The 223,980-nt window shown below is 61.3% G+C and carries 224 protein-coding genes and 2 tRNA genes (2 of these 226 running past the window's edge); 112 read left to right on the plus strand and 114 right to left on the minus strand.

Annotated elements, in window-relative coordinates; translation table 11 throughout:
• A protein-coding gene (locus ACX2DJ_RS01405; RefSeq protein ID WP_462570554.1) for a mechanosensitive ion channel domain-containing protein crosses the window boundary here: on the minus strand, positions 1–180 show its beginning. It extends 1,194 nt beyond the left edge of the window; the window shows 180 of its 1,374 coding nt (coding positions 1–180); it begins with the start codon at positions 178–180; its stop codon lies off the left edge, out of view.
• Positions 181–236: 56 nt separating this feature from the next.
• Positions 237–617 carry a hypothetical protein gene (locus tag ACX2DJ_RS01410; protein WP_462570555.1) on the minus strand — a complete coding sequence of 127 codons (381 nt, stop codon included), beginning with the start codon at positions 615–617 and terminating at the stop codon, positions 237–239.
• A 163-nt stretch (positions 618–780) separates the two neighbouring features.
• Between ACX2DJ_RS01410 and lptB the strand changes: the two genes are divergently transcribed.
• The 3 genes from lptB to ACX2DJ_RS01425 all read left to right on the plus strand — a co-directional run bounded on the left by lptB (position 781) and on the right by ACX2DJ_RS01425 (position 4,391).
• A complete protein-coding gene (gene lptB, locus ACX2DJ_RS01415) occupies positions 781–1,566 on the plus strand; it encodes an LPS export ABC transporter ATP-binding protein (protein ID WP_462570556.1) in 786 nt (261 codons plus the stop codon).
• 11 nt (positions 1,567–1,577) lie between these two features.
• Complete coding sequence (gene rpoN / locus ACX2DJ_RS01420) at positions 1,578–3,035, plus strand: RNA polymerase factor sigma-54 (protein ID WP_462570557.1); 1,458 nt, start codon at positions 1,578–1,580, stop codon at positions 3,033–3,035.
• Between the two features lie 141 nt (positions 3,036–3,176).
• Complete coding sequence (locus tag ACX2DJ_RS01425) at positions 3,177–4,391, plus strand: Shedu immune nuclease family protein (RefSeq protein WP_462570558.1); 1,215 nt, start codon at positions 3,177–3,179, stop codon at positions 4,389–4,391.
• Between the two features lie 36 nt (positions 4,392–4,427).
• Here ACX2DJ_RS01425 and ACX2DJ_RS01430 read toward each other — a convergent pair whose 3' ends face one another.
• The gene (locus tag ACX2DJ_RS01430; protein ID WP_462570559.1) at positions 4,428–5,015 is read right to left on the minus strand and encodes a TetR/AcrR family transcriptional regulator; all 588 of its coding nucleotides are present in this window, start codon (positions 5,013–5,015) and stop codon (positions 4,428–4,430) included.
• Positions 5,016–5,764: 749 nt separating this feature from the next.
• Here ACX2DJ_RS01430 and ctrA point away from each other — a divergent pair.
• Together ctrA and trmB are read left to right on the plus strand one after the other, a co-directional pair.
• Positions 5,765–6,460 (plus strand): response regulator transcription factor CtrA, encoded by a 696-nt coding sequence (gene ctrA, locus ACX2DJ_RS01435; RefSeq protein ID WP_462570560.1) that lies wholly within the window; start codon positions 5,765–5,767, stop codon positions 6,458–6,460.
• 81 nt (positions 6,461–6,541) lie between these two features.
• Positions 6,542–7,243, plus strand: a complete 702-nt coding sequence (gene trmB, locus ACX2DJ_RS01440) for a tRNA (guanine(46)-N(7))-methyltransferase TrmB (protein WP_462570561.1) — start codon at positions 6,542–6,544, stop codon at positions 7,241–7,243.
• 43 nt (positions 7,244–7,286) lie between these two features.
• Here trmB and ACX2DJ_RS01445 read toward each other — a convergent pair whose 3' ends face one another.
• Positions 7,287–7,892: a carboxymuconolactone decarboxylase family protein gene (locus ACX2DJ_RS01445; RefSeq protein ID WP_462570562.1), complete on the minus strand. Its 606-nt coding sequence runs from the start codon at positions 7,890–7,892 to the stop codon at positions 7,287–7,289.
• Positions 7,893–7,940: 48 nt separating this feature from the next.
• Complete coding sequence (locus ACX2DJ_RS01450; RefSeq protein WP_462570563.1) at positions 7,941–8,405, minus strand: MarR family winged helix-turn-helix transcriptional regulator; 465 nt, start codon at positions 8,403–8,405, stop codon at positions 7,941–7,943.
• Between the two features lie 162 nt (positions 8,406–8,567).
• Between ACX2DJ_RS01450 and ACX2DJ_RS01455 the strand changes: the two genes are divergently transcribed.
• Complete coding sequence (locus ACX2DJ_RS01455; RefSeq protein WP_462570564.1) at positions 8,568–10,697, plus strand: TonB-dependent receptor; 2,130 nt, start codon at positions 8,568–8,570, stop codon at positions 10,695–10,697.
• Positions 10,698–10,707: 10 nt separating this feature from the next.
• Here ACX2DJ_RS01455 and ACX2DJ_RS01460 read toward each other — a convergent pair whose 3' ends face one another.
• The 3 genes from ACX2DJ_RS01460 to ACX2DJ_RS01470 form a co-directional block, all read right to left on the minus strand.
• Positions 10,708–11,235 (minus strand): glycine cleavage system transcriptional repressor, encoded by a 528-nt coding sequence (locus tag ACX2DJ_RS01460; RefSeq protein WP_462570566.1) that lies wholly within the window; start codon positions 11,233–11,235, stop codon positions 10,708–10,710.
• A gap of 6 nt (positions 11,236–11,241) precedes the next feature.
• On the minus strand, positions 11,242–13,503 hold the full coding sequence (locus ACX2DJ_RS01465) for an NADP-dependent malic enzyme (protein ID WP_462570567.1): 2,262 nt from the start codon (positions 13,501–13,503) through the stop codon (positions 11,242–11,244).
• A 73-nt stretch (positions 13,504–13,576) separates the two neighbouring features.
• The gene (locus ACX2DJ_RS01470) at positions 13,577–14,476 is read right to left on the minus strand and encodes a hypothetical protein (RefSeq protein WP_462570568.1); all 900 of its coding nucleotides are present in this window, start codon (positions 14,474–14,476) and stop codon (positions 13,577–13,579) included.
• Positions 14,477–14,587: 111 nt separating this feature from the next.
• On the opposite strand from ACX2DJ_RS01470, the gene mutS reads away from it, so the two are divergent.
• The 3 genes from mutS to ACX2DJ_RS01485 all read left to right on the plus strand — a co-directional run bounded on the left by mutS (position 14,588) and on the right by ACX2DJ_RS01485 (position 18,010).
• The gene (gene mutS / locus ACX2DJ_RS01475; RefSeq protein WP_462570569.1) at positions 14,588–17,248 is read left to right on the plus strand and encodes a DNA mismatch repair protein MutS; all 2,661 of its coding nucleotides are present in this window, start codon (positions 14,588–14,590) and stop codon (positions 17,246–17,248) included.
• Between the two features lie 77 nt (positions 17,249–17,325).
• Complete coding sequence (locus tag ACX2DJ_RS01480) at positions 17,326–17,652, plus strand: hypothetical protein (protein WP_462570570.1); 327 nt, start codon at positions 17,326–17,328, stop codon at positions 17,650–17,652.
• A gap of 25 nt (positions 17,653–17,677) precedes the next feature.
• Positions 17,678–18,010, plus strand: a complete 333-nt coding sequence (locus tag ACX2DJ_RS01485; RefSeq protein ID WP_462570571.1) for a YidH family protein — start codon at positions 17,678–17,680, stop codon at positions 18,008–18,010.
• An 11-nt stretch (positions 18,011–18,021) separates the two neighbouring features.
• Here ACX2DJ_RS01485 and ACX2DJ_RS01490 read toward each other — a convergent pair whose 3' ends face one another.
• From ACX2DJ_RS01490 to gluQRS, 4 genes are all read right to left on the minus strand, one after another.
• Positions 18,022–18,891 carry a 3-hydroxyacyl-CoA dehydrogenase NAD-binding domain-containing protein gene (locus ACX2DJ_RS01490; RefSeq protein ID WP_462570573.1) on the minus strand — a complete coding sequence of 290 codons (870 nt, stop codon included), beginning with the start codon at positions 18,889–18,891 and terminating at the stop codon, positions 18,022–18,024.
• Between the two features lie 61 nt (positions 18,892–18,952).
• Positions 18,953–19,528, minus strand: a complete 576-nt coding sequence (locus ACX2DJ_RS01495) for a cob(I)yrinic acid a,c-diamide adenosyltransferase (RefSeq protein WP_462570574.1) — start codon at positions 19,526–19,528, stop codon at positions 18,953–18,955.
• Positions 19,529–19,548: 20 nt separating this feature from the next.
• Entirely contained in the window at positions 19,549–19,779 is a 231-nt protein-coding gene (locus ACX2DJ_RS01500; RefSeq protein WP_462570575.1) for a hypothetical protein, read from the minus strand.
• Positions 19,780–19,788: 9 nt separating this feature from the next.
• Positions 19,789–20,619, minus strand: coding sequence for a tRNA glutamyl-Q(34) synthetase GluQRS (gene gluQRS / locus ACX2DJ_RS01505; RefSeq protein ID WP_462570576.1), 831 nt, complete (start codon positions 20,617–20,619; stop codon positions 19,789–19,791).
• Between the two features lie 159 nt (positions 20,620–20,778).
• On the opposite strand from gluQRS, the gene ACX2DJ_RS01510 reads away from it, so the two are divergent.
• Complete coding sequence (locus tag ACX2DJ_RS01510) at positions 20,779–21,369, plus strand: HNH endonuclease (RefSeq protein WP_462572522.1); 591 nt, start codon at positions 20,779–20,781, stop codon at positions 21,367–21,369.
• 50 nt (positions 21,370–21,419) lie between these two features.
• Here ACX2DJ_RS01510 and ACX2DJ_RS01515 read toward each other — a convergent pair whose 3' ends face one another.
• The 8 genes from ACX2DJ_RS01515 to dksA form a co-directional block, all read right to left on the minus strand.
• Entirely contained in the window at positions 21,420–21,545 is a 126-nt protein-coding gene (locus ACX2DJ_RS01515; protein WP_462570577.1) for a hypothetical protein, read from the minus strand.
• A 42-nt stretch (positions 21,546–21,587) separates the two neighbouring features.
• Positions 21,588–22,805: a kynureninase gene (kynU, locus tag ACX2DJ_RS01520; protein ID WP_462570578.1), complete on the minus strand. Its 1,218-nt coding sequence runs from the start codon at positions 22,803–22,805 to the stop codon at positions 21,588–21,590.
• Positions 22,798–23,445, minus strand: a complete 648-nt coding sequence (gene kynB / locus ACX2DJ_RS01525; protein ID WP_462570579.1) for an arylformamidase — start codon at positions 23,443–23,445, stop codon at positions 22,798–22,800. Before kynB ends, kynU begins: the two co-directional genes overlap by 8 nt.
• Positions 23,442–24,233 (minus strand): tryptophan 2,3-dioxygenase, encoded by a 792-nt coding sequence (locus tag ACX2DJ_RS01530; protein ID WP_462570580.1) that lies wholly within the window; start codon positions 24,231–24,233, stop codon positions 23,442–23,444. The genes kynB and ACX2DJ_RS01530 overlap by 4 nt, the downstream gene beginning before the upstream one ends.
• Positions 24,234–24,268: 35 nt before the next feature.
• A complete protein-coding gene (locus ACX2DJ_RS01535; RefSeq protein WP_462570581.1) occupies positions 24,269–24,685 on the minus strand; it encodes a DUF4112 domain-containing protein in 417 nt (138 codons plus the stop codon).
• Between the two features lie 18 nt (positions 24,686–24,703).
• Positions 24,704–26,092, minus strand: coding sequence for an ABC transporter substrate-binding protein (locus ACX2DJ_RS01540; protein ID WP_462570582.1), 1,389 nt, complete (start codon positions 26,090–26,092; stop codon positions 24,704–24,706).
• Between the two features lie 209 nt (positions 26,093–26,301).
• On the minus strand, positions 26,302–26,574 hold the full coding sequence (locus ACX2DJ_RS01545) for a PilZ domain-containing protein (RefSeq protein ID WP_462570583.1): 273 nt from the start codon (positions 26,572–26,574) through the stop codon (positions 26,302–26,304).
• Between the two features lie 130 nt (positions 26,575–26,704).
• Positions 26,705–27,163, minus strand: coding sequence for an RNA polymerase-binding protein DksA (gene dksA, locus ACX2DJ_RS01550; RefSeq protein WP_462570584.1), 459 nt, complete (start codon positions 27,161–27,163; stop codon positions 26,705–26,707).
• A gap of 301 nt (positions 27,164–27,464) precedes the next feature.
• Here dksA and ACX2DJ_RS01555 point away from each other — a divergent pair, with 301 nt between their 5' ends.
• Positions 27,465–27,794 carry an SEL1-like repeat protein gene (locus ACX2DJ_RS01555; RefSeq protein ID WP_462570585.1) on the plus strand — a complete coding sequence of 110 codons (330 nt, stop codon included), beginning with the start codon at positions 27,465–27,467 and terminating at the stop codon, positions 27,792–27,794.
• On the opposite strand, the gene ACX2DJ_RS01560 is transcribed toward ACX2DJ_RS01555, so the two are convergent.
• From ACX2DJ_RS01560 to ACX2DJ_RS01580, 5 genes are read right to left on the minus strand one after another with little or no spacing between them, the layout of a single operon-like run.
• Positions 27,795–28,943: a GNAT family N-acetyltransferase gene (locus ACX2DJ_RS01560; RefSeq protein ID WP_462570587.1), complete on the minus strand. Its 1,149-nt coding sequence runs from the start codon at positions 28,941–28,943 to the stop codon at positions 27,795–27,797.
• Positions 28,940–29,668, minus strand: a complete 729-nt coding sequence (locus tag ACX2DJ_RS01565) for a glycerophosphodiester phosphodiesterase family protein (protein ID WP_462570588.1) — start codon at positions 29,666–29,668, stop codon at positions 28,940–28,942. Before ACX2DJ_RS01565 ends, ACX2DJ_RS01560 begins: the two co-directional genes overlap by 4 nt.
• Positions 29,661–30,122, minus strand: a complete 462-nt coding sequence (locus ACX2DJ_RS01570; protein WP_462570589.1) for a RidA family protein — start codon at positions 30,120–30,122, stop codon at positions 29,661–29,663. The genes ACX2DJ_RS01565 and ACX2DJ_RS01570 overlap by 8 nt, the downstream gene beginning before the upstream one ends.
• A complete protein-coding gene (locus ACX2DJ_RS01575) occupies positions 30,119–30,748 on the minus strand; it encodes an HAD family hydrolase (protein ID WP_462570590.1) in 630 nt (209 codons plus the stop codon). The genes ACX2DJ_RS01570 and ACX2DJ_RS01575 overlap by 4 nt, the downstream gene beginning before the upstream one ends.
• Positions 30,745–31,026: a DUF3572 family protein gene (locus tag ACX2DJ_RS01580; protein ID WP_462570591.1), complete on the minus strand. Its 282-nt coding sequence runs from the start codon at positions 31,024–31,026 to the stop codon at positions 30,745–30,747. Before ACX2DJ_RS01580 ends, ACX2DJ_RS01575 begins: the two co-directional genes overlap by 4 nt.
• 45 nt (positions 31,027–31,071) lie before the next feature.
• Between ACX2DJ_RS01580 and ACX2DJ_RS01585 the strand changes: the two genes are divergently transcribed.
• The 3 genes from ACX2DJ_RS01585 (at position 31,072) to spt (ending at position 33,042) form a co-directional block, all read left to right on the plus strand.
• Positions 31,072–31,440: a response regulator gene (locus ACX2DJ_RS01585; RefSeq protein WP_462570592.1), complete on the plus strand. Its 369-nt coding sequence runs from the start codon at positions 31,072–31,074 to the stop codon at positions 31,438–31,440.
• A gap of 125 nt (positions 31,441–31,565) precedes the next feature.
• Entirely contained in the window at positions 31,566–31,808 is a 243-nt protein-coding gene (locus ACX2DJ_RS01590; protein WP_462570593.1) for an acyl carrier protein, read from the plus strand.
• Positions 31,809–31,821: 13 nt separating this feature from the next.
• On the plus strand, positions 31,822–33,042 hold the full coding sequence (gene spt, locus ACX2DJ_RS01595) for a serine palmitoyltransferase (RefSeq protein WP_462570595.1): 1,221 nt from the start codon (positions 31,822–31,824) through the stop codon (positions 33,040–33,042).
• Between the two features lie 38 nt (positions 33,043–33,080).
• Here spt and ACX2DJ_RS01600 read toward each other — a convergent pair whose 3' ends face one another.
• On the minus strand, positions 33,081–33,737 hold the full coding sequence (locus ACX2DJ_RS01600; RefSeq protein ID WP_462570597.1) for a YqaA family protein: 657 nt from the start codon (positions 33,735–33,737) through the stop codon (positions 33,081–33,083).
• 248 nt (positions 33,738–33,985) lie between these two features.
• Between ACX2DJ_RS01600 and ACX2DJ_RS01605 the strand changes: the two genes are divergently transcribed.
• From ACX2DJ_RS01605 to ACX2DJ_RS01700, 20 genes are all read left to right on the plus strand, one after another.
• Positions 33,986–34,465: a hypothetical protein gene (locus tag ACX2DJ_RS01605; protein ID WP_462570598.1), complete on the plus strand. Its 480-nt coding sequence runs from the start codon at positions 33,986–33,988 to the stop codon at positions 34,463–34,465.
• Positions 34,455–35,783 carry a DNA-packaging protein gene (locus ACX2DJ_RS01610; protein ID WP_462570599.1) on the plus strand — a complete coding sequence of 443 codons (1,329 nt, stop codon included), beginning with the start codon at positions 34,455–34,457 and terminating at the stop codon, positions 35,781–35,783. Before ACX2DJ_RS01605 ends, ACX2DJ_RS01610 begins: the two co-directional genes overlap by 11 nt.
• Before the next feature lie 18 nt (positions 35,784–35,801).
• Positions 35,802–36,959: a phage portal protein gene (locus ACX2DJ_RS01615; RefSeq protein WP_462570601.1), complete on the plus strand. Its 1,158-nt coding sequence runs from the start codon at positions 35,802–35,804 to the stop codon at positions 36,957–36,959.
• Positions 36,956–37,264, plus strand: a complete 309-nt coding sequence (locus tag ACX2DJ_RS01620; RefSeq protein ID WP_462570602.1) for a DUF6127 family protein — start codon at positions 36,956–36,958, stop codon at positions 37,262–37,264. The genes ACX2DJ_RS01615 and ACX2DJ_RS01620 overlap by 4 nt, the downstream gene beginning before the upstream one ends.
• The gene (locus tag ACX2DJ_RS01625) at positions 37,261–37,662 is read left to right on the plus strand and encodes an HK97 family phage prohead protease (protein WP_462570604.1); all 402 of its coding nucleotides are present in this window, start codon (positions 37,261–37,263) and stop codon (positions 37,660–37,662) included. Before ACX2DJ_RS01620 ends, ACX2DJ_RS01625 begins: the two co-directional genes overlap by 4 nt.
• An 80-nt stretch (positions 37,663–37,742) precedes the next feature.
• Positions 37,743–38,885 (plus strand): phage major capsid protein, encoded by a 1,143-nt coding sequence (locus tag ACX2DJ_RS01630; protein ID WP_462570606.1) that lies wholly within the window; start codon positions 37,743–37,745, stop codon positions 38,883–38,885.
• Between the two features lie 142 nt (positions 38,886–39,027).
• A complete protein-coding gene (locus tag ACX2DJ_RS01635; protein ID WP_462570608.1) occupies positions 39,028–39,573 on the plus strand; it encodes a head-tail connector protein in 546 nt (181 codons plus the stop codon).
• Complete coding sequence (locus tag ACX2DJ_RS01640) at positions 39,570–39,746, plus strand: hypothetical protein (protein WP_462570610.1); 177 nt, start codon at positions 39,570–39,572, stop codon at positions 39,744–39,746. Before ACX2DJ_RS01635 ends, ACX2DJ_RS01640 begins: the two co-directional genes overlap by 4 nt.
• On the plus strand, positions 39,746–40,132 hold the full coding sequence (locus ACX2DJ_RS01645; protein WP_462570611.1) for a DUF3168 domain-containing protein: 387 nt from the start codon (positions 39,746–39,748) through the stop codon (positions 40,130–40,132). Before ACX2DJ_RS01640 ends, ACX2DJ_RS01645 begins: the two co-directional genes overlap by 1 nt.
• A gap of 14 nt (positions 40,133–40,146) precedes the next feature.
• Positions 40,147–40,554 (plus strand): phage tail tube protein, encoded by a 408-nt coding sequence (locus ACX2DJ_RS01650; protein WP_462570612.1) that lies wholly within the window; start codon positions 40,147–40,149, stop codon positions 40,552–40,554.
• Positions 40,551–40,865 (plus strand): gene transfer agent family protein, encoded by a 315-nt coding sequence (locus tag ACX2DJ_RS01655; RefSeq protein WP_462570614.1) that lies wholly within the window; start codon positions 40,551–40,553, stop codon positions 40,863–40,865. Before ACX2DJ_RS01650 ends, ACX2DJ_RS01655 begins: the two co-directional genes overlap by 4 nt.
• Complete coding sequence (locus ACX2DJ_RS01660) at positions 40,862–41,068, plus strand: phage tail assembly chaperone (RefSeq protein ID WP_462570615.1); 207 nt, start codon at positions 40,862–40,864, stop codon at positions 41,066–41,068. The genes ACX2DJ_RS01655 and ACX2DJ_RS01660 overlap by 4 nt, the downstream gene beginning before the upstream one ends.
• Positions 41,052–41,627, plus strand: a complete 576-nt coding sequence (locus ACX2DJ_RS01665) for a tail tape measure protein (RefSeq protein WP_462570616.1) — start codon at positions 41,052–41,054, stop codon at positions 41,625–41,627. The genes ACX2DJ_RS01660 and ACX2DJ_RS01665 overlap by 17 nt, the downstream gene beginning before the upstream one ends.
• Before the next feature lie 15 nt (positions 41,628–41,642).
• The gene (locus ACX2DJ_RS01670) at positions 41,643–43,964 is read left to right on the plus strand and encodes a DUF2460 domain-containing protein (protein WP_462570618.1); all 2,322 of its coding nucleotides are present in this window, start codon (positions 41,643–41,645) and stop codon (positions 43,962–43,964) included.
• Positions 43,964–44,776, plus strand: coding sequence for a phage/gene transfer agent baseplate hub protein (locus tag ACX2DJ_RS01675; protein WP_462570619.1), 813 nt, complete (start codon positions 43,964–43,966; stop codon positions 44,774–44,776). Before ACX2DJ_RS01670 ends, ACX2DJ_RS01675 begins: the two co-directional genes overlap by 1 nt.
• Positions 44,773–45,186 (plus strand): NlpC/P60 family protein, encoded by a 414-nt coding sequence (locus ACX2DJ_RS01680; protein WP_462570621.1) that lies wholly within the window; start codon positions 44,773–44,775, stop codon positions 45,184–45,186. The genes ACX2DJ_RS01675 and ACX2DJ_RS01680 overlap by 4 nt, the downstream gene beginning before the upstream one ends.
• 12 nt (positions 45,187–45,198) lie before the next feature.
• Positions 45,199–47,385, plus strand: coding sequence for a GTA baseplate fiber-binding domain-containing protein (locus ACX2DJ_RS01685; protein ID WP_462570622.1), 2,187 nt, complete (start codon positions 45,199–45,201; stop codon positions 47,383–47,385).
• Between the two features lie 18 nt (positions 47,386–47,403).
• A complete protein-coding gene (locus tag ACX2DJ_RS01690; RefSeq protein WP_462570624.1) occupies positions 47,404–47,862 on the plus strand; it encodes a DUF2793 domain-containing protein in 459 nt (152 codons plus the stop codon).
• A 185-nt stretch (positions 47,863–48,047) separates the two neighbouring features.
• Entirely contained in the window at positions 48,048–49,130 is a 1,083-nt protein-coding gene (locus ACX2DJ_RS01695; protein WP_462570626.1) for an OmpA family protein, read from the plus strand.
• Positions 49,131–49,231: 101 nt separating this feature from the next.
• Positions 49,232–49,789 (plus strand): superoxide dismutase family protein, encoded by a 558-nt coding sequence (locus tag ACX2DJ_RS01700; RefSeq protein WP_462570628.1) that lies wholly within the window; start codon positions 49,232–49,234, stop codon positions 49,787–49,789.
• A gap of 81 nt (positions 49,790–49,870) precedes the next feature.
• Here ACX2DJ_RS01700 and ACX2DJ_RS01705 read toward each other — a convergent pair whose 3' ends face one another.
• From ACX2DJ_RS01705 to ACX2DJ_RS01735, 7 genes are all read right to left on the minus strand, one after another.
• On the minus strand, positions 49,871–51,478 hold the full coding sequence (locus tag ACX2DJ_RS01705; protein WP_462570629.1) for an MFS transporter: 1,608 nt from the start codon (positions 51,476–51,478) through the stop codon (positions 49,871–49,873).
• A gap of 26 nt (positions 51,479–51,504) precedes the next feature.
• Positions 51,505–52,200, minus strand: coding sequence for a 7-cyano-7-deazaguanine synthase QueC (queC, locus tag ACX2DJ_RS01710; RefSeq protein ID WP_462570631.1), 696 nt, complete (start codon positions 52,198–52,200; stop codon positions 51,505–51,507).
• Between the two features lie 75 nt (positions 52,201–52,275).
• Positions 52,276–52,686, minus strand: coding sequence for a DUF3617 domain-containing protein (locus ACX2DJ_RS01715; protein WP_462570632.1), 411 nt, complete (start codon positions 52,684–52,686; stop codon positions 52,276–52,278).
• 88 nt (positions 52,687–52,774) lie between these two features.
• Positions 52,775–53,683 (minus strand): Hsp33 family molecular chaperone HslO, encoded by a 909-nt coding sequence (gene hslO / locus ACX2DJ_RS01720; RefSeq protein ID WP_462570633.1) that lies wholly within the window; start codon positions 53,681–53,683, stop codon positions 52,775–52,777.
• A gap of 36 nt (positions 53,684–53,719) precedes the next feature.
• On the minus strand, positions 53,720–54,652 hold the full coding sequence (gene argF, locus ACX2DJ_RS01725; RefSeq protein ID WP_462570635.1) for an ornithine carbamoyltransferase: 933 nt from the start codon (positions 54,650–54,652) through the stop codon (positions 53,720–53,722).
• Positions 54,652–55,836 carry an aspartate aminotransferase family protein gene (locus ACX2DJ_RS01730; RefSeq protein WP_462570636.1) on the minus strand — a complete coding sequence of 395 codons (1,185 nt, stop codon included), beginning with the start codon at positions 55,834–55,836 and terminating at the stop codon, positions 54,652–54,654. Before ACX2DJ_RS01730 ends, argF begins: the two co-directional genes overlap by 1 nt.
• 121 nt (positions 55,837–55,957) lie before the next feature.
• Complete coding sequence (locus tag ACX2DJ_RS01735) at positions 55,958–56,722, minus strand: cold-shock protein (protein WP_462570637.1); 765 nt, start codon at positions 56,720–56,722, stop codon at positions 55,958–55,960.
• A gap of 249 nt (positions 56,723–56,971) precedes the next feature.
• On the opposite strand from ACX2DJ_RS01735, the gene ACX2DJ_RS01740 reads away from it, so the two are divergent.
• Positions 56,972–57,460 (plus strand): protein tyrosine phosphatase family protein, encoded by a 489-nt coding sequence (locus ACX2DJ_RS01740; RefSeq protein ID WP_462570638.1) that lies wholly within the window; start codon positions 56,972–56,974, stop codon positions 57,458–57,460.
• A 20-nt stretch (positions 57,461–57,480) separates the two neighbouring features.
• Here ACX2DJ_RS01740 and ACX2DJ_RS01745 read toward each other — a convergent pair whose 3' ends face one another.
• Positions 57,481–58,902: an amidohydrolase gene (locus tag ACX2DJ_RS01745; protein ID WP_462570639.1), complete on the minus strand. Its 1,422-nt coding sequence runs from the start codon at positions 58,900–58,902 to the stop codon at positions 57,481–57,483.
• A gap of 59 nt (positions 58,903–58,961) precedes the next feature.
• Between ACX2DJ_RS01745 and ACX2DJ_RS01750 the strand changes: the two genes are divergently transcribed.
• The 3 genes from ACX2DJ_RS01750 (at position 58,962) to ACX2DJ_RS01760 (ending at position 62,047) form a co-directional block, all read left to right on the plus strand.
• Positions 58,962–59,381: a hypothetical protein gene (locus ACX2DJ_RS01750; protein WP_462570640.1), complete on the plus strand. Its 420-nt coding sequence runs from the start codon at positions 58,962–58,964 to the stop codon at positions 59,379–59,381.
• Entirely contained in the window at positions 59,374–60,333 is a 960-nt protein-coding gene (locus ACX2DJ_RS01755; protein WP_462570641.1) for a sterol desaturase family protein, read from the plus strand. The genes ACX2DJ_RS01750 and ACX2DJ_RS01755 overlap by 8 nt, the downstream gene beginning before the upstream one ends.
• Positions 60,334–60,460: 127 nt before the next feature.
• Entirely contained in the window at positions 60,461–62,047 is a 1,587-nt protein-coding gene (locus ACX2DJ_RS01760; RefSeq protein ID WP_462570642.1) for a GMC family oxidoreductase, read from the plus strand.
• A 188-nt stretch (positions 62,048–62,235) separates the two neighbouring features.
• Here the strand turns inward: ACX2DJ_RS01760 and ACX2DJ_RS01765 are convergent, their stop codons facing one another.
• The 19 genes from ACX2DJ_RS01765 to ACX2DJ_RS01855 form a co-directional block, all read right to left on the minus strand.
• The gene (locus tag ACX2DJ_RS01765; RefSeq protein WP_462570644.1) at positions 62,236–64,614 is read right to left on the minus strand and encodes a TonB-dependent receptor; all 2,379 of its coding nucleotides are present in this window, start codon (positions 64,612–64,614) and stop codon (positions 62,236–62,238) included.
• 266 nt (positions 64,615–64,880) lie between these two features.
• The gene (locus tag ACX2DJ_RS01770) at positions 64,881–66,269 is read right to left on the minus strand and encodes an ammonium transporter (protein ID WP_462570645.1); all 1,389 of its coding nucleotides are present in this window, start codon (positions 66,267–66,269) and stop codon (positions 64,881–64,883) included.
• A gap of 17 nt (positions 66,270–66,286) precedes the next feature.
• Positions 66,287–66,625 (minus strand): P-II family nitrogen regulator, encoded by a 339-nt coding sequence (locus ACX2DJ_RS01775; RefSeq protein WP_462570646.1) that lies wholly within the window; start codon positions 66,623–66,625, stop codon positions 66,287–66,289.
• A 168-nt stretch (positions 66,626–66,793) separates the two neighbouring features.
• Entirely contained in the window at positions 66,794–67,528 is a 735-nt protein-coding gene (locus ACX2DJ_RS01780; protein ID WP_462570648.1) for an endonuclease/exonuclease/phosphatase family protein, read from the minus strand.
• Positions 67,497–68,072 carry a pyridoxamine 5'-phosphate oxidase family protein gene (locus ACX2DJ_RS01785; protein ID WP_462570650.1) on the minus strand — a complete coding sequence of 192 codons (576 nt, stop codon included), beginning with the start codon at positions 68,070–68,072 and terminating at the stop codon, positions 67,497–67,499. Before ACX2DJ_RS01785 ends, ACX2DJ_RS01780 begins: the two co-directional genes overlap by 32 nt.
• Entirely contained in the window at positions 68,072–68,953 is an 882-nt protein-coding gene (locus ACX2DJ_RS01790; RefSeq protein WP_462570652.1) for an alpha/beta fold hydrolase, read from the minus strand. The genes ACX2DJ_RS01785 and ACX2DJ_RS01790 overlap by 1 nt, the downstream gene beginning before the upstream one ends.
• A 37-nt stretch (positions 68,954–68,990) precedes the next feature.
• Positions 68,991–70,514 carry a peptide chain release factor 3 gene (locus tag ACX2DJ_RS01795; RefSeq protein WP_462570654.1) on the minus strand — a complete coding sequence of 508 codons (1,524 nt, stop codon included), beginning with the start codon at positions 70,512–70,514 and terminating at the stop codon, positions 68,991–68,993.
• Between the two features lie 103 nt (positions 70,515–70,617).
• Positions 70,618–73,101: a phenylalanine--tRNA ligase subunit beta gene (gene pheT / locus ACX2DJ_RS01800; RefSeq protein ID WP_462570655.1), complete on the minus strand. Its 2,484-nt coding sequence runs from the start codon at positions 73,099–73,101 to the stop codon at positions 70,618–70,620.
• On the minus strand, positions 73,098–74,198 hold the full coding sequence (gene pheS / locus ACX2DJ_RS01805; RefSeq protein ID WP_462570656.1) for a phenylalanine--tRNA ligase subunit alpha: 1,101 nt from the start codon (positions 74,196–74,198) through the stop codon (positions 73,098–73,100). The genes pheT and pheS overlap by 4 nt, the downstream gene beginning before the upstream one ends.
• A gap of 216 nt (positions 74,199–74,414) precedes the next feature.
• Positions 74,415–74,774, minus strand: coding sequence for a 50S ribosomal protein L20 (gene rplT, locus ACX2DJ_RS01810; RefSeq protein ID WP_462570658.1), 360 nt, complete (start codon positions 74,772–74,774; stop codon positions 74,415–74,417).
• A 26-nt stretch (positions 74,775–74,800) separates the two neighbouring features.
• The gene (gene rpmI, locus ACX2DJ_RS01815; protein ID WP_165195972.1) at positions 74,801–75,004 is read right to left on the minus strand and encodes a 50S ribosomal protein L35; all 204 of its coding nucleotides are present in this window, start codon (positions 75,002–75,004) and stop codon (positions 74,801–74,803) included.
• Between the two features lie 363 nt (positions 75,005–75,367).
• Positions 75,368–75,904 (minus strand): molybdopterin-binding protein, encoded by a 537-nt coding sequence (locus tag ACX2DJ_RS01820; RefSeq protein ID WP_462570660.1) that lies wholly within the window; start codon positions 75,902–75,904, stop codon positions 75,368–75,370.
• Positions 75,905–75,912: 8 nt separating this feature from the next.
• Positions 75,913–76,929: a GTP 3',8-cyclase MoaA gene (gene moaA / locus ACX2DJ_RS01825; RefSeq protein ID WP_462570662.1), complete on the minus strand. Its 1,017-nt coding sequence runs from the start codon at positions 76,927–76,929 to the stop codon at positions 75,913–75,915.
• Positions 76,926–77,738, minus strand: a complete 813-nt coding sequence (locus ACX2DJ_RS01830) for a peptidylprolyl isomerase (protein WP_462570663.1) — start codon at positions 77,736–77,738, stop codon at positions 76,926–76,928. Before ACX2DJ_RS01830 ends, moaA begins: the two co-directional genes overlap by 4 nt.
• A complete protein-coding gene (narI, locus tag ACX2DJ_RS01835) occupies positions 77,731–78,486 on the minus strand; it encodes a respiratory nitrate reductase subunit gamma (protein ID WP_462570665.1) in 756 nt (251 codons plus the stop codon). Before narI ends, ACX2DJ_RS01830 begins: the two co-directional genes overlap by 8 nt.
• Before the next feature lie 2 nt (positions 78,487–78,488).
• The gene (narJ, locus tag ACX2DJ_RS01840; protein WP_462570666.1) at positions 78,489–79,175 is read right to left on the minus strand and encodes a nitrate reductase molybdenum cofactor assembly chaperone; all 687 of its coding nucleotides are present in this window, start codon (positions 79,173–79,175) and stop codon (positions 78,489–78,491) included.
• A complete protein-coding gene (narH, locus tag ACX2DJ_RS01845; protein ID WP_462570668.1) occupies positions 79,172–80,719 on the minus strand; it encodes a nitrate reductase subunit beta in 1,548 nt (515 codons plus the stop codon). Before narH ends, narJ begins: the two co-directional genes overlap by 4 nt.
• Entirely contained in the window at positions 80,716–84,453 is a 3,738-nt protein-coding gene (locus tag ACX2DJ_RS01850) for a nitrate reductase subunit alpha (RefSeq protein WP_462570669.1), read from the minus strand. Before ACX2DJ_RS01850 ends, narH begins: the two co-directional genes overlap by 4 nt.
• The gene (locus ACX2DJ_RS01855; protein ID WP_462570671.1) at positions 84,450–87,197 is read right to left on the minus strand and encodes a nitrate/nitrite transporter; all 2,748 of its coding nucleotides are present in this window, start codon (positions 87,195–87,197) and stop codon (positions 84,450–84,452) included. Before ACX2DJ_RS01855 ends, ACX2DJ_RS01850 begins: the two co-directional genes overlap by 4 nt.
• 216 nt (positions 87,198–87,413) lie before the next feature.
• Between ACX2DJ_RS01855 and ACX2DJ_RS01860 the strand changes: the two genes are divergently transcribed.
• The 3 genes from ACX2DJ_RS01860 to ACX2DJ_RS01870 all read left to right on the plus strand — a co-directional run bounded on the left by ACX2DJ_RS01860 (position 87,414) and on the right by ACX2DJ_RS01870 (position 89,936).
• Positions 87,414–88,100, plus strand: coding sequence for a helix-turn-helix domain-containing protein (locus ACX2DJ_RS01860; protein WP_462570672.1), 687 nt, complete (start codon positions 87,414–87,416; stop codon positions 88,098–88,100).
• 158 nt (positions 88,101–88,258) lie between these two features.
• A complete protein-coding gene (locus ACX2DJ_RS01865; RefSeq protein WP_462572523.1) occupies positions 88,259–88,723 on the plus strand; it encodes a hypothetical protein in 465 nt (154 codons plus the stop codon).
• Between the two features lie 22 nt (positions 88,724–88,745).
• Positions 88,746–89,936: an NnrS family protein gene (locus ACX2DJ_RS01870; protein WP_462570673.1), complete on the plus strand. Its 1,191-nt coding sequence runs from the start codon at positions 88,746–88,748 to the stop codon at positions 89,934–89,936.
• A 13-nt stretch (positions 89,937–89,949) separates the two neighbouring features.
• Here the strand turns inward: ACX2DJ_RS01870 and hisN are convergent, their stop codons facing one another.
• Entirely contained in the window at positions 89,950–90,720 is a 771-nt protein-coding gene (hisN, locus tag ACX2DJ_RS01875; RefSeq protein WP_462570675.1) for a histidinol-phosphatase, read from the minus strand.
• A gap of 294 nt (positions 90,721–91,014) precedes the next feature.
• On the opposite strand from hisN, the gene ACX2DJ_RS01880 reads away from it, so the two are divergent.
• Entirely contained in the window at positions 91,015–91,977 is a 963-nt protein-coding gene (locus ACX2DJ_RS01880) for a helix-turn-helix domain-containing protein (RefSeq protein ID WP_462570678.1), read from the plus strand.
• On the opposite strand, the gene ACX2DJ_RS01885 is transcribed toward ACX2DJ_RS01880, so the two are convergent.
• Positions 91,974–92,909, minus strand: a complete 936-nt coding sequence (locus ACX2DJ_RS01885) for a ribose-phosphate pyrophosphokinase (protein WP_462570679.1) — start codon at positions 92,907–92,909, stop codon at positions 91,974–91,976. The genes ACX2DJ_RS01880 and ACX2DJ_RS01885 overlap by 4 nt on opposite strands.
• Positions 92,910–93,144: 235 nt before the next feature.
• Between ACX2DJ_RS01885 and ACX2DJ_RS01890 the strand changes: the two genes are divergently transcribed.
• On the plus strand, positions 93,145–93,822 hold the full coding sequence (locus ACX2DJ_RS01890) for an EF-hand domain-containing protein (RefSeq protein WP_462570680.1): 678 nt from the start codon (positions 93,145–93,147) through the stop codon (positions 93,820–93,822).
• Between the two features lie 101 nt (positions 93,823–93,923).
• On the opposite strand, the gene glpX is transcribed toward ACX2DJ_RS01890, so the two are convergent.
• Positions 93,924–94,919 (minus strand): class II fructose-bisphosphatase, encoded by a 996-nt coding sequence (glpX, locus tag ACX2DJ_RS01895; RefSeq protein WP_462570682.1) that lies wholly within the window; start codon positions 94,917–94,919, stop codon positions 93,924–93,926.
• A 55-nt stretch (positions 94,920–94,974) separates the two neighbouring features.
• Here glpX and ACX2DJ_RS01900 point away from each other — a divergent pair, with 55 nt between their 5' ends.
• Positions 94,975–95,637: a hypothetical protein gene (locus ACX2DJ_RS01900; RefSeq protein WP_462570683.1), complete on the plus strand. Its 663-nt coding sequence runs from the start codon at positions 94,975–94,977 to the stop codon at positions 95,635–95,637.
• Here ACX2DJ_RS01900 and ACX2DJ_RS01905 read toward each other — a convergent pair.
• The 3 genes from ACX2DJ_RS01905 to ACX2DJ_RS01915 all read right to left on the minus strand — a co-directional run bounded on the left by ACX2DJ_RS01905 (position 95,597) and on the right by ACX2DJ_RS01915 (position 98,256).
• The gene (locus ACX2DJ_RS01905; protein ID WP_462570685.1) at positions 95,597–96,922 is read right to left on the minus strand and encodes a homoserine dehydrogenase; all 1,326 of its coding nucleotides are present in this window, start codon (positions 96,920–96,922) and stop codon (positions 95,597–95,599) included. The genes ACX2DJ_RS01900 and ACX2DJ_RS01905 overlap by 41 nt on opposite strands.
• Entirely contained in the window at positions 96,915–97,334 is a 420-nt protein-coding gene (locus tag ACX2DJ_RS01910) for an acyl-CoA thioesterase (RefSeq protein WP_462570686.1), read from the minus strand. The genes ACX2DJ_RS01905 and ACX2DJ_RS01910 overlap by 8 nt, the downstream gene beginning before the upstream one ends.
• A gap of 82 nt (positions 97,335–97,416) precedes the next feature.
• Complete coding sequence (locus ACX2DJ_RS01915; RefSeq protein WP_462570687.1) at positions 97,417–98,256, minus strand: hypothetical protein; 840 nt, start codon at positions 98,254–98,256, stop codon at positions 97,417–97,419.
• A gap of 375 nt (positions 98,257–98,631) precedes the next feature.
• Between ACX2DJ_RS01915 and ACX2DJ_RS01920 the strand changes: the two genes are divergently transcribed.
• The 4 genes from ACX2DJ_RS01920 to ACX2DJ_RS01935 all read left to right on the plus strand — a co-directional run bounded on the left by ACX2DJ_RS01920 (position 98,632) and on the right by ACX2DJ_RS01935 (position 101,228).
• Positions 98,632–99,282, plus strand: coding sequence for an energy transducer TonB (locus ACX2DJ_RS01920; RefSeq protein WP_462570689.1), 651 nt, complete (start codon positions 98,632–98,634; stop codon positions 99,280–99,282).
• 62 nt (positions 99,283–99,344) lie between these two features.
• Complete coding sequence (locus ACX2DJ_RS01925) at positions 99,345–100,121, plus strand: MotA/TolQ/ExbB proton channel family protein (protein WP_462570690.1); 777 nt, start codon at positions 99,345–99,347, stop codon at positions 100,119–100,121.
• Between the two features lie 85 nt (positions 100,122–100,206).
• Entirely contained in the window at positions 100,207–100,737 is a 531-nt protein-coding gene (locus ACX2DJ_RS01930) for an ExbD/TolR family protein (protein ID WP_462570691.1), read from the plus strand.
• A 32-nt stretch (positions 100,738–100,769) separates the two neighbouring features.
• Positions 100,770–101,228: an ExbD/TolR family protein gene (locus ACX2DJ_RS01935; protein ID WP_462570692.1), complete on the plus strand. Its 459-nt coding sequence runs from the start codon at positions 100,770–100,772 to the stop codon at positions 101,226–101,228.
• 59 nt (positions 101,229–101,287) lie between these two features.
• On the opposite strand, the gene ACX2DJ_RS01940 is transcribed toward ACX2DJ_RS01935, so the two are convergent.
• The 4 genes from ACX2DJ_RS01940 to ACX2DJ_RS01955 form a co-directional block, all read right to left on the minus strand.
• A complete protein-coding gene (locus ACX2DJ_RS01940) occupies positions 101,288–103,738 on the minus strand; it encodes a ligase-associated DNA damage response DEXH box helicase (protein WP_462572524.1) in 2,451 nt (816 codons plus the stop codon).
• 77 nt (positions 103,739–103,815) lie between these two features.
• Positions 103,816–105,219, minus strand: a complete 1,404-nt coding sequence (gene pgmG, locus ACX2DJ_RS01945) for a phosphoglucomutase/phosphomannomutase PgmG (protein WP_462570693.1) — start codon at positions 105,217–105,219, stop codon at positions 103,816–103,818.
• A gap of 63 nt (positions 105,220–105,282) precedes the next feature.
• Entirely contained in the window at positions 105,283–105,582 is a 300-nt protein-coding gene (locus ACX2DJ_RS01950) for a J domain-containing protein (RefSeq protein WP_462570695.1), read from the minus strand.
• Positions 105,583–105,586: 4 nt separating this feature from the next.
• The gene (locus ACX2DJ_RS01955) at positions 105,587–106,396 is read right to left on the minus strand and encodes a division plane positioning ATPase MipZ (protein WP_462570696.1); all 810 of its coding nucleotides are present in this window, start codon (positions 106,394–106,396) and stop codon (positions 105,587–105,589) included.
• Positions 106,397–106,483: 87 nt separating this feature from the next.
• On the opposite strand from ACX2DJ_RS01955, the gene panC reads away from it, so the two are divergent.
• Both panC and ACX2DJ_RS01965 read left to right on the plus strand, forming a co-directional pair.
• The gene (panC, locus tag ACX2DJ_RS01960; protein ID WP_462570698.1) at positions 106,484–107,362 is read left to right on the plus strand and encodes a pantoate--beta-alanine ligase; all 879 of its coding nucleotides are present in this window, start codon (positions 106,484–106,486) and stop codon (positions 107,360–107,362) included.
• A 58-nt stretch (positions 107,363–107,420) separates the two neighbouring features.
• Positions 107,421–108,176 (plus strand): helix-turn-helix transcriptional regulator, encoded by a 756-nt coding sequence (locus tag ACX2DJ_RS01965; protein ID WP_462570699.1) that lies wholly within the window; start codon positions 107,421–107,423, stop codon positions 108,174–108,176.
• 257 nt (positions 108,177–108,433) lie between these two features.
• On the opposite strand, the gene ACX2DJ_RS01970 is transcribed toward ACX2DJ_RS01965, so the two are convergent.
• Positions 108,434–108,507, minus strand: a tRNA-Gly gene (locus ACX2DJ_RS01970).
• A gap of 166 nt (positions 108,508–108,673) precedes the next feature.
• Between ACX2DJ_RS01970 and cysD the strand changes: the two genes are divergently transcribed.
• The 3 genes from cysD to ACX2DJ_RS01985 are packed head-to-tail and all read left to right on the plus strand — an operon-like array spanning position 108,674 to position 112,274.
• Complete coding sequence (gene cysD, locus ACX2DJ_RS01975; protein ID WP_462570700.1) at positions 108,674–109,585, plus strand: sulfate adenylyltransferase subunit CysD; 912 nt, start codon at positions 108,674–108,676, stop codon at positions 109,583–109,585.
• Complete coding sequence (gene cysN, locus ACX2DJ_RS01980) at positions 109,585–111,507, plus strand: sulfate adenylyltransferase subunit CysN (RefSeq protein ID WP_462570701.1); 1,923 nt, start codon at positions 109,585–109,587, stop codon at positions 111,505–111,507. The genes cysD and cysN overlap by 1 nt, the downstream gene beginning before the upstream one ends.
• Positions 111,504–112,274, plus strand: a complete 771-nt coding sequence (locus tag ACX2DJ_RS01985; RefSeq protein WP_462570702.1) for a 3'(2'),5'-bisphosphate nucleotidase CysQ — start codon at positions 111,504–111,506, stop codon at positions 112,272–112,274. Before cysN ends, ACX2DJ_RS01985 begins: the two co-directional genes overlap by 4 nt.
• Positions 112,275–112,285: 11 nt before the next feature.
• On the opposite strand, the gene ACX2DJ_RS01990 is transcribed toward ACX2DJ_RS01985, so the two are convergent.
• The 6 genes from ACX2DJ_RS01990 to pepN form a co-directional block, all read right to left on the minus strand.
• Positions 112,286–112,822 (minus strand): adenine phosphoribosyltransferase, encoded by a 537-nt coding sequence (locus tag ACX2DJ_RS01990; RefSeq protein ID WP_462570703.1) that lies wholly within the window; start codon positions 112,820–112,822, stop codon positions 112,286–112,288.
• Positions 112,823–112,900: 78 nt separating this feature from the next.
• Positions 112,901–113,749: a cytochrome c1 gene (locus tag ACX2DJ_RS01995; RefSeq protein ID WP_462570704.1), complete on the minus strand. Its 849-nt coding sequence runs from the start codon at positions 113,747–113,749 to the stop codon at positions 112,901–112,903.
• Positions 113,750–113,770: 21 nt separating this feature from the next.
• On the minus strand, positions 113,771–115,039 hold the full coding sequence (locus ACX2DJ_RS02000; protein WP_462570705.1) for a cytochrome b: 1,269 nt from the start codon (positions 115,037–115,039) through the stop codon (positions 113,771–113,773).
• A 17-nt stretch (positions 115,040–115,056) separates the two neighbouring features.
• Positions 115,057–115,632: a ubiquinol-cytochrome c reductase iron-sulfur subunit gene (petA, locus tag ACX2DJ_RS02005; RefSeq protein ID WP_462570706.1), complete on the minus strand. Its 576-nt coding sequence runs from the start codon at positions 115,630–115,632 to the stop codon at positions 115,057–115,059.
• Positions 115,633–115,864: 232 nt separating this feature from the next.
• On the minus strand, positions 115,865–116,626 hold the full coding sequence (gene pgeF, locus ACX2DJ_RS02010) for a peptidoglycan editing factor PgeF (RefSeq protein WP_462570707.1): 762 nt from the start codon (positions 116,624–116,626) through the stop codon (positions 115,865–115,867).
• Positions 116,619–119,249 (minus strand): aminopeptidase N, encoded by a 2,631-nt coding sequence (gene pepN / locus ACX2DJ_RS02015; RefSeq protein WP_462570708.1) that lies wholly within the window; start codon positions 119,247–119,249, stop codon positions 116,619–116,621. The genes pgeF and pepN overlap by 8 nt, the downstream gene beginning before the upstream one ends.
• Positions 119,250–119,301: 52 nt before the next feature.
• On the opposite strand from pepN, the gene ACX2DJ_RS02020 reads away from it, so the two are divergent.
• On the plus strand, positions 119,302–120,084 hold the full coding sequence (locus tag ACX2DJ_RS02020; protein WP_462570709.1) for a Rossmann-fold NAD(P)-binding domain-containing protein: 783 nt from the start codon (positions 119,302–119,304) through the stop codon (positions 120,082–120,084).
• On the opposite strand, the gene ACX2DJ_RS02025 is transcribed toward ACX2DJ_RS02020, so the two are convergent.
• Entirely contained in the window at positions 120,081–121,013 is a 933-nt protein-coding gene (locus ACX2DJ_RS02025; protein ID WP_462570711.1) for a DMT family transporter, read from the minus strand. The two genes, ACX2DJ_RS02020 and ACX2DJ_RS02025, sit on opposite strands and share 4 nt — an antisense overlap.
• Before the next feature lie 20 nt (positions 121,014–121,033).
• Positions 121,034–122,041 carry a threonine aldolase family protein gene (locus ACX2DJ_RS02030; protein WP_462570713.1) on the minus strand — a complete coding sequence of 336 codons (1,008 nt, stop codon included), beginning with the start codon at positions 122,039–122,041 and terminating at the stop codon, positions 121,034–121,036.
• A gap of 51 nt (positions 122,042–122,092) precedes the next feature.
• Here ACX2DJ_RS02030 and ACX2DJ_RS02035 point away from each other — a divergent pair, with 51 nt between their 5' ends.
• Positions 122,093–122,395 carry a GNAT family N-acetyltransferase gene (locus tag ACX2DJ_RS02035; RefSeq protein ID WP_462570714.1) on the plus strand — a complete coding sequence of 101 codons (303 nt, stop codon included), beginning with the start codon at positions 122,093–122,095 and terminating at the stop codon, positions 122,393–122,395.
• 3 nt (positions 122,396–122,398) lie between these two features.
• Here ACX2DJ_RS02035 and ACX2DJ_RS02040 read toward each other — a convergent pair whose 3' ends face one another.
• Positions 122,399–123,955 carry a PH domain-containing protein gene (locus ACX2DJ_RS02040; protein WP_462570715.1) on the minus strand — a complete coding sequence of 519 codons (1,557 nt, stop codon included), beginning with the start codon at positions 123,953–123,955 and terminating at the stop codon, positions 122,399–122,401.
• A complete protein-coding gene (locus ACX2DJ_RS02045) occupies positions 123,952–124,449 on the minus strand; it encodes a PH domain-containing protein (protein ID WP_462570716.1) in 498 nt (165 codons plus the stop codon). Before ACX2DJ_RS02045 ends, ACX2DJ_RS02040 begins: the two co-directional genes overlap by 4 nt.
• A 103-nt stretch (positions 124,450–124,552) precedes the next feature.
• Here ACX2DJ_RS02045 and ACX2DJ_RS02050 point away from each other — a divergent pair, with 103 nt between their 5' ends.
• Positions 124,553–125,080: a molybdenum cofactor guanylyltransferase gene (locus ACX2DJ_RS02050; RefSeq protein WP_462570717.1), complete on the plus strand. Its 528-nt coding sequence runs from the start codon at positions 124,553–124,555 to the stop codon at positions 125,078–125,080.
• Between the two features lie 13 nt (positions 125,081–125,093).
• Here the strand turns inward: ACX2DJ_RS02050 and ACX2DJ_RS02055 are convergent.
• Positions 125,094–125,168 (minus strand) — tRNA-Thr (locus ACX2DJ_RS02055).
• A gap of 89 nt (positions 125,169–125,257) precedes the next feature.
• On the opposite strand from ACX2DJ_RS02055, the gene ACX2DJ_RS02060 reads away from it, so the two are divergent.
• The 10 genes from ACX2DJ_RS02060 (at position 125,258) to ACX2DJ_RS02105 (ending at position 134,562) form a co-directional block, all read left to right on the plus strand.
• Entirely contained in the window at positions 125,258–125,416 is a 159-nt protein-coding gene (locus ACX2DJ_RS02060) for a hypothetical protein (protein ID WP_462570718.1), read from the plus strand.
• 33 nt (positions 125,417–125,449) lie between these two features.
• Positions 125,450–126,136: a 2,3-diphosphoglycerate-dependent phosphoglycerate mutase gene (gpmA, locus tag ACX2DJ_RS02065; protein ID WP_462570719.1), complete on the plus strand. Its 687-nt coding sequence runs from the start codon at positions 125,450–125,452 to the stop codon at positions 126,134–126,136.
• Between the two features lie 22 nt (positions 126,137–126,158).
• Positions 126,159–126,638 (plus strand): 5-(carboxyamino)imidazole ribonucleotide mutase, encoded by a 480-nt coding sequence (gene purE, locus ACX2DJ_RS02070; protein ID WP_462570720.1) that lies wholly within the window; start codon positions 126,159–126,161, stop codon positions 126,636–126,638.
• Between the two features lie 117 nt (positions 126,639–126,755).
• Entirely contained in the window at positions 126,756–127,841 is a 1,086-nt protein-coding gene (locus ACX2DJ_RS02075) for a 5-(carboxyamino)imidazole ribonucleotide synthase (protein ID WP_462570721.1), read from the plus strand.
• Positions 127,842–127,843: 2 nt separating this feature from the next.
• Positions 127,844–128,344 carry a dihydrofolate reductase gene (locus ACX2DJ_RS02080; RefSeq protein WP_462570722.1) on the plus strand — a complete coding sequence of 167 codons (501 nt, stop codon included), beginning with the start codon at positions 127,844–127,846 and terminating at the stop codon, positions 128,342–128,344.
• A complete protein-coding gene (locus ACX2DJ_RS02085; protein ID WP_462570724.1) occupies positions 128,341–129,594 on the plus strand; it encodes a dipeptidase in 1,254 nt (417 codons plus the stop codon). The genes ACX2DJ_RS02080 and ACX2DJ_RS02085 overlap by 4 nt, the downstream gene beginning before the upstream one ends.
• On the plus strand, positions 129,591–130,526 hold the full coding sequence (locus ACX2DJ_RS02090) for a bifunctional riboflavin kinase/FAD synthetase (protein WP_462570725.1): 936 nt from the start codon (positions 129,591–129,593) through the stop codon (positions 130,524–130,526). The genes ACX2DJ_RS02085 and ACX2DJ_RS02090 overlap by 4 nt, the downstream gene beginning before the upstream one ends.
• Positions 130,523–133,618: an isoleucine--tRNA ligase gene (locus tag ACX2DJ_RS02095; protein ID WP_462570726.1), complete on the plus strand. Its 3,096-nt coding sequence runs from the start codon at positions 130,523–130,525 to the stop codon at positions 133,616–133,618. The genes ACX2DJ_RS02090 and ACX2DJ_RS02095 overlap by 4 nt, the downstream gene beginning before the upstream one ends.
• Positions 133,615–134,118: a signal peptidase II gene (gene lspA, locus ACX2DJ_RS02100; RefSeq protein ID WP_462570727.1), complete on the plus strand. Its 504-nt coding sequence runs from the start codon at positions 133,615–133,617 to the stop codon at positions 134,116–134,118. The genes ACX2DJ_RS02095 and lspA overlap by 4 nt, the downstream gene beginning before the upstream one ends.
• Positions 134,119–134,151: 33 nt before the next feature.
• Positions 134,152–134,562: a DUF3035 domain-containing protein gene (locus ACX2DJ_RS02105; protein ID WP_462570728.1), complete on the plus strand. Its 411-nt coding sequence runs from the start codon at positions 134,152–134,154 to the stop codon at positions 134,560–134,562.
• Between the two features lie 235 nt (positions 134,563–134,797).
• On the opposite strand, the gene ACX2DJ_RS02110 is transcribed toward ACX2DJ_RS02105, so the two are convergent.
• Positions 134,798–136,099 carry a hemolysin family protein gene (locus ACX2DJ_RS02110; RefSeq protein ID WP_462570729.1) on the minus strand — a complete coding sequence of 434 codons (1,302 nt, stop codon included), beginning with the start codon at positions 136,097–136,099 and terminating at the stop codon, positions 134,798–134,800.
• Positions 136,100–136,260: 161 nt separating this feature from the next.
• Here ACX2DJ_RS02110 and ACX2DJ_RS02115 point away from each other — a divergent pair, with 161 nt between their 5' ends.
• Positions 136,261–136,941, plus strand: a complete 681-nt coding sequence (locus ACX2DJ_RS02115) for a YiaD family glycine zipper/OmpA-like lipoprotein (protein WP_462570730.1) — start codon at positions 136,261–136,263, stop codon at positions 136,939–136,941.
• 183 nt (positions 136,942–137,124) lie between these two features.
• Here ACX2DJ_RS02115 and ACX2DJ_RS02120 read toward each other — a convergent pair whose 3' ends face one another.
• Positions 137,125–137,916: a 3'(2'),5'-bisphosphate nucleotidase CysQ gene (locus ACX2DJ_RS02120; RefSeq protein WP_462570731.1), complete on the minus strand. Its 792-nt coding sequence runs from the start codon at positions 137,914–137,916 to the stop codon at positions 137,125–137,127.
• Between the two features lie 137 nt (positions 137,917–138,053).
• Between ACX2DJ_RS02120 and sucC the strand changes: the two genes are divergently transcribed.
• From sucC to ACX2DJ_RS02135, 3 genes are all read left to right on the plus strand, one after another.
• Positions 138,054–139,253 carry an ADP-forming succinate--CoA ligase subunit beta gene (gene sucC / locus ACX2DJ_RS02125; RefSeq protein WP_462570732.1) on the plus strand — a complete coding sequence of 400 codons (1,200 nt, stop codon included), beginning with the start codon at positions 138,054–138,056 and terminating at the stop codon, positions 139,251–139,253.
• 81 nt (positions 139,254–139,334) lie between these two features.
• Positions 139,335–140,087, plus strand: coding sequence for an electron transfer flavoprotein subunit beta/FixA family protein (locus ACX2DJ_RS02130; RefSeq protein WP_462570733.1), 753 nt, complete (start codon positions 139,335–139,337; stop codon positions 140,085–140,087).
• A gap of 28 nt (positions 140,088–140,115) precedes the next feature.
• Entirely contained in the window at positions 140,116–141,045 is a 930-nt protein-coding gene (locus tag ACX2DJ_RS02135) for an electron transfer flavoprotein subunit alpha/FixB family protein (RefSeq protein ID WP_462570734.1), read from the plus strand.
• Positions 141,046–141,139: 94 nt separating this feature from the next.
• Here ACX2DJ_RS02135 and ACX2DJ_RS02140 read toward each other — a convergent pair whose 3' ends face one another.
• From ACX2DJ_RS02140 to ACX2DJ_RS02165, 6 genes are all read right to left on the minus strand, one after another.
• Positions 141,140–142,432 carry a DUF445 domain-containing protein gene (locus ACX2DJ_RS02140; RefSeq protein WP_462570735.1) on the minus strand — a complete coding sequence of 431 codons (1,293 nt, stop codon included), beginning with the start codon at positions 142,430–142,432 and terminating at the stop codon, positions 141,140–141,142.
• Positions 142,433–142,462: 30 nt separating this feature from the next.
• On the minus strand, positions 142,463–145,951 hold the full coding sequence (locus ACX2DJ_RS02145) for an efflux RND transporter permease subunit (RefSeq protein ID WP_462570736.1): 3,489 nt from the start codon (positions 145,949–145,951) through the stop codon (positions 142,463–142,465).
• A gap of 6 nt (positions 145,952–145,957) precedes the next feature.
• The gene (locus ACX2DJ_RS02150; RefSeq protein ID WP_462570737.1) at positions 145,958–147,157 is read right to left on the minus strand and encodes an efflux RND transporter periplasmic adaptor subunit; all 1,200 of its coding nucleotides are present in this window, start codon (positions 147,155–147,157) and stop codon (positions 145,958–145,960) included.
• A 221-nt stretch (positions 147,158–147,378) separates the two neighbouring features.
• A complete protein-coding gene (locus tag ACX2DJ_RS02155; RefSeq protein WP_462570738.1) occupies positions 147,379–147,645 on the minus strand; it encodes a GlsB/YeaQ/YmgE family stress response membrane protein in 267 nt (88 codons plus the stop codon).
• A 157-nt stretch (positions 147,646–147,802) separates the two neighbouring features.
• On the minus strand, positions 147,803–148,102 hold the full coding sequence (gene sciP, locus ACX2DJ_RS02160; RefSeq protein WP_462570739.1) for a CtrA inhibitor SciP: 300 nt from the start codon (positions 148,100–148,102) through the stop codon (positions 147,803–147,805).
• The gene (locus tag ACX2DJ_RS02165) at positions 148,103–148,372 is read right to left on the minus strand and encodes a hypothetical protein (protein WP_462570740.1); all 270 of its coding nucleotides are present in this window, start codon (positions 148,370–148,372) and stop codon (positions 148,103–148,105) included.
• A gap of 185 nt (positions 148,373–148,557) precedes the next feature.
• Here ACX2DJ_RS02165 and mnmA point away from each other — a divergent pair, with 185 nt between their 5' ends.
• Positions 148,558–149,727, plus strand: a complete 1,170-nt coding sequence (gene mnmA / locus ACX2DJ_RS02170; RefSeq protein WP_462570741.1) for a tRNA 2-thiouridine(34) synthase MnmA — start codon at positions 148,558–148,560, stop codon at positions 149,725–149,727.
• 13 nt (positions 149,728–149,740) lie between these two features.
• Here mnmA and ACX2DJ_RS02175 read toward each other — a convergent pair whose 3' ends face one another.
• On the minus strand, positions 149,741–150,106 hold the full coding sequence (locus ACX2DJ_RS02175; RefSeq protein ID WP_462570742.1) for a hypothetical protein: 366 nt from the start codon (positions 150,104–150,106) through the stop codon (positions 149,741–149,743).
• Positions 150,107–150,155: 49 nt separating this feature from the next.
• Here ACX2DJ_RS02175 and ACX2DJ_RS02180 point away from each other — a divergent pair, with 49 nt between their 5' ends.
• Positions 150,156–151,292, plus strand: a complete 1,137-nt coding sequence (locus ACX2DJ_RS02180; protein WP_462570743.1) for a serine hydrolase domain-containing protein — start codon at positions 150,156–150,158, stop codon at positions 151,290–151,292.
• On the opposite strand, the gene ACX2DJ_RS02185 is transcribed toward ACX2DJ_RS02180, so the two are convergent.
• From ACX2DJ_RS02185 to pdxH, 3 genes are read right to left on the minus strand one after another with little or no spacing between them, the layout of a single operon-like run.
• Positions 151,285–152,046 carry a PhzF family phenazine biosynthesis protein gene (locus ACX2DJ_RS02185; protein WP_462570744.1) on the minus strand — a complete coding sequence of 254 codons (762 nt, stop codon included), beginning with the start codon at positions 152,044–152,046 and terminating at the stop codon, positions 151,285–151,287. The genes ACX2DJ_RS02180 and ACX2DJ_RS02185 overlap by 8 nt on opposite strands.
• The gene (locus tag ACX2DJ_RS02190) at positions 152,046–152,963 is read right to left on the minus strand and encodes a cation diffusion facilitator family transporter (protein ID WP_462570745.1); all 918 of its coding nucleotides are present in this window, start codon (positions 152,961–152,963) and stop codon (positions 152,046–152,048) included. Before ACX2DJ_RS02190 ends, ACX2DJ_RS02185 begins: the two co-directional genes overlap by 1 nt.
• The gene (gene pdxH, locus ACX2DJ_RS02195; protein ID WP_462572525.1) at positions 152,960–153,523 is read right to left on the minus strand and encodes a pyridoxamine 5'-phosphate oxidase; all 564 of its coding nucleotides are present in this window, start codon (positions 153,521–153,523) and stop codon (positions 152,960–152,962) included. Before pdxH ends, ACX2DJ_RS02190 begins: the two co-directional genes overlap by 4 nt.
• Positions 153,524–153,821: 298 nt before the next feature.
• On the opposite strand from pdxH, the gene ACX2DJ_RS02200 reads away from it, so the two are divergent.
• From ACX2DJ_RS02200 to fabI, 3 genes are read left to right on the plus strand one after another with little or no spacing between them, the layout of a single operon-like run.
• Positions 153,822–154,769: a DnaJ C-terminal domain-containing protein gene (locus tag ACX2DJ_RS02200; RefSeq protein WP_462570746.1), complete on the plus strand. Its 948-nt coding sequence runs from the start codon at positions 153,822–153,824 to the stop codon at positions 154,767–154,769.
• 2 nt (positions 154,770–154,771) lie between these two features.
• The gene (locus ACX2DJ_RS02205; RefSeq protein ID WP_462570747.1) at positions 154,772–155,761 is read left to right on the plus strand and encodes a YihY/virulence factor BrkB family protein; all 990 of its coding nucleotides are present in this window, start codon (positions 154,772–154,774) and stop codon (positions 155,759–155,761) included.
• An 8-nt stretch (positions 155,762–155,769) separates the two neighbouring features.
• Positions 155,770–156,594 (plus strand): enoyl-ACP reductase FabI, encoded by an 825-nt coding sequence (gene fabI, locus ACX2DJ_RS02210; protein ID WP_462572526.1) that lies wholly within the window; start codon positions 155,770–155,772, stop codon positions 156,592–156,594.
• A 483-nt stretch (positions 156,595–157,077) separates the two neighbouring features.
• Here the strand turns inward: fabI and ACX2DJ_RS02215 are convergent, their stop codons facing one another.
• A complete protein-coding gene (locus ACX2DJ_RS02215) occupies positions 157,078–158,064 on the minus strand; it encodes a phosphatase PAP2 family protein (protein WP_462570748.1) in 987 nt (328 codons plus the stop codon).
• 163 nt (positions 158,065–158,227) lie between these two features.
• Between ACX2DJ_RS02215 and ACX2DJ_RS02220 the strand changes: the two genes are divergently transcribed.
• Entirely contained in the window at positions 158,228–159,463 is a 1,236-nt protein-coding gene (locus tag ACX2DJ_RS02220) for an O-antigen ligase family protein (RefSeq protein ID WP_462570749.1), read from the plus strand.
• A 46-nt stretch (positions 159,464–159,509) separates the two neighbouring features.
• Here the strand turns inward: ACX2DJ_RS02220 and ACX2DJ_RS02225 are convergent, their stop codons facing one another.
• Entirely contained in the window at positions 159,510–159,767 is a 258-nt protein-coding gene (locus tag ACX2DJ_RS02225) for a helix-turn-helix domain-containing protein (RefSeq protein ID WP_462570750.1), read from the minus strand.
• Positions 159,768–159,796: 29 nt separating this feature from the next.
• On the opposite strand from ACX2DJ_RS02225, the gene ACX2DJ_RS02230 reads away from it, so the two are divergent.
• The 8 genes from ACX2DJ_RS02230 to ACX2DJ_RS02265 all read left to right on the plus strand — a co-directional run bounded on the left by ACX2DJ_RS02230 (position 159,797) and on the right by ACX2DJ_RS02265 (position 167,906).
• Positions 159,797–160,705: a tyrosine-type recombinase/integrase gene (locus tag ACX2DJ_RS02230; protein ID WP_462570751.1), complete on the plus strand. Its 909-nt coding sequence runs from the start codon at positions 159,797–159,799 to the stop codon at positions 160,703–160,705.
• 231 nt (positions 160,706–160,936) lie between these two features.
• Entirely contained in the window at positions 160,937–161,626 is a 690-nt protein-coding gene (locus tag ACX2DJ_RS02235; protein ID WP_462570752.1) for a polysaccharide biosynthesis/export family protein, read from the plus strand.
• 48 nt (positions 161,627–161,674) lie between these two features.
• A complete protein-coding gene (locus ACX2DJ_RS02240) occupies positions 161,675–163,864 on the plus strand; it encodes a GumC family protein (protein WP_462570753.1) in 2,190 nt (729 codons plus the stop codon).
• A gap of 80 nt (positions 163,865–163,944) precedes the next feature.
• Complete coding sequence (gmd, locus tag ACX2DJ_RS02245) at positions 163,945–165,006, plus strand: GDP-mannose 4,6-dehydratase (protein ID WP_462570754.1); 1,062 nt, start codon at positions 163,945–163,947, stop codon at positions 165,004–165,006.
• Positions 165,003–165,230 (plus strand): NAD-dependent epimerase/dehydratase family protein, encoded by a 228-nt coding sequence (locus tag ACX2DJ_RS02250; protein ID WP_462570755.1) that lies wholly within the window; start codon positions 165,003–165,005, stop codon positions 165,228–165,230. The genes gmd and ACX2DJ_RS02250 overlap by 4 nt, the downstream gene beginning before the upstream one ends.
• Before the next feature lie 34 nt (positions 165,231–165,264).
• A complete protein-coding gene (locus ACX2DJ_RS02255; RefSeq protein ID WP_462570756.1) occupies positions 165,265–165,939 on the plus strand; it encodes a GDP-L-fucose synthase family protein in 675 nt (224 codons plus the stop codon).
• 3 nt (positions 165,940–165,942) lie between these two features.
• The gene (locus tag ACX2DJ_RS02260; RefSeq protein ID WP_462570757.1) at positions 165,943–167,208 is read left to right on the plus strand and encodes a WcaI family glycosyltransferase; all 1,266 of its coding nucleotides are present in this window, start codon (positions 165,943–165,945) and stop codon (positions 167,206–167,208) included.
• Positions 167,205–167,906: an FkbM family methyltransferase gene (locus ACX2DJ_RS02265; RefSeq protein ID WP_462570758.1), complete on the plus strand. Its 702-nt coding sequence runs from the start codon at positions 167,205–167,207 to the stop codon at positions 167,904–167,906. The genes ACX2DJ_RS02260 and ACX2DJ_RS02265 overlap by 4 nt, the downstream gene beginning before the upstream one ends.
• Before the next feature lie 9 nt (positions 167,907–167,915).
• On the opposite strand, the gene ACX2DJ_RS02270 is transcribed toward ACX2DJ_RS02265, so the two are convergent.
• From ACX2DJ_RS02270 to ACX2DJ_RS02280, 3 genes are read right to left on the minus strand one after another with little or no spacing between them, the layout of a single operon-like run.
• On the minus strand, positions 167,916–168,698 hold the full coding sequence (locus ACX2DJ_RS02270) for a glycosyltransferase (RefSeq protein WP_462570759.1): 783 nt from the start codon (positions 168,696–168,698) through the stop codon (positions 167,916–167,918).
• Positions 168,695–169,780: a hypothetical protein gene (locus tag ACX2DJ_RS02275; RefSeq protein WP_462570760.1), complete on the minus strand. Its 1,086-nt coding sequence runs from the start codon at positions 169,778–169,780 to the stop codon at positions 168,695–168,697. Before ACX2DJ_RS02275 ends, ACX2DJ_RS02270 begins: the two co-directional genes overlap by 4 nt.
• The gene (locus ACX2DJ_RS02280) at positions 169,777–171,120 is read right to left on the minus strand and encodes a lipopolysaccharide biosynthesis protein (RefSeq protein ID WP_462570761.1); all 1,344 of its coding nucleotides are present in this window, start codon (positions 171,118–171,120) and stop codon (positions 169,777–169,779) included. Before ACX2DJ_RS02280 ends, ACX2DJ_RS02275 begins: the two co-directional genes overlap by 4 nt.
• Positions 171,121–171,522: 402 nt before the next feature.
• Between ACX2DJ_RS02280 and ACX2DJ_RS02285 the strand changes: the two genes are divergently transcribed.
• From ACX2DJ_RS02285 to ACX2DJ_RS02315, 7 genes are all read left to right on the plus strand, one after another.
• Positions 171,523–172,245 (plus strand): FkbM family methyltransferase, encoded by a 723-nt coding sequence (locus tag ACX2DJ_RS02285; RefSeq protein WP_462570762.1) that lies wholly within the window; start codon positions 171,523–171,525, stop codon positions 172,243–172,245.
• Between the two features lie 322 nt (positions 172,246–172,567).
• Positions 172,568–173,539: an O-antigen ligase family protein gene (locus ACX2DJ_RS02290; protein ID WP_462570763.1), complete on the plus strand. Its 972-nt coding sequence runs from the start codon at positions 172,568–172,570 to the stop codon at positions 173,537–173,539.
• Positions 173,540–173,635: 96 nt separating this feature from the next.
• A complete protein-coding gene (locus ACX2DJ_RS02295; RefSeq protein WP_462570764.1) occupies positions 173,636–174,523 on the plus strand; it encodes a glycosyltransferase family 2 protein in 888 nt (295 codons plus the stop codon).
• A 39-nt stretch (positions 174,524–174,562) separates the two neighbouring features.
• Positions 174,563–175,267 (plus strand): acylneuraminate cytidylyltransferase family protein, encoded by a 705-nt coding sequence (locus ACX2DJ_RS02300; protein ID WP_462570765.1) that lies wholly within the window; start codon positions 174,563–174,565, stop codon positions 175,265–175,267.
• A gap of 44 nt (positions 175,268–175,311) precedes the next feature.
• Positions 175,312–176,208, plus strand: a complete 897-nt coding sequence (locus tag ACX2DJ_RS02305) for an NAD(P)-dependent oxidoreductase (protein ID WP_462570766.1) — start codon at positions 175,312–175,314, stop codon at positions 176,206–176,208.
• Positions 176,201–176,941, plus strand: a complete 741-nt coding sequence (locus ACX2DJ_RS02310; RefSeq protein WP_462570767.1) for an SDR family NAD(P)-dependent oxidoreductase — start codon at positions 176,201–176,203, stop codon at positions 176,939–176,941. Before ACX2DJ_RS02305 ends, ACX2DJ_RS02310 begins: the two co-directional genes overlap by 8 nt.
• The gene (locus ACX2DJ_RS02315) at positions 176,938–177,852 is read left to right on the plus strand and encodes an SMP-30/gluconolactonase/LRE family protein (RefSeq protein ID WP_462570768.1); all 915 of its coding nucleotides are present in this window, start codon (positions 176,938–176,940) and stop codon (positions 177,850–177,852) included. The genes ACX2DJ_RS02310 and ACX2DJ_RS02315 overlap by 4 nt, the downstream gene beginning before the upstream one ends.
• Positions 177,853–177,865: 13 nt before the next feature.
• Here ACX2DJ_RS02315 and ACX2DJ_RS02320 read toward each other — a convergent pair whose 3' ends face one another.
• Positions 177,866–179,299, minus strand: coding sequence for a sugar transferase (locus tag ACX2DJ_RS02320; RefSeq protein WP_462570769.1), 1,434 nt, complete (start codon positions 179,297–179,299; stop codon positions 177,866–177,868).
• A gap of 345 nt (positions 179,300–179,644) precedes the next feature.
• Here ACX2DJ_RS02320 and ACX2DJ_RS02325 point away from each other — a divergent pair, with 345 nt between their 5' ends.
• From ACX2DJ_RS02325 to ACX2DJ_RS02360, 8 genes are all read left to right on the plus strand, one after another.
• Positions 179,645–182,221, plus strand: a complete 2,577-nt coding sequence (locus ACX2DJ_RS02325) for an O-antigen ligase family protein (protein WP_462570770.1) — start codon at positions 179,645–179,647, stop codon at positions 182,219–182,221.
• A 694-nt stretch (positions 182,222–182,915) separates the two neighbouring features.
• Positions 182,916–183,929, plus strand: a complete 1,014-nt coding sequence (locus ACX2DJ_RS02330; RefSeq protein WP_462570771.1) for a GDP-mannose 4,6-dehydratase — start codon at positions 182,916–182,918, stop codon at positions 183,927–183,929.
• A gap of 132 nt (positions 183,930–184,061) precedes the next feature.
• Positions 184,062–184,619: a DUF4402 domain-containing protein gene (locus tag ACX2DJ_RS02335; RefSeq protein WP_462570773.1), complete on the plus strand. Its 558-nt coding sequence runs from the start codon at positions 184,062–184,064 to the stop codon at positions 184,617–184,619.
• A gap of 112 nt (positions 184,620–184,731) precedes the next feature.
• Positions 184,732–185,292 (plus strand): DUF4402 domain-containing protein, encoded by a 561-nt coding sequence (locus ACX2DJ_RS02340; protein ID WP_462570774.1) that lies wholly within the window; start codon positions 184,732–184,734, stop codon positions 185,290–185,292.
• A 136-nt stretch (positions 185,293–185,428) separates the two neighbouring features.
• Positions 185,429–185,908 (plus strand): DUF4402 domain-containing protein, encoded by a 480-nt coding sequence (locus ACX2DJ_RS02345; protein ID WP_462570775.1) that lies wholly within the window; start codon positions 185,429–185,431, stop codon positions 185,906–185,908.
• A 66-nt stretch (positions 185,909–185,974) separates the two neighbouring features.
• Positions 185,975–186,508 carry a DUF4402 domain-containing protein gene (locus ACX2DJ_RS02350; RefSeq protein ID WP_462570777.1) on the plus strand — a complete coding sequence of 178 codons (534 nt, stop codon included), beginning with the start codon at positions 185,975–185,977 and terminating at the stop codon, positions 186,506–186,508.
• Positions 186,509–186,592: 84 nt separating this feature from the next.
• Positions 186,593–187,549 (plus strand): fimbrial biogenesis chaperone, encoded by a 957-nt coding sequence (locus ACX2DJ_RS02355; protein WP_462570778.1) that lies wholly within the window; start codon positions 186,593–186,595, stop codon positions 187,547–187,549.
• Positions 187,550–187,650: 101 nt separating this feature from the next.
• Positions 187,651–191,643, plus strand: coding sequence for a hypothetical protein (locus ACX2DJ_RS02360; protein WP_462570779.1), 3,993 nt, complete (start codon positions 187,651–187,653; stop codon positions 191,641–191,643).
• Positions 191,644–191,707: 64 nt separating this feature from the next.
• Here ACX2DJ_RS02360 and ACX2DJ_RS02365 read toward each other — a convergent pair whose 3' ends face one another.
• The 5 genes from ACX2DJ_RS02365 to ACX2DJ_RS02385 all read right to left on the minus strand — a co-directional run bounded on the left by ACX2DJ_RS02365 (position 191,708) and on the right by ACX2DJ_RS02385 (position 195,903).
• Positions 191,708–192,310 (minus strand): hypothetical protein, encoded by a 603-nt coding sequence (locus ACX2DJ_RS02365; protein ID WP_462570780.1) that lies wholly within the window; start codon positions 192,308–192,310, stop codon positions 191,708–191,710.
• Positions 192,311–192,405: 95 nt separating this feature from the next.
• Positions 192,406–192,942, minus strand: coding sequence for a demethoxyubiquinone hydroxylase family protein (locus tag ACX2DJ_RS02370; protein ID WP_462570781.1), 537 nt, complete (start codon positions 192,940–192,942; stop codon positions 192,406–192,408).
• Positions 192,943–192,952: 10 nt separating this feature from the next.
• Positions 192,953–193,441, minus strand: a complete 489-nt coding sequence (locus ACX2DJ_RS02375; RefSeq protein WP_462570782.1) for a disulfide bond formation protein B — start codon at positions 193,439–193,441, stop codon at positions 192,953–192,955.
• A gap of 18 nt (positions 193,442–193,459) precedes the next feature.
• Positions 193,460–194,836 carry a S41 family peptidase gene (locus tag ACX2DJ_RS02380; protein WP_462570783.1) on the minus strand — a complete coding sequence of 459 codons (1,377 nt, stop codon included), beginning with the start codon at positions 194,834–194,836 and terminating at the stop codon, positions 193,460–193,462.
• 161 nt (positions 194,837–194,997) lie between these two features.
• Positions 194,998–195,903 (minus strand): murein hydrolase activator EnvC family protein, encoded by a 906-nt coding sequence (locus ACX2DJ_RS02385; protein WP_462570784.1) that lies wholly within the window; start codon positions 195,901–195,903, stop codon positions 194,998–195,000.
• Between ACX2DJ_RS02385 and ACX2DJ_RS02390 the strand changes: the two genes are divergently transcribed.
• Positions 195,871–196,221, plus strand: coding sequence for a hypothetical protein (locus tag ACX2DJ_RS02390; RefSeq protein WP_462570785.1), 351 nt, complete (start codon positions 195,871–195,873; stop codon positions 196,219–196,221). The two genes, ACX2DJ_RS02385 and ACX2DJ_RS02390, sit on opposite strands and share 33 nt — an antisense overlap.
• A 28-nt stretch (positions 196,222–196,249) precedes the next feature.
• Here ACX2DJ_RS02390 and ACX2DJ_RS02395 read toward each other — a convergent pair whose 3' ends face one another.
• From ACX2DJ_RS02395 to ACX2DJ_RS02410, 4 genes are all read right to left on the minus strand, one after another.
• On the minus strand, positions 196,250–196,672 hold the full coding sequence (locus tag ACX2DJ_RS02395; RefSeq protein ID WP_462572527.1) for a 23S rRNA (pseudouridine(1915)-N(3))-methyltransferase RlmH: 423 nt from the start codon (positions 196,670–196,672) through the stop codon (positions 196,250–196,252).
• Positions 196,673–196,731: 59 nt separating this feature from the next.
• Positions 196,732–197,097: a ribosome silencing factor gene (rsfS, locus tag ACX2DJ_RS02400; protein WP_462570786.1), complete on the minus strand. Its 366-nt coding sequence runs from the start codon at positions 197,095–197,097 to the stop codon at positions 196,732–196,734.
• Between the two features lie 138 nt (positions 197,098–197,235).
• Positions 197,236–197,886, minus strand: a complete 651-nt coding sequence (locus tag ACX2DJ_RS02405; protein WP_462570787.1) for a nicotinate-nucleotide adenylyltransferase — start codon at positions 197,884–197,886, stop codon at positions 197,236–197,238.
• Between the two features lie 34 nt (positions 197,887–197,920).
• A complete protein-coding gene (locus ACX2DJ_RS02410; RefSeq protein ID WP_462570788.1) occupies positions 197,921–199,198 on the minus strand; it encodes a glutamate-5-semialdehyde dehydrogenase in 1,278 nt (425 codons plus the stop codon).
• A gap of 289 nt (positions 199,199–199,487) precedes the next feature.
• Between ACX2DJ_RS02410 and ACX2DJ_RS02415 the strand changes: the two genes are divergently transcribed.
• Positions 199,488–200,612, plus strand: a complete 1,125-nt coding sequence (locus ACX2DJ_RS02415) for a peptidoglycan DD-metalloendopeptidase family protein (RefSeq protein ID WP_462570789.1) — start codon at positions 199,488–199,490, stop codon at positions 200,610–200,612.
• 4 nt (positions 200,613–200,616) lie between these two features.
• Positions 200,617–201,036 carry a bactofilin family protein gene (locus ACX2DJ_RS02420; protein ID WP_462570790.1) on the plus strand — a complete coding sequence of 140 codons (420 nt, stop codon included), beginning with the start codon at positions 200,617–200,619 and terminating at the stop codon, positions 201,034–201,036.
• A 57-nt stretch (positions 201,037–201,093) separates the two neighbouring features.
• Here the strand turns inward: ACX2DJ_RS02420 and ACX2DJ_RS02425 are convergent, their stop codons facing one another.
• The 6 genes from ACX2DJ_RS02425 to ACX2DJ_RS02450 all read right to left on the minus strand — a co-directional run bounded on the left by ACX2DJ_RS02425 (position 201,094) and on the right by ACX2DJ_RS02450 (position 207,493).
• Complete coding sequence (locus ACX2DJ_RS02425; protein WP_462570791.1) at positions 201,094–202,767, minus strand: long-chain-fatty-acid--CoA ligase; 1,674 nt, start codon at positions 202,765–202,767, stop codon at positions 201,094–201,096.
• A 61-nt stretch (positions 202,768–202,828) separates the two neighbouring features.
• A complete protein-coding gene (locus ACX2DJ_RS02430) occupies positions 202,829–203,542 on the minus strand; it encodes a DUF1013 domain-containing protein (protein WP_462570792.1) in 714 nt (237 codons plus the stop codon).
• 135 nt (positions 203,543–203,677) lie between these two features.
• A complete protein-coding gene (locus ACX2DJ_RS02435) occupies positions 203,678–204,817 on the minus strand; it encodes a glycosyltransferase family 4 protein (protein ID WP_462570793.1) in 1,140 nt (379 codons plus the stop codon).
• The gene (locus tag ACX2DJ_RS02440) at positions 204,814–205,740 is read right to left on the minus strand and encodes a UDP-2,3-diacylglucosamine diphosphatase (protein ID WP_462570794.1); all 927 of its coding nucleotides are present in this window, start codon (positions 205,738–205,740) and stop codon (positions 204,814–204,816) included. The genes ACX2DJ_RS02435 and ACX2DJ_RS02440 overlap by 4 nt, the downstream gene beginning before the upstream one ends.
• Positions 205,741–205,848: 108 nt before the next feature.
• Positions 205,849–206,478, minus strand: a complete 630-nt coding sequence (locus ACX2DJ_RS02445; RefSeq protein ID WP_462570795.1) for a glutathione S-transferase family protein — start codon at positions 206,476–206,478, stop codon at positions 205,849–205,851.
• The gene (locus ACX2DJ_RS02450) at positions 206,471–207,493 is read right to left on the minus strand and encodes an NAD(P)H-quinone oxidoreductase (protein WP_462570796.1); all 1,023 of its coding nucleotides are present in this window, start codon (positions 207,491–207,493) and stop codon (positions 206,471–206,473) included. The genes ACX2DJ_RS02445 and ACX2DJ_RS02450 overlap by 8 nt, the downstream gene beginning before the upstream one ends.
• A gap of 151 nt (positions 207,494–207,644) precedes the next feature.
• Between ACX2DJ_RS02450 and ACX2DJ_RS02455 the strand changes: the two genes are divergently transcribed.
• From ACX2DJ_RS02455 to ACX2DJ_RS02470, 4 genes are all read left to right on the plus strand, one after another.
• Complete coding sequence (locus ACX2DJ_RS02455) at positions 207,645–207,848, plus strand: DUF1192 domain-containing protein (RefSeq protein ID WP_462570797.1); 204 nt, start codon at positions 207,645–207,647, stop codon at positions 207,846–207,848.
• Between the two features lie 137 nt (positions 207,849–207,985).
• A complete protein-coding gene (clpA, locus tag ACX2DJ_RS02460) occupies positions 207,986–210,376 on the plus strand; it encodes an ATP-dependent Clp protease ATP-binding subunit ClpA (RefSeq protein ID WP_462570798.1) in 2,391 nt (796 codons plus the stop codon).
• A gap of 80 nt (positions 210,377–210,456) precedes the next feature.
• Positions 210,457–212,526, plus strand: coding sequence for a S9 family peptidase (locus ACX2DJ_RS02465; RefSeq protein ID WP_462570799.1), 2,070 nt, complete (start codon positions 210,457–210,459; stop codon positions 212,524–212,526).
• A 9-nt stretch (positions 212,527–212,535) separates the two neighbouring features.
• Positions 212,536–213,798, plus strand: a complete 1,263-nt coding sequence (locus ACX2DJ_RS02470) for a SulP family inorganic anion transporter (RefSeq protein WP_462570800.1) — start codon at positions 212,536–212,538, stop codon at positions 213,796–213,798.
• Between the two features lie 12 nt (positions 213,799–213,810).
• Here the strand turns inward: ACX2DJ_RS02470 and ACX2DJ_RS02475 are convergent, their stop codons facing one another.
• The 6 genes from ACX2DJ_RS02475 to ACX2DJ_RS02500 are packed head-to-tail and all read right to left on the minus strand — an operon-like array spanning position 213,811 to position 218,461.
• Positions 213,811–214,092: a DUF167 domain-containing protein gene (locus ACX2DJ_RS02475; protein WP_462570801.1), complete on the minus strand. Its 282-nt coding sequence runs from the start codon at positions 214,090–214,092 to the stop codon at positions 213,811–213,813.
• A gap of 2 nt (positions 214,093–214,094) precedes the next feature.
• Positions 214,095–214,670, minus strand: coding sequence for a gamma carbonic anhydrase family protein (locus ACX2DJ_RS02480; protein WP_462570802.1), 576 nt, complete (start codon positions 214,668–214,670; stop codon positions 214,095–214,097).
• Positions 214,667–215,224: a GNAT family N-acetyltransferase gene (locus ACX2DJ_RS02485; protein WP_462570803.1), complete on the minus strand. Its 558-nt coding sequence runs from the start codon at positions 215,222–215,224 to the stop codon at positions 214,667–214,669. Before ACX2DJ_RS02485 ends, ACX2DJ_RS02480 begins: the two co-directional genes overlap by 4 nt.
• Positions 215,217–215,792 (minus strand): GNAT family N-acetyltransferase, encoded by a 576-nt coding sequence (locus ACX2DJ_RS02490; protein ID WP_462570804.1) that lies wholly within the window; start codon positions 215,790–215,792, stop codon positions 215,217–215,219. The genes ACX2DJ_RS02485 and ACX2DJ_RS02490 overlap by 8 nt, the downstream gene beginning before the upstream one ends.
• A 1-nt stretch (position 215,793) precedes the next feature.
• Complete coding sequence (gene hemB, locus ACX2DJ_RS02495; RefSeq protein WP_462570805.1) at positions 215,794–216,789, minus strand: porphobilinogen synthase; 996 nt, start codon at positions 216,787–216,789, stop codon at positions 215,794–215,796.
• Positions 216,790–216,829: 40 nt separating this feature from the next.
• On the minus strand, positions 216,830–218,461 hold the full coding sequence (locus ACX2DJ_RS02500) for a peptidoglycan DD-metalloendopeptidase family protein (protein WP_462570806.1): 1,632 nt from the start codon (positions 218,459–218,461) through the stop codon (positions 216,830–216,832).
• A gap of 170 nt (positions 218,462–218,631) precedes the next feature.
• On the opposite strand from ACX2DJ_RS02500, the gene ACX2DJ_RS02505 reads away from it, so the two are divergent.
• The 6 genes from ACX2DJ_RS02505 to ACX2DJ_RS02530 form a co-directional block, all read left to right on the plus strand.
• Positions 218,632–221,280: a helicase-related protein gene (locus ACX2DJ_RS02505; RefSeq protein ID WP_462570807.1), complete on the plus strand. Its 2,649-nt coding sequence runs from the start codon at positions 218,632–218,634 to the stop codon at positions 221,278–221,280.
• Positions 221,280–221,603 carry an RNA-binding S4 domain-containing protein gene (locus ACX2DJ_RS02510; protein ID WP_462570808.1) on the plus strand — a complete coding sequence of 108 codons (324 nt, stop codon included), beginning with the start codon at positions 221,280–221,282 and terminating at the stop codon, positions 221,601–221,603. The genes ACX2DJ_RS02505 and ACX2DJ_RS02510 overlap by 1 nt, the downstream gene beginning before the upstream one ends.
• The gene (fdxA, locus tag ACX2DJ_RS02515) at positions 221,600–221,938 is read left to right on the plus strand and encodes a ferredoxin FdxA (protein ID WP_462570809.1); all 339 of its coding nucleotides are present in this window, start codon (positions 221,600–221,602) and stop codon (positions 221,936–221,938) included. Before ACX2DJ_RS02510 ends, fdxA begins: the two co-directional genes overlap by 4 nt.
• A 280-nt stretch (positions 221,939–222,218) precedes the next feature.
• Entirely contained in the window at positions 222,219–222,752 is a 534-nt protein-coding gene (locus ACX2DJ_RS02520) for a CarD family transcriptional regulator (protein WP_462570811.1), read from the plus strand.
• 123 nt (positions 222,753–222,875) lie between these two features.
• Complete coding sequence (locus ACX2DJ_RS02525) at positions 222,876–223,643, plus strand: head GIN domain-containing protein (RefSeq protein ID WP_462570812.1); 768 nt, start codon at positions 222,876–222,878, stop codon at positions 223,641–223,643.
• 128 nt (positions 223,644–223,771) lie between these two features.
• Positions 223,772–223,980, plus strand: the 5' portion of a protein-coding gene (locus tag ACX2DJ_RS02530) for a hypothetical protein (RefSeq protein WP_462570814.1). The gene runs 79 nt beyond the window's last position; 209 of the gene's 288 nt are visible here — the first part of the coding sequence; it begins with the start codon at positions 223,772–223,774; its stop codon lies beyond the right edge, outside the window.

The raw sequence follows: 223,980 nt of genomic DNA on the forward strand, positions 1-223,980 counted from the left end.
AATTCCGCTGATCCGTTCTGCGATACGCGCATCCTCGCCCGCATCGCGCGTGGCCTCGATAATCTGCTCTGGCGGTTCAGCTTGGGGAGACGGCGCGGTTACCGAGGGAACAATCGCCAGTGCAGGCCCGCTGACAAGTAACAGCAGCAGCGCAGCGATCGGGCTGAATATTCTACGCATAGGTTGGCACTCCCACGGCCAGCCTATCGCGGATCGGCGCGAAAGCGAAGGAAGGATCAGAGAAGCGCCGAGATACCCTTGAACAGACCGGTAAGGACAAAGGGCAATCCAACCGCCAGGCCCCACAGCGCAACAACGTCACGCCGAAAAGCCTGTGAATAGGATGTATCTCCAGCCTGCTCGTCGCTCAAATCGCTCCAGCGCCGTTCGAACCAGCGGCAAGCCGGAATGATACCGGCCACCAGCACGACAAGGGCAAGATAGGGAATGATCGAATGCGAGCCGGCCTTGAGCGCTTGCACCGTAACGAAAATCTGGAGCCCGGTATAAACCAGCAGCGAATAGGCGATATGGTCGCTCATTGACTTGCGCCAGTCGCGCGTGCGGCCCGTCACTTGCGAGCCATGCGCCCCGTCATGCGAGTATGCATCGTTCATCGAGGTCCCCCCTCAATTCCTTACCGACTCGGGAATATCACAGAGAGAACCCGTTTGCGCAAGAGCGCTAACCATTGCGCCGTAACAACTGCCATGCATAAATCCTGCCAGATTGGCGATGACAGGGGTTTTCTGGGCCGCACACACTGCTAAGGCTGGCGCAATGGACGACCCGACCACTCTTGCCGACGCACCAGCCGAATGCGGCAATGCCGAAGCCATGGCCAATGGCGGACTCGAAGTCATCTCGATCGCCAAGAGCTATGACAAGCGCGCGGTGCTGACCGACATATCGCTGCATGTCGCCAAGGGCGAAGTGCTGGGCCTGCTCGGCCCCAATGGCGCGGGCAAGACGACCTGCTTCTATTCGATCATGGGCCTGGTGCGGCCGGATTCGGGCCGCATCCTGATGGACGGCGAGGATGTGACGCACCTGCCGATGTATCGTCGCGCGATCCTGGGCCTGGGCTATCTGCCGCAGGAAACCAGCATTTTTCGCGGCCTGACGGTGGAACAGAACATCATGTGCGTGCTCGAAATGGTTGAGCCCGATGCCGAAACTCGCAATGCTGAGCTGGAGCGGCTGCTTGACGATTTCGGCCTTACGCGGCTGCGCGAAAGCCCGGCCATGGCGCTTTCGGGGGGCGAACGGCGGCGCTGCGAGATTGCGCGGGCACTGGCGGCGAAGCCTTCGATCATGCTGCTCGATGAACCTTTCGCGGGGATCGATCCGCTGTCGATCAGCGATATCCGCGATCTGGTGAAGGACCTGAAGGAACGCGGCATCGGCGTGCTGATCACCGATCACAACGTGCGCGAAACGCTCGATATCGTCGATCGCGCCTGCATCATCTATGGCGGGCAGGTGCTGTTTTCCGGCTCGCCGCAGGATCTGGTGGCTGACGAAAACGTGCGGCGGCTGTATCTTGGAGAGGGCTTCACGCTCTAGGGGCCAGACTGATGGCGCTCGGACCTCGCCTCGATCTCCGCCAATCGCAATCGCTGGTGATGACGCCGCAGTTGCAGCAGGCGATCAAGCTGCTGGCGCTGTCCAATCTCGAAATCGAGGCCTTCATCGGCGAAGCGCTCGAATCCAATCCGCTGCTCGATGCGGGCGAGGTTTCGCGCGATGACGAGGGCGCCGGTGAACCTGCCGGGGGCGCCGGCGAGGAACCAACGGCAGATTTCTCGATCGGCGATGACAGCGCGCTCGACATCGATCCTGCGGCGCTTGATCGCGACTTCGACACCGGCGATGCCGACTGGGGCGCCGCCTTATCCCGTTCGGCCGATCCCCAACTGCCGGGGATCGAGGAAACCAGCAGCGCCGATGCGAGCCTGGCCGATCATCTGCACGAACAGGTCGGCGCGCTATGCCGGGATGCGCGGCAGGAATTCATCGCGCGGCACATCATCGGCCTGCTCGACGAGGCGGGTTATCTCCGCTTCGACCTGCGCGAGATCGCCGCCGATCTGGGCGTCAGCCTTGCCGAGGCAGAGCAGGCGCTGGCGATCGTCCAGCAGCTTGACCCCAGCGGGGTTGGCGCGCGCTCGCTCAGCGAATGCCTCGCGATCCAGGCGCGCGAGGCCGATCGCTATGATCCCTGCATGGCGCGGCTGATCGACAATCTTGAGCTGGTCGCGCGCGGCGAACTTGCCCGTATCAAGCGCATGTGCGGGGTGGATGACGAGGATTTCGCAGACATGCTGGCCGAACTGCGCAGCTATGACCCGAAGCCCGGCCTCGCCTTCGGCGGCACCCGCACGCAAGCGGTGGTGCCCGACATATTGATCGGCGCATCGCGCGATGGCGGCTGGGACATCAGGATAAACGAGGACACCCTGCCCCGCCTGATCGTCAACCGCGGCTATTACCTCGAGCTGCGCCAGGGCGGCGCCGACAAGGCAACGCGCCGCTGGCTCAAGGAGAAGCTGGCCGATGCCAACTGGCTGATCAAGGCGCTCGACCAGCGGCAGAAGACCATCCTCAAGACTGCGGCCGAGATCGTGAAGCGGCAGGAGGGTTTCTTCCGCCGCGGCGTGTCCGAACTGCGCCCGCTGACCCTGCGCGAAGTGGCCGAGGCGATCGAAATGCACGAAAGCACGGTCAGCCGCGTCACCAGCAACAAGTTCCTGCACTGCGAACGCGGCACGTTCGAGCTCAAGTATTTCTTCTCCAGCGGGGTCGGTTCAAGCGATGGCGAAGGCGCCAGCTCGGAAGCGGTCAAGGCGCGGATCAAGGCGCTGATCGATGCCGAGGATCCGCGCAAGATACTCTCCGATGACACGCTGGTAACGATGCTCAAGGCCGAAGGGCTCGATCTCGCGCGGCGCACCGTGGCCAAATATCGCGAGGCTATGGGGATCGGCTCAAGCGTCCAGCGGCGGCGCGCGAAGAAGCTGGCCGCAGGGGGGTGAATGGAGAATTAGGGTGGGGGAATTAGGTATGCGTTCGCCGGAACTCCTGTCCCCCGAATTTGCTATCCCCCGGAATTCGGGATTCGCAGAACTACGCTGAATTCGTTTATTGAATAAGAAAACGATCTTTTTGGGGGCTACGTGACTGAAGAATACGACGAGCAAAAATGGTTCTTCGACCGTAGAACGGACAAGACCATCATCGGCAGCGCGTTCAGCGATAAACTGAAGGGCCAGAAGCTGCGGATCGCTTCACATATTGTTGAAGGCGAACCCGGACTGAAGTTTGCCGAGGTGAATGGCGAAGTTATCCTTCGCCAAACTCCAGAGGGACGGTATGAAATTAAAGCTACCTTCTTCGTCGATAACAGGAAGATTAAAACGCTGACAATCCAAAGGTTCAGTAGCAAGTCTGGACCATTGGAAAAACAGTATTTCTCATTTGTAGGCGCAGAGATCGATACCTTGCTACAATTCGTGGCGGGTATCAAAACGATGAGTTTCGACGGGGATGGCAAAGTTCATCTTGCCGATGAGGTATTACGCGAAATTGTCCTCGATGAAGGGCAGGCGCGGCAACTTTTTGCAAAAAACCCCGAAGTCTTTCTGGAACTCGCACAGAGTGAAGAAGTCACCCGCGATGTTGTCGCGTTGGGATATCGTCGGAAGCAACTGGCCCACTTTGAGAAACTACTTTCTGATGCTGATTTCTTCGAGGATGAAAAGCAACGGCTGAAATGTCGGCCAGAAGACGTCTGGCAAAAATTCTTCGAAGCGAACACGTGGATTTTCGGATATGGCCTCGCCTACCAATTCCTTTCCGCACTTGACGATAAAAAGCTGGAACAAATTGTGCAAGGTTACGACGTAACCGGCCCCGGCAAGCGTTCCGATGGGTTAATGAAAACCCATGGCCTGATAGGTTCGCTTTGCTTCGTCGAGATCAAACGGCACGACACCGATCTTCTGGCCAAAAGCGAATATAGGTCTGGCGTATGGGCGCCATCCGTCGAGCTAACCTCTGGCACCGCGCAGGTTCAAGGGACGGTTCAGGCTGCGATCGAAAAAATTTGGCAACGGATGTCACCAACGAGCAAGGGTGGCGATCCTACCGGCGAAGACCTGTTCAATTTCGAGCCTCGATCCTTTTTAGTGATCGGTTCGCTCAATGAGTTCCATTCTGCTCGTGGGGTGAACGAATCAAAGTTCCGCTCGTTCGAACTGTACCGGCGAAACACGTCGCGGCCTGAAATCATCACCTTTGATGAACTGCTTGAACGCGCTCGGTTTATTGTCGGACATAGCCCCACCGAACTCTCTCCTAACGCACGAAACGATGACGACATTCCGTTCTAAAATTCCGCAGACAGGGAGTTCGCCGGCCCAGGTACTTTATTGCGCTAACATCAAATCCAGCATTGCCGCAGCACGGTTTGCTCCCGAAACTTCGTCGCTTCGTTCTTTGAATACGCCGTTCAACCTGAGTGTCACATAGCCATGGATCATGGACCATAGCGAAATCGCCAGAGTATGTGGATCGCGCCCACTTTGGCGGGGTAGATTTGCCAACTCATTCACAAATGAATCGTAAAGCGCGTCCATGCAGGCGCTAAGTGCGTCATCGTCCCAATCGACAAGATCTTGGCGCCACATCAGCAGATAGCGATTGGGATGGCGCAGGCCAAATTCCAGAAGCGCTTCCATATAGGCTCGCGCGCGATCCGCAGATTCAGCCTCCGATAGCTTCCTGCGGACATCAGCGTCGAGCATCTGAAACAGGCGAGTAGCCAGCTCCGTGAGCAAAGCTGTGCGATCATCGAAATGATTCGCGGGCGCCGCATGAGAAACCTGCGCTCGGCGCGCGACCGCACGGATGGTCACGGCATCAGGCCCAGCTTCATCCAACAGGTTAAATGCCTGCAATATCAGCGACTCTTTGAGTGATCCGTGGTGGTATCCGCTTTTCTTATCCTGGTTCATTATCCGATATTGACAGCGACAACTTTGCTTGTAAATTGACAGCGACAACATAAGAGCCCTCGGGTCGTTCGCATATAAAACCTACCTAAAGAACTCCGGAGACGAATTCCGGGGGCAGTATAGCCAATTCAGTTTGGCAAGTGCACCCACGCCTCGATCCCCTCCCCTCCAGGGAGAAAAGGGTCAGGCTCTGTCTCCCGGTGCGAAACAATGGCTTGCCCCGGCACGGGTCGCAGGTGACGGCAGGAGGGGCGGGTCGCAAATGCCCCTCCACCATCGCGCGGCCAAAGCCTTGGATGGTCCCCCTCCCCGTGCCGGGGAAGTACACTTGCGCTTCCGCCCTGTTTTCCTACGCGGGCGTGCATCGCTATCCCTTGCGCCATGACCATCGCCATGCCCCATCATCACCGCCCATCCTTGCCCGATCGCGCGCCGCTATGCCCCCTGTCCGCGCCATCATGCGCGCGCACCGCGACGGCGGCGGAATTTCTTTTCTATAAGTGTGTTCCATGCGTTCCAACCGTGCCCTGCGTGCGGCGAACCGAGTGGCACCACGGCAACCCCGCGCGTTCACCATGCCCTGTGGATAAGTGTGACTCAAAAGACTCACAATTGCCCACGACCCGCGGCTTTCCAGCGGTTTACGCTAAATTAACCTTTTCCGTTCAGACCTTGTGTGGTTAATTCAAGGCAACCCTTCCTGACGGGAGGTTACTGGCCAGGCTCTAGGGCAAAGGGGGGAACCACCCATGCGCGTGCTGTTGATTGAGGACGAACCGACAACCGCCAAGGCGATCGAGCTGATGCTCACGACCGAAGGCTTCAATGTCTATTCGACCGACCTGGGCGAAGAAGGCCTGGATCTGGGCAAACTGTATGATTACGACATCATCCTGCTCGATCTGAACCTGCCCGATATGCACGGCTATGACGTGCTCAAGAAGCTGCGCGTGGCCAAGGTGCAAACGCCGGTGCTGATCCTTTCGGGCATTTCCGAAATGGACAGCAAGATCCGCAGCTTCGGCTTTGGCGCTGACGATTACGTGACCAAGCCGTTCCACCGCGAGGAGCTGGTCGCCCGCATCCACGCCGTGGTGCGCCGTTCGAAGGGCCACAGCCAGTCGGTCATCCGCACCGGCAAGCTGGCGGTGAACCTCGATGCCAAGACCGTGGAAGTCGATGGCGCGCGGGTGCACCTGACCGGCAAGGAATATGCCATGCTGGAGCTGCTTTCGCTGCGCAAGGGCACCACGCTGACGAAGGAAATGTTCCTCAACCACCTTTATGGCGGGATGGACGAGCCCGAACTCAAGATCATCGACGTGTTCATCTGCAAGCTGCGCAAGAAATTGAGCCATGCCTGCGGCGGTGACAATTACATCGAGACCGTGTGGGGCCGCGGCTATGTGCTGCGCGACCCGGACGAGCAGGCCGAAGCCGCCTAAGGGCTCGATCCGGCAAGATCAGCGGGAAATCGCCTCGTAGCGCTTGCTACGGGGCGATTTTTGTTTAGTCCGCCCACCGTCATGAGTGCATTCAAGCAAGGCGATCCTACAACCCTTGGTAGGCTCTACGGCCGCAGCCAGGGCAAGCCGCTGCGCGCGCGCCAGCAAGGCCTGGTCGACAATCTGCTGCCGCAGATCGCGGTGCCAGCCGAAGGCCCGGTGACTTCGGAACGTTTGTTCGGCGACTCGCGCCCCTTGCACTTCGAAATCGGCTTCGGCGGCGGCGAACACCTGGCCTATCGCGCCGATCTGCTCCCCGATCACGGGTTCATCGGCGCGGAACCTTTCGTCAACGGCGTGGCGCAGGCGCTGACCCATATCGAGGAACGGCGGCTCGCCAATGTGCGGCTGCAAATGGGCGATGCGCTGGAGGTGCTGGCGCGCGTGCCCGACGGTGCGCTGGCCATGATCTACCTGCTCCATCCCGATCCCTGGCCCAAGGCCAAACATGCCAAGCGGCGGATGATGAATGACGGGCCGGTGCAGATGTTTGCGCGCAAGCTCAAGCCTGGCGGCGAGTTTCGCTTCGGCACCGATCATCCGGTGTATCTGCGCCATGCACTGATGGTGATGCAGCGCCACACCGGCAGCTTCGAATGGTTGGTCGAAGGGCGGTCAAGCTGGGAAAACCGTCCCTCCGGCTGGCCCGAGACGCGCTATGAAACCAAGGCCCGCACCGTCTATGGCCACGAGGTCTGGTACTTCAGATACCGGCGCCGCTGACGCAGAGGGGCGGAACTTGGCGGTTCCGTTCACGCTGCTATGGTCAGCCGTGCTTGCCCTTTTCCCAGCCGTGATCCGCCAGAACTTCACCGGCAAATGACGCCGCACCAGCCTCCAGCGAAGTGCCCATGCTGTCATTCCAGCGATTGAGGAAGCCGAACAGGGCGACCACGCCCAGTATTTCGACGATCTCCTCGTCATTCCAGTGAGCGCGCAGGTTCTGGGCAATTTCCGGCGTTACGGCATTGGGAATGCTGGCTGCACTGACAGCAAAATCGAACGCCGCGCGTTCGGCATCGCTGAACAGGGGGCTGGTCTGATATTCCCAGATCGCCTCCAGCCTTTCGGCAGATGCGCCATAACGCTTGGCCGCAAGCGCTGTGTGCGCCTGGCAATAGCGGCATCCGCTGGCCAGGCTCGCGAGCATGCCGATAAAGCGCTTCTGCTCCGAGGTTACCCTGCCCTCATTGGCCATGACCGCCTTGTTGAGATTGATGAATGCCTCCGCGATCTTGGGGCGCCGCTGCATTGTCAGAACGCTGTTGGGGGTAAATCCGAGGGTTTCATCGAAGAAGGCAGCAAGTTCCTGCACCTCTGGCGATGATCCTTTTTCAAGCGGCGCGACAAGCAACATGCGCAAAATCTCCATTCAAATATACGCTGCGATCAGGAGACTGTAGCAATTATAATTGCAAATTCAACTATTGTCAGTGTCGTCCTCAAAGATTTCCTGTGCGACAATGGCGGAATCGATGCGGTCCAGGAATTCGATCAGTAGTGCGAATTCGCCGGCCGAGAAAAGCGAACGACATTCTTCGCCCGAGTGCTGCATACGCGGCACGATCGCCTGGCAGTAAGCGTCCCCTGCGGGAGTCAGCTCGATCGTCTGGCTGCGGTTATCCTTTTCGTTCGGTCGGCGTCTGACGCAATCAAGTTTGACCAACCGCGCCACTGCCCGGCTGATTGTTGCGCGATCCATTCCCGTGAGGTTCGCAAGTTCCGACGGGGTGCATGAGCCAGTTATGCCCAGCATGCCCAGAACGCGCCATTCGCGCGCAGACATCCCGGTGTGCCGCACGTATCGATCGGTTGTCGCGTTGCGGATACGCAGGGAAAGCCTGGCAAGGCGATAGGGCAGATGAAGCTCAAGATCGACAGTCATGCCCCACCGTCCCATCATCTGATTGTAGTTGCAAGCAGTTACCGCTCATGATAGTTGTATATGCAACTAAATTAGAGTGATCGATCATCAGTGGGGAGGTTCATGATGCAAATTCGGACAAAAGTGTTGCTCGCACTTGGCACTAGCGTTTGGGCGATGCCCGTGGCGGCACAGGAAAGCGAGGGCGCGCAAACCGGTAATACAGTCCCCGAAATTCTCGTCACCGCCCAGAAGCGTGAGGAAACGCTTTCAAGCGTTCCGATCGCGGTAACCGCCGTCAGCGGGGAAGCCTTGAGCGAAAGGGGTGCCTATGACACCTCGGCGATCGCGTCGCTCTCTCCCAACGTAAACTTCGCCAATGAAACCAGCCGCGATGCCGTTTTCATTACCATCCGCGGCATTTCGGGAACCGACAACCGCAATGAAGCCGATCCGACCACGGCATTCCACATTGACGGTGCCTATGTCCCCCGCCTTTCTGGCGCCAACGCATACTTCTACGATCTTGACCGCGTAGAGGTTTTGCGCGGCCCGCAAGGCACGCTTTACGGCCGCAACAGCACGTCTGGTGCCGTGAACGTGGTCAGCGCCAAGCCAACCGGCGAGCTCGGCGGCCATGTCGAGATGCTCTATGGCAATTTCGACCGGTTCCTGGTCACGGGTGCTGTGAACCTGCCGATCGCCGATGATCGTCTGGCCCTTCGCGCAGCCTTCATCTCTGAGGACAGGGAGGGGTTTCGCGACAATACGCCAGCGCTGCAGAAGGGCGACGACATAGATGATTTTGCCGCTCGCGTGCATCTGTCGGCCAAGCCGACAGATGCGCTTGACCTGCTTTTCACCTATGAAGTCTACACCCGCGAGGGTGTCGGCGGTGTCCAGGGTTTGCTGCCGTTCAGCGGCAATCCGCGCCCCGATCAGGTCGTCACGGATCGCCGGAAATTCCCGCTCGACACGCAGGGTTTCCGCAACAATGACACCGAATCCTTCCGCGCCCAGGCGAATTTTGACCTTGGTGTGGCAACAGCCACCTATCAATTCGCCTGGCGCCGCGAAGAGCGCGAATCCTTCAACGACCTTGACGGCACGGCCATTTCGGATTCGACGCTTGGCGAAGTGTTCAAGTCCGGCGCCAAGACGCACGAATTGCGGCTGACGTCGAACGGAGACAAAGCATTCGACTGGATGATCGGGGGCTTCATCCTCGACGAAACCATCAACAGCGTATTCAACATCCAGATTCCAACCGCGATCGGCGCGTTCAGCAGGCTTGATTTCGATTTCGTCGACCGCGACCAATCGAACGAATCCTGGGCGGTGTTCGGGCAGGCCAATTTGGCATTGTCGGATCAGCTCGATCTGACGCTGGGCGCGCGCTATACGCGTGACGACAAGGACAAACCTGACAGCGCGCAAATCATTCGCCGGCTCGATGCGAACGGGCCACCGCCGCTGCAAACCATCGTGCAGAACCAGAGCGCAGACTGGGACAAGGTCACCTGGCGGGCAGCACTCGATTACACGCTAAGTGATGACACCTTGCTCTATGCCAGCGTCAGCACCGGCTACAAGGCCGGCGGGTTCAACCGCGGGGCGAGCCAGGCGATCTACAATCCCGAAACAGTCACCGCCTATGAAGTGGGCGCCAAAACCAATGCTTTTGACGATCGGCTGCGGCTGGGCGTTGCAGCCTTCTATTACGATTACAGGAATCTCCAGCTGGCTCAGGTCGAGACCGCTGCAAACAATGTGATCGAGAACATCACCCGCAATGCAACTTCGGCCACAATCTGGGGCCTGGAAGCAGAGGGCGAGGCACGTTTCGGACAGAGCACGAAGATCGACTTCGCCTTGGGTTATCTCAACGCCGAGTTCGATTCCTTTCCCAATGTGCTTGACGATCTGACCGGCGCGATCGAAGACCTGTCCGGCAATCGGCTGGTCAACGCACCCCGCCTTTCCGGAACCATCGGGCTGGAGCCCCATGAATTCGATCTTGGCGGCGGAACGCTGACACCGCGTGTCCAGGTGCATTATGAAAGCTCGGCATTCCTGCGCATCCAGAACCAGCCACACGACCGCCGTGGCAGCTACACGCGCAGCGATGCCCGGTTGCGCTACGAACAGGCAAATTCACGCTGGTTCGCTGAGGCCTATGTCGAGAATATCGAGAACCACAATGTCGTGTCATCGGTCTCCGCTGGGACGCTCATCATTGGCGTGGGCCCCAGCTTCAAGGGTGTGTTTCTTGCCCCGCGCACATATGGCATGCGGATCGGCGCCAAGTTCTAGGGTGTGATACTCAGCCCGCGGCGGCGAAGGTGAAATCGACCATGATCTCGCTGGAAATATCCTCCAGCGAGGTCTGGACTTCCTCGGGCGAGACGCCCTTGGGCAAGGTCACACGCACCTGAGCGCGGAACAGGTGCTCGCCGCCCCAGGCGCCGGTTTCCTCGCCGCTCGACAGGCTCTCTATATTGGCGCCCAGCCCGGCCAGCACCGCGGTGACCTGGCGGATGATGCCGGGCCGATCCTGGCCGATCAGCTCGAACAGCAGCGAAGCCTGCGGCGGCGCAGGCTCCTCGCCCGCCGGATTGATCACCACGCTGAGGCCATCAGCATCGATTGCCTGGACCTGTCGTTCCAGCGCGGCGACATTTTCAGCCGGCAGTTCGACCAGTACCGAGCCGACATAGAGCCCGCCCAGCCGGCTCAGATGCCCTTCCTTCCAGTTGCCGCCAGCCGCCAGCACCGCTTCGGACAGGGCAGAGGTCAGGCCAGGGCGATCGCTGCCGGTAACCGAGAGGACGATACGGGCCGTCTCGCTCATCCTGCTTCAGCCCACCACGCCAGCCGCCGCCAGCACGGCCAGCGTCAGCACTTCAGGCGCGATCGCGGTCATCGGCGCGATCTGGACCGGCTTTTCCATCCCGATCAGCATCGGGCCGATAGTGGCATTGCCCGCCAGCTCGCGCAGCAACTTGGCCGATAGATTGGCCGATTGCAGCCCCGGCATGACCAGCACATTCGCCGGGCCAGACAGGCGGCTGAAGGGATAGAGCTGCATCACCTTGGGGTTGAGCGCGGCATCTGGCGCCATTTCGCCCTCATATTCGAAGCCCGGCTCCTCAGCGTCGAGGATCGCCACCGCATCGCGGATATTGCCCAGCCATTGGCCCGAGGGATTGCCAAAGGTCGAATAGCTGAGGAAGGCCACCCGCGGTTCGTGCCCCATGCGCCGGGCCACCGCCGCCGTCTCGCGCGCGATCTGTGCCAGCATCTCGGCGGTCGGCCGCTCGTTGATGGTGGTGTCCGCAAGGAAGGTGGTGTGGTTCTTGCCCACCATCATGTGAATACCGAACGGCACCGAACCCGGCTTGGGATCGAGCACCCGATTCACCTCGCGCGCGGTCTGCGAGAATGTACGGGTCAGGCCGGTGATCATCGCATCGCCATGGCCCAGCGCCACCAGCAAGGCAGAGAAGACATTGCGTTCCTGGTTGACCATGCGGCGCACGTCGCGCTCGGTATAGCCCTTGCGCTGAAGCCGCTTGTAGAGATAGTCGACCATCTCCGGCACATATGACGAATCCGCCGAGTTCTGGATCTCGAAGCTGCCAGGATCCGACACGCCGAGAATATGCAGCCGGTCAACCACCTGCTTTGTCCGCCCGACCAGAATCGGCGTGCCATAGCCAAAATCGCGATACTGGATTGCCGCACGCAGCACGACGTCTTCCTCGGCTTCGGCGAACACCATCCGCTTGGGATTGGCCTTGCACACCTCGTACACGCTGGTCAGCGCGGCGGTGGTAGGATTGAGCCGCGCCTTCAACGACAGGCGATAGGCATCGAAATCCTCGATCGGAGCCAGCGCGACGCCAGAATCCATCGCCGCCTTGGCCACGGCCGAGGAAACCACCTCGATCAGCCGCGGATCGAACGGCGCGGGGATAATGTAATCCGTGCCGAACTTCTGGTTGATACCATAGGCGGCGGCCACTTCGTCTGGCACACGCTGGCGCGCCAGATCGGCAATCGCGTGCGCCGCTGCAACCTTCATTTCCTCGTTGATTGTGGTTGCCTGCACATCAAGCGCACCACGAAAGATGAAGGGGAAGCCAAGCACATTGTTGACCTGGTTAGGGAAATCGCTGCGCCCGGTGGCGATGATCGCATCGGGCCGCACGGCCTTGGCTTCATCGGGCATGATCTCGGGCGTGGGATTGGCCATGGCGAAAATGATCGGCTTGTCCGCCATCTTCTTGATCCATTCGGGCTTGAGCGCGCCGGCCGCGCTGAGGCCAAGGAAGATATCCGCGCCATCCAGCGCTTCCTCGAGGCTGCGCGCCTCGGTCGGCACGGCATGCGCGCTCTTCCATTGATCGACTCCCTCGCGGCCCGGATAGATCGGGCCTTGCCGGTCGCACACGATCACGTTTTCATGCGGGACGCCGACCGACTTGATGAGCGCGGTGCAGGCCAGCGCCGAGGCGCCTGCCCCGTTCACCACCATGCGGCAGTCCTTCAGATCGCGCCCGGTCAGCAGCGCGGCATTGATCAGGCCGGCGGTTGCAATGATCGCGGTGCCATGCTGGTCATCATGCATCACCGGGATCTTCATCCGCTCGCGCAATGCCTGTTCGATGATGAAGCATTCGGGTGCGGCAATATCTTCCAGATTGATCCCGCCGAAAGTCGGCTCCATCAGCGCGACCGCCTCGATGAACTTGTCCGGATCCTCCGTATCGAGCTCGATATCGATCGAATCCACATCGGCGAAACGCTTGAACAGCACCGCCTTGCCTTCCATCACCGGCTTGGCGGCGAGCGCACCGAGGTTGCCCATGCCCAGGATGGCCGTGCCGTTGGTGATTACTGCCACGAGGTTCGAACGGGCCGTGTATCTGGCAGCCATCGAGGGATCGGCTGCGATCGCTTCGACCGGTGCGGCGACGCCGGGCGAATAGGCCAGGCTGAGGTCGCGCTGCGTCGCCATCGGCTTGGAGGCGATGATCTCGATCTTACCGGGGCGGATCGTCTCGTGATAGAACAGCGCCTCGCGCGTCGTGAATGTGGTTTTGATCTCGTCGGCCAAGGCGTTCCTCCTGTCTGCCGCTTCCCCTAAACGAGCCTCTGCAAGAGCGATAGGGGGAAAGCTGTGTCGGGATTCAGAAAGCTATGCCCGGCCGCAAGACGAACTGGAACAGCAGTAACAGGCTCAGCCAACCGGTCAAAAGCCATGTCGCTGCGACGCCGGTAGGTTGCTTGATTGCCTCGATGCGTGATGCGCGCGCAAGAAAGACGCTCAGCCACAGGAAACCAAAAACGCCAAGGATCATCGGTGCAATGAGCAGGTTGCCAAGCCCGGATGGCCAGCGAAATGGTGACGCGAGCAACGTTCCAAGAACAATCTGCGCCATGAGCCCCAAAAGCAGCTTCCCGCGCGACAGCCGGTCAGAACCTATAACGGTCGCAAGACGCGGCGCGACCGCCGCCGCCATAGCCGGAATCAGTAACATTGCAGCCACGGCAAGGCCGACCTGCAGAGCAACGGGAATGCCTAGATAATTCATTGAATCGCCAAAATCGGTTTGTGGCGCGAAGACCCCGCTTGGCACTTGCAAGGTCGACTGGATGATGCCGTGAAAGGCAAGCCAGCTTGCCAGTAATCGGGACCATGCCGAAGTGAACCAGCCGCTTGCAACCGCAATCACAAAGCATGCCCCCATGATGAAGATAGCGATAGCGCCGCTGGCTTGCAGCAGGTCCGCAATCGGATTGTCACCGTTCCAGGTATGGTTGTTGTGATACAATACAGGATCGAGGTCTGGCACTAGCGCCTTTGGAAAAACGAGAAACAACTCCTGAACAAAGAAAGTGAGGTTGTAGGCGAGCGCGTAGGCAAGAGCCGAAGCCACGATGACCGCCCAACCCGGCGAGGTTTCGCCAAAGCTCGCAGTATCGGCCTGCCCTGCTATGCCTTGGCGTTTCTCCCAAATCAAAGCGAGTGGAGCAACGAGCAGGATAAGAGCTATCGCAACCCAAGTGACTATGCTTGCAACCGGCATCAAGGCATCCTCATGTGTATTATTGATACAACACACTAAACCACTTTGGCTGAGGATTGTCTAGTCGAAACCATTTCGACCCGTCAGCCATATGCCTATGAAGCTTGAACGATGTCTCGTGGCGATTCTCCCAAACCCACTCCGATGATGGAGCAATATCTTGCGCTCAAGCGCGAGTCCGGCGGGTCGCTGCTGTTCTATCGGATGGGAGATTTCTTCGAGCTGTTTTTCGATGATGCTCGCGAAGCTGCGGGCATTCTAGACATCGCACTAACCAGTCGCGGCGAACATGGCGGTGAGCCTGTGCCGATGTGCGGCGTGCCGGTGCACTCGGCGGAAGGTTACCTCGCTCGCCTGATCAAGGCGGGTTGCCGGGTGGCAATCGCGGAACAGGTCGAAACACCCGAAGAAGCCAAGGCACGCGCCAAGCAGGAAGGCCGCCCGGTCAGCAAGACATTGGTAAAGCGTGACATTGTGCGCTTCGTTACAGCTGGCACGCTGACCGAAGAGGCGCTGCTTGAACCGCGGCGCGCCAATCTGCTGGTCGCGCTGGCCGAAGTTCGCGGCACTATCGGGATTGCCAGCTGCGACATCTCAACCGGCGAGATGGTGCTGGAGGAATGCGCGCCCGGTGCCCTCGACGCAGCGCTTTCGCGGCTGGATTTCAGCGAATGCGTGGTGCCCGAAGGCTGGGAATACGGGCCACAGGGTGCGACCGGGCGGGCCCGCTCCGAATTCGCCAGCGATGGCGGCGAACAGATCCTTCAGCGTATACATCGTGTGGCAACGCTTGACGGGTTCGGCACCTTTTCGCGCGCCATGCTGGCCGCGGCGGGCGGCCTCATCGCCTATCTCGAACATGTCGGTCGCGGTTCGCTGCCGCTGCTCCTGCCGCCGCGTGTGCGCGAGGCGGGCGCGGTCATGGCGATGGATGAGGCGACGCGCACCAGCCTTGAGATACTCGCCAGCCAATCGGGCACCCGCGAAGGCAGCCTGATCGCGGCGATCGACCGCTGCGTTACCGGAGCGGGCGCGCGCCTGCTGGCAGAGGATCTTTCCGCACCGCTGCTGGATCGTGCTGCGATCGAGCGCCGGCTGGTGCTGGTGCATTGGCTGCATGACGATCCGCTTAGCCGCGCCGAGCTGCGCGAAGCGATGCGCAATCTGCCCGATCTGGGCCGCGCCCTGGGGCGGATCGTCGCCGCGCGTGGCAGTCCGCGCGATCTGGGCCAGATCCGCGACGGTTTGGTCGACGCGCGGCGCGTCCAGCAATTTCTTGCCGCCCGGCCCGATACGCCCGCATTGCTGGCTGACTTGCTGCCCCGGCTGGGCGGGCACGGCGCACTGACCGATCTGCTCGAGCGCGCGCTGGTACACTCGCCCCCCACCGAGCGTTCGAATGGCGGCTTCATCGCCGAGGGTTATGATGCCGCGCTTGACGAACTGCGCGCCATTTCGGGCAACGCGCGCCGCGCCATCGCCGCGATGGAAGCGCGCTACCGCGAGCAGACCGGCATCGCCTCGCTCAAGATCAGGCACAATGGCGTGCTCGGCTATTTCATCGAGGTGCCGAGCAAGCATGCCGATGCGCTGATGGCGCCGGACAGCGGCTTCACCCACCGCCAGACCATGGCAGGCGCAGTGCGCTTCAACTCGGTGGCGCTGCATGAAGAGGCGAGCCGCATCGCCGAAGCGGGCGGGCACGCGCTGGCTGCCGAAGAGGCGCATTTCGAGGAACTGGTTGGCGAAATCAGCGCTGCCGCACCGCGCATCGCGGCCACCGCAGCTGCGCTGGCGCGGATCGATGTCAGCGCCGGCCAGGCCGAACGCGCTGCCGAGGGCGGCTGGTGCCGCCCCGAGATCGACGATGACCCCGTGCTGGAGATCACTGGCGGCCGGCATCCGGTGGTCGAGGCCGCGCTGGCGAAATCGGGCGAGCGCTTCGTCGCCAATGATTGTTATCTGAATGTCGGCAAAGGCGAGCAGCACCGGCCCGCATCACGCTTGTGGCTGATCGGCGGACCAAACATGGGCGGCAAATCGACCTTCCTCAGGCAGAACGCGCTGATCGTATTGCTCGCGCAGGCGGGCGGCTTCGTGCCTGCCGAAAGCGCGCGGATCGGATTGGTCGACCGGCTGTTCAGCCGGGTCGGCGCGTCCGACAACCTCGCGCGCGGGCGCTCCACCTTCATGGTCGAAATGGTCGAGACCGCCGCCATCCTGAGCCAGGCGAGCGCGCGCAGTTTCGTGATTCTCGACGAGGTCGGCCGCGGCACTTCCACCTATGACGGGCTGGCGCTGGCATGGGCCGTGGTCGAGGCGGTGCATTCGCAGATCGAGTGCCGCTGCCTGTTCGCCACCCATTACCACGAACTCGCCCGGCTGGCGGAAAGCTGCGAGGCGCTGTCGCTCCATCATGTCCGCGCGCGGGAATACAAGGGCGAACTGGTGCTGCTGCACGAACTTTCCGAGGGGCCGGCAGATCGCAGCTATGGCCTGGCGGTGGCGCGGCTGGCGGGAGTGCCAGGGCCGGTTGTGACGCGCGCCAAGCAAGTGCTCGACAAGCTGGAGAAGAACCGGGCCGAGTCAGGCGGGCTGGCCGCAGGGCTGGGCGATTTGCCGCTGTTCGCATCGGTTAAGGAAGAAGCGGAGGAACAGGCTGACTCGCTTGCCGAACGCTTGCGGGCGATCGATCTCGATGCGCTGTCCCCGCGCGAAGCGCTTGAATTGCTGTATGAACTTACCGCCGAAGCAAGGGCTACGGAAAGTTAACGGAGGGACGACTACACTCGCTCACCATGGCAAAGGGGTTATTCGCAAGTCCCAAAAAGGCGTTGTTGTTCGCTGGCATGACGGTGTTCACCGTGGTGATGCTGGTGGGAACCAAGGATGATAAAGGCGCCCTTACGCTGGCGACTTCGGGCGTTGATCAGACCGATGCAAGGCTTGCTACACAGCGCGAACTCGAGAAGATTGAACGCCAACGCCGGGATTCCGGCTGGGAAGGGAGCGACATGTCGGCCTTTGCGGCCGATGAGGAGCTGATCGACACCACTGAGGGTTTCGATCCGACGCCCGAAGACGTAATACCCTACGAGCCAGAGACCAATCTCGGCGCGAGTGACGCACAGGTTGTAAGGGTTGAAGACGGTGACGGATCAGGAGAGCAGTTCTAACCACTTCGACAAAGAGCGTACCGATATGGCGGAAGATCGCACGGTCATGGCGGCCGAGCGGACCTTTGCCGGCTGGATGCGCACCGCCTTTGCCGCGATCGGCATCGGCCTTGCCTTCCATGTGATGTTCGGCGAGCTCGAACCGCCCTGGCTTGCGCGCGCGATCGCGACCGGCTTCATCCTGCTTGGCGCAATCATTGCCTTCACCGCGGAACGGCGCGCGCGAAGGACGCTGGGCCGGCTCACTTCGCATCAGGCTGATCCGCCCGAGATTCCCAGCCTCAGCTGGATGGGCTGGAGCGTGACTGCCGGGGCATTTTTGCTGGCGGTCGCGTTGTGGCTCCTGCGCAACGGCTGATCGCGCAATCCTCAGCGGGTCGGGACCGGTGCCTCGCCCGTATAGTCGTAGAAACCCCGGCCGGTCTTGCGGCCAAGCCAGCCCGCTTCGACATATTTCACCAGCAGCGGCGCCGGGCGATACTTGCTGTCGCCGGTGGTGGCATAGAGCACCTTGATGATCTCGAAGCAGGTGTCGAGCCCGACAAAATCGGCCAGCTCGAGCGGCCCCATCGGGTGGTTGAGGCCCAGGCGGCAACCCTTGTCGATATCCTCGATATTCGCGGTCGACTGGCCAAGCACGAAGATCGCCTCGTTGATCATGGGCAGGAGGATACGGTTGACGACGAAGCCCGGTTCGTCCTGGCTCAGCACCACCTGCTTGCCCAGCCCTTCGGCGAAGGCGGTGATCGCATCGGTCGTAGCCTGCGCGGTGGCAAGGCCGGGGATCACTTCGATAAGGCCCATCACCGGAACCGGGTTGAAGAAGTGCAGGCCGATGAAGCGACCCGGATCGGGAGAATAATTCGCCATTCGCGTGATCGGGATCGAACTGGTGTTCGATGCCATCACGGCATCGCCGCGCAGCACCTTGCCTGCCGCCTCGAAGATTGCCTGCTTGATCTCTTCACGCTCGGTCGCTGCCTCGATGATCAGATCGGCATCGGCCATCGGCTGGTAATCGCTTACTGCGGTTATCCGGCCCAGCAGCGCCTCGGCATCGGCGATTTCCATCTTGCCGCGCCCGACCAGCTTGCCCAGCGCCTTGTCGATATTGGCCTTGCCGGCCTCTGCACGGGCGAGATCCACATCGGCCAGCAGCACCTGCATGCCATGCTGGGCAATTGTCTGGGCAATGCCCGTCCCCATCTGCCCGGCACCAATCACCGCCACTGTCCGCATATCATCGATCCCTTCGCAACTGCAGCAAAGGGCGCCTGTTAGCGAGGGATGGCCAGCTTGGCTAGCGGTTAGCGCCCGGCACCCATTTTACGTCATCTGCGCCGTTGCCATTGCACACGCGCGCCAGCACGAAGAGATAGTCTGATAGCCGGTTGATATAGGCGAGCGCTGCCGGATTGACCGGTTCTGCCGCGGCCAGCGCCACCACGGCGCGCTCTGCCGCGCGGGTCGAAGCGCGCGCCACATGGGTGCGCGCCGCCGCTTCGCTGCCACCGGGGAGCACGAAGCTCGTCAAAGGCTGAAGATTTTCATTGAGCCCGTCGATCGCCCGTTCGAGCCATAGGGCCTGGCCCGGAACCACGCGCAGGACCATTTCCGAGGGCGCGAAATCGCCATCCGCCGCAGGTGTGGCAAGATCGGCACCGAGATCGAACAGATCGTTCTGGATGCGGAACAGGGCATCGGCATGTGCGCCCTTGCCCAGCGCGGCGGCCGCAAGCCCGATCGCGCTATTGGCCTCATCGACCTTGCCGATCGCCGCGATCCTGAGCGACGCCTTGGCCACGCGCGAACCATCGACCAGCCCGGTCGAGCCGTCATCACCGGTGCGGGTGTAGATCTTGTTGAGCTTGACCACGGGCCGCGCGCAAATCGCGCCTACTGGCCGATGGCAAGGATGATCGCGACCACCGCCACGGCCAGCGCTTGATACTTGATGCGGGCGAACATTGCCCGGTTCTGCATCAGCTGCATTTCCTTGACGGTTTCGCCTTCACCCGATTCAAGATCGATCTTGGTCGTCTGCAGGAAAGCCACGATCCCGCGGACCAGCGAGAACACCACCAGTCCCATCAGGACTACGAGCGCAATGATAAGAAGAACTGTCATGCGCTCCATTTAGGCCTTCGAGAGCGAGATACCAGCAGGAAAACACTGCAACCGCAGTTGCGCTGCAAGCAACACCCCGTCTTCACCCGCCTTGCGCCGATCGGCAAGCGAAGTGCTGCCCCTGCGTTTTGCCAGCTTCTTCCCGCTCTCGTCGAGCAGCAATGCGTGGTGGTGCCAGCGCGGCACGGGCAGATCGAGCAGCGCCTGCAGCAAGCGGTGGATATGCGTCGCATCGAACAGGTCTGCCCCGCGCGTCACCAGCGTTACTCCGTCCGCCGCATCGTCAAGCGTGACCGCGAGATGATAGCTGGCGGGCTCATCCTTGCGCACCAGCACCACATCGCCGAACTGGCCCGGATCGGCCGGGATCACCCCCGCGATCTCGTCGTCCCATTCAAGCGGCCCCGCCAGCGCCAGCGCCTTCTCCATATCGAGCCGCAGGGCGGCTGGCTGCGATGGATCGGGCGCGCTTCGTTTGCAGGTGCCGGGATATACCGGACCGTCAGGCCCGATGCGCGGGCTGGCCGCCGCAACCTGCTGGCGGGTGCAGGTGCAGCGATAGAGCAGGCCCATATCGAGCAGGCGCTGCGCTGCCGCCTGATAGCTTTCCAGCCTGCCCGATTGCGCGGGCACTTCCTGCCACTCAAGCCCCAGCCAGGCGAGATCGCGCCGAAATTCCTCTGCCAGTTCGGGCCGGCTGCGCGCGCCGTCGATATCCTCGATCCGCAGCAGGAAACGCCCACCGGCATTCTTCGCCAGATCATGCGCGATAATTGCGCTATAAGCATGCCCCAGATGCAGCATGCCGTTGGGGCTGGGCGCGAATCTGGTGACGATCATGCTTGACTCGAATTTCCGGTAAACTGCTGCATGGGTCAAACCATGCTTGTGGAAACACATTTTGTCACGGGGTTGACGCTTTCATCGGCAAGTGATTCTGTGAGATCAATCAGGGAGGACACATGACCGTGTGGCGTCAAAGTGTTTAAGGCCGAACTGATCGACCAGGCGGCGCGATACCGCAGCCCGGGCGGGGATCCAACGCGGAACCTTTCGTCCTGCCCCGCGCTCGTGCTCAACGCCGATTACACTCCGCTGTCCTATTACCCGCTCAGCCTGTGGCCGTGGCAGACCGCGATCAAGGCGGTGTTCCTCGACCGGGTGGATATCGTTGCCAGCTATGAGCGCGAAGTGCATTCGCCCAGCCTCGACATGAAGATCCCCAGCGTGATCGCGCTGCGGCAATATGTGCGGCAAAGCGAATTTCCCGCCTTCACGCGCTTCAACCTGTTCCTGCGCGACAGTTTCCAGTGCCAGTATTGCGGCGCGCATGACCACTTGACCTTCGACCATGTGATCCCGCGCCGGATAGGCGGCAAAACCACATGGGAAAACATCGTCACCGCCTGCGCGCCGTGTAATGCCAGGAAGGGCGGGCGCACGCCGAAACAGGCACAGATGCACTTGCACGAAAGGCCGATCCGCCCGACCAGCTGGCAATTGCAGCAGCGCGGGCGGCTGTTCCCGCCCAACCACTTGCACGAAACCTGGCTCGACTATCTCTATTGGGACATCGAGCTGGAAGAGTGAGGAGTTCCATCCTCGTCACTGCCGCCCATTGCCTGAACATCTCGTACTCGTCATTGCGAGGAGCGCAGCGACAAAGCAATCCACGGCCTAACCGTTGAGATCGAGGAATAGATCGCGGCGCCCTTGTAGTTGATCATGAAATTGACGGCAGGTTGAAAGTTCGGGCGTCTGGCCATGGATTGCTTCCCCCGGTTCAAGACCGGGGTCGCAATGACGAATCAGGTTACGACGCTGCGCAGGTTGAACTCCGCCCGCTGCCACTCGCCGGTTGAGATCACCTCGGCCAGATGCCGCGCGGCTTCAGCCATGTCCGCGAAACGCAAGTATGCAGGTGCGAAGCCCAGCCGCAGAATGTCGGGATCGCGGAAATCGCCGATCACGCCCCTTGCGATGAGGGCTTGGCAGATAGCATAAGCCTCAGGATGGCGGAACGAGAGCTGGCTGCCGCGCTGCGCACCATCAAGCGAGCTGACGAGTTCGAGATCGAGGCCCCATTCGCGCAAGGCTTCGAGGAAGAACTCGGACAGCGCCTGCGATTTGGCATAAAGCCGGTCGACCCCGATTTCGGCGATCAGATCGACCCCCACTTCTAGCGCCGCCAACCCCAGTATCGGCGATGTGCCGCATTGCAGCCGGTCGATGCCGGGCGCGGGCGCATAATCGTCGCTGAAGGCAAAGGGCGCTGCGTGCCCGAACCAGCCGGTCAGCGGTTGGTTGAACGCTGCATGATGGCGCTCGGCAACGAAGGCATAGGCAGGCGCACCCGGCCCGCCGTTCAGATATTTGTACCCGCAACCGACCGCGAAATCGGCCCCGCACGCATTGAGTTCGACCGGCAGCGCGCCGCCCGAATGCGACAGGTCCCACAGCACCAGCGCGCCTGCCTCATGCGCCGCGCGGGTCAGCGCCGCCATGTCGAACACTTCGCCGCTCTTGTAATGGACATGGGTCAAGAGCAGCAGCGCGACGTCGTCGCCCAATGCTTCGGCGATTTGCCCACGATCGGCCAGCCGCCGCTGCGCCAGCCCCTGCCGCTCAAGCCCCGCGATCATGTAGAGATCGGTGGGGAAGTTGCCGGGTTCGCTCAGGATCACCTTGCGTCCGGGACGCATGTCGAGCGCGGCGGCGATCAGCTTGAACAGGTTGACGCTGGTGCTGTCAGCGGCAACGACTTCATGCGCCTCCGCCCCAATCAAGGGCGCAATCTTGCCCCCCACGCGCCGCGCAGCGCCGATCCAGTCCGCATCGTTCCAGCTGCGGATCAGCCCTTCGCCCCATTCGCTGCGGATTACCTGCTCGAGCCGCGCGGGCGTCGCGCTGGGCAACGCACCCAGCGAATTGCCGTCAAGATAGATCACGCCTTCGGGCAGGGTGAAGCGCGTGCGATATTCGCCGAGCGGATCGGCGGCGTCGAGTTCCTTTGCCTTTTCAAGCATCGGGCAGCTCGCGCAAAATAGCCCGCACCGGCGACGCATCGCCGCCGACGATCGGCAGCGGCAGGGCGATCAATTCATAGCGGCCTTCCGGCACATCGTCGAGCACCAGCCCTTCGAGCACGCGCATATCCGCCTTGAGCACGGCCTTGTGCGCATCCATTGACTTGGAATCCTGCGGGTCGAGCGAGGGACCATCCATGCCTACGAGAATCACTCCCGCAGCAGCCAGTGCGTGAATCGTCGCGGGCGCAATGGCTGTGTGCTGGGCGTCCCATGTCTCGTGCGGGAAGCGCTCATAGGTGCGGAACACAACGCGGCGCACACCGTCCAGCTTGGGCAGGTGCTCCGGTTCGACCAGCCGCCCGCAGCCTCGCGCATCGACCACCAGGCATTCACCGATATAGGCATCCAGTTCGACCGAGGCGATGTCGGGCGAGGCGGCATCGTAATGCAGCGGGGCATCGGCATGCGCGCCTGAATGGGTCGACATGGTGAGCGCCGAGACATTGACCGGAGAGCCCTCCCCGATCTGCCAGGTGGCCGACTGCCCGAATGCGGTATCTCCGGGCCACACCGGCAGGCCGGGCCGCAACCTCTGAGAAATGTCCCAAATGCGGCGGGCGGAATTCCAGCTGCTCATATCGCGGTTCGCACGCTCAGCAGTTCGGGGAAGAAGGCCTGCTTCAGCACCCCGGCGAGGTAGGGCACGCCCGGCGTCCCGCCCGTTCCGCGCTTGAAGCCGATGATGCGCTCGACGGTCTTGAGGTGCCCGAAGCGCCAGCGCTGGAAATGATATTCGAGGTCGACCAGCTTCTCAGCCAGCTCGTAGAGATCCCAGTGCTCTTGCGGATTTCGGTAAATCTCGGCCCAGGCGGCTTCGACGCTGATTGAGTGCCCGTAGGGTGCCGTTATGTCCCGCTCCAGCACGGCCTTGTCGATCGCGAATCCGCGCCGTGAGAGCAATCTCACCGCCTCGTCATAAAGGCTTGGCGTTTCAGACTCTTGCCTCAATATTGCGGCGGCTTCGGGCAGCTTGTCATGCAGCGCGATCATGTCGGGATTGCGCCCGCCCAGCATGAATTCCATCATCCGGTATTGCCACGATTGAAACCCGCTCGACGAGCCCAGGTGCGGCCGAATGGTGGAATAGTCATGCGGGGTCATGGTGCTGAGCACGTCCCAGCTCTGGATCAGCTGGCCCTGCGCGCGCGCCACACGCGCCAACATCTTGAAAGCCGGGCGCAAATTATCCGCTGCTATGTGTTCGCGCGCCTCGCTCAGCTCGTGCAGGCAGAGCTTGAGCCACAGCTCGCTGGCCTGGTGAACAATGATGAACAGCATCTCGTCATGCGCGCCCGATGCGGGATGCTGCGCACCAAGGATGCGATCGAGATCGAGATAGCTGGAATAGGTTACGTCCTGCGTCATGCAAAATGCCTAGCGCGGGACGTTCACAAATGAAACTACCCCTCGATCACCCGTGTCGCTGGATGGTGTTTGTCGAGATGCTTCCTGATGATCCTGAGGTTTCGGGTGTTCGATCGGAACACAAGGTCAGCCGCATCGCCCACCAGCGGTACAAAGCCCAGCGCCGCGTCGAAGGCCACATTCGCCCCCATGCGCCAGAGCTTCCACTTGGGCACGCCGAGGTTGCGCGCTTCCCACACCAGATAGGCACCCATCGCCGCAGTCACGACATCACCCAGCACCGGGATCAGGCCGACAATCGCATCGAGCCCGACGGGGAAGTTTATTCCCGGGATACGGAAGCTGCGCTCAAGCAAGAACTCCAGCGCTTCCACCCGCTGGCGAACCGATTGCGGATCGCTGCCGACAGGCAGGTTGAGGCCGACTGGCCGCGGGCGTTGCTGATCAGGCACGTTTTTCTCCTGTTCCCGCTAATTAGGCGGGAGAGACAGCGGGAACAAGGGATGCATGCCCCATTCATTCGCCTCGAAACCAAATACGTCGCCTCGAACGAGCGACCATCGTATCGGCGCGCCTAGCGGGATGAACACCTCTCTACCGATCAGGACACGGTGCGCCTGGACCAGCAGTTGCGTTTGCGCGGAAGGATCGGTCAGCGCAATCGACTGCGCAACCAGTTCATCCGCTTCGGGCGAACACAACCCCAGCCGGAGACTGCAATTGAACTGGTCAAGATACCAGCGCGGCGAGTAATACCTCGCAAGCCGATCGCGCAGTTCCAGATCCGCACTTTCACCTGGGCGAACCTGTACTGCGGTCACTCCGACAAGGCCGAAGTCCCCCGACAACTGGGCAAACAAGGCATCGCTTCCCGGTCCGGCAGGCAAGGCGATCCGGACCACTGCCTGCTTGCCCTGCGCGCTTTCCCAAGCTGCAACGCGTTGGCGCGCCAAAGCGCGCCGCTGCTGCAGCGAAAGGTTTTCCCACCGGAGCTGCTGTGGGCCGCTCTCGCCAAGCGAGCCCAGCGGTACGATCCATGTCGCGGCCTGCCAGCCGCCAATATTGAGCGGTTGCATCAGCCCGTCGCGATCAATCGCCATCGACAGGGCCTCACGGCGCGACGGATCGCCCAGGAAACCATCGTCGTTCCTGACAACCAGGCCAAAAAGGCCGTGCGCGCCGTCAACCCGGATCGTCCCGCGCGTGAGCGGCCCGGTGTCGGCCAGCGGAAAGCTGGCAATCTGGCCGTTGAGCACCAGATCGGCCTCGCCGGCAGAGAATGCTTCGACTGCATCGGGTGCCGCCATGGCGCGCACTATGAGCGGGCGCGCGGATTCATCCCACTGCGCGCGCGCGGGCAGCCCCCGGCGTTGCGGCGGCAGGGCCACAAGCCTGATTCCGCCGCTAGCGTCATCCGGGCTCGCCTCCATCGGGCCAGCTCCCATTCCGCCGCGCATGATCCCCAGCTCAGGTTGGGCCAGCAAGCGAAGAAAATCGGGCATCGGGCTTGAGAGCCGCATCTCGATCACGCGGCCCGTCATCGCCCGCACATCTTCAACCTTTTGCAAGTCCAAGCCGAGCGAGCTGCCCCTGAGGCTGCGCAATGCAGCGCGCAGCGATTGACGCACTTGGTTGGCACTGATCGTTTCGCCGTCAGGCCATTCCGAATTGCGCAGGCGGAAGATATAGCTGCGTCCGTCATCGGTGATGATCCAGCGTTCGGCCAGCGCAGGGACAATCTGCCCGCTGGCATCAAGTGCGACCAGCCCCTCAGCGGTCGCCGCGCGCAAATGCTGGCCGGCTGGCGAGAGCCGCACACCGGTATCCGAAAGTTCGCCCGATTCCCCGATTATGGCCACCTGAACCGGGCCTTCCGGCCCGCTGGGGCCACAGGCAGCCAGAAGAAAGACAGATATGGCGAACAAGAATCGCATCACCAAGCCGGTTAGCAGCAAAGGACGCACGGGTCAGCGATGAATAGCACCGCACGGTACCCTTAGCTGAATTCGCGCTGGTCGGCGGCTGTTGGACGGATAATGGCTGGCCGAAGCCGACCGGCGGCCTCAGATCAAGCGCTCAGCCGTTCGACTTCTTCGTCAAAGGCCACACCGAACCGCGGTTGCTGCACCCACACAACAGTGCCGACCACACTGCCAACTTCAGGCAAGTCGATCGACACCCGCGTACCGCTGGCAACCTGAACCGGACCCTCGCCCATCAAGCCGCGCTGGGAAAGATTACGCACCTTGATCCGATGCTGCGCAGGGTCCCGCCCCACGCGTGCTTCCGCCAAAAGGAAGACGCCCTCGCGTTCGACACTGCGCCTTTGGACACCGCTCATGTTTCGGTTTGCCCCCGCATTCTCGGTTAACCATTCACACACCGGATTGCCGGCGCAATCGTGCCTTATATCTGGTGTTTGCTAAAGAAAGGCTAACCGCGATTCAAGGCGCAGTCCGGCGCAATACAGGTCAATCGTCGCGCGAAATCTTCTCGCGCCGTTCATGCGCTTCCTGCGCTTCAACTGTCATGGTTGCCACCGGGCGCGCGATCAGGCGCTTGAGCCCGATTGGATCGCCAGTCACTTCGCAATAGCCGTATTCACCCTGATCGATCCGGCGCAGCGCCGCGTCGATCTTCGAGATGAGCTTGCGCTGCCGGTCACGCGTGCGCAATTCGATGCCCCAATCGGTCTCGCTTGAAGCGCGGTCATTGAGATCAGGCTCGCGGATCGGGCCATCCTGCAGCGACTGCAAGGTTTGATCCGCCGCGTGATAGATTGAGCGCTTCCATTCGAGCAGCAGCGTGCGAAAATAGCTCTGCTGCCTTTCGTTCATGTAGGGCTCGTCCTCACTTGGTGTGTAGTCCGGTCCCAGAATACGCTTCGCCTTTTCGAGAATGTCGATTTCTTCAGATGCCGCAGTGGCCATGTAGTCCTCTCAACCAAGTCATCCCGTGCCTGACTGTTCCATGTCCTGCTACCCCGCATTTACGGTGGCGAGGGGGTGACCCTCTGCGCGGCCCTATAGGCGCGGCCCATGGCACGCACAAGCCGTTTCGATTTGCCCCCCAATAAAGACTGAGGATTAACCTGCGGCAAACATGCAGCAGTCTGCGGGAAGGACAAAAAGTTCCGCTTCGCGTTAACGAATTGTTGACCATGTTCAGGCGAATTCTCCCCAAGCGGATCGGCAGGGGAGCGGATCTGCTCAAACAATGGGGGACCGAACGATGGATCTCAAGGGTATCGACGCTAGATCAGCCAGCACGCTGAACACTGCCGAAGCAAACCGCATTATCGCGCAATGCCTCGCTGCCGCTTCGCAAGGCGAGATCACCGCCTACTTCGACCTGGGTGTTGCTTATTCGACCGGCAGCCACGGCATGGAATGCGATCTGATAGAAGCGCACAAGTGGTTCAACCTCGCGGCCTCCAAGGGCCATGAAGAAGCTTCCTGGTGCCGCGCTGACATCTCCGAAGAGATGACAGCGCGTGAGATTGCCGAAGCACAGCGCCAGGCCCGCGAATGGCTGGCGAACGAGCGCCGCAAAGCCGCCTGATCAAGCTTTCCTGAAGGGCGTACGCTGGACAAGATAATTCTGGTCGAGCGCCACGCCCTGGCGTTCGCGCGCGAGGAAATCGGCCACGGCGGCGCGAAATCCGGGATCGGCGAGCCAATGCGCAGACCAGGTCTTGACCGGTTCGTATCCGCGCGAAAGCTTGTGCCCGCCCTGTGCCCCGGCTTCGACCCGCTTTAATCCGCGTTCGATCGCAATTTCGATCGCCTGATAGTAACACAGCTCGAAGTGCAGGAAGCGCTTGTCCAGGCTGCACCCCCAATAGCGACCGTATAAAGCGTCCTTGCCGAGGAAATTGAGCGCGCCCGCAATCGGCAATCCGTCCATATAGGCCAGGATCAGGACAATCCGGTCTGCCATCCGTTCGCCAATCAGTGTGAACGCCTCACGCGTGAGATAGGGCGAGCCCCATTTGCGCGCACCGGTATCCTGATAGAAACCCCAGAATGCATCCCAATGATCGGGCCGGATGTCATCGCCCGACAATCGTTCGATCCTGACCCCTTCCTGCGCGGCGGCGCGTTCCTTGCGCAGCGCGCGGCGTTTGCGCGAAGCAAGCTCACCAAGAAAATCGTCGAAACTCGCATAGCCGCGATTTTCCCAGTGGAACTGGATATCGCTGCGCATCAACCAGCCAGCCTGTTCGAAGAGATGGCGTTGGTCCGGCTCAATGAAGGTCGCATGGGCCGAGGAAAACCCATTCTGCAGGCACACGGTTTCTGCCGCTTTCAGCAGGTGAGGCGCAAGGCTTTCATCGCGCAGCAGCAGCCGCGGTCCATTGGCAGGGGTGAATGGCGCGGCGATTTGCAGCTTGGGATAGTAACGCCCACCGGCTCGTTGCAGCGCATCAGCCCAGGCATGGTCGAACACATATTCGCCCTGGCTGTGCCCCTTGACGTAGCTAGGCAGGGCGCCAAGCAGCCGCTCTTCAGCATCCATCACCACGATCGGTACCGGATCCCAGCCCGTGCCTTCTCCCACGCTGCCGGAATCTTCCAGCGCGGAGAGGAATTCATGGCTCATGAAGTGATTGCGATCACCGCCAAGCGCGTTCCACTGATCGGCGGGAAGCGAGCCCACCGACGGCGCGAGCCGCACCGTCAATTCGCCAGGGGGATCGCCTTCGCTCATGCCAGCCCCGCCCCTTCGCTGATCGGCGCATCGGCATGCTCGAGCGCGCGAGCACGCGTTTCAGGCGAATTGACCGTCCAGGTGAGGATGGGGAGCCCCCCGGCGCGCAGCCCCCTGACCCAGGGATTGGGCAGTGCGGCGATATGATAGGCGAGGAAATCGGGTTTCGCGAACCACAGGGCCAGCCGCCGCTGCCACAGCTTCTGCGTCTGCCCATGCTCGTCTTCGCGCATCACCAGACCGACGCAAGTTTCCGGCGAGTTTCGCCGGAACCAGCGCGCCACGCGCGGATCGAAGCTCATTACGGCATGGTTCCCGGAATATGCCTCAAGCGCTTGTTTCACGATCGCGCAGCTTCGCTCTACGTGATAGCCGCGCTTAGACTTGATCTCGATCAGCAGCGGAACCCGGCCCCCGATCAGCGCCAACAGATCCTTCAGCGAAGCAATGTGCTCATTGCTTTCGAGATAGCGATAAGCGCTCAGTTCGTCGGCGGCCCTGCTGCCGAAATCGCCCTGCAAACCAGTCAGCCGCTTCAGCTCCCAATCGTGAAACACCATCGGGTGATCGTCGGCGCTGCGCTGGGTATCGCATTCGATCCCCATGCCGCGCTCGATCGCCAGCCGCGCGCCTTGCAGCGAATTCTCGGGCACGCCAACTCCATGCAGCCCGCGGTGGGCATATTCCCACTCGGTGAGCCAGGCGGGAGCCTGCCGATTACTCACCTTTGAGCGCGACCACCGCATCTACTTCGACCGCGGCGCCAAGCGGCAACACCGGCACGCCCACCGCAGCCCGCGCATGCTTGCCGGCATCGCCGAACACCTCGGCCATCAGGTCAGAAGCGCCATTGGCTACTTTTGGCTGATCGGTAAAATCGCCGGTTGAGTTTACGAAAGCGCCCAGCTTGACCACGCGCGCCACCCTATCGAGCGAGCCGAGTTCGGCCTTGAGCTGGGCCAGGATCATCAAGCCGCAAGCCCGCGCGGCCGCCATACCATCTTCCAGGCTTACATCCTCACCCAGCCGCCCGGTCACAAGTTTGCCGCCCACAAATGGCAATTGCCCCGAGACATGGGCAAACCCGCCCTGCACCACCACCGGCACATAGCTGGCGACCGGCGCCGCTGCCTGGGGCAAGGTGATCCCTAATTCCTGCAGGCGTGCTTCGATAGTCATCGTGGATCCCTTTCCAGTTCTTCGAGTAGCCAGGGCAATGCTTCTGCCCAATTGTCTATTCGCGCGTGCGCATGGCCTTGTTTGTGGGCACAATCGATATGCTCCGAGATCATCGGCTCTCCGCACAGATGCAACCGGCTCACCCCTGGTACAATTTCCGCAGCGGACTGGTGGTGCTGCGGTAGATCGTCGATGAAGATCGCCCTGCTTGGCGCGAGCTCCTCGAGAATTGCCTGCAAGGCAGGCCCCTTGGGGCCCTGGTTGGTGAACACCCTGGCGTGGATCCCGCAATCGGCAAGCTGGCGCGTGCGCCGCTCCTGCCGCTCATCATTGAGATTGGTCAGGATCACCACATCGGCATCTTCGGCAAGGCGATTGATCCCCGTTACCGCACCTTCGATCGGCAGCTGACGGTGCATCTCGGTATCGAAAAATCCGCCGAGAAAGCGCCAGATGTCCTTTTGCTCAAGCGGCTGGCCATTATCGGCCCAACGCATGGCGGTGTTGAAATTGTTGCCCTTGAGCTCGAAGTGCACGCCCTGGCTTTCTTCGAGCCATTCCTTGAAATGTGCGACCATGTGCAACAGCACTTCATCGCAGTCGCTTATCACAAGCGGGCGGCTCATCGGGATAGCTCCTTGCCGGCAATGACCAGCTCTTCAGGTGTTACGGCCAACGCTTCCGCACAGCGCATCAGATCGGGTTCGTGATTCGCCAGAAATTCGAGCACTGACATATGCAGCGCCGATTCGCCCAGCCTCGCGCGCAGGCCATCGGGATCAAGCCCGGTCAGGGCCAGAAACCGCTCGGCGCGATCTTCGCCCTGCAGAATCCAGCCGAGCGCAGCCAGCGCAAGAGTGGCCGCATCGGGGGATTGGGCGGGATTGTGAATTGTGGCGCGCATGTCGTTAATCTAGTTAGGCAGAAATGACGGGAGTGCCAGAGGGCAGTGGCAAAGAGAATACTGGTTGTCGAGGATAACGACCTTAATCGGAAATTGTTCTGCGACGTATTGAAGGCCAATGGCTTCGAGGTGGCGCCGGTGGGCGACGGGGCGACTGCACTCGATACGGCGCGACAGCTTTCGCCGGACTTGATCATCATGGACATCCAGTTGCCCGAGGTTTCCGGCTTGGATTTGATCGAAGAGGCCAAGCGCGATTTGCATCTGCGCTCGATCCCCATCCTGGCCGTAACGGCCTATGCCGCGAAGGGTGACGAAGAGAGGATCCGCGCGGCCGGCGCATCGGGATATCTCGCCAAGCCGATTTCCATATTGCCGTTCATGAATGCCGTGAAGGAGCTGTTGCCCGATTGAACAGCCGGTGCAACAAACCCGTCACAAAGCCGGCAACGCTTGACAATTGGTGCCAAGAGCCGCTTTTCCGCCGCAATCGCGTGGCACGCGCCGCGTACAGATATTGAAAGAAGGTATTGCCCCCGATGGACCGCGCCGAAGTCGACACCAGGATCCGCTCATTGATCGAACCCTTCAACAAGAAGGGCGTCGAAATCACCGAAGCGACGACCTTTGCGAGCGATCTTGAGTTCGACAGCCTTACAGTGATGGATTTCGTCGCTGAAATTGAAGACGAATTCGACATCATCATCAGCATGAACCAACAGGCCGAGATCGAGAATTTCGGGCAATTGGTGGATGCGGTGACCAAGCTGCAAGACCAGTAAGAAGGCCGCGACGATGAGCGAACAGACCGGCCAGGCAGGCGATCTCTTTTCCAAATTCGACGATCTCATCGCCATGCGCGAGGGGCTGCTCGCCAGCGGGGTGGAAGATCCGTTCAACCTCGTGATGGAGAAAGTGCTCTCGCCAACAAGGGCGATCTGCAATGGGCGCGACACCATCCTGCTCGGCACCTACAATTACATGGGCATGACGTTCGATGAGGATGTTATCGAGGCCGGCAAGCAAGCGCTCGACCAGTTCGGTTCAGGCACCACCGGCAGCCGCGTGCTCAACGGTACGTACCAGGGCCACAAGGAGTGCGAGGAAGCGCTCAAGGAATTTTACGCCATGGACCATGCCATGGTTTTCTCGACCGGGTATCAGGCCAACCTCGGGATCATCTCGACCATCGCGGGCAAGGGCGATTACATCGTGCTCGACATCGATAGCCATGCCTCGATCTGGGATGGCTGCGCATTGGGCAATGCCGAAGTGGTGCCGTTCAAGCACAACGATATCGAAGCGATGGAGAAGCGCCTGCGCCGCATTCCCGAGGGAGCGGGCAAGCTGGTGGTGCTCGAAGGCGTCTATTCGATGCTGGGAGACGTTGCGCCGCTCAAGGAAATGGTCCGCATTGCCAAGCAATACGGCGCCATGGTGCTGGTCGACGAGGCGCATTCGATGGGCTTCATCGGCGAGCACGGCCGCGGCGTGGCCGAAGCGCAGGGCGTGATCGACGATGTCGATTTCATCATCGGCACCTTTTCCAAGAGCGTCGGCACGGTCGGCGGATTCTGCGTTTCGAACCATCCCAAGTTCGAGATCATGCGCCTGGTGTGCCGCCCCTATGTCTTCACCGCATCGCTGCCGCCCAGCGTGGTGGCGACCGCGGAAACCAGCATCCGCAAGCTGATGCATGGTTCGAACAAGCGGGCGCATCTGTGGGAGAATTCGAAGCGGCTTCACGGCGGGTTGAAGGCGCTGGGCTTCCAGCTTGGCACCGAAGAGCCGCAGAGCGCGATCGTGGCGGTAATCATGCCCGATCTGGAAAGGGGCGCCGCCATGTGGGAGGCGCTGCTCAAGGAAGGGCTCTACGTCAATCTGGCGCGTCCGCCGGCGACCCCTGCCAATATGACACTGCTGCGCTGTTCGCTGTGTGCCGAACACAGCCATGAGGAAGTCGACACGATTCTCGGCATGTTCGAACGCGCAGGCAAGGCCGTGGGGATTATCTGATCCGCCTGGTCAGGTGCGGGTTGCCCGCCGCTGTCTGATCAGATCTGGTCGAGGCTGGTCACCTGCGCGCACGCGTCTGAGGGATCATCCTCGCCATTGCCATTGCTCAACTGTGTCAGCAGCACGAAACCGCCGATAACCAGCACCACGAACACGGTGGTGACGGTGCCGAGAAATTTGTCGATCAAGGCCTTGATCGGCGCGCCGAACAGGCGGAACAGCACGCCCACCACCATAAAGATCGCCCCCCGCCCGGCAATCGCCGCCAGGGTAAAGGAGACCAGGTTCATTTCGATGAAGCCGGCAGTGATCGTCAGCAGCTTGAACGGCACCGGCGTGGTTCCCGCCACCACAATCACTTCCCAATCATATTCGCGCAGGTAGCAGGCGGCGGGCAGGAAGCTTTCGGTAAGGCCAAGCGCGCCGAGCAGCCAGGCGCCAACGGCTTCGTAGAGGAAGTATCCAATGGCATAGCCAAACAGCCCGCCCAACACCGATGCCACGGTGCAGATCAGCGCAAAACGGATCGCCTTCTTCGGCTCCGCCAGACACATCAGGCCGAGCAAGGGATGCGGCGGAATCGGGAAGAAGCTCGATTCGACGAAGGCGAAGAAGGCCAGCCACCACTCCGCTTTGGGATGCGCAGCCTTGGCCATGGTCCAGTCGTAGAGGCCGCGCAGCGGTTTCATGATCATGAAGAGTGCATTCCCATGGACGTTTCAGGCCCTTCGGCTTTCCGCGGCGATTACGGCAGGCAGCAAACCCGCGCAACCGATTTGAGAAATAACCTATTTGGCACTTTTACATTGACATTGTCACGCTAATTGGTTAGAGAAACGGAACATCGCGATAGTGTGATTCGAACGGCAGGCGGCACCACGGGCAACCGGGGTGGCCGCCTTCGCTTTATTCCGGCCATGCTCGCGAACCAGGAGACCCGCTCATGACAAAACGGCGCGCCAGCCGCACCAAGATCAAGCCGAGCCAGAAATCCGGCGAAAAGTCCGGCCTCAACCGCCACTGGCGGGGCTTGTTCCTCGATTGCCTGGCGGAGACATCCAATGTTTCCGAAGCGGCGCGTAAGGCCGGGATCAACCCCAGCCGCGCCTACAAGGTGCGGCGCGCCGAAAAGGAATTCGCCCAGTATTGGCTCGAGGCGCTCTGGGAAGGGTACGAGCATCTTGAACTGGAAGTGCTCCGGCGCCTGCGTGAAGGCGATCTGCAAACGCCCGATGGCGGCAAATACGATTTTGCCAACGCCATCCGGCTGCTCTCATCGCATCGAGAGAATGTTGTGCAAGCCAAAGCGCAACACGGCAATGTCAGCCCGTCAGAGGTGCGCGCATCGATCGACCGAAAGGTCGAGGAGATTCGTCGGCGCGTCATGCAACAACAGGCCGCACGAGCCGGGAATGACGGCTGACCGCTATGACTGGCTGGCCGATTCCAGCCCCGAACTGAGAGAAGAGCTGGTTCAATGGCTAAGCGCAAGCGAACGTGAAGAGTTCATTTATGACTGGCGCTTCTGGGCACGCACTTCCCAGCTTGCCCCTGCGGGCGACTGGCGGGTGTGGCTCATCCTGGCGGGCCGCGGCTTCGGCAAGACCCGCACGGGCGCGGAATGGGTCCGCTGCGTTGCTGAGGGCAACCCGGACGCGCACATTGCGCTGGTTGCCGCATCCTTGAGCGAAGCCAGGGCGGTAATGGTCGAAGGCGAAAGCGGAATACTCGCCTGTTCTCCGCCCGGCAGAATGCCGGTGTTCGAACCTTCGCTCAGGCGCCTTCGCTTTGCCGGCGGGGCGCAGGCGACGCTTTATTCGGCAAGCGAACCCGAAAGCCTGCGCGGGCCGCAACACAGCCACGCCTGGTGTGATGAAATCGGCAAGTGGCCACGATCCCACGACCGTGCGACGCGGTGCTGGGACAATCTCCTGCTCGGCCTGCGGTTGGGCGGGGAGCAAAAGGTAGCCGTCACCACCACACCGCGCAATGTGCCGCTGCTCACTCGCCTGCTCGCAGGCGAGGCGAACTCCGCCACAAAAGTAACGCGCGGTACAACCTGGGAGAATGCCGCCCACCTGCCCGCCCGCTTCATCGCGGCGATGGAGCAGGAATTCGGCGGAAGCCAGCTTGCCCGGCAAGAACTGGCTGGTGAATTGCTGACGGATATGGAAGGCGCGCTGTGGAGCCGCAGCCTGATCGAAGGCCTGCGCGAACCGCAACCCGCATCACAGGCGGTGCGCGTGGTGGTTGGGGTGGATCCCCCGACCTCCTCGTCCGGGGATGCCTGCGGCATCATCGTGGCAGCGCGATGCGCCGATGGCACCGCCAGGGTGTTGGCCGACTGCTCGGTCGAGAAGGCCAGCCCCGAGCGCTGGGCCAGGGCGGTGGCCGAAGCCGCCAACGCCTGGGCCGCCGAGCGGGTTGTCGCAGAAGCCAACCAAGGCGGCGAAATGGTCGCCAGCGTGCTGCGCGCTGCGGACATTCGCATGCCGCTGCGGCTGGTGCGTGCCAGCCGCGGCAAGGCCGCCCGCGCCGAACCGGTCGCCGCGCTCTACGAAGCGGGCCGCGTCAGGCATGTCGGTGTGTTTCCGCAGCTTGAAGACCAGCTCTGCGGATTCATGGCGGGCGGCGAATATGCCGGGCCGGGCCGCAGCCCCGACCGTGCCGATGCGCTCGTCTGGACGCTGACCGAACTGATGCTCGGGCCGCACCGCGCGCCGCGTGTGCTGCAAGTCTGATTCAACGAAAGGGACCATATGTCATTCCTCGAAACGATTGCCTCTGCCTTCAAGGGCGGGGGTGGCAGCCGCATGCCGCTCAAACCCGGATTTGTCTCCCCATGGGCCGTTGCCTTTGGCAGTGGAGGCGTTTCCGGTTCGCTTGACTATGGCGAAGCGATCAAGCGCGGCTTCGTGTCCAACCCGATCGCCCAGCGCGCTGTGCGCATCGTTGCCGAAGGTGTTGGCCAGGTGCCCTTGCTGCCTTCGGACGTAGGACTGATGCGGCTCGTTACCGCAACCAGCGCAGGCCAATCGCTGATCGAAACCCTTGCCGCGCAGCTGATCCTGCATGGCAATGGCTATGTCCAGATCATCAAGGATGGAGCAGGCAAACCGGTCGAGCTGTTCGCGCTGCGCCCCGAGCGGGTCAGGCTGGTCCCCGGCCTCGACGGATGGCCGCGCGCCTATGAATACCGCATCGGCGGGAAATGCGTCTCGATGCCCCTTGAAGACGAAGAAGGCTGGCCGGACCTGATCCACATCAAGGCCATGCACCCGGCCGATGACCACTACGGCGCAGGGGCCTTGCGCGCCGCAGAACAACCGATCGCGATCCACAACGCCGCTTCGGCGTGGAACCGCGCCTTGCTCGAAAACGCCGCGCGCCCCTCTGGCGCACTGGTTTACGATGCGGCTGATGGATCGGGACTGACAACCGAACAGTTTGACCGGCTCAAGGCCGAGCTAACCCAGGCATTCGCCGGGCACGGCAATGCCGGGCGCCCGATGCTGCTCGATGGTGGGCTGAAATGGCAATCGATGGCGCTATCCCCCGCCGACATGGACTTTGCCCAGCTCAAGAGCGCGGCGGCGCGCGACATCGCGCTGGCTTTCGGCGTGCCGCCGATGTTGCTCGGGCTACCGGGCGACAACACCTATGCCAATTACCGCGAAGCCAATAGGGCGCTGTGGCGGCTCACCCTGCTGCCGTTGGCGGCCAAGCTGCTTTCCGCCCTGCAGGAAGGGCTTGAACCCTGGTTCCCCGACGCCCGGCTCGCGGTCGATCTGGACCAGATTCCGGCGCTGTCGGAAGATCGCGAGCGGCTGTGGAAACAGGTCGCCGAGGCAAACTTCCTGAGCAATGAGGAAAAACGCGCCATGCTTGGACTGGAACCTGCCGGAGCGGACGCATGACGCGCGAGGATTTGCTGGCCCGCCTGATGGTCCAGGCCGCCAATGAAGGCAGTGACTTGGTGACCTTGCGCTCAATAGTAGAGGAAACCACCGAGCTTGCCGCTGACCGTGTGCTGGCACGGCTTGGCCTGTCGGATGCGGATGCGCAAGAGGACCTTGACGAACTGCGCGAACTGCTTGGCGCATGGCGCGATGCCAAGGCGAGTGCGTGGAAGGCGCTGGTCGACTGGTCCGTGCGCGGCATCCTGGCGCTGTTGCTGATCGGGATTGCGGTTCGGCTGGGCGTGACGGAATTGCTGCGATGAGCGGCCCGCTGCGCTTTGCCGGCTATGCGGCGCTTTTCAATGTGCCGGACGGTGCGCGTGACACGATCAGGCGCGGCGCCTTCGTTCGCACCCTAGGTTCCCGGTCTGCCCCCGTACCGCTGCTGTGGCAGCACAATCCCGATCAGCAGATCGGCGTTGTCGAGACCATGGCCGAGGACGGGCGCGGCCTGCGCGTGATCGCCCGGCTCGACAATCCCGATGGCCGCGCCGCTCAGGCGCTGCGCCAGCGCGCGGTCGACGGGCTCAGCTTCGGTTATCGCGCGCGCGGCTATCAGCGGGACGAAAGCGGGCGGACATTGACTGAAATCGAGCTGTTCGAGGTCAGCCTCGTCACCCATCCGCTCCAGCAAAAGGCAAGAGTTCATCTCGTAGCCTGAGAATCACTCACACCGGAACCCTAGCAGCGGCCGCCCTTTGGGCGGCCTTTTTCTTGCCCAACAGAAAGGTTGAATGCCCCATGGAAAACACGCCCACGCACTCCGTCGACCAGCTCGAAGAAAGCTTCGATATTGTCACCCGCCAGGATCAGGTCGAAGAACAGGTCGCAACCCTGCGATCCGATGTCGATGAAGTGAAAGCCCGGCTCGACAGGGTTTCGCGCGCCGCCGCACGCCCCGCTATCGAAGCCGCCAGCTCTGCATCGAGCGAAGTCAAAGGGTTCGTCGATGGCTATCTTCGCACCGGCCGCGAAAGCGAGATCAAGTCGATCAGCGGGACGGCCCCGGCCAATGGCGGCTATGCCGTGCCCGACGAGGTCGATGCCCGCATCGTCAGCGAACTGGCCGAGATCAGTCCGATCCGTGCCATCGCCCAGGTCGTGCAGACCGGCAGCTCGGGCTATCGCAAGCTGGTTGCCACCGGCGGCACTGCATCAGGCTGGGTCAGCGAAACTGCATCCCGTCCTGAAACCGGCACGCCCGCATTTGTCGAAATCGCCCCACCCACCGGCGAACTTTACGCCAATCCGGCAGCAAGCCAGTCCATGCTGGACGATGCCGGCTTCGACATCGAAAGCTGGCTGTCGCGCGAGATCGCAATGGAATTTGCCCGCGCCGAAGGTGCCGCCTTCGTCAATGGCACCGGCAGCAACCAGCCTGCCGGTTTCCTGACCGCGCCGACGTCAATTGCCGAGGACGCCGTGCGCGCCTTCGGCACGATCCAGTATATCGGATCGGGCAGCGCAACGGGCTTTGGCACCGCACCAGATTCCAGGCTGGTCGACCTGATCCACACTATGAAATCGGGCCACCGGCAGGGCGCCAGCTTCGTGATGAATTCCGCCACCCTGGCCGAAGTCCGCAAGCTCAAGACCGCCGACGGCGCGTTCCTGTGGCAGCCGGGCATGGTCGAAGGCCAGCCGGACCGTTTGCTGGGCTATCCGGTGGTCGAGGCAGAGGATATGCCCGATATTGCAGCCGGCGCCTTCCCGATCGCGTTCGGCAATTTCCGCCACGGCTATCTGATTGCCGAATCCGGCGCGACGCAGATCCTGCGCGACCCCTATACCAACAAACCCTTCGTCCACTTCTATGCCACCAAGCGGATCGGCGGACAGGTGCTCGACAGCGCGGCAATCAAGCTGCTCAAGATCGAGGCCTGATAACGCCTCCGGCCGGGCAAAGGTTTCCCCTTCCTTCCCGGCTGGCCCCCTGCGCCCGCACCGCCGCTGCTCAGCGACAGCAATGTCCGGCAGGTGCGGGCGCCCCTGGCATCACGAAAATGCATGATGAACGGAGAAAAAGATGAAGCGGGCAATCCTCCAACCTGCCGATGTGACCGGCGCGGCCCTGGATGACCTCAAGCAGTGGCTCGGCATCTCCCGCAATGTCGAGGACGGACAATTGGCCGGCTTGCTCCATGCCAGTCTTGATCTGTGCGAGGGTTTTACCGGCCAGATGCCGCTCGAATCGGTCTGCGAAGAGGTTCACGCTTTTGCGGCACGCTGGCTTTGCCTCACCACTGCGCCAGTGCGCGCAATCACTGCGGTCAACTCCAGGGCAGTCGACGGAACGCAGGTGCCGATCGATCCCGCCGCGTATGAAATCGATATATCAGCAGAGGGGGTCGGCAGGATTCGTCTGCTCCAGCCGGTTTCAAGCAGCACAATTGCTGTGACATTTGTGGCTGGAATCGCAGCTGAGTGGAGCGCGCTGCCCGATGCGCTCAAACATGGCATCATCCGGCTTGCCGCGCATCACTATCTTACCCGCGATGCGGCAGGCCGCGAGGGGCCCCCGGCCAGCGTTGCCGCCCTGTGGCGACCCTGGAAACGCCTGAGGCTTCGATGATTGCAACCGATGCTGCGGCGCAAATATCCGCGGCCGTTCAGCGGCTTGAACGCCTTGCAGCGCGGCTTGCCGCAGCAAGGGCAAGCCTTGTGGGCAGTGAGGCGCAATCGAACCATGGCCATTGGTACCTGCCCGAGCTGCTGTGGCCGACAATTCTGAAAGACCGAAAGTGATGGAAAATCTGCTGAGAGCCGCCCTTCTCGAGTGGCTCCGCACCGATCCGGCCCTCTCATCGCTTAATGCAGTGGAAGAAGAAAGTCCGCTGTCGTCAAGCGTGCCGTGGCTGGGCATTGCCGCTTCCGCTTCGACCGACTGGAGCACGAAGGATGCGACGGGACGCGAAATCCGCGTGGCGCTCGAATTGGCGACGCAGGGTGATGATCCGCTCGCCGATGCCGGCCTCGTTTCAGCAGTCGAGCAGCGCATCGAAAGCCTGCCGCAACTGCAGGGCAGCTTTGCCGTGATCAGCGCGCGATTTCTGCGCGCCAGAAGCGAACGCAGACCAAACAACCGGCGGGCAGTCCTGCTCGAATACCGGTTCCGCATCCTTGCCAACTAACGGAGTAACACGCGATGACCGCTCAGAAGGGTTCTGCCTTCCTGCTCAAGATCGGGGACGGCGCGCAGCCCCCCGTATATGACACTGTTGCCGGCCTTCGGACCACGCAGCTATCGATCAATGGCGACACGGTGGTCGTGACGCACAAGCAATCCGGCGGCTGGCGCGATCTGCTTTCCGGTGCGGGCACCCGATCGGTATCAGTCAGCGCGGCCGGTATTTTCCTGGGTAGCGCCGCTGAAAACGCCGTCCGCAGCCATGCTCTGGCCGGAACCGTCGAGGACTATGAGCTCTCGTTCGAAGACGGGAGCAAATTGCAAGGCCGCTTCCTGGTCCAGCGGCTGGATTACGCCGGGGATTTCAACGGTGAACGCAATTACACGCTCCAGCTGGAAAGCTCGGGCCCGATTGTTGCGGCATGATCCAACCGGCAAACCCGCTGCGTGGCGAAGCCAGCATCGAACTGGGCGGCAAGTGCTTCGTGCTCCGGCCCAGCTTCGAAGCTCTTGTTGCCGCCGAGGAAGAGCTCGGCTCGCTTTTCGCAATTATTGATCGGGCAGCGCAAGGCTCTCTCAAGATTTCCGAGATTGCGGGCCTGGTTTGGCATTGCCTGCCGCCGCAAGATCGGCCGCAGCGCGCGGCAATCGGCGAAGCGGTGCTCAACCTGGGCATGGTCGAAGCTGCCAAGCCGCTTCGCGCGATCTTCACCCAGGTGCTCAAGGGCCGCCAGTGAGTGACCGGTTGGCCGGCGCTCTGCCGCGTTGGATCGCTTTGGCCTCTCAGCATCTCGGCTGGACCCCGGATGTGATCTGGCAGGCCACGCCAGACGAACTGCTGATGGCGCTGAGCCATCCCGATGCCGACAGCAAACACCCGCTTACCCGCAGTGAATTTGAACATCTGATCGAAAGCGAGCGCAATGGAAGAGAAGATTGAAGAGCTGGTAATCGACGTGCGCGCAACCACGGATGGTTTCGCAAGCGACCTGGCCAAAATGCGCTCGTCGCTGGACACAACTCTGGTCGATGGCTTCGATCGCGCCGGAAATTTGCTTGAGCGCGGGCTGCTGAGCGCCATCCGCAGGGGCAGCCTGGGATTCGAAGATCTCAAGCAGGCGGCGTTCCGGGCGCTAGACCAGATCGCCGCGCAGGCGATCCAGACCGGGCTGGGTTCGATCTTCGGTGCGGGCAGCGGCGGCGGAATTGGCGGGCTGCTTGGTAGCGCGCTGGGCGGCCTGTTCGGCTTGCCGGGGCGTGCAACCGGCGGGCCGGTTTCGCCCGGGCGTGGGTACCTGGTTGGCGAACGCGGCCCGGAACTGTTCCTGCCGACAAGCGCAGGCCGTGTCGAACCCTTGCCCTCAGGCCAATCGCCTGTGCGTGACGTGAAGGTTGCCATCCAGCTTGGCGCTCCTGCCGGAACATCTGCACCCACTGCGCTGCAGCGATCCTCACGCCAACTCGCGAGCGCCGTGCGCCGTGCGTTGCAGGAAGTCTGAGAAGGAATAAGGGCTATGGCATTCTGGCTAGCGCGCAGCCGCCGCGAACAGCAAAGCTCGTTCATCCAGAGATTCGATCCACGTTTCTGGACGATCGATTTTCCGCGCCCGGCGATGGCTTCGGTCATTACCACCGGGCCTGACAGCATGCGCGTCGATTGCGAGTTCCATCACGAGGGAGAATTGGCCGGCCTTATCTGGGAGAGCGTCGATAAACTCGACCACCCCCTTCTCGCCTATGAAGCCAGCCTGGACTATTCGCGCACCACACTGTCTTTCAGGTGGCAGTCGACGGGCTTGATCCCGCTCGATCAGGCCAACGGTCCGACATTGACGATCGAAGGGCGCGACCAGGCGGGCAATGCCGCAACCTGGTTCGTGCGCCTGTGGAATTATGCCATTGGCACGCCGACCGATGCGCAAATCAGCCTGCCATTCTCGAATCTGGGCGGGGGTTGGTTCCTGCCGGGCGATCCGGTGAATGCAGCCGCGATAGACCGCATGTTCATCTCGCTCGTCCCGCCCGGCTATATCGCGTCCAGCGCCAATCTGCTTGCCCAGCGCGCCAATGGTCACGTGCTCGTTAGCGAGATCAATTGCGATGGTCACAATGCGATGCTTGAGATCGGCGACGTATTTCTGCCCGAACATGGCGAAGGGCTCGCCACTGCCTATGACGATGCTTTCAACCAAACCCCCGCACGCCTGGTGCGCAACATGTTCGGGCTCGGCTACCGCGAGGAGGTGATCCATTACGTGGGAATGAGCCACTTTCCCCGCCTCAATGGCGCAGGATCAGCTTCACTCAAAGTCGCTCAACCCGCCGCGCTTTGCACGCCAGCAGCCCAGTGGCATCAAAGCTACTTCGCAACTTGTCGCGAGTTCGGCTTTGACACGATCACTTCGCTGTCATTCGAGCTGTTCGATGAATATTGCCCCGACGACTGGAAACAGCGCACCCATGACGGCGCACCGGCGCAAACCGGGTGGGTCCCGCCTTCGACACTGCTATCGCCTGCCTCGGGCGCCGCGATGGCCTGGTTGCAGCAAGCCGCAGCCGAGTTCACAGCGCTCCAGCAGGCAGCGCTCCAGCCTGCCAAATTCCAGATCGGCGAGCCTTGGTGGTGGGTCATGGCCGACGGACGGCCATGCATTTACGATGCCGCCGCCACAACCGCCTTTGGTGGTACGCCGCCGATCATTACCGACATGCGCGCGCCGCTCGGCACGGCACAGCAAGCGCTGCTCGATCAAGCTGGCGTACTGCTCGCCCAAGCCACTGCCGATCTGGCCCAGGCCGTGCAAACCGCCGCATCGGACACGGCGGAAATCCGGCTGCTCATCTTCACACCCACGATACTCGATCCGCAGATGCCCGATATGCGCCGCGCCAATTTGCCGGGCGGCTGGGCCTACCCCGTGTATGACCGGTTGCAGCTTGAAGATTATGACTGGTTGACCGGCGGCGCCGATGCCCTGCGCAAGGCAGCCTATGCCGAAATAGACGAGCGACTGGGCTATCCGATCACCAAGCAGGATTATCTCGCCGGGTTCGTGCTCGACCCGGCAGATGCTGAGCTGATGTGGCCACGGATCGATCGAGGCCTCGATCAGGCCAGAGCGCGTGGGATTGCGCGCCGCTTTGTCTGGGCGCTGCCGCAAATTGCCCGAGACGGCTACACCCGACTTGCTCCACCAGCAGAGGAAACCATGCAAGCATTCGACAATGTGCTCTATCCCTTCGAGCTTGGGCGGGCTGCCAGCGTCAGCCCCGAATTTTCCACCTCGGTACTGGTCACCGCATCAGGGCATGAACGGCGCAACACACTGTGGTCTGATGCCCGGCTCCATTTCGACGTCGGACCCGGGATTCGGTCAGAAAAGGAACTTTCACAGCTTATTGCCTTTTTCCGCGCACGGCGCGGTGCAGCGCGCGCCTTCCTGATCAGCGATCCGTTCGATTTCAGCAGCAACGGTATGACCGACAGCGCCACGGCCAATGACCAATTACTCGGCACGGGCGACGGCAGCATATCGCAGTTTCAACTGGTGAAGCGTTATGGCGAAAGCGACCCGCAAGTCCGCCCCATCACCCGCCCTCAAAGCAGCACAATACGGGTAAGCGTTGATGGTGCCGAAGTGTTCAATTGGTCGCTTCTGGAAGGCGGGAAGATCGAGTTCGATTTACCGCCAGCTAGCGGCGCGGAGGTGCGTGCTGGCTTCCTGTTCGACATTCCCGTTCGTTTTGCCGAGGATCGAATCGATGTTTCGGGCTTCAATTTCCTGGCGGGGGAAGCCCCCAGCATCCCGCTGGTTGAAGTGCGCGAGGCCATCTGATGCCTGTTTTCTTCAAGCAAGAGCTTGAGCCTGTCACAACATTCTGGCGCATTTATCGCAGCGACGGTGTGACGCTTGGCTTCACAAGCCACGACCGCGACCTGTTCTTCGCGGGACTGATGCACCGTGCTGCTCCAGGCATGGTCCCATCTGCCATCCGCCGCACCCGTGACCTGTCACCGGACAGTGCCGAAGTGAGTGGCGCGATCTCGCATGATTCGATCAGCCAATTCGACCTTGAAGCCGGGCTGTTCGACGAAGCGACCATCGAGATCGGCGCGGTGAATTGGGAGAGCCTGGCCTTCGACGTGATCTTCGCCGGTAATCTTGGCCGCATGGAAGAAGGACGCAGCGCCTTTACTGCCGAACTCAAGTCAGCAAAAGCACTTCTCGAACGCGATCTTGTCCCGCGCACCAGCCCTACATGTCGTGCGGGTTTCTGCGACAAGAGTTGCGGCCTTTCCGCTGCTCGCTTCACGCAGCTAAAATCAACCAGCAGCATCGATATTGACGCGAACCGTGTGCAAATAAACGGCATCACCCCATCGAAGTTTCTCGATGGACAGCTCCGCTTTCGAACCGGCCCGCAAACCGGCCTGGTATTCTGCATCATTGCTGTCGACGCATCTGGGTTCTTGCTCGATCGGCCGCTGGCAACCGGCACCGCGCAGCAACTTCCGGTCGAGCTCCGAGAAGGCTGCGATCATCGCTTCGAAACTTGCAGCAATCGCTTTTCCAACAGCGTCAATTTTCGCGGTGAACCTTTCCTGCCCGGCAACGACCTGCTGGCACGATACCCCAAACCGCAATGACAAGGGCGGGCGGGCGTGTCGCCGAAGCGGCTGCGGCCATGATCGGCACTCGTTTTCGCCTTCACGGCAGGCATCCGTGCCACGGCCTCGACTGCGTCGGCCTGGTTGTCTGCGCACTTGCGGCAAGCGGACACCCGATCAAATTGCCAATGGGCTACCGCTTGCGCAACAATTCGATCGAAAGCCAGCTGGCAGCTGCCGCGGCGGGTGACATGGTGGAAGTTTCAGGCGGCTTGCTGCCCGGCGACGTCGTGATGGCAATCCCCGGGCCCACGCAGCATCACCTGCTGATCGCCGAAACCCCGCGCTCCTTTGTCCACGCCGATGCCGGGATTGGCAGAGTGGTCAGAACCTTCTCGCCACTGCCCTGGCCGGTTGCGAGACGCTGGCGGATCAAGCCCGACATCTGAGGATTTCCAGTCATGGCAACTATATTGCTTACCGCTGTCGGCACCTTTGCCGGCGGCCCGCTCGGTGGGGCGATAGGAGCGCTTGCCGGGCGCCAGATCGATGCCGCGATCGCAGGCAACCCTGCCCGCGCCGGGCCGCGCCTGAAAGAGCTCTCCGTGACGACTTCCAGCTATGGTCAGCCGGTCGCCCGCCACTTCGGCCGTGTGCGGGCTTCAGGAACGGTGATCTGGGCCACAGAGCTCGTCGAAACAAGCGAGACCAGCGGCGGCGGAAAGGGCAAGCCAAAGTCGACCAGCTTCAGCTACTCGATTTCCTTCGCAGTGGCATTGTCGAGCAGGCCGATACAATCGGTTGGCAGGATCTGGGCTGATGGCAATCTGCTGCGCGGCAGCGCAGGCGACCTGAAAGCGGGAGGTCTGCTGAGAATTTACAATGGGTATCGCGACCAACTGCCCGACCCGCTGATTTCGGCTGCACTGGGATTAGAGGCACCGGCGTTTCGCGGCCTTGCCTATGTTGTCTTTGAAAATCTGGCGCTCGGCGATTTCGGAAACCGCATTCCGGCGCTGACATTCGAAATCTTCGCCGATGAGCAAGGGCCAATCGCCCTATCGGACATTGCGCCAGATACGATTGCGGTCGGCACATTGGGTGAGCTTCCGGAATTGCTTGGCTTTTCCGATGAAGGGGGAGATCTCGCAGGGACGCTAAGCATCGTCGATCAGGTTTTCGATATTGCGAGCGTTGCCGATGGAAAGGGCCTCTCGCTGAAGCGGGTGTCCGCTGATCAAGTCCAGATTATCGAATTGCCAGAGGAGATTACGGTCCGGGAAACGCGAACGTCAACTGCCAGCCAGGGACGCGAACGGACGCGCGCTACCGGCATCACCGGGGCCCCTACTGCACTCAGGTATTATGATCCGGCTCGTGATTATCAGATCGGAATTCAACGGGCGCTTGGCGACCCGCGAAAAGGCCTGGAGCGCGCCGTCGAATTCCCTGGCACACTGGCAGCACAGGACGCACGGTCTCTAAGCTTGAAGATGGCGCAGGATGCTCGCTGGCGCAGAGAGCAGCTGACCTGGCGCATCGCTGAGCTGAACCCTGAGCTGATACCGGGAAAAATCGTCAGGTTGCCGGGGCAGCCCGGTCATTGGGTGATCGCGAGCTGGGAATGGCTAAACAGCGGCGTCGAGTTGGCGCTGGAACGCATTGTACCGGCCAGTCCCACCAGCTTGCAGGCCGATCCGGGCACACCGATGCTCCCGATAGACATACCTTGGGCGTCAAGCTGGCTATGGACCTTCGAATTGCCACAGGACGGAACGGGCGCGGGTGCGAACGGGGCATACTTTGCGGCGCTTTCCGCAGAAAACGCGGGTTGGCCAGGGGCCTCGCTTTATCTTGATCAAGCAGGTGCGTTATTGCCGCTCGTGGGAACAAGCCGGAATCGCAGTGTAGCCGGAACGCTGGCTTTGCCGCTTGCTGCGTCAAAATCGCAAATCCTTGAGCAGCGTTCGATTATCGAGGTCGAGCTGATTGCAGGCGATCTGGGCTTTGCGTCCAGCACCGCCGCCGGATTGGCAGCTGGCGCAAACAGGCTCCTGATAGGAGCTGAAGTTGTCCAGTTCCTGGAGGCCGAACAACTGACCGAGACACGCTGGAAGCTTTCCGGCCTGCTTCGCGGTCGCGGCGGAACCGAGCACCATGCCCTTGCGGGACATCCGGCCGCACGCGAAGTCGTGCTGCTGGATGATACGCTCATACAGCTCGACGCAGGCCTGATTGCAGGTACTGCCGCGCAAGTTACAGCGATCGGCCTTGGAGACGATCAGCCCGTAGTCAGCCGATTGCAGCCAAGCGGCATCTCTCTCAATCCGCCCGCTCCGGTCCATGCGCGCATGACGTTGCAAGCGAATGGCGACTGGCACTTGCGCTGGGCCAGGCGTGGGCGCGGCCAATGGCGCTGGCCTGATTTGGTTGACACGCCGCTGGTTGAAGAGAGCGAGCTATACCAGATCGGGCTCGGCCCAGTGGAAACGCCGCTCGTTGACTGGACTGTCACCACAGCCGAGCTGCTGATCGACATTGCGACGATCACCCAACTCGCCGCCATCCATGGCACCGAAGCGCTGTGGGTTCGACAAATCGGGACCTACGGCAAATCTCCAGCAACATTCATCGCCAGTATTATTTGACCTTTAGTGGAACACGCAATGACCCAACCAAGCATCTTCAACAGCACTACACCCCGCTTCTCATTACCGTTACTATTCGCGGGCCAGGCTCAAAAAGAGTTTTTCGTCAATGAAGCACATGTACTGATCGATGTCCTGATGCACATGTCAGTAATGGGGCTGGCTTCAACTCCGCCGTCGACGCCAGCCGAGGGGGAGTGCTGGCTGGTCGATGCAACGCCCGTTGGAGAGTGGGCGGGGCACATTGATTCCATTGCCTTCTTTGCGGCCGGCGCCTGGAGTTTTCTCAATCCCGTTCCAGGCATGCGGGTATTCAACATCAGCCGCGGGCAATATCACCTGTTCGACGGTACGTGGAATGCTTCTGTTGCGGTCGCAATTCCGACCGGCGGTGCAACCGTGGATACTGAGGCGCGCCAAGCGATCGAAGGCCTCCTTTCAGCGCTACAGTCGCAAGGGATTTTGCCAAGTAGTTGAGGGAACCAAACCTGATATCGGGACGTTCCAACCCTAGCGGGATTATATAGGCGCTGGATCACATGATCTCGCCCTTTGAAGCTTTAATGCAACAGTTCCAAACTAATGTCTGCTTGCCTCCGCCCCGCCAAGAGGTTAGAAGAAACTACGACTTTTAGTTTGTACGTGAGAAAGGGAATTTAACTATGCGCAGACTTGTCATGGGACTGGCGATGGCGTCGACGGCGCTTGCCACGCCTGCACTTGCCCGCGATGGCCAATGGTATGTTGGCGTTGATGGCGGCGTGATGCTCGTTGAAGACACGAAAGCAAAATCGACTGACAATGCAGCGGTTAATATCGCGCATGACGAAGGTTTCGACGTCGGTGGCGTGGTTGGCTATGATTTTGGCGGTTTCCGGCTTGAGTCCGAAGCCAGCTACCGTGAAGCGGACCTCGATACGATCAGCAATAGCTCAGAGCAGTTCGAAGGTCAGGGCAAGGGCAATTTCCTGAGCTTCATGCTCAATGGTTTGCTCGACTTTGGGCCTGATGACGGACTTCAGGGTTTTGTCGGCGGGGGTGTTGGCGTTGCGCGCTCGGATCTCACGGGAACGATCGACTCCAACGGTCCGGATCTTTACAATGACTCGGACACGGGCCTCGCTTGGCAGGTTCTGGCTGGCATTCGTGCGCCGTTGAGCGGGAACTGGGATGTTGGCCTGAAGTATCGTTACTTCAACGCTCCCGACGTGAACATTGTCGATGTGACTGGCAGTGCGCTCGAAACCAATATTACCACGCACTCTATACTGGGTTCGTTGATTTACAATTTCGGCGCGGAAGCACCACCTCCTCCTCCGCCTCCGCCGCCACCTCCTCCGCCTCCTCCGCCGCCGCCTCCCCCGCCGCCGCCGCCGCCTCCCCCGGCTCCGGTATGCAACACGGGCCCGTACATCGTCTTCTTTAACTGGGACGAATCGGACATCACGCCGGAAGCCGCGACGGTGCTCGATAACGCTGTTACCGCTTATGCCGATTGCGGCACGGCAAGTGTGATGCTGGCAGGACACACTGACCGTTCGGGTACGGTGACCTACAACATGGGGCTGGCAGGACGTCGCAATGCTTCGGTCCGCGAATACTTGGGCGGGCGCGGCATTCCTGACAACCGTATTGCCAGCGAAGCCTTTGGCGAATCGCAGCCTCGCGTTCCGACCGAAGATGGTGTGCGCGAACTTCAGAACCGTCGGGTTGAAATAACCTACGGCCCCGGTTCGGGCATGTAAGCTTCGGCTCTCGTCAGAAAGCTGAAAACTCTGAAAGGGGCCGGAGCAATCCGGCCCCTTTTACGTTATAGGCAAGGCATGGGAGTAATAAGGGAAGTGACATGCGAAGAAGTATTTCTACATTTGCAATCGTCGTCATCAGCCTGACTGCCGGATGTGGAGTACCCAGCAACAGCGGAGAATCGACTGAAGCTGGGGCGAAAAGACAGGTCCTCGCAGAGGGAACATTCATGGACCGAGATGGAGCGGAATTGGGAACTGTTCATTTCATCCAGGATAAAGGTGCGGCAATCATTGATTTTTCAATCGCGGGGTTGCGGTCAGGTGAGCATGCAATCCACCTTCATACCAACGGTCTTTGCGAAGCGCCTGAGTTCGTGTCAGCAGGTGGTCACCTCAATCCATCAGGCGCAACACATGGAAGCCTGAGCGAAGGTGGAAAACATCTGGGCGATCTGCCCAACATCGAAATCCCTGGCACGGGCTCACTTGCCCAGCAAATCGTGATCGATGGCGACTTGGCCTCGATCCAGTCCGCAATATTCGACGAAGACGGAACTTCAGTCATGATTCACGCCGACCGGGACGACTATATGACCGATCCGGCCGGGAATGCCGGTCCACGCATTGCTTGTGCCGTTCTCAACCCCGCAAGCTAGCTTCTGGGCCATTCTCGCGAATCTGAATTGGACTCAGGACTCATCGAGCGCCTGGCCGGGCCCTTATGAGTCCTTCCTTGCCTAAATCCCTGTTTCCCCAGCAGCCCTGGCTCGCGAAAGTAATGTCGCACTTGCACGAGGGACCAGCCTGATAGCTCCGGTAACCAGGGCAACGCCGATTGGCATGATCCACAGGGTGGAGATTACGCCCTTGGAAAGGTCCTCGTTGTTGATTGATGAAACATAGCCGGCGAGATAGGGCCCCAAGGCCAGGCCAACCAAGGTAGTGGCCAGAAAAAAGGTCGCCGTTGCGACGCCGCGCATCCGCGGCAAGACAAGCGACTGGCTCGTCGCCGCTGCGGCCCCGAGCGCAGAGGCGGTTAGGAATTGAGCAAAGAACGCCAGGATGAAGAAAAGTGTCAGGTTGTCAGTGGTGAACAGCCAGTATGCCACCGGCACCGGACTCACCAGGCCAAACATCACCACGTACAAGCGCCCGGCCGGATCGCGCTCAAACAGCCAATCGGCTACACGCCCGCCTAGCGTGACCCCGAGAAATCCCGCTACTGCGCTCGGTCCACCGATCCAGAACCCCAGGCTCCCCTTGTCAATATCAAAGACGCGTTCTGCATAAGGTGCAGTCCAATACGCACTCGCATAAGCCATAAATGCGACCGTGCCGTATCCAAGAATCGTGCACATGAATGCCGCAGACCCCCAGGTCAGCCGGAAAGTCGGCAAGTCGCGGCTGCGCAGCGAACTCGCCCAGCAGAATACCGCATAGTATCCGATCGCCAGCAGGGTCCACTGATCGGTGATCGGCGCGTAGATCAATCCCTCACCCGAATCGAGCAACTCAGTAAGCAGTTTCGCAAAGCCGAATGAAATTGCCAGAACGGCGACATTAAGCGCCAATGCACCTCCGCCTCGCCGTGCGGCACCCAGAATCGTGAAGGGCGGGATTACAGTCAGAAGCTCCGTCACAAAACCACGAAACGGCGCCGGGTCCGATGGAGTTTTTATGCCATCGATGGCTCCGCGGATCGGCTCCCTGAGCGTCAATACCCAAAGCGCCAAGAGCAGGCCCGGCAGACCTACCGCAATGAATGCTGCTTGCCATCCGGCGAGATTGAGCGGCCCTCCATCGGGAAAGGCTTCATTCCATCGCTCCACGATCAAGCCGCCGATAAGGAGCGAGATGCCTCCACCGATATAAAGCCCCGAACTATAGATCGCGAGCGCGGTGGCGCGAAGTCGCGCAGGGAACCAATCCGAGATCAGTGAATAGGCCGAAGGGCTGGCAGTTGCTTCGCCAACCCCTACCCCCACCCTGGCCACAGTCAGTGTAGCTGTATCGCGCGCGAAACCGGAAAAAGCTGTCATTGATGACCAAAGCGTAAGGCCGATGGCCATAAGCCGAACACGTTTCCAGCTGTCCGCCAGCTTCCCTAGCGGGATGCCGAACAGGGCATAAAAAATGGCAAAAGCGGTGCCGTATAGAAAGCCGAGATAAGCGTCATCAACGCCCAGGTCTGCCTTGATGTCATTGGCCAATATGGAGAGAATCTGTCGGTCGATGAAGTTCAATACGTAGACGAGAACCAGAACCCCTAGCGCGTACCAGCTATAGGCAGGCACCCCTTGGGCTTCGATCTCGGCGGACTCGTGCCGAGCGGCCTGTTCCGACATGCAATTCTCCTGAAAGCGGCGGCCAGTCAAGCCGCATAGCGGGTGCTATCGTGAACGCCCGCTTGGGCAAACCCCTTTTTTCGCAGTCGACAAGAATCGCACAATCCACATGCCGTTCCCGCTTCCGTGGGATCATAACACGACCAACTCCAGACCGGATCCAACCCCAACCTGGAACATTCTGACGCAATGTCCGCTTTGGTCATGTATTGAAGCGGAGCGTGAATCTGGAAAGCTTGGCCCTCTACTCCGGCCCTGGTGCCCAACCGCGCCGTTTCCGCGAAGCTGGAAATGAACTCCGGACGACAATCAGGATAACCCGAATAGTCGAGAGCATTGACGCCAATGTAGATATCGCGCGCATTGGCCGCCTCTGCTGCGGCAACAGTCAGTGAAAGAAATACGAGGTTGCGGGCCGGAACGTAGGTCACCGGAATCGATGCCTCAACTCCAGTCTTGGGGACATCGATATCCGCTGTCAGCGCCGACCCGCCAAAAGCGCGCAGGTCGAGCTCCAGTTCGATATGACGTTCTACCCCCAGCTTCTCGGCGATCCGCTTCGCCGCTTCCAGCTCGCGCCGATGGCGTTGACCATAGTCGATCGACAGCGCGTGGAGCGGATGCCCGCGTTCCTTCGCAATTGCTGCGGTAACCATGGAATCAAGCCCGCCGGAAAGCAGGACCAAAGCCGGCCCGGCCTCAAAATGCCTACTATCAGTCATCGATCCGGATTAGCGTTTGGCTCAACGGATGCAAACCCAAAGTCCCTGGCGGAAGGGTGAGGTTCAGCCCGATGACTACTCGCAGCTGCCGGTTCGCCGTGCCTCGGCCACCAAATGGAAGGGAAGGCCGCCCGCGATACCCTGGCTCTCTATCTGAGCCAATGTGGCCGTTTCGCGCCTGACGCTTGTTCGGCCGTAGCCGTTTCCGCGACAGGTATACTGCACCGTCGTCAGTCCCGGCGCATCATCCACCACAAAACGGCTGCAATTGCGTTCCTGGTGCTGGAGCTGGATCAATTCCTCGCCTGAGCGAAGGCAAATCTTGCGTGCGGGCGAACCGTCACGAAAGCGAACGGTCCACTCGCCCTTCTGCAGGCTGTCAAACACGACCGGATGCTTTGGCTGTGCCTGCCCATGGGCAACAGCAGCCCCCGTGGCCAAAGCCACCCCGGCAATCACAGTCAACCATTTACGAGCGTTCAACATTCCAAAGTCCAAGCCATTTTTTCCGCGTGTATTGACCCCCATGCTAGCTAACTAGCGATAAACCGGTCCTGAACAGCGGCGAACCGAATTAGTGGCGAAGAACGAACTCACGCGAACAAAAAGCGCAGTCCACCACGATTTCACCTGCATCGTTGCGCATTTCATCGCGCTCGGAATGCGGGAATCGGGCAATGACACTTTCGAAATGCGCCACAGTGCAGCGGCAGCCCTTGGATAGGCGCGCGCCGGGCTCTGCCCTGATCTCGCCTTCCTCGTGGAACAACCTCCACGCGATAGCCTCCATCGACAACGCAGGATCGACCAGTTCGGCATGGCTGAGGGTTCCCGCCAATATTGCGACGTGCTCCCAGTCAGGATGATCCGGTTGCGCGTTCAGCCGCTCGCGCCCTTCCTCTCCTGCGGGCAAATGCTGAAGCAGTAATCCACCTGCTACACATCCGCTTTCTGTTGCCCGCGCCCCCACCTTGAGCAAAGTCGGAACTTGTTCCGACTGATAGAAATAACGCTCACACGCGGCAGCCAAGGACGCCCCCTCCAGCGGCACAATCCCCTGGTATCGCTGACCTTTGCCAGTCTCGAAGGTAACGGCAAGCGCTCCCTGCCCGAACAGCGCCGCAAGCGACGTATTCGCGCCCAGCCCCTTGAGCGCGGCCGAGTCAAAATCGGCATAGCCGCGCAACTCGCCATCGCGACAGTCGCAAACGAGCAAGCGCACCGGCCCCTGCTGCGTTTGCGCCTGCATCGTCAGCTGTGCACCTTCCTCTTTCAGCAGGCTTCCCATCAGAGCCGCAATCACCAGAGCTTCCGCCAGTAGGTGCTTGACCGGTGCAGGGTAATCATGCGCGCTGAGGATTTCATCGAGCACACGATCCAGCCTCACTGCGCGTCCGCGCGCATCGCGAGACGGCAGACTGAAGCCAAGAATCTGGTCTGCAAAGGTTTCAGGCAAGTCTTTCATGCGGGCAATATGGGCCATGGGCAGCAGAAGATAAGAGCCCGGCGTGCCAAAGGTTCAGAGTTGACCAAAGCACCAGCGCAGCACCGCCTTTTGCGCGTGGATGCGGTTTTCCGCTTCGTCGAACACAACCGATTGCGGGCCTTCGAACACGCTTTCAGTTACTTCATCCCCGACATGCGCCGGCAAGCAATGCAGGAAGATTGCATCAGGTTTTGCCCTGCCCATCAACGCATCATTGACCTGATAGGGCGCCATTGCGGCGAGCTTTTCCTCAGCATGTGCCTGCCCCATCGAAATCCAGGTGTCGGTCGCAATGACATCCGCGCCCTGCGCCGCAGCGGCTGCATCCTGAGTAAGCGTGACAATCGATCCGCTTGCCCGCGCCATGTCCACAAATTCCGGTTCCGGCTCATAACCCTTCGGGGTGGCCACTCTTACGTTGAACTTCATCAATGCAGCCGCTTCAAGGATCGAATGCAGCACATTGTTGCCATCGCCGAACCATGCGACCTCTAGCCCAGGCAGAGGCTTGCCGTGCTCGATCACTGTCAGCAGGTCTGCCACGATCTGGCATGGATGCGACCGATCGGTGAGGCCGTTGATCACCGGTACACTGGCATGCTGCGCCATTTCCTCGATCTTGGCATGGTCGTCAGTTCGCAGCATGATCGCATCAACCATTCGGCTGAGCACGCGCGCAGTATCGGCTATGGTCTCGCCGCGACCGAGCTGGCTCGACGCCGCATCTAGGACCAGCGTGCCGCCGCCAAGCTGGCGCATGGCGATATCGAAGCTCACCCTTGTCCGGGTCGAACTCTTTTCAAACACCATCCCCAGCACCCGCCCCGAGAGCGGATGATCGGTATCGGGTTCACCTTTCGGCAAAGCCTTGCGAGCTGACTTGCGGTCGATCGCGTCGTTCAGCATCGCAGCGATTGCGTCTCCACCCGCATCGCGGAGATTGAGGAAGTGACGCGGCTGCGACATCACGCATCCGGCGAATAGCTCGCCGTCCCAGCCGAAAGCCTTTCAAAAAATTCGTCAATTTCGGCGTCGCCGATTACCAGCGGCGGCAGCACCCGCAGCGTGTTGTCGCCGGCAGCTACGGTCAGCAATTGGTGATTGTCGCGCAGGTGGACAAAGAACGGCCTGCTTTCGGCCTTCATCTTGATCCCCAGCATCAAACCCCTGCCGCGCACGAGTTCGAACAATTCGGGATAATTGCCGATGAACTGCTCAAGCCGGCTGCGCAGGCGTTCGCCCTTCTCGCGCACCGATGCGAGAAACTCATCATTGGCGACAGCTTCCATCACCGCACTTCCAGCAGCCATCGCCAGCGGATTACCGCCGTAAGTCGAGCCATGCGTGCCAAACACCATGCCGCGCGCCGCCTTTTCCGTCGCCAGGCATGCGCCAAGGGGAAAGCCGCCACCGATTCCCTTGGCCGTCGCCAGGATATCGGGCTCGATCCCGTATTTTTCATAGGCGTAGAGCGTACCGGTCCGCGCGACCCCGCATTGCACTTCATCGAGCACCAGCATCAGATCGTGCTGGTCAGCCAGTTCGCGCAGGCCCTTCATGAAGCTGTCAGATGCCGGGCGAATACCGCCTTCACCCTGGATCGGCTCTACCAGGAACCCAGCCGTATGCGGGCCCATCAATGCCTTGGCCGATTCCAGATCATCGAACTCGGCGTATTTGAAGCCCGCAAGCAGCGGGGAGAAGCCGTGGTGCATCTTTTCCTGATTGGATGCACTGATTGTGGCCATGGTGCGCCCGTGAAAGGCGTTCTTGAATGTGATCAGTTCAAACCGGGTCTCATCACCATCATGCTGGTGATAGGCGCGCGCGGTCTTGATCGCGGTTTCAACTGCTTCAGCACCCGAATTGGTGAAAAAGACCGTGTCGGCAAAGGTGTTGTCAACCAGCGTCTGCGCCAGTTTCTCGCCTTGCGGGCTGCCGTAAAGGTTCGAAACATGCATCAGGGTTTCAGCCTGTTGCTGGATCGCCTTGATCAGGCCCTGATGCGAATGTCCGAGCAGGTTTACCGCGATACCGCTGGCGAAATCGAGATATCGCGTGCCGTTTTCATCAATCAGATGACAGTGCTCGCCGCGCACCGGGCGCACACCGCAGCGGGGATAGACAGGCATCAGGGGAGAGATCGACATGGGTGGAACCTCAGGCAATTTTCGAATCGGACAAATGAGAAATGGCGGCCCCAAGGACCGCCATTCCGCGTCGTTTAAATGCTGGCAGACGGTCGGTCAATTGACCGCGCCAAGCAGGTGATCAACCCTGGACGGGGGCGAGGTTGACCGCCGAGTGCTTCCCTCGCCGGTCGACTTCGAGATCGAACTCGTAACGTTCGCCCTCATTCAAACCCTGAAGCCCCGAACGTTCGACAGCACTGATGTGCACGAAAGTATCGGGCTGGCCATCGTCGCGCACCAGGAAACCGAAGCCCTTCATCGAATTGAAGAACTTCACGGTACCAGTGGCCCTTTCGCCGGTCAGCTCACGCTGCGGCGCCGCAGGGCGCTTTTCTACCGCGATCACATCGCCGACAACCTGCAGATCCTGGGCGGAAACCTTGCCGCCACGGTCCACCAGGTTGAATTCAAGCTCCTGGCCTTCGGCAAGACTCTCTAGCCCCGCACGCTCAACCGCGCTGATATGGACGAAGATATCTTCGCCGCCGCTGTCCTGCTGGATGAAGCCGAAGCCCTTCTGGCCATTGAAGAACTTGACCGTTCCCTTGCCAGTGCCGACGACCTGTGCAGGCATGCGATTGAAACCGCCGCCTCCGGCTCCGCCGCCTCCGCCAGGTCCGCGGCCACCGCCTCCGGGGCCGCGCCCGCCGCCACCGCCGAAGCGATCACCGCCACCGGGGCTGCGATCTTCACCAAATCCACGGCCACCACCACCGAATCGATCCTGCTGCCCAAAATTGTCGCGTGGGGGGAAATTATCGCCGCCACCGAAGGGATCGAAGCCGTCTTCGCCGAATCCGTCGCGCTTGTCCCGGCCCCGGCGGCGCCCTCTATCGTAACCCATAACTTAATTCGTACCTTGTCTCTCCGCCCGAACAAACTCACATCGATACCGTGGACGGAAGACGGTATCGTTGCTCGGCAGGCATCGCGACATAAATGCCGCAACCCCTACCTGAATGCATGTAACATAGCGCACAAAGCCCTGCGAGGCGAATAATTTAACATCGCCTCCCTTATTGCCGCAAAAATGTGACATTTTCGCATTCTGTTCGCTGCTGCAAATGCTTGCGCCGGAGCTTGCAATTGGGTGATGAGTCAGGCGAATCGCACCAACCCTGTGCGCAAATACGGAGACAATGCGATGAGCGAGTTTCGCGAACTTTCGCCAACCATGATGGTCAGCCCGCAAATCAGGCCGGCCGATATAGCAGCAGCGGCCCAGGCGGGCGTGACGCTGGTGATCAACAACCGGCCAGACGGGGAGGCGCCCTACGAGCCGCAAGGCCCGGAAATCGAAGCCGCCGCCCGTGCCGCTGGCATGGATTACATTGCCATCCCGATCGGCCATTCGGGCTTCAGCGAACCGCAAGTAGAGGCAATGGAGCAAGCGCTGGCCGGGGCCAACAAGGTGCTGGGCTATTGCCGCAGCGGGACACGATCGACGCTGCTGTGGTCATTGGCGCAGGCGCGAAGCGGCGTTGATCCCGATGAAATCGCCGCTGCAGCGCGAAACGCCGGTTATGACGTGTCGCCGGTCCGCCCGGTTATGGACATGTTCGCCGCGCAGGCCCGGGGCTAGCTACGGGCAGTCCCCAAGGCCTATTTGCGATAGTCGAGGGGAGGCGCACGATCTCCCAATAGTGAGCGATACTGGAAATCCGGGCCGCGCGACTGGTCGAACTCGGCCTTGGCTTCCGCACGCAATTCATCATTGGTGAACAGCTCGGCCGCCATCAGTGCCATCGCCTTGGCGGCGACCTGCGTTCCCTTGACACCAATCGAATGGCCGCTTGCCGCCACCGCCTGCCAGCTATGCGCGCTGGTGCCGGGCACCCATGTCGCAGTGCGCACGCCCACAGTCGGCGTGGCCCATGAAACATCCCCCACATCGGTTGAACCGTACCCCAGGCTCTTTTCGTATGGCTGGACTTCAGCCGCGCTTTCAAGCGGCTTGGCTGCATCTCCCAGCGATTGCTGGATCTCCGCCGCCCATGCGCGTTCTTCGTCCGTATAATCGACCCCGCCCACCTGGCGCAGCTTGGCGTCCATCACCCTCGCCAGCGTTTCGTTGACCAGCAACGGATTGTTGCCATGGATGATTTCCCAATCGACCTTGGTACCGGTGCCCAGCGCCGCGCCGCGTGCCGCGTCTTCCAGCCTTGCCCAGATTTCCTCGACACCCTCGGGATCGGGATGACGCACGTAATAGAATACTTCGGCGAAATCGGGCACGACATTGGGCGCATTGCCGCCTGCTGTGATCACGTAATGCATCCGTGCCTGCTGCGGCATGTGCTCGTGCATCATATTGGCCATCGTGTTCATCGCCTCGACCCCGTCAAGCGCCGAGCGGCCGCGCTCGGGCGCGCCTGCGGCATGGGCCGAAATACCGTGAAAACGGAATTTGGCCGAACGATTGGCCAGGCTGGTTTGCGCGGCGGCGCTGTTTTCATCATCGGCGTGCCAATGGATCGCAATATCGACATCGTCGAACAGCCCGGCCCGGGTCATGTAGACCTTGCCCGATCCGCCTTCTTCCGCGGGGGTGCCATACAGCCGGATGCGGCCCGGCGTGCCGGTAGCCTCGAGCCAGTTCTTGACCGCAATCGCAGCAGTCAGCGATCCCGCGCCAAACAGATTGTGGCCGCAGGCATGACCAGCCCCCTTTCCATCAACCGGATCGCGCGCTGCCGAGGCCGACTGGTTTATACCGGGCAGCGCATCCATTTCCGCCAGGATCGCAATCACCGGACCTCCCTTACCCCATTCCGCTACAAAGGCGGTCGGGATTTCGGCAATGCCTGCGCGGATGGTGAATCCTTCTGCGGCAAGCTCTTCCATCATCAAACCGCTTGAGCGCTGTTCAAGATAGCCAAGCTCGGCCCAATCCCACAGCTGCCGGGCAACCCGCTCGGTTCGCTCTTGTTGCGCTGCAACTTGCGCAACGGGATCTGCTTCCTGTGCGGCGAGCGGCGCAGCGGCCAATGCCGTGACGGCAAGCAGTCTGGAAATTGATTTCATCGGAATTCCCCTTCTACATCGCAGCTTGCCGCAAAGTTCGCGCCGTGCCAATTGGCAAGATGATGAATTTACCGCCTGAAATTCTCCAGTTCCTTGGCTCGCTGGTCGCCATCCTCGCGCTGGCCTGGATTGCCTATGCGCTGGGGCTTGGCGGCATGCCCAAGCTGACCGATGCGGATGCGGCGCACAAAGCTGCGGGCGAAGTGGCGGACGGTTTCCAGCCACGCGAGACTTGCGTCGATCGCGATGGCAAGGCCGCGATCCTGCGCGATACTGCTGGCCGGATCCTGCTGCTGAAGCCGCACGGAAACAAGTTTGCGGGGCGAATCCTGGGGCCGACGGCGCGCGCATGGCAGACAGATGGAATGCTGGTGGTTGACAGCGGCGAGCGCCGCTATGGCAAAGTTTCGTTGGACATCGCTGACCCTGGCGCTTGGGCTGACGCTGTAAATGCATTAGGATCGCGCGATCATGCCTGATTTCTCGCCTACCGATTATGCCGTGCCCGGATTTGTTGCGCTGGTGCTGATCGAGATGATCTGGGCTTGGCGCAGGCGCCCCGACGCCTATGAGCCGCGCGATACGCTTACCAGCCTGGCCTTTGGCCTCGGCAGCACGGTTGCCGGCCTGCTGACCGGCGGGGCATTCTTCGCGCTGTTCCTGGCCGTGTGGGAATTTCGCCTGGTCGATTTCGGCCCCGAATGGTGGAGCGTGTGGTGGGCCTGGCCACTGTGCTTCGTGCTCGACGATCTCAAGTACTACTGGGTCCACCGCGCCGGGCACCGCATTCGCTGGATGTGGGCGGCGCATGTAAACCACCATTCGAGCCAGCATTACAACCTTTCGACCGCGCTTCGGCAAAGCTGGACCGGCGCCTTGACCTTCGGCTTCGCCTTCGCCCTGCCGCTGGTGCTGATCGGTTTCCACCCCGTGATGATCGCCATTTGCGCGGGGTTCAACCTGATCTACCAGTTCTGGATCCATACCGAGGCGATCCGCCGGATGCCGCGCTGGTTCGAAGCGGTGATGAACACGCCCAGCCACCACCGCGTGCATCATGCCACCAACCCGCGCTATCTTGACCGCAATTATGCCGGCGTGTTCATCGTGTGGGACAAGATGTTCGGCACCTTCGAGCCCGAAGATGACCGGGAGCCGATCCGCTATGGCATCATCAGGCAATTGGGCAGTTTCAACCTGCTGTGGGCCGTGTTCCACGAATGGATCGGCATGGTGCAGGATATCTGGCGCGCGCCGTGGCAGCACAAATTGTCATATCTGCTGCGCGAACCGGGCTGGAGCCATGACGGCAGCCGCGACACATCCGACACAATCCGCGCGCGTTGGCTGGCGCGGCAGGAAGGCGCAGCGGCTATCCAAAATCCAGTGGCCGATCAAAACCCGATTGCGGGACAGGGCGAGCCTGCCTAACACTCTTTCCAAAGAGCGATTTCGAGCGCAGTGGAATCACTGCGCGACTTGGAAATCGCGGTAAAACAAACGATTAGAGCGGGCAGTCTGACGCAGTCAGAGCGAAATCCGCTCTAGAGGAGAGAGCATGGACACGTTCGATTATATCGTGATCGGTGGCGGCAGCGCGGGCAGCGCGGTTACCGGGCGGCTGGCCGAGGATGGCAGCAAGACGGTGTGCCTGCTTGAGGCAGGCGGGCGCAACAACAACATACTGGTCAAGACGCCAGGCTTCATGCCCTTCCTGCTCAAGAACGCCAATTACCGCTTTGAGACCGTGCCGCAGAAAGGGCTCAATGGCCGGATCGGCTACCAGCCGCGCGGCAAGGGATTGGGCGGTTCGAGCGCGATCAATGCCATGGTCTATATTCGCGGCGGCAAGTGGGATTATGACAATTGGGCCGCGATGGGTTGCAGCGGCTGGGCCTATGACGACGTGCTGCCCTATTTCAAACGCAGCGAAGGCAACATCAGGGGCGGCAGCGATTATCACGGCGCCGATGGCCCGCTGTCGGTTGCCGACCAGAAATGGCCCAATCCCACCAGCACCGCCTTTGTCGACAGCGCGGCGCAGCTGCAATTGCCGCGCAATGCGGATTTCAACGGCGAGAAGCAGGAAGGCTTCGGGCTTTACCAGGTGACGCAGAAGGGCGGTGAGCGCTGGTCAGCCGCGCGCGCCTATGTCGAGCCGCTGCGGGGCAAGCCCAATCTCGATATCCGCACCGGCACGCTGGTCGAAAAGCTGGTGATCGAGCAAGGCCGGGTCACCGGTGTCGCAATCAGGCGCGGCAGCAAACGCGAAGTGGTGAAGGCGCGGCATGGGGTTATCCTGTCTGCCGGCGCGTTCAACAGCCCACAGATCCTGATGCTCTCGGGCATCGGCCCGGCCGAGCATCTCAGACAGCACGGGATCGACGTCGCGCTCGATAAACCGGCGGTCGGTAGCGATCTGCAGGACCATATCGATTACGTCTCGGGCTGGGCGACTGAATCGACCGACCCGATCGGCAATTCGCTGGCGGGTACCTGGCGGATGATCAAGGCGATCATCGAGCATCGCCGCCACCGCACCGGGATCATGACCACCTGTTATGCCGAAAGCGGCGGCTTCTGGAAGGTGATGCCTGATGCCCCCGCACCCGATGTGCAGTGGCATTTCGTTCCCGCCGTGCTGGAAGATCATGGCCGCGAGAAAGTGAACGGGCATGGCTTCTCGCTCCATGCTTGCGTGCTGCGCCCCGAAAGCCGGGGCACGGTGCGCCTGAATACAGCCAGCGCCGCCGATGCGCCGCGGATCGATCCCAATTTCCTTGATGATGAGCGTGATATGGCGGTGATGCGCGCAGGCGTGCGGCTGTCGCACAGGATCGTCAGTGCCCCGCCACTGGCCGATTATCACCCGGTCGACCGGCATCCGATCAATATCGACAATGATGCCGAACTCGACGAGCTGATCCGGGGCCGCGCCGACACTGTCTATCACCCCGTCGGCACCTGCCGCATGGGCGCGGACGAGGGGAGCGTGGTCGACACGCAGCTCAAGGCGCGCGGGATCGAGGGGCTGTGGATTGCCGACGCATCGATCATGCCGAAGATCGTGAGCGGCAATACCAATGCGCCGAGCATCATGATCGGCGAGCGCTGCGCCGATTTCGTGAAAGACGCACCAGCATGATGCTCTGATCCCCGTTGCCCACCCTTCCGGGCGCGAAACCGGTGCCCACTTTCGCTGAAGGGTGCGCGGCATCATGATCGGCGAGCGCTGCGCCGATTTCGTGAAAGACGAAACGAGGTAGCGCTTATACATAAGAAAGGGGCGGACCTTTCGGCCCGCCCCCTTGCATTGTTCGCTCTAATGTCCGGTCAGAAGGTCTGGCGGGCAGTGATGCCGAAAGTCCGCGGCTGGCCAATGTTGTAGCCAAGTCGCGCCCGTCCGCCGCGTTCGCGATCGAACGAGAGCAAGGCGTTCTCGTCAAACAGATTGTTGACGTAAGCCGTCAATGACAGGCCCCTGTCAAACTCCAACCCGGCGCTGATATTGACCAGCTGATAATCGGGCAGCAGCAGATCGACAGTGGTCGATGCATCCGCCGGAGCGCCTCCAAACGGCAGGCCGTGCACGAAAGTGCGCGGGTTGTTTTCCTGGTCCGCAGGCTGTGTGAAACGAGAGCCGACGTGCTGGAACGAGGCGGCGACGAAGGCGATTGTGCCGCTTGCCAGATCCCATTCGTAGCTGCCGCTGGCGGTCAGCTGGAACTCGGGCACGGAAGGCAGGCGGTTGCCCTCGCGAATGCCAGTAGCCGTGGCCAGCGGTTCGGGCAGGGTGGTGTCGAATTCGGATTCGATCACACTACCTGACAGGTTGAAATTCAGGCCTTGCACTGGGTTTACCCCAAGCTCGAACTCCAGCCCGAGAGTATGGGCTTCCTCGACGTTGAAGACAATCCGTGACGAACAACTTCCGGCATCGAGTGTGACCTGCAGATTGCTGATATCATTATAGAAACCAGCCGCATTGAAGGTAAAGCCGCTCCCTTGCGTCTTGACCCCCACTTCGTAGTTCCACAGCTTCTCGTCGTCGTAATCCTGGAAGCCGCCAAACAGCGCCAGATCCTCTGCATTGCACAGAGGGGTGTTGAGCGGATCGTTAACCCCGCCAAGGCGGAAGCCGCGCGAAACCTGGGCATTCACCGTGACATTCGGATTCAGTTCGTAGCTGACCAGGAAACGCGGCGTGAAACCATCGGAAGAGGTTTCGTCCACCACCCCGCTGTCACCATTGGCGAACAGGCCGCCGGATGTAATCGTGCGGGTCTCTTCGAAATCGTAATAGCGCCCGCCAACGGTGACCGTGAGAGCATCGCTCACGGCCAGGCTAGTCTCGCCGAAGATCGCAAGCTGTTCGATATCGTAGGGTAGATCGGAATTGAACGGTGAATCGGCCGGGAAGCCGTTGGCCACCGCGGCTGAGGTTCCCGCGCCCAGCACCTGATCCGTAAAGGCATCATAACCCGGTGTTGGCAGGCGCTGGTTATAGTCGCGCTTGGTATCGGAATAGAACGCCCCGATCAGCCATTGCAGAGGCCCGCTGGTGTTCGACGCAAGCCGCGCTTCCTGGGTGAAGGTTTCCAGCTTGGTGGTGTCGATCAGGTTTGACGGCAGCAATACCGCTTCATCGGGAAAGCCAAGGTCAACCGAGACCGAACCGGTCAGCGCGCTGGCATCGCGGCTCACCACGATATTGCGATCGATGTAGCTCGATACCGAGGTCAGCGTGACGCCGCCGATATCGAAATTCATCGTCAGGTCCGCGATGATCGTTTCATCCTCGAACCCTTCGCGCAGGAGCAGATATTGCTCGCGCTCACCCAGCTGCACCGGAGGGCGGGTGGTGGTGAACGGGTTGGCGAACAGGCTGTAGAATTCCTGCCGGTTGAAGCCGTCCGCACTTACCTTTTGATAGACGATTCGCGGCGTAATCGAGATGCCGTCGCTTGGCTCCAGCGTCAGCGCGATACGCCCACCGTAACGCTCGCCATCATTGACGTCTTCCCCGCCTGCCGGGCCGAGTGCATCAACGAAGCCGGCATATTTGGTGTAGTATCCAACCGCACGAACCGCCGCCATATCGCTTAGCGGCACGTTCACCGCGCCCTTGAGATGCCCGCCTACGTCGCCACCATCGATCAGGTTGAGGTTGGCTTCAACCGCACCTTCCGTGACGCCCAGCTTGGGCTGGTTGGTGATGTAGCGGATGGTGCCGCCAACCGAACCGGAGCCGAACAGCGTGCCTTGCGGGCCGCGCAGGGTTTCCACCCGGTTGAGATCGAACAGATCGAGATCGGGCGTAAACAGCGAGAGCGAAATCACCGATTCGTCAAGATAGACGCCAACCTGTTCCTTCACCCCAGGCTGATCGCGCACGACCTGGCCGGCGGATACGCCGCGCACGGAAACCTGGCTCTGCCCCGGGCCGAGGTTCTGCACCGACAGACCAGCCACATTGCGCGACAGGTCTTCCAGTGTCACTGCGCCCGAACGCTGAATGTCCTCAGCCGTCTGCGCGTTGATCGAGAAAGGCACATCCTGAATTGTTGAATCGCGCTTGGTAGCCGTGACGATGATAACGTTGCCGGTTTCGGCCTCTTCGCTTCCGGCGTCCTGGGCCATTGCCGGACTTGCGACGAGGCCAGTGGCACAACCTGCGAGCAATATGGCACGAAGGGTAGTCAATTTCTGCATGGGGTCTCTCCACTAAAATCGGGCGTTGCATCCCGAAACGCGCGGAAATTGATTCGAATTGCGTGCCGACACAATAGCGCGCTTCATACCGACGCTATCTGGCCACAGCCATGTGATATTTCTGCCACTTAAGTGGCTGACAAAAAAAGGGGCCGGAGCGGCTGGCTCCGGCCCTTCCAAGTTGGTTTGTTCGCAGGAGGAACAAGGTGAGGCGGGGGAGGAGGGAGAGGTGAGAGAGAGGTTCCTCACCCCGCCAAACTGGTTGATCAATTATAGGCGCGCTCTCCGTGCTCGCCGATGTCGAGGCCGTCATGTTCGGTCTCTGGCGTAACCCGCAGGCCGATAACTGCCTTGACGATGATGGCGGCGATCGCCGAGCCGATTCCGGCCCACAGTATTGCCACGACCACGGCCTTGATCTGGATCCAGACCTGCGCGCTCATGACATATTCCGCTGCATCGCCCGGTCCGCCGAGAGCCGGGGAATAGACGATCCCCGTGCCGATGGCGCCAACGATCCCGGCGATGCCGTGGATGCCGAACACGTCGAGCGCATCATCATAACCCAGCTTCGGCTTGAGCTTGGCAACCGCGTAATAGGCGATTGCCGAAGCCACCAGGCCCAGCACAATCGCACCAAGCGGTCCGCTATTGCCGGCAGCCGGGGTCACCGCGACCAGGCCGGCAATGATGCCCGAGGCAAAGCCGAGCGCCGAAGCCTTGTGACCGGCCAGCTTTTCCATCAACATCCAGCCCAGCGCACCTGCGGCGGTGGCCACGAAGGTGTTGATCATGGCCAGCCCGGCAATGCCGTCAGCTTCAAGTTCGGAACCTGCGTTGAATCCGAACCAGCCCACCCACAGCAAACCGGCACCAACCAGCGTCAGCGTGAGGCTGTGCGGCGGCATGGGTTCAGTTGGGTAGCCCTTGCGCTTGCCGAGGAACATGGCGAGCACCAGCGCCGAGACACCGGCATTGATGTGCACCACGGTGCCGCCGGCAAAATCGAGCGCGCCCCATTCGAAGATCAGGCCACCGCCCGCCCACACCATATGCGCGATCGGGAAATAGACGATGGTGAGCCAGATGGCCGTGAACAGCATCGCGGCGGAGAACTTGATGCGCTCTACCGTGGCGCCCAGCACCAGCGCCGCGGTAATGGCGGCAAAGGTCATCTGGAAGCTGACGAAAACATACTCGCTGATCACTTCGTCAGAAAAGGTCGCAGCCGTGCTGTCAGGCGTGACACTCGAGAGGAAATAGCTGCCACCGCTGATGAAGGCGCCCAGCATTCCCTCGGGAGCGGCGGGCCCGAACGAGAGCGAATAGCCCCAGCCAACCCAGATCAGCATGGCCAGGCAGGCCGCCCCGCCGACCTGCGTCATGGTGCTGAGCATGTTCTTCTGCCGGGTCAGGCCGCCATAGAACAGCGCCAGCCCGGGCAGGATCATCAGCAGGACGAGGATGGTCGCGGTCATCATCCAGGCATTATTGCCGGGATTGGCGACAGCGGCGGCTGCTTCGACAGCCTCGGCCGGAACGGCTTCGGCCACCGTCTCTGCCACCGCCTCGGCGGCTTCCTGCGCGAAGGCAGCACTTGCGGCAAACATCGAAGCGCCAAGCGCCCCTGTGCCGGTAACGAATTTGCGGATCATTGGTGAACCCCTTGTCATTATAGCGCCGTGTCGCCGGTCTCGCCGGTGCGGATCCGGGTGGCGGAAGCGAGATCGAGGACGAAAATCTTGCCGTCACCGATGGCATCGGTGTTGGCGGCTTGCTGGATCGTCTCGACGACCTGCGCGGCAATCTCGTCGCTGGCTGCGATTTCCAGTTTCACCTTGGGCAGCATATTGGTGGAATATTCCGCCCCGCGGTAGATTTCGGTCTGGCCCTTCTGGCGGCCAAATCCCTTGACTTCGGACACGGTCATGCCCGCGATCCCGATATTGCCCAGCGCGTCGCGGACTTCATCGAGCTTGAATGGTTTGATTACGGCGATGATGAACTTCATCTCTGCCCCCTTCTGCGCACCGGGCCCATCCCGGCTCGAAGAGAACAGCAAAAGCCGTGCCATTTTATGCAAGCTGCTGATAAATTATGATTTACGGCGTAACGAGGCCTGCCTGTAAATAAGGCAAAAGCCGATATAATGCCTATTTATTAATCTCACGCCTAGATTTTAGGCATAGCGCAGCCGCGCCCAGACCGGCAGATGATCCGATGCCTGCGCCGCCAGCGCGCTGTGATGGACGCCGCTATCGATATAGTCCCAGTGGGGCGTCGCCACGATCCGGTCGAGCGGGGCAACCGGTCGCCGCGCGGGATAGCTTGGCCCTGGAGTGATCTGCTGCCAGCCCACGCCAAAGGCCTGCATGGCGCCGGTCAGGCGCCCCCACTGGTTGAAATCGCCCATGATAACCGTCGGCATCGCAAGCCTGGTCGCGCATTGTTTCAGCATGGCGTGGATCTGGTCCCTGCGCCTGAGGCCTGAAAGATCGAGATGCGCGCCAAGAATCCTGAGGCTCCGCCCTTCGACGACAAGTTCCCCCAGCGCGGCTCCGCGCGGTTCGAGTGTGGGCAGGTCAAGCGGTTCGGCCAGCGTGCAGTCGATCTCGCGCCGCACCAGCAGGGCATTGCCATGCCAGCCCAGGCTTCGCGGCCGCTCAGCGACTGCCAGTGGCCGCCAATGCGTGTCATCAAGCAGCGCGCGCGGAAGAACCGATGCGCGCTGGCCAAAGCGGCGGTCAGCCTCTTGCAAGGCAATGATATCGGCGTCCATCTCGCGCAGCACAGCGATGATCCGATCGGGGTCGCGATTCCCGTCAAGGCCCACTGCCTTGTGGATGTTGTAGCTGGCGAAAGTCAGCTCCACCTGGCGGCGCTCAGCCCGGTCCTGCTTGCGGCTCGCCAGCAATGTAGCGATCGGTGGGGCGCGCAGGCAAACCGTCGATGCTCCGGTCGCGCGAACCAGCCTTGGCAACCCATTTGTCCGGGTCCTGCTGCGCATGATATTTGACCAGCGTTGCACGCTCATGCTCCAGTTGCATAACCGGCACACCCCAGCCGCAGCTGGTCTGCACGCTCTCGACATCGATCACGAAGATCTGGCGCGTGCCGGGCAGCAGCGTGAAATGCGCCGCCAGATCGCCCCATTCATCGTCCTGCGGCAAGACCGCCCGCCCGCGGCCATAGATGCGCAGGATCAGCGCGGGCTGCTGGAAATTGCAGAACATGATCGTGATGCGGCCATCGGCGGCGAGGTGGGCATGGGTCTCGTTGCCCGAACCGCCAAGATCGAGCCAGGCAACCTGTGTCGGTGAGAGCACGCGGAAGGCATCATAGCCCTTGGGGCTCAGGTTGATGCGCGCGCCCTCGGCAGCCGTGGCGACGAAGAACACCGGCTGTTTGCCGATCATCTCGACATGCTTGTCGTTCAGGGCGTCAAAGAAGTCAGCCATCAGAGGAAATCCCGCAGGGTTGCCATGAAGCGGTCAAACTGGTCGTGGTGGAGCCAATGCCCCGCCTGCTCGAACTCGATCACTTCGGCATTGTTGAAATGCTTGATCCGCCCGTCCCTGGCCGGGTTCGAGGCCCAGCTGTCTGCGCCATAGAGCAGCAGTGTGGGGCAGGTGATTGCGCCCCAGACCTGGTGCAGGAACTCGTCGGCAATATCTTCCACACCCCAGACATTCAGATGCGGGTCAAACTTCCAGCTGAAGGTGCCATCCTCGTTGCGGTTGACGCCGTGGATGGTGAGATGCCGCGCCTGCTCTTCGGTGAGATAGCTGTTTTCCTCGATCATGCGCGCGAAGGCATCTTCGATCGACTTGTATTTGCGCGGCAATCGCCCCGATGCGGCGCGTTTGTTGCCGATCCATTCGGCGAAGCGCTCCGGATAGGGCGTAGAGCGCATTTCCGCCTGCCGCTGCGGGCTGGGGCCAAGCCCCTCGATCGCCACGATTTTCCTGACCATGTCGGGAAACACCCCGGCATAGCGCAGCGCGACATTACCGCCCATCGAATGGCTGACGATCGTTACCGGCCCAACGCCCAGCTGGTGGATCAACTGCGCCAGATCATAGACCATGTCATTGGCGCGGTAATTGCCGTCCGAGACCCAATCGCTGTCACCATGCCCGCGGTGATCCATCGCCACCACATGCCAATCCTGGCACAATTGTTCGGCGGCCCAATCCCAGCTGCGCGCATGGTCACGACCGCCATGTACCAGCACCAGCGGCGGTTTGCCGCGGTCCTTCTCAGTCTGGGCCCAATCGACATAGTTGAGCCGCAGGCGCTGGGAGATAAAGGTTTGAGAGTTTGGTCCGGCGAAAATCATGGCGCATCCATGCCGCGAAGCCACACGGCCTGCAAGCCTACCGTTCCTTGGTGGCGGAAAAGGTTAGCTCGGGGTTCTTCTCGGCCTGGTAACTCACATCCCACGGGCTCCTGGCCATGAACACCAGATCGCCATCGCGGTCGCGCGCCAGATTGGCGCGGTTGAAGTCCTCGAAGCTTTTCTGCGCCGCTTCTGTCCCCTTCAGCCACCGCGCCGTGGCGAATGGCGATGCTTCGAGCCCGGCCTCGACCTTGTATTCCGCCTCCAGCCGCGAAATCAGCACTTCGAGCTGAAGTTGGCCGACCACGCCCACAATCCATTGCGCTCCGATCTCCGGATAGAAGACCTGGATCACGCCCTCCTCGGAAAGATCGTCCAGCGCTTTCCTCAGCTGCTTGGTCTTGGTCGGATCTTTCAGCACCACACGGCGCAGGATCTCCGGCGCGAAATTGGGCAGGCCGGTGAAGCGGATCTGGTTCTTCTCGCTCAGAGTATCGCCCACCCGCAAGGTGCCGTGATTGGGAATGCCGATGATGTCGCCCGCCTCGGCGGTGTCGGCCAGCTCGCGGTCCTGCGCGAAAAACAGGATCGGTGAGTGGATCGCGATCGGTTTGCCCAGCCCCGAAGGGGTCAGTTTCATGCCGCGTTTGAAGGTGCCTGAAACCATGCGCATGAAGGCGATCCGGTCACGGTGGTTGGGGTCCATATTGGCCTGGACCTTGAAGATGAAGCCGGTCACCTCGTCACGGGTCGGCGGAACCTGCTCCTCGCCGGCCGGCTGCGGGCGCGGCGGCGGGGCATATTTCGCGATCGCATCGATCAGTTCCTCGACCCCGAAATTCTTCAGCGCCGAGCCGAAATAGACCGGGGTCAGGTCGCCATTGCGATAGGCCTCGAGGTCGAATTCGGGATAGCCGATCTGCGCCAGCTCGACATTCTCGGCGATTTCAGCAGGCAGGTCTGCATTGGTATCTCGTTTGCCGAGAAATTCCTTTGACCCTCCCTCGGGCCGCGCCACGCTGCCGCTGGCGAAGTCGAGAATGCCCTGGAACTGTCCGCCCATGCCGACGGGATACATCTGCGGCGAGACATCAAGCGCGAGCATATCCGCAATCTCGTCAAGCAGCTCGAACACCGGGCGGCCTTCACGGTCCACCTTGTTGATGAAGGTGATGATCGGCACACTGCGCAGCCGGCAGACTTCGAACAGCTTGCGCGTCTGCGGCTCGATACCCTTGGCCGCATCGATCACCATGATGGCGGAATCGACCGCGGTCAGCGTGCGGTAGGTGTCTTCGGAGAAATCCTCGTGCCCCGGCGTGTCGAGCAGGTTGAAGGTTACGCCATCGCGTTCGAAGGTCATCACGCTGGATGTGACCGAAATACCGCGCTGCTGCTCGATCTTCATCCAGTCCGATCGCGCGCGCCGGGCCTGCCCGCGTGCCTTCACCTCGCCCGCCAAGTGAATCGCGCCGCCTTGCAGCAGCAGCTTCTCGGTCAACGTGGTCTTGCCAGCGTCAGGATGCGAGATGATCGCGAAGGTGCGGCGGTTTGAAGTCATCAGTTTTGTGGTCTCTTCAATTCGTCATGCTGAACTTGTTTCAGCATCCATCGCGCATCTAAGGGCAGATGGCGCGAGAGGAGAAATGGACCCTGAAACAAGTTCAGGGTGACGGAGCGTTCTTGTTTGCCTGGCCCGTCAGGGTTGAACCCTGACCGACTAGGGCTCCTTCCACTTCGTGCCGTAATTTTGCACCCAACTTGCGGGCCGCAGCGATAATCTGCTGCGAAATTTCAGCAAGGTCGGCATCCGTATAGCTCTTCCCGGCCGGCTGCAGTGTCACTTCGATGGCAATGGATTTCTTGCCCTCGGGCACACCCTGGCCGGCGAACACGTCAAACACGCGCGCATCGACGATGTTTTGCTTGTCGGCGCCGCGCACGGCGCGCACCAGTTCGCCTGCAGCCAATTCGGTCGGAACCAGGAAGGCGAAATCGCGCGTCACCGCCTGCAAGGCGGGCGGCGAGTAATGCGCCCGCGCGAAGCTGCCTCCACCCTTTCTTGCCGGAATCGCGTCAAGGAATATCTCGACCGCCGCAACCGGGCCATCGACGTCGAATGCCTTGCAGGTGTTCGGGTGCAGCATACCGAAGCGCGCCAGCACATTCTTGGGCCCAAGCCGCAAGGTGGCCGATTGGCCGGGGTGGAACTGATCCCCCGCCTCACCCATCACCATCAGGTTCTGGATCGGCGCACCGGCGGCTTCGAGCAGTGCCAGCGCCTCGGCCTTGGCGTCAAAGGCGTCGAACAACACTGCCCTTCCTGATGCCCAGCCGCGCGGAGTCTTTTCGCCCGCCAGCACAATGCCCAGCGTCGCACGCTCGTCGCTCGCGCCATCCTTGCCGCGGAAATAGCGCCGCCCGATTTCGAACAGGCGCAACCCATCCGCCCCGCGATCGAGATTGCGTTTGGCCGCGCTGATCAGGCCGGGCAGCAGCGAAGGCCGCATGACCTTCATATCCTCGCTGATCGGGTTTTCGAGCGCCCACAACTGCGCCCGCTCATCCTCAGCTTGGCGAAGGTCAGGGAAATGTGCCGCCTCCGCCTCGGTAATGAAGGACCAGGTGATCGCTTCATTGAGCCCGCGCGCGGCGGAAGCGCGGCGCAGTTTGCGCTCGATCGCCTGCTGCGGCGTTGCGGTCGGGCGGGCGACACCATCCGCGCGCGGCAAGGGCACGCTCTCCACCTTGTCGAGGCCGTGGATGCGCACCACTTCCTCGACCAGGTCGGCTGCGCCCTCGATGTCATGGCGGCGCAGCGGGCAGGTGACATTCCAGTCGCCGCCAACCTTGAAATCAAGACTTTCCAGAATGCGCCGCTGCTGCTCGGCTGGCACATCGACACCGCCCAGGCGCAAGGTGAGCCCCGTATCGAACGCGATCTGCTTGGGAACGCTGGGAGGCGAGCCTGCATGCACCCTCTCGCTTGGCGTGCCGCCTGCCAGATCGACGATCAGCCCGGTGAGCAGGTCAAGCCCGTCGTCGAGGAAGGCCGGATCAACCCCGCGTTCGAAGCGCGTGCGTGCATCCGATGACAGGCCCAGTTTGCGCCCGGTCACGCCGATCCGCGCGGGATCGAAATAGGCAATTTCGAGCAGCACGTCACTGGTGCTTTCGCTGACGCCCGAGTGCTCGCCGCCCATGATCCCGGCGATATCATGCACACCGGCATCATCGGCGATCACCGTCATGCTTTCATCAAGCGTGTAGGTCTTTTCGTTGAGCGCTTGGCATTGCTCGCCCTGCTTGGCGCGGCGCGCAACCACCGCGCCGGTCAGCTTGGCAAGGTCATAGGCATGCGCCGGGCGGCCATAGGCCAGCATCAAATAGTTGGTAAGGTCGACCAGCAGCGAGATCGGGCGCTGCCCGGCGCTTATCAGCCGCTGCTGCAACCAGTCGGGCGAGGTGCCGTTTGTCACGCCCTTGACCACGCGGCCATAGAAGGCCGGGCATCCATCGGGATCATCGGTGCGGATTTCTACCGGGCAGGCACCCGCAGCTTCGAAGGCGGGAATCGCAATCGGCTTGAGCGTCCCCAGGCCTGCAGCCGCAAGATCGCGCGCAATGCCATAGACGCCCATGCAGTCGGGCCGGTTGGGGGTGATTGCCACATCGATCACCGGCGATGCGCCGTGATATTCGGCGAAGCTGGTGCCGACCGGTGCATCATCGGGCAGTTCGATGATGCCGCTGTGCTCATCGCCCAGCTCAAGCTCGCGCACGCTGCACATCATGCCGTTCGATTCGACCCCGCGGATCGCGCTCTTGCGCAGCTCCATGCCATTGGCCGGCACCACTGCGCCGGGCAGGCCCAGCACGCCCTTCATGCCTGCGCGGGCGTTGGGCGCGCCGCACACCACTTGCAGCGGATCGCCTTCACCCGTGTCAACGGTGAGCACCTGCAGCTTGTCTGCATCGGGGTGCGGGGCAGCGGTGAGCACTTGAGCGACGCGGAAACCGGCGAGCCTGTCCGCCGGGTCTTCCACGCCCTCAACCTCGAGCCCGATGGCGTTGAGCGCGTCGACAATCTCCTTCACCGAGGCTTCGGTTTCGAGATGGTCCTTCAGCCATGCAAGCGAGAACTTCATGCCTTCGCTCCTACGCCGGCAGAAAGGGTGGGCTGGTCGAACGGACTGAAGCCAAAGTGCCTCAGCCAGCGCACGTCGCCATCGAAGAAGGCGCGCAGATCGTCCATCCCGTATTTGAGCATGGCCAGCCGGTCGACGCCCAGGCCCCAGGCAAAACCCTGCCATTCGTCAGGGTCGAGGCCGCCCATCTCGATCACGCGGCGGTTGACCATGCCGCTGCCGAGCAGTTCCATCCAGTCATGCCCATCGTCATCGCCTGAACCGCCGACCACGCGGCGGCCGCCTTCGTTGGCATAGCCCACATCGACTTCGACCGAAGGCTCGGTGAAGGGGAAGTAGCTCGGGCGCAGGCGCAGCACGATATCGTCGCGCTCGAAAAACGCCTTGAGGAAAGTCTCGAGCGTCCATTTGAGGTGCCCCAGGTGGATGCCGCGATCGATCACCAACCCTTCCACCTGGTGAAACATCGGCGTGTGCGTCGCGTCGCTGTCGCTGCGATAGACGCGGCCCGGCGCGATGATCCTCAGCGGCGCGCCCTGCTCCATCATGCTGCGGATCTGCACTGGCGAGGTATGAGTCCTGAGCAGCATGGCGCGCCCATGGCCATCACGGTCGGGGAAATAGAACGTGTCATGCATTGCGCGCGCGGGATGGCTTTCATCCATGTTGAGCGCTGTGAAATTGTGCCAGTCGTCCTCGATCTCAGGCCCGGTAGCGACCGCGAAACCCAGATCGGCGAAGATTTCCGCCAGCTCGTCCATCACCTGGCTCACCGGATGCACCGAGCCCAGCGGGGCCTCGGGTGCAGGCAAGGTCAGGTCCAGCTGCTCGCTGGCCAGCTGCGCCTCCAGCACGGCACTTTCGAGTGCCTGTTTCTTGGCAGCAATTGCATCGGCAACTTCGCCGCGAATAGCCTGGATCGCGGGTGCGGCTGCGCTCCGCTCATCAGGGCTCATCTGGCCAAGCGTCTTCAGCGCCAGGCTGATCCAGCCCTTCTTGCCCAGTGCCGCAAGGCGCTGTTCCTCCAGCGCATCGAGCGTTCCTGCCGCGCCAATCGCGGCCAGTGCCGCATCCTTCTGTGTGGTCAAATCGGTCATTGTGTCAGATTCACTTTCGAGCGCGCTCCGCTAGCGGCAAATGGCGCTCAAGGCAAAGTGCTTTCCGGCCGGGTGAGGTACCCATTCAGGCACCCGTCTGTGCAGGCGGTGCCCGGCGTCAGGATCGAGCTGCCAATTCCGGCCCGAATTTACAAATGGAAAGGCGCCGGAAGTTTCCCCCCAGCGCCTCCCGGAAATTCCAGCCTTCGGCCTGACTTACGCGGGCAGAGCGCCCTTGGCCTGGGCGATCACCGCCTTGAACGCGCCTTCCTCGTTCATGGCCAGATCGGCCATCGCCTTGCGGTCAAGCTCGATACCGGCAAGCTTTGCGCCGTGCATGAACTGCGAATAGGTGAGGCCTTCGGCGCGCACCGCCGCGTTGATCCGCTGGATCCACAGCGCGCGGAAATTGCGCTTCTTGATCTTGCGATCGCGATAGGCGTACTGGCCGGCCTTCTCCACCGCCTGGCGGGCGATGCGGATGGTATTCTTGCGGCGGCCGCGATAGCCCTTGGCCTGGTCGAGCAGCCGCTTGTGCTTCTGGCGCGTGGTCACGCCGCGTTTGATGCGAGGCATATCAGATTCTCCTTAAACCAGCGCGCTCAGTCGAGCCCGTAGGGGGCCCATTTCTTCACCGTCTTGGTGTCGGCTTCCGACAATACGGTGGTGCCACGGTTGGTGCGGATATACTTCGCATTATGGCTGATCAGGCGGTGGCGCTTGCCCGCGACACCATGCTTGATCTTGCCGGTTGCGGTGATCTTGAAGCGTTTCTTCACACCGCTTTTGGTCTTCAGCTTGGGCATTTTCATCTCCTAATCAAGAGACACGTCCGAACCGGCCCTGGCAGCCCTTGTCGCCAGGCAGGCAGATGAATCACGTGTCAGTGAAGGCGCGCGCAATAGCGATCTGACCGCAAAATGCAAGGAGTGTTTGACGGGAGAGAGTCCTGCAGGATGGAACACATGGAACACAGTCCAAGGGAAAGAAAGCAGCCCGTCCGCAGCGGGGCGGCCAGGCGCGCGAGAGCGAGGGTTTCGCGCGCGCGGATGGACATGCTGCTGAAGCGAGGCGGTGCGGCGGATCGCATGGTCAGAGGATAGCCGGAACGCGCAGGGTAGGAAAACAAGCCCTTCCTCCCTTGAAGGAACGGGCGCGGACAGAGCCAATCAGGCACACACCTCGCGCAGGCGGGGCAATGCGCCTGCGATCGAGCAGGGTTTGTGGCGGCTGTCGAACTCCAGTTCCAGCAGGCCGTCCCATGCGTCGCGGCAGGCGCCGGTCGATCCCGGCACGCAGAAGATGAAGGCATCGCCCGCCTGCCCGGCAAAGGCGCGCGATTGCATGGTGGCAACCCCCACGCTGGCAAGGCTCTTATGGTGGAACGCCGCCGAAAACCCGTCCATCTCGCGCCGCAGCAAGGGCCTCACCGCCTCGGGCGTATTATCGCGCGGGGAAAAGCCGGTGCCGCCGGTGGTGAGGATGATCTCGATCTCGGGCCGCGCCAGCCAGGCCTGCAATTGCGCGCGGATATCGGCGATTTCGTCGCGCACGATGGCGCGGTCATACAGCCGGTGCCCTGCGCTCTGGAGCCGTTCGGCCAGCAGCGCGCCCGAACTGTCGGTTTCGAGCGTGCGCGTGTCGGAAATGGTCAGCACCGCCATGCCAAGCGGGTGAAAGGTTAGTGTTTCGTCGATTCCCGGCATGGCCAGCCTTATCCTCCGATGGATGCTAGATGCGGCGTCGCGCCGCTGTTTCCCTCGTGTAGCCGATGCGCCGGAGCCTTTGTGCTGACAAGTGCGCAAATCCGGTTTGTCAAAGCGGATTGATCCCCTTCTTGCAATAGTGGCCGCAGATCGATCCCGCCATCCCCGAACAGGCACAGATGCAGCCTGCCATCCGATGACAGGCGCAGCCGGTTGCAGCTGGCACAGAAATCCCGCGCATAGGGCGCGATAATGCCGATGCGGCCTTTCGCCTGGCGATGCCCCAGCTCCACCGCCGGCCCGGCGCCCGGCTGGCGCGGCAGGCGCTGCCAGCCCGCAGACTCGAGCCGGTCGATCACGCCTTGCCCGGCCACATGGTGCTGATCGAAGAAGGCGGCATTGTCATTGGTGCGCATCACCTCGATGAAGCGCAGCGACAGGTCGCGCGTGGCGACGAAATCGATCATGGCATCGAGTTCATCGTCATTGATCCCGCGCATCAGCACGGCGTTGAGCTTGATACTCTCGAACCCGGCCGCCTGCGCCGCCTCCACGCCGCGCAACACTTCGCCCAAGCGGTCATGCCCGGTGATCGCGGCAAACCGCGCGGGATCGAGCGAATCCACGCTGATGTTGATTGCGCTGATACCTGCATCGCGCCACGTCTGCGCCCGCTCGGCCAGGCGATAGCCATTGGTGGTCATTGCCACGCGGCGAATTCCGGGCACGCTGGCCACAGCGCGCGCCACCTCCTCGAAATCGCGGCGCAATGTCGGCTCGCCCCCGGTGAGGCGGACCTTCCACAGGCCAAGCTGCGCAAAGGCGCCCACTGTGCGGCGGATTTCCTCCACCGTCAGTTCGGCCGGTCGATGGCACGGCTTTTTGTAGCCATGGGGAAGGCAATAGGTGCAGCGAAAGTTGCAGACTTCGGTCAGCGAGAGTCGCAGATATTCGAACCTGCGGCCGATGCCATCGCGCAGGGGAGCGGCCAGCGGCAGGACATCAAGAGCGCGCTTTTCACTCACTGGACCAGCGGCCCGTCAGCGATGGGCAGGCTCACGCCTTCGATACTGGTCTGGCTGGCGAGAATGGCGAGATATTGCGCCACTGCCTTGCGGTAGCTGGCTTCCTCCAGATAGTCGCAGATCGAGGCTTCAACGGCCTCGAATGGCAATTGCTGCCCCTCGGCCCGCCGCCCGGCGCGGATCACATGCACGCCGAAGCGGGTGCGCACCGGCTCGGAGCAGAGCTCGCCCTCGGCGAGGCCGAACAGCGCGGCTTCAAATTCGGCGACGGTCTGCCCCTTGCCGATCTGGCCGAGATTGCCGCCCTGTTCTTTTGACGGGCAGGCGGATTTGGCCTGCGCCAGTTCGGCAAAGCACGCAGGATCGGCTTGCAACGCGCGAATGGCAGTGCGGGCATCGCCCACGGCCAGGCTGTAGGCAAAGCTGTCGTCAGGGCTGGCCGAGAACAGGATATGCTCCGCCTCGACCAGCGTCTCGCTGGCGAAACGATCGCTATGTGCTTCGAAGAAACGCCGCGCCTCGGCCTCGGTGGCTTCGGGCACGCGCACTTCACGTTCCAGCAACGCATCGATCAGCGCATCATCCGCCGCGAGCGGGCGGCCCTGTGCGTCGAGCCGTTCGCCCGGTTCGATACCCAGCCGCTCGGCCTCGGCCAGCAGCAATTGCCGGATCGCGAGCGCCTCGGTCGCCTCGGTCCATGCGGTGGCGGCATCGGGCGCGGGGTGGTTCTGGGCTTCGGCGGCGATGGCGGCGCGGGGGATTTCGACCCCGCCAACCCGCACGATGCTGCGCTCGATCACTTCATCCATGGGTGAGGCTCCGGCGCGAACGGACGATCTGATAGCCGCCGCGCCACAGGTACCGGATTGGGGCCGAGAAAATATGGACCAGCCGGGTAAATGGCAGCAGCAGAAAAATCAGCATGCCCAGCACGAGATGTGCCTGATAAGGCCAATCGAGTCCGGCCACATAGCGGCCGACACTTGGTTCGAATGTAAAAATACCCTGCGCCCAGGCAGACAGCCGCAGCATCACTTCGGCATCGTGGTGCGCCAACGAAAATGGCACGGTGGCGAGCCCCAACACCAGCTGCACAAACAGAATGCCAAGGATGGCATTGTCAGCGAACGGCGAATTTCTGCGAATGCGCGCATCGAAAAAGCGCCGGTGCATCAGCAGCACCAGACCTGCAAGGCAGATCAGCCCAGCTACCGAACCGGCATAGATGGCGACCAGTTGCTTGGTTTCCGCCGAGATAAAGTGCCGATAAATGCTGTGCGGCGTCAGAAGACCAACAAAATGGCCCATGAACAGGAACAGGATGCCGATGTGGAACAGGTTTGATCCCCACATAAGCTGCTTTCGCCGGAGCAACTGGCTTGATCCGGCACGCCATGTGTAAGGCTCGCGATCATAGCGGAAAATGCTGCCGATGATCATCACCGCAAGCGCGATATAGGGCAGCGCCCCGAACAGGAATGTGTTGATCCACAGGTCGATCGGAATGGATGGCAAGGCTTCATGGCCAGCAGGAACGGCGGCAGGTGGACTCGACATGATCAGGCTCCTCGCTCAAAGCGCATGGCGGCAAGCTGGCTCGCGGCAACCGGGCAGGCGGCACCCGGATCGGGTGCGGCTTCGGCAGTGAAGCGGATTTCCTCCTCCTCCCACTGCGCATCAAGCTCTTCCAGGCTCTCCGGGTCGTCAACCGGCGGGAGCGCCTTGGCCGCTTCCTCGTCCATTTCGATGCCCGCAATTTCGCACAGCAGCGCGAACAGCGGGGCATAGTCCGACTGCTTTTCGGCCAGCCGCGCGGCGAGCGCGATCAGCACCACGCCCGGCTCAGCCAAAGTGTCGCGCGCCGCAGCATCGGGCAGCGTCGAGCAATAATCGAGGAACAGCGGCAGGTAATCGGGCAGCTCGTTACCTTGCGGCTCCAGCCCCGCATTGAGGTACCGCTGGCGCAGATCGACCATCGCCTGCCCCCGGTCGCGGCTTTCGCCGTGGACGTGTTCGAACAGATGCAGGCTGTGCGCCCGCCCCCGGTCGAACAGTTCGACATAGGCTTCCTGCGCGTCGTAAATGTCGCAGGCCTCCAGCCGGGCAAGCAGCGGTTCGAGCGCGGCAACCCCGGCTTGCGGCAAGGCCGGATCGGCGGTCAGCCGCTGGCGGATCTCGCCCGCTACCGCCTGAAGGTCGCGGGTGGGATATTGCAGCAGCAGCGAAATCAGATGGAGCGCTTTCATGACAGCACCTCCCCTGCAATGTGGGGCGTCGGGGTCTGGAGTTTCTTGCGTGCCGGTTTGGAGCCGAACAAATTGCTCTCGCTTGATCCGCCCGAACAGCCATTGCCGAAGGTGAAGCCGCAGGAGCCGCGTTCCTCGAACATGTCCTCGGCATCCTCGCGGTGGCCGGTGGGAATGACGAAGCGATCCTCGTAATCGGCCAGCGCCATCACCTTGTACATGTCCTCGATCTGCGCGCCCGTGAGCCCGACAGCCTCGGCTATGCCCTCGTTCTGCACCCCTTCTACCGTCTTCGCGCGCATGTAACCGCGCATTGCCAGCATCCGCTCAAGGCACAGCGCCACCGGTTCCTCATCGCCTGCGGTGAGCAAATTGGCGAGATACTTCAGCGGAATGCGCAAGCTGCGGACATCGGGCATGTTGTTATTGACCGAAATTTGCCCGGCGCTCGCCGCCGCATTGATCGGCGAGAGCGGCGGCACGTACCATACCATCGGCAGAGTGCGGTATTCCGGGTGGAGCGGGAAGGCGACCTTCCATTCCATCGCCATCTTCCACACCGGCGAATGCCGCGCGGCTTCAAGCCATGCTTCCGGCACGCCATCTTTCCGCGCCTGCTCAATCACTTCCGGATCATTGGGATCAAGGAAAATGTCGAGCTGCGCCTGATACAGGTCTTCGACATGCTCGACCGATGCGGCTTCCTCGATCCGGTCCGCATCATACAGCATCACGCCCAGATAGCGGATGCGCCCGACGCAGGTTTCGCTGCATACCGTCGGCTGGCCCGCCTCGATGCGCGGATAGCAGAAGATGCACTTTTCCGATTTGCCGGTTTTCCAGTTGTAATAGATCTTCTTGTAGGGGCAGCCCGATACGCACATGCGCCAGCCGCGGCACGTCTCCTGATCGATCAGGACGATGCCGTCTTCCTCGCGCTTGTAGATCGCGCCAGAGGGACAGGCGGCGACACAGGTGGGGTTGAGGCAGTGCTCGCACAGCCTGGGCAGATACATCATGAAGGTGTTTTCGAACTGGCCGTAAATCTCTTTCTGTACCCCTTCGAAGTTGTAATCCTCCGACCGCTTGGAAAACTCACCGCCCAGGATTTCCTCCCAGTTGGGGCCCCATTCGATCTTCTCCATCCGCTGCCCGGAAATCAGGCTGCGCGGGCGCGCGGTGGGGAAAGCCTTGCTTTCGCCCGCCTTTTGGAGGTGTGCGTAGTCGAAGGTGAAGGGTTCGTAGTAGTCGTCGATCTCGGGCAGATCGGGATTGGCGAAGATTTTCGCCAGCACCCGCCACTTGCCGCCCATCTTGGGCCGGATCGATCCGCCGGGGGTGCGCACCCAGCCGCCGTTCCAGCGCTTCTGGTTCTCCCAGTCCTTGGGATAGCCGATGCCGGGCTTGGTCTCGACATTGTTGAACCAGGCGTATTCCATGCCCTCGCGGCTGGTCCACACGTTCTTGCACGTGACCGAGCAGGTGTGGCAGCCGATGCACTTGTCGAGGTTCAGGACCTTGCCGATCTGCGCGCGGATTTTCATGCTGCGTTCTCCCCTTCGGCCAAGGCCCCTTCGAGCCAGTCGACCTTGCTGAGCTTGCGCACGATGACATATTCGTCGCGGTTGGAGCCGACCGTGCCGTAATAATTGAAGCCATAGCTTTGCTGGACATATCCGCCGATCATGTGCGTGGGCTTGAGGACCGCGCGCGTGACCGAGTTGTGGATGCCCCCGCGCTGGCCCGTGAGCGGCGATCCGGGCATGTTGGTGATCTTCTCCTGCGCGTGATACATGAACAGCGTGCCTTCCTTCATCCGCTGCGACACGACCACGCGGGCGACCAGCGCACCGTTGGAATTGAAGGTTTCGACCCAGTCATTATCGACCAGGCCGGCCTTGGCCGCGTCCACCTCGCTCATCCACACAATCGGCCCGCCGCGCGACAGGGTGAGCATCAGCAGATTGTCGGTATAGGTCGAGTGGATGCCCCATTTCTGGTGCGGGGTGATGAAGTTGAGGATGACATGCGGCGCATCCTTCGCCTGATCCAGCATCGGCTTGACCGCCTTGGTGTCGATCGGCGGGCGATAGACGCAGAAGCCCTCGCCAAAGGCGCGCATCCACTTGTGATCCTGATAAAGCTGCTGCCGCCCGGTCAGGGTGCGCCACGGGATCAGTTCGTGCACATTGGTGTAGCCCGCGTTGTAGCACACATGCTCGCTTTCGATCCCGGACCAGGTGGGCGATGAGATGATCTTCCTCGGCTGCGCCTGAATATCGCGGAAGCGGATCTTCTCCTCTTCCTTGGGCAGCGCCAGATGCCTGTGGTCGCGCCCCGTGTTCTGCGACAGCGCATCCCACGCCTTGACGGCCACTTCGCCATTGGTTTCGGGCGCCAGCATCAGGATCACCTCGGCGGCATCGATCGCAGTTTCGATCTGCGGCATGCCTTGGGTGGCCCCCTCCTCCAGCACCGTGCCGTTGAGCTTCCTCAGATTTTCGACTTCGTGCTGGGTGTTCCAGCTGATTCCCTTGCCGCCATTGCCAAGCTTGTCCATCAGCGGGCCGAGCGCGGTGAACCGGTGGTAAAGCCCCGGATAATCGCGCTCGACCACCGCCACATTGGCCATGGTCTTGCCAGGTATCGCCTCGATCTCGCCATGCCCCCAATCGGCCACATCGAAAGGCTGGGCGATCTCTCCGGGCGTGTCGTGCATGATCGGGGTCAACACCACATCATGCTCTACACCGAGCACTTCGGGCGCAATTTCGGAAAACTTCTTCGCGATGCCCTTGTAGATGTCCCAGTCGCTGCGCGATTCCCACACCGGATCGACTGCGGCCGACAGCGGATGAATGAAGGGATGCATGTCCGAGGTGTTGAGATCGTCCTTCTCATACCAGCTGGCGGTGGGCAGGACGATGTCGGAATAGACGCAGGTGGTCGACATGCGGAAGTCCAGCGTCACCAGCAGGTCGAGCTTGCCCTTGGGCGCCTCGTCATGCCACTTCACTTCCTTGGGCTTCTGCGCGCCGGTTTCGCCCAGATCCTTGCCCTGAACGCCGTGGGCTGTGCCGAGCAGGTGCTTGAGGAAATATTCGTGCCCCTTGCCCGATGAACCCAGCAGGTTCGAACGCCACACGAACATGTTGCGGGGCCAATTGGCCGGATCGTCCGGGTCGAAGCATGACATTTCCAATTCGCCGGATTTGAGCGCAGCGGAAACGTAATCCTTCGCCTCCATGCCACTGGCTTTCACCGCTTTGCCCACTTCGAGCGGGTTGGTCTTGAGCTGGGGCGCGCTTGGCAGCCAGCCCATCCGTTCGGCCCGCACGTTGTAATCGATCAGGCTGGCGTCCCATTCGCCATCAGGCGCGGTAGGTGAAAGGATTTCCTCCACCCCCAGCGTTTCATAGCGCCATTGATCGGTGTGGGCGTAGAAGAAGCTGGTCGAGTTCATCTGGCGCGGCGGGCGGCTCCAGTCGAGCCCGAAAGCCAGCGGCAACCAGCCGGTCTGCGGGCGCAGCTTTTCCTGCCCCACGTAATGCGCCCAGCCCCCGCCCGATTGGCCCACGCAGCCGCACATCACCAACAGGTTGATGATGCCGCGATAGTTCATGTCCATGTGATACCAGTGGTTGAGCCCCGCTCCCAGGATCACCATCGACTTGCCTCTGGTCGCTTCCGCATTGGCGGCGAATTCGCGCGCCACGGTGATGATCTGCTCGGCAGGAACTCCGGTGATCTTTTCCGCCCAGGCAGGCGTGTAAGGTTCCATATCGCCGTAATCGCGCGCCACATGCTCGCCGCCCAGACCGCGGTCGAGGCCGTAGTTGGCGCACAACAGGTCGAACACGGTGGCCACGAAAGCCTTGCCATCCTTTAGCTGCAATTGGCGCACCGCCACGCGGCGCTTCAGGACGCTGGGGTGGTCGGTGCCTTCAAAATGGTCATGCTCGCGATTGCCGAAATAGGGGAAGGCAACCTCCACCACTTCATCATGCTGGCCGTCGAGAATATTGGTCATTCTCAGGACGGTATCGGTGCCGCGCCCGTCTTTCTCTTCGAGGTTCCATTTGCCCTTTTCACCCCAGCGGAAACCGGCCGAGCCAGTGGGGGCCACCACTTCATCGGAGGCGTCGTCGATAGCGACGACCTTCCACTCCGGATTGTTGGCTTCGCCCAGACTGTCGAGGAAATCGCTGGCGCGCAGCAGGTTTTCCGGGATCAGGGCCCCGTCCTTTTCCACCAGCCGCACCAGCATCGGCATGTCGGAGTATTTGCGGCAATAATCCTCGAAATACTCTGCCTGCCGGTCAAGATGGAATTCACGCAGGATCACATGGCCCATCGCCATCGCCAGCGCTGCATCGGTGCCCTGCTTGGGATTGAGCCACAAATCGGCGAATTTGGTAGCCTCGGCATAGTCCGGGCTGACCACCGCGACCTTGGTCCCGCGATAGCGCGCCTCGGTCATGAAGTGGGCATCGGGCGTGCGGGTCTGCGGCACGTTGGAACCCCACATCATCAGAAAGCCGGAATTATACCAGTCCGCGCTTTCGGGAACGTCGGTCTGTTCGCCCCAGGTCATCGGGCTGGCGGGCGGCAGGTCGCAATACCAGTCATAAAAGCTCATGCAGGTGCCGCCGAGCAGCGACAGGTAGCGTGACCCCGCCGCATAGCTCACCATCGACATTGCCGGGATGGGGCTGAAGCCGATCACCCGGTCAGGCCCATAGGTCTTGGCAGTATAGGCATTGGCGGCGGCGATGATTTCGTTCACCTCATCCCAGGTCGAACGCACGAAGCCGCCGTGGCCGCGGATCGCGGTATAGCTCTTGCGCTTGGCCGGATCCTCGACGATCGAGGCCCACGCCGCAACCGGAGTTCGCACTGCCCGCGCCTCGCGCCACAGCTTGAGCAAGCGCGAGCGCACCATCGGGTATTTCAGCCGCTGCGCCGAATAGATGTACCAGCTGTAGCTCGCCCCGCGCGGGCAGCCGCGCGGCTCGTGATTGGGCAGATCGGGCCGGGTGCGCGGATAGTCGGTCTGCTGCGTTTCCCAGGTGATGATCCCGCCCTTGACGTAGATTTTCCAGCTGCACGATCCAGTGCAATTGACCCCGTGGGTGGAGCGCACGATCTTGTCATGCTGCCAGCGCTGGCGATAGCTATCCTCCCAGCCGCGATTTTCATTGGTGGTGACACCGTGACCTTCGGAAAAGGCGACTTTCTTCTGGTTGAAGAACGTCAGGCGGTCGAGAAGGTGGCTCATGCAGCGGCTCCTTTCATGATTGGGGGAACGGCGGCCGGGGCAGGCGGACGCCCGCGCTCAACCTCGTGCAGCAAGCCGCCGCGGCGGGTATAAACCCACCAGGTGAGCGCCGCGCAGCTGGCGTAGAAGATCAGGAAGCCCCACAGCGCCGGCATTGGCGATCCGGTGGCGGCGATCGCGCTGCCGAAGCTCTTGGGAATGAAGAAGGCGCCATAGGCTGCAATGGCCGAGGTAAAGCCGACGATTGCCGCCGATTCCTTATCCGCTTGCCGCCTCTGGGCCTCGGCTCCAACTTCGGGCATCAGCCGGGGCACTTCCTGGCGCATGATCGCGGGGATCATCTGGAAGGTGGAGGCATTGCCCACCCCGGTCATGAAGAACATGAAGATGAACATCCCCAGGAAGCCCCACCAGTTGCCCGCCTGAAGGAACCAGATCACGCCGAGCACACCCAGCATCATGCCCACGAACACCCAGAAGGTTACGCGTCCACCGCCCCAGCGATCGGACACCCAGCCGGTCGCCGCGCGACTGAGCGCGCCCACCAGCGGGCCGAGGAACACGAACTTGAGCACGTCGATATCGGGGAACTGGTTCTTGGCCAGCAACGGCAATCCGGCAGAAAAGCCGATGAAGCTGCCGAAAGTGCCGGTGTAGAGCCAGCACATCAGCCAGTTGTGCTTGCGCTGGAAAATCACCGACTGTTCGGCAAAGCTGGCCCTGGCATCGGCAATGTCATGCATACCGAACCACGCAAGCAACGTGCTGGCGATGATGAACGGCACCCAGATGAAGCCCGCATTCTGGAGCCACATCTGCCCGCCCTCGGCGGTTTGCTGCGGGGCGCCGCCCAGGGCGCCGAACACGCCCGCCACAATCACCAGCGGCACCGCGAACTGCATCACCGACACGCCAAGATTGCCCAGCCCGGCGTTGAGCGCCAGCGCATTGCCCTTCTGCGCCTTGGGGAAGAAGAAGCTGATGTTCGACATCGACGAGGCAAAATTGCCCCCGCCAAAGCCGCACAGCAGCGCCAGCACCAGGAAAATGACATAGGGCGTGCCAGGGTTCTGCACCGCGTAGCCGATCCCGAATGCGGGGATCAGCAACGAAGCCGTGCTGAGCGTGGTCCACAGCCGCCCGCCGAAGATCGGCACCATGAAGCTGTAGAAGATCCGCAAGGTCGCACCCGACAGGCCCGGCAGCGCCGCCAACCAGAACAGCTGGTCGGTTGTGTAGTCGAAGCCGATCGAAGGCAGCTTGGCCACCACCATTGACCATACCATCCACACCGCAAAGGCAAGCAGCAGCGCGGGGATCGAGATATAGAGATTGCGGCGCGCGATCCGTTCACCCGTCTGCTCCCAAAAGCCCGGGTCTTCCGGCTTCCATTCGGTCAGCACCTTGCTCGGCTGCGCGGCCGCATGGCGTGTCTCGTCATGCAACCCGGCCATCTCGGGAAACTGCGGCAGGCTGCGGACATCGATACCGCTGGCTTTCTGCTCCATCTGCCGGATCGCCAGATGCATCCACGTCAGCGCGATCGCCACCAGGGCGAACAGCACCATGAAACAACTGGTCCAGATGCCGGTAAGATCGCTGACCGCCCCAAATACGATCGGCAGGACGAAACCACCAAGGCCGCCGACCAGGCCGACCAACCCGCCGACCGCGCCAACATGGTTCGGGTAATAGACCGGAATGTGCTTGTAGACCGCCGCCTTGCCCAGCGACATGAAGAAGCCCAGCACGAACACCGTGATCACGAAGGGCACCAGGCTCATCGAGGTAGAGAAGGCGATCGGCCCCCGGATCCCGTGGATCACATAGTCGGTCGCCGGATAGCTGAGCATGAACAGCAGAACCAGCGAAACACCAAAGGTCGCATACATGATCTTTCGTGCGCCGTATTTGTCCGACAGCACCCCGCCATAGGCACGGAAAACGCTGGCCGAGAGCGAGAAGCTCGCCGCCAGCATCCCGGCCGTTTTGACATCGGCCCCGTACAGATCGACGATATAGTGCGGCAGCCATAGCGCCAGCGCCACGAAGGCACCGAAGACAAAGAAATAATAGAGCGAAAAGCGCCACACCTGCTCGTTCTTGAGCGGCTCCAGCTGCTGCTTGAGGGTCATGGGGCTGGCACCGCTGGTCCTGCGCGCGACCAGATCTGGATCATCCTTGGCAAAGAGGAAAAACAGCACCGCGGTGATCGCCAATGCGCCTGCCCATAGCTGCGCCACCATGGTCCAGCCGAACGCCACCATAACCCACGGCGCAACGAACTTGGTCAGCGCAGCACCGACATTGCCCATGCCGAAGAAACCGAGTGCCGAGCCCTGCCTCTCCTGCGGATACCATTTCGAGACATAGGCCACGCCAACCGCGAAACCGCCGCCCGCCAGGCCCAGGCCCAGTGCCGCCAGCAGCATCATCAGATAGCTGTCAGTATAGGACAGCAGGAATGTCGAAACCGCCGAAGCGATCATGGTGAGCGCAAAGACGATCCGACCGCCATATTGATCAGTCCACACTCCCAGCAGGAGGCGCGTGAGCGACCCGGTGAGGATCGGTGTGCCCACCAGCAGGCCGAACTGCGTGTCGGAAAGGCCCAGCTCTGCCTTGATCTCGATCCCGATGATCGCGAAGATCGTCCAGACCGCAAAGCAGATCGTGAAGGCAAAGGTGCTGAGACCCAAGGCCCGGTTCTGTTCGGCACTGGTCACATGGTCTCTTGGCGGCATATGCGGCTCCCGGTGAAAGCTCGGTTGACCAGTTCACGATGCAGTGTTGCATCCCGCAATTTCTTGACCAAGATCAAATCGAACCCTGGAAGCCGCGTAAAATCGGCGCGGCCTGATGCAGCACGCGACGCGACCCGATACAGGTCAAGGGTATGGTTGATATGAATCAATCAAGCGGCTACCATCCCTCGCCAGGCAGCAGGGGTGACAAGGTTCATGAGAAGCGGCGAAAAGCCAGAGATCGCCCGGCTACCTCTGTTCCGCGACATGGATGACACCTTGCGTGAACGGGTCTTTTCGGGCTCGTTCCTGCAGGTGTTTCCACCTCAATTGGTCCTGTTCGAACTTGGGCAGCGCGCCGATTTCCTGCACGTTCTAGTCGACGGCCTGGTTGAGCTTTCCGTCAACAGCGGCGGGCGCGACACCACCATGCGGATCGTCGAGCCGGTCACCAGTTTTATCCTGGCAGCAGTGGTCAACGACCTGCCCTATCTCATGACCGCACGCACGCTCGAACCCTCGCGCGTCCTGCTTGTCCCTGCGGCATTGATCCGGGAGGTTATCCGGCAGGACGCGGCATTGATGCAGGCCACCATGCACGAATTGGCCCTTGCCTATCGCGATCTGGTACGCGCGTTGGCGGACATGAAAATGCGCCAGTCAGCTGAACGGCTGGGCAACTACTTGCTGCAACAGGAAAGCCAGCAGACGGCAGCGGGAACCATCCATTTGAAAGGAGAAAAGCGTCTGCTCGCATCCTTGCTGGGCATGACGCCCGAAAATCTCTCCCGCGCATTTTCGACACTGGCCAGCCACGGCGTGAGGGTCAACGGCGGCAAGATCACGATTATAGATCGCGATGCGCTGTGCGAATTTTCACGACCTGACCCGATTCCGGTCTGATCCTGGCTTGGGGGCAGGACCGATCAAATGCATGACCAGTTGCCGCAGCGGCCAGGCTTGCTTGATTCATGTTTTCTAAAACAGCGGTAAATGGCGTTTACAATTGATCTTGGTCAAAGCATCTCTTTGCGTCTATCTCCATTCACAACGCCATGCTGATCGATCTGTTTACCCTCGCCCGTGTTGTTCACGTCACCGCCCTGGTGGGGTGGATCGGCGGCGTCTGGTTCGTCACCTTTGTCGTGATGCCGGCCATCGTGCGCAGCGAAGCGCCCGACCGTCGGCTTGAAGCATTCCACCGGATCGAGGCCGGGTTCGCGCCGCAGGCCAGGTTTTGGGTATTGCTGGCCGGAGCTTCCGGATTCTGGATGACCTGGCAGGCAGATTTATGGGGCCGCTTTGCCCAAATGGACATGTGGTGGATGCACGCCATGCTTGGCCTGTGGCTGGTTTTCTTCATGATGCTGTTCGTTGCCGAGCCGCTGGTTCTGCACCGGCGGATGGCGCGCTCGCCTTCGCCTGCGCGCGATTTCCAGCGCATGGTGTTGCTGCACCGGCTGTTGTCCGCGCTCGCACTTGTCACCGTTCTGGGCGCAATGGCGGGCGCCCATGGATTGATCTGATCAGGGCCAAGACGATTCACCCATGACCATTCTTCTCGCCTCTCCGCATCGCATGCCCTTTCTCGCTGGAACCGTTGGCCTTTGCGGGCTGGCCTTGTGGTGGCTGGTGCAGCTGTATGCGCTCCATGGCGGCGGGCCGGTACCGCCGCAAACCCAGCTTCCGCCTGCCCTGCTGCATGGTCCGGCAATGATCTATGCGGGTTTTGCGCCCTTCATTTTTGGCTTTTTATTGACCGTGTTCCCGCGCTGGATGGGGCAGGGCGATCTGCCCCCCAAGCAGTTCGGCCCTGTGGGAATAGCACTGCTCGCCGGGGTTCTCACTACGCTGGCGGGCCTTTGGAGCGGCCTCGATTGGCTCGCTTTGGCGGGCTTTTGCCTGCTCGCTGCGGGATGGGCTGTAGCCATAGTGGTGCTTGCCAGCGTGCTGCGCCGCAATGCCTTGGCGGCGCGCCCGCGCTGCTGGCATGCATGGTCCGCACTCGGCGCGCTTTGCTTCGGGATCGCAGGGATTGCGGCGGCGACCGGTTTTCTTGCTTCGGGCGATCCGGCATTGCTTGCCCTTGCCAATCGCATTGGCATCGGCGGCCTGCTGCTGCCGATTTTCCTGACTGTTGCCCACCGGATGGTGCCCTTTTTCGCAGGCAATGTGATCGCCGACTATGTGCGCTGGCGGCCAGACTGGCTGCTGGCTGCACTCTGGGGCCTGTTGCTCACTCGGCTTGCGGGAGAACTGCTGCCTTTTGCAGCATTGGCGGCGGCGGCCAATGCCGGGCTCGCGGCGGTAACAGGGCTGATGTGCTGGAAATGGTGGCCCAGATCCAGGCCACCAGGCCTTCTGCTGGTGCTGGTGTGGGGCTTCGCATGGGCTCCGCTGGGGTTCGCCTTTGCCGCCATGGACGGCTCGCTCGGCCTGTATGGGCGCGGTGCTGACCACGCATTGATGATCGGCTTTGCCGCAAGCCTGCTGGTCGCCATGGTCACGCGGGTCACACAGGGGCATTCCGGGCGGCCGCTTGAAATGCCTGCTGTTGCCTGGATTGCGTTCGGCGCCTTTCAGGCGGCGGCGGCAAGCCGTATCGTCGCGGGCATCAAAGTCGAAAGCGGTATCTGGCTGATCGTGGCCATTTTCCTGTTCACCCTGGGCCTGCTCCCCTGGGCATTGCGCAATGGCGCAATCTACCTTTCACCCCGGCGCGACGGAAAGGACGGGTGACAGGGGATCAGCCCTACCCCATTGCCTCAAGCAAATCTTCCAGCCGCGCCGGATCGCCCAGCGCGATCACGCGCCCGTCCGACCCTGCATCGAGCGGGTTGCCCTGCCAGTCGCTCATCAGCCCGCCGGCACCCTCGACCACCGGCACCAGCGCGGCATAGTCATAGAGCTTGAGCCCGGCCTCGACCACCAAATCGACATGGCCCGAGGCGACCAGCGCATAATTGTAGCAATCGCCGCCATAGATGATCTTGCGCTCTGCCACCGATTTGGCGACCCCCATGAAGGCATCGACATCGCTGCCGGAAAACTGGTGCGGGGTGGTGGTGGCCAGCACCGCATCGGCAATGTCCTTGCACGGCGCGCTGCGCACCGGCCTGCCGTTGAGCGTGGTCCCTTCGCCGAGCACCCCGATCCAGCGTTCCTTCAGGATCGGCTGATCGATCACGCCCAGCACCGGCCAGCCATCCTGCATCAGCGCGATCAGCGTGCCGAAGATCGGACGCCCGGCGATGAAGCTGGTGGTGCCGTCAATCGGATCGAGCACCCATTGCCGCCCGGCGCCCTCGTTGCGCAGCCCGTATTCCTCACCGATGATTCCGTCATCGGGAAAGGTGCGCTCGATAATCGCGCGCATGGCTGCCTCTGCCGACCGGTCAGCCTCGGTCACGAAGGTCGCATCATCCTTGCACTCGTGCGACCAGTCACCGCGGAACAGCGGGCGAATGGCATTTCCGGCCGCTTCGGCCAGCCGCTGCGCGCACTCGATATCCGCTGCATTCATCGCTTTGCCTCGCTTCGCAATATGTCAACCAAGTCGCAGTCGCACAAAGCCCCTTCGTGAAAGGGCCAGCGGTGCCTGTTACCGGATTGGCGCGCGAAGACAATCGGCTTGAGGCGAGGACGAGGTCGCCTCGCCGTTCGCACACACCGCCGCAGGCAAGCGGCAACCACTTGATCGCGCGAATTTACAGCGTCTCCTCCCGACCGGCGCGTGTCTCGGCAATGTTTCCCGGAACAATTCGACCGATCGCGACTTTTGTTGTATCATTCCGGGAATTTTTGGGGGTCGCGCTCAGTGGAATATGAAAACGATGGCGAGCGCTGGCGTCAGACATCGGAGCCATTATCGGGCGTATCGCGCGGCGGCATGCCCCTGTCGATCAACCGTGCACCGGCCGATGACCTGCGGCCATGGGTCGGCAGGCTGGTAGCGGCCAAGATCGAGGCCGACCCGTCCTCGGTCATCCACTGCGGCATGTGCAACGATCTCACCTTCGCGCGGATCGTGCTGCGCGGCGACTGGACCGCGACCGATCGCGAAGGAACAAGCAGTTATCGCGACGAGGTGCTGCTGTTCGGGCCCCAATCTGGTTTTATGCCGCTCAGCTGTACGGGCTCTGTCATCGCTGTGGGAGTGGGGCTGCGGCCGGGTGCGCTCGGGCGGCTGACGGACCGAAACACCGAAAGCTTGATTGACCGGGTCGAGCGGAGCGATCCGCTGGGCCTGGTCGAACACGACCTGTTCAGCGAGTATCCGCCCGGTGCCGAGCCCGAACAATGGCTGGCCCAGCTCGAAACTGCCTTGCGACGGCGCATCGCCGCGCTCGATCCCGAACCGCCCAATCCGCTGACAAGCGCATTCGAACTGGCCGGATTTGCCGACCCCAACCTTTCGCTCGCAGGGTTTGCCAAGGCACATAACGTCAGCCTGCGCCAGCTGGAGCGGATTGTGAAACGCGATTTCGGGCTTACCCCCAAACAGGTGCTGCGCCGAGCCCGCGCGCTCGACTTCGCGGCACGGCTTTGCGGCGTAGCCGACGAAGCGGAGGCCGAGCAGCTGATGCTGCGCTATTTCGACCAGTCGCACCTGATCCGCGAGTTTGCGGCCTTCTTTGGCACCACGCCGAGCAATTTCTGCGCTGCGCCGCGCCCGCTGATGACGCTCAATGTCGAAATCCGCCAGGCCCGCCGGCTGGAGGAATTGCACCGGCTAGGTCCCGGGCAAACGCGCCCCTGGCTCAGCAGCGGCACGGACTAGTCGAACAGGCTGGAGACGCTGCTTTCATCGGCGATCCGGCGAACGGCCTCGCCGATCAGCGGGGCGATGGTGAGCACCCGGATCCGCTCTGATTTCTCGGTCGCCTCGGTTGGGCGGATGGTGTCGGTGATGACCAGTTCCTTGAGCGCCGAACCGTCGACCCGCGCCACCGCGCCGCCCGACAGCACACCGTGGGTGATATAGGCCGCGACGCTTGTCGCCCCCTGATCGAGCAGCGCCTGCGCCGCATTGCATAGCGTGCCGCCCGAATCGACGATGTCATCGATCAGGATGCAGTGCCGCCCCTTTACATCGCCGATGATGTTCATCACTTCGCTTTCGCCCGGCCGGTCACGCCGCTTGTCGACAATCGCCAGCGGAGCATTGTCGAGCCGCTTGGCCAGCGCACGGGCGCGCACCACGCCGCCGACATCGGGGCTGACCACCATCAGATCCTGGTCGCCATAACGCGCCTGGATATCGGCCGCCATCACCGGTGCGGCATAGAGATTGTCAGTCGGGATATCGAAGAAGCCCTGGATCTGGCCGGCATGGAGATCCACCGCCAGCACGCGGTCAGCCCCGGCGCGGGTGATGAGGTCCGCCACCAACTTGGCCGAGATCGGCGTGCGCGGGCCGGGCTTGCGGTCCTGCCTGGCATAGCCGAAATAGGGCACAACCGCAGTGATCCGCTTGGCCGAGGCGCGCTTGAGCGCATCGATGCAGATCAGCAATTCCATCAGATTGTCATTCGCTGGGAAGCTGGTCGGCTGGATCACGAACACGTCTTCGCCGCGCACATTCTCGTGGATTTCGACGAAGATTTCCTCATCCGCGAAACGCCGCACGCTGGCATCGGTGAGCGGAATTTCGAGATAGGCGGCAACCGCGCGTGCTAGCGGAAGGTTCGAATTGCCGGACATGATCTTCATGAGTGCGAATCCCCGGGTGCAGCTGATGCCCCCCGCCTAGACGAGAGTCATGCAATTGCAACAGAGGAGGGGGTGTTCTCAACTGGCAAGACGACCCTTCCGCAGCCCGTGCGCTATGGCACCCGACACGGCGTCGTTCGCGAAAAGGTACCAATTGTCCAGACTTGGGTTGGCGTTGGGTTTGCACTACCATTTCCACATGCGCGCAGATGATCGGATCCTAGACGAAAGAACAATGGCGGCGCTGGGTCGCCTGACAGAGCGAGAGAAAGACTGCTTGCGGCGATGGATGCGGCACCAGACGGCGAAAGAGATGGCGCTCGAGCTGGGGGTAACACCACACGCGGTGGAGAAACGCCTGAAGATGGCACGCGCCAAGCTCGGAGCCTCCAACTCGCTCGATGCGGCTCGGCTACTGGCCATCCAGGAACGGTACGACTGGACCGGACCCCATCTGCCGGACCTAGGCAGGCCCGATACGAAAATTAAACAACGGCCCACCACAACCATTGTCTTGGGAATCATTGCTATGGGCTTCCTCGCCGTCACATCTATCGCAATTCTGGTAACCTCCGCAGCGCCGGGGACGAACGCCCTGATGAGTCCCAAACCGGGCGAAGTCGTCCTGGTTGCCCCGCAACCATTCGAGACACTCGATGCGGATCAATCGGGATTTCTGGAGGGCAAAGAGACGCCCGTTCTCGTAAAGTTCGGCGGTAACGTTGTCTATGAAAGCAAGTCAGCGAACGAAACCGAAATCAGCGGCGAATATGTGGAGTTGTCTGCGGACAATTACCGTGATCAATTCTATTCTGAGGCAGACACCGACGGCGACGGTAAGGTGTCCCGGGACGAATACCGTATCTGGTCAATTCCCAAGCCCGCCGGGGGCCAACTGGCAACGGATCATTAGCCGCGATACGGAGCGAACCGGTCTCCAGTCTTGATCCAGCGCCATATCCTGTTTGGGATGAGCATGACCGGCGAACCAGGCTAAGTTGGCCGGCCCGGCGCTCACGCAATCCGGTGCTCGCCCCTGATCCAGCGAACGGTGCCGCTTGACGCGCGCATCACCACGCTGTGGGTGGTCATCTTGCCGCTGCGCAGCCGCTTGACCCCGTCGAGCAATGAGCCCGAAGTGACCCCGGTCGCGGCGAAGATGCAATCGCCCTTGGCCAGATCCTCGAGCTTGTAGATGCGGTCAAAGTCGGTGATGCCGAGCTTGCGCGCGCGAGCCTTCTCGTCCTCGTTGCGGAACACCAGCCGCCCGTTGAACTGCCCGCCGACGCAGCGCAGCGCCGCTGCGGCCAGCACGCCCTCTGGCGCGCCGCCCTGGCCCATGTACATGTCGATCGTGGTGTCTTCGTCCGTCACCGCGATCACGCCCGCGACGTCGCCATCGCCGATCAGCACCACGCCGCAGCCGAGCGCGCGCAGTTCCGCGATCAGCTCTGCATGGCGCGGCCGGTCGAGCACGCAGACGATGATCTCGCCGGGTTCCACGCCCTTGGCTGCGGCCACCGCCTTGACATTTTCGGTCGGGCTCTTGGCCAGATCGATAATGCCTTCGGGATAGCCCGGCCCCACCGCGATCTTGTCCATATAGGTGTCAGGCGCGTTGAGCAGGTTGCCCTCTTCCGCCGCCGCCAGAACCGCCAGCGCATTGGGCCCGGCCTTGGCGGTGATGGTGGTGCCTTCGAGCGGGTCGAGCGCGATGTCGATCTTCGGCCCCCTGCCCGGCGCGCCGCCCACTTTCTCGCCGATATAGAGCATCGGCGCCTCGTCGCGTTCGCCTTCGCCGATCACCACCGTGCCGTCCATGTACAGGCTGTCGAAGGCCCGCCGCATGGCCTCTACCGCAGCGGCATCGGCGGCCTTTTCGTCGCCGCGCCCGATCAGATGCGACGCCGCGACCGCAGCGGCTTCGGTCACACGGACCATTTCAAGCACCAGCACGCGGTCGAGCGCGTTGCCGCTGGCCTGCTTCTTGGCGAGGATATCGCTGTTCATGATGAATTCAGTCCCTGAGGTGAGTGTGCCGTTCCCTAGCCATAAGGAAGCGCGCTTGTATAGCAATCACGCAATGCCGATCCTGTGCCATCGCGTGATTTCGGTTTTGGCGGGCGCAGCGCTGACGCTTGTGGCGCAGCCGATCTCCGCGCAGGAAAGCAGCGCTAGCCCTGCCAGCGAGCAACCGCCTGCGCGCCCGCAAAATGAAGTGATCGACATCCTTGTGCCGCCACCGGAAGGTGAAATCGACCCGCGCCGTATTGAGCAGTGCGAGCGCGAGCGGGAGGCTGCAACCATTTCGCGCGATATCGTGGTCTGCCGCGAGATCGTGGAAGATGCGTCGCACCGCTACAGCGGCGATCGCGATGCCGCGCAGCGACGCTATGCCGAGGAGACGGCCTTTGCGGGCGACCTGCAAACGCCCGATGTGGCAGGCCCCGGAATCTTTCGCGGGCCGGCCACGGTAGGCGGCCTGTGCATCCCCGGTCTGCAGAAATGCCCGCCGCCGCCCGCGCTGATGATCGACGTGACGGCGCTTCCCAAAGCGCCGCCCGGATCGGATGCAGACCGGATCGCACGCGGGATGGCCCCGCGCGGCAACGACCAGGGCGATCCGCCTTCGCAAGAGGAACTGCTTGGCCTCCCGCAACGCCAGCCAGGAGGGGGCGAAAGCGATCTCAGTCGGGAAGGATCGGCAGCACCAGAGGGGGCGCAGTAAGGCTGTCCGAACCTTCGAGCAGCGCCAGCGCAGCCGTGATGCAGCGTTCCGGCCCTTCATGCGTCACCATCGCAACCAGCACTTCGCCGCCATCATCGCCGCGCCCCTTCTGGATCAGGCTTTCGATCGAGACATCGGCATCGCGCATCGCGGCGGTAATCTCTGCCAGCACGCCGGGGCGATCTGCCACGTTGAAGCGCAGATAGGTGCGCTCGGTACGTTCGCCCGGTTCCGCCGGCGGCATCGGCGCGAGATTGGCCACGGGAATCGAGAAGGGCGCGCCCACTTCGTCGCGCGCGATATCGATCAGGTCAGCCACCACCGCACTGGCAGTGGGGCCTTCGCCAGCTCCGGCGCCCTGGAACAGCAGGCGGCCGGAGAAATTGCCTTCCGCCACCACCGCATTGGTTGGCCCGTCGACGCTGGCAAGCGGATGCTGCTTGGGCACCAGGCAAGGGCGAACGCGCTGCAGCAGGCTGGGCGAACCATCCACACCCGGCTCGACATCGGTCATCGCGATCAGGCGGATGACATAGCCCAGCGCATCGGCCTGAACGATATCGGCGGCCTTCACTCTTGTAATGCCGGTGGTGCGCACAGCATCGAAATCGAGCCGCGCGCCGAAACCGATCGCGGCGAGGATCGCCAGCTTGTGCGCCGCGTCGATTCCTTCGATGTCGAAGGTGGGATCGGCTTCGGCATAGCCCAACCGCTGCGCCTCGCTCAGTACCTCGGCAAAATCCGCCCCGGTGTCTTCCATCTTCGAGAGGATGTAATTGCAGGTGCCGTTGAGGATGCCATAGATGCTGGTCAGCTGGTTGGCCGATGTGCCTTCGCGCAGCCCCTTCACTACCGGGATGCCGCCCGCCACCGCCGCTTCGAATTTGAGCGCGGTATCGCGCGCTTCGGCAAGCTTGGCGAGATCGAGCCCGTGGTGCGCGATCATCGCCTTGTTGGCGGTGACCACCGGCTTGCCGTTGGTGAGCGCTGCCTGCGCTAGCGCCAGTGCGGGCCCCTCTGATCCGCCGATCAGCTCGACAATCACGTCAACATCATCACGCCGCGCCAGCGCCACCGGATCATCTTCCCAGGCAAAAGGCGTCAGATCGACCCCGCGATCGCGATCGCGGTCACGTGCGCTGACCGCGATCACCTGCAATGGGCGGCCTGCGCGCGCCGTGAGCAGATCGCGATTGGTATCGAGCAGCCGGATCACGCCCACCCCGACCGTTCCCAGCCCGGCCAGGCCGATACGCAAGGTTTCAGTATGCTGGGGCTCAACCATCGATTTTCTTCCCGGCCGTAAAGCCATAGGCGGCGCGCACACTGTCTTCGATACGCTGCGGCTGACCAGTCGCCAGATCGACCCTTACCTGCACCAGGCGGATATCGGCACGATGGCTACCATCTTCGGCGCCGTGCAGTGCGACCAGCATGGTCATGCTGGAATTGCCGATCTTCTCGACTGTCAGGCGACCTTCGATCAGCTCGTCATTGCGGATCGGCACGAGGTAATCGACCTCGGCCCGGCGAACGTGGAATTCGAGATCGTCGGGCATGCCGCATGCGCGGTGTTCACGAAAGAATTCGGTCACCAGCACGTCAGCATATTCAAGATAGCGCGAATTGAAGGCGACCGATTGCGGGTCGACTTCGGCATAGCGCACGCGGAATGTATGGCGGAATGGATATTGCATCGCCGCGCCCCCTAGCGCGGGCAGGGGCCACAAGGGAAACACTTTGTCTTGGGATCGCGCTAGCTGGGCTTGCCCGGGGCAGCTAGCCTGTGGTCAGCGTCCGGCCGCACGGCCCCAGCGCACCCATTACCAGGGCATAGTCGCGCGCCGCCTGCGCTTTGGCTGCTCCGTCTTGCGACAGGTTGGTGTCGGCGGGCAGCCTCGGCGGCAGGGTGCAGGCGAGCCGGTACCATTCGATCGATTCGGGCGCTGGCGGGCGCGCCGACTGGTCGATGATCTCGCCCCAGGATACGCCCCATGTGGGCGGGCGACCCGGACGGCGCAGCACAGTGATCGACACCGGCGAGCCGCTTTCGGTGGCAAGGAAAATCTGCGTTTCCGATTCACCTGCCAGATTGCCCGGCACCGACAGCGCGTCGCTTATCCCGGTCACCACCGGCGGCGAATCGGGGGCCGCGAGCGCAGCCAGTACCGGCCTGAGGCGAGCCTCGAACGCGGGCGTATAGATGAACTGGGCCGATTCGCCCGTCAATTGCAGCTCTCCCGGTCGCCCGGGCACGGTGCGCGCGAAGAGCAGCACTTCCAGCTTCTTGAGCTTGGGCACCTTGCCGCGAGAGTCGAACGGCACGTCAACGAGATAGCGCAGTTGTTCTCCCACGCCGCTCGCTCCTGAAACCAGGCTGATCGTCTGCGCCTCTATGAAGAGCCGGGCGAATCCCGGTGCAACTCCCGCTGAACGCCCGGGTTCAAGTTCGATCTGGCGCCGTATCTGTGCCCGCACAACCAGTTCCGCCTGGTCTGCCAGCGTTACAATGTCAGCATAGCTTGCCTGCGGGGCAGCCGCCGCAGGCTCTGTCTGAGCCAGCGTCGGAACGCCAGTCGGCGCGCATAGCAAAGCGATAATCAAGTGGTTGAATTTCATGTATTTAATTTTCGCTCTCGATCCGGGTGAAGGTGATCTTGAAAATGTCGCCAAGCGGGCTATCAAGGCAAGGTTATAATCCGCCTGATAACAGACAATCATCCCTGAATCGCCTATTAACCGATAAAGCGTTTGCCTGAACTTGGCTTGGCCGTTAAAGCGCGAAGCGAAAGCCAGGTTAAGTTGGGGATTTGCTGAACCAGGTTTTGATTGCGGGTTTGGCGGATGCCTGCCTGCGATGCCTCTGGGTAGACGGCGCACCGTTACCCGGTCAGGGAAGAAAGTTGGAGTTTGAGGCTCCGCAAACCGTCAAGTTTGCGGTTGTCTGGTTGTCGGGCCCCGGCCCTGCGAAATAAATGGAGAGAAAGCGACTGGATGGCTTACGCTGACCAACAAACAAGCGGCAATCGCATTGTCGCCATCGTCCTGGTGGCGATAATCCATGTGTTAGTTGGCTACCTGTTTATCAGTGGCCTGGCGATCGAAGCGGTGAAGAAAGTTGCCGAACGTGTGACCACGATCGACATCGAAGAACCGCCGCCTGAGGAACCGGAGGACGAACCACCGCCGCCGGAACCTCAGGAAATGGCACCGCCGCCTCCCGTGGCACCGCCGCCGCCGATCAACATTGCCGTGGCACCGCCGCCGATTCAGACCCGGCCGACGATTCCGCCACCCGCACCGCCCGCATTGATCGTGCCCCCGCCGGCACCGCCCGCACCGCCATCACAGGCACGCGGCGCGACGACCCGCGACGAGCGCCGCTGGGCTGCCCGCATCCAGGAAAACTATCCCTCCCGCGCCCTGCGTGAGGAAATCCAGGGGACGGTTGGTGTTCGCGTCACCGTGACGCCAGATGGCCGCGTTGGTCAATGCCAGGTTACCGCATCGAGTGGTTCCAGCATTCTCGACGAAGCGGCCTGCGTTGGGATGCAGCGCTATGCGCGCTTCAACCCTGCACTGGATGCCGCCGGCAACCCGACTACTGGCGGTTACAGCACCCGTATTACTTACCGACTGAATTAGGCCGCGGCGCATACCACCCCGCCCGGGGCCCTTTGGGGACATTTTTAAGAGGACTTTTCGCAATGACTTTCGAACTTCTTGCTACTGCGGCCGATGTGGCTCCGAACAAGTTTGGCTTCATTGAAGCCATGGAACAGGGCGGCCCGGTCGCCTGGTTTATCCTTGCCGTCATGGTGATCATGAGCGTTGGATCGTTCTATATCCTGATCACCAAGCTGTTTGAGCAAAACAAGATCAACAAGCAGTTCCGCCGCGACGTGGTGGGCAAGTTCTGGCAGGCCAGCACGCTGCAGGAAGGCGCAACCAAGCTTGAAAAGAACAGCGCATGGCGCCAGGTCATCGACGATGCCCTCAAGGCAGAAGACGAGCATGGCAAGATGACCGACAAGCTCGAAGGGCATGACTGGATGCACGGCTCGCTGCAGCGTTCGCAGGATGCGATCAACGCCAAGCTGGCCGGTGGCCTTCCCTTCCTCGCCACCGTCGGCGCGACCGCACCTTTCGTCGGCCTGCTCGGCACCGTGATCGGGATCTACCGCGCACTCATCAACATCGGCATTGCCGGCTCGGCATCGATCGACAAGGTGGCCGGCCCGGTTGGTGAAGCGCTGATCATGACCGCGATCGGCCTGTTCGTGGCTGTGCCTGCGGTGTTCGCCTACAACTGGCTGCAGAGCCGCAACCGCCGGATCGCGGAGAACCTTTCGGCTTTCTCGACCGATATCCTGGCCAATCTGAACTCGGGCGGCGCAGTTCGGCCGGCAACCAAGGCGCCCGCACGGGCCCCTGCCAAGCCGGCAACCACCGCTGGTGGCGTGCAGACGGCTCCAAAGGCCTGATCGCCTGATCGATGAACGGGGGCCGCCATATGGCAGCCCCCGCCATCAACACCCCTTGGCGAAAAATTACGGATAGGATGTAGCAATGGCGATTTCGACGGGAGGCGGGGCTGATACCCCCATGTCGGACATCAACACCACGCCGCTTGTGGACGTGATGCTGGTGCTTCTGATCATCTTCCTCATCGCGGTTCCGGTGGCGATCCAGACGATCGAGAAGCTTGAATTACCGGTGATGACCACGGTGGAATCGAAAGACAAGGTGGAAAACCTGCTGCTTACCGTCAGCACCACCGATGCAGCGGGCCGCAGTGCCGGCGAACCCGGCTTCGAAGGCGCATCGCGAAACGGCGAATGCCGGGTCTACTTCAACAACATCACCCCGGTGAGTTCAGAAGATCTTTACGACCAGGCGTTTCGTCGCCTCGAGATTATTGTTGAACGCGCTGGTGGCCCCGAAGCCCTGATGGCCGATCCCGAACAGATCCCGCAGGTCCATATTCGCGGCGACGTGAATGCGCCGTGGCGCTGCGTGGCTGGCGCGATCTACAACGTTCAGGCCGCCGGCTATCCAACGGTGGGCTTTATTTCGAACCCCGTCGAACCCGGCATCTGACCGACCCGATAGAGACACAGGAGTACTGATCCATGGCAATGTCAGGCGGCAAAGACGATGGCGCGCCGATGATGGAAATGAACATGACGCCGCTGATCGACGTTCTGCTCGTTTTGCTGATCATGTTCATCATCACCATCCCGGTTGCAACACACTCGGTCGATATCGATCTGCCGCAACCGGACCCAAACAACGTGCCCCCACCGATCGATCCGATCAAGAACAAGCTTGTTCTGACCCAGAACAACGAGATTCTCTGGAACGCCGAGCCGATCACGCTGGGAACGCTTGTTGGCCAACTTGAGGGTACGCTGGCAATGCAGCCCGAACCCGAACTTCAGTTCGAACCGGAAGCGCTGGCCAGCTATGAACTCTCAGTCAATGTGTTGCGGGTGATCAAACAGTCTGGCGTGACCAAGTTCGGTTTCGTCGGCAATGAGAAGTATCGGACCTTTGGCACCGGTGGCCCCGGCGCTGGCGGGCAAGATTAAGGCCCAAATCCGCATATGAATTCGAAGAAGGGGCGGAGCGATCCGCCCCTTTTTTGTGGCTAGCCAGCCTCTCCATCCCGCTCGTCCGCCCGCATCGCTTCGCTCGCCAGCGTCTCCGCCTCGATCAGCAATTCATCGTCCACCGCACCCTGCGGCACTGCCTCGCGCCCGATCATGGTCATCACCGGCACAGCCAAAGGGCTGACCCGGTCAAGCTGGACATGCACCAACTCGCGCTGCGACCGCTCAAGCAAATCGCCCAATCTTCCTACATCGGTCATCCGCGCGCGGGCATCCGCCCAGGCCGCCTCAAGCAGCACATGATCAGGCTCGTATTTGCGCAGCACGTCATAGATCAGATCGGTCGAAAAGGTGACCTGCTTGCCGCTCTTGCGCTTTCCGGGATGCTGGCGTTCTACCAGCCCGCTGATCACCGCCACTTCGCGGAATGACCTCCGCAGCAGGTGCGATTCCTGGACCCATTGGACGAACTCATGCTCAAGGATATCGGGCGACAGCAAGGGCGCCGGATCGCGCACAGGTTTCAGCCCCCACACCGCCAGCGAATAATCATTGGCGACGAAACCGCCCGGTTGTAGCCCACGCTGCTCCATCCGGCGGGTGATCAGCATGCCCAGGCTCTGGTTGGCGTTCCAGCCTTCGAAAGTGTAATAAACGCTGTAATGCTTGCGCTGGTGCGGGAAGCTTTCGACCAGCAGCATGCCCGGCCCTGGCATCTGGCTGCGCCAGTCCTGCATCTCCAGCCATTCGCGCACATCATCCGGAAAGCGTGCCCAGCCCGCGCGATCGACCAGCATTGCCCGCACGCGCTCCGATAGGTGCGTGGTCAGCGGCATGCGCGCGCCGCCATAGCTGGGGATGGTGGCGCTCTTCTTCGCCGCCCGCACCACCACGTCCATGTCCTTGATCTGCTCGACCTCAAGGCTCAGCCCGGCAAAGAAGAAGGTGTCGCCGGGTGAAAGCGTCGCCGCAAAGCGCTCCTCCACCCGCCCCAGAATGCGGCCCCCTTTCCCACCACCTCCCCGGAACCGCACGCTCAGGATCTCGCTGTCCACGATGATGCCTGCATTCATGCGGTGGCGCTGGGCATGTTCGGGATGGGTGAGACGCCAGGTGCCGCCCCTGTCCCGCACGATCCGCTTGAACTTGTCATAGGCGCGCAGGGCATAGCCGCCATTTTCAACGAAGCCGAGCACACGCCGCCAAACCTCCGGCGTCACCCAGCCATAGGTCAGCGTCGAGCGCACTTCGGCCAGCAGCTCATCCTCCTGGAACGGCCCAGCGCAGGCGCAGGCCATCACATGCTGCGCCAGCACGTCGAGCCCGCCGGGGCGGAACTCCTCGCCGTCACGCTGCCCCTCATCCACCGCATCCTTGGCCGCAGTTGCCTCAAGGAATTCGAAACGGTTGCCCGGCACCAGGATCGCGCGGCTGGCTTGATCGAGCCGGTGATTGGCGCGGCCGATGCGCTGGAGCAGGCGCGAACTGCCCTTGGGCGCCCCCATCTGCACCACGCAGTCGATATCGCCCCAGTCGACGCCCAGATCCAAGCTGGCGGTGCACACCAGCGCGCGCAGTACGCCGCGTGCCATGGCCCCTTCGACCTTGCGGCGCGCCTCAACCGCCAGCGAGCCATGATGGATGCCGATCGGCAGATTGTCCTCGTTCACATCCCACAGCAGTTGAAAGATGAACTCTGCCAGGAAGCGCGTGTTGGTGAAGACCAGCGTGGTCCTGTTGCGCCTGATCTCGCCATAAAGCTGCGGGATAGCCCAGCGCCCGGCGTGCCCGCCCCAAGGCACGATTTCATCGCGGGGAAGCAGTATCTCGACCTTGGGTGGGGCGCCTTGCTCGCCCTCGACCAGCGTAACCGAATCCACATCGCCCCGCGGGGCCAGCCAGGCGCGAAACCCTTGCGGATCGGCAACCGTTGCAGAAAGCGCCGCGCGCTGCATATCAGGCGCAATCGCTTGCAAGCGGCTGAGCGCCAGCGCCAGCAGATCGCCGCGTTTGCCGGTGGCGAAGGCGTGAACCTCGTCCACCACCACGCGCTTGAGGCCGCGAAACATTTCGAAGCTGTCGGGATAGGACAGCAGCAGCGACAGGCTTTCGGGCGTGGTCAACAGCACATGCGGCGGGCGGGCGCGCTGGCGCTTCTTGCGGTCTGGCGGTGTGTCGCCGCTGCGGGTTTCGATCCGGACCGGCAGGGCGATCTCCTCGACCGGGGCCAGCAAATTGCGCTGCACGTCATGCGCCAGCGCCTTTAGCGGCGAGACATAGAGCGTGTGCAGACCCTCAGGCGGCTGCGCTTTGCCCAGACGTGACGGCGCGAAATCGGCCAGCGTCGGCAGGAAACCCGCCAGCGTTTTGCCCGCGCCGGTATCGGCCACCAGCAGCGCGTGCCTGCCGCGATCCGCCGCCTGCAGCATTTCCGCCTGGTGGCGCCGCACACGCCAGCCGCGCCCGGCAAACCAGGCGCTGATCTCCATGGGGATTTCCGATTGACCGTTCACTTCCCACAGCTGAGCAAATCGTGCGGCATGTGGAAAGCGATAATGCTCGCTGCCTAATGCCCCGCGCTTGTCCCGCGCTCGAGGCTGCTCAACGCCAACTGCTCGTCGATCTGCGCCAGCAGGCGATCGAGACCCTCCTGCGTATCGCTTTCCGCGCGAGCGACCAGCACATCCTGCGTGTTCGAGGCGCGCAGCAGCCACCACCCGTCATCAGTGGTGACGCGCACGCCATCGGTAGAGTCGGCCACGGCATCGCTCTTGGCGATGCGCTCGGCGATCTCGCCGATCGCGGCGAACTTGCGGGCTTCGTCAACCTGGAAGCGCATTTCCGGCGTGTTGAGCATGGCGGGCATGGCGCTGCGCAGTTCCGTCACCGATTTGCCCAGCCTTGCCGAGGCCGCGATCAGCCGCACCCCGGCATAAAGCGCATCGTCGAAGCCGTAATAGCTGTCGGCAAAGAACACGTGCCCACTCATCTCGCCTGCCAAGGGAGAGGAAACTTCCTTCATCTTGGACTTGATCAGCGAATGGCCGGTCTTCCACATCAGCGGCTTGCCGCCGCATGCGGCGACATGATCGAACAGCGCGCGGCTGGCCTTCACATCGGCGATAACCGTCGCCCCGGGGTGGTCCCTGAGCACATCCTCGGCGTAGATCATCAGCAGCTGGTCACCCCAGATCACGCGGCCCTGGCCATCGATCGCGCCGATCCGGTCGCCATCGCCATCGAAAGCCACTCCGAAATCGAGCTGCTTGTCCGCGACCAGCGCCTTGAGGTCCGCCAGATTGGCCTCGACCGTGGGATCGGGATGATGATTGGGGAAATTCCCATCGACTTCGGTGTAAAGCAGATGATGGGTGCCCGGCAGGCGCGCAGCAAGTTTCTCAAGCGCCGGGCCGGCAGCACCATTGCCCGCATCCCAGCCGACCTTGAGCCCGGCGAGCGCCGCGGGGTCTATCCCGGCCAGCCCCTCAAGCAGCCGCCCGACATACTCTTCGAGGATGTCCTTCGTTTCGGTCGCTCCGGCGCCGCTGGTCCAAGCGCCCTGCGCGGAAACCTCGCCCAGCCGCTGGATATCCGCGCCGAAGAACGGGCGCCCCTGGAACACCATCTTGAAGCCATTGTAATTGGAGGGATTATGGCTGCCGGTTATCTGGATGCCGCCGTCCACATGCTCAGTTGATGCCTCGGCGTAATAGAGCATCGGGGTTGGCCCCATGCCGATCCGCACCACGTCGCATCCGCTCGCGGTCAACCCTTCGACCAGCGCGTGTTCGAGAATGGGTGAGCTGATCCGCCCGTCATAGCCAACCGCGACCCTGCTGCCGCCCGCCTCGCGCAGCATGGTGCCAAAACTGCGACCGATGGCGCGCGCATCGTCTGGCCCAAGCGTTTCACCAATGATCCCGCGAATGTCATATTCGCGCAGCACGGTGGGATGGAATGTGTGATTCATGAAATAGAGCCTGGTTCAATAATGGGGGCCTGACGCAAGCTTAGCCCATACACGGTGCATGCGTCATCCTTGCGGCGGAATCTCTGGGGGCGGTTCATCGAGCAGGAGATCGCGCGCGGCATTGGCTTCGTGCACCTGTTCGTTGGTGCCGCCGCGATCGGGATGGACCATCGCCACAAGACGTTTGTGCGCCTCTACAATCTGCCTGCGGTCGGCCTGTGGCGCCACTCCCAGCAGCTTGCGCGCCCTGTCCAGCGCGCGCTGGCGGGTGGATTGCCCACGCAGATATTCCCACGGCCAGCGCCCGAAAATCAGCTTGCAGGCAAAGCAGGCGATTGCTGCAATGATGAGCAGGCGGATCATGGCCTCAGGCGAGCTCGAGCCGTGGTTGCGGTGGCGCGAATTCGGGCAGCGCCAACGCCTTTACCAGCTCGCGCAATTCCTGCCGCGCGACGAGGTGGCTGGTGCCGAGCTCTCCCAGATGCCCCTTGTCGAGCAGGGTGAGCCCCGAAGGGAACAGCTCGCGGTAGATCACGCGTTCGGAAAGCCCCTGCGCGACGCGGAAACCCACCCGCTTGCTGAGCTCGGCCAGCGCCTGCTCGATACGGGTCATATTACGGGCTTCGATATGGCCGGTGCGGTTGCGCACCACCACCCAGTCCATCTGGCGGCGCTGCTGTTCGATCGTCGCGCGGCTGCGCTTGAGCCGCGCTTCCCAGATCAGCTCGGCATAGAAGCTGAGCCGTTTGACCTTGAAGGTTTCACCTTCGACCTGGCCGATCAGGTCGAAATCGACGAAGCTGTCATTCATCGGAGTGACCAGCGTATCGGCCTCGGTTGCAGCGTGGCGCGCCAGCGGATCGTCGCGCCCCGGCGTGTCATAGACGATATAATCGGCCTGCTGGCCAAGCTCATGGGTGAGCGCTTCAAGCCCCTCCACATCGCCTTCATAGACCCGGAACTCGGCCGTTGGCAGAGCGATCTGGCGCCTAGCGGCGGTATCGGCCCGGTTCTCGAGATAGCGCGCCATGGTGCGCTGGCGCGGGTCGAGATCGATCGCCACCACCCGCGCCCCGCGATAGGCCAGCGCGATGGCGATATGCACCGCCGTTGTGGACTTGCCGGTGCCGCCCTTTTCATTGGCGAAAACGATCCGGTGGGGGTTGCTGGCGGACATGAACGCGCGTGCCTTTCGATTTTCTTGTCTCGCCCGCAACTTGGGCGCTAGGAGGAAAGAGGTTTCAATATCGGAGGGGTTGCCAAGGTGCAAACCGCCACAACGCTCGACATGTTGAGAAATGCACTGGCGGAGCTGCGCCACGCGGGCAGCACGGTGGCCCTGGTCCCCACCATGGGCGCGCTGCACGAGGGGCATCTCGCTCTGGTGCGCGAAGCCAGGGCCAAATGCGACCATGTCGTCGCCTCGATCTTCGTCAACCCTACCCAGTTCGGCCCCAATGAGGATCTTGATGCCTATCCGCGCCAATTGGCACAGGATTCGGCTATGCTCGAGGCCGAAGGAGTGGCGCTGCTGTGGGCGCCTACTCTCGAAGCGATGTATCCCGACGGCTTCGCCACCACAATTTCGGTCAGCGGGGTGAGCGAAGGCCAATGCGGGGCGGCGCGGCCAGGCCATTTTGATGGCGTGGCCACTGTGGTGTGCAAGCTGTTCAACCAGGTCATGCCCGACATGGCCTTTTTCGGCGAGAAGGATTTCCAGCAGCTCGCAGTGATCCGCGCGATGGCGCGCGACCTCGATCTTACCCGCCCGCATGTACGCGACATCGTGGGTGTGCCGACCGTGCGCGAGGCCGACGGTTTGGCGATGAGCAGCCGCAACCGTTATCTTTCGCAGCGCGACCGCGCCGCAGCAGCCGCACTGCCTCGCGCGATGAAGGCCGCGATTGCCGCAATCGAAGCGGGAGAGGACGCGGGGCAAGCGCTCGCCGCACTCAAGGATGCGTTGCTCGGCGCAGGCTTTGATCGCATCGATTACGCTGAGCTAGTCGATTCGACTTCTCTGGCAGCCCTTGATAGCGTAAACTGGGCTCCGGCGCGGCTGCTGGTCGCTGCGCGGATCGGGGGAACGCGCCTCATCGACAACATGGGCGTAAGCATAAAGGGTCAATACCAGCAAGCCTGATCCCCGGAGCAGGCTGTTAGCAATTCCGCGGGTAGCGGGGCGCGCAAGGTTGATCGCTATGCCATATACACACGATCCGTATTGGGAGGCATTGACGCAAGCCGCGCACTCAGGAACGATTGTCTTGTTCCGGCGTGCCATTCAAAGGCTTCTGGACACCCTAAATTTTCAGGCACTGTACTTCCTTGCCCCGATTGTCGCTGATCGGCGCGCCGCCCGCGTGCTGTGGAACATTGGTTTCCCCAGGGAACTGGAGCAGGAATATCAGCAAGGGCTGTGGCAGCATGATCCACTGCCTGACATCGCGCTTTCGCGAACCAGGGCCTTTCGCTTCTCCGACGCGCCGCGCCTGACCAAGCTGACCAAGGGGCAGCAGGAATTCCTGAAGCGTGCAGGTGAAGGCGTAGGCGTGCTGTGCATCGGTCCCTATGCGCGTTCAGGCTTTGTCGGCGTGGGTCTGCAGATAGAGCGCAAGCCGCTCATGTCTGCGGATGTGCGAAGAACCCAGGTTGCCGCGCAGCTCTGCTTCCAGCGCTATTGCGATCTGGTAGGGCCAAATACCGATGGCATGCCAGAACTGTCTCAGCGCGAACTGGACGTGATCACCTGGATCGGCGAAGGCAAGAGCAATGCGGTGATCGCGGAAATCCTGGGTATTTCGAAGAATTCAGTCGACAGTTATGTGAAGCGGATCTTCGCCAAGCTGGGTGTTTCCGATCGCACAGCGGCAGCGGTACGCGCCGTTTCGCTGGGACTGATAGCTGCGGGCAAGCACAGCCGCCAAGCCGCGCATCGGCCAAGGTGGCTGATTTAAGCGACTCGCAGTTGACCCCCAGTTTGGGGACAAGCCAATTTCAATGCCCGTCGCTACACCTTCACTAGAAACGGCATGTGAGCCTTTCGGGTTCCGAAGCCGGACGCCACCAGAATAACTGGGGTGTCCGGCTTTTCTTTTGGGTTCAGGCTCTGCCCCGGAAGAGATGGAGCGGGTAGAGGGGAGTCGCAGACGAACGAGCGCAGCGAGGACAATCGAACCCGCATTGCTGCAATCTTGTGCTGCGATCGAGAGGCTGGAGCGGGTAGCGGGAATCGAACCCGCATAACTAGCTTGGAAGGCTAGGGCTTTACCACTAAGCTATACCCGCCCGCTCACGCCATGCGTCATGGGCGCGCGCAATTGCCACGGTTGCAGGGGATTCGTCAACTGTCTCGACACGCCTCACCTTACACTCCTGCAAGCAATTCTATATTTTCTCCGACGCCTTGAGCCACTAGGCCGCGAGTCAATACTCAATCAATTAGCGAAACCCTATGCGAAGCCTGACCCATCTTGAGCGGCTCGAAGCCGAAAGCATCCACATCATGCGCGAGGTGGTGGCCGAGGCTGAACGCCCGGTCATGCTCTATTCGATCGGCAAGGACAGCGCGGTGATGCTGCATCTGGCGCGCAAGGCGTTTTATCCTGCGCCGCCGCCATTCCCGCTGCTGCATGTCGATACCACCTGGAAGTTCCGCGAAATGTACGATCTGCGCGAAAAGATGGCGCAGGAAGCCGGCATGGAATTGCTGGTGTGGCAAAATGAAGAGGCGCAGGAACGCGGGATCAACCCGTTCGACCATGGCCCGCTGCACACGGATATGTGGAAGACACAGGGGCTGAAGCAGGCGCTCGACCATTACGGGTTCGATGCCGCATTCGGCGGAGCGCGTCGTGACGAAGAAAAAAGCCGCGCGAAGGAACGCGTGTTTTCTTTCCGCACCGCCAGCCACGGCTGGGACCCGAAGAACCAGCGGCCCGAGCTGTGGAACATATATAACGCGAAGAAAGCCAAGGGTGAGAGCATCCGCGTGTTCCCCTTGAGCAACTGGACCGAGCTCGACATCTGGCAATATATCATGCGTGAAAGGATCGAGATCGTGCCGCTCTATTTCGCGGCGCAGCGCCCGACCTATGAATGGGAAGGCGGCCTGTTCATGGCCGATGATCCCGACCGGCTTGAGCAGGTTCTTGGCCGCAAGCCGGAAATCACCCCGCGATCGGTGCGCTTTCGCACGCTGGGCTGCTGGCCGCTGACCGGAGCGGTCGAAAGCACGGCCTCGACTCTGGCTGAAGTGGTGCAGGAGATGCTGCTCACCTCCACCAGCGAACGCCAGGGGCGCGTGATCGACAAGGATGAAGGCGGCGCGGGAATGGAGAAGAAGAAGCAGGAGGGCTACTTCTGATGACCCCCCCTGAGAACCAGCCAGCCTATCGCCCCGATGCGCTGATCGCCGAGGATATCGAGACTTATCTCGAAACCCACCAGAACAAGCAGCTGCTGCGTTTCATCACCTGCGGCAGCGTGGATGACGGCAAGAGCACCCTGATCGGCCGGTTGCTCTATGATTCCAAGATGATCTTCGAAGATCAGCTCGCCGCGCTTGAAAGCGACAGCAAGAAGCAAGGTACGCAGGGGCAGGAGATCGATTTTGCCCTGCTGGTAGATGGGCTTGCTGCAGAACGCGAACAGGGCATTACGATCGATGTCGCCTATCGCTTCTTCGCGACCGAGAAACGCAAGTTCATCGTGGCCGATACGCCCGGCCATGTGCAGTACACGCGCAATATGGTGACCGGCGCCTCCACCGCTGACCTGGCGGTGATCCTGATCGATGCGCGCAAGGGCGTGCTCGAGCAGACACGGCGCCATTCCTACATCGCGCATCTGCTCGGCATCCGGCATATGGTGCTGGCGGTCAACAAGATGGACCTGGTCGGCTATGAGCAGGCCGTGTTCGACCAGATCGTGCGCGATTACCGCAAGTTCGCCGAGGAGATCGGCATTGCGGAGTTTACCACAATCCCGATCTCGGGCTTCAAGGGCGACAATATAACTCAAGCGCCTTCGGCCAATACGCCGTGGTATTCAGGACCCAGCCTGATCTACCACCTCGAAACGGTCGAGCTGGCCAATACTCTGGCGCAAGAGCGTAGCTTCCGCATGCCGGTGCAATGGGTCAACCGGCCCAATCTCGATTTCCGCGGTTTTGCAGGGCTGGTGTCGGACGGCACCATCAAGCCGGGCGATGCGGTGCGGATCGTCCCTTCGGGCAGAACCAGCACGGTCAAAACCATCTCAACCTTCGATGGTGAGCTGGATGAAGCGGTGGCGGGCCAATCGGTCACGCTCACGCTGGAGGACGAGGTCGATTGCAGCCGCGGCGATGTGATCGCGGCAGCGGGCGATCCGCCCGAAGCTTCCGATCAGTTCGAAGCCACCATCGTGTGGATGAGCGACGAGGCGCTCAAGCCCGGGCGCGGCTATTGGCTCAAGCTGGGCACACAGACCGTCACTGCCAATGTGCAGCCGCCCAAATACGAGATCTGTATCAACAGCTTTGAGCACCTGGCGGCGAAGACGCTCGACCTCAATGCCATCGGCGTCGCGGAGCTACGCACCGATCGCCCGATCACCTTCGAACCCTATGACAAGAGCCGCCAGCTTGGCGGTTTCATCCTGATCGACAAGTTCACCAATGCCACGGTGGCAGCAGGAATGATCCATTTCAGCCTGCGGCGGGCGCAGAACGTCCACTGGCAACCGAGCGAGATCACCCGCGACGATCACGCCGCGCTCAAGAACCAGAAGCCCCGTGTGCTGTGGTTCACCGGGCTTTCCGGTTCAGGCAAGTCGACCATTGCCAATGAGGTGGAAAAGCGGCTCAACCTGATGAACCGCCACACCTTCCTGCTCGATGGCGACAATGTCCGCCACGGGCTCAATCGCGACCTCGGTTTTACCGAAACGGACCGGATCGAAAATATCCGCCGTATCGGCGAAGTCGCGAAGCTGATGGCAGATGCCGGGCTGATCGTGCTCACTGCCTTCATCAGCCCGTTCCGCGCCGAACGGCGCATGGTGCGCGAGATGTTGCCCGAGGGCGAGTTCATCGAGATCTTCGTCGACACGCCGCTGGAGGTTGCGGAAAGCCGCGATGTGAAGGGTCTCTACAAGAAGGCACGCGAAGGCCAGCTGAAGAACTTCACCGGGATCGACAGCCCCTATGAACCGCCTGAAAATGCGGAAATTCGTGTCAACACAGTCGAGATGACCCCGGCCGAAGCGGCCGAATATATCATCGAACAGATCCTGCCGCTGAAATGATTGGTGACAAGAGTTCAATCGACGCCGACCTTGCTGCACAGCTGGCTGCGGAAGCGGGGCGTATACTGCTGGATGTGCGCGCGAGCGGCCAATTTCATGGCAAGGCGCTGGGCCAGGAAGGCGACCGGTTGGCCAATGCTTTCCTGTGCGAGGCGCTGCGTCACGAGCGTCCCGATGACGGGCTGCTATCCGAAGAGGAAAGTGACAACCCGGCCAGGCTGGAAAAACGCCGCGTATGGATCATCGACCCGGTCGATGGGACGCGGGAATATGGCGAGGAACGCAGCGACTGGGCCGTACATGTCGGGCTGGCGGTCGGTGGCCAGGCCATGGTGGGTGCGGTTGCATTGCCTGGGCTGACGGCGGAAGACGGGAGCCGAGGGATTGTGCTGCGGTCAGATCAGCCCATGATGCTGCAGCCAGCTGCGGCTGTGCCGCGTCTGGTCGTCAGCCGCACGCGTCCTGCACAGGAAGCCGTGGCAGTGGCAAAGGCGATCGGCGGCGAACTGGTGCCGATGGGCAGTGCCGGTGCCAAAGCCATGGCCGTGGTGCGCGGTGAGGCGGAGATATACCTCCATTCAGGCGGGCAATATGAATGGGACAATTGCGCGCCGGTGGCGGTGGCGCAAGCACACGGGCTGCACTGCTCACGCATCGACGGATCGCCGCTGGTCTACAACAATGCGGACACCTATTTGCCTGACCTGCTGATCTGCCGTCCGGAATGGGCCGAGCGCGTGCTCGAAGAAGTGCGCAAGCTCGGCTGACCGCGGCGCGGCTATTCTCCGTCGAATTGCATCAGGGCGCTGACTTCGACGCTCGCTTCACGTAGCTTGCCCGCACCGCCAAGGTCGGGCAGGTCGATCACGAACAGCGCATCGTCCACCGTTGCCCCCGCCTGGCGCAGAAGCTGCGCAGCGGCCAGCGCGGTGCCGCCAGTGGCGATCAGGTCGTCCACGATCACAACTGTCTGCCCATGCGGGATCGCAAGTGGATCGATCTCGAGCCGGTCGGTGCCATATTCCAGCGCATAGTCGATCCCCAGCACCTTGACCGGCAGCTTGCCCGGTTTTCGCACCGGGACAAAACCGAGCCCCAGTTCCACTGCCACTGCCGCACCAAAGATAAATCCGCGTGCTTCCATGCCCGCGATCGCCTCGGCACCAAGGTCGCGCGCGCGATCAGCCAGGTGCCTGACCGTCGCAGCAAGCCCTAGTGGATGACTGATCAAGGTGGTGATATCGCGGAACTGGATGCCGGGCTGGGGAAAATCCGGCACTGTGCGGATCAGTCCCTTGAGTTCGCTGGGCGTCATTGCGTCATTCTCCAAAGCAAGGCGCCCCACCATCGCGAAGATGGCAGGGCGCCTCAACAATTACATGCGCGAAAAAGATCAGTCTTTCTTGCGCGGTTTGAGCGATGCCCAGATCTGTTTCTTCGAAAGATAGGCCAGGATTGTCGCAAACAGCAGGAACCCAAGCACCGGCCAGCCGGTCTGCTTGCGCTTCACCAGCGTGGGTTCAGCGGTCCAGGTCAGGAATGCCGAAACGTCCTTGGCCATCTGGCTCACTGTTGCCTCTGTACCGTCGGCATAGGTGACCTGCCCATCAGTGGTCAGCGGCGGCGCCATGGCGATGTTCACATTGGCGAAATAGGGGTTGAAGCTCATCCCTGCCGGAACTTCGAAATCCGGGAATTTGGCCAGCACTTCAGGATCGGGCTCGCCATATCCGGTGAGCAGCGAATATACATAATTGCTGCCATCATGGCGCGCCTTGGTGATCAGCGAGAGATCGGGCGGGTGACCCGTGCCGAAATAGGGTACCGGCGGGAAGTGATCGGTCGGCAGCCCCGGCGCAGTCGTCACCTCGGCGGTGGCCGAGTTGTATTTCGGGATCTGGTACTGCGCCGCTTCGGCCTTAACCTCGGCTTCGCTGTAGGTCAGCTCCTCCAGATTGCGGAAGGCGACATATTGCAGGCTGTGGCACGCTGCACACACTTCCTTGTAGACCTGATACCCGCGCTGGAGCTGGGCATAGTCCCATTTGCCGAACGGGCCATCGAAGCTGAATCCGCCTTCCGGACCATGCGCAACCTTGTGAAGTTCAAGTTCGGCGGTCGGTTCGACAAACTGGCCGTGCTTGGCGAAGGTCGAGAAGGCCGGGCCGACACCAAAGGCAAACGCCCACAAAACCGCGACGGTAAAGCCGATACCGACGACGATGGAAATGATACGGGTCATATCGTTAGCTTTCTTTCGTCCTTAGGCTTCGGTTGCGGCTTTGCCGCCCAGCACTGCATCGGTGATCGAGTAAGGCAACGGCTCGGGCTTTTCGATCGAGCTGACGATCGGCAGGATCACAAGGAAGTGGAGGAAGTAATACGCGGTCGCGAACTGGCTGAGCATGATGTACGGCTCTTCCGCGTGCGCTCCGCCGAGGTAGAACAGCGCGGCCATGCACGGGATCAGCCCGAACCAGAAGAACTTGCGGAACAGTGGGCGATAGTGGCCGCTGCGCACCGCTCCCTTGTCAAGCCAGGGCAGGAAGAACCACACCAGAATCGAAGCAAACATCGCCAGCACGCCCCAAAGCTTGGCCGGAAGGATGAAGTCGAAGGTAAAGGCGCGCAGGATCGCGTAGAATGGATAGAAGTACCATTCGGGCACGATCAGCGCCGGGGTCGAGAGTGGGTTCGCTTCGATGTAATTGTCCGGGTGGCCCAGCGCATTGGGCGCGAAGAACACCATGATAGCGAAGAAGATCAGCACCACACCGAGGCCGAAACCGTCCTTCGCCGTGTAGTACGGATGGAACGGCACAGTGTCGCTCTCGCTCTTCACTTCCACCCCGGTGGGGTTGGATGACCCCGGAATGTGCAGTGCCCACACATGCAGGATCACCACAGCGGCAATCACGAAGGGCAGCAGGAAGTGCAGGCTGAAAAAGCGGTTCAATGCAGCATTGTCAGGTGCATATCCGCCCAGGATCCAGATCTGCAGATTTTCGCCAACCAGCGGGATCGCGCCGAACAGGCCGGTAATCACCTGTGCACCCCAGAAGCTCATCTGGCCCCAGGGCAGAACATAGCCCATGAAGGCGGTAGCCATCATGAGCAGGAAGATGACCACTCCCAGCAACCAGATCATCTCGCGCGGGGCCTTGTACGAAGAGTAGAAGAAGCCGCGGAAGATGTGGAGATAGACCACGATGAAGAAGAAGCTGGCGCCGTTGGCATGCGCATAGCGCATCAGCCAGCCCCAGTTGACGTTGCGCATGATGTGTTCGACCGTGGCAAACGCAACCGTCTGATTGGCTGCATAATGCATCGCCAGGATAACCCCGGTAATGATCTGTACCACCAGAAAGAAACCGGCCAGAACGCCGAAATTCCACATATAATTGAGGTTGCGCGGTACCGGATAGCCGGCCCCCACTGCGTTATAGACCAGGCGAGGAAGCGGAAGCCTCTCGTCCATCCATTTCATGAACGCATTCTGCGGTTCGTACTGGCGTGCCCAGGCAAAGCTCATCGCAATTCTCTCAGTTCTCAGCCGACGCGGATGACGCTGTCAGAAGTGAATTCGTAATCGGGAACAACAAGGTTGGCTGGTGCCGGACCTTTGCGGATGCGCCCTGCGGTGTCGTAGTGCGAGCCGTGGCAGGGGCAGAAATAGCCGCCATAATCGCCCTTGTTCTCACCCTCCGCCGCACCCAGCGGTACACAGCCCAGATGGGTGCAGATGCCCATGGTCACCAACATGTCGTGGTGGCCATCCTTGGTGCGTTCGATCAAGGAGGCCGGATCGCGCAGCGATGCAACATCAACCGCATTGGCCTCGTCGATCTCTGTCGGTGTCAGGCGGCGCACGAACAGCGGCTGCTTGCGGAATTCGGCCTTGATCGCCTGGCCCGGCTCGATTGCCGAAACATCGACCTCGGTTGTACTGGCGGCCAGCACGTCCCTGGATGGCGACATCTGGCTGACCAGCGGCAGCAGCGTAACCACGCCGCCCACGCCAGCCGCGCTCACCGCAGCAATATGAATGAAATCGCGCCGCCGGAACCCGTCTTCTCCCGCCATAGAGGCGGCATCGGGTGTAACGGTGCCAGTCGTTTCAGCCATCAGCCTTTACCCTGCTAACTTTGTCCGGCCGCACATGCCCCCGGACGCCTTCGGATCAATGCCTTCCCGCCAAACTCACGCCGCGCGATCGCTTGCCTGAAAGACCTCTGACGCTTGATCCCGCTAGGCGGGAAACGCCCATTTGGCGGCGCTGATAGACGCAAAGCTTGGCGATGCCAACCGTGTTTTGGGCACAAGCTGTTCGGTTTCGCGCAAGCGGGTCTGCCCGCCCTCAAGGCAGGGCAATTAGGCTTAGCATGCGGCCATAGTTCGGCTCGCCGCGATGGGTCGCCCGGCGATAGGAATAATACCTGTCTTCGAGAGAATATGTGTCGAGCGCTAAGTCTTCGACCGACCCGATACCGGCGGCTTCCAGCCGCGCCGTGACATAGGCCGGCAGGTCAAATTGCCAGTGGCTAGTGCGGCCAGGGGAAAAGAACCGCCCCTCTTTCGCAGAGAATTTGGCGCGGAAGGGTGCGTCCACTTCATAGCTCGCCTGCGCGATCGTCGGCCCGATCACCGCCGCTATGCTGGCGCGCTTCGCTCCAAGCTTTTCCATCGCTGCAACGGTGTTTTCCAGCACACCGCGCCCATCGATGCCACGCGCGCCGCGCCAGCCGGCATGCGCCGCGCCGATCACGCCTGCAGCGCGGTCCGCAAACAGCACCGGCGCACAATCTGCAGTCACGATGCCCAGCACCAGGCCTGGGGTGGAGGTTACCAGCGCGTCCGCCACCGGGCGGCCGCTTGCGCTATCTTCCCACCCTGCATTGACGCACAGCACGTCCGGCGAATGGACCTGATGCGGGGCAACCAGCACCCCGCCGGGCAAGACTCGCTCAGCTGCCGCCGCGCGGTCTGCGCGAATGGCGCCCACGTCGCCCTCGCCGCCATAGCCCAACTGATGGAGGCCGCCGCCATGCCCGAAAAAACCGTGCGGAACTCCCTCCAGCACAGCCGATTTCGCGATATCGAAGGATGCCGCGTCAGCCATTCAGACTGCGCGTGACCTGCTCGAATGTGTCGCGCGACAGCTTGGCACCGGCCAGCCGTTCCAGCTCGCCGCGCATCAGTGCCGCTCGACCATCCTCGATACGTCTCCACCGCCCCAGCGCGGGCACGAAGCGTGCCGCAGTTTGTGGGTTGATCGGATCGAGAGCGAGAATCAGGTCCGCGATCATCCGGTAGCCCTCGCCGCTCTCCACATGGAAGGCGGGCGGGTTGCCGGCCAGCGCCATATAGAGCGAGCGCACGCGGTTGGGGTTCTTGAGCGTGAAATCGGGATGGTCGGCGAGCGCCTTGATATGCCCCAGCACCTTCGGATGGAGCGAGAGCGCCTGCAGGGTGAACCATTTGTCGATCACCAGCGCATTGCCCTGATAACGGCTGTAGAATGCCGACAGCCTTTCCTCACGCGCCGGATGCTCAAGCCCGGCGAGCACCATCAGCGCGCCTTGCCGGTCGGTCATATTGTCAGCCGCGTCATATTGCCGTGCCGCCAATTCTGCCGCCTGCACCGGATCGTGCGCGGCCAGATAGGCCAGGGCCTGTGTCTTGACCTTGCGCGCGCCGCGCGCGCCAGCGCCATCATAGGGCACCTGCGCCGCGCGCTCATACAGTGCCTGCAGCGGGCCAGCGAGTTCACGCGCAAGCACCGCCTTGAGCGCTTCGCGCGCGGCATGGATCACGCCCGGGTCCGCCTTGTCGAGCTGCTCCATCAGATAGGTCTGGCTGGGCAGCAGCATCAGCTCGCCGCGCATCGAATCGTCGAGCGCCTTGTCATCCAGCACCGCGCCCAGTGCCTGCACGATCGCGGCTTCGCCTGCTGCACGCCCGCTATCGCCGAGAGCGCCCTTGGCCGCGGCCACCAGATGGCCCACGACCAGCTCCTGCATGGCCTCATAGCGTGCGAAACTGTCATCATCATGCGCGGCGAGCAGCATCAGGTCTTCGCGCGGGACATCACGTTCGATCATCACCGGGGCGGTGAAGCCGCGGTTGATCGAAAGCACCGGCGGCTCTGCGAAGCCGGTAAACGTGAAGCTCTGTGCAGCCCGGTCCAGCACCACCAGTTCTTCGCCCCTGTGCCTGCCGCTGGCGCGGTCCAGCAAGGCGATCCTGAGCGGGATCAGCATCGGCTGCTTGTCAGGCTGGCCAGGGGTTGGCGGTACGGACTGCCTCAAAGTCAACGTGACGGTGTCACCCGAGTGCTCCAACTTTACCGCGACACGCGGCGTCCCCGCCTGGGTGTACCACAGGCGAAACTGCGCAAGGTCCAGCCCGGCCCCGTCCTCGATCGCGCGGATGAAATCCTCGCAGGTCGCGGCCTCGCCATCGTGGCGCTTGAAATAGAGATCCGTGCCCTTGCGAAAATGTTCGGGCCCGCACATCGAACGCATCATGCGGATCACTTCGGCGCCCTTGTTATAGACCGTGGCGGTGTAGAAATTGCTGATCTCGCGGTAGCTGTCAGGCCGGATCGGATGAGCCAGCGGGCCGGAGTCCTCCGGGAACTGCGCCGCACGCAGGATGCGCACGTCTTCGATCCGCTTGACCGCCTCGCCCTGCATGTCCTGGCTGAACAGCTGGTCGCGCAGCACGGTGAAACCTTCCTTGAGGCTCAGCTGGAACCAGTCGCGACAGGTCACGCGGTTGCCCGACCAGTTGTGAAAATATTCGTGCGCGATCACGCCCTCGACCGCGTCGAAATCGGCATCGGTGGCGGTATCCGGGTCAGCCAGCACATATTTGGTGTTGAAAACGTTGAGCCCCTTGTTCTCCATCGCCCCCATGTTGAAATCGCTGACTGCGACGATGTTGTAGAGATCGAGGTCGTATTCGCGCCCGAATACCTCTTCGTCCCACGCCATCGATCGGTGGAGCGATTCGAGCGCGTGATCCGTGCGGGCCAGGTCTTCAGGCCGCACCCAGATATTGCATTCGACCTCGCGGCCCGATGCGGTGTTGAAGGGTTTGGAGTTCGCCACCAGTTCGCCTGCGACGAGCGCAAACAGGTAGGACGGCTTGGGCCAGGGATCGTGCCACTGCGCCCAGTGGGTGCCGTCGGCGTTTTCGCCTTCGCCAACCTTGTTGCCGTTGCAGAGCAGCACCGGGAATTGACCCTTCGCGCCGCTCATCCGCACGCGATAGGTGCTGAGCACATCGGGCCGGTCAGGGAAGAAGGTGATGCGGCGGAACCCCTCGGCCTCGCACTGGGTGCAGAGCATGCCGCTTGAGGCATAGAGCCCCTCAAGCCGCGTGTTCGCCGTGGGATCGACTTCGGTCACGATCTCGATCTCATGCGCATCGCCCGAAAGCGGCAGCATCAGATCGTCCCCGTCCATCGACCAATCGTTGCGGATCTCGCCATCGACCTTGAGCGAAAGCAGCTCGAGCCCGTCGCCATTGAGGCGGATCGTCGGCGACGCATCGGCCTTGGCATTGCGCGCGACCGTGAGCTTCGAGATGACCCTGGTCGCATCGAGGCCAAGGTCGAAAGCGAGCTCGATCTCCGGAACCAGCCATGGGAAGGGCTGGTAATCTTCGCGCCGGATTGCCGGTGGTTCATGCGGAGTGGGGGCGGCGTCCGCCATGTCGGGGCTTTGTGCAATATCCATGGTGGGTGATTTAGGTTGCTTTGCGCCGCAGTCCAACGCTTAGATGGGCAGTATGGCGCAAATGCTGATCTTCGGGCGGGGTTATACGGCAGGGCGTGTCGCCAGCGCGCTGGAAGAGCGCGGCTGGCAAGTAGATGCGACCGGCAGCCGGGGCAATCTCGATTTCGCGGACGAATCTGCGGTGCGCGAGGTGCTGGCCGGGGCCAGCCATGTGCTGTCATCGGTGCCGCCCGATCGCGGAAGCGGGCGTGACCCGGTGCTTGCGCGCTATGGCGATGCGCTGAATGGGCGCTGGCTCGGCTATCTCTCCTCAACCGGGGTCTACGGTGACACAAAGGGTGCCTGGGTCGATGAAAGCGCACCTGTGGGCACTGGCAGGCGGTCTGCCCGATCGGAGGCCGATGCAAATTGGCTCGAATTGGGCGCGCGCGTGTTCCGACTGCCCGGAATCTATGGCCCGGGCCGCAGCGCGCTTGACCGGGTGCGTGAGGGAAAGGCGAAGCGGATCGACTTGCCCGATCAGGTGTTCAGCCGGGTCCATGTCGGTGACATCGTATCTGGCGTGCTGGCGGCGATCGAGCGCGGCGCGCCGCCCGGCGCCTACAATCTCGCCGATGATCTTCCCGCGAGCCAGAACGCGGTGATCGAGGAAGCCTGCCGCCTGCTGGGGGTCGATCCCCCGCCGCTCCAAACTCTCGAAGAAGCAAAGCTCAGTGAAATGGCGCGCGGTTTCTATGCCGAGAACCGCCGGGTTGCCAACGGCAAGGCCAAGCGATTGCTCGGCTGGGAGCCGAATTTCCCGACCTACAAGGAAGGCTTGCTGAGCCTGCTTTAATCTACATCATGGCGCAGCACTGTCGCCTGCCCCACCTTGATGCTCTTTTGCTTGCGCGCCCGCAGCGCCAGCAGCATGCCCAGTACCGCCAGCGCCATGCCGCCCGCAGTCAGCGCGGTCCAGCGATAGCCTTCGAACAAGGTGGAGAGCAGCATGGCCACAGCCACCGTCACGATCCCGTTATAGGCCGTACGGCCCGCGCCGATCTGCCGCACAAGATTGTAATGCAGCGGGAAGGTGACGACCGATCCGATCAACGCCAGATAGGTGATCCCCGCCCAATATTGCCAATGTGCGGGCAGCGGCGGCGGCCCGGCTGTTGCCAGTGCAAAGGCGAGATCAACCCCGGTGCCGTAAAGCATCGCCCAGGCCAGCAAGCTGACCATCGGGATCGCGCGCCCGGTCTCGTTGGCCTGCACCACATTGGCGATCGAGGCAGCCAGCATACCGCCGATCGCCAGCGAAATGCCCAGCGCCACGTCGCCGTCCAGCGGTGCCGCGCGCCATTCATGCAGCAACAGCATGGAAACACCCGCGATCGCCACCGCGCTGCCCAGTACGAAGCCGCCCTGTATTCTCTCGCCGATGAATAGCCGCGCAAAAAGCGCGTTGGGCACCATCAGCAGCGCGAACATCACCGCGACAATGCCCGATGTGATGTGCAATTCTGCATGATAGACGAACAGGAAATTGCCGCAGAACTGCGCGATCCCAACGCCCACCGCCAGAAGGTGGCCTTTCGCGCTGAGCTTCAGGCTGCGCTTCATCACCAGCGCCAGCAGAAACATGGCCGGGGTGGCCAGCAGGAACCGGTAGAATACCGACCATGCCGCCGGAACACCGTCAATCTGGCCGGTGATCACGAACCAGGTCGAACCCCAGATCGTGCCGGTGAGCAGGAAAGGAATGATCACTGCCGGGCGCAACATCGCGCCAGATTCTCCAGCGCTCACAGCGAAGCGATCGCGCGCGCCAGCGCCGTGGCGCTTTCCTGCGGCGTATTCCACGCCGTTACGAAACGCGCCGCGTCATCGCCCCAGTCGTAAAATGCGAACCCTTGGCTTCGCAGCGCCTCGCGCTCTTGCGCGGTCAGCCGCACGAACAGCTCGTTAGCTTCGACGGGATGCATCAGCCGCTCGCCGCAGGCCCCGGCAATCTCGGCAGCGGCGGCATTGGCGGCGCGGGCGTTTGCGAGCCACAAATCACCCTCGAGCATGGCGAGGATCTGCGCGGCCTGGTAACGGCCCTTGCATTGCAGATGCCCGGCGCGCTTGCGGCGGTATTTGACAAGATCCGCCTGCGCCGGATCGAACAGCACCAGCGCTTCCGCACTCATCCCGCCATTCTTGATGCAGCCGAAGGCCAGCGTGTCGCAAGGCCCCGCCGCCTCCGCCGCCGAGCCGCCGAGAAAGGCCGCCGCATTGGCAAAGCGCGCGCCGTCCATATGCAGGCCCAAACCGCGCGACTTTGCGAAAGCGCCAAGCGCCGCCAGTTCGCCAGGACGATAGGCGCAGCCATATTCGCTTGCCTGCGTGATCGCGATGGCATGTGCCTGCACCTGATGCACATCGGGCCGGATCGGATCGAGCACCGCGGCAATGGTTGCGGGAGTGAGCTTCGCACCTTCGCCCTGCGCCAGCATCAGCTTGGCGCCGTGAAGAAAGAAACCGGGCGCGCCGCCCTCGTCGACTTCGATATGCGCTTCCTTATGGCACACCACCCCGCCATGTGGCTGCACCATGGTCGCCAGCGCCAGGCAGTTGGCCGCCGTGCCGGTGGCGATCCAGATCGCCGCACAGTCACGCCCAAACAGATCGCTGAAGCGCGCATCCAGTTCGGCGCTCAGGCGGTCGCCGTCATAGGGGTTGTCGGGCGCATCGGCGGCGCGCATCGCCTCCCACAGCCGGGGGTGAACGGTGGCGGCATTGTCGGACAGGAAAGGGCTTTGCATCGGCATATACTGTCCGTGTAGAGTTCGCGGCCAACTTGGCAAGCCGGAGCGCATCAAGTGACGCCTGATCAACCAAAAATCACCCATAACGATTATCAATCTGGTGGAAGATACGTCGCGCATGTTGCCGGCGAGAGCGCGACCGGATACCTCGATTGGGAACCGGGCGGAGAGAATATCCGCATCGCGACCCATACCGTGGTGCCTCCCAAGATCGGCGGGCGAGGAATTGGCGGCCTGCTGGTGGAACGATTCGTCGCCGACGCACGCGAGCTCGGTTTCAAGATCGTTCCGAAATGCTCGTTTGTCGCCGCAAAACTGGCTGGCAATCCGGACTGGAAGGGCTTGATCGCGGCCTGACGCTCAGGTCAACTGCGAGAAATCCTTTGCCGCAACGCTCTCGATAATCGCAGCGCGAAGTTCCCTCGCGCGTGCGAGCGGTATTCCCGGTATCGCCAGCGTGCCGCCCGCAAGCCCCAGATGCAGCGTGGCATAGCCGCGCCGCTGGGCAATCGGCCCCTGCGCAATTTCGAGGGAATGCAGCTTGACCCGCGAGGCCACCTGCGTGCGCGGAGAGAACCAGCCGCGCCGGGCAAAAACCTGCTTCACACTCAAGGCGTGGCGGTTGAATTGCCAGGCATAGAGATTGGCGGCGACGGACCCGAGGGCAAGCGCCAGCGGGGCAAGCACGAATGGCGCGGGTGCCAATATTGCCACGGGGATTGCCGCAAGCGCGAAAAGCCCGCCTTCCAGCGCCGCGCTGTCAAAGCGGTAGTTGCGGCTGACGCGGCGCCAGTCCAGCTCATCCGTGGGCGGCGCGAATCCCGCAGCATGGATGATCGGCGCGATCTCTTCCAAATGCGCAAACGGCGCCACCACATGGCTCGATGATCCCGCATCCTGCGCCAGGCTGACGAATTTGAGCCCGTGCCAGCCGAAGCGGTAACGCAGCAAGCCGGTGCCCAGCTCAAGCGCCTGCACACGGTGCACCGGCATCACCACGTCGGTACGGGTGAACAGCCCCCGGCGGCGGCGGAAACCGCGCGCGGTCTTTTCCAGCACAAAGCCCCAGTCGCGCAGGTAAGTGCGCACCAATCCGGTCACCGAGCCCACCAGCAGCAGCGCGATCAGGCCGGCAATGGCGCTGATGACCTGGACCGCCGGACCGAGGCTTTCGATCCAGCCCTGCTGGCTTTGCGCAAAGCCGAGCCACAGTTCAGGATCCCACAATTCAACGCCGATGAAGGTGTCGGCATACTGGAACAGGCCGCCGATCACTGCGAATACGGCGAGCGAGAACTCGAACAGGCCGAATGTGGTAAGCCGCTTCGCATCCATCGCGAACAGCACTTCGCCGTGTTCACCGGCTTCAGCGGTTTCGATCTCTTGAGTGCCGCCTGCCGCGGCCTCTGCCGTATCTTCCTCGCGCCGCGCCCTCACCAGCCGGCGCAGGGCTTCCCCGTCAGCCTCGGAAAGATAGGCGAGCTTGAGATCCTCACCGCCCCCCGCCCCGGTTTCGAACTTGACTTCCACCAGGCCGAACAGCCGCGGCAGCAGCTTCTGCTCCAGGCTGACATCCTGTATCCGCTCATACGGAACAGAGCGTGCGGAGCGGCTGATAATCCCGCTTTCGACGCGAATATCCTCTGCCCCGGTAATGTAGGTAAGCCGAAGCCAGTGGAGATAGGCAAACGCGATATTGGCGCCCACCACCACCAGCACAATCGGCAGGAAATACAGCATCCAATCGCCCAGCTCGCCCTCGTCGAAGATGGTCAGCGATGCAATCACGATCGGAACCGCCAATTGTCCCATCATGGCGGTGGCACGAACCAGGAATGCGCGCGGATCGGTGCGGCGGGCGATCGGCGCATCGACACTGGAGCTGCCGGTGGCCTTGATCGCGGGGTCGCCGCTCATATCGTTTCGCGCTTTATGTGGCTGCGGATATCCTCGCGCATGTCGCGCGCCAGCGGCTCGCCAAGCCCCGGCAGGCTGACCGAGGCGTTGTGCGTGCCGGCAGTATGCACCGTTAGCGTGGCAAGCCCGAAGAAGCGCTCGATCGGTCCCTGGCTCACATCGATATGCTGCACCCGGCCAAACGGCACCACAGTGTCATGCCGGAACAGCAGGCCCCGCACCACGCGCAAGCGGTCATCGCTCATGACATAGCCGCGCGCATGGTGGCGGCGCAGCGGCAGGCGAAGAATCAGTGCGAGCGCGATCAGCGTCACCGGCACAATGATTACCGCTGGCGGAAGCACGGCTGCACTCTCAAGCACCAGGGCGCCAATAAGGAAGGGGATCGACACGAGTGTTGCTTCGACCCTGAGTGCAGAGAGGTGGTTGGGATGGAGACGGGTCAATGCCTGATCGTCGGCATCCGCAGCGGCGATATCCTTCGGTTCGTCCATGCCGTCTTACATGGCTAAGACGCCTCCATCCCGCAAGGCACAATCGTTCGCTATCGGCGGGTTATGACTGGCCCGGGTGGCGCTAACCCGCTAGCCGGGACGCATGCGAATAGTCGGAGCGATCCTGGCCGGCGGACAAGCACGCCGATTCGGCAGCGACAAGGCCTATGCCACCTACAAGGGCGGGCGATTGATCGATCAGGTGGGCAGTGCGCTGGCGGCACAGTGTGCGGCGCTGGTGATTTGCGGCCGCGATGAGGCCGGTTTTGATTGCCTGGCTGACCGGCCTGAAGCCGGGCTGGGCCCGCTTGGCGGGCTCAACGCGGCGCTGCATTATGCACAGGCGCGGGGCTTTGATGCAGTGCTGAGCAGCGGCTGCGATATTCCCAACCTGCCGGATAATCTCGCCGGGATACTGGCCGGCGATGGCGCCGCAATCGTGCAAAGCCAGCCCGTGGTAGGGCTGTGGCCTGCCGTGCTGGCGCAGCGGCTTGATGCGTATCTGCAAGGCGGCGGGCGGTCGCTATATGGCTTCGCCGAAAGCATCGGCGCGCGACAAATGGAGATCGACCCGCCGCTGTTGAATGTGAACCGCCCTGGGGATTTGGCACAGCTGCACACCGGCGACTGATTACAGCCGGAAATGGTGCTGCTGGGGAGGATTGAACTCCCGACCTCACCCTTACCAAGGGTGCGCTCTACCACTGAGCTACAGCAGCGCTGCGAATGCCGCGCGCCTATTGTCGCGCAAGCACACAATGTCAAGCCACGCTTGAGCTTCCGGCCCATTGGAGGCAAGGCGTTTCGCATGAGTGAAGATCGGGACAAGAATATGTCGCGTGAAGAGCGCCTGGCGGCCAAATTGCGCGAGAATCTGCGCCGCAGGAAGGCCCAAAGCCGCCAGATGTCGCGTGAAACGAGCGAATCGGGGGCCGAGAGGCTTCCCAACAAGCGCGACGACAGCTAACGCGTGTTGCTCCTGACAGCTGGAGCATGATCCTTGCCTAAATTGATCCTCGTCCGACACGGCCAGAGCCAGTGGAACCTCGAAAACCGCTTTACCGGCTGGTGGGACGTCGACCTGACCGAACGCGGCGTTGAGGAAGCCATGGCGGCGGGCGCGCTGATGAAGGACAAGGGCGTGCTGCCGACCCGCGCCTTCACCTCGCTGCAAACCCGCGCGATCCGGACGCTCCATTTCGCGCTGCATCAGGCAGACCGGCTATGGATCCCCGAGGTCAAGAACTGGCGCCTGAACGAGCGGCACTATGGCGCCCTGACCGGGCTCGACAAGCAGGAGACCCGCGAAAGACATGGCGACGAGCAGGTCCATATCTGGCGCCGCAGTTTCGACGTACCGCCACCCGAGATGGAGCCCGGCGGCAAGTATGATCTCTCTGCCGATCCGCGCTATGCCGGGATCGAGGTGCCCCGCACCGAAAGCCTCAAGCTTACGATCGCGCGCGTGCTGCCCTATTGGGAAAGCGACATTTTGCCGGTGCTGGCGAGCGGCGAAACGGTGATCATCTCGGCCCATGGCAATTCCTTGCGTGCGCTGGTGAAGCACCTTTCGCAAATCTCGGACGATGATATCACCGGGCTCGAGATTCCCACTGGCCAGCCGATCATCTATGACTTTGATGAGGTGATGCAGCCGGGCGAACGCTATTATCTCAAGGACAGTTAAGGTCATCATGGGGGCCAAAGGGATGGGACGTGTCGCTATCGTGATGGGCAGCCAGTCGGACTGGCCAACCATGCAATGCGCCGCCGAGGTGTTGGAAGAACTCGAAGTCGAGCACGAAGCGCGGATCATTTCCGCGCACCGCACGCCCGACCGGATGAGCGCCTTTGCCAAGGGCGCCGAAGGCGAAGGTTTCGATGTCATTATCGCAGGTGCGGGCGGCGCGGCGCATCTGCCTGGCATGATCGCCTCGATGACACACCTGCCGGTGCTGGGCGTGCCGGTGCAATCCAAGGCGCTCAAGGGTATAGATAGCCTGCTTTCGATCGTGCAGATGCCCGCCGGCGTCCCGGTCGGCACGCTGGCGATCGGCGAGGCGGGCGCACGCAATGCCGGGCTGCTGGCTGCTGCCATTCTCGCGCTGGGCGACGAGGATCTGTCCGAGCGGCTGCAGGCCTGGCGTGCGGCGTGCAGCGCGGCGGTGGGTGAGACACCGGTCGACTAGCTTATTCTATCATGTCCGTTCGGGCTGAGCTTGTCGAAGCCCCGTATTTCTCTTTAAAGCCGAGCTAGAAGGAAGAACGGTCCTTCGACAGGCTCAGGGCGAACAGGGTAGAGTTTCTTGGCGTTAGCACCAGGTTCCACCATCGGCATTCTCGGCGGCGGCCAGCTGGGCCGGATGATGGCCATGGCCGCTGCCCAGCTTGGCTACCGCACGATCGGCTATGCGCCAGAGGGCGACAATGTGATGGCCGAAGTCTGCGGCGATTTCTTCGCCAACGGCTGGGGCGACAAACGCGCGCTCGCTGCCTTTGCCGCGAAATGCGACGTGGTGAGCTGGGAATTCGAGAATGTGCCGCTGAGCGCGGTCGCGGCGATCCCGCAGAACCTCCTGGCCCCGCACCCGCGCGCGCTCGAAACCGCGCAGGACCGCCTCAAGGAAAAGCGTTTCGTCGAGCGGCTCGGGGGCAAGCCCGCGCCCTATGCCGCAGTCGATTCGGACGAGGACTTCATGCACGCGGTAGAGCGGATCGGCGCGCCCGGTATCCTCAAGACCGCGCGCGACGGTTATGACGGCAAGGGCCAGTGGCGGATCGGATCGGATCGGGATGCTGCCAGCGTTCGCTTCCCGGGGCGCCCATGCGTCTATGAAGGCTTGGTCGATTTCATCACCGAGTTTTCGGTCATCCTGGTGCGCAGCGCAGATGGCGAAGTGCGCTATTGGGATTCCACCGCCAATGTGCACAAGGGCGGCATGTTGCTGACTTCGACCCTTCCGGCAGGCGAGATAGTGGAGGCGCAGGTCGAGGAGGCGCGCGCCATCGCCCGGCAGACCGCCGAAGCGCTGGGTTATGTCGGCGTGCTGACGCTGGAATTCTTCGCCACTGCGCCCGATGGTCCGATGGGAGGGCCGATATTCAATGAAATGGCGCCGCGGGTCCACAATTCGGGGCACTGGACCATCGAGGGCGCGGCCACCAGCCAGTTCGAAAACCATATCCGCGCGATCTGCGGCCTTGCGTTGGGCTCGACCGCAACCCGTTTCGAAACCGTCGAGATGCGCAATATCGTGGGCGCCGATGCACTTGGTGCCTATGGAATCCTGGCTGAAGACGGAGAGGCGCATCTGCATCTCTACGGCAAGCGTGAGGTGCGCGAAGGCCGCAAGATGGGCCATGTCACGCGGGTCGGCAAAGCCAGGGCCTGAACATGAACAACGGCCTGTTCCTCATCTATGCCCGCGCCGCCAATGGCGTGATCGGCAAGGATGGCAAACTGCCCTGGCACCTTTCGGCTGACCTTAAGCGCTTCAAATCGCTGACGCTGGGCAATCCGATGATCATGGGACGCAAGACCTTCGAAGGTTTCCCCGCCCCGCTCCCCGGAAGGCGCCATGTTGTGCTCACCCGCGATCGCGGATGGAGCGCAGAGGGCGCGGAAGTGGCCCATTCGCGCACCGAATCGCTCCAGCTTGCAGGTGATAGCCCGGTGGCGGTGATTGGCGGCGCGGAGATCTTTGCGCTGTTCGAACAGGAAGCCGAGCGCATCGAGTTGACCGAAGTACATGCGCACTATGAGGGCGATACCCATATGCCGCCGATCGATCGCGCTATATGGCAGGAGGTATCGCGCGAGGATCACGAAGCGGCAGGCGATAATCCCGCCTATTCCTTCGTGACCTATGAAAGGCGAAGGGAGAGCGCCGCATGATCCACAAGACTATCTATACCCTGCTCGGGCTGGTGCTGGCGGCAGCGGTCGCTTTTTTCATCTTCGCCCCCGGATATGTCGAGGAGCAGACCAACCGGATCGATGGCCAGCCGCTGATCGAGGTTTCGGACGAGGCCCGGGCGCTGCACAAGACGCTGGCCATCGTCGATCTGCATTCCGATACCTTGCTGTGGAAGCGCAATCTGCTCGAACGCGCGGATCGCGGGCACATGGACCTGCCGCGATTGCAGGACGGCAATGTGGCGCTGCAGGTGTTTTCCAGCGTGACCAAATCGCCTGACGACCAGAATTACGATTCAAACCCGTCCGACACCGACCAGATCACCGAACTGGTGATCGCCCAGCTCCAGCCGACCCAGACCTGGACTTCATTGCTCGAACGGTCGCTTTGGCATGCGAAGAAGCTGGAGAAGGCGGCAGAGGGCAGCCAGAATGCCCTGTGGCTGGTGCGCAGCGCTGCCGATCTCGAAAAGCTGGAAGATGCGATCGCATGCGAAACCTGCACGCCGATCGGCGAAGCGGTCTGGGCGACGCCTGCGGCGGGCAAGCCGGTTGGCGCGCTGTTCAGCGCCGAAGGGCTGCAGAGCCTTGAGGGCGATATTGCCAATCTCGAAAAACTCTACACTGCGGGCATGCGGATGGCGGGGTTGACCCATTTCTTCGACAACGAGCTGGCCGGATCGATGCATGGCGAGGCCAAGGGCGGGCTGACCGAAATGGGCCGCGAAGCCGTGCGCCGCATGGAGGAGATGGGCATGGTGGTCGATATCGCCCATTGCAGCCACCAATGTGTTGCCGAGATATTGGCCATGGCGCGGCGCCCGGTCGTCTCCAGCCACGGCGGAGTGCAGGCGACCTGCAAGGTCAACCGCAACCTCACCGATGACGAGATACGCGGGGTTGCCGCAACCGGCGGGGTGATCGGCGTCGGCTATTGGGAAGGCGCCATCTGCAGCACCGATGCGCGCGCGGCGGCAAGGGCGATGAAGCATATCCGCGATTTGGTCGGCATCGAGCATGTCGCGCTGGGTAGCGACTATGACGGAGCAACCACGGTTCGCTTCGACACTTCGCAGCTGATGCAGGTAACGCAGGCGCTGATGGACGAGGGCTTCAGCGAAGCCGAAATCCGCGCCGCCATGGGCGAAAATGCACTACGCGTGCTCCGCGCCGGATTAATGCCACTGGCCCAGCTGCCTGCTGGCGAAACAAGCGAACCTGCCGCATGAGATGGCTCGACCATCGTGAGGAAATACCCGTGGCCCTGCGCGGCGCGGTGATTGCGCTGGGCAATTTTGACGGCTTCCACAAGGGGCACCAGGCGGTGGCGGGCGAAGCGATTGCCTGGGCGAAGGACGAAGGTCGCCCCTCGATCATCGCCACTTTCGATCCGCATCCGGTGCGTTTCTTCAGGCCCGATGTGCCGCCGTTCCGCCTGACCACGCTGGAGCAGCGACAGGAACTTTACCTTGCCGCGGGCGCGACCGCGATGCTGGTGTTCCATTTCGATGGCGAGCTGGCGGGCACCAGTGCGGAGGATTTCATCTCTGACATCCTCGTCAAGCGCTTCGGCGCGCACGGCGTTGTGACCGGCGGCGACTTCACCTTTGGCAAGGGTGCCAAGGGCAATGTCGGGCTGCTGCGGGAAGTTGGCGGCCAGCTTGGTCTGCACAACCGCGTGGTTGAACCCGTCGCAGATACAGACGGCATTGTGTCCTCCAGCCGCATCCGCGAGGCTTTGCGCCAGGGTGACTGCGAAACCGCTGCCCGGCTGCTGACCAGGCCCTTCGCCATTCGCGGGATCGTGGAGCATGGCGACAAGCGCGGGCGCGAACTGGGCTATCCCACGGCCAACCTCGGGATCGACAACTACCTGCGCCCGAAATACGGCATCTATGCCGTGACCGGGCGGATTCTCAGCACCGGCCAAGTGCTGCAAGGCGCCGCCAGCGTGGGCGTGCGCCCGCAGTTCGAGCCGCCCAAGGAGCTGCTCGAACCCTATTTCTTCGATTTCTCGGGTGATCTCTATGGGCAGGAAGTGGAAGTCGCCTTCCATCACTTCCTGCGTCCAGAAGCGAAGTTCGATAGTCTCGATGCGCTGGTGGTGCAGATGGAGAAGGATTGCGACGAGGCGAGAAGGCTTCTAAGCGGCGCGCGATGACTGAAAAGCGCGACTACAGAGACACCGTCTTCCTGCCGAAGACCGATTTCCCCATGAAAGCCGGCCTTCCGCAGAAGGAACCGGGCATTCAGGCGCGTTGGGAGAACGAAGGGCTCTATCGCCAATTGCGCGAGGCACGCGCGGGGCGTGAAAAGTTCATCCTGCATGACGGCCCGCCCTACGCCAATGGCGACATGCACATCGGCCATGCGCTCAACCATATCCTGAAGGACATGGTCTGCCGCACGCAGAACCTGATCGGCAAGGATGCGCCCTATGTGCCCGGCTGGGATTGCCACGGGCTGCCGATCGAATGGAAGATCGAGGAACAATACCGCAAGAAGAAGCTCAACAAGGACGAGGTTCCTGCAAGGGAGTTCCGCGCCGAATGCCGCGCCTATGCGCAGCACTGGGTCGATACCCAGCGCCAACAGCTCAAGCGGCTGGGCATCATGGGCGATTGGGACAATCCCTATCTCACCATGGATTTCGCGGCCGAGGCGGTGATCGTATCCGAGCTGATGAAATTCGCCGAGGCGGGCAACCTCTATCGCGGGGCCAAGCCGGTAATGTGGAGCCCGGTCGAAAAGACCGCGCTGGCCGAGGCTGAGGTCGAATACGAGGACATTGTTTCCACGCAGGTCGATGTGGCGTTCGAGATTGTTGAGAGCCCGATCCCCGAACTGGTCGGCGCGCATGCGGTGATCTGGACGACGACCCCGTGGACGATCCCGGTCAATCAGGCGATCGCCTATGGGCCGGAGGTCGAGTACACTCTTTTCACGGTCGCTATGGGCGCATCAGCGGTGGGCGACGGACATGTTTCAGCCGCCCAAGCCGCACATCCATTGTTGGAATGGGCCGGCAAGAAAATCTTGGTCTCAACCGCGTTGGCAAGCGAGCTTCGGAACCGTGTCGACAAATTACTGCCTCCGATGCCCGATGGAGCAAAGCCAAGACTAGCCCTCCTTGAGGGGAAAGTCTTCAAAGGCTCCGACCTCGCCGGAACCGTGGCCCGCCATCCGATCTACGACCTCCTTAAATCCCGTCACCCCGGCCCCCGAGCCGGGGTCCCGCTGACTTCCAGCGACGCTCAAATAAGCGGGATCCCGGATCAAGTCCGGGATGACGAAGCGTGGGAACGTGCACTCGAATTCTTCGCGCGTCCCCGCCCGTTCCTGCCCGGCGACTTCGTCACCACCGATAGCGGCACCGGTCTGGTTCATATGTCGCCCGATCATGGCGAGGACGATTTCGACCTGTGCAAATCGGCAGGCATCGATCCGGTGTTCGCGGTCGATGATGGCGGGATCTACCGCGACGACTGGCCGTGGCTTGGCGGCAGTGACGAGCGCCGCCGCAGCGTCATCAACCCCGGCTTCAACGCGCCTGATGGCCCGATCTGCGCGGACCTGCGCGAGGCCGGTGCGCTGCTTTCCGCCAGTGCGGACTACCAGCATAGCTATCCCCACTCGTGGCGCTCGAAAGCCAAGGTGATCTTCCGCTGCACGCCGCAATGGTTCGTGCCGATGGACAGGCCGCTGCCATGGCTTGAGCCCAAATCGAAAGAAGACAAGAGCTGGGAATCCGAAGGCGGTGCGATTGATCCGTCAGAGGAAGCCCTGTGCGCTGCACCCACCCTGCGTGAGCGTGCAATGGATGAAATTCGCCGCGTGCACTTCGTGCCAGAAAAGGGCCGCCGCCGCATCGGCAGCATGGTCGAGGGGCGGCCCGACTGGGTGCTTTCCCGCCAGCGCGCCTGGGGCGTGCCGATCACGCTGTTCGTCAATCGCAAGAGCGGCGAATACCTGCAAGACCCGGCTGTGAATCACCGCATCGTCAAGGCCGTGCGCGAAGAAGGCGTCGATGCCTGGGACGAGGCGCGCGCGCAGGAATTCCTCGGCAATGACTATCGCGCCGAGGACTTCGAGATGGTGACCGACATTCTCGACGTCTGGTTCGATTCGGGCTGCACCCACAGCTTCGTGCTCGAAAGCGGCAAATGGCCCGACCTGCAATGGCCCGCCAATCTCTATCTCGAAGGCTCTGACCAGCACCGCGGCTGGTTCCAGTCCTCACTGCTCGAAAGCTGCGCCACGCGCGGCCGCGCGCCCTATGACCAAGTGCTGACCCACGGCTTCACCATGGATGCCAAGGGCAAGAAGATGTCGAAATCGCTCGGCAACACCATCGATCCGCTCAAGGTGATGGAGCAAACCGGCGCGGACATCATCCGGCTGTGGGCGCTTTCGGTCGATTTTACCGAGGATCACCGCATCGGCGATGAAATCCTGAAAGGCGTGGGCGACCAATACCGCAAGCTGCGCAACACCTTCCGCTATCTGCTCGGCGCGCTTGACGGTTTCGTGGGCGACATGGGCGATGCGGGCGAAATCCCCGAGCTCGAACGCTATGTGCTGGCGCTGTTGGCCGATCTTGACGGGAAGCTGCGGCAGGCGGTCGATGATTACGACTACAACACCTATACCCGCCTGCTGGTCGATTTCTGCAATGAAGACCTGAGCGCATTCTTCTTCGATATCCGCAAGGACACGCTTTATTGCGACGGGCCGGATTCGGGCACCCGCAATGCCTATCGCACCGTGCTGGACATCCTGTTCCACGCCCTCGTGCGCTATGCCGCGCCGGTGCTGGTCTACACCGCCGAGGAAGTTTGGAGCACGCGCTATCCCGATGGCGGTAGCGTACATCTGCTTGAATGGCCGGCAGTGCCGGGCGTGGAAGCGGACGGCGGTCGCTGGGAAAAGCTGCGCGTCTTGCGCGAGCGCGTGAACGAGGCGATCGAACCGCTGCGCCGAGACAAGCTGATCCGCTCCAGCCTGGAAGCCGAAGTCACCGTGCCCGCCGATGCGGTGCCCGAAGGCTTCAGCGACGCTGATCTCGCCGAACTGTTCATCACCGCGACAGTCACACGCGGGCAAGGCGCCGACGTGACCGTGAGCAAGAGCAACCACCACAAATGCGGCCGCTGCTGGCGCCTTTTGCCCGAAGTGGCGGAAGACGGCGATCTGTGCGGGCGCTGCGATGATGTGGTAAGCGCGGTGGATGCCTTTGGGGGCGCAGCTGCATGAGCGATCTGTTCACCCGCAACCGGCTGATCGGCATTGGCATTGCCGCGCTGATCTTCGCCAGCGACCAGTTCGTGAAATGGCTGGTGATCGGCCCGCTGCAACTGCGCCAGCGGTATGTGATTGATCTGCTTCCCTTCTTCGACCTGCGCTATACCGAGAACCGCGGGATTTCGCTGGGCCTACTGGAAGCGACCAGCGCCGAAATGCGCTGGATTCTGGTGGGCGTTACCGCGCTGATTGCCATCGTCGTAGCAGTGTGGATGATGCGAGAACGCTTACTGGGCGATATCGCCGGGCTTGGCCTGATCCTGGGCGGTGCGCTGGGCAATATCGTTGACCGCAGCAAATTCGGCTATGTCATCGATTATGCCGATTTCCATATCGGTAACTTCCGCCCGTTCCTGATTTTCAACGTCGCCGACGCCGCTATCACCATAGGCGTGGTGATTATCCTTGCCCGCTCCTTCTTCGTCAGCGAAAAGGAAGCGGCAACAGTTTGAGCGGCCGACAACGCGGCCAATGGAGAATATGCAATGCCCAGCCTGAAAACCCCGATACTGCTGATCGCGACCAGCGCCTTGCTGGCTGGATGCAGCAGTGGCGGCTTTCTCGACCGCGAGCGTCCCGATGAATTCGCGGTGCAACGCCAGGCGCCGCTGGTGGTGCCGCCCGATTTCAATCTCGTGCCGCCCGCTCCGGGCGCCCCGCGCCCCACCGAAGGCACCGCATCCGGGCAGGCGCTGGAGGCATTGTTCGGCGGCCCGGCCCCGCGCAGCCAGGTGGAAACCAGCGCGATCGACCGCGCGGGTGCGGCAGAACCGGGTATCCGCTCTTCGGTCGGCGATCCTGAAACCAATACCGTCGCCAAGGGCAGCGTCACGCGCGATATCATCGCCGCACCGGAAGGTGACGGCGCGAGCGCCCAGGCGGTAATACCTTCCTGATCTGCGCACCCGCATCCGCGGGTGCGATTTCCTCGCTCAAGGGGCCTGCGGCCCAATCGCTGCGGGCGCGCGGTCGCGCTTGCGGCCTGCTGGCTGCAGGCCGTTCTTGGTCGCGGCAGCCAAAGGCCGGAAGCAAAGTCGAAGACGCAGCTGGCCGTGGGCCACCTGCAGGGCCGTCGCGCCTTATGGCGCACAAGCCAAGCAGCGCGGACGCGCTGCGCACGGCGCTTGTGTGTCAATTCGAAGAATTGCGAGAAACAAGCAGCTTGTCGATCCGGCGGCCGTCCATATCCACTACCTCGAAGCGCCATCCCTGGTCGTGGAAGTGATCGCCCTCGACGGGTAGCTGCTTGAGCACGGACAGTACATAGCCCGCGACCGTTCCGAATTCGCGGTCCTCCGCATATTCGGTGCCCAGCCGGTCTGCCAGTGCATCAGCGGAGAATGCGCCAGAAACCAGTAGCGAGCCATCCTCACGCTCGACGATTAGCGGGCCTTCCCCCTGATCCTGATCGCTGGCGAATTCGCCCACAATCGCAATCAGCAGATCAACCGGCGTCACAATCCCGTCCAGATGGCCGTATTCATCGTGGACCATCGCCATCGCAACTTCAGACTGTTGCAGCAAACGGAGCGCATCCATCGCGTCAAGCTGGTCAGGCACCACTTCCGCCTTGCGCATCAATTGCTTGAGATTGACCTTCCTGTCGGCAACCATCGCGCCCAGCACTTCGCGCACTTTCACCACGCCCAGCATATTGTCGGGCGATCCGTCCGCCACCGGCAGCAGCGAATGCGGGCTGTCTTCAATCGCCTGGCGGATTGCGGCTTCATCGGCGTTGATATCGATCCAGTCGACCTCTCTGCGCGGGGTCATCATCTCGCGCACCGGGCGTTCTGCCAGGCGCACCACGCCGGTCAGTATCTGGTGCTGGCCAGCCTCGATCACGCCCGAACGCGTGGCATCAGCAAAGATCATGTGCAGTTCTTCCGCGGTGACCGCTGACTGCCCGCCGGGGCGCACCCCCAGCAGGCGGATAAGCAGCGCCGACGAGCTGTCGAGCACCCACACCAGCGGCGCTGCAACCCGCGCCAGCAGCGCCATCGGCCGCGCCATCACCAGCGCGATCGGCACGGCATGGCGCAGCGCCATTTGCTTGGGCACCAATTCGCCCACCACCAGGCTGAAATAGGTGGTGAGAGCGATCACCAGCGCAAATCCCGTTTCATCCGCCCATTGTGGCGGCAACCCGATAGCCACCAATCGTTCGCCCACGGGGCCTCCCAGGCTTGCTCCTGAATAGGCGCCCGCGATGATCCCGATCAAGGTGATACCGATCTGCACGGTCGACAGAAACTTGCCCGGATCTGCGGCCAGCTGCAGCGCCACATGGGCGCTGGCCGAGCCCTTGTCGCGCTTGGCCCTAAGGCGCGCGGATTTGGCCGAAACGATCGCCAGCTCGGACATGGCGAACACGCCGTTGAGCACGATCAATCCGGCAATGATGATCACGTCTGGCCAGGGAAAGGATGTCACGGTGATATTCGCTAGCACAATTGGGCCGTCATGCCAGCTTCATTGCATAGCAAGGTGCAAGCGCCTAGCATCGCAGGCATAGCGGTTGCCACCTGAGGGGAGGCTCAACCGCGGGGGCGCGGTGCGGCATTTTGCCGCGCCACAGCACAGGAGATCTTTCAATGAAAACATCCCGAATAGTTCTCTCCAGCCTGGCCGCGGCTTCGCTGCTGGGCACCAGCGCCTGCGTAACCGATCCCAACACTGGCGAGAAAAAGATTTCCCGCACCGCGATCGGTGGGGTTGGCGGCGCTGTTGTGGGCGGCCTTCTGGGCGGCGTGATCGGCGGCAAGACTGCGCGCGTCGTTGGCGCTGTCGCCGGCGGCGCGGTTGGCGGCTACGTCGGCTACAAGATGGACCAACAGATCAAGGAGCTTGAGGAAGAGACCGAAGGCACCGGGATCGACGTTACCGAGACAGACGGAGGAAATGCGTTCCTCGTCAACCTGCCCGATGTGACTTTCACCACCGGCAGCTATTCCATCAGCCCGTCGTTCCAGTCGGCGCTGGACAGCGTGGCGGCGAATCTCGTGAAGTATCCGAACAGCATTGTCGACGTATACGGCCATACCGACACGGTCGGCACGGCGTCATCGAACCAGCTGCTGTCCGAACGGCGCGCACAGGCGGTCGCCAACTACCTGACCAGTCGCGGTGTAGGTTCGGCGCGCCTGCGCTGGCAGGGATTCGGCGAATCCCAGCTCAGGGTTCAGACTGGCGACAACGTGAACGAGCCGCTCAATCGCCGGGTCGAGATCAAGGTCATTCCGCTGACCCAGGCGGAGATCGACGCCGCGCAGTAAGCGCCGGTATCGAGCCAATCAGAAGGGGCCGGGCCGGTTGGTCTGGCCCCTTTTTTTCGGACACCGTTCCAATTGCGCGGGATCGGTGCCGGGCAATTTCAATGCAACTGAAGCAGACTCAGACAACAGACGAAAAGCCGCGCGGATGCGCGGCGCCCAGCGCTTGAGGGTCGAAACAAAGGATCAGCCCTTTGTACGTGGCGCAAGCTCCGACGCTCTTCCGGCCAGCCGCGCCACTGCCTCGCGGTGGATTTGCGGGGCGCACACCAGCACGCCGAAAGCGCGCGGATCGCGCTTGTTGTAGCGCAGCTGGCCGCCAAATGCGTCGGTCACCTCTGCTCCCGCCTCACGCGCGATCAATGTGGCGGCCGCTACGTCCCATTCATAGCCCCAGCGCAGGGTTGCGACCAGATCGGCCTCATTGGCGGCAACCATGGCGATACGAAGCGCGATCGAATTGGGCTTGTCGACGATGGTCAGGTCGCTGTCTTCGCGCGGCAGCGCGTCGGTGGGCACGCGCGCGCCCGCAAAGGTGCTGCGCTGCGATGCAATGAGCGGCGCATCATTGCGCCATGCGCCCTTGCCCGCGACCGCCAGCCACTCCTCGCCCCGCGCCGGTGCGGCGAGCATGCCGATCAACGGGCGGCCGGCGCTCACCAGCGCCACCGAAACCGCCCAGCCGCTGCGCCCGCGCACGAAATCGCGGGTTCCGTCGATCGGATCTACCAGCCACACAAGCCCCTTGGGCAGGCGCGAACCGCAATCGGCGGTTTCTTCAGACAGCCAGCCCGCTGCCGGCAGCAGTGCGCCCAGCTCACGCTTGAGAAAGGCATCGACCGCGAGATCGGCCGCAGATACCGGCGAACCAGGCTCCTTTTCCCAGCTCTCAACCTGGTTCCCCGCCCCGGGCCACAGATCAAACGCGATTCGCCCGGCTTCACGGACGATCGCTTCAAGACGCTGGCTGTCGATCACGTATGGAACCTATCCATCTTTTTATGAGGGCTGGCCCTGCACGCTGAATGGCCACTTTTCAAGGCGGCCAATCCATGCTTAGGCGCTCCGCATACGAATCCGGTTGGAACCGCCCGCAACAAAGGACACGTCCCCCCATGAATATCCACGAATACCAGGCCAAGGAACTGCTCGCGAAATATGGCATCGGCATCCCTGCCGGCCATGCCGCGCTCACCGTCGAAGAAGCTGTCGAAGGTGCGAAAAAGCTGCCCGGGCCGCTCTATGTCGTGAAGGCGCAGATCCACGCCGGCGGGCGCGGCAAGGGCAAGTTCAAGGAGCTCGGCCCCGATGCCAAGGGCGGCGTGCGCCTGGCCAAGAGCGTCGAGGAAGTCGAAGCTAATGCGAAGGAAATGCTCGGCAACACGCTGGTGACCATCCAGACCGGTGATGCCGGCAAGCAGGTGGGCCGGCTCTATGTCACCGACGGGGTCGATATCGCCAAGGAATACTACCTTTCGATGCTGGTTGACCGCGCATCGGGCCGCGTCGCGATGATCGTTTCGACCGAAGGCGGGATGGATATCGAGGAAGTAGCGCATTCGACGCCCGAGAAGATCACCACCATCACCATCGACCCGGCGCAGGGCTTCATGCCGCACCATGGGCGCGCCGCGGCCTTCGCGCTGAAACTGACCGGCGATCTCAACAAGCAGGCGCAGAAGCTGACCAAACAGCTTTATACCGCTTTCATGGATCTCGATTGCGAGATGCTCGAGATCAATCCGCTGGTCGAAACCGAGGACGGCAATCTGCTGGTGCTCGACACCAAGATGAGCTTCGATGGCAATGCACTGTTCCGCCACAAGGACGTGGAGGCGCTGCGCGACGTGACCGAGGAAGACCCGGCCGAAGTTGAAGCCTCCGAATACGACCTCGCCTATATCAAGCTCGACGGTAATATCGGCTGCATGGTCAATGGCGCCGGCCTCGCCATGGCGACGATGGACATCATCAAGCTGAACGGCGCCTTCCCCGCCAACTTCCTTGATGTGGGCGGCGGCGCCACCACAGAGAAGGTGACTGCGGCGTTCAAGATCATCCTCAAGGATCCGGCAGTGGAAGGCATCCTCGTCAACATCTTCGGCGGGATCATGAAGTGTGACGTGATCGCCAATGGCATCGTGCAGGCGGCGAAGGACGTGAACCTCTCCGTGCCGCTGGTCGTGCGGCTTGAAGGCACCAATGTCGAACAGGGCAAGGAAATCCTGAACAATTCGGGGCTGCCGATCGTGAGCGCCGACGACCTTGGCGATGCGGCGAAGAAAATCGTGGCCGAGGTGAAGAAGGCTGCCTGATGGTGCGGCGCAAACTTGACGTTTACGTAAACGCAAGTTAGTTGGGCGCCCGATAATTCGTTTGAAGAGGAAGGAACTCCCATGAAGATCCTCGTGCCCGTAAAAAGGGTGATCGACTATAATGTGAAGCCGCGCGTCAAATCGGATGGCTCGGGCGTTGACCTGGCCAACGTCAAGATGAGCATGAACCCGTTCGACGAGATCGCGGTGGAAGAGGCGATCCGCATCAAGGAAGCGGGCAAGGCCGAGGAAATCGTGGTGGTTTCGATCGGTCCGGCTAAGGCGCAGGAAACGCTGCGCACCGCGCTGGCGATGGGCGCCGATCGCGCGATCCTGGTGCAGGTTGACGATGGCGTCGAGGTCGAGCCGCTGGCGGTTGCCAAGATATTGAAGGCGATTGCCGACGAGGAAGGCCCCGGCATCGTGATGCTGGGCAAGCAGTCGATTTCGGACGATTCGAACCAGACCGGCCAGATGCTCGCCGCGCTGATGGGCCGCCCGCAGGGCACCTTCGCCAATACGGTCGAGGTCGATGGCGACAGCGCGATCGTGAAGCGCGAGATCGACGGCGGGCTCGAGACAGTAAAGCTGTCGCTGCCTGCGATCATCACCACCGACCTGCGCCTCAACGAGCCGCGCTATGCTTCGCTGCCGAACATCATGAAGGCCAAGCAGAAGCCGCTCGATAACAAGACGCCCGCCGATTACGGGGTCGACATCACCCCGCGCCTCACCACCACCAACGTGTCTGAGCCGCCGGTGCGCCAGGCCGGGGTGAAGGTGGAAGACGTCGACGCGCTGGTTGCCAAGATCAAGGCGCTCGGGATCGCGTAAGCGGCCGGGAGCAGGAAAGGATTCACAGATGAAAACTCTCGTTTGGGTCGAACATGACAACGCTGCGGTCAAGGATGCCACCCTCGCCGCCGTCACCGCCGCTTCAAAGCTCGGTGAAGTGCACCTGCTGGTCGCGGGATCAGGCTGCGCGGCTGTCGCTGACGAAGCCGCCAAGATCGCCGGGGTGGGCAAGGTCCACCTGGCTGACGATGCGGCCTATGAGCACGCGCTGGCCGAGAACGTTGCGCCGCTGGTCGCCTCGCTGATGGACAGCCATGATGCGTTCGTCTGCCCTGCCACCACCACCGGCAAGAACATCGCGCCGCGCGTGGCAGCCCTGCTTGACGTGATGCAGATCTCCGACATTCTCTCGGTCGAGGGCGAGAAGAGCTTCACTCGCCCGATCTATGCCGGCAACGCCATCGCCACTGTCACCAGCTCCGATCCAAAGCTCGTCATCACCGTGCGCGGCACTGCGTTTGAAAAGGCAGCCCTGGAAGGCGGCAGTGGCACGGTAGAGGCCGTTTCGGGCCCGGGCGATGCTGGCCTCTCCAGCTTCGTCAGCTCGGAAATCGCCAAGAGCGAGCGCCCCGAGCTGACCAGCGCCAAGGTGATCGTATCGGGCGGCCGTGCACTGAAAGACGCGGCGACCTTCGAGGAAGTGATCATCCCGCTGGCGGACAAGCTGGGTGCGGGGGTCGGCGCCTCGCGCGCCGCCGTGGACGCGGGCTATGTGCCCAATGATTACCAGGTCGGCCAGACCGGCAAGATCGTGGCGCCCGAAGTCTATATCGCGATCGGCATCTCGGGCGCGATCCAGCACCTTGCGGGGATGAAGGATTCAAAGACCATCATCGCCATCAACAAGGACGAGGACGCACCGATCTTCCAGGTGGCGGATATCGGCCTTGTGGCTGACCTGTTCAAGGCGGTGCCCGAGCTGACCGAGAAGCTGTAAGCCAAAGAAAATCTGAAGCTTGAACGAGACCTCCGGCGGGCTAATGTGCCTGCCGGAGGTTTTGTTTTGCCAGAGCCGGACTGCCCCGCCCGCCTCACATCCAGCCGGTGATGAAGTGCAGCGTCATCCCTACCAGCCCGCCCACGATCGTGCCGTTGATGCGGATGAACTGCAGGTCGCGCCCCACCGCGCTTTCGATCCGCCCGGTGATCGTCACCGCGTCCCAGCGCTTGACCGTTTCTGACACCAGCTGGACGATCTGTCCGCCATAGCGCGTGGCGATCCCCACCATGGTGCGGCGGACCAACCGGTTGATCTGGAGTTGCAACCGCACGTCCTGCTGCAAAGCCCGCCCGATCTCGACCAGCAGCTTGCGCATTTCGCCACCCAGCGCGCTTTCCGGATCGCGCGCGCGGCGGATCAGGGACTGGCGAATCCGCTCCCACACGCCCATCCACCATTCGGCCACCGCCGGGTTCTCGATCAGGTCGCGCTTCATGCTCTCGACCCGCTCGCGCGTCACTTCGTCATGCTGCAAGTCGCTGGCAAGCTTTTCCAGACCCTCTTCGATCTTGCTGCGCAGCGGATGTTCGGGATCGACCAGCACTTCCGCCAGCAGGCGATAGAGCCCGTCCAGCACCGAGCCCGAGATACGCTCGTCGAGCCCGGTCCAGCGCAGCACCGCATTGGCGCGCGATTCGATGATCTCGCGCACGGTGTCCTCATTGTCCTCAAGCGTCAGCCCCGCCCAGCGGATGAAGCCATCCATCAGCGGCATGTGGCGGCCATCGGCGATCGCGCCCTCGAGCATCCGGCCCAGCAGCGGGGAGACGTCAATCTTGGCGAATTGCGCGCCGAGCCCGGCCCGGACCTGATTCCCCAACCTATCGGGATCGAGCGATTCGAGCACTTCGGCAAGCAGTTCAGACGCCCCGCCGGTGAGCCGCGCCGCGCCATCGGCATCGCTCGCGGAGCGGAGCGGATCGGTGAGGAAATCGCCCACCGCACGCGCCACATTCATCCCCGCCATGCGCCGCGCCACCACGGCGGGGGTGAGGAAATTCTCGCGCAGGAACTGCGCCATCGTGTCAGCGATGCGGTCCTTGTTCGACGGGATGATCGCGGTATGCGGGATCGGCAGGCCGAGCGGGTGGCGGAACAGCGCGGTCACCGCGAACCAGTCAGCCAGCCCGCCAACCATCGCCGCTTCGGCAAAGGCGTTGACATAGCCCCAGGCCGGATGGGCGCCGAGCAGGCCATGCGTGGTGAAGAACACCAACGCCATCGCGGCAAGCATGCCAGTCGCGGTCCAGCGCATGCGGCGCGCACGATCGGGGGTGAGCGGTGCGCCGCCGAATCTGTAGGATGCTGACGTGCTGTCTGTCATGGCCAGCCGCCTAGCACATTATGCGCGCTGTTACTCAGCCGGAGTTGCCAGTGGCCTGGCTGGCCCGCTGTGATCGCCATGCTCGTCACCCGGCTTGTAGGTTAGCAGGCGATTGCGCAACCACGGGCCAATGCGTTTTTCGAACCCGTCTGCCAGGCTGAAACCGGCCGGCACGATCAGCAGCGTGAGCACCGTCGAGAGAATCAACCCGCCAATTACCACTGTGCCCATCGGCGCGCGCCAGGCCCCGTCGCCCGAGAGCGAGATGGCGGTGGGGATCATGCCCGCGGTCATGGCGACAGTGGTCATCACGATCGGCTGTGCGCGCTTGTGCCCCGCCTCCATGATGGCATCGAGCTTGCGCGTGCCCCGGTCCATTTCCTCGATCGCGAAATCGATCAACAGGATCGAGTTCTTCGAGACGATCCCCAGCAGCAGCAGGATGCCGATATAGACCGGCATGCTTTGCGGCTGCCCCGCAAGCCACACCAGGAATATGCCGCCAAGTGGAGCCAGCGCCAACGAGGTCATGTTGACCAGCGGGCTCATCAGCCGTTTGTAGAGCAGCACCAGCACCGCAAATACCAGCAGCACCCCGGCGACGATGGCGATGATCAGGTTCTTGATCAGTTCCTGTTGCCATTCTTCCTCGCCCACCACCTCTCGCATCACGCCCTGCGGCAGATCCTTGAGAATGGGTAGCGCGTCGAGTTCCTTCTGTGCTTCGCCCTTGATGACTCCTCGCGCGAGGTCGGCCCCCACCAGCACGCGGCGGTTCTGGTTGTAGCGCTGGATCGCGGTCGGGCCGGAACCGAAGCTGATTTCGGCCACGCGCGATAACGGCACCGTTTCCCCGGTTCGCGTGGGAACCGGCAGGTTCTCGATCGTGGTCATATCGCTGCGTGACTGGCGCGGCAGCTTGACACGGATCGGGATCTGCCGGTCAGCGAGTGAAAATTTGGCAGCATTCTGCTCGATTTCGCCCAGCGTCGCGATACGGATCGTCTGGCTCAGCGCGCTGGTGGTCACGCCCAGTTCGGCGGCGATGCCGGGACGCGGCGTGATGATGATTTCCGGCCGGTTGATGTCCGCGCTGACCCGCGGCGCAACCAGCGTATTGAGCCCCTTCATCTGCTCGACCAGCGTAGCAGCGGCCTGTTCCAGCAGGACAGGATCAGACCCGGCCAGCATGACCGTCAAGTCGCGGCCGCTGCCAAACCCGCCCGATTGCGACTGAAACCGCACCCGCGCATCGGGAATCTGGGCAAAGACCGGCGCAAGATCGCGCTCGAAATCAATCAGCGTTCGCTCGCGCTCGTCCTTGAGCGTGACGAAGATTGTGGCATCGCCTTCACGGATCCGTTCCAGCGCCCGTTCAACTTCGGGCTCCTGATACAGCAGATCAGCGATTTGCTTGGTTACCTGCGTTGTTGTTTCCAGCGTCGTGCCGGGCACCATTTCGATCTCGACCCGGCTGCGCCCGTCATCGATCGTCGGCTGAAACTGCGCCGGAACATTCATGAACAGCAGCACAGTGAGCAACAGCGAGAAATAACCGACCATCAGCATCCATGCGCGATGGTCATAGAACCGCGCCTCGAGCCAGCGCCAGGATTGGTGAATCTGCCCGCCGATCAGGCGCCAGGGCAATCCGAGCGCCTTGAGCGCCAGCCAGCCCGAGGCAATCGCAATGGCGACAATTACTGCCATTTCGAAGATCTGGGCGACTTTTGTGATCAGCGAACGGATCAGGCCGGCATCCGCACCGCCAGCCTCGCCTGCGATCGTCTGCGAAATAGCCAGCTGCTGGACCAGCCCGTAAGACCCCGGCACACCGCCACCGGGACCGAAAGTCACCAGCATTGGCACGAGAAGCAGCACGAGAACGACGAGGATGGCCGACAGAATGTACCAAAAGCGGTGCCTCGGCGGGTCCAGGCCCTCACGGCGGGCATAGAGCTTGCCCCGGTTGAGCGACCACGCCAGCACCGCCATATAGCGGTCCATCCACTTGCCTTCGCCATGCGCGGCATGGCCCTTCGCTTCGAGGAAATAGGCCGCCAGCATCGGCGTGATCATGCGCGCGACAGCCAGGCTCATCAGCACTGCCACCACCACCGTCAGGCCGAAATTCTTGAAGAACTGCCCTGAAATACCGGGCATCAGACCCACCGGCAGGAATACCGCAACGATGCAGAAACTGGTTGCCACCACCGGCAGGCCGATTTCGTCGGCGGCATCGATGCTGGCCTGATAGGCGCTCTTGCCCATGCGCATATGTCGCACGATGTTCTCGATCTCGACGATCGCATCGTCCACCAGTACCCCCGCGACCAGCCCCAGCGCCAAGAGTGACAGCTGGTTGAGGTTGAAGCCCATGAGATCCATGAACCAGAACGTGGGTATTGCCGAAAGCGGGATGGCGATCGCGGAAATCACCGTCGCCCGCCAGTCACGCAGGAAGAAGAACACCACCACCACAGCCAGGATCGCGCCTTCGATCATCGCTGACATCGAACTGGTATATTGTTCCTCGGTGTAACGGACCGTGTCGAACAGCGGGATGAAATTGACGCCGGGATTTTCAGCCTCAATCTCGGCGATAACCTGTTTGGCGCCTTCAAACACGGTCACATCGGACGCGCCCTTGGCCCGCGACATGGCGAAATTGACCACTTCCTTGCCGCGCACCTTGCTGATCGATGTGCGTTCGGAATAGCCATCGCGCACAGTTGCCACATTGGCCAGCTTGATAGTGCTGCCATCGCCCAGCTGGATCTGACGCTGCGACAATTCATAGGCGCTGGCCATATTGCCCAGCACGCGCACAGACTGCCGCGTGCCCCCAATCTCGGTCGCGCCGCCGGCAGCATCGACATTGGTCTGCCGCAGGACATTGTTGATCTGGCTTGCGGTAACCCCGAAAGCCTGCATCCGCGGCAGGTCGAGAACCACTTCGATCTCCCGGTCGACCCCGCCGAAACGGTTGACTTCGGCCAGGCCTTCGATGCTGAGCAGGCGTTTGGCCACCGTATCGTCGATAAACCAGCTCAGCTGTTCAATGGTCATGTCATCGGCTTCGACCGCGAAGATGCCGAGGAACCCCCCGGCGATTTCGATCTTGCTGATGCGCGGTTCCAGAATTCCTTCGGGCAGGCTGCCGCGCACGGTGTCGACCGCATTCTTGACCTCGGCCACCGCGTCGTTGGGATCGATGCCGATCTCGAATTCGATCGTGGTGTTCGAATTACCCTCACGCGCTGTCGAATTGATCGAATTGACACCGTTGATCGAGCGGACCGCAGACTCTATCCGCTGCGTGATCTGGTTCTCGATCTCGGTAGGGGCGGCGCCCGGCTGCGAAATCGAGACATTGACCGCTGGAAATTCGATATCCGGGTTGTTGACCACGTCCATCCGCGCAAAGCTTACCAGGCCGGCAAACAACAGCGCGATGAAGAACACCAACGGGATCACCGGATTGCGGATCGACCATGCCGAGATATTGCGGAAATTCATTGCCGATTATTCTCCGCTGGTCTTCTGCACCTTGGGATTCACCGACTCACCGGGATTGAGGAACCCGCCCGCCCGCAGCACAACCCGTTCGGTGCCATCAAGCCCCTCGACAATCGCCAGTCCTTCACTGGTGACGAGCCCGGTCTTGACCGCGCGGCGTTGCGCCTTGTTCTGCGCATCAATGATATAGACATAGGCACCTTCCTTGTCCGAAAGCACCGCGCTTTCGGGCAAGACCGGCGCCACAACGGTGCCGCTGTTGATCGTCGCGGTGGCATAGCCGCCCGGCCGCAGACCTTCGGCATAAGCGAGCGCGATTCGCACCACACCTTGGCGGTTTTGCGCGTCAATCGTAGGTTCAAGCTGCCATACCTGGCCAATAAAAGTCTGGTCGGTGCCCACAGGCACGACCTCCGCTGTGACACCGGGGGTAAGCTTGGCCAGCTGTGCCTCGCCAACACTCGCCAGCAGCTCCATTTCGCCGCCCTTGGCAATGCGGAACAGCGGGGTCGAGCCCGCGCTCACCGTCTGTCCGGGCTCGACATTGCGTTCAAGCACCAGCCCTGCCGCCGGAGCGACGATATCGAGCCGCGCATTGCGCGCCAGCAATTCGTTATACTGCGCCTGGGCGACGGCGACCCGCGCGCGCGCGGCATCGCGAGTTGCGGTCAGCCGGTCGACATCAGCCTTGGAGATGAAACCGCGCTCGACCAGTTGCAGCGCACGATCAAGATTGGCTCGTGCCAGTTCGGCATCGGCCCGGGCCACTTCGATCTGCGCCGCCGCACTGCGCGCCTGTTGCGACTGTACCGAACGGTCAATCGAGGCCAGCACCTGGCCCGCGCGCACCCATTGGCCCTGCTCAACCGACACGGACACCACACGGCCACCCTCGCCAGCCACGCCCACCGGCATCTCGCGCCGTGCAGCGATCGTTCCGGTCGCCACAATCGAACCTTGAATCCGGGTCTTGCCCGGCGCGACCACCGTTATCGATGGAGCCTGCGAGCGGTCATCACCGCCGGCCACGCTGGCCGCATCGCCATTGCCGAAGAAGAAATAGGCCGCCCCGATGATCGCGACGATCAACAGGCCGGCAAGCGCAAGCCACTTAAGGCGCGAAGGCCGTTCGATCCGGCCCGCAAGGCTATATTCCGACGAGATCGAATCCGCAGATTCGGATTTGATCGTTGATTCGTAATTCATCGCGTTTCCTTTGCACGCGGTGTATTATCCGCATAAGGCACCATGCGCAAGATCTCTTATGCTGCGCCCGGCAGGGCGGCAATGCGCCGCTCGACCAGCGACATAGTGTTACGACGAGGGGCTTGGCGCCTGGTTCCCCGCCGACCAATAAAAAGCGGGGCAGCTGATGCCGCCCCGCCCGGATTTTTTCAATCGATTAGTGAACTGCCGGTCACGTGCCTTTAGCGCACACGGCCCCTTTGGATCAGGTTTACTATCCCCAGCAGGATGACCGCACCCAGAATAGCCACAATCAACCCGGTGATCGAAAATTCCTGCACGCTGCCAGTGATCCCCAGCAAGGGCCCTGCCACCATATTGCCGATGATCGAGCCGACGCAGCCGACCACGATGTTCCAGAAAACCCCCATCGAAGCGTCGCGATTCATCACCAGGCTGGCCAGCCACCCGGCCACACCCCCCACTATCAAAGCGATAATCCAACCCATTTCGACATCCTCCTTTTGTTCGGATGCCCTCCTTATGGCCCCTTTAGAACCGTTGACGCAAGGGCAGGGGCAGATTGGCATGGGCTGAGGCATGAACAGAAAAGCGGCGCGGGAAGCTTCGCCTCCCACGCCGCGCGCGTGAATTTTCTGTTTGCCGTCAGTATTTCAGCTGGCGCTCATAAAGGTCGCGATAATGCTGGATGCGGGTAACACGCAGCCCCTGCATACCCGAACGGTCGACCGCGCGTTGCCAGGAAGCGAATTCCTCCAGCGTAAGGTTATAGCGCTCGAGCACCTCGTCGATGGTCAGCAAGCCGCCATTAACCGCCGCAACGACTTCCGCCTTGCGCCGCACAACCCAGCGCCTGGTTTCGGGCGAAGGAAGGTCGTCAAGCGTCAGCGGCTCGCCGAGAGGGCCGATAACCTGAGCGGGACGAATATCTTGGTTCTCAATCATCTATTTCTCTCGGTCACCTGTTGCCGCTTTACCTTCAGCAGAATTCTCCATGCCACCCGGGCATTTTCGTCCACCTAAAGCTTTATGGTTAACGTAGCGTTTGCCCTCCTCGCCGGAAGCGAAATAACCCGCCGCTGCATCGCCGAAGCTGCTCGTAAGCAACGAGCTTTCTTCCAGCAAAATCTGGCGCAGATCGCGCGCGGCATTGATCCGCGCAGTCAGTTCGGACCAGCCGAACGCCTTCAGCGCTTTGCCGGTCGATCCCGTCATTGGTCCGGGAGTTGTGAGTCGCTTGTCAAACATCATGTCGGCGCTTCTAGACCCAAGCCCGTCAAGATCAGGTAAAGCCGCAGTTTACCCTGTATTTAGGATTACACACCCGCTCCCCGCACCCGCAGCCGCCCTGATGCAATGCTGGATTAGGGCCAGAGAGCCGTGTATGGGCGCAGCCGATCATGACCATTGCGATCGATCTTGCCGCCGGGCTATCGCCCGAAGCCCTGTTCGACTTGCCCAAGCCGGCAGGCAAAAGCCGCGTGGTCGTGGCGATGAGCGGCGGTGTCGACAGTTCGGTGGTTGCTGCCTTGGCAGCGGCCAGCGGTGCAGAAGTGATCGGCATCACCCTGCAGCTTTACGATTATGGCGCAGCCACCGGACGCAAGGGCGCATGCTGCGCGGGTGATGACATCCGCGATGCGCGCGCAGTGGCTGACCGGCTGGGCATCGCGCATTACGTGTTTGACCATGAAAGCGCCTTCCGCGAGGAAGTGGTCGAGCAGTTCGCTGACGATTATCTCGCCGGGCGCACTCCGGTGCCCTGCATCCGCTGCAACATGGGGCCCAAGTTCACCGACCTGTTCAAGATGGCGCGCGAACTGGGCGCGGATTGCCTTGCCACGGGGCACTATGTGCGCCGGGTGATGGGGGCAGCCGGCCCCGAGCTGCACCGCCCCCTTCTTTACAGGGCGCTCGATCCGGCGCGTGACCAGTCATACTTCCTATATGGCACCACCGAGGCCCAGCTCGATTATCTACGCTTCCCCTTGGGCGGGCTGCCCAAGCGCCAGGTGCGCGAGCTGGCTGAACGGGCGGGCCTGCGCAATGCCGCCAAGCCCGACAGCCAGGACATCTGCTTTGTGCCCGATGGCGACTATGCCCGGATCGTCGAGAAGATGCGGCCCGAAGGCGGCGCACCCGGCCCGATCGTGCATGCCGCAAGCGGCGAGGTGCTGGGACAGCACAAGGGCATCATCCATTTTACAGTGGGCCAGCGCCGCGGGCTCGAGATCGGCGGGCAGGCCGAGCCGCTCTATGTGGTTGGGCTGGATGCCGATAATCGCGCGGTCAGGGTTGGCCCCAGGCACATGCTGGCAGTACGCGCCGCAAGGATCATCGAAACCAACCGTATCGGCCCGCTGCCCGATGCGCCGCTGGCTGCCAAGGTGCGCAGCCTGGCGAAGCCCGTGCCGGTCACGCTCGAAGGTACGCTGGGCGACGGTGCGAGCGCTACGATCCGCTTTGCCGAGCCCGAATTCGGGGTCGCACCAGGGCAGGCGGCAGTGATCTATGCCGGCGAGCGCGTGGTGGGCGGCGGCTGGATCGCGGAAGCAGAAAGCGCGGCCTAGGCTCCCGCGAGCACTAGCCCTCCCACTTCTCAAGCACGCAGCCATAGCCCTCGCGATAGCTCGCGCGGTCGACCGCGATGAGCGGGAAGCGCGCAGTGACGCTTTGCGCCGCCGGATCGTCAACCAGGGTGACGAATTCCATGCCCTCCAGCTTGTCCTTTTCGCAGTCTTCCAGGCTGCGGCCTGCAACGAAACGGCACGAGCAGACGACCCGCGCCGAATAGGCCGTGGCGGTTTTGGCATAGGCTTGCGCGGGCGCATAATAACGCCATCCCAGCGCTGCCAGCACACCGAGAATCGCCAGCAAAACCCAGCCGCCGCGCCCCACGGTCGGGCCTGCCGGGCTGCGGCTGCGCGATTTAGTCCTAGATTGTGCCATTGCCATTCCTGCCATTGCCATTTCAAATTTTGTGCGCGAGTGGAGCGCGATGAAGAACATACGGTCGCTGCTCCCTATCGCCACTCTGGCGCTCCTTCCAGCCCTGACTTCGTGCGGGGAGGCTCCGCAGCCGCCATCACCGCTGAGCGAGCAGGCCCTTGCCGCAGTCACCAAGGATGCCGGTGCCCCCACAAGCGAGCTGGCGCGCGAGGTCGACGATCTTTTCACGCGCGAAGGGCTGGGGGAAACCCGCGCGCTTCTGGTGATGCAGAACGGCAGGATCGCCGCCGAGCGCTATGCTCCGGGTTATGGCGCCGACACCCGCTTCGTAAGCTGGTCGATGGCCAAGACGATCTCCGGCATCATGATCGGCATGCTGGTGGCTGACGGGCGGTTGCGGCTCGACGAGGGCGCCCCGGTTCCTATGTGGCAGCGGCCGGGCGATCCGCGCGGCGAGATCACGCTACGGCAATTGCTCCAGATGCGTAGCGGGCTGCGCCACACCGAGGCGGGCGATCCACCTTACGAATCCAGCGAAGTGCGGATGCTGTTCCTCGACGGGCGCGACGACATGGCGCAATGGGCGGAGGAGCAGCCGCTGGAGGCCGAACCGGGCACTGAGTTCGAATACTCATCCAATACCAGCGTGATCCTGGCCGATATCGCCGCGCGCGCACTGACGGATAGCGAGGATCCGGATGACCGGCGAAGCGCGGTGGCAGACTTTCTCGAAGCGCGGCTGTTTGGCCCACTGGGGATGGACAGCATGGTGCCCGAGTTCGACCGCTCGGGCACGCTGATCGGCGGATCGCTGATCCATGGCAATGCGCGCGACTGGGCAAAACTCGGCGAATTCCTGCGCCGCAAGGGCGCCGCACCGGGCGGTGAGCAATTGGTGCCGAGCCGATGGATCGAGCAGATGGTAACGCCAAGCCCGCGCAGCCCCCATTACGGCTTCCAGATCTGGCTCAACCGCAAGCTTGACGAACCCGAGGCCGAGCATCCGCTGTTCCCCGATCGCGCGCCCTCCACGCTGTTTTCGCTGATCGGGCACATGGGCCAGTATGTGATCGTCTCGCCGCAGCAACGGCTGACGGTGGTGCGGCTGGGCCATTCCAATCGTGACGAGCGCATCGCCATGTTGCAGCAGCTTGCCGATGTGATCGAGCTTTACCCGGTCAGGTAAGTCCCGCCGGGGCGCATTGCCCGCCGAGCCAGACCCTCTCGCCATCGAGCCGGCACTCGAACCGCCCGCCGCGTTCGCTCGCCTGCCAGGCCGAGAAATCCCCGCGCCCAAGCCGCGCGCACCAATAGGGCGTGAGCACTGCATGCGCCGAGCCGGTCGCTGCATCCTCGATACCGCCCGAGAACACCCGGCTGGTGACGTCTGCCCCCATGTCACCCGGCGCGGTGGCGATCAATTGCATGGCTTCCAGCCCGGAGAGATCGGGCGCGAGCGCGCGCACCTCGGCAGCATCATTCAACACCGCCAGCGCATAGCCCGCTGCGTTCCAGCGGATCTCCAGCGGCTGCGCCCCCAACGCCGCTGCAAGTTCGCTCCAGCCGCGCGGCGCGGTGAGGATTGCGGGCAGCGCCAGCTCGTAATGCGCCGCGCCGTCCAGCCGCTGCACATCCAACTCATCGCCCCTGTGCGTGCGCAAGCGGGCCCGGTCCGCATCGAAGCGCGCCAGCAGCACATGCCCCGCAGCAAGCGCGCCGTGCCCGCACAGGGCAATCTCGCGATCCGGCGCAAACCAGCGGACGGGATGCGCGCCACCAATCACAACCTCGCCCACGAAGGCGCTGGCAGGTGCGCCGATTTCGCGCGCCATTGCCTGCATTTCGGCCTCGCCCGGAAAGTCGCCGCACAGCATTATCGCTGCCGGGTTGCCGCGCGCGCCCTCTCCCACGAAAGCGTCGACATAAACCGGCGAGTGCATCACTCGGCGCGGTCGGGCAGCAGTTCCTCTGCCGCAACCCCTTCCTCATTGACGAGGCCCTGCGGATCGGGATGGATCAGCACTTCGACCCCGGGGAACTCGCGCGCGATCCGCGCCTCGACCTCGTCCATCAGATCGTGCACCTCGACAATGGTCAGATGCGGCTCGACCGCCATGTGGAACTGGACGAAATCATCCGCGCCGCTGGTGCGCGTGCGCAGATCGTGCACCCCGCGGATATCGGGATGGCGGGCCAGGACTTCGAGGAATTCCTCGCGCCGCTGGTCGGGCCATTCCTTGTCCATCAAATGGTTTATCGCCTCGCTGCCCGCGCGCCAGGCGCCCCAGGCCAGCCAGGCGGCGATCCCCAGCCCGAACAGCGGATCGGCAATGCCGAAGCCGAGATACTGGTCGAACACCAGCGCCGCGATCACCGCGAGGTTGAGCAATATGTCAGACTGGTAATGCAGATGATCGGTCTTGATGGCGACCGAACTAGTCCTGGCGATCACATGCCGCTGCCACGCCAGAAGAGCAAAGGTCGCCGCAATCGCGATCAGCGATACGGCAATGCCCTCTTGCGCCGCCGCGGTCTGACCGCCTTCCGCCAACTGCGTGATTGCGCGCAAGGCGATTCCGCCGGCAGAAAGCGTGATCAGCATGACCTGGAAAATGGCCGCCAGCGCTTCGGCCTTGCCGTGCCCGAAGCGGTGGTTCTCGTCTGCCGGGTGTGACGCGACCCACACGCCGATCAGCGTCGCAATGCTGGCGACCAGATCTAGCGCGGTATCGGCCAGGCTGCCGAGCATGGCAGTGGAGCCGGTGCGCCAGCTGGCCCACAGCTTCAGCCCGACCAGGAACAGCGCGGTCGCGATCGAGGCAAGGGCCGCGCTGCGGGTGAGCGATGCCTGCTTCACGGATAAAGCAGCGTGCTGCTCCAGCCGCCTCCAATGCGAGTAAACTGGCGCCGGTCATGCAGCCGGAACGGACGATCCATCCAGAATTCCATTCTTTGTGGATCGAGGCAAAATCCCGTCCAATGCGGCGGGCGCGGCACCGAGCCGACCAGATGGCGCGCAGTCACCTTCGCAATTCGGGACAGAAACTCACTTCGCGACGCGAGCGGGCGCGACTGGTCCGACGCAAGCGCACCCAGCTGCGAATCGCGGCTGCGGCTGGCAAAATATTCATCGGCCATCGCCGGATCCACCTCATGCACAAGGCCTTCGATGCGGATCTGGCGGCGCAGGCTTTTCCAGTGGAACAGCAGTGCCGCCTGCATATTGGCGCGGATTTCGCCGCCCTTGCGGCTGTGGGCATTGGTGTAAAAGGTAAAACCCTCCGGCCCGTGCCCCTTGAGCAGCACCATACGCACCGAAGGCGCGCCATCGGGCGTGGCGGTGGCCAATGCCATGGCGTTGGGATCGTTCGGTTCTGCCGCGCGCGCCTCTGCAAACCAGGCATCGAACAGCGCCATGGGATCGCCATCGGGAATCTCGCTGGCGGCGAGGCGGACAAGCTGGTCAGGCGTGGGAGTGGGCACGATCAATTCCTACGAGGGTCAGGATCCCATAAGCACATGGAACACATGGAACACAGTCATATAAAGAAAAATCGCGCCACTTCACCCCATGGATTGCCCAATGGATTGAAGGGCATTGCGAGAAAGTCGCAGGAAGGACATGAACAGCCATCCCGCCGCGATAATGCCGCCAGTGCGGGTAGGAAAGCTTCCGCGCTTGCACCGCCGCACTGTTACACCTAGCTAACACGCTATGAGCGATCCCTATTCCACCCTTGGCGTTGCGCGCACGGCCACCGAAGCGGAGATCAAAAGCGCCTATCGCAAGCTGGCGAAGGAGCTGCATCCCGATCGCAACAAGGACAAGCCGAACGCGGCAGAGCGCTTTTCCGACGTGACCAGGGCCTATGACCTGCTCTCCGACAAGGAAAAGCGCGCCCGGTTCGACCGCGGCGAAATCGATGCCGAGGGCAATCCGGCCAATCCCTTTGCCGGGATGGGCGGCGGTTTCGGCGGCGGGGGCGGCCAGCGCAGCTACCGGGCCGAGGATTTCCAGGGCTTCGGCAATGGCGAGATGGATCTGGGCGACATTTTCGAAGGGCTGTTCGGCGGCGGCGGCGGACGGCGCCCGTCAGGCATGGGCGGCGGTTTCGGCAGCCAGCGGCGCCCGCCTCCGCCGCAAAAGGGCGCCGACATCCATTACCGGCTGGCGGTCCCCTTTATCGATGCGGCCGCGCGCAAGGACCAGCGGATCACCCTGTCCGACGGAAAGACGATCGACCTCAAGCTACCCGCCGGGGTCGAGGATGGCACGCAAATGCGGCTGAAGGGCAAGGGCCAGCAGGGCCCGGGCGGGGCAGGCGACGGAATCGTCACTGTCTCGGTTGGCGGTCACGCCTTCTTCCGGCGCGATGGCGATCATGTGCGCATGGATCTGCCGATCACGCTGGACGAGGCATTGAACGGGGCAAAGATCAAATGCCCGACCGTGGAAGGGCCGGTGATGCTGACCATCAAGCCCGGCACCGATGGCGGCACAGTGATGCGGCTCAAGGGCAAGGGCTGGAGCACCAAGGCGGGCGGGCGCGGCGACCAGCTGGTGACGCTGGAAATCCAGATGCCGGAGGATACCACCGAGCTTGCCAAGCGGCTTGAAGGCTGGAAAGACGAGAGCAACCCGCGCACCAAACTGGGTATGTGACATTGAAGCTGGGTAAATTGCCCGATCCGATAGAACGCGAGATCCACTCGCTTTCGCCGGAAACGCGGCGCAGGGACGCGAAGACCCTGCGCGGCGAGATGATCAGGCATCTGGGGCCCGGAACCCGAGCTTTCGAAGTCGCCAAGCGCACCGTGATCGGCACCTTCAACGATGGTTTCATCCATGCCGGCAATCTCGCCTATCTGGCGATGCTGGCGATCTTTCCGTTCTTCATCCTGGGCGCGGCGCTGTTCGCGCTCATCGGCGAGACGGGCGAGAAGACCGCGCTGATCGAGGCCATCGTCAACGCTTTCCCGCCTACGGTAGAGCGCACCATCGAGCCGGTCGCGCGCGACGTGGTGGAAGCCCGCCACGGCTGGCTGCTGTGGGCGGGCGCGCTGGTGGCGCTGTGGACGGTGTCGAGCCTGGTCGAGACGGTCCGTGACATATTGCGCCGCGCCTATGGCACAAAGTCGACCCGCGCCTTCTGGAAATACCGCCTGATCTCAGCCAGTTTCACACTGGGCGCGGTGGTGCTGTTGGTCACCTCGCTGTTCGCGCAGGTCGCGATCGGCGCAGCGGAGCAGGTGATCGAAGCACGCTTTCCCCAGCTTGCCGGTTCGCTTGCCGGGCTCAGGCTTTCGCGCGTGATCCCCGCGCTGGTGCTGTTCGGATCGCTTTACATGCTGTTCTACACGCTCACCCCGATGGCGTATCGCGCGCGGCGCTATCCCAAATGGCCCGGCGTTGCCTTTGTCACGCTGTGGTCGATCGCGGTGAGCGCCGCACTGCCGCCGGTGCTAAGCATTTTCTTTGCCTATAGCCTCACCTATGGCAGCCTGGCGGGGATCATGGTTGCGCTGTTCTTTTTCTGGCTGATTGGGCTAGGGATGGTTATCGGCGCCGAACTCAACGCAGCGCTGACGGTGACGCCTGAAGAGGAAGAGGCGTTTGCCGGGACGCAGGAGCCTCAAGAGGAGAACACCGCATGAGCGGATCGATGCCCGGATTGATGAACGGCAAACGCGGCCTCATCATGGGGCTTGCCAATGACAAGTCGCTGGCCTGGGGGATCGCCCGGCAGCTGCGCGAACAGGGCGCCGAGCTGGCTTTTTCCTATCAGGGCGAAGCGCTGAAGAAGCGGGTGGGCCCGCTGGCCGAGCAGCTGGGCAGCGATTTCCTGATCGAATGCGACGTGTCAGACATGGCCGCGCTCGACGCCGCCTTTGGCGAGCTGAAGGCGCGCTGGAGCACGCTCGATTTCGTGGTCCATGCGATCGGCTATTCGGACAAGAACGAGCTGCGCGGCAAATATGTCGACACCAGCCTCGAGAATTTCCTCATGACGATGAACATCTCAGCCTATTCGCTGGTGGCGGTGGCACGGCGCGCCGCCGAGATGATGCCGCCGGTTGACGAAAACGGGAACGGCGGCGGATCGATCCTGACGCTGACCTATTACGGCGCAGAGAAGGTCATCCCGCATTACAATGTGATGGGGGTGGCCAAGGCTGCGCTGGAAACCAGCGTGAAATATCTCGCCAACGATCTGGGGCCGCGCAATATCCGCGTCAACGCGATCAGCGCCGGGCCGATCAAGACGCTGGCGGCAAGCGGGATCGGCGACTTCCGCTATATCCTCAAATGGAACGAGTATAACTCGCCGCTGCGGCGCAATGTCACGATCGAGGATGTCGGCGGGGCGGGGCTCTATTTCCTCTCCGGCCTCTCATCGGGCGTGACCGGCGAAGTGCACCATGTCGACGGCGGCTATCACGTGGTGGGGATGAAGCAGGAAGACGCGCCCGATATCGCGCTGGGGTGAGGATGGTGGGTGGCCGGGCTTTGGCCGCGGCCATCGGCTTTAAGGTGCGTTATCGGGCATTTGTTCGAGTGAATGCCGCCTCGCAATTTCACCTGCTGCGGCCAAAACCATCACACCTATAAAAACCGTAGGGACTATAAAAAGGGGGAAGCGTTCGCTCGATAACTTTTGGATCGCCAAAGGGTGCTGCAGGCCGCGCCGCAAAGCCAGACAATCTCAGCCCTGATCTCCCCGCCCCAAACCGGGCCTGCTTTGGCCGCGACTTTCCCGCTTAACGGGAATCTAACGGGAAAATAGCGCGTTTTGGGCCATTTTTGCCCAATTTGGCGAACGCCAAACCGCGCGATTCCGCCATTTTTCGGGCCGAATTCCCGTATCCGGCCTGACGGGAATTTTCGGGAAGCCAGCGGGAAAGAACCTTGGAAATTTTCATACGTGATGGGAATGGAGTACCCATACCCCGGCGCCTGCTTTGAGGGCGGCCTAGCGCGTGTCGTCGAGCGCCATGGCCCCTTCGGGCGATGGCGCAATCTGGCGATCGCCCACAAGCCGTTCGGACCAGGCGATCAGTCGCGGCGAGGCCCAGATGCACAATTGCGCCAGCGCGATCCCTACCGGCAGGTCAATCGCGTAATGCCAACGCGTTCCGATCGCCATGATGAGGATCGCCACAAGGATGGGCGCATAGATCACGATCAGGCGCCGATCATACTTCCAGATAAAGACGGTGAACAAATAGGTGCTCGCCGAATGGAGCGAGGGCATGGCGCCCAGGCCAGCGAGGAAATAGAGGCGCCCATTCTCTTCGAACCAGCCGATGCCGCCCGCTTTCATTTGCTCATAACCGGCGAGCATGCCTTGCTGCGACCCGGTGATATGCTCGACTACCCCGGTCTCATAGATAAACGGCCCGACTGCGGGAAAAAGCGAATAGGCGAGCCCCCCCAGCCCTTGCAGCAGCAATGCGGCAATAAAGACTTCCCTGAACTCACTCGCGCCCCTGATGGCGTGAACAGTGAAGCTGACCACGAACAGGAGAATGAAGCTGAGTACGTAGAAACCGTCCATCATGGGGTGAAGCGATACCAGCCATTCGGTTGCCTCGATGCATAGATCGATGACCGGCCTGATCCATTCGTCGGTCATCCAGTAGAATGCATCGTACGAATTCGGGTTTAGGTAGTGGGACCACAGCTTGACGTTGAAATGCGCCCACAGGACTATCGCATAGGCTGCGAGCGCAACCACGACGACCCCCAGGTGACGCTTGATACCGAACAGGCTGGCGAGGGAGAAAAACAGGGCAACGGCCACGAAGGGATAGAGGTAATGCATGCCGATCGCCATGGCCGAGGAGGCGCTGGGCGTTTGTACGGGCAGGCCTGTGGCAAGCGAGATAGCGAGCATGGCCGCGACGAATGCGGCAGCGATGGCGAGCTCGAGCCAGAATTGGCTCAAAAACTGTTTCACAGATCGATTTAGTCCAAGGGGCATGCGAGGCCAATTCCTAATCGCGGTCGCCAATCTTAACTGTGCGCAAAGCATGGCGGGGTAACGACATTCATCCTCCGATCAAGCAGAAAGCGCGCCTGTCCTTGTCGGGAAATTGGTATAGAAAGAGCGTTAAAGAAAGATGACGTTAAAGGCCTGGTTCCAAGGACCGATGTTCAGGTTGAACATTGTCGTTTTATCATCGCTCGCGTTGCTAGCTTATGGCTTGCGCACACCCTCTGGGCCAATTGAAGTCCTGCAACTGCCCGTGGCTGCAATGCAGGTCTATTTCATCGTCGCAGTAGGTTTACAGGTGGGTGTTCGTGGTCTTGTCGCTCCGCTCACCAATATCCAGCGTGGCCTGATCGGAACGCTCGTGATCTATATGATCTTCGTCTCAGCCACATCGCCTGTGCCCTCGGCGCACATTATCGTATTCTCCTGGATCATCCACATATTCTTCTTCGTGGCGCTTCTCTCATTTTTCGAGAGCATCGATCTCGAGCAGATCGACGCGACCTGGTCGGCGCTCGGCCTGGCTGCGTTCGTCCATGTTTGCGCTTTCTTATTCGCCTGGGCTATTTGGCCCGACGAAATTCGCCGAATGAACCTACCGGCTTTCGGCCACATTCGGCACTTAAGCTATTTGCTGGCACCAGCCGCAGCCATCATGGCTTTGCTATTTGTCACTCGGCATGAGAAGGGCCTCTTGCCGCTTATCTGCTTTTCTGCCGCCGTGTTTTATATTCTATACACAGGTTCGCGCGGGGGCGCGGCCGCGCTGTTGGGGGGCTTCGCGGCAACTGGGGCATACTTGGCATGGTATCGACAACACGTTCAAGCAACTCGTATGTTTATTTTGCTCGGGGTCACCGCGATCCTTGTTCTTGCATCTGAAATACTCCCTCCACTTCCCTGGGGCACCGTCTTCAGCAAGGGAGTGAGCGCGTTCGATCAGACTGGTGCCGAGATGCTGACCGGGCGCGACAGAGTATGGGGCTTCTCTTTGCGTTCGATTCAACAGAATTGGCCCTGGGGCTATGGGCCTGCAATCTTGAGTGAGCTTCCCGGATATCAAGGTACGCCTTATTACCACCCCCATAACATTGGCCTGCAGCTTCTTCTGCATTGGGGCACACTTGGCACGTTCATTGCTCTAGCCACTGCCCTGTCGTTTGTTTCTCGTGCATGGGCGGCTCTGCGAAGCCATCCAAGTCAGGCTGCTTTGCCAGTCGCCTTGCTTGCGACGACGGCCCTTCATTCACTTGTTGACGGCAGTCTCTTTTATCCGTTTTCAATCGTGATCGCGATTATAGCAATTGTACTGCTGGAGGCCTTTGGCCGGAGGCAAGCCAACAATTCCAAAGGTCGTTCGTGATCGAATGTTTGGCTAAGCCCAAGATTTGCCCCTGCAAAGGTTAATTTCAAAGCTTCGGCGACATTCCGATCCTGATACCAGGCCGATCTTCTGGTGAGCCGATGAATTCGATGCCAGCAGCTTCGAACGCCGAACGTATCTTCTCCAGATTGCCCTTGCGAGATTTTGGAACCGCATCGGCAAATTCATATCGTGAAATCGTGGCGGTACCGACGCCCGTTCGGTCAGCTAGGTCCTGGACGGACCATCCAAGGGCTCCGCGAGCCGCCTTTATTTGCTGCGCGGTCAATCCTTGGCCTTGCATTATGATTTATTTTCTATCATATAAGCAGTATGAATGCTCTAAAGTCTGATCGCGAGTGGCGTTCTCAATTCCAACGCCTCGAGGGCGCCTATGCTCCGTCAACAATGCTCAGTTACCGCGCCGATGTCGAGGCTTTCGAATACTGGTGCGTGGAGAATAAGATAGACAGGGCATTCCCCGCAACCGTCGATGCAGTATGCCGCTTTCTTGTGGAGCAGGGGCAGTCCAAGGCGCCTTCGACCGTGCAACGCCGACTTTATGCCATCCGTAAGGTGCATCGCCTGCTCAGGCTGCCCGACCCAACTTATGATGAGGATATCAACCTCACCCTGCGCAAGGTCCGCCGGGCCCGAGCGATCCGGCCACGACAGGCGAAGGGAATGACGCGAGCCTATCTCGACCAGTTTCTGGCCAGTGAGCCCGAAACCCCTTGGGGTCTTCGTAACCGCGCCATGCTTGCCCTGGGCTATGAGTTGCTGACGCGGCGCTCGGAACTCATCGCTCTGCGAAACGATGACCTGACCGCGCGCGAGGATGGCACCTTGCGGATCCTTATCCGCCGCAGCAAGGCAGACCAGTTCGGTCAGGGTCGCATTGCATTCACATCGAAACGCACAGCAGATCTCCTGCGTGAATGGCTTGCTTACCGCGGACCAGAAATCGAGTGGCTGTTTTGCCCGATCTATCAAGGTAAAGTGATCGATCGCTGCCTCGAGGCGACCACGGTGCGGCGGGTGATCAAGGAGGCTGCACAGCGGAGCGGGCTGGGCGCCGCACAGATTGCGTCATTCAGCGGCCATTCGATGCGCGTTGGCGCTGCCCAGGATCTGCTGAAGCGTGGATTTGACACCGCTACGATCATGCGGGCGGGGGGATGGAAATCAGTGAATGTGCTTGCCCGTTATCTCGAGAAGGCTGAGCAAAATGTCTGGCAATGATCTGGAAAATGGTGCTAGCCTCGCTCGAGAATTTCAATGATATCAAGTCCGAAGTCATCAGACCAAAAGGGGGCGAGTCGCAAGAACCGGTCGCACACGGATGCTCTTTCATCGAAAATTTCCTGTCATGAATGGTTTCTTTGAGTGATTTGATCGGCTAGTGGCATATCCGTCGTACCCGATGGTGCGCCGCGACACTGACGTGTTTAGCCCCCTAAGGAGTTTCTTGTCTTGTTAAGGGCCAGTATTTGCGGGCTGATCGCCGTGGCGCTCACCGCATGTTCTTCCACTAATCTGCCGCGCGGAGAACAGGCCTATGCCATGTTCCCGGCTCCAACCGGCGAATCACGCCCTAACGAGTACAAGATCGGCCCGCTCGACGTGCTCAAGATCACCGTTTTCCAGGAACCTGATCTGTCCCTTGAAGAAGTGCCGGTCGATGCCAGCGGGGACGTGCTGCTGCCGCTGATCGGACTCGTAGAGGCGGCAGGGAAAACCGGAACAGAATTGTCGACCGCGATCGCTGGGCGCTTGGGGGAGCGCTACTTGATCGATCCGCAGGTTTCGATCATCGTCTCCGAATCCGCTTCGCAGAACATAACGGTCGAAGGCGCGGTCAAGAAGCCGGGCATTTTCGAAATCCAGGGACAATCAAACCTGTTGCAAGCGATGGCGTTGGCAGAAGGTCCAACGCAAACCGCCAAGCTGGGCGAGGTGATCGTGTTCCGGCGCAAGGAAGATGGACTCTACGCTGCACAGTTCAACCTTGACGACATTCGCAAAGGTCAGGCCGATAATCCGCAAATTTTGGCGGGCGATATCGTGGTGGTCGGTAATTCTTTTGCCAAGGCGCTATTCCGCGACTTCCTGCAGCTGTCGCCGCTGCTCGCTACCGTGTTCGTGCGGCTTGACGGTCGCTAAGTCGGTATGAGCGGAAGAACCAGTATTATGAATCGCCACGAGAATCAGATGAACAATAAGGACGGGAACGGTCGCCTCGCGCCAACCTTCGATGACAAATATGATGGCGAGTATGATGCCGACGGCCTGATTGCGATCGACTTGGAGGCAATCTGGGCGGCAGTCTATCGTTCGCGCTTCTGGATCGCAGGTATCATTCTGGCCTGCCTGCTGCTTGGGGTGGTCATCACAATCCTGTCGACGCCGATCTTTCGCGCCACTGCAACGGTACAGATTGACCAGGAAGCAGCTAAAGTTCTTGGCACCGAAGATACGAATGCAACTGCCGCGATCGCGGACTCGGATCGTTTCCTGCAAACCCAGCTGGACGTTATCAGGAGCCGTGCCATAGCCCAGGCGGTGGCCGAGGACCTGCAACTGTTCAACAACCCGCGCTTTCTTGAGCAGATGAATGTCGATGCGGATTCTGTTGAATCGAGCATACTTCCTCCTGAAGAGGCACAACGCGAGCTTGTAATCGAAACGCTCGAGGAGAACTTGGGCGTAAGCCTTCCGCTCGATTCCCGTATCGCTTTGATTGCTTTTGATAGTCCTGACGGGAGCCTTGCTGCCCGCATTGCCAACAGCTTTGCCGAGAACTACATTCGCAACAATCTCCAGCGCAAGTTCGACACCTCTTCCTACGCACGCGAATTCCTGCAGGAGCAATTGCAGGAATCGGCCATCCGGCTGGCGGAATCGGAGCGCGCGGCTCTGGAATACGCGCGGCGCACTCGCGTGATCGATGCATCCAATGCGGCAATTGCCACTAGCAATACCGCTACCAGTCCGCGCTCGCTGGTGACGGCTACGCTGGTTCAGTTGAACAGCGACTATTCGGCGGCACTCTCCCGCAGGATTGCTGCGCAGCAGGCCTGGGAGACCGCACGGCGAGAGAGCCCGATCAATTTGCCGCAGGCACTCAATAATCTTGCGGTCCAGAACCTGCTCGAAGAACGCGCAAAAGTTCAGGCCGAGTACGAGCAGGAACTGCAGCGACGCAGGGAGGAATTTCCTAGCGTCAAACAGGCCAAAGCCCGGCTTGACGAGCTTGATCGTCAGATTAACGCCATCGCCACAAGCATCCAGCAGACAGTCAGGGCTAACTATGAAATGGCTCTGGAGCAGGAACGCGCGCTGGAGGTCCAGATTGCGCAGCTGAAAACCGAAACTCTTGATGAGCAGGAGCGCGGCGTCCAGCTCGGCATTCTTCAGCGACAGACCAATAATGACCGCCAGCTTTATGATTTGTTGCTGACGCGGTTCAACGCGCTCAATGCAGAGGCTGGCGTCCAGGCGAACAACGTCTCAATTGTTGACCGCGCGACGCGGCCGGTCGAGCCCGTCAGCCCAAATATCCCGCTCAATCTCGCTCTGGCGCTCTTGGCTGGTGCCGGCATTGCCGGACTGTTCGTGTTCGGACGGGAGCAGTTCTTCGACATGCTGCGCACGCCGGATGATGTAGCTCGCAAATTGAGCTTGCCACTGCTTGGCGCGAGCCCCAAGGTCGATGAAGGCCAAAGCCTTCAAGAACTTATCCTTGATCCCAAGACCGAAGTATCCGAGCATTACGCAAGCCTACGTTCTTCGCTTGTCCTGGCCACCTCTCATGGACTGCCGAAAAGCCTCGCCTTTACCAGCGCGGTACAGGGTGAGGGTAAGTCCTCGAGCTGCTATGCAACTGCCGTGGCGCTCAGCCGGATTGGCAAACGCGTGTTGGTGATTGACCTCGATTTGCGTCGCCCCAACCAGCACAGCCTGTTCGGGATCAAGAATGGCGAAGGCATGTCAGACCTGCTGACCGGAAACAAACAGGCGGCTGAAGTAACGCATGCGACCGAGCATGAAGGTATTTTCTTTATTCCGAGCGGCGGCATCCCGCCGAACCCGACTGACATGCTGGCAAGCCCGGCGCTGCGCACAGTCCTGCAAGAGCTAAACACGCAATATGACATCGTGCTGGTTGACAGCCCACCCACACTTGGCCTCGCTGACGCCATCGAGATTGCAAGCGTTACCGAAGGCTGCCTGTTCGTTACCGAAGCAGGGCGCAACCGTGCCAATAACGTGCGTGGCTCGATACATAGGCTGCAAGCCGGCGGTGCCAATGTGATCGGCGTATTGATGACCAAGTTCGATGCCAAGTCGGCAGGTTATTCCTATAGCTACGGCTACAGCTATCAATATGCATCGGGTTAGGGGAGTTTTGTTTCAGAGGGGCCCTGATCGCGTGATTTTGGCCCTGGCGACCCTTGCTTGATCTCAAGAGTAAAAGATACATGGCAAACACCGCACTTATCACCGGCATTACCGGGCAAGACGGCGCCTATCTCGCGCAATTGTTGCTCGAGAAGGGCTATGAGGTGCACGGGATCAAGCGCCGTTCCTCATCCTTCAACACAGGCAGGATCGAGGACATTTATCAAGACCCGCACGTCCCGGATGCCAGGTTCCACCTGCATTATGGCGACATGACGGATTCGACCAACCTCATCCGCATTATGCAGGAGGTGCAGCCAAGCGAGATTTACAACCTCGCCGCTCAAAGCCATGTCGCGGTTTCCTTCGAGACGCCCGAATACACGGCCAATGCCGATGCGGTCGGTACGCTGCGGCTGCTCGAGGCAATGCGCATACTGGGAATGGAAAAGAGTGCGCGTTTCTACCAGGCCTCGACTTCGGAGCTCTACGGGCTGGTGCAGGAAGTGCCCCAGTGCGAGACGACGCCGTTCTATCCGCGCTCGCCCTACGGGGCGGCCAAGCTCTATGCCTATTGGATCACGGTCAATTACCGCGAAGCCTATGGCATGCACGCGTCAAATGGCATTTTGTTCAATCATGAAAGTCCGCTTCGCGGCGAAACCTTTGTTACGCGAAAGATCACTCGAGCAGCAGCCGCGATTGCACTTGGGCGTCAGGATCGGCTGTATCTGGGCAACCTTGGTGCCAAGCGCGACTGGGGCCATGCGCGAGAATATGTACGCGGCATGTGGATGATGCTGCAGCAGGACGAGCCCGACGATTACGTGCTGGCGACTGGCGAGACCACGGAAGTGCGCAATTTTGTACGCTGGGCCTTCGATGAAGTTGGATTGCCACTCGAGTTCCGCGGCGAAGGCGCTGAAGAAAAAGGCTATGCGCTCGGTGACGGCCGTTTGCTGGTCGAAGTCGATCCACGCTATTTCCGCCCGACCGAGGTCGAATTGTTGCTCGGCGATCCGAGCAAGGCGCATCAGAAGCTTGGCTGGAGGCATGAAACGAGTGCCCGCGAACTCGCACGCGAAATGGTGCGAGCGGATCTTGAGGTGATGCGCAACGCGCCGATCACCAAGGAGGCATGATGGCCTTTTCGCTTGACGGCAAGAAGGTCTACGTAGCTGGCCACAAGGGCATGGTCGGCAGCGCGCTGGTCAGGCGGCTTGAACCCGAGGGCTGCGAGATACTTACTTCGGATCGTTCGACCGACCTGCAAGAACAGGCGAAGGTTCGCGAATGGTATGCCGCAAACCGCCCAGACGCAGTAATTGTCGCTGCCGCCAAGGTCGGGGGGAATCCTCGCCAATGATACATATCCGGCCGATTTTCTCTACGACAATCTGATGATCGAAGCGAACCTGATTGAAGGTGCGCGGCAGTCAGGCGTTGAGAAGCTGCTCTTTCTGGGATCTTCCTGCATCTATCCCAAGTTTGCCGATCAGCCGATTGTCGAAGAGGCATTGCTCACAGGGTCGCTTGAACCGACCAACGAGTGGTATGCGATCGCCAAGATTGCCGGGATCAAGATGTGCCAGGCTTATCGCAAGCAGCATGGCTGCGATTACATCAGCGCGATGCCAACGAATCTCTATGGGCCAGGCGATAATTTCGACCTTGAAACAAGCCATGTGCTGCCGGCGCTTTTGCGCAAGGCCCACGAAGCTAAACTGCGGGGTGAACAGGGCATGGAAATCTGGGGCAGCGGCACGCCCCTGCGCGAATTCCTGCATGTCGATGACTGTGCCGATGCGCTGGTGTTTCTGCTCAAGAACTATTCGAGCATGGAGCATGTGAATGTTGGTTCGGGCACGGATATTTCGATCAAGGATCTTGCCCGGCTGGTGATGGATGTGGTCGGCTTGGAGGGCGAGCTGACTTATGACACTTCCAAGCCGGACGGGACGCCGCGCAAGCTTATGTCGGCAGACAAGCTGCGTGCCCTCGGATGGGCTCCGACAATTGAACTGCGTCACGGGGTGGAAAGCACCTATGCGTGGTTTTGCAAGAATGCCATCTGAACAATGAGGATCTTGCTGATCAGCCTGAACTACGCGCCCGAAATGACGGGCATCGGGTTTTACAGTGGTGAGTTCGCGCAACATTTGGCCGCCCAGGGTCATGATGTTGGTGTAATTTGCAGCTATCCTTTTTATCCCGAATGGCGCCGCGATGTCAGCTATCCTGGGAGTGGTTGGACCATCAGGGCTGAGCAAGGTGTCCAAGTGCACCGGTGTCCTTGTTACATCCCGTCGAGTGTGAGCGGAGTGCGGCGCATCGTTCATTATATCAGTTTCGCATTCGCCGCCTTCTTGCCCGCGCTGAGATTATCTTGGCGGCAAAGGCCGGACGTCGTCATGTTGGTGGCACCTGCCCTGATGGGGGCTTTCCCTGCACTCACCGCCGCGAGAGTGGCGGGCGCACGCAGCTGGCTACATATCCAGGATTTTGAAGTCGAAGCAGGCTTTGCCACCGGGCAGATGGGTCGACACTCGCTATTCGGAAAATGCGCTTTGTGGCTGGAGAAACGCTTGCTTTCGCGCTTTGACCGGGCGACGTCGATCTCGCCCGAAATGTGCAGCAAGATCGTAGAAAAAGGGGTCGAGCCCTCGCGCATCCTTGAGCTGCGCAATTGGGCCAATATTGATGGCATTGTTCCGCAAGAGAGCTCCAGCTATCGCGCCGAGTGGGACATCCGCACCCCCTATGTGGCACTCTACGCAGGAAGTATCGCGCGCAAGCAGGGGATTGAGACCGTTATCGACGCAGCGCGGATCATGGCTGATCGAGATGACGTTACATTTATCATCTGCGGCAACGGCCCTACTCGCGGTGACCTGGAACAGCTTGCCGCAGGGCTACCCAATATTCAGTTCCACGATCTCCAGCCAATGGCACTGCTAAGTGAGTTGCTGAATCTCGCCACAGTCCATCTTTTGCCGCAAAAGCGTGACGCAGCAGACCTCGTACTTCCATCCAAACTTGCCAACATGCTGGCATCCGGGCGGCCTGTCGTGGCTGGTGTGGAGCCCGGCCGGGGGCTCGCCCGCGAAGTTGAGGGCGCCGGGCTGACTTGCTCTCCAGAAGATGGCGCAGCCATGGCGAGCGCGATTGAAAGACTGATCGCCGACCGTGAACTTTATCGTAGCTGCGCCACAGAAGCGCGCGTACGGGCCAAACAGCGGTGGAGCAAAGCGTCCATTCTTGTGGCTGCCGAGCGCGAGTTAGTGGCACTGGCGGAGGGTCACCATGCGCTGACGTCCATCGGGGAGAAGGGATTGCAGAAATGAATTTCGCCAAGGCCCTTCGCGCGTCCTTCGTGCCAGCCTACTGGAAAGGGCTGGTTCGTGGGGTCGTCCCGACGATAGATCATGAAGAGGCTTTCGTCGGACTTGAGTTCGCCTCTGTCGTCGACGTCGGCGCCAATGTCGGGCAGTTCTCGCTCTTCGCATCGCACCGTTGGCCCGCCGCGACAATTCATGCATTCGAGCCGATTCCCGATCAGGCAGCACGCTTTTCCGCTGTCCACGGAAACCGCGTGACGTTGCATCGCTGCGCACTCGGTGAGAACCCCACTTCGTTACCGATCCATATCGCTTCGCGTAAGGACAGCTCTTCGCTTCTGCCGCTTGGACAAAGGCAAAAAGCGATGTTCAACATGGACGAAGTGGGCCAGATAGAAGTGCCAGTGGAGCGGCTCGATGCGGTGCTTGAACCTGCCGATTTGCCACAGCCATCATTGCTGAAGATCGATGTGCAGGGATTCGAATATGAGGTGTTACACGGCGCGGGCGAACTTCTCCGTCATTTCTCTCATGTCCTTGTCGAAGTTTCTTATGTTGAATTGTATAGAGGCCAAAAATTAATTCACAATATTGACAAATTGATGACCGAACTCAATTTTCATTGTCTGATGAGTATAAATTTTGTGCGCGACTCTTATGGTGTACCTGTGCAGGCAGACAAGCTTTACGGTAAAAGCATCTGATTTTTACTTTCAATCTTTCTTAGTTCTTCGGAAATTGTAGTAAATATTAGCAGCAATTCGCCTCAATGCGCTAGCGATCCTGAGCGCTATAGACACTCGCAGGATATCTCTTTGTACACGCCACGCATCTCCGACTCTTTCGAAAAATTGAGAGTTGCTGACACTTCCGGGATCATTAACAAAAACAGCGACTGGCCGCTCCCAAGTCACAATTTCCGAGCCATGCTCAAGGTGGATGGCTGCCATTACAGCATAGTCGGCCGAGATTTGATAATCGCGGAACGGATAGTGATGGGCACGATGAGTTTGGCGGTCGAAAATGGTTGCTTGATGCAGGCTTGGCTGGCCATGCTTGATGTAGTCGAGAGGACGAATTGGTCTTTCCCATACGGCACCGTCAGCGTGCCTAATAATTGTCTGGCCATAGATAAGAGGTGGAGTTGAAGGCAGCTCATTGAGCAAGGCTTCAAGATCCGAAATAACCTTGTTGTCCGCCAAATAATCTCCTGCATTGAGAAACAGCACGAATTCGCCGGCCGCTATCTCGAGGCCCTTGTTCATTGCGTCATAGAGACCATCATCCGGCTCTGAAACAAGGGTGAGGCGAAGCAAGTGTATAAAATCTCTTGCAATGTCTAGGGTGCCATCCGTCGATCCACCGTCGACCACAATGCTTTCGAAGCTGCTGCTTGATTGTTTAGCCAGGGACTCCAGCGTCCTTGGCAGTTCTGATTCTGCGTTGAATGTAACCGTTATGATAGAAAGCGACGGTGTGGAAAGGCCCTCTTTCATTTGCATGCCCGATCACGTTGAGCGGCGATATATGTCTCTATTGCATTACGTAGCAACCGACTGTCCTTCAGTCGTCGCCGTCGAGCATTTTCAATCATGAACGGCACAGCGACCGATCCAACAAGCAACCCGGCGCCAACGACGATAAGGAACGTTGCCGCAAGAATTTGCAAGCCGAGTGAAGCACCCAAGGCAATCGTTATCCAGGCGATGCCGGCAAAGAGCAACGGAAAACCTAAATACGCAGTTACGACGAATTTCTCGCTGTTCAGTAGCTCGGACAAGCGGGCCCGCGCGCGCTCGCCCGCTGGCCTAGCACTCGTTGCCGCCCGGCTTCCTGCTGCCTCCCTTACGTCTTCGATTGTCGGGCGCCCATCTACAGCCCGCAAACGTGCACGATCGAAGATGGTTAGCTTACCGTCGACGGTTGCGTCGCGTATAGACCGGCCATTGGCCTCAAAAATCGCCTTCGCTAGCATGTAGCTCGCTTCGGATTCCACCAAGTCTGGCAATTGCCATCTTGCTCCCTTTCCGAAATATGAGCTGTCAAAATGGTTCGGGTCAGCCCCGGCCGAGACGACACTCTTGTGCGCCGTTCCCGTAGTCTTGAAATTATGATCGACGCCCAACAGGATCACATCTGTGCATCCAAGATGGTAAGCCAACTGAAGGCAGCAAAAGGTCACGGTCGCCCCAGAATACCACGTACCGTCTGTCAAGTCCAAGTTGAAACCAGCGCCTGGCAAGGGCTCCATCCAGTTGACTTCGCGCCCCTCTGCGAATTGCCGCCCAAGGCGATTGCTCAAAAGGAGCGTAGACGGCAGATCGAAAAGGTCTCGACCAAATTGCTCCAACACTAGTGCATTGTCACAACAAAGGAAACTAGTAGCGAATTTTATTTGATCGAACTTCAAGTAAATACGGTTCATCCCGATGGTGATTTCGTCACGCAGGGAGGAGAGATCGGTTTTGTTCAAGCTGGGACCATTGCCGATCACGAAGCAACGACGACCAGCATACTTGTTTCTCAGGGAAGCTAGGTCATTTAATTCCACTGGATTACCTTTCTGGAAGTTATTCATTTCCAATCATTTGATTTCGAGCCAGCAGCCCAAGGCGTAAGCGCCAGGCGCCTACAGCCCACGAACGCAACATAAAGTTGGCCCAAGACCAATGCGGCGGCATATCCCAAGCAATAAGCTCCGATAGATGCATTTGGGCCGGCGGCCAGTGGCACAGCGCTGGTAATGATTGGGGCAGCAATGGCTGCTTGCAGCGGGAATTTCTCGTTACCGGTCATAAGCAACATTTGATTGTAAGCACCGAACAACGAAATGATTGAGATGGCTCCGACCAAAATTTGGGCACCAATGATCGACTCTTGGTAAATTTCATCGAAAGCCAAAGAGACTATTGTCGGAATCAGGGCAACCAGCAGCCCGCCCACCAAGAAAACTGCGCCGCCAAGACGAGCAGAAGAGCGCAAGATCTGGCCAAGCTGGCCTTGATCAGCACGCGCCAAACGTGGCGCGAAATACATTGTGAATGCACTATTCAAGAATAGCATCGCTGCGCCAAACAAGACAGCCACCCTCACTTGTGCGGCATCCCCGGCACCTCCCAGAAACCCCGCCATGAGTACCGGAAGTTGCGCGCTAAGCATCATCAAGAAGGCAACTCCGAAAAAACGGCGCGATTCTCGAGCTCTTTGAATTTCAGATGCCGGCAGCTCTTGCATGGATTGACTGCCTGATTGTGAATATGCCGCCCACATAAGAGCCGTACAGACAAATGCCATTGATGCGAGAAGCATTGCTAGAAGCGTGTAAGGGCCGAAGTCTGTCCAGAATGCCGCCAGCACCCCCGCAAGATACAACGAATTTCTGATACCTCCATTTAAGTAATCGGCGAGCACGTTGCGAAGCTCAAACCGAAACGCGTCGGAGATTATTATCTCAATCGCAAAGGCGGCAGCTAGACCTGTTACAATAATCGCATACGACATGGGTAAGGATAAACTTAAGCCCACCATGGCGGACGCCGCCACAACAAGAGCGATCAAGAATCGCATTAACACCGGGCCGAGCAGTCCCTTGAGGCCAATGGCGGCAGTCATTGATTGCATGCCATACTTTCTAATTGATGTAGCAGTCCCGGCGTCGATAACGTAAGAACCAACCGTCGCAAGGGACCAAGCAAGGCTGATAATGCCAAAATCCTCTTGCCCAAAGACGTTGGCTGCAAGCAACGCTGCCACTATCGCTGCCCCCGCGACGAGGGCCCGGACGACTGTTAACAAGAGCACTTGATTCATCTGGATTCTGACCTGCTTGCCATGGGGACAACAATCGACTCGCACCGCATCCAGAGTGCTTGCATTTGCGGCGTAATTGAAGAACGCAGTAGACAGGAATGTCGCCATAGAGCACGGAGCGCAAGCCACAACCCAACCCATCAGCCAATGTAGAATCTCTCGCCAAGTTATCTGCAGAGTCAGACGAATCGAAAAACCCCGAGCCGAACACTGTTGCGCCGATTCATCTAAAACTCTACCCATCATTGCGAATGGCAAGTTCATCGGAGTCTAACTCGCGACGATGGTTCTGGATTCCTAAATTGTTCCAATACCTTGTTGCGTTCCTTTGTTGGACCTAGCAGTTGGACTGCGAGACCCGCTCGCGAAAGGTTTGAAGTGAGAAAAACTCTGAAACGACTGCTTGGGAGGAGAGTAATAGCTGCCGCGAAAACCCTTTTGGGCAGGAAAGAAATAGACGAGACAGACATTTTTTTCACAATGTTCCGTCGCCTAGGAACTGTCGGCGTCATGATCGACGTTGGCGCGCACCATGGTTACGAGATGGAGCCATTTGTCGACAATGGCTGGCGAGTTATCGCATTTGAACCCGACGATCAGAACCGCGCCCTTCTTAGCAGTCGGTTTGGTGGCCACCATCTCGTGGACATTGATCGTCGCGCAATGGGGGCCGAGGCAGCATCGGCCCGAGACTTCTTTTCGAGTGAGGTTAGCTCGGGGATCAGCAGCCTTTCAGCGTTTCACGATAGTCACCAAAAAACGCAGCAGGTAGAGGTCACCACTCTTGACGAGGTCATCTCTCAATATTCGATTGAGTCAATTGATTTTTTGAAAATCGACGTTGAGGGCTATGATTTCTTTGTTCTTCAGGGGCTCGATTTCGCGCAGCTCGCGCCGAGCGCGATTATTTGCGAGTATGAAGACCGAAAAACGAGGCCGCTAGGCTATCAGCTTGACGACGTGGCGCAGTTCCTCACATCCTTTGGATATTGGACTGTCATATCTGAGTGGTACCCAATTCGAGAATATGGCACCTTACACAAATGGAAGCGGTTTGTGCTCAAGCCTGACCAAGTTGATCCGAACAGTTGGGGCAATTTGTTAGCTGTCCGGACTCCCGAATTAGCGCAAGCCCTGGCTCGAGAGACTGGATTAGGTACTTCGGAGATACCGTGCTTTTTTCCGGTCGCAGAAGCGGCATTCAAGGGCTCGGCGCCTAATGCTCATGAATAACGGGATAGTAGTTTCGAATTTCGATAAGGGGAGAGGCCTCGTAGGCCTCCTGAACGGAGCCTCGCGCACCAATCGCTCGGCCTCAAAAATTGTCCTCGGGCGGGGACTTCTTTGGGCCGCATTCCTTTTCCTGAGCAATATATCCTTTTACTTCATAACCCTGATCGCACTCGATCTCTTGTTCTGGAATTGGAAACGAGCGCAAAGGCAGGATACGATGCTTATTGCGATCGCTGTTTGCTTTATATTTGGGCTTAGCATTCTCTTGTCATACGCTTCGACCCCACTGCCGACAGACCTGTTGCTTCTGTCCGCGGGAGTAATGATTACTAGCATCGTTGCGCTGCTAGGTGGGTCCAGGTCCGGCCTGGGCGCGTTGCCGCCAATGCGAATTGCACTAATGCTTTTCGCGTCTGGAAACCTTCTTTTCTACGCTTTCGGCCTTGAGGGGTTTGAACCGGGGCAAAGAGCGCCTCCCAATGTCACATTGCAAATGTTCGGGCTAGAAACCGGTCGAGCCTTTTTCTATTTTTCACGAGGCATGAACGCCTTCGGATCCGTTGCCGGTATAATGGGCGCGTTCTTTGTTGCTGACTACATTTACAGCAGGAAGCGGTTGTCTCTTGCGGGTCTTTCCGTGTGCGTTGTTGCAGTGCTGCTTTCGGATTCACGAGGAGCGCTGCTCAGCCTCTCTCTGGTAGGAGGTCTCGCAATATTTGCCTCTCCGACCAGAAAGGCGACTTGGCTTTGCCTTGGCCTTGTTCCCTCAGCCTTCATCTTGGTGCAGCTTGATTGGCTTAGTCAGCTTACGTTGGAAGGTTTGATACGGATCGGATCGGATTTCTCCTCCGGACGAATGGAATATTGGCAAGAGATCATAGCGAGCCTCAACCAGAATCTTATCTACTGGCTCTTTGGCGCGGGGATCGATGGCACAAACCAGATTGGGTTGAGAGTGCAAGATGTCGACAACTTCATCATCATGTTCAACGAGCTGGATCGCTTGCCGGATGCGCACAATCTGCTCTTGGACCTTATCGTCACTGGCGGAATTCTGAAGGCCGCAATTTATTGCTTTCTGCTTATCTCGACCGTTGACATTTTGACCGGCCATCCAGATCGGAGTGTGGCGCAGTTTTATCTCATTCCGGTTTTCGTGCTCACTACTGGAGTGTTTGAGTCCTTGCTTTCATACGGACGATTGGAAGTGATGTTTGTTACTTTTATGATCATCGGCATTGCTCGCTCTGGAAACAAGCAAGACACACGGCGCAGTTCTTTGGCAACCCGCTAGCGTCTCGCTTGCTTAATATGAGACCCTCTCGACCTAGGATTGACAGTCACAGGTCGAACGTCCTGGAAAAACAATAGAGCTCCCCCAACGCCCATCATGACCGACATCAGCATCATCATCCGTACCCTCAATGAAGCAAAGTGGTTGCCAACGCTCCTTGGTGCAATCGCGCGCCAGGATACGCATGGACTCAGTTACGACGTTGTCCTCGTTGATTCAGGATCGACTGATGGCACGCTTGAAATTGCCAAGTCGCATGGCTGCCGGATCGAGACGATCGACAAGTCCGAATTTACCTTCGGACGCTCTCTCAATATCGGATGCGAGGCTGCTTCTGGGCGGCATCTGGTGATGATTTCGGGCCATTGCATCCCACAAGGCCCAAATTGGCTGCAGGAGTTGTGCGCCCCGCTTGAAGATGGCCGGTGTGACTATAGCTATGGACGCCAAATGTGGCGTGATGGCTATAGCAAGTACAGCGAGAAGCAGCTGTTTCAGAAGTATTTTCCGGAAAAGACGCTGATCCCGCAAGAAGGCTTCTTCTGCAACAATGCCAACAGCGCCGTGACCAAACAGGCTTGGTCACGCTATCGTTTCGACGAGGAGGTGACAGGCCTTGAAGACATGGTGCTTGCGAAGAAACTATGGGCAGACGGCGGCAAGATCGGTTACGTCGCGGAAGCGGTGGTGGAGCACATTCATGAAGAAACCTGGGCGCAAGTGAGGCGTCGTTACGAACGCGAGGCAATCGCTCTTCAGGGCATCCTGCCCGAAGTGCATGTAAGCTTCCTGGACTTCTTGCGTTACACGGCTGCGGGAATACTGCTCGATATGAGCTCCGCGCTTCAGGACAAACGCCTGCTGCGTGAGTGCAAAGGTATCGTGCTCTTTCGCAGCATGCAGTATTGGGGCACTTACAGGGGCAATAACGATCATCGCAAACTGTCGCGGGAAAAGCGTGAACAGTACTTTTACCCGAGATAGGCGGAATTGCGCGTTATCCCGGCAAGGAAAGGTTTCGACTTGGAAGATAGCTTCAACACCGTTGCCCTGTTGCCGATGAAGGCAAACAGCGAGCGCGTCAAAGGCAAGAATTTTCGCGAGTTCGCCGGGAAACCGCTCTTTCGTTGGATCCTCGATAGCTTATTGGACGTCGATGAAATTGAGAAGGTCGTAATCAACACTGATGCCCGACAGATTCTGGCTGAAAATGGCCTTGAGGATGGTGCGGAAGACGGGCGGGTAATGATCCGTGACCGCAAGGTTGAAATCTGTGGCGACATGGTCTCCATGAATTTGGTCCTAGCCGACGATGTCGCAAATGTGTCGGCTGAAACCTATGTGATGACCCATACGACGAACCCGTTGCTCCGACCCGCAACGATTGCCGCTGCGCTTGAGAAATATTCCGAAGGCGTAAGAGATGGATCCTCCGACTCACTGTTCAGCGTCAATCCTGTCCAGACGCGTTTCTATCGGGCCGATGGAAGCGCGATCAACCACGATCCGGGCAATCTCATTCGAACTCAAGACCTCGAAACGTGGTACGAGGAGAACTCGAACCTCTATATCTTCAACCGCGGTAGCTTCGCCAAAACCAAAGCTCGTATCGGTGCCGCACCGATACTTCTCCCTATGGACCCGACTGAAGCAATCGATATCGATGGCCAAGCTCAGTGGGAATTGGCAGAGGCCGTTGCCCTCTATCGTCTGGGCCAGAAACCATGACCGCATCGCCAAAGATACTGGTTACTTGCCCCCCCATGCTGGGGATGATCGAATCCTTCCGGGCAGATTTTGCCGTGAAGGGCCTGGAATTGACCGCTGCGCAGGTCACGCAGACAATGCGCGAGCAAGAACTAATTGACCTGCTGCCCGGGTTTGACGGCTGGATTATCGGAGACGATCCCGCCAGTTCGCGCGTCCTCGAAGCCGGCGCTTGCGGCAAGCTGCGAGCAATCGTCAAATGGGGAGTCGGCGTGGACAACGTCGACTTTGTGGCGGCCAAGCGACTTGGGCTGAAGTCAGCGAACACTCCTGGCGTTTTCGGCAAGGAAGTAGCCGATCTTGCTATGCACTATGTGAGCGGGCTCGCCCGCCACAGTTTTCGTATCGATCGGGAAATACGCAGCGATTTCGCTTGGCCCAAACCAGCCGGGATATCACTCGCTGGCAAGAACGTCGGGCTTGTTGGCTTTGGCGATATTGGCAGAAATACGGCCAAACGTTTGCTCGCGGCAGAGATGAATCTTTTTGTCTACGATCCCTATTACCAGCATCAGGAGTGCATCGATGCTATGCAAATGGTTTGGCCAGAGGGACTTGGGAAGATGGACTTTGTTGTCTTTACAGCACCACTCACTCCGGAAACTCACCACATGCTCAACGTCAACACTGCCAAGCAACTCAAGGATGGTGTGCGGATCGTGAATGTTGGCCGAGGCCCGCTTATTCAAGAGGCGGCACTCGTCGAAGGCCTAGCCAGCGGCAAGATTCATTCGGTGGCTCTCGATGTGTTCGAGACTGAACCCTTCTCGCCAGCTAGCCAACTCCGGCAATATCCCGACAATATTTTTGGAAGCCATAACGCGTCCAACACCATTGATGCCGTGGCAAGAGTTAGCAAGCAAACCATCGCCATGATTGCAGAGATGCTTTGTGATGACTGAGCGCGCCGCCATAGTAACAGGGCCCGAGAGTGGCATCGGCGAAGCGATTGCGGCCGAATTACGCGCGCAAGGTTGGTATGTTTTGGGGATTGGGCTCGGCAAAAATGCTGATGCCTGCGATCGATATATCCAATTCGACCTTCGGCAATGCGAGCAACGGGATTTGTTCAATTCTCACTGCTTGAGCCCAGCAAGAGAGGCATTAGACGATCGGGCTTTGGGGGCGCTCGTCAACAACGCAGCAGTGCAGCTCCTTGCCCCCACCCGTTCGATCGCGCTTGATGACTGGCAGCAAAGTATGACCGTCAATTTGACTGCCCCCTTCCTATTGAGCCAGGCATTCGCGGATAGTCTTGAGGCGGCACAAGGTGCCATTGTGAACATCGGTTCGGTGCACGCGCAGGCCACAAAGCCGGGCTTTGTGTCCTATGCTACCAGCAAAGCAGCGCTTCATGGTCTTACCAAGGCACTTGCAGTGGATCTTGGGGGTGCAGTAAGAGTTTGTGCCATCGCCCCTGCAGCCATCGCAACTGATATGCTTGAGGCGGGTTTTGAGGGTCGGGCAAGCGAGCGAGAACAGCTCGACGCATTTCATCCAGCTGGCAGGATTGGCAAGCCTCAGGAAGTCGCGAAAGTTGTCGCATTCCTGCTGCAGCGCGAAATGGCATTTCTTACTGGCTCGATCTTGACACTGGATGGCGGGATCCTCTCACGGCTTCACGACCCCTCATGAACAAGCCGGTTTCGGTTTGGAGTGATCATCGCGCAACGCTGGGTGAGGGGATCATCTGGGATGGGCGGCGCGACCGATTATTTTGGGTCGACATCAAAGAAGCCAGGTTGTTTGAGACACTGCCTCATGAACCTGGGGCCCAGGAGTGGACAATTGTCGGCGATGTTGGTGGGTCAATCGGCTGCATAGCTGTCGACCCCAATAGCGCCGGTTTCTTGGCCGCCACAGGTCGGGGTATTGTGCGGCTGCGCTGCGATGATCTAGCCCGTACCGCAAAGCTCGAGGTGCTCGCCGCCGCGCCCGAAACAGAATGGCCAGGTAATCGATTCAACGATGGAGCCATTGATCCGCTTGGCGGTTTCTGGGCCGGCACCATGGACAACAAGGAAGAAAGAGTGAGTGGTGCCTGGTGGCGATGGGATGGCCACGACTTGCTGCAAATGGCAACTGGCTTCAAAGTTACGAATGGGCCTGTTTTCATTCCATTGCGTGACAGAACCTTCAAAGTCTTCTTAACAGACTCTGCCGCCGCCGCGATTTATGTTGGTAAAGTCACACCCCAAAAGGGGCTGCGTGAATTGGAGGTTTGGGCAAGATTTGATCCTCGAGAGGGCTATCCTGATGGCATGTGTCTCGACCACCATGGAAGAATGTGGATCTCATTCTGGGACGGGGCCGCTATTCGCGCATACGATCCATTACAACGAAAGTGCGGCAATGCGGTCGCCGAAGTACAGTTACCTGTAAGGCGACCGACGAAGTTGGCCTTCACACCAGAAGGGAGTTGCTTCGTCACCAGCGCAGCCGTGGGTCTTACTGGAAAAACGAACGATAATTTGATCGATGGCGCTTTGATAAAAATATCGAACTTGCACCCAGCATTTAGAATCGGACCAGCTCAGGATAATTGACTGCCAAGCCAAACTAAAATGCATTCTTATGAATAATCACACGGATTGTAAGTAAAATTATAATTAGATCGGATGCAATCGACCAGCCTTGGACATATTCAAGGTCGGCATTCAGACGGTCCGTCAACTGCCTTTCTTCGAACAGACTGCCCCGATGGCCACGCACCTGTGCCAGTCCAGTGATGCCAGGCTTTACGACATGGCGATGCCAATACGCCCCATCGATCTCCCAAAGCATGGTTGACCCAACAGCGGTGCGCTCGGCATGCGGTCGTGGCCCAACGATGCTCATGTCGCCTACAAGCACGTTGATGAATTGAGGTAGCTCGTCAAGGCTGGTGCGGCGCAGAAAGTTACCGACTCGGGTAACCCTTGGGTCACTCCGCGAAGTCGTCTTCTTTGCTTCATCATCTTGCATTTCAATCCGCATCGTTCTGAATTTCAGGATCTTGAACTTGCGATTACCGAGGCCGATCCGGTCCTGCTGGAACAATACTGGCCCGCGGCTATCCAATTTGACGAGCACCGCAATAAACGCGAGCAATGGAGCAATGATAGGCATCAGGGCGAATGTAAAAACCAGATCGAACCCTCGCTTGAGAAAGCGCTGGCTCCAGGAAAGCTGCCCGCTACCCAGGACCAGGCTTGTCTCACCTGATCGCTCACGAATAGCTAGCGGGCGTAGCGCGCTCAGTTCCGGCATCACGATTTCGGTTCGAACGTCCAGCGACTTCAACATGAAGGCCCATTGCCCCCGCTTTTTCGGGCGACAATGGACCACCACGCTATCAAGGCCGAGAGCCAGTTGCCCAAGCAAATCGAGCATGGCCGGATTGTCAGGGGCAGGCTGCAGTCCGATGTCGCTCACATTCAGCGCCTCCGACGTGGGGGATGTTGGTATGGGCATTTCGTCATAAAGATGGAGATGAGCGAACGGGTTCGAGCCAAGCGCCCGCCGCGTCAGCCCAGCAACGCTCATTCGAGCGATGCCGACAAGGATCACGGCAAGGATTGTTCCCAAACCGAGTACCGCTCGCGAGAATTCCTCGCTGATCTTGAGAAAGAAGAAGATGAGGAACATCAGTAAAGATGCCCAGGCCAGCGCGGCGCCAGCGCGCCAGGCGCTGCGTAATCCATCGGCGAGTATGCTCGCAGGATAGCTCTGCACAGCCAACCCGAAGAGGAAATAGATCGGGACGATTGACGCGAGTGTACGGGAGATAAGCTCGATGTCGATCTGGGAAAGATAGGCGAGGCTGGCGACAACATAGGCGGTTGTGATGGCACCAATGTCGAGCAGGATCGCCGCTGCACTTACGCGATGTCGATGACCAGGCTTCGCTTTAAGCTCCGCAAGGAACAGATTCTCACTGCTTACTGGATCGTATTTGCTCACCTCGGAAAGCGCCACTTCTTCACCCTCGAGTCTTGGTTCGTCGACGCCCAATGCTGCGATCCTCTTTCAACTCGATCCACGACCTGACGCTTGCACTGCGCCTTCGACGCTTGATCCTGATAGCCGAGCAGCAAGTCAAAAAGGCGAATAGCCTATCACGATAATATCGCTACGAGTCTCATAGCAAGCCCGCAATCGTCAGTCGCGAGTTCGATACATATTGCAGAAAGTGAAAAGATAATCGATCCGATATTATGGAATTAGAGGTATCTGTGCAATCAGCCCTCATGAGGTAGACGGCTACCAACCATATACGTAAATGTGCCACCGTTCGAAAATTGAACACTACTGCAGGTGGCAAGATGTAGATGCCGGGATTGCCCGTGGGGAGATTAGTTGAAAACTGAAAAGCAAATCCGAGCTGGTTTCGGAAGCCTGTGGCAAACCGTGGTAGAATATCTCCTCTACGCACTGGTCACGGCCTCAATCATTCTGGGCGGAGCGCCAAGCAGCGCAAACTGGCAGATCCTGGTGATTTGCCTCGTCGCCGCCTGCCTGCTTCCGGTTGCCATTGCGGCAGGAGCGGCCAGGAAATTTGCCTCATTGCCGATGGCTCTGAAGGCCGCCGCAATCGCTATCGTCGCGCTACCCTTGCTGCAATTGATACCGCTCCCGCCGGGCGTCTGGCAGGCCTTGCCGGGCCGCGAGCTCGCTGGTGAAGTCTTCGGTTTGTTGGGGACCGCAGGGGCGTGGCGCGGGCTCTCGCTGGTGCCGCGCGATACGCTGTTCGGTTTCCTGATGCTCTTGCCGGCAGCAGCAACCTTCCTTGCATCGCTGACACTGGATCGGGCTGGGCGCAGGCGCGTCGTCGGGGTGCTCATTGCTGTCACTATTCTAGCGCTGCTGGTCGGCCTCATTCAGTTCGGCACGACGGGCTCGACGCTTGATCTTTACGATTCTCGCCATCGCGGCAGCTTCCTCGGCTTCTTCGCCAACCGCAATCACCAAGGGCTGCTTATGGCCATCGGTGGAGCTTTCGCGATCGCAGCCATCAAGGATCGCCTGCGCAACCCGCGGCTTGCGATGGCAGTCGCCGTGCTTGCGGCTATGGTCTTCTTCATTGCTGCGGTTGGCACGCTATCTCGCGCGGGTATTGGCCTGACCACAGCCGGATTGGCGGCGACTTTCTATGCCTGTTTTGTCCACGGCAAGCTGCGTTGGCAGTTCATTGTGGGCGGAGCGGTAGCGGCATTTGCCTCGTTGTATTTCGTGACCTTCAGCTCGACTGTCCAGGCGGCACTCGATCGCTTCTCGCAAATCGAGGAGAATGGTCGCCTCGAAATCTGGCAGAAGAGCTCGCCGCTGATCGAACAATACCTGCCATGGGGCGCCGGTCTAGGCAGCTTCACCACCGTCTATCCGGTGATCGAACGGCTCGATGATATCAACCCGCTCTATTTCAACAGGGTGCACAACGAATATCTTGAACTCCTGATCGAGTTTGGCCTGCCCGGCCTGATCGTCCTCCTGCTGTTCATCTTCCTTTTTGGCAAACGCATCTGGAGTGGTTGGCGCGGCAGCGAGGAACTGGGCGCCTTTGCTCTGCCGTCCGCTGTAAGCATTGTGCTGGTAGGCCTGCATTCGATTGTCGACTATCCGCTCCGCACCCAGAGCCACGCGGTTATCTTTGCTGTAGCATGCGGCTTTCTGTTCGCGCTCCACCGCAAACGTTCGGGCTCTGGCGAAACTGTTAACGACGGGCCATCCTGGACGGATCGAAGCGTGAAGCTGAAGGCAATGGGCCTCGCCGGCCAAGCGCTGGCGATCATCGCTTTTGCGTTGTTTGTGACTTACCAGCAGCAGAGCGCGGACGCAGTAGACCGCTCCGGCGCCAGCCTGGTCAATGCCGAAGGCGAGGCGATGAGCCCGGCGCAACTTGCCTCGGCCAAAAGAGCTCTCGCGCGTCAGCCACTCGATCAGCCGCTGCTCAACGCCATTTACGCCAGCGAAGTGCGAGGAGGACTCGATGAGACCCAGCGGCGCGCCTATGTGTCGACCCTCGGCAAGCTGGGCTGGCGTGACACCGCTACACAGCAAAACCTCCTGTTCGAAGCAGCCCGGCGCAATGACCTCGACGCAGCACTCGACCACATGGATGCGCTGCTTCGGCGCGGCAAGCTGGCCGAACAGATCATGCCTCTCCTTGCGCAATTGGAAGTCGATCCAACCGGGACAAGGTTGATGGCCGAGCGCCTTGCGAACAATCCCGTCTGGCGTGAACGTTATTTCCGCATGGCCGAGCCCTTGGCCAACCCGGAGATCCTCGACGCGCGCTTGCGGCTGTTTGATTACATGGCCGAACACGACATGCCGGTCGATCGCGTGGAAATGCGCGCGGCGCTTTATGCGCTGTTCAATGCCGGCCGCAAGGGCGCGATAGCCGATATGGTCAGGGCCCAGCTCCCCGCCGAAAAGAAGTCGCAATTATTGTACGATCCTGATTTCGATCAATGGCTGGGAGAACCTCCTGAAACCCGTTGGGCCACCGCGCCGCAGGACTGGCGACTCACCAACCGGTCCGGGATCTCCGCGCAAATCATTGCCGAAGAATGGAGCAGCCGCCTGGTGCTGCGCTGGAACGGCCGGGGCGCCCCGATCATCGCGCGGACCATGACCTTTCTCACCGAAGGCCAGAGACCGGAGCTGGAGGTGACGCTGAGTGCGGGCAGCCAGCTTCGCGGCCTCGATTCGCTGCGCTTTACACTGATCTGCCCCGGCGCGCGCGAGGTGCTGCTTGTGCGCAAGGCCGCGGGTTCGGCAGGAAACCCCGGGATGGACCGCCGTTCGGCCTTCTACGAGGCCGAGAGCGGTTCGGCTTGCGACTACCCTGAGTTGTTTATCGGCGGCATGCCCAGGGTGGGCAATCGCGGCGCGGATCTGTCGATTGATTCGATCAAGCTGACCGTGCCTTGAGCGTTCCGGGTTTAGTCTTGCGATCGCTGCCGCGTGCCTGCTCCACCGCGCAAGCGCCTGGCGCAGGCACTTGATCAACTGCTGGCAAGCATAACGGCCTTCGTGGCCCACGGGCCCAGTTCGGCGAGGTCGCTGGCAACATCGCCGCCGACCACCCTACCATTGATCCCTAATCTTGCTTGCATTTCGTAGCACAGGGAATGACGGAGAAGACATATCTCGAGAAACGGCGCAGGGCCCGGATACTTGCCTGACATGAACGATATCGCTTCCTGTTCCGGCGAGTAGCCGCCCTGTTCTGCGCGATATCGCTGCCTGTTAGCGCGATTAAATACCCTGTTCTGGCGAAGAACAGGGAAACGATGATTCCCATCCCATAACCATCTGTAATCGCGTGAGTAATTTATCGGCGGATCGGGCGCAATCACCCCAAAAGGCCTGTTTCGCGCCCGAAATGAGCGATTTACCCTGTTAATTCCCTGCCAAACAGGCAAATCAGTGCCGCGACCAGCTGCGCTCGCGCCGCCCCGAATACCCGATAACGCAAACGCGCGGTGATATGATGATGCCTGGTGTCCTGCCCTCCCGTCTTCGGCCTTCGGCGACCAAGCCCGATGCGATTGGCACGGATCGCAGTGCGACGTGGCGCAGGATCAGCCTCGCCAAGTGGCCGCGCGAGCGCTAACCAATGCCCATGCGCTCCGCCCTCATCACCGGCTCCGCCGGCTTCATCGGCTATCACCTGGCCCAGCTGCTGTTGGACGAGGGGTTTGCCGTCACCGGCTATGACGGAATGACCGATTATTACGATGTCCGGCTGAAAGAGCGGCGCCACCAGATGCTGCTGCAAAACCGGCATTTCCGCGCAGAGGTTGGGATGCTTGAGGATTTCGAGCATTTGCGCACCATCGCGGTGGAATCCCGCCCCGACATCATCATCCACCTCGCCGCACAGGCAGGCGTGCGATACAGCCTCGAGAACCCGCGCGCCTATGTCGATGCCAATCTGGTCGGCACGTTCAATGTGATGGAAGTCGCGCGCGAGTTGAAAGTCGCCCATCTGCTGATGGCATCAACCAGCTCGGTCTATGGCGCCAATACGGCGATGCCCTTTACTGAGACAGATGCCTGCGACACGCCGTTGACGCTTTATGCCGCGACGAAGAAGGCAACCGAGGCAATGGGCCATAGCTATGCCCATTTATGGGGCATCCCCACCACGATGTTCCGTTTCTTCACCGTCTATGGCCCCTGGGGCAGGCCCGATATGGCACCGTTTAAATTTACCAAAGGGGTTCTCGAGGGCACGCCGATCGACGTATACAACCATGGCGATATGTATAGGGACTTCACATATGTAACCGATCTGGTTCGGGGGGTCCGGTTGCTTGTCGATGTCCCGCCGCCCGCCGTCGATGCGCGCGGCGAGCCGATCAAGCAAGACAGCCTTTCGCCCGCCGCACCTTTTCGCGTGGTGAATATCGGCAATGGCGAGAAAGTCAGGTTGCTCGATTTCATCGAAGCGATCGAGGAGGCCTGCGGCCGCGAGGCGATCAGGAACCTGCTGCCCATGCAGCAGGGCGATGTTTCGGCAACCTGGGCTGACAACAGCTTGCTGCGCGCGCTAACCGGTTACGCACCGCAAACCTCTGTGCGTGATGGCATGGCACGCTTTGTCGCATGGTACCGCGATTATTACGCAGTATAAGCCCTGCTTTGACACGCGCGGCTGGCAATATGCGCCTGTGGAGCTATACTCGCGTTTCTCGTCGAATTTATTCCCGGGTCGCGGCACGTCTTGAAATCCAATTTCCATCCCGCACAATCCAGGCGAAGCCAATTGGCAACGCAGCGTTTCCGCTGGCGCACGGCCAGCGCAATTGCGGCCTTCAGCTGGCTCACCCTGCTCGCTTCGCCAGCAGCGATCGCCAACCAGTCAGCCCTTCGCATCATCAGCAATTCAGAACTTCGTTTCGGAACCTTCGCCGTGCCAACGCGCGGTTTCAGGGAGGTTTCGGCATCGGGCGCCGTGACCAGCGCCGGTGTGTTCGTGCTCAGCGACACTGGCACGGGCCCGGCGCGCTTCACCGTGGAATATGATCGGGGCAACAATGGCCGCAGGCGGATGGATCTTGAAATCGAGCTGGTGATGTCGGCGCCCCCGGCTTTTGGCAGTGGCGGCCTGACGGCCCGGCTCAGCCGTTATCAGACCGATCTGCCCGGTTACAGCTTTATCGAGCCCGGACAGGTCATCCGGATCGAGATGCTCAATTGCGTCCAGCGAGTCTGCTCGATGTCTTTCAATGTTGGCGGACGGCTGGATGTCGAGAGGATCTTTGGCGGAGGGCCGATCGCGATCCCGATTCCTGTCGATGCAGCGCTCGTATCGGTGCGTTAGTTTCCGGCAATCCAGGTGCGCCATTCTGGCACATAAGTGTAATTACCTGATTGTAGGCTGAGATTTTCCTGCGAGCTTCTTCCTAGGATGTTCAAATCCTGAGGAGGCAAGCATGATCTCCAAAGAAACCATGGCTATCGTTGCCACTTTTGGGCTGGCCGCGTTGCCCGCGCCCTCGCTGGCGGCACCGGGGAATGAGGCAACCGCCTCCGGCAACGCCAGCGCCGAAGTGATCGCCCCCCTGACGTTCGAAGCGGTTGCCCCGCTGGAGTTCGGCACGCTGGCGGTTTCGCCAAGCGACAGCGGCTCGATCAGCGTTGACCCAGCCGGCGGCGCCCCGGTCTACACAGGTTCGCTGAGGGCTGCCTGCAGCGCCGCCGCGCTGTGCGATGCTTCACCCGCCCGATTCGCCGTGCGCGGGCAGCCGGGCCGATATTACCGGATCGAATATCCCGATCAGACATATGCGAGCCCGGTCAGCTCATCTGCGCCAGCTCTGCTGGTCAAGCAGATCACTGTCGCGACCGACAACCTTTCTTCCCAGGGAGCGCGCGGCCAATTGAGCGCAGAAGGGGCGGACGGTTTTCGGGTTGGGGGCACGCTGGAAGTTCCCGGCGGAACTGCCGCCGGGAGATACAGGGCCACGTTGAATATAGTTGTTTCCTATGATTGATGCCAGTTTAATGGCAAGAATAACATACTGTATTTATATGTTTTTATGGCAAAAAGGATTTTTTAAGGGTCACGTAGTTATACCTATGTAAGCACCGGCAGCCGCCGGGCGAACCAAAACATTTGGAGACTACGTAATGAAGAAGTTCGTTCTGGCAGCCTTTGGGGCCGCCTTCGCTATTCCGGCTGCCGCTGCGCCCGGCGACACTGACACCGCCCAAGGTGCAGCTACTGCGGTAATCGTTGCGCCGATTTCGATCGTGCATGATGGGGGTGCGCTGGATTTCGGCACGATCGTTCCGGGGACCAACGGCGGAACCGTGGTCGTGACCACCGCTGGCGTGGGTTCTGTTACTGGCGACGTAACATTCGTGCCCACCTCGACCAATTCGGAAGATACTTTCTCGGTTACGGGCGATGCCAACCGCGATTTCAACATCGTTGCAGGTAATGAGGTAATGGCTGGGATGTCCTTCACCACGGACGTCGCGACCACAGGAAGCCTCGACGCATCGGGCCTGGCCACTGTTTCTGTTGGGGGCACTTTGACAGTGGCCGCCAATCAGGCCGCCGGCACCTATAATGGTACCTATGACGTGACGGTCAGCTACAACTGATGTCCTGACGAGACCGGCCGCCACTCCGAGTGAGATTGGCGGCCGGCCAGCCAGAGGACCAGCACGATGATCCATCAGAAACTGATCCAAGGCCTGAAAGGACTTAGCGCTGTCTGCACAGCCTGCCTGGCAGTGGCCGCCCATGCCGCGCCCGGCCAAACCGATTTTGCGCAGGGCGAGGCCCAGGTGGAGGTGGCCAGTCCGCCTCAAATCCTGCCGGTTGAAGACCTCCGCTTTGGCCAGATCCTGGCTCCACCAGTTGCTGGTACAGTTACGATTACACCGGCCGGTAGCGTAACCAGTTCGTTCGCTCTTCCCGCGTGGCCAAGCGTCAGGGGGCCGGCCCAATTCCTGGTCCTGGGCGATGCCAACCGCCGCTTCATCACTTCGCATTCCAACAGCACAGTGATCTCGAATGCTAACGGGGCAAGCATGACCGTGAGCAATCTGGCGTTCAATCGCTCCTCTGCAAGCCCGATCAATCGCCTTGATGCGAACGGGTTCTTCATCCTTTATATCGGCGGCACATTGAATGTGCAGGCCAACCAGCAGCCCGGCGATTATTCCGGGGTGTTCGAAGTTACCGTTTTCTATCTTTGAGCTAAGGTAGAACCCCTAGGCGTTTACGCGCAATTAACCATATTTGATCCATAGACCGGGCGACACAAACGGGGGTCGCCTGATATGAGTTCCGCATACAAATCTGCCGCATACCGCGCCACACCGACAACCCTTCTGGCGGGCGCTCTGGCTACTATCCTCGCCCTGGGCCCGGCGGGCTCGCTGGCGCAGGATATCGAGCCAACAACGCCCCAGACTGCTCCGCCACCTCCGCCTGAGGGTTCGGTTGGCGCGATGGGCGATATAAACCTGTTCCCGAAGCGGGTGGTGATCAACGGACGCCGTGAAATCGCATCGATCGGGCTCTACAATAAAACCGTCAATCCGGGCGATTACGAAATCCGCCTGGTCGACATGGCAATGACCCCGGATGGGCGCTTGCTCGCTCTCGACAAGGAGATTGACGAAGCGACAAGGGCGCGCGTGCAAACGGCCAGCGGGCTATTGCGGCACTCGCCACGCAGGGTCGCATTGCGGGGCAGCGAATCCCAGTTGGTTCGCGTCATGGCCCGGGCCGCTGCCGACATTCCCGACGGTGAATACCGTTCGCACTTCGTTGTCACTTCGGTTCCGCCGATCGATAGTGGCCTTTCCATTGAAAGTGCTGCGGGCGGAACGAGCACCGAAGGCATCGGCGTAACCATCCGCCCGCGCTTTGGCATCTCGATCCCGGTAATCGTGCGGATCGGTGAAACGACGCTGGACGTAGGCATTGAGGACATCAGCCTGCTCACCTCGCAGGACGGAACCCGCGCCATCCGCTTCACCGTGACGCGTGCGGGAACGCGCTCTGCATTTGGCGATGTGGTGGTCACCGCAAAGGGCGCGGACCAGCCGGTTGCGATTTCCAAGGGCATCGGCGTCTATCCCGAAGTCGACAGCAGGCAGGTGACGATCCCGGTCAACCCCGAGCTTGAGCCACGCTTTGTGTCCGCGGGGACCCGCCTGAGGATCGAGTTCATCGATGATGACTTCAAACCGGGCGCCAAACTTGCCGAACAGGAATTCGTGGTTCCTTGAACCGCCGGAAACTCATCCGGAACGTCAGCGCCGTCAGTTTGGGGGCGGTCGCATTGGCGCTTTGTTCGCTTCCCCAGAACAGGGAAAGCGGCACAAAGCGCATGCCTATGCCCTCGCCGCAGGAGCATAGTGGTAAGAAAGCGCGCGACATCGCTGCGGCCGACATACCCAGGCCCTCGTTCGGGGATGACGCCCCGGCGCGTCCGGCCCCGGCCCCAACTCCTGGCCGGGCAGTAAGTATTGCCAACGACACCGATCATACGGACAGGGTCGACGGCCAAGGCACCCAGCAAGCCAGACCTACAGAAGATCGCGAGCCAGCCGCCGCCGCGCCCGCCGGTGAACCCGCAGAGCCAGGAGCGCTGCGTGATTCCGGCCTAAACGATCCGGGCGCCAGCGCCGCACCAAATGTCGGCGGAGCGATGGTAAAATCTGCGGTCGAGGCGCCAGCCGTTGCCGCGCCGCCGATCGTTCTGGCCGGAAACCTTGAACCATTGGCACAGCAAACCGCAGGCGAGGAGGACGCAGCTTTCGCGGAGTTCGTGCCGCTGGGCGAACCAGCCGGCTCCCTGGCCGATAGATCGAAAGTGCGAATCTGGGATTTCGCCACCGGAATACCGCTCACTCCGGTCGATCCCGTGCACAAGGCACTCGAAAGCAATGACAATGGCCCTGTAGCCGGCGAAGAAGCGGCACCAGTTGAGGCGAGCGATCTGGCCGTCGTGGCTGACCAGGTCAGTGATGACAGCCCGGTAGCGGACCCAGCCGCGGATGCCGCATCGACACCGTTGGCGGTGCCTGCGCCCTCCCCCGAGCCCGCTCAGCCAGCCGCTGCGGAAAAGGTGCAGGAACGCGCGCAAGTGAGCGTTGAAACATCCGCGCCCGACGGTTTGGCCGTGACTGGAATTGCTGCGCCCCAAAGCTCTGCGCTGGTGGATGCGGGCGCCGATGCGGATACGGGTGCAGAAACCGCGGAGGCACCCGGAACCACAGCCAGTGCGGCATCTGCGGCGCGGGTATGGGATTTCGCAACCGGAAAGCCCATCGCTCCGCTTGACAGCATGGCGGATGTTGCCGCCGCAGAGGCAAAAGTTTCAGCCCCGCCAAACTGGCAAGACAATGAAGCGGCTATGGCCGGTGCCCATGTCGAAACACCACCCAATGAGCCGGTCAAGACTCAGGCCGAAGTACAGGTCGAAGCACAGGGCGAAGCACGGGGCGAGGCCCTCACACCAACCGGGGACAGGCCCGGCGTTTCAACGCAGCCGCAGACGGGAGCGCGTGTGTGGGACTTTCGCACCGGTGAGCCGCTTGCCGGTTCTGCTGCATTGCTCAAGACAGATGCTGTTTCATCAGACCTGACACAACTAGTGCCGCCACCGCGCGCAACAGGGCAGGCAAACTCCCCCGCCTATTCTGCCGAAACGCCCGTGCTTGGCCCACAGGATGAGCTCATCCTCGAAGTCAAGATAAAGGGCATAGACGCAACCGATACGATCATTGCCTATGGCACGCGCAGCGGCATCTATCTGCCGCTTGGCGCCATGGCGCGGATCCTTGATCTCGCCATCACGGTGAGCGATGACGGCAACTATGCGCATGGCTGGATCCTGGACGAGGATCGCGTACTGGCCATCGACCTGCGCCAGAAGCTGGTTGAGTTCGAAACAGCCCAGCGCCCGCTCAAGGGATCGCAGGCGGTGGCTTTCGAAGGCGAAATGTACCTGCAGATCGAACAGTTTGCCGAGTTCCTGCCGATCAGGATCGCGGCGGATCTGCGATCAATGTCGGTCGAAATCGAAACGCTGCAACCCTTCCCGTTCCAGCTGCGGGCAGAGCGTGAGGCAAACAGGAAAAGAATGGAAGCGCGTCAGGGCGGCCGGGAAGCGCGCGATTTCGAGCGGGTGGACCTGCCGTGGCAGGCACTTTCGATTCCTGCGGCGGACGTCGAGCTTCGCGCCGTTTCCGACAGCATTTTCGGCCCGCGCCTGGAAGGCGATTTACGACTGGCCGGTGATCTGGGCTTTCTTACAGCCGAAGCCTATCTGAGCGGCGAGACTGAAAACGGCCTGACCGCGTCGTTGCTGGAGCTTGGCCGGGTCGACCCCGATGGCGATCTGTTGGGCCCGCTTTCCGCCACGGCCTTTTCTGTCGGCGATATTGCCACAGAATCGATGCCGTTGGGTTTGCGCAGCGTTTCGGGCCGCGGCTTCGCGGTTACCAATGCGGCGATGCAAACAACCTCTGTTTTCGACCGTGTGGATTTGCGCGGCATCCTGCCCGACGGCTACGAAGTCGAACTTTACCGGAATGACATCCTGATCGGATCGACGCGTGAAACGGTCAACGGCCAGTTCGAGTTTCTTCAGGTGCCGGTCGATTTCGGGCTAAATGTTTTCCGCCTGGTATTCTTCGGTCCGCAAGGGCAGCGCAGCGAAAGTGTGCGCCGCATCTCTGTTGGTGACGGGCGCGTCTCCGAAGGGCAGCTGGTCTACAATTTCGGCGCCGCACAAAGGGACCAGAACCTGCTGGGGGTGACGCCGCCAAACTTCGTGCCTTCACGCGAATTCGGCAACTGGCGCGCAAGCGGGCAGCTTGCCTATGGCGTGAGTTCAGACCTGACAGCGGTGCTGAGTGGTGCCTGGTTCGAACGCGACGGCGACCACTGGGTTTCCTCTGCTGGTATGCGGACCAGCCTGGGCGGCGCAGCGGTGAAGCTGGATGCGGGGTTTGCCGATGGAGGGGCGCTGGCATTCGAGGGCGGCATCGGCGGGCGTATTGGCCGCTCTGCCGTAACGCTTAGCCATACCGAATACAGCGGGCTTTTCCCCGACGAAACCAAGGCGCCAGGGCTGCAGTTTCTGCGACGCGCGACCGAGCTCGATTTCAACACCACCGTGGAACTGGGCAACCCTGTTACCGGCCTGGTCATTCCGCTGAGCGCACGGGTGCGCAGTTTTCAGGACGTAAACGGGCGCAGCACATTCCAGGCCGGGATGAGAGCTTCCACCCGCACATCCGGCCTGCTGCTTTCAAACACACTTGATTACTCGCGCACAAGCTCCCCCGATTTCCAGAACAACGCCCAGCTGTTCGGCAATTTCGACCTTGCTACGCTTGGCCGATCCAACACAAGGGCGCGGTTTTCGCTTGGCTACCAGGTCCATCCGCAGCTCGACATCACAAATGCAGGCGCCGAAATCAATCACACGCTTGATGACCGCACCGCACTGCGCGCTTCTGCCAATTATGACTTTTCAAGCCACTCCCCCTTCTTCAGCCTTTCGGCAGTGCGCGATTTTGACCGTTTCAGCCTGGCCTTTGACAGCAATTACTCGTTCTCGAACGATTCCTATTATGTCGGCCTGCGCCTTGGTTTAAGCCTCGGCCGCGATCCCATTAGCAAGCGCGTTTTTGCGGCGCGCCCCGGGCAAGCCACGTCAGGCGGAGCAACGCTGCGCGCCTTCCAGGACCTGAATGGCGACGGCACCTATGGCCCTTCAGACCGGCTGCTGCCCGAAGTCGATTTCGTCGTGTTCAACAAGACAGCCTCCACCAACGAGTCCGGTATCGCCAGAATCGGTGGGCTGGGTACCGGGCGGGAAGTGGGTATTCAGATCGATCCAGCCAGCCTTCCGGACATCACACTTGCGCCGGCAAAGCCTGGCGTGGAGGTGGTTCCCAGAGCGGGGCGGCTCCACGCCATCGATTATCCTGTCGTAGCGCTCAGCGAGATTGAAGGAACAGCCAGTTTTGTTTCCAACGGGGCGGCCAAAGGCGTCTCTGGCGTCAGACTGATGCTATCCGAGGAAAACGGGAAGATCGTGGGAATCGTCAAGACAGAGCTCGATGGCTATTACTTTTTTGAACGGGTTATGCCGGGGAGTTACCGCCTCTCCATCGATCCCGCGCAGGCCGGGCGCCTGAATCTGTGCCCGCTGGATTTCGGCACGATTACAGTGGGCTACGAATCCGATGTCATCGCGCGCGACATCGAAATTAAGTCATGCGAAACTCCGCAACCGCGCATCGTGAAGCAGGAAGGGGTCATGCAACCTGGCACGCAAGCCGAATTGGCTGCGGTTTCCCACTAGCAGGGGTGTCTGTCGGGCAAAACCGCCATTGTGGCGACATTTTGCGGACGGTTGATGCGGCAGGTTATTCGCCGTCAGGCTTGGCGGCGGCATCAGGGGCTTCACCGCCTTCATTCATAATCGCAGGCGGCGCTCCCTCGCCCGGCAAGCCCTGCTGCCGTTCGCGTTCAAGCCGCTCCATATATTCCCGTTCGATCAGTTCGACCCGCTCCTGTTCGGCAGCAGCATCCTCATCGATGGTTGAAAGGCGCTCAGCCCGTGCGGCTTCGATCAACTGGCTAAAGCGTATGTCGGAGCCTTCGCGCTTGTCGGCATAGGCCGCATTGATCATCTGCTGGGTGCAACCAGTCCAGCCGCCCGCCCCCGCCGGATCGCACGACATGGTGCCAAAATCACCGATCATCTCGAAACGTTCGACACGCTCGGCCCAGGCAATGTTCTGCGGACTGTCGCTCAATCGCAGGTTTTCGGGAATGCGAAAACGCTCATCCTCGGCCTTGCGCGCGCAGACCGTGATCTCGCCTTCCGCCGGTGCCGGGCATTCATCGGCCCCATAGACGATCACCATATTGACCTTGTCGCCAGCGTCATCCTGCGTGGCGGCCGGTGTGGCGGGCCAAAACGGCGCGGCGGCGATCAGGGAAAGGGCAAGAATGCGGCGGGTCATCACGATACCTCGAGCAAGTCAGGGACAATGCGCATATTAGAGCGCAGGCGAGTTGAATAGCATATGAAGCGCCTTCACGCGCGGTTTAATCCTGCTCATATTCGTTCGGCAAGTTTGATCGCAGCGCGGCAACCCAGCCTGATCGCCCCCGCCAACAGCGGATAGGCAGGCGCCCTTTCCGCCCCGGCTGCCAGCGCCGTGTCACGATGCGCGCGCTCATCTTCGCGGAACTCATGGATCATGTCCGCAAGTTCCGGTTCGGCCCCGCTTTGCCGCAACCGATCAAGCTGCTGCGAATAATGCCGATCGATCTCTTCCTCGACCGCTGCGGTACAAGCCATCGCCGCCTCCGGGCCGATCAGCGCGGTTGCCGCACCCAGCGCATAACCCGCGACCGACCAGAAGGACTGCAGCGCAGTAGGGCGAACCCCGCGCGCAGCGATCATTGCATCAAACCGCGCAAGATGGCCTTCTTCCTGCTCGGCCATATGAACGATTTCCTGCGCGTGCGGGCCGCGATTGCCCAATACGGCAAGCTGTCCCGCATATATCCGTGTAGCGCCATATTCGCCCGCCTGATCGACGCGGATCATACTGTGGAGTTCGTCGCGGGTGATGCCTCGTGTGCTCATCTTCCACCTCTCAAGCCGGTCTGGCGCTGCGCCTCAGAAGTTCCCATATCCCGATACCGGCGGCGCAGGAAATGAGGAAATTCCATCCCGCGAGCGAGATTCCCAGCAGGTCCCACGGCGCAACGTCGCAGCGGACCAGCGGCGCGTTCATAATCGCATCCAGCGCATCCCCGGTTGTGGGAACGCCGGTCGAACAGGCGGTCAGGCCCTCCCACCAGCCATATTCGACCCCGGCATGGAAGCCGCCGATCGCGCCGGACACGAAAATCGCCAGGCCAGCCAAGGCAATCCAGAACTGCCGCAGCGGTGCGACGAATGAAAGCATGGCCAGCGCCAGCGCGGCGAAATGCGGATAGCGCTGCCACCAGCACATTTCGCATGGGTAAAGGCCAAAGCCATATTGCGCCAGATAGGCACCGCCCAGCAGCAAAGCCGGTACGCTCAAGGCAAGATGTTGTGCCAACAAATCGGCGGGGCGCCCGCCCGGTGTCTTATCCATCGTCCGCAGCTAGCCGATTTACTGTCGCAGCGCCACCGTTGCCCGCGTTGTCCGGCGCAAGGTTTCGAGCGCGTAGTGCAGCTGGAAATCGGCAACCCCCTGCTCCTCGAGTTGAGCCGAAGTCAGGCGGAATCTTGGGTCGACCTGCTTGTCCACCTCCAGCGCTTCATCCTCAAGCCCCAGTTCGTTGATCAGATGCCCGCGCAGGTCACTTTCACGCATGACATATTTGTTGCGCTTCTCAAGGTCCGGGTCGGACAGCTGGGGGACTTCGATATCGGGCTTGATGCCGCCTTCCTGCACCGAATGCCCGGCGGGCGTGTAATAACGCGCCGTAGTGAGCTTGAGCGCAGCATCGCGGCCCAGCGGCAGCAGTGACTGAACACTGCCCTTGCCGAAGCTGCGATCGCCCATAATCAGTGCCCGGCGATGATCCTGCAGTGCACCGGCGACGATTTCGGAGGCCGAGGCCGAACCGGCATCGATCAGCACGATCAGCGGAATGCCCTCGGCAATTGCGCCCATGAAGCGCTGCGTATCCTGTCGCGGCAGATGGCGGTAATTGGTGATGTCATCAGCGTTATACTGGGCGTTCTCGCCGCGCGCGCGGCCCCGCTGCGACACGATCCGCCCCTCCTTCAGGAACAGATCCGACAGCGCGATTGCCTCGTCGAGCGAGCCGCCCGGATTGGATCGCAGATCGAGCACCAGTCCGTTCATCCGGCCCGCAGCCTCTGTGCGGAGCGCCTGCCAGGCCAGGTGCACGTCGCGCCCGACATTGGTCGAGAATTCATTGACCGTGATCACACCGATCTTGCCGGACTCCAGCTTGTGCGTGACCGGCTCAAGCTCGATCACGCCGCGGGTGACTTTCAATTCCAGCGGTTCGTCGCGCCCAGGACGGAACACTGTAAGCTGAATCGAAGTGCCTTCCGGCCCGCGCATGCGTGCCACGGCTTCGTCAAGATCACCGCCATAGATCAGCTCGCCATCAAGATGGGTGATAAAATCACCCGCCTTGACCCCGGCCTTTTCTGCCGGGCTGCCGCGGAAGGGAGAGATCACCTTGACCGCGCCGGAATCCATCACCACTGACAGTCCAAGCCCCGAATAATTGCCATCAATCAGCGTGGTGAGACGTTGCAGCGCGGGGCCATCGACATAGGCCGAATGCGGATCGAGCGCACCGAGCATGCCGTCAATCGCGCCGCGGATCAGAACGTCATCTTCGACAGGCTCGACATAATTGGCCTTGATCTGCTGATACGCTGCGAACAGCTTGGCGAATTGCGGGCCCGCCCGGCCATCCACTTGCGCCATGCCGGCGGTGGTGGCCGGGATAAGCGCCACAGCGGTGACAAGCGCGGCGCTGCGCATCAGATCGGCGATTCGCATAGGCAATTGGGCTCCTGTTCTGCTGGAGTTCTATCGCGCAAACCGCCTTAACGCCAGATGAGAGCGCGATCGCGACCCGAAGCGATACGGTTCCTTTGACAAATGTTTTCCCATTCTGCCGCCGGTCAACGGGCACGCAGCCTGCCGAAGATGCATGAAACCTACATGTAATCGAGCGGGTTAACCGGATTTCCATCCCGCCGCAGCTCAAATGTTACCATTGGCTCGCGCACGGATGCCGTGCCGATCGGGCTGCCCCCGATCACCTGGTCCCCCGCAGCAATATTGCTTCGCGCAAGGCCTGTAACCAGGCTGGTGAAACCATTGCCATGTTCGATGATGACGATGCGGCCAAACCCGCGATAGGGGCCGGCAAAGGCGACCCGCCCCTCTGCCGGTGCGATGACCTGCGCGCCCGATGCCGGCCTCAGCCGCAACCCGGTGCTGGCCAGCCCTGCCGCGTCGATCGCGCCGAAGCCGGCCAAGGTGCGGCCCTGAACCGGCATTTGCAGCGGCGCAGGCAGGCCGGTGGGGCGCGGCGTGGGGCTTCCAGCGCCACCATTCATGACCTGCGACGCGCCCGGACGTGGCGGGCGCACTAACGGACCGGGCAGCGCCGCCAGCTCTGCCCGCAGGGAACCCGCACGATCAAGCTCACCAAGCAAGGCATCAAGGTCGCGCGCATCCTCGGTCAGCGCCAGCGCTCGCTGGCTTTCCTTTTGGGCAATCGCCCGTGCCTCGCGCGAGGCGAGGCGTTGCTGGGCGGCCAGCGCGTCAAGTTGGTTGCGCCGCTCAGCCAGGCGGTTTTCACCGCTACGCAAATGCGCCAAGGTGGCCCGGGCATCGCGCTCCAGCGCACGCCCGCGCTCAAGCTGCCTGCGCAAGCCCGATGTCCGGGTGCGGATCTCGGGCAGCGTTGTTTCCAGCACGGCCCGGACATAGACCGTATCCTTGAGCGATCCGGGCTGAAGCGCAGAGAGCACCAAAGGGCGGCGCGCCATGTTCTGCAAGGCTGCAGTCAGGCGAACGATCGGTTGCTGCTGCACCGCCAGACGGGCATCGAGCACGCGGCGCTGGTCAGCAATCAGGGCATAGCGTGCCTGAGCTGCGAGTATGTCAGCTTCGGCCTGCTGGATGCGGGCGGCGAGTGCGGCAGCTATGCGTGCGGTCTTTTCGGCCGCTTCGCTGGCTTCTTCGGCTCCCCGATCAAGACGCAGCGCACGCTGCGCCGCATCGGCGGCAGCCTGTTCTGCCCGTACAACAGCGTCGCGCGCGGCGGCGGGACTATCGAAGACAGCCGCTGCTACCAGGGTCCCTGCTTCACCCGCTTCAGCGCGCGGCAAGCTGGCGAATACCGCCAGGCAAGCCGCAGCGAGGCCGATTAAAAAAAGGCGGTTTCGCGGGTTCATCACCCTACCCTGCCCGATGATAGGGATGCCCGGCAAGGATTGTCGTTGCACGGTAGAGCTGCTCCATCAGCATCGCCCGGGCCAACAGATGCGGCCAGGTGGCCTTACCAAAGGCGAGTAGCAGGTCAGCCTCGCCGCGCTCTTGCTCACCATGCCCATCAGCGGCACCGAGCACGAAGCGCGCCTCGCGCATGCCGTCATCGCGCCAACGGCCCAGGATTTCAGCCAGTTCTTCGGAGGTCAGATTCCTGCCGCGTTCGTCCAGCAGCACGGTTTTGCAGGGGGTTTGCGGATCGGGAACCCTGCCCCCGGTTTCCGCAAGCTCGGTCAATTTTACCGGCCAGGTGAGCCGCTTTTCATAGCGCGCGACCAGCTCTGCCTCGGGCGAACGGGCGATCTTGCCACGAGCGATTACGTGAAGAAGGATGGCAAAGCCTCACTGAAACCTGTTGCTACGGTCCGCAATGACCGCGGGCACGAAACGAGCTACGCAGTGCCGACCGCCGGCTCGTTATCGCCGAACGCCCACATCCGCTCAAGGTTGTAGAAGCTGCGCACTTCGGGGCGGAACAGGTGTACGACCACATCTCCCGCATCGATCAGCACCCAGTCTGCAGCGGGCAGCCCCTCGATACGTGACGAACCGAAACCTTCCTGCTTGATCTTCTCGGCCAGTTTCTGCGCCATCGCCGCAACCTGGCGAGTCGAACGCCCGGAAGCGATCACCATGTGATCGGCGATCGAGCTTTTTCCTTCAAGCGGGATCGAAACCACCTCTTGCGCCTGGTCGTCATCAAGTTGCGCCAGCACCAGCTCGTGCAGGGCGTCAGCGGATTTGACTGGCCTAGCCATCGAAGGCCGGGCTTTCTGTGTGGTGTCGGCGGCTGCCGGCAAAGGTTGCGCCTGGTTCATAGGCGTTATCGATTCTCCTGTATGTGTGGTTCACGATGCGATGGGCCGCAGAAACGCCGGAAGCGCGCAATATGCGCCTCATGCGCCCCCCTCTCGTGCGACAAGATGACGGGTCAAATTGTCACGAGGCGGGTGGCCGGAATAACGCAAAGCCCAATCCGGATCAGCGCGGCGGATGGCCGTGGCCGAACGTGGATCGGGATCAAAACGCAGTAACACCAGTGCCGGTGCGCTCCATCTGCCCCCTTCTGACAAACCAGCTTGCGGCACACGATAGCGCCTGAGCCAGGCCATGGCGGGGCTTGCCAGGGCAGCGCCATCATAACCGGGCCGCGCGATAACCGCAATCGGCATCATGCGGGCAATTTCGCGCCAGTCGCGCCAGCGGTGAAACTGCGCCAGATTGTCCGATCCCATCAGCCAGATGAAATCGCGTTTGGGAAACCGCCGCTTGAGCGCGCGCAGGGTGTCGACAGTGTAGCGCGTGCCCAGCTCGCTCTCGATCGCGGTGGGCACGATCCGGGCGCCGCGCGCCGCGCGCTGAGCCGATTTAAGCCGCGCCGCAAGCGGGGCCATGCCCTTCACGGGCTTGAGCGGATTGCCCGGTGAAACCAGCCACCAGGCCTCATCCAGCGCCAATGCCTTGATCGCCAAGCGAGTGATCCGGCGATGGCCGGCGTGTGCGGGGTTGAAGCTGCCGCCCAACAGGCCGGTGCGGATAGGTGCCATGCCGCCCAGCGTCAGGCCTCGCGCTGGCGGCGCATCATGGGCGCGCCTGGCCGCTACCGCGCACTTGCCACTTGTAGGTCGTCAGCCCTTCGAGCGCGACTGGCCCGCGTGCATGCAGGCGCCCCGTGGCAATGCCGATTTCCGCGCCCAGGCCAAATTCGCCGCCATCGGCAAATTGCGAGGAGGCGTTATGCATCACGATCGCGCTGTCGACTTCGGCCAGAAACCGTTCGGCAACTGCATCATCAGTGGTGATGATGGCGTCAGTATGGTGCGAGGAGTGCCGCGCGATATGTTCCATCGCCGCTTCAAGCCCATCGACCATTGCCGCCGACGCCACAGCCTCGAGATATTCGGTATCCCAGTCATTGTCGCTGGCGGGCTTGACCCGCTTATCGAGCGCCTGGATGCGCGCATCGCCGCGCACTTCGCAGCCGCCATCGATCAGCGCGCCGACCAGTTCGCTGGCGGCGGGAAAGTCCGCATCGACCAACAGCGTTTCGAGCGCCCCGCAAATGCCGGTGCGCCGCATCTTAGCATTGATGACGACCTCGCGCGCCATCGCCGGATCGGCGGCGGCATGGACATAGGTGTGGCAGATCCCGTCGAGATGGGCGAGCACGGGAACCCGGGCATCGGCCTGGACGCGCGCGACCAGCCCCTTGCCCCCGCGCGGCACGATCATGTCGATCAGGCCCGCAGCCTTGAGCATCGCGCCCACCGCCGCTCGGTCCTGCGTCGGGACCAGTTGCACCGCGTCCGGGGGAACGCCCCCGGCCTCAAGCCCGCGCACCAACGCCGCCAGAATCGCGTGGTTCGAATGCACCGCCTCGCTACCCCCACGCAGCAGGGCGGCATTGCCCGCCCGCACGCACAGCGCAGCCGCATCGGCAGTCACATTGGGGCGGCTTTCGTAGATGATGCCGATGGTGCCGATCGGCACCCGTACGCGGCTGAGTTTCAGGCCATTGGGGCGTACGGAATGGTCGATCACATCGCCCACCGGATCGGGCAGCTGCGCCACGGCCTCAACGCCGGCCGCGATGCCTTCGAGCCGGCTTTCGTCGAGCCGCAGACGGTCAAGCATGGCGCCGGTCAATCCATTCGCTTCGCCAGCGGCGATATCCCGGGCATTGGCTGCAAGAATCGCGGCCGCATCCTCGCGAAGTGCAGAGGCCGCTTTCATTAGCGCATCAGCCTTGGACTCGCTCGTCATCGCGGCCAGCAATCTTTGTGCGGCGCGCGCATTGCGGGCGAGCCGTTCAATCAGTGTGGTGGAGTCTTCAGTCTGTTTTTCTGCATGTGTTGCCATGACGCGGCTCTTAGCATCGCAAGCCGGCTCTGTCAGGGGGCGATTCTTAGCCCGCATGAGGCCAAAAAAGGGGCTATGCTTGGTTAAGTTTTCGCGCCGGAAATTAAAGGTTTCAATCGGATGCAACGATTCATCGCGCAAGGGGTTCGATTCGCCCCACCCGTTAAGTTTTGATTCGACCTGATCGCCTAAGGCCGATAGGCATTCGCACGGATCGCAAAAAGCGATATAACAAAAAAGAGGGGTCGCATTGTCCAACATTTATTCCGCAAGCGGATGGGGGGGGCGTTTGCAGCGTTGGTTCCCGGATCGCGAATTCTTTATGCGGTCGCAAGGGCAGGTCCGCTTCATCAGGATTTCTTCGCGGGTGCAGATGGCCGCTGCCGCAATTGTCATGGCACTGCTGGTCGGCTGGGCGATCTCGATGGCCGCCATGGCCTGGACGCAATACCGCACCCAGGCTGACCGGATTTCGCTGCTGGAGCGCGAAGCCAAGGTCGCCACCGCAACCGAACGGGTCAACGCCTATCGCCACGATATCGATGCGGTGGCGCAAGACTTGGTCAAGCGGCAGGATTTTCTTGAACAGATTACCGAAGCGATCCCCGCTGACGTGAAATCGGCCAGCGCGGTTTCGGATTCGTCCAATGCCGCTGCCGAAACGATCGACAAGGTCAGCATGGCGGTTCCCGAAGCGGCGGTGTTGGCGCAGATCGAAGCCCGCCAGCTGGCGTATGTCGAGCGCCTGACCCGATATGCCGATCAGCGCGCCGAACGCACAGCCAAGGCAATGCGCAGGCTGGGGCTCAACCCGCAGGCGATGCTACGCCAGGCCGAACGCCAGGCAATGGGCGGCCCGCTGGAAACCCTCAACACATCGGCGAGCGGTGAAATTGACCCGCGCTTCGAACGGCTTGGGCTTAGCCTGGCGCGCATGGCCGCGCTTGAGGAAAGCCTCGATACAATCCCGCAGATCAGCCCCACAAGCCGCCGCCAGACGCGCCTTACTTCGGGCTTTGGCTATCGCCGCGATCCGTTTACCCGCCGCGGCGCGATGCATCGCGGGCTTGATTTCAAGGGGCCGATCGGCACGCCGATCTATGCCGCCGCCAAGGGCCGTGTCACCTATGTCGGGCGCATGTCAGGCTATGGCAATGTGGTTGAAATTCGCCATGGCAACGGCGTTCTGACACGCTACGCCCACCTTTCACGCTTCGTCGCCAAGCCGGGCGACATGGTCGATGTCGGCGATGTCATTGCCAGACTCGGCAATACCGGCCGTTCAACCGGCCCACACCTGCATTTCGAAGTGCGTATTAATGATCGCGCGGTCAATCCGCGCCCCTTTCTGGAGACAGCGCAAGATGTTCTCAAAGAAGCCCGCGGCACCGACGCGGCCGACCGGACAGCATAATTCCATGGCCAGCAATTCAAGCTCCACCTTTTCTGTCATCGGATCCGATGTAAGCATCAAGGGAGATGTAAATGCATCTGCCGATTTGCATGTCGACGGCGCGATCGAAGGCGATATCGCCTGTGCTTCGCTGGTCCAGGGCGAAACCAGCAAGATCACTGGCAGCATCACGGCCGAGACTGCCCGCTTGGCCGGAAAAGTGACGGGATCGATCCGTGCGCGCGAACTGGTGATCCTGCGCAGCGCCAGGATCGAAGGCGATGTTCATTACGAAGCCCTGACCATCGAACAGGGCGCCCAGATTGACGGTCGGTTTGCACATGGCGCGCGCGGCCGCACAAGCGACGCCGTGCAGGCCAGGCCAGCGGGCGGCGACGGGAAATCGGCCACCGGGGAGGAGCCCAAGCTCGGCCTGGTCAGCTAAGCCGGCATTTCAGGCCGCCGAGACAGGGGCGCCCCATTGCGGGCGCCCTTTTACGTGTCAGCCCTCGAATACTTCAGACCTCAGCGCCTTGCGATCGAGCTTGCCGATGATCGTCTTGGGAAGCGCCTCGCGAAGCACCACTTGATCGACCCGTTCGTGCTTGCCAAGCCGGGCGTTGAGCCAATCGCGCAGCTCGCCCGCATCGGTTTGCGCGCCTGGCTCCGGCACAACGTAGGCGCGCGGCATCTCGCCGCGGTATTCATCGGGCACGCCGATCACCAGCGCTTCCTTGACCGCCGGATGCTCCAGGATCACCTCTTCGACCTGGCTCGGGAACACCTTGAACCCGCCCACCGCGATCATGTCCTTGATGCGGTCGACAATCTTGAGGAAACCGTCCTCGTCGATCACGGCCACATCACCGGTGCGTAGCCAGATCTTCCCGTCACGCTCGATCAGCACTTGAGCGCTCGCTTCTGGCTGGTTCCAATAGCCGCGCATCACCTGCGGACCGCACACCGCCAGCTCGCCCGGTTCACCTTCGGGGGCAAGCCGGGTATGGTCCTCCTTATCCAGCAGGATCACTTCGGTGCCCGGCACGACCTGCCCGATGGTGCCGCGCTTGCGCATGCCCTCATAGGGATTGACCGAGACCACGCCCGAGCTTTCGGTGAGGCCATATCCTTCGACCAGGCGCACGCCGGTCACTTCCTCGAATCGGGCATGGACGGGCGCCGGCATCGGCGCGCCGCCCGAAATGCACACCTTGAGCGACGAGAAATCGGTGCTCGATAGTTTGGGGTGGTCGAGCAGCGCCTGGAACATGGTCGGTACGCCGGGGAAGCCGGTGGCCTTGCGGGCAGCGATGGTGGCCAGCACTTGCCCCGATTCGAAGCGCGGAACCATTGCGATCGCGGCTCCGCTCGCCACCGCATGGTTCAAAAGCGCTGTGTTGGCGAAAACATGGAAGAAGGGCAGCGCCCCCATGAACACTTCGTCTTGCGGTTTATCGAACGGATTGATCGCGGCGACTTGCTGAGCATTGATCGCGAGATTGGCATGAGTGAGCATCGCGCCCTTTGGCCGCCCCGTGGTGCCGCCGGTATATTGCAGCAGCGCGACGTCATCAGGCGCAATCGCTATTTCGTGCGAAAGTTTTCCGCCTTTCGCGGCGACCTCGCTCCATCTCCGCACATTGTTGCTGTATTCGACCGATGCGATCTTGCTGCGAGCGAAAGTTTTGAGCGCCAGTCCTTTGTGCCACGGCAGCATATCCGCCAAAGAACCGACCACCAGCGTTTCGAGCTCCGAAGCATCCAGCACTTCGCGCGCCGTGCCGTAAAGCTCCGGCACGTCGAGCGTGACCAGCAATCGCGTGCCCGAATCCGCCACCTGGTGGCTCAGTTCGCCGACCGTGTAGAGCGGCGAGAAGTTGACCACCACCGCACCCGCCATCATGGCGCCGTAATAGGCGGAAGCGTAGATCGGCACATTGGGCAGGAACAGACCGATTCGATCACCGGGCTGCATGCCGTTTGCTACAAGGCCCGCGGCAAAGCACTGCGCCTCTTGATGAATCACCCGATAGGAATAGTCGCGACCCAGAAAATGCAGGAACCGCGCGTCACCGCGCCGGGCGACTGCACGCGCCAGCATCTCCGGCAACGTCAAAGGTTCGAAGCCGACATCCCACGGAGTGGGATGATGATAGCGCGCCCTGCTTACATCCATGTAAGCAGAATGGCTGATCCCCTGTTATCGCACAAGCTAAATACGGTGCGCTGGGTGCAGCTTATTTCGCTTCGCTTTCCTCAGCCGCACGCTTGGCGGCCAGCCAGGCCTCGGCCTCGGCCTCTTGTGCCGCTTCGCCAGCTGCCTTGGTTGCCGCTTCGCGTTCGGCGCGCAATTCCTCGATCAGCTTTTCCTTGTCGCTGCGGCTATCGCCTTCGGGAACTTCGGCGGCTTCGATCCCGGCGCGCTTGGCAGCCTTCGCCACTACTGCATCGAGCTCGCGCTGCGAACACAGGCCCAGCGTGACCGGATCCTTGGGCTGGATATTCTGGATGTTCCAGTGGGTGCGCTCGCGGATCGCGGAGATCGTGTTGCGCGTTGTGCCGATCAGCTTGGAAATCTGCGCGTCGGAGATTTCGGGATGGCTGCGCAGGACCCAGGCGATGCCATCGGGCTTGTCCTGGCGCTTCGACACCGGGGTGTAACGCGGGCCCTTGGTGCGGGTAGCCTCTACCGGGGCTTGCTGCATCTGCAGCTTGTATTCCGGATCGGCCTGGCCGCGCTCGATTTCCGCCTGTGTCAGCTCGCCGACATGCACCGGATCGCGCCCGGTGTATTTGCTGCCTGCAAGATCATCGGCCATTGCCTGCACTTCGAGGATATGCAGGCCGCAGAAATCGGCGATCTGCTCGAAGCTGAGCGCGGTATTGTCGACCAGCCAGGTGGCAGTGGCATGCGGCATCAGCGGAGTGGGTTGTGTTGACCCCTGGGCCATGGTGGAAGCTCCCATCGGTAATCAGGCCTGAAAATAGAAGGGCCGCCCCTTGCGGAGCGGCCATTACGAGACTGTAGATAGGGAAGTGCGGCGGATTCGGCAAGCGCTATGGTAAAGCGGCTGAATTGACGCCGGTCATGCCAGTGCGGCGGTTGGCACCGGAGCGGCCACTGAATCAAATGCGGCCAGCCCTTCAAGAAATTGCCTGCTGGCCTTTTCCCAGCTGAAGCTGGCGCCATAAGCAGCGCACACAGCGCGCTCACAATAACGCGCCGCATCGATCGCGCGGGGCAAGCGTTCGGACAGGGCGCCGACCTCCGGAGTTACGATATCGATCGGCCCTGCAACCGGGAAGGCAGCAACAGGGGTACCGCAAGCCAGCGCCTCGATCATGACCAGCCCGAAAGTGTCAGTGCGGCTGGGAAAAACGAACACATCTGCCCCGGCATAGCATCCGGCAAGTTCGCGGCCGCGCCTCACGCCAAGGAAATGCGCCTTGGGAAACCGCAGCCGGAGTTCGGCGAGAGCCGGCCCGTCACCCACAACCACCTTGGTGCCCGGATATTCGCAACCGAGGAAGGCCTCGATGTTCTTCTCGACCGCGACCCGCCCGACATAGAGCAGGATCGGTCCTTCGAGCCGGGCATATTCGGGCGTGGGAGGCGCATCGGGAGTGAAGCAATCAAGATCGACACCCCTGCTCCAGTGATGGAGACGGGAAATGCCTTGGGTGCGCAGTTCCTCCCTGATGCTTTCGGTGGCCACCATCACTCGCCGAGCAGGGCGATGGAACCAGCGGATATAGGGCCAGAAATGGCGCGCGCTCAGGCCCGTTCGCCGCGCCACATATGCGGGGAACTGCGTGTGATAGGCGGTGGTAAAAGGCACGCGCCTGCTCACGCAATAGTGCCGCGCGGCAAGGCCAAGCGGGCCCTCGGTCGCGATATGGACCGCATCGGGCTGGAGTGAGGCGAGCCGCCGGCCAACTTCGCCCGGCCATGTCAGTGCCAGGCGGATTTCAGGATAGGTGGGGCAGGGCAGTGAGGGATAATCCTCAGGAGAAATGATCGCAATGTCATGCCCCCACCTACGCAGGATTTCGCAAGTGGATGCCAGGGTGCGAACCACACCGTTGGTTTGCGGTTCCCACGCATCGGTAACTATCGCAATACTGACAGGCGCAATGCTGACTGGCGCAATGCTGCAAGGCAAATCGCCCTGCTCTGGCGAGAGCGGCACGCCCACTTTGGCATCGTGCGAGTACAGCATGTTCATGCTGCCTCGCGCCGCTGGGTGCCAACCATCTCGCGGCCTGCTGATTCCTTCTCGCGGCGGGCAATTTCGGCCGGCCAATTGAGAATCTCCATCCGCCCGTCGAAATGCTCGACCAGCGCGGTGCAGCCTTCGACCCAGTCACCATCGTTCCAATACTCGACCGGCCTGCCATGATGGGCAAAGGTGCGGAATTCAGCGGTATGGATATGTCCGCAAACCACTCCGTCGACGCCGCGTTCAGCAGCGGCCTTGGCCACAATCTCCTCATAGCGTCCGATAAACTCGACCGCGTTCTTGACCTTGTGCTTGGCCATTTTCGAAAGCGACCAATAAGGCAGCTCAAGCCTGCGCCGCACCAGATTGACCCATTGGTTGAGCCCCATCACCAAATGGTAGAGCGCGTCACCCACGAAGGCGAGCCAGCGATGCGCCAGCATGACTGCGTCAAACTCGTCTCCATGCAGCACCATGAGCCGCCGCCCGTCAGCCGTGTCATGGAACGCCGCGCGGCATATTTCGACGCCACCGAAATTCAGCCCGGTGAACTGGCGAAACATTTCGTCGTGATTGCCGGGAATATAGACGATCCGGGTCCCGCGCCTGGCGCGCTTGAGGATGCGCCAGACGATGTCATTGTGCTCGGCCGGCCAATAGAACTTCTTCTTGAGCCGCCAGCCGTCGATAATATCGCCGACGAGAAACATCGTTTCGCTATCGGTGTGGTCAAGAAAATCGATCAGCATCCCGGAATTGCACCCCTTTGTGCCCAGATGCACATCGCTGATCCAGATGGTGCGGAAGCGGCGGCGCTCGATCCCTTCCGGCTCGGGCGTTCTGAGCGGGCGCGCAGGGAGGGTGGCAAACCTGCCGATGGATGATGCAAGCTGCGATGGGGGAAGCGGCGGCGCGGCGTTTACAGCCATGGTTTCTGCTCCTGCGACAAATGTCTGACGCTCAGCAGCTATGGCAGCATAATGTTACAGGCGTGGCGCGGTACGATGACGGTTGGGGGTCACTAAGTCAGCAGCGTGTCAGGCCATCGGGACGAAGCCCGGCAATGCCTGGACCCGATCGATCCAGCGGCAGATATGCGGATAGTCCTCGAGCCCGAAACCGCCCTCTTCGGCGACATGGGTATAGGCGAACAGGGCTATATCGGCGAGCGTGAAACGGCCCGCCGCCATCCACTCGCCGCGCGCCAGATGTTCGTCCATCAGCCGCAATGCTTCGCAGCCCGCCACACGTTTGGCCACAATCTGGTCGCGTTGTTGCGGGGTCAAATGGGCTTCACCGATGAAATGGAGCCAGAACCGCAGGGTCGCGATATTCGGCTCATGGTTGTATTGTTCGAAGAACATCCAGCGCAGCATGTCAGCCTGCTCGAACCGACCAGAAGGTATCAATTCGCTGCCCGCGGCCAGATACCAGCATGCGGCATTGCTTTCGGGCAGGAAACGCTGGCCGCCGGAATCTTCAATTTGCAAAACCGGAATGCGGCCGTTGCGGTTGACATGGGCGAGGAATTCCGGCGTCCGGGTCTCGCCCAGCATGATATCATACTGGCGGGTTTCCAGCGGCAAGCCCAGCATCGCGGCAGTCAATTTGATCTTGTAGCAATTGCCGCTGCGCGGATCTTCGTGAAGGGTAAGTCGCTCAGTCACCGCTTACCTCTAGCACAATTTTACCGATATGTTCGCCTGCTTCCATCCGCGCATGCGCCGCTGCGGCCTCGGCCAGGGGAAAAACCTCGTCCATCACCGGCTTGAGCTCGCCAGAAGCGAACAGCGGCCATGCGTTCTGCGCGATTTCATCGGCCAGGGCCGACTTGAACGCATCGGAGCGCGGGCGCAGCGTCGAGCCGGTCAGCGTCAGTCGCTTCATCATGACCAGCGCCATGTTGAGCCTGGCTTCCATCCCGCCCAATACCGCGATCGTCACATGCCGGCCGTCTTCGGCAAGGCATTTGAGATTGCGCGGTACGTAATCGCCCGAAACCATGTCGAGCACTACATTGACGCCCTTGCCGCCAGTAAATTCCTTTACCGCTTCGACGAAATCCGTGTCGCGGTAATTGATCGCCAGATCCGCGCCCAGATCGCGCGCCGCCTGGCATTTGGCTTCATCGCCGCAAGTCACGATCACTTCCGCGTCGAAGGCCTTGGCCAGCATGATCGCCATGGTGCCGATACCTGACGTGCCGCCATGCACCAGCAATCGCTCTCCATCACGCAGCATCCCGCGTTCGAACACATTGTGCCACACGGTAAACAGGGTTTCGGGCAGCGCCGCCGCCTGAGCCAGCGGCATGGCTTCGGAAACCGGCAGGCAATGCCCCCATGGCGCAGCGCAATATTGGGCATAGCCACCGCCCGGCGTGAGCGCGGCAACTATTTGGCCGAGCAGTTCCTGCGGCACCTCGCTGCCCACGGCAACCACTTCACCTGCCACCTCAAGCCCTGGCAGCGGCGATGCCCACGGTGGCGCGGGATAATGCCCCGCGCGCTGGATGCAATCGGGCCGGTTGACCCCGGCATAGGCGACGCGGATCAATACGTCGGCGGGCTTTAATTGAGGCAGTGGCACCTCGCGCAGAGTGAGCACCTCTGGCCCGCCGGGATAGTCGAAACCGGTTGCTTGCATTGTGTCAGGAAGTGTCTGCGCGCTCACGCCACCCATGCGGCCTGCCCCCTAATCGTCAGCCCTTCGCCCATTACCAGCCGTGCTGTGTCGCAAGTGCGACACAATTCGCGATGGGCCATATGGAAGTGGCAAGTAGCCGCACTGTCCATTGACAGCAAGCCATGCAGCTTGCGATGTTATGCTTCGCATGGACCCGGATGATCTGCCGCGCCCCAGGGGCGACGCCGCGAGCAAGCTCGCCAGCGAGGACCTTTCGCCTTATTCGCAAGACGAGTTGCAGGATCGGATTGCTCTGCTCGAGGCCGAAATTGTGCGAGTTGAACGCCACAGGCTAAAGGCGGCAGCGCACCGTAACGCGGCGGATCAGCTATTCAGGAAACCCGAACGGTGATCGCCCCCCACGAACTCGGGATTCGCAATTTTGCACCAGTTCCCCATATCGGGGAGAAACGCCTAATATCACTTAACCAGCCCTGTTCACTCTCTCCCGCAAGAGAGAATTCCCGGCCCCTGCTATAGAGTATCTTCATGCCCAGTTTTGCCCAGAACCTTGAAAGAACGCTGCACAACGCGCTCGGCAATGCGTCAGAGCGGCGGCATGAGTATGCCACGCTCGAGCATTTGCTGCTGGCTCTGATCGATGATGAGGATGCAGCGCAAGTGATGGCGGCCTGCGGGGTCGACCTTGCCGAGCTGGGCGAGGTGGTGAAGCAATATCTTGACCAGGAATATCAATCACTTAAGACCGAGGACAGTGCCGACCCGCAGCCGACTGCGGGGTTCCAGCGGGTGATCCAGCGTGCGATCCTGCACGTCCAGTCTTCGGGCAAGGACACCGTTACGGGCGCCAATGTTCTGGTGGCGCTGTTTTCCGAACGCGATTCCTATGCGGTCTACTTCCTGCAACAGCAGGATATGAGCCGGCTCGATGCGGTGAGCTATATCAGTCACGGTATCGGCAAGGGCGGGCGGCAACTCGAATCGAAGACCCCGCCGGGCAGCGATGAAGCGCAGGCCGAAAGCAGCGAACCGGGAAAGGAAGGCGGAAACAAGAAGGAAACCGCGCTTGACCAGTTCACTGTCAATCTCAACATCAAGGCCAAGGCCGGCAAGGTCGATCCGCTGATCGGGCGCGGACCGGAAGTCGACCGAACGATCCAGATCCTGTGCCGCCGCAGCAAGAACAACCCGCTATATGTCGGGGATCCCGGGGTCGGCAAAACCGCGATTGCAGAAGGGCTCGCCCGCAAGATTGTGGAAGGCGATGTTCCCGAGGTGCTGCAGGATGCCGTGATCTATTCGCTCGACATGGGCGCGCTGCTGGCCGGCACGCGCTATCGCGGCGATTTCGAGGAGCGTTTGAAACAAGTCGTCTCCGAGCTTGAGCAAATGCCCGAGGCGGTGCTGTTTATCGATGAAATCCACACCGTTATTGGCGCGGGGGCAACAAGCGGCGGCGCGATGGATGCCTCGAACCTCTTGAAGCCCGCCCTGTCTTCAGGCGCGATCCGCTGTATCGGCTCGACCACCTATAAGGAATTCCGCAACCATTTCGAAAAGGATCGCGCATTGCTGCGCCGGTTCCAGAAAATCGACGTCAACGAGCCGACGATCGACGAGACGGTCAAGATCCTCAAGGGCCTCAAGACCGCCTTCGAAGATCATCACAAGGTCAAATACACCCCCGATGCGATCAAGGCCGCAGTCGAACTGTCGGCGCGCTACATCAATGACCGCAAACTGCCCGACAAGGCGATCGACGTGATCGATGAAGTGGGCGCGATGCAGATGTTGGTCCCGCCCAGCCGCCGCAAGAAGAAGATCGGCGCAAAGGAAATCGAAGCGGTGATCGCGACCATGGCGCGCATCCCGCCCAAATCGGTCAGCAAGGATGACAAGAAGGCGCTGGAAAACCTTGAGCGCGATCTCAAGCACGTCGTTTTCGGCCAGGACGAGGCCATCCATCGCCTTTCAACCGCTATGAAATTGAGCCGCGCGGGGCTGCGCGATCCTGACAAACCAATCGGCAGCTTCCTGTTTTCCGGCCCCACCGGCGTCGGCAAGACCGAGGTTGCACGCCAGCTTGCCAGCATCATGGGGATCGAGCTCAAGCGCTTCGACATGTCCGAATATATGGAGCGCCACTCGGTCAGCCGCCTGATCGGCGCGCCCCCGGGCTATGTCGGCTATGACCAGGGCGGCTTGCTGACCGACGCGATCGACCAGAACCCGCACTGCGTGCTGTTGCTCGACGAAATCGAAAAGGCGCACCCTGACCTGTTCAACATCCTGCTGCAGGTGATGGATAACGGGCGCCTGACCGATCACCACGGCAAGACGGTCGATTTCCGCAATGTGGTGCTGATCATGACCACCAATGCCGGCGCGGCAATGATGGCGTCGCAAGGTATCGGCTTTGGCGATGTGTCCAAGGAAGATGCGGGCGAGGAAGCGGTGAAGAAGATGTTCACCCCGGAATTCCGCAACCGCCTGGATGCAATCGTGCCCTTTGCCTATCTCGGCAAGAGCACAGTTTCCCGCGTGGTCGACAAATTCATCCTCCAGCTCGAACTGCAGCTGGCCGAACAGAATGTGCACATCCAGTTTGACAAGGATGCGCGCGAATGGCTTTCCAACAAGGGCTATGACAAGCTCTATGGCGCGCGCCCGATGGGCCGCTTGCTGCAAGAGAAGATCAAGCAGCCACTGGCGGAAGAGCTGCTGTTCGGCAAGCTTGCGGATGGCGGGGAAGTGCATGTCACGATCAAGGACGGCAAGCCGAGTTTCGAGCTTGCGCCCGCGCCGCCCAAGGCCAAAGTGAAGCGAAAGCCAGCCACCAGGAAGAAGCCCGTCGCGAAGAAAGCAGCACCGAAGAAGCCAGGCGCCGATGCCGGAAGCGAGGCTGACGGCAAAGGCTAGGTTCACGCGAGGCTTTCGCGCTGGCTTTCGGGTCCGGAATATGCATGATCGCGCATTCAAAATTCGCGAGGGGCAAAATCATGCAATTGTTCAAATTCCCGGTGGCTGCGCTGCTGCTGACGGTGCCTTTCGCTGCTCCGCTAAGCGCGGACCAGCATGAAGCCGATCCAGCACCGAATGCAGCATACTTCACCGGGGAAGACCTGTTTGGCCTGACGGTAGCATCCGATCCGCAAATCAGCCCGGACGGGCGGCAGATCGCCTATGTCCGGCACACCAATGACATTATGACTGACAGCACGGTCAGCTCGATCTGGCTGGTGGATGTCGCAAGCGGCGCCGAAACTCCGCTCGTAACCGGTACAGGATCGCATGGCAGCCCGCGCTGGTCGCCCGATGGCTCGCGAATTGCCTATGTCTCGACTGAAAGCGGTGGCGGGCCGGAACTGCATGTGCGCTGGATGGCAAGCGGCGCAAGCGCCGACATCACCGCGCTTCCCGAGGCTCCCGGATCGATTTCCTGGTCCCCCGATGGCGCGCGCATTGCCTATACAACGCGTGTACCGGGCGAAACGCTCAAGCTGGGAACACCGCTTTCACCGCCCGAAGGGGCAAAGTGGAAAGATGGCCCTACGATCATCGACCGGGTTACCTATCGCTTTGACGGAGCAGGCTATCTGAAGTCAGGCTTCACTCAGATTTTTCTGGTCGACGCGGTTGGCGGCGCTCCGCGCCAGTTGACCCATGGCGACCGGCACCACGGCGGCACGCTGGAATGGACACGCGACAGCAAAACCATCCTGATCAGCGGCAATCGTGACGAGGATTGGGAGCTGGCCGGAGTCGACAGCGAAGTATACGCGATCGATGTGACGTCAGGCGAAGTTACCGCCCTCACCACGCGCAATGGCCCCGATGCCAACCCGCAGGTCAGCCCCGATGGCAAGCAGATTGCATGGCTCGGCTTCGACGACCGGGAATTGGCCTATCAGCAAAGCGGCATCTATCTGATGGATCGCGACGGTTCGAACAAGCGCCGCATCGCCGAAAACCTCGATCGCGACATCACCAGCATGGAATGGACCGATGCCGGGCTGTTCGTAGGCTATGAAGAGGAAGGCGCCTATCGCCTCGCGCGGGTATCCCCGTCAGGCGGCGTCAGCCCGATGGGGATCGAGCTGGTCGATACCTATTATTCGCGCCCCTACGCGGGGGGCCATTGGAGCGTATCCAGCAATGGCACGATCGCCTTTACCAGCGGCAGTGCCACCCGCCCCACCGATATCTCGGTATTGCGCGGGAATCGCAGCACACAGCTCACCGCGCTCAACGATCTAAAGCTTGGCGGGAAACGGCTGGGCAAGACCATTGCGCTTGATGTAACCGCCGCTGACGGCACGCGCATTCCCAGCTGGATCGTCCTGCCACCGGATTACAGCGAAGGCAGCCGCGTGCCTCTGATTCTGGAGATTCATGGCGGCCCCTATGCATCCTATGGCCCGCATTTCTCGTCGGATTATCAGATCTATGCCAGCGCGGGCTATGCCACGCTGTTCACCAACCCTGGCGGATCGACCGGCTATGGACAGACATTCGCGGACCGGATCGAAGGCAATTACCCGATCTCCAACCATGACGAGCTGATGGCGGCAGTCGATGCCGCGATTGCAGCAGGGATCGCCGATCCCGACAGGTTGTTCGTCACCGGCGGTTCGGGCGGCGGCATCCTGACCGCATGGATCGTGGGCCAGACCGATCGCTTTGCTGCGGCGGCTTCGTACAAACCGGTGATCAACTGGACCAGCTTGGCCTTGATGAGCGATGCCTATGCTTTCTTCGGCAAGTACTGGATGAAGGGCCAGCCCTGGGAACGGCAGGCGGATTACTGGCGCCGCTCGCCGCTGGCCCATGTTGCCAATGTCAAAACGCCGACATTGGTGATGGTGGGAGATGAGGATTACCGCACGCCGCGCAGCGAAGCAGAGCAATTCTATGGCGCGCTCAAGGTGCTGGGGGTGGACACAGCCTTGTATGTAACGCCCGGAGCCAGCCACGGTGACCTGACCATGAGCCCAAGCCAGCAGGCAGCCAAGGCTGCGGCGGTCATCGCCTGGTTCGACAAGTACGGAAAGAGCGATCAAGCCAGATAGTGCCGTAGCATGAAGCCCAAACTGCTCACAACGCTGCCCGGTTATACGCTGGCGGCACTGCGCGGCGATGCAATCGCAGGCGTGACCGTGGCGATGGTTGCGATACCGCTCAGTATCGCGATCGCGATTGCATCGGGCGCCCCGCCCGAAGCCGGCCTGATCACTGCAATCGTAGGCGGCCTGCTGATCTCGCTGCTCGGCGGAAGCCGGGTGCAAATTGGCGGGCCGACCGGGGCCTTCATCGTGGTGGTCTATGGCGTCATCGCAGAGCACGGGTTTGACGGGCTTGTGCTGGCGACTCTGATGGCGGGCGCCATACTGCTGGTCGCAGCGATGCTCAGGCTGGGCAATCTGGTCCGCTACATCCCCGAGGCGGTGGTTAACGGCTTCACCATCGGCATTGCGATCATCATCGCATCCAGCCAGCTCAAGGATTTTTTCGGGCTCGGCGGGCAAGCAATGCCGGCCGATTTCCTGCCCAAGATCGCTGCATTGTGGGATATGCGTGCCAGCTTCAATCCCACCGCCCTGGCAATTGGCGCAGGCGCGCTGGTGCTGATCGTGGCACTGCGGCGGCTGTCAGAAAGATTGCCCGGGCTGATCGTGGCGGTCGCGCTGGCATCGATCATGGTCGCGGTACTGCACTTGCCGGTCGACACGATCGCTTCGCGCTATGGCGAATTGCCACGCGGCTTGCCGATGCCGCATATTCCGGAAGTTACGGTCGCACGGCTGGCCGAACTGCTTCCTTCCGCCATGATCATCGCCGTGCTTGCGGCAATCGAATCGCTGTTGTCCGCGATTGTCGCTGACCGCATGTTCGAGGGTCGCCACCGCCCCAATGCCGAAGTGCTGGCGCAAGGCTGCGCCAATATCGGCTCCGCCCTGTTTGGCGGACTGCCCGCCACTGGTGCAATCGCGCGCACGGCCACCAATGTGCGGGCGGGCGGGCGGACCCCGGTTGCGGGTCTCGTCCATGCGCTCGTGATCCTGCTCGTGACATTGCTGGCAGCGCCGCTTGCGGGCTATCTGGCCATGCCTGCTTTGGCGGCACTACTGATGCTGACGGCCTGGAATATGAGCGAGCCGCATAAATGGCATAGCTATCTCCAGGGACCGGTCGCCGACAAATTGCTGCTGCTCACCACACTGGTATTGACGGTGGTGGCGGACCTGACGGTTGCGATCGGTGTAGGGGTTGCCTTCGGACTTGCCCTGCGGCTGCGCAACAGCGAGGTTGAACCGGAAGACTGGTCCAGCCCCGAAAGATAAGCCGCAGCGGCGTTAAAGTTGGATCTTGAACAGCTTGTCGCGCGAGGTTGCGCCGCGCAGCAGTTCAATCCGGGACGGGGCAATGCCAAGCGCTTGTGCCAGCAGTTTGACCACCGCCTGATTGGCGGCGCCATCCTGCGGCTTGGCGCGCACCTTCACTTGCACCTGCCCGCCTTCGATCGAAACGCCCTGTTGCCGCGCGCCGGGGGTAACGCGAACGGCAATCCGCCCTTCAGCGTCGATCAGGCCGCGCATCTGATCGCTCGAGGGCAGATCAGCCTTGGCGCGCGCCATGGCTAGCCGTCATCACCCAGCGCCTGCTCAACCGCCGCCGCATGGTCCTTCGCATTCTCCGCATAATGCGCAACACCGATGCGCATGCCGGCGATCGCTGCATCCGACAGCTCGCGCAGGGGTTTGGCGGGGCGGCCGGCCCATAGCGTGCGCGGCTCCATCACCTTGCCCTCTGTCAGCATGGCACCTGCCGCCAGCATGGCGTCACTGCCAATCACCGACTTGTTCATCGCGATCGCGCCCAGCCCCACGAAACCACGATCATGAATGGTGCAGCCGTGCACCATCGCCATATGACCGATCAGCACGTCGTCGCCGATGATCAGCGCAGAGCCCTCCTCATCGCCCGGGCGCGGCGGGTCGCAATGCAGTACGCTGCCATCCTGCACATTGGTGCGCTCGCCGATGCGAATGCGGAACACATCGGCCCGGACCACGCAATTGTACCAGATCGAGCTGCCCGCACCGATTTCTACATCGCCGATTATCGTGCAGCCGGGCGCGATAAAGGCGGTGTCGTGGATCTTGGGCGTTTTCCCGTGGATCGGGATGATGTTGACGCCAGGGCGTATTGTCATTGCGCAGCCTTCCATTGCTCGCGGGTCAGCTTGTACTGGATCGTCGGATTATCCTGCGGAGCATAGGCTGGATCGTCAAATTCGAGCGAAAGGTCGCGCTGCATGCCCAGCTTTTCCATCAGCCGCCAGCTTGGCGCATTGCGTTCGCAGGTCAGAGCAACAAGATGCGGCGCACCGATGCTTGAAAAGGCCCAGTCGAGCACTGCGCGCATTGCTTCATAAGCATAGCCCATGCGCCAGCGGTCCTCGCGCACCAGCCAGCCGATCTCGTGATCGCCCTGGTTCGGTGCCAGCGGATTGTCGACCACCTTCATCCCGGCATGGCCCACCAGTTCGCCACTGGACTTCTCGACCATCATCATGAAGCCAAAACCCAACTTGGCGAACCATGCCATCGACTTGGCATGTTTGGCCTCGATTTCGTGTAACTCCTTGGGGCCGCCCAGATGCTCCATCACCGTAGGGGTATTGAGCAGGCGATATTGCAACGCCGCGTCGCTCTCGTCAGGCTTGCGTAGCACCAGCCGCTCGGTCTCGATCACGATGTCAGCCATGCGCCCCACCCTTTTGGGCCTCCCATTCCTCGCGTCCAATCGAATAGACCACCGTATCGCGCCACGGCGGCTGGTAACGCGCATCGGGATAGTCGAGCTCTTCGCGGCGGCGCATGCCCAGCCGCAGCATAAGCCCCCAGCTGGGCTTGTTCCCTTCAACCGTCAGCGCCACCACTTCCTCCGCACCAAACCGTTCGAACGCCAGATCGAGCGCGGCTGTGGCTGCCTCTCTCGCATAGCCTTGCCCCCAGGTGTCCTCGCGCAGCCGCCAGCCGACTTCCATCGCGCCGGTGACCGTCGACCCGGGCGCATCGGCGTGCTTGAGCCCGCAGAACCCGAGAATCTCCCCATCGGCCTTGCGTTCGACCGCCCAGAAACAATGCCCAAGTTGCGCGGCGCAACTTTCGACGCGGGCGCGCTGCTTGCCCATACCCTCATCGTCGAGCACGCCGCCAAGCCATTGCATCACGGCGGGCGTGTTCGTGACGCGGAAGAACTCCGCCCAATCGCCATCCCCGCGCCAGTCGCGCAAGATCAGCCGGTCGGTCTCGCAACGAAAGCTGGTCATTTCAGCCATTGAGTAAGCGCGCGGCATGCGCAGCGTGATAGGTGAGCACCCCCGCGCAGCCGGCCCGCTTGAACGCCATCAGCGTTTCGAGCACCAGCGCATCGCGCTCCCCCGCGCCGGCAGCAACCGCCGCTTCGATCATCGCATATTCGCCGCTCACCTGATAGGCAAACACCGGAACCTCGAACCGCTCCTTCACCCGCCGCACGATGTCGAGATAGGGCAGGCCCGGCTTGACCATGACGCTGTCGGCCCCCTCGGCAATGTCGAGCGCGACCTCGCGCAGCGCCTCTTCGGCATTGGCTGGGTCCATCTGGTAGGTCTTCTTGTCGCCCTTCAGCAATCCACGCGAGCCCACGGCATCGCGGAATGGGCCGTAAAAGGCGCTGGCATATTTCGCGGCATAGCTCATGATCTGGACATTGGGGTGCCCGTTCATCTCCAGCGCCATGCGGATCGCCTTGACCCGCCCGTCCATCATATCGGATGGGGCGATGATGTCAGCGCCCGCTTCTGCCTGGTTGAGCGCCTGATCGACCAATACCGCCACGGTATCGTCATTCACCACATAGCCGGTATCATCCACCAGCCCGTCCTGCCCGTGCGCGGTATAGGGATCGAGCGCGACATCGGTGAGGATGCCCACATCATCGCCGCACGCATCACGAATCGCGCGGATCGCGCGGCACATCAGATTGTCAGGGTTGAGCGCTTCCTCTCCATCGTCGCTGCGCCTGTCGGCAGGTGTGTTGGGGAACAGCGCCACGCAGGGGATTCCCAGGTCCACTGCCTCCCTGGCGCGTTTGGCGATTCCATCCACCGACCAGCGCGAGACGCCGGGCAGGGTCGCAATCGGCTCTTCCACGCCGGTCCCTGCGGTGACGAAAAGCGGCCAGATCAGGTCCGCCGGGGTAAGCACATTCTCGCGGTGGAGCGCACGGCTCCAGCCGCTGGCACGGGTGCGGCGCAAACGCAGATTGGGGTAGGATCCATTCATGCGGGCGAGTGTTGCCGCATAATTGCGGGCCGCGCAACGATCAGCGAATTTCGCGCTTGCTGTCGATCCGTTCGATCTCGCGCTGCGGCGCCTCGATCTCTTCGGGGCGTTGCTCGAGGTCCGCAAGGGCAGCGCCCGGCTCGATCTGTTTGAGTTCGGCCAGCGCGGCGCGGAAGTTCAACAACTCGCGCCCCTCCAGCTGCGCGCGGTTGACGAACTGCACGCTGCGCGGATCAAGCGCGCGGCCGCCGCGATACATCTCGTAATGCAGGTGCGGGCCGGTCGACAGCCCGGTCGATCCGACATAGCCGATCACCTGGCCCCGCCGGACCTGTTGGCCGCGGCTCACAGCCAGCCGGCTCATATGGCAATAGCGTGTCTGCAACCCATTGCCATGATCAAGCCGCACAGCATTGCCGCAGCCGCCCATGCGCCCGGCACCGCTGACCCGCCCGTCTGTCACGGCCACAATGCTGGTTCCGTATCGGGCGTTGAAATCGATCCCGGAATGCATCCGCCGATAGCCCAGGATCGGGTGGCGGCGCATGCCGTATCCTGACGTAATCCGGCCCGGGACCGGCGCGATCAAACCATTGCGCTGCTCGCCCACGCCAGAAGCTTCATAGAAAATTCCGTCCTCGCCCCAGCGCATCAATTGGGTCTTGGGCTCGCCGCCCCGGTCGATGCCGGCGTAAAGCACCTTCCCTGCCTGGCGTTCGCCGGTGGCAGCACGGCGATAGGCCACGATCATGTCAAACTCGTCGGTCGAACGGACACTTCGATTGAGGTCGATCTGGCCATCGAGCGCCTTGATGAAATCCTGCACCGCGCCCGCTGGTGCCCCGGCGGCACGCGCCGATCGGTAAAGGCTCTGCCCCACAGTTCCACGAATCCGCAGCGGCGTGTCGTCGACCCGGATTACCTTGCGGCGCAGCGACAGGTTTCCGGCGTCGTTCTGCACTTCAAGCTGGAGGTCGAACCGCGCGCGAAAGGCCAGCGCATCGAGCGGGCGTGGCGCATCCTCGCGGGGCCGTCGGCCCAGCGTGATGTCGATCCGTGTGCCTGGCTCGATTTCCGCAAGCGGGATTTCACTGGCGACAAGCTCGTGCACCCGCTGAGCATCGGCCGAACCAAGCCCTGCGCGCTGCAACATGCGGTCAAAACTGTCGCCGCGCGCAAGAGTTGCGACCAGTTCTATTTGCGGGCGCTCCGGAGCTGACGCGAGCGGCTTGACCTGTCGCCCGGCCCCCATCTGCCGCCCGCTGTCACCGCCCAGTGCCAGCGGCGTGATCATATGGCTGCGGAACTCGTCACGCACGGACTGGTTCATCGTCATCGCCGGGCGCGCTTCAAGCGGCGCGAAATCGGGCCATAGTGCCAAGGCCACTGCGCCCAGCCCCAGCATCGTGCCCAATCCGCGAAACCAGCGCGGGCTGCCGATATCTTCGGCCAGATCAGGCGCCAGATCGACGTCATCGAGCTTGCGCGAGATCTCGTCACGCCATTGCTGATAACGCGAGCGCCAGCCACCGAAGCGCTTCAGCACGATCTTGCCCGAACGGCTATTGATGGTGCCCTTTGGTTGAACGGCCGCGCAGTCGCCGTCAAAATCGAGGAATGGCTCCTCAAGCGAGGCCTCGCTCTCGCCTGGCATGTCGCGCAATTGCTCCAAAGCCCCGATCTCCCTTGCGCCCAGTGATCCCGAGACAGGCGCTGAGCGGTCAATGGCGGAATTCTGTAGCTTATCATAGTAAATCTCTGCTTAATTTACGATCAAGCGAGTCCGCCAAGCGGCGAAGTGTTGAGAAGGCGGGTCGCAACGCCCGGTGGCAGTTGCCCGGCGTGATTCGGCCTGTCACTATCGGCGGCGTGAGCGACGGCACGATCAAGGCGGTCCTGGGCCCGACCAACACCGGAAAGACCCATCTGGCGATCGAGCGGATGTGCGGTCATTCAAGCGGAATGATCGGTTTTCCGCTGCGCTTGCTGGCACGCGAGGTCTATGACCGGGTACGCGCAATCAAGGGGGACAAGGCGGTTGCGCTGATCACCGGCGAAGAGCGGATCGAGCCACCCGATGCACGCTATTTCTGCTGCACGGTCGAGGCAATGGACCGCTTGGGCGGCGGTCATGCCTTTGTCGCGCTCGATGAGGCGCAGCTGGCCGCCGATCCCGAGCGCGGGCACATCTTCACCGACCGGCTGCTCAATGCGCGCGGGCGAGAGGAAACCATGATCCTGGGCTCGGCGACGATTGAGCCGCTGGTCAGGGCGCTGGTGCCACGGGCGGAAATGGTCCGGCGGCCGCGTTTTTCGACGCTCAGCCACGTCGGTAGCTGCAAATTATCACGCCTGCCGCCGCGAAGCGCGGTGGTGGGCTTCAGCGCCGAGCAGGTTTACGCCATTGCGGAAGCGCTAAGGCGGTTTCGCGGCGGGGCTGCGGTGGTGATGGGTGCACTTTCACCGGAGACGCGCAATAAACAGGTAGAATTGTTCCAGAACGGTGATGTGGATTACATCGTGGCCACCGATGCCATCGGCATGGGGCTCAACCTTGACCTCCACCATGTTGCCTTCGCAGCGCTGACCAAGTTCGACGGGCAGCGCAAACGGCGATTGACCCCTGCCGAGATGGCGCAGATCGCCGGGCGTGCTGGCCGGCACCAGCGCGACGGCACATTCGGCACGGTTTCCGGCATGCGCAGCAGCACCGCCTCGCCCGAGTTCACCGATGAGGAAATCTACGCGATCGAGGAGCACCGCTTTGCCCCGCTCACCCATCTGTTCTGGCGCCAGGCCGAGCCACAATTTGGCGATCTCGCCACGCTGATATCGGATCTGGAGGCCCAGCCAGACGAGCCTGAGTTGCGCCCCGCCCCTGAGGCGATTGATCTGGCCGTGCTCAAGCGGCTGTCAGATGAGCCGATTGCCGCGGGCGTGACCAGTCCGGGCCTGGTGCGCCGCTTCTGGGAGGCTTGCTCGCTCCCTGATTTCCGTTCTGTCGGGCCGGACAATCACGCCCGCTTCGTCGCGCGGCTATGGCAGGATTTGCGTGACGGATATCTCGGCGCAGACTATGTCGCTGCGCGCATTGCCGAACTCGACCGGATGCAGGGCGATATCGATACGCTGCAAGGGCGGATAGCCGCGATCCGATCCTGGGCCTATATCTGCCAGCGGCCCGATTGGGTGCTGGCGCGAGACGAGATGTTCGCCCGGGCCCGAGCAGTCGAGGCAAAGCTGTCGGATGCGTTGCACGCGCGCCTGACCGAGAGATTTGTAAACCGAAGGACGTCGCTGCTGATGAAATCGCTTGGACAAGATGGGCAAGGGCTGCGGGTAGAGTTGGCGCCTGACGGAGCGTTGACCGTCGATGGCGAGCCGATCGGGCGGCTCGACGGATTCCGCTTCGTGGTCGAGCCGGATGCGACAGTGGCAGACCGCAAAATGTTGCTGGCTGCCGGAGAGAAGGCTTTGCCCACAATCCTGGCGCAGCGCGCGGAATGGCTGATGTCTCACGGGGCCGCGGAGTTGGAACTGGCCGAAGGCGCGATCATGTGGAAAGGGCATCGCCTGGCGACGATCGAGTTCTCCGATGATTTCAGTGCAGCGCGGTTGGTGCTGGTGCGTGAACTGGGCTTGCTGCCCGAGGCCATACGCAAGCGGTTTGAAGGGGCGCTCAAGTCCTGGCTGGATGCCCAGCTGGAACCACTGGCACCCTTGCGGGCTCTGGCGGCTGCAGCCCGCGATCCCGCAGCAGGTTCGGAAGCGCGCGCCTTGCTCCACACGCTGATTGACGCGCATGGCACGGTCAGCCGCGAGGACGCCGGACTGCAGCATTTGCCCAAGGACATGCGCCCCTATCTGCGCAAGCTGGGGGTGGTGTTCGGCGCGCTCGACATTTTCGCCCATGCGCTGCTCAAGCCGGCGCCGCGGCGGCTGCTCCACGCGTTGGGAATAGACCAGCGCCCGCTCAACGAAGCAATGCTGCCGGTGATCGGCGATGAAAGGCGCCTGCCAGCCGGATATCGTCGCGCCGGTAGCCAGGCAATCCGCGTCGACCTGGCAGAAAAGATCTTGCGCGCTGCATTCGACGCCCGCGCCCGGGCGGCTCCGGCCAAGGCAAGGGGCAAGCCGCCTCAGCGCTTCGTGCTCGACACCGCACTGGCGGTCTCCATCGGGCTGGAGGCGGACAATATCCCGCGCCTGCTGGGCAGTGCCGGGTTCAAGCGCTTTGGCGCGCGCGCATTGGCGGAAGGCGCCTTTGGCCCGCCCGCACCCGATCTTTGGAGCTGGCGCCCTCACCGGCCGGGCGACGCACCCAAGGATCGCCGCCCGCAATCCGGCAAGGGCAGGCGCGGTTCGCCGGGAGCGGGGCCTGCTGGTCACAAGCAGCACAAGGGGAAGCCCGAACGCGGCAAACCATCCGGGCCTGACAGGCCAACCGCTGGCGGTGGCGCCTTCGATGCGCTCAAGGAGCTGCTTGGCTGATGAGCGGAGCGATGCGACTGGACCGCTTGCTGGTCTATCTCCGCTTAGCCCGCACCCGCAGCCGCGCCAGCGCAATGATCGAACAGGGCCACATGCGGGTCAACGGTATCCATGTTCAGCGCCCAAGCGCGGAAGTTCACCCGGGCGATGTGCTGACCTTTGCCCAGAGCGGTGAAGTAAGAATTGTCGAAGTGATCGAGCTGCCCGAACGGCGCGGCCCGCCGGGAATGGCGCGCTCTCATTATCGCGAGCTTGACCGCACGGGCGTAAAGCCATTAGCAGCGGATTTGAATCGCGATCTGGAAGGGGATTCTGCTACATGACCTATGTCGTCACCGACGCCTGCATCCGGTGCAAATATACCGACTGCGTCGAAGTTTGCCCGGTCGATTGTTTTTACGAAGGCGAAACGATGCTGGTCATCAACCCGTCGGAATGCATTGACTGCGGCGTGTGCGAGCCGGAATGCCCGGCAGAAGCGATCCTTCCCGATACCGAGGATGGGCTTGAAAAATGGCTCGAACTCAACACCAAATACTCGGCAGAATGGCCCAATATAACCAGCCAGAAGGAACCGCCGGCTGACGCAGACGAGCACAAGGGCGAGGAAGGCAAGTTCGAGAAATATTTCACCGACGCGCCAGGCGAAGGCGACTGAAATTGCACAGCGCGCGCCGCACATATGCGGCCTGCGGTTAGCCAACGTGACGCAATGCACAACGCGATTCCGCACCTATTAGGTTGCGACTCGCAATTTTGTTGCCGATGTGCTATATAATTGATCAACCGCACCGGATTCGCACCGGTGCCCGGGTTGAATCAAGGAAAGGCACGGCCGCCAGCACACATCGATAACGCGTCTGCGGAGCCTGCTGTTGCGGGCCCGATTGGGGCTTTTCGACTGTCTGTTCTAGGCCTGCCCAAAGAAAGGAATTTGCATGGCAAGCAAGGCTCCTGCCTTCACGGTCGGCGACTATGTGGTTTATCCCAAGCATGGGGTTGGCCGGGTGATTGAGCTACAAAACGAAGAAATCGCGGGCATGCAGCTAGAGCTCTATGTCCTGCGCTTCGAGAAAGAGCGGATGACCCTGCGGGTGCCCACCAACAAGGTCGAATCGATCGGGATGCGCAAGCTCTCGAGCGACAAGACCCTGAAAGAGGCGATGGATACCCTCAAGGGCAAGCCCAGGGTCAAGCGCACCATGTGGTCGCGCCGGGCCCAGGAATATGAAGCAAAGATCAATTCGGGTGAAATCGTGCTGATCGCCGAAGTTACGCGCGACCTGTTCCGCCCCGAAGATCAGCCTGAGCAGAGCTATTCGGAACGGCAAATCTTCGAGGCAGCCTCCAGCCGGCTTGCGCGCGAACTCGCGGCAATGGAGGAAACCGACGAAGCGACCGCACTCGAGAAAATCCTCGAAGTGCTGCGCACCTATGCGCCGCAATATTACGAGAGCGCCGAAGAAGCCTGATCGACCAGGCGCATTCGGAGTTCGACGGAGGGCTGCCTGAAAGGGCGGCCCTTCTTGCATTTGACGTTGAAGATCGTGCCTTGGTGTATTATGTTGGCAACACGCATTATGCAGGAGAGCACCATGATTCACAAACTCGTCAAGCGAATGGCACCGATCGCCGCCATCGCCCTTTCCGCAGCTGTTGCCGGATGCGGCGATATGAATATCGAAATCGACGGCGAAGAAGGCGTGCCGCTGGCAGAACTCGACATGTCGGGCGATGCGCCAACCAAGCTGGTTCTTGCCGGCCCCGACAAAGTTGTGCTCAGCGAAGGTGAGGCACTCGACATCGATGTCGAAGGCGATGCCGAGGTGGTTGAGCTGCTGCGCTTCTCGCTCAAGGACGGCACGCTGGGTGTTTCCCGCAAGAACGGGAAATGGAAGGACACCGGCACCGCAATCGTGCGCGTCACCATGCCAGCACCCAGTGAAATCGTGATCGCCGGGTCGGGCGCGGTCGAAGCTTCTGCGATGGCCGACCACGCCGATGTCACCATCGCCGGTTCTGGCAAGGCCGCAGTGACTGGCGTTGCCGCAACCGCGCTTGAAGTGACGATTGCCGGCTCCGGTTCGCTCAGCGCCAGCGGAACTGCCGAAAGCCTGGACCTAAATATCCTGGGCTCGGGCAAGGCGGATATGGAAGGCCTGAAGGTCGAGAAGGCCGATATCACCGTCGCTGGATCAGGTGATGCAGCCTTCGCCTCCGATGGCCAGGTTGAAGCCAACATCATGGGTTCGGGCGACGTGCGGGTATTCGGAAGCGCGACTTGCGAGATCAGCGCGATGGGTTCGGGCACGCTCAAGTGCCAGCCTGCAACTGCGGCTGCAGAAGGTGCAGGCGCTGAATAACCGCCTGTAGTTCGCGGCGCTTCACCGCGCAGCACTGGACAAGCAAGGGCCGCGTGTGAGACAGCGTTCTCATGCGCGGCCTTTCCCTATTTGCACTTATCTTGTGTTCTGCCGCACTGAGCGGATGCGTGGTTCGCACCGCGGCAGACATTGTCACTGCGCCGGTCAGGCTGGTGAGCAGCGGGGTCGATGCAGCCACCACCAGCCAGTCGGAAGCCGATGAAAAGCGCGGGCGCGAGTTGCGTCAACGTGAGGAAGACCTGGGCAAGCTTGATCGCCGCTATCGGGCCCAGCTCAAGCAATGCAGCAAGGGCGATGAGCGCGCCTGTTTCCACGC

It is taken from the genome of Altererythrobacter chaiwopuensis (genome assembly GCF_054957755.1).

Excerpts from the sequence above, each read along its gene's own strand:
- ACX2DJ_RS02410 (WP_462570788.1), bottom strand. The coding sequence starts at position 199,198 with ATGGCAACACATGCAGAAAAACAGACTGAAGACTCCACCACACTGATT.
- purE (WP_462570720.1), top strand. The coding sequence starts at position 126,159 with ATGGGACGTGTCGCTATCGTGATGGGCAGCCAGTCGGACTGGCCAACC.
- ACX2DJ_RS01965 (WP_462570699.1), top strand. The coding sequence starts at position 107,421 with ATGCCATATACACACGATCCGTATTGGGAGGCATTGACGCAAGCCGCG.
- narI (WP_462570665.1), bottom strand. The coding sequence starts at position 78,486 with ATGTCGAGTCCACCTGCCGCCGTTCCTGCTGGCCATGAAGCCTTGCCA.
- ACX2DJ_RS01795 (WP_462570654.1), bottom strand. The coding sequence starts at position 70,514 with ATGACTTCAAACCGCCGCACCTTCGCGATCATCTCGCATCCTGACGCT.
- ACX2DJ_RS01590 (WP_462570593.1), top strand. The coding sequence starts at position 31,566 with ATGGACCGCGCCGAAGTCGACACCAGGATCCGCTCATTGATCGAACCC.
- ACX2DJ_RS02140 (WP_462570735.1), bottom strand. The coding sequence starts at position 142,432 with ATGACAGACAGCACGTCAGCATCCTACAGATTCGGCGGCGCACCGCTC.
- ACX2DJ_RS02150 (WP_462570737.1), bottom strand. The coding sequence starts at position 147,157 with ATGAATTACGAATCAACGATCAAATCCGAATCTGCGGATTCGATCTCG.
- ACX2DJ_RS02270 (WP_462570759.1), bottom strand. The coding sequence starts at position 168,698 with ATGAAAGAGGGCCTTTCCACACCGTCGCTTTCTATCATAACGGTTACA.
- ACX2DJ_RS01755 (WP_462570641.1), top strand. The coding sequence starts at position 59,374 with ATGCCTGATTTCTCGCCTACCGATTATGCCGTGCCCGGATTTGTTGCG.
- queC (WP_462570631.1), bottom strand. The coding sequence starts at position 52,200 with ATGACTGATAGTAGGCATTTTGAGGCCGGGCCGGCTTTGGTCCTGCTT.
- ACX2DJ_RS02375 (WP_462570782.1), bottom strand. The coding sequence starts at position 193,441 with ATGGATAAGACACCGGGCGGGCGCCCCGCCGATTTGTTGGCACAACAT.
- rpoN (WP_462570557.1), top strand. The coding sequence starts at position 1,578 with ATGGCGCTCGGACCTCGCCTCGATCTCCGCCAATCGCAATCGCTGGTG.
- ACX2DJ_RS01620 (WP_462570602.1), top strand. The coding sequence starts at position 36,956 with ATGACGCGCGAGGATTTGCTGGCCCGCCTGATGGTCCAGGCCGCCAAT.
- ACX2DJ_RS02155 (WP_462570738.1), bottom strand. The coding sequence starts at position 147,645 with ATGGGTTGGATTATCGCTTTGATAGTGGGGGGTGTGGCCGGGTGGCTG.
- ACX2DJ_RS02350 (WP_462570777.1), top strand. The coding sequence starts at position 185,975 with ATGATCCATCAGAAACTGATCCAAGGCCTGAAAGGACTTAGCGCTGTC.
- ACX2DJ_RS02180 (WP_462570743.1), top strand. The coding sequence starts at position 150,156 with ATGAAGAACATACGGTCGCTGCTCCCTATCGCCACTCTGGCGCTCCTT.
- glpX (WP_462570682.1), bottom strand. The coding sequence starts at position 94,919 with ATGAACAGCGATATCCTCGCCAAGAAGCAGGCCAGCGGCAACGCGCTC.
- ACX2DJ_RS02275 (WP_462570760.1), bottom strand. The coding sequence starts at position 169,780 with ATGAATAACTTCCAGAAAGGTAATCCAGTGGAATTAAATGACCTAGCT.
- ACX2DJ_RS01445 (WP_462570562.1), bottom strand. The coding sequence starts at position 7,892 with ATGGAGATTTTGCGCATGTTGCTTGTCGCGCCGCTTGAAAAAGGATCA.
- ACX2DJ_RS01450 (WP_462570563.1), bottom strand. The coding sequence starts at position 8,405 with ATGACTGTCGATCTTGAGCTTCATCTGCCCTATCGCCTTGCCAGGCTT.
- ACX2DJ_RS01630 (WP_462570606.1), top strand. The coding sequence starts at position 37,743 with ATGGAAAACACGCCCACGCACTCCGTCGACCAGCTCGAAGAAAGCTTC.
- narJ (WP_462570666.1), bottom strand. The coding sequence starts at position 79,175 with ATGAAAGCGCTCCATCTGATTTCGCTGCTGCTGCAATATCCCACCCGC.
- ACX2DJ_RS02020 (WP_462570709.1), top strand. The coding sequence starts at position 119,302 with ATGGCGCAAATGCTGATCTTCGGGCGGGGTTATACGGCAGGGCGTGTC.
- ACX2DJ_RS02280 (WP_462570761.1), bottom strand. The coding sequence starts at position 171,120 with ATGGCGACATTCCTGTCTACTGCGTTCTTCAATTACGCCGCAAATGCA.
- pheT (WP_462570655.1), bottom strand. The coding sequence starts at position 73,101 with ATGAAGTTCTCGCTTGCATGGCTGAAGGACCATCTCGAAACCGAAGCC.
- ACX2DJ_RS02440 (WP_462570794.1), bottom strand. The coding sequence starts at position 205,740 with ATGGCTGTAAACGCCGCGCCGCCGCTTCCCCCATCGCAGCTTGCATCA.
- ACX2DJ_RS02030 (WP_462570713.1), bottom strand. The coding sequence starts at position 122,041 with ATGCCGATGCAAAGCCCTTTCCTGTCCGACAATGCCGCCACCGTTCAC.
- lspA (WP_462570727.1), top strand. The coding sequence starts at position 133,615 with ATGAGCGATCTGTTCACCCGCAACCGGCTGATCGGCATTGGCATTGCC.
- ACX2DJ_RS01910 (WP_462570686.1), bottom strand. The coding sequence starts at position 97,334 with ATGCAATATCCATTCCGCCATACATTCCGCGTGCGCTATGCCGAAGTC.
- ACX2DJ_RS02085 (WP_462570724.1), top strand. The coding sequence starts at position 128,341 with ATGATCCACAAGACTATCTATACCCTGCTCGGGCTGGTGCTGGCGGCA.
- ACX2DJ_RS02130 (WP_462570733.1), top strand. The coding sequence starts at position 139,335 with ATGAAGATCCTCGTGCCCGTAAAAAGGGTGATCGACTATAATGTGAAG.
- ACX2DJ_RS02490 (WP_462570804.1), bottom strand. The coding sequence starts at position 215,792 with ATGACCAGCTTTCGTTGCGAGACCGACCGGCTGATCTTGCGCGACTGG.
- ACX2DJ_RS02230 (WP_462570751.1), top strand. The coding sequence starts at position 159,797 with ATGAATGCTCTAAAGTCTGATCGCGAGTGGCGTTCTCAATTCCAACGC.
- ACX2DJ_RS02435 (WP_462570793.1), bottom strand. The coding sequence starts at position 204,817 with ATGAACATGCTGTACTCGCACGATGCCAAAGTGGGCGTGCCGCTCTCG.
- ACX2DJ_RS02465 (WP_462570799.1), top strand. The coding sequence starts at position 210,457 with ATGCAATTGTTCAAATTCCCGGTGGCTGCGCTGCTGCTGACGGTGCCT.
- clpA (WP_462570798.1), top strand. The coding sequence starts at position 207,986 with ATGCCCAGTTTTGCCCAGAACCTTGAAAGAACGCTGCACAACGCGCTC.
- ACX2DJ_RS01750 (WP_462570640.1), top strand. The coding sequence starts at position 58,962 with ATGATGAATTTACCGCCTGAAATTCTCCAGTTCCTTGGCTCGCTGGTC.
- ACX2DJ_RS02380 (WP_462570783.1), bottom strand. The coding sequence starts at position 194,836 with ATGCGAATCGCCGATCTGATGCGCAGCGCCGCGCTTGTCACCGCTGTG.
- petA (WP_462570706.1), bottom strand. The coding sequence starts at position 115,632 with ATGGCTGAAACGACTGGCACCGTTACACCCGATGCCGCCTCTATGGCG.
- ACX2DJ_RS01670 (WP_462570618.1), top strand. The coding sequence starts at position 41,643 with ATGGCATTCTGGCTAGCGCGCAGCCGCCGCGAACAGCAAAGCTCGTTC.
- ACX2DJ_RS01995 (WP_462570704.1), bottom strand. The coding sequence starts at position 113,749 with ATGACCCGTATCATTTCCATCGTCGTCGGTATCGGCTTTACCGTCGCG.
- ACX2DJ_RS01700 (WP_462570628.1), top strand. The coding sequence starts at position 49,232 with ATGCGAAGAAGTATTTCTACATTTGCAATCGTCGTCATCAGCCTGACT.
- ACX2DJ_RS02255 (WP_462570756.1), top strand. The coding sequence starts at position 165,265 with ATGATCGAAGCGAACCTGATTGAAGGTGCGCGGCAGTCAGGCGTTGAG.
- ACX2DJ_RS01460 (WP_462570566.1), bottom strand. The coding sequence starts at position 11,235 with ATGAGCGAGACGGCCCGTATCGTCCTCTCGGTTACCGGCAGCGATCGC.
- ACX2DJ_RS01930 (WP_462570691.1), top strand. The coding sequence starts at position 100,207 with ATGGCGATTTCGACGGGAGGCGGGGCTGATACCCCCATGTCGGACATC.
- pheS (WP_462570656.1), bottom strand. The coding sequence starts at position 74,198 with ATGACCGATTTGACCACACAGAAGGATGCGGCACTGGCCGCGATTGGC.
- cysN (WP_462570701.1), top strand. The coding sequence starts at position 109,585 with ATGACCCCCCCTGAGAACCAGCCAGCCTATCGCCCCGATGCGCTGATC.
- ACX2DJ_RS01705 (WP_462570629.1), bottom strand. The coding sequence starts at position 51,478 with ATGTCGGAACAGGCCGCTCGGCACGAGTCCGCCGAGATCGAAGCCCAA.
- cysD (WP_462570700.1), top strand. The coding sequence starts at position 108,674 with ATGCGAAGCCTGACCCATCTTGAGCGGCTCGAAGCCGAAAGCATCCAC.
- ACX2DJ_RS01860 (WP_462570672.1), top strand. The coding sequence starts at position 87,414 with ATGAGAAGCGGCGAAAAGCCAGAGATCGCCCGGCTACCTCTGTTCCGC.
- ACX2DJ_RS01850 (WP_462570669.1), bottom strand. The coding sequence starts at position 84,453 with ATGAGCCACCTTCTCGACCGCCTGACGTTCTTCAACCAGAAGAAAGTC.
- pgmG (WP_462570693.1), bottom strand. The coding sequence starts at position 105,219 with ATGAATCACACATTCCATCCCACCGTGCTGCGCGAATATGACATTCGC.
- gmd (WP_462570754.1), top strand. The coding sequence starts at position 163,945 with ATGGCAAACACCGCACTTATCACCGGCATTACCGGGCAAGACGGCGCC.
- ACX2DJ_RS02405 (WP_462570787.1), bottom strand. The coding sequence starts at position 197,886 with ATGGCACCTATCCGCACCGGCCTGTTGGGCGGCAGCTTCAACCCCGCA.
- ACX2DJ_RS02260 (WP_462570757.1), top strand. The coding sequence starts at position 165,943 with ATGAGGATCTTGCTGATCAGCCTGAACTACGCGCCCGAAATGACGGGC.
- pgeF (WP_462570707.1), bottom strand. The coding sequence starts at position 116,626 with ATGGCTGACGCGGCATCCTTCGATATCGCGAAATCGGCTGTGCTGGAG.
- ACX2DJ_RS02330 (WP_462570771.1), top strand. The coding sequence starts at position 182,916 with ATGCGCTCCGCCCTCATCACCGGCTCCGCCGGCTTCATCGGCTATCAC.
- trmB (WP_462570561.1), top strand. The coding sequence starts at position 6,542 with ATGAGTGCATTCAAGCAAGGCGATCCTACAACCCTTGGTAGGCTCTAC.
- ACX2DJ_RS01765 (WP_462570644.1), bottom strand. The coding sequence starts at position 64,614 with ATGCAGAAATTGACTACCCTTCGTGCCATATTGCTCGCAGGTTGTGCC.
- rsfS (WP_462570786.1), bottom strand. The coding sequence starts at position 197,097 with ATGGCTAGGCCAGTCAAATCCGCTGACGCCCTGCACGAGCTGGTGCTG.
- hemB (WP_462570805.1), bottom strand. The coding sequence starts at position 216,789 with ATGAATGGATCCTACCCCAATCTGCGTTTGCGCCGCACCCGTGCCAGC.
- ACX2DJ_RS01915 (WP_462570687.1), bottom strand. The coding sequence starts at position 98,256 with ATGAAATTCAACCACTTGATTATCGCTTTGCTATGCGCGCCGACTGGC.
- ACX2DJ_RS01830 (WP_462570663.1), bottom strand. The coding sequence starts at position 77,738 with ATGGATGAAGTGATCGAGCGCAGCATCGTGCGGGTTGGCGGGGTCGAA.
- ACX2DJ_RS01555 (WP_462570585.1), top strand. The coding sequence starts at position 27,465 with ATGGATCTCAAGGGTATCGACGCTAGATCAGCCAGCACGCTGAACACT.
- ACX2DJ_RS01990 (WP_462570703.1), bottom strand. The coding sequence starts at position 112,822 with ATGACGCCCAGCGAACTCAAGGGACTGATCCGCACAGTGCCGGATTTT.
- ACX2DJ_RS02485 (WP_462570803.1), bottom strand. The coding sequence starts at position 215,224 with ATGGCTGACATCGTGATCGAGACCGAGCGGCTGGTGCTACGCAAGCCT.
- dksA (WP_462570584.1), bottom strand. The coding sequence starts at position 27,163 with ATGGCCACTGCGGCATCTGAAGAAATCGACATTCTCGAAAAGGCGAAG.
- spt (WP_462570595.1), top strand. The coding sequence starts at position 31,822 with ATGAGCGAACAGACCGGCCAGGCAGGCGATCTCTTTTCCAAATTCGAC.
- ACX2DJ_RS02145 (WP_462570736.1), bottom strand. The coding sequence starts at position 145,951 with ATGAATTTCCGCAATATCTCGGCATGGTCGATCCGCAATCCGGTGATC.
- hslO (WP_462570633.1), bottom strand. The coding sequence starts at position 53,683 with ATGGCCCATATTGCCCGCATGAAAGACTTGCCTGAAACCTTTGCAGAC.
- ACX2DJ_RS02250 (WP_462570755.1), top strand. The coding sequence starts at position 165,003 with ATGATGGCCTTTTCGCTTGACGGCAAGAAGGTCTACGTAGCTGGCCAC.
- ACX2DJ_RS02480 (WP_462570802.1), bottom strand. The coding sequence starts at position 214,670 with ATGACAATACGCCCTGGCGTCAACATCATCCCGATCCACGGGAAAACG.
- ACX2DJ_RS01950 (WP_462570695.1), bottom strand. The coding sequence starts at position 105,582 with ATGATCCGCCTGCTCATCATTGCAGCAATCGCCTGCTTTGCCTGCAAG.
- ACX2DJ_RS01545 (WP_462570583.1), bottom strand. The coding sequence starts at position 26,574 with ATGAGCGGTGTCCAAAGGCGCAGTGTCGAACGCGAGGGCGTCTTCCTT.
- narH (WP_462570668.1), bottom strand. The coding sequence starts at position 80,719 with ATGAAAATCCGCGCGCAGATCGGCAAGGTCCTGAACCTCGACAAGTGC.
- ACX2DJ_RS01635 (WP_462570608.1), top strand. The coding sequence starts at position 39,028 with ATGAAGCGGGCAATCCTCCAACCTGCCGATGTGACCGGCGCGGCCCTG.
- hisN (WP_462570675.1), bottom strand. The coding sequence starts at position 90,720 with ATGAATGCAGCGGATATCGAGTGCGCGCAGCGGCTGGCCGAAGCGGCC.
- ACX2DJ_RS01735 (WP_462570637.1), bottom strand. The coding sequence starts at position 56,722 with ATGGGTTACGATAGAGGGCGCCGCCGGGGCCGGGACAAGCGCGACGGA.
- ACX2DJ_RS02225 (WP_462570750.1), bottom strand. The coding sequence starts at position 159,767 with ATGCAAGGCCAAGGATTGACCGCGCAGCAAATAAAGGCGGCTCGCGGA.
- ACX2DJ_RS01490 (WP_462570573.1), bottom strand. The coding sequence starts at position 18,891 with ATGCGGACAGTGGCGGTGATTGGTGCCGGGCAGATGGGGACGGGCATT.
- ACX2DJ_RS02175 (WP_462570742.1), bottom strand. The coding sequence starts at position 150,106 with ATGGCACAATCTAGGACTAAATCGCGCAGCCGCAGCCCGGCAGGCCCG.
- kynB (WP_462570579.1), bottom strand. The coding sequence starts at position 23,445 with ATGAGCAGCTGGAATTCCGCCCGCCGCATTTGGGACATTTCTCAGAGG.
- ACX2DJ_RS02265 (WP_462570758.1), top strand. The coding sequence starts at position 167,205 with ATGAATTTCGCCAAGGCCCTTCGCGCGTCCTTCGTGCCAGCCTACTGG.
- kynU (WP_462570578.1), bottom strand. The coding sequence starts at position 22,805 with ATGCTTGAAAAGGCAAAGGAACTCGACGCCGCCGATCCGCTCGGCGAA.
- ACX2DJ_RS02050 (WP_462570717.1), top strand. The coding sequence starts at position 124,553 with ATGCGAATAGTCGGAGCGATCCTGGCCGGCGGACAAGCACGCCGATTC.
- ACX2DJ_RS01570 (WP_462570589.1), bottom strand. The coding sequence starts at position 30,122 with ATGACTATCGAAGCACGCCTGCAGGAATTAGGGATCACCTTGCCCCAG.
- sciP (WP_462570739.1), bottom strand. The coding sequence starts at position 148,102 with ATGATTGAGAACCAAGATATTCGTCCCGCTCAGGTTATCGGCCCTCTC.
- ACX2DJ_RS01920 (WP_462570689.1), top strand. The coding sequence starts at position 98,632 with ATGGCTTACGCTGACCAACAAACAAGCGGCAATCGCATTGTCGCCATC.
- ACX2DJ_RS02000 (WP_462570705.1), bottom strand. The coding sequence starts at position 115,039 with ATGAGCTTTGCCTGGGCACGCCAGTACGAACCGCAGAATGCGTTCATG.
- ACX2DJ_RS01740 (WP_462570638.1), top strand. The coding sequence starts at position 56,972 with ATGAGTCAGGCGAATCGCACCAACCCTGTGCGCAAATACGGAGACAAT.
- fabI (WP_462572526.1), top strand. The coding sequence starts at position 155,770 with ATGCCCGGATTGATGAACGGCAAACGCGGCCTCATCATGGGGCTTGCC.
- ACX2DJ_RS02105 (WP_462570728.1), top strand. The coding sequence starts at position 134,152 with ATGCCCAGCCTGAAAACCCCGATACTGCTGATCGCGACCAGCGCCTTG.
- ACX2DJ_RS02305 (WP_462570766.1), top strand. The coding sequence starts at position 175,312 with ATGATCGAATCCTTCCGGGCAGATTTTGCCGTGAAGGGCCTGGAATTG.
- ACX2DJ_RS01690 (WP_462570624.1), top strand. The coding sequence starts at position 47,404 with ATGACCCAACCAAGCATCTTCAACAGCACTACACCCCGCTTCTCATTA.
- ACX2DJ_RS02095 (WP_462570726.1), top strand. The coding sequence starts at position 130,523 with ATGACTGAAAAGCGCGACTACAGAGACACCGTCTTCCTGCCGAAGACC.
- ACX2DJ_RS02025 (WP_462570711.1), bottom strand. The coding sequence starts at position 121,013 with ATGTTGCGCCCGGCAGTGATCATTCCTTTCCTGCTCACCGGCACGATC.
- ACX2DJ_RS01610 (WP_462570599.1), top strand. The coding sequence starts at position 34,455 with ATGACGGCTGACCGCTATGACTGGCTGGCCGATTCCAGCCCCGAACTG.
- ACX2DJ_RS01640 (WP_462570610.1), top strand. The coding sequence starts at position 39,570 with ATGATTGCAACCGATGCTGCGGCGCAAATATCCGCGGCCGTTCAGCGG.
- ACX2DJ_RS02520 (WP_462570811.1), top strand. The coding sequence starts at position 222,219 with ATGGCAAGCAAGGCTCCTGCCTTCACGGTCGGCGACTATGTGGTTTAT.
- ACX2DJ_RS02220 (WP_462570749.1), top strand. The coding sequence starts at position 158,228 with ATGACGTTAAAGGCCTGGTTCCAAGGACCGATGTTCAGGTTGAACATT.
- ACX2DJ_RS02365 (WP_462570780.1), bottom strand. The coding sequence starts at position 192,310 with ATGACCCGCCGCATTCTTGCCCTTTCCCTGATCGCCGCCGCGCCGTTT.
- lptB (WP_462570556.1), top strand. The coding sequence starts at position 781 with ATGGACGACCCGACCACTCTTGCCGACGCACCAGCCGAATGCGGCAAT.
- ACX2DJ_RS02470 (WP_462570800.1), top strand. The coding sequence starts at position 212,536 with ATGAAGCCCAAACTGCTCACAACGCTGCCCGGTTATACGCTGGCGGCA.
- ACX2DJ_RS01730 (WP_462570636.1), bottom strand. The coding sequence starts at position 55,836 with ATGTCGATCTCTCCCCTGATGCCTGTCTATCCCCGCTGCGGTGTGCGC.
- argF (WP_462570635.1), bottom strand. The coding sequence starts at position 54,652 with ATGTCGCAGCCGCGTCACTTCCTCAATCTCCGCGATGCGGGTGGAGAC.
- ACX2DJ_RS01745 (WP_462570639.1), bottom strand. The coding sequence starts at position 58,902 with ATGAAATCAATTTCCAGACTGCTTGCCGTCACGGCATTGGCCGCTGCG.
- ACX2DJ_RS01695 (WP_462570626.1), top strand. The coding sequence starts at position 48,048 with ATGCGCAGACTTGTCATGGGACTGGCGATGGCGTCGACGGCGCTTGCC.
- ACX2DJ_RS02510 (WP_462570808.1), top strand. The coding sequence starts at position 221,280 with ATGAGCGGAGCGATGCGACTGGACCGCTTGCTGGTCTATCTCCGCTTA.
- ACX2DJ_RS01430 (WP_462570559.1), bottom strand. The coding sequence starts at position 5,015 with ATGAACCAGGATAAGAAAAGCGGATACCACCACGGATCACTCAAAGAG.
- ACX2DJ_RS01985 (WP_462570702.1), top strand. The coding sequence starts at position 111,504 with ATGATTGGTGACAAGAGTTCAATCGACGCCGACCTTGCTGCACAGCTG.
- ACX2DJ_RS01855 (WP_462570671.1), bottom strand. The coding sequence starts at position 87,197 with ATGCCGCCAAGAGACCATGTGACCAGTGCCGAACAGAACCGGGCCTTG.
- ACX2DJ_RS02185 (WP_462570744.1), bottom strand. The coding sequence starts at position 152,046 with ATGCACTCGCCGGTTTATGTCGACGCTTTCGTGGGAGAGGGCGCGCGC.
- ACX2DJ_RS02370 (WP_462570781.1), bottom strand. The coding sequence starts at position 192,942 with ATGAGCACACGAGGCATCACCCGCGACGAACTCCACAGTATGATCCGC.
- ACX2DJ_RS01760 (WP_462570642.1), top strand. The coding sequence starts at position 60,461 with ATGGACACGTTCGATTATATCGTGATCGGTGGCGGCAGCGCGGGCAGC.
- ctrA (WP_462570560.1), top strand. The coding sequence starts at position 5,765 with ATGCGCGTGCTGTTGATTGAGGACGAACCGACAACCGCCAAGGCGATC.
- ACX2DJ_RS02060 (WP_462570718.1), top strand. The coding sequence starts at position 125,258 with ATGAGTGAAGATCGGGACAAGAATATGTCGCGTGAAGAGCGCCTGGCG.
- ACX2DJ_RS01485 (WP_462570571.1), top strand. The coding sequence starts at position 17,678 with ATGGCGGAAGATCGCACGGTCATGGCGGCCGAGCGGACCTTTGCCGGC.
- ACX2DJ_RS02240 (WP_462570753.1), top strand. The coding sequence starts at position 161,675 with ATGAACAATAAGGACGGGAACGGTCGCCTCGCGCCAACCTTCGATGAC.
- ACX2DJ_RS02420 (WP_462570790.1), top strand. The coding sequence starts at position 200,617 with ATGGCCAGCAATTCAAGCTCCACCTTTTCTGTCATCGGATCCGATGTA.
- ACX2DJ_RS01775 (WP_462570646.1), bottom strand. The coding sequence starts at position 66,625 with ATGAAGTTCATCATCGCCGTAATCAAACCATTCAAGCTCGATGAAGTC.
- ACX2DJ_RS01665 (WP_462570616.1), top strand. The coding sequence starts at position 41,052 with ATGGAAGAGAAGATTGAAGAGCTGGTAATCGACGTGCGCGCAACCACG.
- ACX2DJ_RS02040 (WP_462570715.1), bottom strand. The coding sequence starts at position 123,955 with ATGAGCGGCGACCCCGCGATCAAGGCCACCGGCAGCTCCAGTGTCGAT.
- ACX2DJ_RS02045 (WP_462570716.1), bottom strand. The coding sequence starts at position 124,449 with ATGGACGAACCGAAGGATATCGCCGCTGCGGATGCCGACGATCAGGCA.
- ACX2DJ_RS02080 (WP_462570722.1), top strand. The coding sequence starts at position 127,844 with ATGAACAACGGCCTGTTCCTCATCTATGCCCGCGCCGCCAATGGCGTG.
- ACX2DJ_RS01955 (WP_462570696.1), bottom strand. The coding sequence starts at position 106,396 with ATGTCCGCCAGCAACCCCCACCGGATCGTTTTCGCCAATGAAAAGGGC.
- pepN (WP_462570708.1), bottom strand. The coding sequence starts at position 119,249 with ATGGATATTGCACAAAGCCCCGACATGGCGGACGCCGCCCCCACTCCG.
- ACX2DJ_RS02525 (WP_462570812.1), top strand. The coding sequence starts at position 222,876 with ATGATTCACAAACTCGTCAAGCGAATGGCACCGATCGCCGCCATCGCC.
- ACX2DJ_RS01645 (WP_462570611.1), top strand. The coding sequence starts at position 39,746 with ATGGAAAATCTGCTGAGAGCCGCCCTTCTCGAGTGGCTCCGCACCGAT.
- pdxH (WP_462572525.1), bottom strand. The coding sequence starts at position 153,523 with ATGGCGCTGTTCGATGCCTGGTTTGCAGAGGCGCGCGCGGCAGAACCG.
- ACX2DJ_RS01870 (WP_462570673.1), top strand. The coding sequence starts at position 88,746 with ATGACCATTCTTCTCGCCTCTCCGCATCGCATGCCCTTTCTCGCTGGA.
- rplT (WP_462570658.1), bottom strand. The coding sequence starts at position 74,774 with ATGCCTCGCATCAAACGCGGCGTGACCACGCGCCAGAAGCACAAGCGG.
- ACX2DJ_RS02430 (WP_462570792.1), bottom strand. The coding sequence starts at position 203,542 with ATGGCCCAGGGGTCAACACAACCCACTCCGCTGATGCCGCATGCCACT.
- ACX2DJ_RS01675 (WP_462570619.1), top strand. The coding sequence starts at position 43,964 with ATGCCTGTTTTCTTCAAGCAAGAGCTTGAGCCTGTCACAACATTCTGG.
- ACX2DJ_RS01785 (WP_462570650.1), bottom strand. The coding sequence starts at position 68,072 with ATGGCTGACTTCTTTGACGCCCTGAACGACAAGCATGTCGAGATGATC.
- ACX2DJ_RS02425 (WP_462570791.1), bottom strand. The coding sequence starts at position 202,767 with ATGGATGTAAGCAGGGCGCGCTATCATCATCCCACTCCGTGGGATGTC.
- ACX2DJ_RS01680 (WP_462570621.1), top strand. The coding sequence starts at position 44,773 with ATGACAAGGGCGGGCGGGCGTGTCGCCGAAGCGGCTGCGGCCATGATC.
- ACX2DJ_RS01935 (WP_462570692.1), top strand. The coding sequence starts at position 100,770 with ATGGCAATGTCAGGCGGCAAAGACGATGGCGCGCCGATGATGGAAATG.
- ACX2DJ_RS01905 (WP_462570685.1), bottom strand. The coding sequence starts at position 96,922 with ATGGTTGAGCCCCAGCATACTGAAACCTTGCGTATCGGCCTGGCCGGG.
- ACX2DJ_RS01890 (WP_462570680.1), top strand. The coding sequence starts at position 93,145 with ATGGCGGCGCTGGGTCGCCTGACAGAGCGAGAGAAAGACTGCTTGCGG.
- ACX2DJ_RS01600 (WP_462570597.1), bottom strand. The coding sequence starts at position 33,737 with ATGATCATGAAACCGCTGCGCGGCCTCTACGACTGGACCATGGCCAAG.
- ACX2DJ_RS01940 (WP_462572524.1), bottom strand. The coding sequence starts at position 103,738 with ATGGAGATCAGCGCCTGGTTTGCCGGGCGCGGCTGGCGTGTGCGGCGC.
- sucC (WP_462570732.1), top strand. The coding sequence starts at position 138,054 with ATGAATATCCACGAATACCAGGCCAAGGAACTGCTCGCGAAATATGGC.
- ACX2DJ_RS02285 (WP_462570762.1), top strand. The coding sequence starts at position 171,523 with ATGATCGACGTTGGCGCGCACCATGGTTACGAGATGGAGCCATTTGTC.
- ACX2DJ_RS02455 (WP_462570797.1), top strand. The coding sequence starts at position 207,645 with ATGGACCCGGATGATCTGCCGCGCCCCAGGGGCGACGCCGCGAGCAAG.
- ACX2DJ_RS01685 (WP_462570622.1), top strand. The coding sequence starts at position 45,199 with ATGGCAACTATATTGCTTACCGCTGTCGGCACCTTTGCCGGCGGCCCG.
- ACX2DJ_RS02355 (WP_462570778.1), top strand. The coding sequence starts at position 186,593 with ATGAGTTCCGCATACAAATCTGCCGCATACCGCGCCACACCGACAACC.
- ACX2DJ_RS01925 (WP_462570690.1), top strand. The coding sequence starts at position 99,345 with ATGACTTTCGAACTTCTTGCTACTGCGGCCGATGTGGCTCCGAACAAG.
- ACX2DJ_RS01470 (WP_462570568.1), bottom strand. The coding sequence starts at position 14,476 with ATGCCGGTTGCAAGCATAGTCACTTGGGTTGCGATAGCTCTTATCCTG.
- ACX2DJ_RS02165 (WP_462570740.1), bottom strand. The coding sequence starts at position 148,372 with ATGACGGGATCGACCGGCAAAGCGCTGAAGGCGTTCGGCTGGTCCGAA.
- ACX2DJ_RS01580 (WP_462570591.1), bottom strand. The coding sequence starts at position 31,026 with ATGCGCGCCACAATTCACAATCCCGCCCAATCCCCCGATGCGGCCACT.
- ACX2DJ_RS01560 (WP_462570587.1), bottom strand. The coding sequence starts at position 28,943 with ATGAGCGAAGGCGATCCCCCTGGCGAATTGACGGTGCGGCTCGCGCCG.
- ACX2DJ_RS02315 (WP_462570768.1), top strand. The coding sequence starts at position 176,938 with ATGAACAAGCCGGTTTCGGTTTGGAGTGATCATCGCGCAACGCTGGGT.
- ACX2DJ_RS02310 (WP_462570767.1), top strand. The coding sequence starts at position 176,201 with ATGACTGAGCGCGCCGCCATAGTAACAGGGCCCGAGAGTGGCATCGGC.
- ACX2DJ_RS02475 (WP_462570801.1), bottom strand. The coding sequence starts at position 214,092 with ATGGCGCGCGCCAAGGCTGATCTGCCCTCGAGCGATCAGATGCGCGGC.
- ACX2DJ_RS01770 (WP_462570645.1), bottom strand. The coding sequence starts at position 66,269 with ATGATCCGCAAATTCGTTACCGGCACAGGGGCGCTTGGCGCTTCGATG.
- ACX2DJ_RS01410 (WP_462570555.1), bottom strand. The coding sequence starts at position 617 with ATGAACGATGCATACTCGCATGACGGGGCGCATGGCTCGCAAGTGACG.
- ACX2DJ_RS01655 (WP_462570614.1), top strand. The coding sequence starts at position 40,551 with ATGATCCAACCGGCAAACCCGCTGCGTGGCGAAGCCAGCATCGAACTG.
- ACX2DJ_RS02295 (WP_462570764.1), top strand. The coding sequence starts at position 173,636 with ATGACCGACATCAGCATCATCATCCGTACCCTCAATGAAGCAAAGTGG.
- ACX2DJ_RS02450 (WP_462570796.1), bottom strand. The coding sequence starts at position 207,493 with ATGGGTGGCGTGAGCGCGCAGACACTTCCTGACACAATGCAAGCAACC.
- ACX2DJ_RS02135 (WP_462570734.1), top strand. The coding sequence starts at position 140,116 with ATGAAAACTCTCGTTTGGGTCGAACATGACAACGCTGCGGTCAAGGAT.
- ACX2DJ_RS02345 (WP_462570775.1), top strand. The coding sequence starts at position 185,429 with ATGAAGAAGTTCGTTCTGGCAGCCTTTGGGGCCGCCTTCGCTATTCCG.
- ACX2DJ_RS01625 (WP_462570604.1), top strand. The coding sequence starts at position 37,261 with ATGAGCGGCCCGCTGCGCTTTGCCGGCTATGCGGCGCTTTTCAATGTG.
- ACX2DJ_RS01885 (WP_462570679.1), bottom strand. The coding sequence starts at position 92,909 with ATGAAGATCATGTCCGGCAATTCGAACCTTCCGCTAGCACGCGCGGTT.
- ACX2DJ_RS02200 (WP_462570746.1), top strand. The coding sequence starts at position 153,822 with ATGAGCGATCCCTATTCCACCCTTGGCGTTGCGCGCACGGCCACCGAA.
- rpmI (WP_165195972.1), bottom strand. The coding sequence starts at position 75,004 with ATGCCCAAGCTGAAGACCAAAAGCGGTGTGAAGAAACGCTTCAAGATC.
- ACX2DJ_RS02340 (WP_462570774.1), top strand. The coding sequence starts at position 184,732 with ATGATCTCCAAAGAAACCATGGCTATCGTTGCCACTTTTGGGCTGGCC.
- fdxA (WP_462570809.1), top strand. The coding sequence starts at position 221,600 with ATGACCTATGTCGTCACCGACGCCTGCATCCGGTGCAAATATACCGAC.
- ACX2DJ_RS01790 (WP_462570652.1), bottom strand. The coding sequence starts at position 68,953 with ATGATTTTCGCCGGACCAAACTCTCAAACCTTTATCTCCCAGCGCCTG.
- ACX2DJ_RS02090 (WP_462570725.1), top strand. The coding sequence starts at position 129,591 with ATGAGATGGCTCGACCATCGTGAGGAAATACCCGTGGCCCTGCGCGGC.
- ACX2DJ_RS01715 (WP_462570632.1), bottom strand. The coding sequence starts at position 52,686 with ATGTTGAACGCTCGTAAATGGTTGACTGTGATTGCCGGGGTGGCTTTG.
- ACX2DJ_RS01605 (WP_462570598.1), top strand. The coding sequence starts at position 33,986 with ATGACAAAACGGCGCGCCAGCCGCACCAAGATCAAGCCGAGCCAGAAA.
- mutS (WP_462570569.1), top strand. The coding sequence starts at position 14,588 with ATGTCTCGTGGCGATTCTCCCAAACCCACTCCGATGATGGAGCAATAT.
- gluQRS (WP_462570576.1), bottom strand. The coding sequence starts at position 20,619 with ATGATCGTCACCAGATTCGCGCCCAGCCCCAACGGCATGCTGCATCTG.
- ACX2DJ_RS01575 (WP_462570590.1), bottom strand. The coding sequence starts at position 30,748 with ATGAGCCGCCCGCTTGTGATAAGCGACTGCGATGAAGTGCTGTTGCAC.
- ACX2DJ_RS01500 (WP_462570575.1), bottom strand. The coding sequence starts at position 19,779 with ATGACAGTTCTTCTTATCATTGCGCTCGTAGTCCTGATGGGACTGGTG.
- ACX2DJ_RS01480 (WP_462570570.1), top strand. The coding sequence starts at position 17,326 with ATGACGGTGTTCACCGTGGTGATGCTGGTGGGAACCAAGGATGATAAA.
- ACX2DJ_RS02360 (WP_462570779.1), top strand. The coding sequence starts at position 187,651 with ATGCCTATGCCCTCGCCGCAGGAGCATAGTGGTAAGAAAGCGCGCGAC.
- mnmA (WP_462570741.1), top strand. The coding sequence starts at position 148,558 with ATGACCATTGCGATCGATCTTGCCGCCGGGCTATCGCCCGAAGCCCTG.
- ACX2DJ_RS01820 (WP_462570660.1), bottom strand. The coding sequence starts at position 75,904 with ATGCCGGGAATCGACGAAACACTAACCTTTCACCCGCTTGGCATGGCG.
- ACX2DJ_RS01615 (WP_462570601.1), top strand. The coding sequence starts at position 35,802 with ATGTCATTCCTCGAAACGATTGCCTCTGCCTTCAAGGGCGGGGGTGGC.
- ACX2DJ_RS01515 (WP_462570577.1), bottom strand. The coding sequence starts at position 21,545 with ATGGCCAGACGCCCGAACTTTCAACCTGCCGTCAATTTCATGATCAAC.
- ACX2DJ_RS02290 (WP_462570763.1), top strand. The coding sequence starts at position 172,568 with ATGATTACTAGCATCGTTGCGCTGCTAGGTGGGTCCAGGTCCGGCCTG.
- ACX2DJ_RS02115 (WP_462570730.1), top strand. The coding sequence starts at position 136,261 with ATGAAAACATCCCGAATAGTTCTCTCCAGCCTGGCCGCGGCTTCGCTG.
- ACX2DJ_RS01650 (WP_462570612.1), top strand. The coding sequence starts at position 40,147 with ATGACCGCTCAGAAGGGTTCTGCCTTCCTGCTCAAGATCGGGGACGGC.
- ACX2DJ_RS01530 (WP_462570580.1), bottom strand. The coding sequence starts at position 24,233 with ATGACGCAGGACGTAACCTATTCCAGCTATCTCGATCTCGATCGCATC.